The 230686-nt window shown below is 43.1% G+C and carries 211 protein-coding genes, 4 tRNA genes and 2 other annotated features (2 of these 217 only partly in view); of the genes, 111 read left to right on the forward strand and 104 right to left on the reverse strand.

All coding sequences use genetic code 11. The features are described 5' to 3' along the window. From RBI_RS08275 to RBI_RS08295, 4 genes are all read right to left on the reverse strand, one after another. On the reverse strand, positions 1 to 508 hold the 5' end (the start) of the coding sequence (locus tag RBI_RS08275; RefSeq protein WP_051706678.1) for an LCP family protein. It extends 929 nt beyond the left edge of the window; the window shows 508 of its 1437 coding nt (coding positions 1-508); it begins with the start codon at positions 506 to 508; its stop codon lies beyond the left edge, outside the window. Between the two features lie 199 nt (positions 509 to 707). Continuing rightward, the gene (locus RBI_RS08280) at positions 708 to 3041 is read right to left on the reverse strand and encodes a heavy metal translocating P-type ATPase (protein WP_038672280.1); all 2334 of its coding nucleotides are present in this window, start codon (positions 3039 to 3041) and stop codon (positions 708 to 710) included. A gap of 39 nt (positions 3042 to 3080) precedes the next feature. Then, positions 3081 to 3446, reverse strand: coding sequence for an ArsR/SmtB family transcription factor (locus RBI_RS08285; protein ID WP_022287119.1), 366 nt, complete (start codon positions 3444 to 3446; stop codon positions 3081 to 3083). A gap of 359 nt (positions 3447 to 3805) precedes the next feature. Next, positions 3806 to 4198 (reverse strand): PBECR2 nuclease fold domain-containing protein, encoded by a 393-nt coding sequence (locus tag RBI_RS08295; protein WP_051706681.1) that lies wholly within the window; start codon positions 4196 to 4198, stop codon positions 3806 to 3808. 227 nt (positions 4199 to 4425) lie between these two features. On the opposite strand from RBI_RS08295, the gene trhA reads away from it, so the two are divergent. The 5 genes from trhA (at position 4426) to RBI_RS08320 (ending at position 11526) form a co-directional block, all read left to right on the forward strand. Continuing rightward, a complete protein-coding gene (gene trhA / locus RBI_RS08300) occupies positions 4426 to 5097 on the forward strand; it encodes a PAQR family membrane homeostasis protein TrhA (protein ID WP_051706682.1) in 672 nt (223 codons plus the stop codon). Between the two features lie 187 nt (positions 5098 to 5284). Then, complete coding sequence (malQ, locus tag RBI_RS08305; protein WP_038672283.1) at positions 5285 to 6763, forward strand: 4-alpha-glucanotransferase; 1479 nt, start codon at positions 5285 to 5287, stop codon at positions 6761 to 6763. Positions 6764 to 7453: 690 nt separating this feature from the next. Beyond that, positions 7454 to 9835, forward strand: coding sequence for a glycogen/starch/alpha-glucan phosphorylase (locus RBI_RS08310; RefSeq protein ID WP_038672285.1), 2382 nt, complete (start codon positions 7454 to 7456; stop codon positions 9833 to 9835). A 216-nt stretch (positions 9836 to 10051) separates the two neighbouring features. Next, positions 10052 to 10606, forward strand: coding sequence for a phosphatase PAP2 family protein (locus RBI_RS08315; protein ID WP_022287647.1), 555 nt, complete (start codon positions 10052 to 10054; stop codon positions 10604 to 10606). A gap of 119 nt (positions 10607 to 10725) precedes the next feature. Continuing rightward, a complete protein-coding gene (locus RBI_RS08320) occupies positions 10726 to 11526 on the forward strand; it encodes a polysaccharide deacetylase family protein (RefSeq protein WP_242843636.1) in 801 nt (266 codons plus the stop codon). A gap of 55 nt (positions 11527 to 11581) precedes the next feature. Here RBI_RS08320 and RBI_RS14170 read toward each other — a convergent pair whose 3' ends face one another. The 10 genes from RBI_RS14170 to RBI_RS08375 all read right to left on the reverse strand — a co-directional run bounded on the left by RBI_RS14170 (position 11582) and on the right by RBI_RS08375 (position 21372). Further along, positions 11582 to 12712, reverse strand: coding sequence for a hypothetical protein (locus tag RBI_RS14170; RefSeq protein WP_051706684.1), 1131 nt, complete (start codon positions 12710 to 12712; stop codon positions 11582 to 11584). A 41-nt stretch (positions 12713 to 12753) separates the two neighbouring features. Further along, the gene (locus RBI_RS08335; RefSeq protein WP_038672287.1) at positions 12754 to 13857 is read right to left on the reverse strand and encodes a TraB/GumN family protein; all 1104 of its coding nucleotides are present in this window, start codon (positions 13855 to 13857) and stop codon (positions 12754 to 12756) included. A gap of 86 nt (positions 13858 to 13943) precedes the next feature. After that, on the reverse strand, positions 13944 to 15653 hold the full coding sequence (locus RBI_RS08340) for a MutS-related protein (protein ID WP_038672289.1): 1710 nt from the start codon (positions 15651 to 15653) through the stop codon (positions 13944 to 13946). A gap of 10 nt (positions 15654 to 15663) precedes the next feature. After that, entirely contained in the window at positions 15664 to 16038 is a 375-nt protein-coding gene (locus tag RBI_RS08345) for a hypothetical protein (protein WP_242843637.1), read from the reverse strand. Between the two features lie 2 nt (positions 16039 to 16040). Further along, the gene (locus RBI_RS08350) at positions 16041 to 16781 is read right to left on the reverse strand and encodes a type 1 glutamine amidotransferase (RefSeq protein ID WP_038672291.1); all 741 of its coding nucleotides are present in this window, start codon (positions 16779 to 16781) and stop codon (positions 16041 to 16043) included. Position 16782: 1 nt separating this feature from the next. Next, entirely contained in the window at positions 16783 to 18132 is a 1350-nt protein-coding gene (locus tag RBI_RS08355) for a MurT ligase domain-containing protein (protein ID WP_038672293.1), read from the reverse strand. A gap of 137 nt (positions 18133 to 18269) precedes the next feature. After that, the gene (locus RBI_RS08360; protein WP_038672295.1) at positions 18270 to 18995 is read right to left on the reverse strand and encodes an amino acid ABC transporter ATP-binding protein; all 726 of its coding nucleotides are present in this window, start codon (positions 18993 to 18995) and stop codon (positions 18270 to 18272) included. Beyond that, positions 18982 to 19674 carry an amino acid ABC transporter permease gene (locus RBI_RS08365; RefSeq protein ID WP_022287637.1) on the reverse strand — a complete coding sequence of 231 codons (693 nt, stop codon included), beginning with the start codon at positions 19672 to 19674 and terminating at the stop codon, positions 18982 to 18984. The genes RBI_RS08360 and RBI_RS08365 overlap by 14 nt, the downstream gene beginning before the upstream one ends. 68 nt (positions 19675 to 19742) lie before the next feature. After that, complete coding sequence (locus RBI_RS08370) at positions 19743 to 20522, reverse strand: transporter substrate-binding domain-containing protein (RefSeq protein WP_022287636.1); 780 nt, start codon at positions 20520 to 20522, stop codon at positions 19743 to 19745. A gap of 214 nt (positions 20523 to 20736) precedes the next feature. Then, positions 20737 to 21372: a peptidylprolyl isomerase gene (locus RBI_RS08375; protein WP_038672296.1), complete on the reverse strand. Its 636-nt coding sequence runs from the start codon at positions 21370 to 21372 to the stop codon at positions 20737 to 20739. A 231-nt stretch (positions 21373 to 21603) separates the two neighbouring features. Between RBI_RS08375 and RBI_RS08380 the strand changes: the two genes are divergently transcribed. Continuing rightward, complete coding sequence (locus RBI_RS08380) at positions 21604 to 24279, forward strand: YfhO family protein (protein WP_158455137.1); 2676 nt, start codon at positions 21604 to 21606, stop codon at positions 24277 to 24279. 126 nt (positions 24280 to 24405) lie between these two features. On the opposite strand, the gene RBI_RS08385 is transcribed toward RBI_RS08380, so the two are convergent. The 3 genes from RBI_RS08385 to rpsT all read right to left on the reverse strand — a co-directional run bounded on the left by RBI_RS08385 (position 24406) and on the right by rpsT (position 27551). Continuing rightward, the gene (locus RBI_RS08385) at positions 24406 to 26058 is read right to left on the reverse strand and encodes a glycosyl hydrolase (protein ID WP_038672298.1); all 1653 of its coding nucleotides are present in this window, start codon (positions 26056 to 26058) and stop codon (positions 24406 to 24408) included. A gap of 240 nt (positions 26059 to 26298) precedes the next feature. Beyond that, entirely contained in the window at positions 26299 to 27144 is an 846-nt protein-coding gene (locus RBI_RS08390) for a glycosyltransferase (protein ID WP_022287632.1), read from the reverse strand. Positions 27145 to 27299: 155 nt separating this feature from the next. Next, positions 27300 to 27551, reverse strand: a complete 252-nt coding sequence (gene rpsT / locus RBI_RS08395; RefSeq protein ID WP_022287631.1) for a 30S ribosomal protein S20 — start codon at positions 27549 to 27551, stop codon at positions 27300 to 27302. A 221-nt stretch (positions 27552 to 27772) separates the two neighbouring features. On the opposite strand from rpsT, the gene gpr reads away from it, so the two are divergent. The 5 genes from gpr (at position 27773) to ybaK (ending at position 32559) form a co-directional block, all read left to right on the forward strand. Beyond that, positions 27773 to 28642, forward strand: coding sequence for a GPR endopeptidase (gene gpr, locus RBI_RS08400; RefSeq protein ID WP_038672300.1), 870 nt, complete (start codon positions 27773 to 27775; stop codon positions 28640 to 28642). 321 nt (positions 28643 to 28963) lie between these two features. Next, complete coding sequence (locus tag RBI_RS08405; protein WP_038672302.1) at positions 28964 to 30379, forward strand: ABC transporter substrate-binding protein; 1416 nt, start codon at positions 28964 to 28966, stop codon at positions 30377 to 30379. 214 nt (positions 30380 to 30593) lie between these two features. Further along, a complete protein-coding gene (locus tag RBI_RS08410) occupies positions 30594 to 31223 on the forward strand; it encodes an AAA family ATPase (protein WP_022287628.1) in 630 nt (209 codons plus the stop codon). 215 nt (positions 31224 to 31438) lie between these two features. Further along, positions 31439 to 32041 carry an AAA family ATPase gene (locus RBI_RS08415; RefSeq protein WP_022287627.1) on the forward strand — a complete coding sequence of 201 codons (603 nt, stop codon included), beginning with the start codon at positions 31439 to 31441 and terminating at the stop codon, positions 32039 to 32041. Between the two features lie 29 nt (positions 32042 to 32070). Further along, positions 32071 to 32559, forward strand: coding sequence for a Cys-tRNA(Pro) deacylase (gene ybaK, locus RBI_RS08420; RefSeq protein ID WP_022287626.1), 489 nt, complete (start codon positions 32071 to 32073; stop codon positions 32557 to 32559). Positions 32560 to 32588: 29 nt separating this feature from the next. Here the strand turns inward: ybaK and RBI_RS08425 are convergent, their stop codons facing one another. The 5 genes from RBI_RS08425 to RBI_RS08445 form a co-directional block, all read right to left on the reverse strand. Next, on the reverse strand, positions 32589 to 33827 hold the full coding sequence (locus RBI_RS08425; protein ID WP_051706822.1) for a chloride channel protein: 1239 nt from the start codon (positions 33825 to 33827) through the stop codon (positions 32589 to 32591). Between the two features lie 166 nt (positions 33828 to 33993). Continuing rightward, complete coding sequence (locus RBI_RS08430) at positions 33994 to 34368, reverse strand: RidA family protein (RefSeq protein ID WP_022287624.1); 375 nt, start codon at positions 34366 to 34368, stop codon at positions 33994 to 33996. A 23-nt stretch (positions 34369 to 34391) separates the two neighbouring features. Continuing rightward, complete coding sequence (ilvA, locus tag RBI_RS08435) at positions 34392 to 35594, reverse strand: threonine ammonia-lyase (RefSeq protein WP_022287623.1); 1203 nt, start codon at positions 35592 to 35594, stop codon at positions 34392 to 34394. Positions 35595 to 35641: 47 nt separating this feature from the next. Next, positions 35642 to 35866, reverse strand: a binding site (T-box leader). Positions 35867 to 36126: 260 nt separating this feature from the next. Beyond that, positions 36127 to 36432, reverse strand: coding sequence for a hypothetical protein (locus tag RBI_RS08440; RefSeq protein ID WP_022287622.1), 306 nt, complete (start codon positions 36430 to 36432; stop codon positions 36127 to 36129). A 14-nt stretch (positions 36433 to 36446) separates the two neighbouring features. After that, a complete protein-coding gene (locus tag RBI_RS08445) occupies positions 36447 to 36686 on the reverse strand; it encodes a hypothetical protein (protein ID WP_038672306.1) in 240 nt (79 codons plus the stop codon). Between the two features lie 73 nt (positions 36687 to 36759). Here RBI_RS08445 and RBI_RS08450 point away from each other — a divergent pair, with 73 nt between their 5' ends. Next, the gene (locus RBI_RS08450; protein WP_038672308.1) at positions 36760 to 37470 is read left to right on the forward strand and encodes a DUF421 domain-containing protein; all 711 of its coding nucleotides are present in this window, start codon (positions 36760 to 36762) and stop codon (positions 37468 to 37470) included. Here RBI_RS08450 and RBI_RS08455 read toward each other — a convergent pair. The 8 genes from RBI_RS08455 to RBI_RS08490 form a co-directional block, all read right to left on the reverse strand. After that, positions 37458 to 38063 (reverse strand): Maf family protein, encoded by a 606-nt coding sequence (locus RBI_RS08455; RefSeq protein ID WP_051706693.1) that lies wholly within the window; start codon positions 38061 to 38063, stop codon positions 37458 to 37460. The genes RBI_RS08450 and RBI_RS08455 overlap by 13 nt on opposite strands. A gap of 79 nt (positions 38064 to 38142) precedes the next feature. Then, positions 38143 to 38838, reverse strand: a complete 696-nt coding sequence (locus RBI_RS08460; RefSeq protein ID WP_022287618.1) for a zinc-ribbon domain-containing protein — start codon at positions 38836 to 38838, stop codon at positions 38143 to 38145. Positions 38839 to 38856: 18 nt separating this feature from the next. Continuing rightward, on the reverse strand, positions 38857 to 40290 hold the full coding sequence (locus RBI_RS08465) for a SpoIID/LytB domain-containing protein (protein ID WP_051706695.1): 1434 nt from the start codon (positions 40288 to 40290) through the stop codon (positions 38857 to 38859). A 201-nt stretch (positions 40291 to 40491) separates the two neighbouring features. Next, positions 40492 to 41592 carry a cell wall hydrolase gene (locus RBI_RS08470; RefSeq protein WP_038673385.1) on the reverse strand — a complete coding sequence of 367 codons (1101 nt, stop codon included), beginning with the start codon at positions 41590 to 41592 and terminating at the stop codon, positions 40492 to 40494. 109 nt (positions 41593 to 41701) lie between these two features. After that, positions 41702 to 42772: a class B sortase gene (locus tag RBI_RS08475; RefSeq protein WP_022287615.1), complete on the reverse strand. Its 1071-nt coding sequence runs from the start codon at positions 42770 to 42772 to the stop codon at positions 41702 to 41704. Between the two features lie 5 nt (positions 42773 to 42777). Next, positions 42778 to 43317: a CinA family protein gene (locus RBI_RS08480; RefSeq protein WP_046441625.1), complete on the reverse strand. Its 540-nt coding sequence runs from the start codon at positions 43315 to 43317 to the stop codon at positions 42778 to 42780. 352 nt (positions 43318 to 43669) lie between these two features. Beyond that, positions 43670 to 44845 (reverse strand): tRNA uracil 4-sulfurtransferase ThiI, encoded by a 1176-nt coding sequence (thiI, locus tag RBI_RS08485; RefSeq protein WP_022287613.1) that lies wholly within the window; start codon positions 44843 to 44845, stop codon positions 43670 to 43672. Between the two features lie 117 nt (positions 44846 to 44962). Then, positions 44963 to 46093, reverse strand: coding sequence for a cysteine desulfurase family protein (locus tag RBI_RS08490; RefSeq protein WP_038672310.1), 1131 nt, complete (start codon positions 46091 to 46093; stop codon positions 44963 to 44965). 215 nt (positions 46094 to 46308) lie between these two features. Between RBI_RS08490 and RBI_RS08495 the strand changes: the two genes are divergently transcribed. After that, positions 46309 to 47241, forward strand: coding sequence for an IS481 family transposase (locus tag RBI_RS08495; protein WP_038671142.1), 933 nt, complete (start codon positions 46309 to 46311; stop codon positions 47239 to 47241). A 130-nt stretch (positions 47242 to 47371) separates the two neighbouring features. Here the strand turns inward: RBI_RS08495 and rbr are convergent, their stop codons facing one another. Together rbr and ypeB are read right to left on the reverse strand one after the other, a co-directional pair. Further along, entirely contained in the window at positions 47372 to 47983 is a 612-nt protein-coding gene (gene rbr, locus RBI_RS08500; RefSeq protein ID WP_038672312.1) for a rubrerythrin, read from the reverse strand. A 17-nt stretch (positions 47984 to 48000) separates the two neighbouring features. Then, on the reverse strand, positions 48001 to 49332 hold the full coding sequence (ypeB, locus tag RBI_RS08505; protein WP_038672315.1) for a germination protein YpeB: 1332 nt from the start codon (positions 49330 to 49332) through the stop codon (positions 48001 to 48003). Positions 49333 to 49671: 339 nt separating this feature from the next. On the opposite strand from ypeB, the gene RBI_RS14175 reads away from it, so the two are divergent. Next, positions 49672 to 52212, forward strand: coding sequence for a GH25 family lysozyme (locus RBI_RS14175; protein WP_051706697.1), 2541 nt, complete (start codon positions 49672 to 49674; stop codon positions 52210 to 52212). 245 nt (positions 52213 to 52457) lie between these two features. Here RBI_RS14175 and RBI_RS08515 read toward each other — a convergent pair whose 3' ends face one another. Beyond that, positions 52458 to 53114, reverse strand: coding sequence for an HD domain-containing protein (locus RBI_RS08515; protein ID WP_022287608.1), 657 nt, complete (start codon positions 53112 to 53114; stop codon positions 52458 to 52460). A gap of 345 nt (positions 53115 to 53459) precedes the next feature. Beyond that, positions 53460 to 54413, reverse strand: a complete 954-nt coding sequence (locus RBI_RS08520) for a GTP-binding protein (RefSeq protein ID WP_038672317.1) — start codon at positions 54411 to 54413, stop codon at positions 53460 to 53462. A gap of 449 nt (positions 54414 to 54862) precedes the next feature. Here RBI_RS08520 and RBI_RS08525 point away from each other — a divergent pair, with 449 nt between their 5' ends. From RBI_RS08525 to RBI_RS08620, 19 genes are all read left to right on the forward strand, one after another. After that, entirely contained in the window at positions 54863 to 55678 is an 816-nt protein-coding gene (locus RBI_RS08525) for a ParA family protein (protein WP_051706699.1), read from the forward strand. 12 nt (positions 55679 to 55690) lie between these two features. Next, positions 55691 to 56617 carry a ParB/RepB/Spo0J family partition protein gene (locus RBI_RS08530; protein WP_038672319.1) on the forward strand — a complete coding sequence of 309 codons (927 nt, stop codon included), beginning with the start codon at positions 55691 to 55693 and terminating at the stop codon, positions 56615 to 56617. 32 nt (positions 56618 to 56649) lie between these two features. Beyond that, positions 56650 to 56883, forward strand: coding sequence for a hypothetical protein (locus RBI_RS08535; RefSeq protein ID WP_038672321.1), 234 nt, complete (start codon positions 56650 to 56652; stop codon positions 56881 to 56883). Continuing rightward, positions 56876 to 57214 carry a hypothetical protein gene (locus tag RBI_RS08540; RefSeq protein WP_038672324.1) on the forward strand — a complete coding sequence of 113 codons (339 nt, stop codon included), beginning with the start codon at positions 56876 to 56878 and terminating at the stop codon, positions 57212 to 57214. The genes RBI_RS08535 and RBI_RS08540 overlap by 8 nt, the downstream gene beginning before the upstream one ends. 19 nt (positions 57215 to 57233) lie before the next feature. Further along, a complete protein-coding gene (locus RBI_RS08545; RefSeq protein WP_038672325.1) occupies positions 57234 to 57668 on the forward strand; it encodes a TnpV protein in 435 nt (144 codons plus the stop codon). 102 nt (positions 57669 to 57770) lie between these two features. Then, entirely contained in the window at positions 57771 to 58616 is an 846-nt protein-coding gene (locus tag RBI_RS14180; protein ID WP_051706701.1) for a PD-(D/E)XK nuclease family transposase, read from the forward strand. A gap of 936 nt (positions 58617 to 59552) precedes the next feature. Next, positions 59553 to 60083: a hypothetical protein gene (locus RBI_RS08565; RefSeq protein WP_038672330.1), complete on the forward strand. Its 531-nt coding sequence runs from the start codon at positions 59553 to 59555 to the stop codon at positions 60081 to 60083. Positions 60084 to 60150: 67 nt separating this feature from the next. After that, positions 60151 to 60273: a hypothetical protein gene (locus RBI_RS15440; RefSeq protein ID WP_256320652.1), complete on the forward strand. Its 123-nt coding sequence runs from the start codon at positions 60151 to 60153 to the stop codon at positions 60271 to 60273. Continuing rightward, on the forward strand, positions 60270 to 60671 hold the full coding sequence (locus RBI_RS14185; RefSeq protein ID WP_051706702.1) for a DUF6075 family protein: 402 nt from the start codon (positions 60270 to 60272) through the stop codon (positions 60669 to 60671). The genes RBI_RS15440 and RBI_RS14185 overlap by 4 nt, the downstream gene beginning before the upstream one ends. Before the next feature lie 22 nt (positions 60672 to 60693). Further along, a complete protein-coding gene (locus RBI_RS14190; protein ID WP_051706704.1) occupies positions 60694 to 61614 on the forward strand; it encodes a 3'-5' exonuclease in 921 nt (306 codons plus the stop codon). A gap of 48 nt (positions 61615 to 61662) precedes the next feature. Further along, positions 61663 to 62670: a toll/interleukin-1 receptor domain-containing protein gene (locus tag RBI_RS08580; protein WP_038672332.1), complete on the forward strand. Its 1008-nt coding sequence runs from the start codon at positions 61663 to 61665 to the stop codon at positions 62668 to 62670. A 366-nt stretch (positions 62671 to 63036) separates the two neighbouring features. Next, the gene (locus RBI_RS08585) at positions 63037 to 63936 is read left to right on the forward strand and encodes a hypothetical protein (RefSeq protein WP_038672334.1); all 900 of its coding nucleotides are present in this window, start codon (positions 63037 to 63039) and stop codon (positions 63934 to 63936) included. A 132-nt stretch (positions 63937 to 64068) separates the two neighbouring features. Next, positions 64069 to 67266: a SpaA isopeptide-forming pilin-related protein gene (locus RBI_RS08590; RefSeq protein WP_038672336.1), complete on the forward strand. Its 3198-nt coding sequence runs from the start codon at positions 64069 to 64071 to the stop codon at positions 67264 to 67266. A 49-nt stretch (positions 67267 to 67315) separates the two neighbouring features. Next, complete coding sequence (locus RBI_RS08595) at positions 67316 to 67714, forward strand: hypothetical protein (RefSeq protein WP_038672338.1); 399 nt, start codon at positions 67316 to 67318, stop codon at positions 67712 to 67714. Further along, positions 67707 to 68015 (forward strand): hypothetical protein, encoded by a 309-nt coding sequence (locus RBI_RS08600; RefSeq protein WP_038672340.1) that lies wholly within the window; start codon positions 67707 to 67709, stop codon positions 68013 to 68015. The genes RBI_RS08595 and RBI_RS08600 overlap by 8 nt, the downstream gene beginning before the upstream one ends. After that, on the forward strand, positions 68012 to 68440 hold the full coding sequence (locus tag RBI_RS08605) for a hypothetical protein (RefSeq protein ID WP_038672342.1): 429 nt from the start codon (positions 68012 to 68014) through the stop codon (positions 68438 to 68440). The genes RBI_RS08600 and RBI_RS08605 overlap by 4 nt, the downstream gene beginning before the upstream one ends. Positions 68441 to 68443: 3 nt before the next feature. Further along, complete coding sequence (locus RBI_RS08610; RefSeq protein ID WP_038672344.1) at positions 68444 to 68716, forward strand: hypothetical protein; 273 nt, start codon at positions 68444 to 68446, stop codon at positions 68714 to 68716. Further along, positions 68697 to 68882: a hypothetical protein gene (locus RBI_RS08615; RefSeq protein ID WP_038672345.1), complete on the forward strand. Its 186-nt coding sequence runs from the start codon at positions 68697 to 68699 to the stop codon at positions 68880 to 68882. Before RBI_RS08610 ends, RBI_RS08615 begins: the two co-directional genes overlap by 20 nt. Next, positions 68875 to 69258 carry a hypothetical protein gene (locus RBI_RS08620; protein WP_148303589.1) on the forward strand — a complete coding sequence of 128 codons (384 nt, stop codon included), beginning with the start codon at positions 68875 to 68877 and terminating at the stop codon, positions 69256 to 69258. The genes RBI_RS08615 and RBI_RS08620 overlap by 8 nt, the downstream gene beginning before the upstream one ends. Here RBI_RS08620 and RBI_RS08625 read toward each other — a convergent pair. After that, the gene (locus RBI_RS08625) at positions 69224 to 69994 is read right to left on the reverse strand and encodes a hypothetical protein (RefSeq protein WP_038672349.1); all 771 of its coding nucleotides are present in this window, start codon (positions 69992 to 69994) and stop codon (positions 69224 to 69226) included. The genes RBI_RS08620 and RBI_RS08625 overlap by 35 nt on opposite strands. 133 nt (positions 69995 to 70127) lie before the next feature. Here RBI_RS08625 and RBI_RS08630 point away from each other — a divergent pair, with 133 nt between their 5' ends. The 21 genes from RBI_RS08630 to RBI_RS08730 all read left to right on the forward strand — a co-directional run bounded on the left by RBI_RS08630 (position 70128) and on the right by RBI_RS08730 (position 99175). Then, complete coding sequence (locus tag RBI_RS08630) at positions 70128 to 70859, forward strand: hypothetical protein (RefSeq protein WP_038672351.1); 732 nt, start codon at positions 70128 to 70130, stop codon at positions 70857 to 70859. 5 nt (positions 70860 to 70864) lie between these two features. Beyond that, positions 70865 to 71083: a hypothetical protein gene (locus RBI_RS08635; protein WP_038672353.1), complete on the forward strand. Its 219-nt coding sequence runs from the start codon at positions 70865 to 70867 to the stop codon at positions 71081 to 71083. 125 nt (positions 71084 to 71208) lie between these two features. After that, positions 71209 to 71460, forward strand: coding sequence for a hypothetical protein (locus RBI_RS08640; protein WP_158455140.1), 252 nt, complete (start codon positions 71209 to 71211; stop codon positions 71458 to 71460). A gap of 16 nt (positions 71461 to 71476) precedes the next feature. After that, entirely contained in the window at positions 71477 to 80035 is an 8559-nt protein-coding gene (locus tag RBI_RS14195) for an LPD25 domain-containing protein (protein ID WP_051706706.1), read from the forward strand. 24 nt (positions 80036 to 80059) lie between these two features. Continuing rightward, positions 80060 to 81121 (forward strand): toprim domain-containing protein, encoded by a 1062-nt coding sequence (locus tag RBI_RS08650; RefSeq protein WP_038672357.1) that lies wholly within the window; start codon positions 80060 to 80062, stop codon positions 81119 to 81121. 3 nt (positions 81122 to 81124) lie between these two features. Next, positions 81125 to 81475: a hypothetical protein gene (locus RBI_RS08655; RefSeq protein WP_038672360.1), complete on the forward strand. Its 351-nt coding sequence runs from the start codon at positions 81125 to 81127 to the stop codon at positions 81473 to 81475. A 91-nt stretch (positions 81476 to 81566) separates the two neighbouring features. Continuing rightward, on the forward strand, positions 81567 to 84008 hold the full coding sequence (locus RBI_RS08660) for a collagen-like protein (protein ID WP_038672362.1): 2442 nt from the start codon (positions 81567 to 81569) through the stop codon (positions 84006 to 84008). Between the two features lie 3 nt (positions 84009 to 84011). Then, a complete protein-coding gene (locus RBI_RS08665) occupies positions 84012 to 84311 on the forward strand; it encodes a hypothetical protein (protein WP_038672365.1) in 300 nt (99 codons plus the stop codon). Then, positions 84308 to 86983, forward strand: coding sequence for a VirB4 family type IV secretion system protein (locus tag RBI_RS08670; RefSeq protein ID WP_038672367.1), 2676 nt, complete (start codon positions 84308 to 84310; stop codon positions 86981 to 86983). Before RBI_RS08665 ends, RBI_RS08670 begins: the two co-directional genes overlap by 4 nt. Next, positions 86980 to 88152: an Ig-like domain-containing protein gene (locus RBI_RS14200; protein ID WP_051706708.1), complete on the forward strand. Its 1173-nt coding sequence runs from the start codon at positions 86980 to 86982 to the stop codon at positions 88150 to 88152. The genes RBI_RS08670 and RBI_RS14200 overlap by 4 nt, the downstream gene beginning before the upstream one ends. A 16-nt stretch (positions 88153 to 88168) precedes the next feature. After that, positions 88169 to 88471, forward strand: coding sequence for a DUF3217 domain-containing protein (locus RBI_RS08680; RefSeq protein ID WP_038672369.1), 303 nt, complete (start codon positions 88169 to 88171; stop codon positions 88469 to 88471). Positions 88472 to 88481: 10 nt separating this feature from the next. Further along, on the forward strand, positions 88482 to 89048 hold the full coding sequence (locus tag RBI_RS08685; protein WP_038672371.1) for a hypothetical protein: 567 nt from the start codon (positions 88482 to 88484) through the stop codon (positions 89046 to 89048). Positions 89049 to 89050: 2 nt separating this feature from the next. After that, positions 89051 to 89422 (forward strand): hypothetical protein, encoded by a 372-nt coding sequence (locus RBI_RS08690; RefSeq protein WP_038672372.1) that lies wholly within the window; start codon positions 89051 to 89053, stop codon positions 89420 to 89422. 413 nt (positions 89423 to 89835) lie between these two features. Further along, the gene (locus RBI_RS08695; protein ID WP_148303591.1) at positions 89836 to 90204 is read left to right on the forward strand and encodes a hypothetical protein; all 369 of its coding nucleotides are present in this window, start codon (positions 89836 to 89838) and stop codon (positions 90202 to 90204) included. After that, positions 90201 to 93596, forward strand: a complete 3396-nt coding sequence (gene mobL, locus RBI_RS08700; protein WP_038672375.1) for a relaxase MobL — start codon at positions 90201 to 90203, stop codon at positions 93594 to 93596. The genes RBI_RS08695 and mobL (RBI_RS08700) overlap by 4 nt, the downstream gene beginning before the upstream one ends. Before the next feature lie 12 nt (positions 93597 to 93608). Continuing rightward, complete coding sequence (locus RBI_RS08705) at positions 93609 to 96113, forward strand: VirD4-like conjugal transfer protein, CD1115 family (RefSeq protein ID WP_038672377.1); 2505 nt, start codon at positions 93609 to 93611, stop codon at positions 96111 to 96113. Next, positions 96100 to 96846 (forward strand): helix-turn-helix domain-containing protein, encoded by a 747-nt coding sequence (locus RBI_RS08710; RefSeq protein ID WP_038672379.1) that lies wholly within the window; start codon positions 96100 to 96102, stop codon positions 96844 to 96846. The genes RBI_RS08705 and RBI_RS08710 overlap by 14 nt, the downstream gene beginning before the upstream one ends. 216 nt (positions 96847 to 97062) lie before the next feature. Further along, complete coding sequence (locus RBI_RS08715; RefSeq protein WP_038672381.1) at positions 97063 to 98145, forward strand: tyrosine-type recombinase/integrase; 1083 nt, start codon at positions 97063 to 97065, stop codon at positions 98143 to 98145. 81 nt (positions 98146 to 98226) lie between these two features. After that, positions 98227 to 98409 (forward strand): type II toxin-antitoxin system HicA family toxin, encoded by a 183-nt coding sequence (locus RBI_RS08720; RefSeq protein WP_038672383.1) that lies wholly within the window; start codon positions 98227 to 98229, stop codon positions 98407 to 98409. Positions 98410 to 98445: 36 nt separating this feature from the next. After that, the gene (locus RBI_RS08725) at positions 98446 to 98856 is read left to right on the forward strand and encodes a type II toxin-antitoxin system HicB family antitoxin (RefSeq protein ID WP_038672386.1); all 411 of its coding nucleotides are present in this window, start codon (positions 98446 to 98448) and stop codon (positions 98854 to 98856) included. Positions 98857 to 98902: 46 nt separating this feature from the next. After that, positions 98903 to 99175, forward strand: a complete 273-nt coding sequence (locus RBI_RS08730) for a helix-turn-helix domain-containing protein (RefSeq protein ID WP_038672388.1) — start codon at positions 98903 to 98905, stop codon at positions 99173 to 99175. Between the two features lie 801 nt (positions 99176 to 99976). Here the strand turns inward: RBI_RS08730 and RBI_RS08735 are convergent. Beyond that, positions 99977 to 100053, reverse strand: a tRNA-Arg gene (locus RBI_RS08735). Positions 100054 to 100410: 357 nt separating this feature from the next. Between RBI_RS08735 and nrdD the strand changes: the two genes are divergently transcribed. Together nrdD and nrdG are read left to right on the forward strand one after the other, a co-directional pair. Next, positions 100411 to 102585, forward strand: a complete 2175-nt coding sequence (gene nrdD / locus RBI_RS08740) for an anaerobic ribonucleoside-triphosphate reductase (RefSeq protein ID WP_022287606.1) — start codon at positions 100411 to 100413, stop codon at positions 102583 to 102585. A gap of 255 nt (positions 102586 to 102840) precedes the next feature. Further along, complete coding sequence (gene nrdG, locus RBI_RS08745) at positions 102841 to 103359, forward strand: anaerobic ribonucleoside-triphosphate reductase activating protein (RefSeq protein ID WP_038672390.1); 519 nt, start codon at positions 102841 to 102843, stop codon at positions 103357 to 103359. A 104-nt stretch (positions 103360 to 103463) separates the two neighbouring features. Here the strand turns inward: nrdG and RBI_RS08750 are convergent, their stop codons facing one another. After that, entirely contained in the window at positions 103464 to 106037 is a 2574-nt protein-coding gene (locus RBI_RS08750) for a cation-translocating P-type ATPase (RefSeq protein ID WP_038672392.1), read from the reverse strand. 486 nt (positions 106038 to 106523) lie between these two features. Here RBI_RS08750 and RBI_RS08755 point away from each other — a divergent pair, with 486 nt between their 5' ends. Both RBI_RS08755 and RBI_RS08760 read left to right on the forward strand, forming a co-directional pair. Then, the gene (locus tag RBI_RS08755) at positions 106524 to 107909 is read left to right on the forward strand and encodes an MATE family efflux transporter (RefSeq protein WP_038672394.1); all 1386 of its coding nucleotides are present in this window, start codon (positions 106524 to 106526) and stop codon (positions 107907 to 107909) included. A gap of 55 nt (positions 107910 to 107964) precedes the next feature. Then, complete coding sequence (locus RBI_RS08760) at positions 107965 to 108462, forward strand: hypothetical protein (protein ID WP_038672396.1); 498 nt, start codon at positions 107965 to 107967, stop codon at positions 108460 to 108462. 41 nt (positions 108463 to 108503) lie between these two features. On the opposite strand, the gene RBI_RS08765 is transcribed toward RBI_RS08760, so the two are convergent. The 3 genes from RBI_RS08765 to RBI_RS08775 form a co-directional block, all read right to left on the reverse strand. Then, positions 108504 to 109337, reverse strand: a complete 834-nt coding sequence (locus RBI_RS08765; RefSeq protein ID WP_038672398.1) for a hypothetical protein — start codon at positions 109335 to 109337, stop codon at positions 108504 to 108506. A gap of 102 nt (positions 109338 to 109439) precedes the next feature. Further along, complete coding sequence (locus tag RBI_RS08770) at positions 109440 to 109943, reverse strand: hypothetical protein (RefSeq protein WP_038672400.1); 504 nt, start codon at positions 109941 to 109943, stop codon at positions 109440 to 109442. Next, complete coding sequence (locus tag RBI_RS08775) at positions 109936 to 111204, reverse strand: hemolysin family protein (RefSeq protein ID WP_038672402.1); 1269 nt, start codon at positions 111202 to 111204, stop codon at positions 109936 to 109938. Before RBI_RS08775 ends, RBI_RS08770 begins: the two co-directional genes overlap by 8 nt. 209 nt (positions 111205 to 111413) lie before the next feature. On the opposite strand from RBI_RS08775, the gene RBI_RS08780 reads away from it, so the two are divergent. Beyond that, a complete protein-coding gene (locus tag RBI_RS08780; protein WP_038672404.1) occupies positions 111414 to 111899 on the forward strand; it encodes a GtrA family protein in 486 nt (161 codons plus the stop codon). 68 nt (positions 111900 to 111967) lie between these two features. On the opposite strand, the gene RBI_RS08785 is transcribed toward RBI_RS08780, so the two are convergent. The 3 genes from RBI_RS08785 to serC all read right to left on the reverse strand — a co-directional run bounded on the left by RBI_RS08785 (position 111968) and on the right by serC (position 114649). Then, positions 111968 to 112261 (reverse strand): hypothetical protein, encoded by a 294-nt coding sequence (locus RBI_RS08785; RefSeq protein WP_022288562.1) that lies wholly within the window; start codon positions 112259 to 112261, stop codon positions 111968 to 111970. A gap of 120 nt (positions 112262 to 112381) precedes the next feature. After that, positions 112382 to 113533, reverse strand: a complete 1152-nt coding sequence (locus tag RBI_RS08790) for a 3-phosphoglycerate dehydrogenase family protein (RefSeq protein ID WP_038672406.1) — start codon at positions 113531 to 113533, stop codon at positions 112382 to 112384. Between the two features lie 33 nt (positions 113534 to 113566). Beyond that, positions 113567 to 114649 carry a 3-phosphoserine/phosphohydroxythreonine transaminase gene (gene serC / locus RBI_RS08795; protein WP_038672408.1) on the reverse strand — a complete coding sequence of 361 codons (1083 nt, stop codon included), beginning with the start codon at positions 114647 to 114649 and terminating at the stop codon, positions 113567 to 113569. A 386-nt stretch (positions 114650 to 115035) separates the two neighbouring features. On the opposite strand from serC, the gene RBI_RS08800 reads away from it, so the two are divergent. Both RBI_RS08800 and xylB read left to right on the forward strand, forming a co-directional pair. Next, entirely contained in the window at positions 115036 to 115215 is a 180-nt protein-coding gene (locus RBI_RS08800) for a hypothetical protein (protein ID WP_022288558.1), read from the forward strand. Between the two features lie 245 nt (positions 115216 to 115460). Beyond that, positions 115461 to 116984 carry a xylulokinase gene (gene xylB / locus RBI_RS08805; RefSeq protein WP_038672410.1) on the forward strand — a complete coding sequence of 508 codons (1524 nt, stop codon included), beginning with the start codon at positions 115461 to 115463 and terminating at the stop codon, positions 116982 to 116984. A gap of 105 nt (positions 116985 to 117089) precedes the next feature. Here the strand turns inward: xylB and RBI_RS08810 are convergent. Next, a tRNA-Pro gene (locus RBI_RS08810) sits at positions 117090 to 117166 on the reverse strand. A gap of 149 nt (positions 117167 to 117315) precedes the next feature. Here RBI_RS08810 and RBI_RS08815 point away from each other — a divergent pair. Further along, a tRNA-Met gene (locus RBI_RS08815) sits at positions 117316 to 117392 on the forward strand. Positions 117393 to 117538: 146 nt separating this feature from the next. On the opposite strand, the gene RBI_RS08820 is transcribed toward RBI_RS08815, so the two are convergent. After that, positions 117539 to 120289 (reverse strand): glycoside hydrolase family 3 protein, encoded by a 2751-nt coding sequence (locus tag RBI_RS08820; protein ID WP_038672412.1) that lies wholly within the window; start codon positions 120287 to 120289, stop codon positions 117539 to 117541. 234 nt (positions 120290 to 120523) lie between these two features. Between RBI_RS08820 and RBI_RS08825 the strand changes: the two genes are divergently transcribed. The 4 genes from RBI_RS08825 (at position 120524) to RBI_RS08835 (ending at position 129729) form a co-directional block, all read left to right on the forward strand. Then, a complete protein-coding gene (locus tag RBI_RS08825; protein WP_038672414.1) occupies positions 120524 to 126292 on the forward strand; it encodes a DUF3320 domain-containing protein in 5769 nt (1922 codons plus the stop codon). A 368-nt stretch (positions 126293 to 126660) separates the two neighbouring features. After that, positions 126661 to 127809, forward strand: a complete 1149-nt coding sequence (locus tag RBI_RS08830) for an SLC13 family permease (RefSeq protein WP_038672416.1) — start codon at positions 126661 to 126663, stop codon at positions 127807 to 127809. Positions 127810 to 127889: 80 nt separating this feature from the next. Then, on the forward strand, positions 127890 to 127988 hold the full coding sequence (locus RBI_RS14630; protein ID WP_148303593.1) for a DUF3789 domain-containing protein: 99 nt from the start codon (positions 127890 to 127892) through the stop codon (positions 127986 to 127988). Between the two features lie 247 nt (positions 127989 to 128235). Further along, positions 128236 to 129729 carry a sodium:solute symporter family protein gene (locus RBI_RS08835; RefSeq protein ID WP_051706825.1) on the forward strand — a complete coding sequence of 498 codons (1494 nt, stop codon included), beginning with the start codon at positions 128236 to 128238 and terminating at the stop codon, positions 129727 to 129729. 610 nt (positions 129730 to 130339) lie between these two features. Here the strand turns inward: RBI_RS08835 and RBI_RS08840 are convergent. From RBI_RS08840 to RBI_RS08890, 11 genes are all read right to left on the reverse strand, one after another. Next, complete coding sequence (locus RBI_RS08840; RefSeq protein WP_038673405.1) at positions 130340 to 130744, reverse strand: bis(5'-nucleosyl)-tetraphosphatase; 405 nt, start codon at positions 130742 to 130744, stop codon at positions 130340 to 130342. Positions 130745 to 130919: 175 nt separating this feature from the next. Continuing rightward, positions 130920 to 131153 (reverse strand): acyl carrier protein, encoded by a 234-nt coding sequence (gene acpP, locus RBI_RS08845; RefSeq protein WP_038672418.1) that lies wholly within the window; start codon positions 131151 to 131153, stop codon positions 130920 to 130922. 110 nt (positions 131154 to 131263) lie between these two features. Continuing rightward, a complete protein-coding gene (locus RBI_RS08850) occupies positions 131264 to 132079 on the reverse strand; it encodes an acetyl-CoA carboxylase carboxyltransferase subunit alpha (protein ID WP_038672420.1) in 816 nt (271 codons plus the stop codon). Then, positions 132072 to 132950, reverse strand: coding sequence for an acetyl-CoA carboxylase, carboxyltransferase subunit beta (accD, locus tag RBI_RS08855; RefSeq protein WP_038672422.1), 879 nt, complete (start codon positions 132948 to 132950; stop codon positions 132072 to 132074). The genes RBI_RS08850 and accD overlap by 8 nt, the downstream gene beginning before the upstream one ends. Then, positions 132950 to 134320: an acetyl-CoA carboxylase biotin carboxylase subunit gene (locus tag RBI_RS08860; RefSeq protein ID WP_038672424.1), complete on the reverse strand. Its 1371-nt coding sequence runs from the start codon at positions 134318 to 134320 to the stop codon at positions 132950 to 132952. The genes accD and RBI_RS08860 overlap by 1 nt, the downstream gene beginning before the upstream one ends. A gap of 38 nt (positions 134321 to 134358) precedes the next feature. Continuing rightward, positions 134359 to 134790, reverse strand: coding sequence for a 3-hydroxyacyl-ACP dehydratase FabZ (gene fabZ / locus RBI_RS08865; protein WP_022288125.1), 432 nt, complete (start codon positions 134788 to 134790; stop codon positions 134359 to 134361). Between the two features lie 20 nt (positions 134791 to 134810). Next, positions 134811 to 135287, reverse strand: a complete 477-nt coding sequence (gene accB, locus RBI_RS08870; protein ID WP_038672426.1) for an acetyl-CoA carboxylase biotin carboxyl carrier protein — start codon at positions 135285 to 135287, stop codon at positions 134811 to 134813. 15 nt (positions 135288 to 135302) lie between these two features. Beyond that, positions 135303 to 136535 (reverse strand): beta-ketoacyl-ACP synthase II, encoded by a 1233-nt coding sequence (gene fabF, locus RBI_RS08875; protein WP_038672428.1) that lies wholly within the window; start codon positions 136533 to 136535, stop codon positions 135303 to 135305. A 91-nt stretch (positions 136536 to 136626) separates the two neighbouring features. Beyond that, on the reverse strand, positions 136627 to 137361 hold the full coding sequence (gene fabG / locus RBI_RS08880; RefSeq protein ID WP_038672431.1) for a 3-oxoacyl-[acyl-carrier-protein] reductase: 735 nt from the start codon (positions 137359 to 137361) through the stop codon (positions 136627 to 136629). Between the two features lie 18 nt (positions 137362 to 137379). Beyond that, positions 137380 to 138318, reverse strand: a complete 939-nt coding sequence (gene fabK, locus RBI_RS08885) for an enoyl-[acyl-carrier-protein] reductase FabK (RefSeq protein WP_038672433.1) — start codon at positions 138316 to 138318, stop codon at positions 137380 to 137382. A 90-nt stretch (positions 138319 to 138408) separates the two neighbouring features. Next, positions 138409 to 139416, reverse strand: a complete 1008-nt coding sequence (locus RBI_RS08890; protein ID WP_038672435.1) for a beta-ketoacyl-ACP synthase III — start codon at positions 139414 to 139416, stop codon at positions 138409 to 138411. A gap of 413 nt (positions 139417 to 139829) precedes the next feature. Here RBI_RS08890 and fabD point away from each other — a divergent pair, with 413 nt between their 5' ends. The 12 genes from fabD to RBI_RS08950 all read left to right on the forward strand — a co-directional run bounded on the left by fabD (position 139830) and on the right by RBI_RS08950 (position 152856). After that, the gene (gene fabD, locus RBI_RS08895; protein ID WP_038672437.1) at positions 139830 to 140753 is read left to right on the forward strand and encodes an ACP S-malonyltransferase; all 924 of its coding nucleotides are present in this window, start codon (positions 139830 to 139832) and stop codon (positions 140751 to 140753) included. An 18-nt stretch (positions 140754 to 140771) separates the two neighbouring features. Further along, positions 140772 to 141299 carry a hypothetical protein gene (locus RBI_RS08900; protein ID WP_038672439.1) on the forward strand — a complete coding sequence of 176 codons (528 nt, stop codon included), beginning with the start codon at positions 140772 to 140774 and terminating at the stop codon, positions 141297 to 141299. Between the two features lie 18 nt (positions 141300 to 141317). Further along, positions 141318 to 141797, forward strand: a complete 480-nt coding sequence (locus RBI_RS08905) for a deoxycytidylate deaminase (protein WP_022288133.1) — start codon at positions 141318 to 141320, stop codon at positions 141795 to 141797. A 166-nt stretch (positions 141798 to 141963) separates the two neighbouring features. Next, positions 141964 to 142812 carry a shikimate dehydrogenase family protein gene (locus RBI_RS08910; protein ID WP_022288134.1) on the forward strand — a complete coding sequence of 283 codons (849 nt, stop codon included), beginning with the start codon at positions 141964 to 141966 and terminating at the stop codon, positions 142810 to 142812. A 26-nt stretch (positions 142813 to 142838) separates the two neighbouring features. Then, positions 142839 to 143354, forward strand: coding sequence for a shikimate kinase (locus RBI_RS08915; RefSeq protein WP_038672440.1), 516 nt, complete (start codon positions 142839 to 142841; stop codon positions 143352 to 143354). 342 nt (positions 143355 to 143696) lie between these two features. Continuing rightward, a complete protein-coding gene (locus RBI_RS08920; protein ID WP_051706710.1) occupies positions 143697 to 146237 on the forward strand; it encodes an EAL domain-containing protein in 2541 nt (846 codons plus the stop codon). Between the two features lie 121 nt (positions 146238 to 146358). Next, positions 146359 to 147141, forward strand: coding sequence for a hypothetical protein (locus tag RBI_RS08925; RefSeq protein ID WP_038672442.1), 783 nt, complete (start codon positions 146359 to 146361; stop codon positions 147139 to 147141). 202 nt (positions 147142 to 147343) lie between these two features. Beyond that, on the forward strand, positions 147344 to 147919 hold the full coding sequence (locus RBI_RS08930; RefSeq protein ID WP_022288138.1) for a xanthine phosphoribosyltransferase: 576 nt from the start codon (positions 147344 to 147346) through the stop codon (positions 147917 to 147919). A gap of 45 nt (positions 147920 to 147964) precedes the next feature. Continuing rightward, a complete protein-coding gene (locus tag RBI_RS08935; RefSeq protein WP_022288139.1) occupies positions 147965 to 149116 on the forward strand; it encodes a BMP family ABC transporter substrate-binding protein in 1152 nt (383 codons plus the stop codon). Between the two features lie 153 nt (positions 149117 to 149269). Then, entirely contained in the window at positions 149270 to 150805 is a 1536-nt protein-coding gene (locus RBI_RS08940) for an ABC transporter ATP-binding protein (protein ID WP_022288140.1), read from the forward strand. Continuing rightward, positions 150798 to 151904, forward strand: coding sequence for an ABC transporter permease (locus RBI_RS08945; protein ID WP_022288141.1), 1107 nt, complete (start codon positions 150798 to 150800; stop codon positions 151902 to 151904). The genes RBI_RS08940 and RBI_RS08945 overlap by 8 nt, the downstream gene beginning before the upstream one ends. Then, complete coding sequence (locus RBI_RS08950) at positions 151897 to 152856, forward strand: ABC transporter permease (protein WP_022288142.1); 960 nt, start codon at positions 151897 to 151899, stop codon at positions 152854 to 152856. The genes RBI_RS08945 and RBI_RS08950 overlap by 8 nt, the downstream gene beginning before the upstream one ends. A 200-nt stretch (positions 152857 to 153056) precedes the next feature. On the opposite strand, the gene trxA is transcribed toward RBI_RS08950, so the two are convergent. Genes trxA through RBI_RS08965 form a run of 3 tightly spaced genes read right to left on the reverse strand, consistent with a single transcriptional unit; the run spans position 153057 to position 154162 of the window. Beyond that, positions 153057 to 153380 carry a thioredoxin gene (gene trxA / locus RBI_RS08955; protein WP_038672444.1) on the reverse strand — a complete coding sequence of 108 codons (324 nt, stop codon included), beginning with the start codon at positions 153378 to 153380 and terminating at the stop codon, positions 153057 to 153059. Positions 153381 to 153397: 17 nt separating this feature from the next. Further along, positions 153398 to 153595, reverse strand: a complete 198-nt coding sequence (locus RBI_RS08960) for a ferredoxin-thioredoxin reductase catalytic domain-containing protein (RefSeq protein WP_022288146.1) — start codon at positions 153593 to 153595, stop codon at positions 153398 to 153400. Between the two features lie 30 nt (positions 153596 to 153625). Then, complete coding sequence (locus tag RBI_RS08965) at positions 153626 to 154162, reverse strand: flavin reductase (RefSeq protein ID WP_038672447.1); 537 nt, start codon at positions 154160 to 154162, stop codon at positions 153626 to 153628. Positions 154163 to 154636: 474 nt separating this feature from the next. On the opposite strand from RBI_RS08965, the gene RBI_RS08970 reads away from it, so the two are divergent. The 5 genes from RBI_RS08970 (at position 154637) to argC (ending at position 159374) form a co-directional block, all read left to right on the forward strand. Then, entirely contained in the window at positions 154637 to 155872 is a 1236-nt protein-coding gene (locus tag RBI_RS08970) for an argininosuccinate synthase (RefSeq protein WP_038672450.1), read from the forward strand. Between the two features lie 79 nt (positions 155873 to 155951). Further along, complete coding sequence (locus RBI_RS08975) at positions 155952 to 156386, forward strand: pentapeptide repeat-containing protein (protein WP_022288149.1); 435 nt, start codon at positions 155952 to 155954, stop codon at positions 156384 to 156386. Between the two features lie 107 nt (positions 156387 to 156493). Next, the gene (gene argH, locus RBI_RS08980) at positions 156494 to 157867 is read left to right on the forward strand and encodes an argininosuccinate lyase (protein ID WP_038672451.1); all 1374 of its coding nucleotides are present in this window, start codon (positions 156494 to 156496) and stop codon (positions 157865 to 157867) included. Next, positions 157848 to 158291 carry a hypothetical protein gene (locus RBI_RS08985; RefSeq protein WP_038672454.1) on the forward strand — a complete coding sequence of 148 codons (444 nt, stop codon included), beginning with the start codon at positions 157848 to 157850 and terminating at the stop codon, positions 158289 to 158291. The genes argH and RBI_RS08985 overlap by 20 nt, the downstream gene beginning before the upstream one ends. 135 nt (positions 158292 to 158426) lie before the next feature. Next, positions 158427 to 159374 (forward strand): N-acetyl-gamma-glutamyl-phosphate reductase, encoded by a 948-nt coding sequence (gene argC / locus RBI_RS08990; RefSeq protein WP_038672455.1) that lies wholly within the window; start codon positions 158427 to 158429, stop codon positions 159372 to 159374. A 59-nt stretch (positions 159375 to 159433) separates the two neighbouring features. Here the strand turns inward: argC and RBI_RS15125 are convergent, their stop codons facing one another. Continuing rightward, complete coding sequence (locus RBI_RS15125; protein WP_148303595.1) at positions 159434 to 159634, reverse strand: hypothetical protein; 201 nt, start codon at positions 159632 to 159634, stop codon at positions 159434 to 159436. Between the two features lie 204 nt (positions 159635 to 159838). On the opposite strand from RBI_RS15125, the gene argJ reads away from it, so the two are divergent. The 4 genes from argJ (at position 159839) to argF (ending at position 164197) form a co-directional block, all read left to right on the forward strand. After that, positions 159839 to 161095, forward strand: a complete 1257-nt coding sequence (gene argJ / locus RBI_RS08995; RefSeq protein WP_038672457.1) for a bifunctional glutamate N-acetyltransferase/amino-acid acetyltransferase ArgJ — start codon at positions 159839 to 159841, stop codon at positions 161093 to 161095. 34 nt (positions 161096 to 161129) lie between these two features. Beyond that, complete coding sequence (argB, locus tag RBI_RS09000) at positions 161130 to 161987, forward strand: acetylglutamate kinase (protein ID WP_022288154.1); 858 nt, start codon at positions 161130 to 161132, stop codon at positions 161985 to 161987. A gap of 32 nt (positions 161988 to 162019) precedes the next feature. Further along, positions 162020 to 163204, forward strand: coding sequence for an aspartate aminotransferase family protein (locus tag RBI_RS09005; protein WP_038672459.1), 1185 nt, complete (start codon positions 162020 to 162022; stop codon positions 163202 to 163204). A gap of 78 nt (positions 163205 to 163282) precedes the next feature. Beyond that, complete coding sequence (gene argF / locus RBI_RS09010; protein ID WP_022288156.1) at positions 163283 to 164197, forward strand: ornithine carbamoyltransferase; 915 nt, start codon at positions 163283 to 163285, stop codon at positions 164195 to 164197. A gap of 120 nt (positions 164198 to 164317) precedes the next feature. Here the strand turns inward: argF and RBI_RS09015 are convergent, their stop codons facing one another. The 4 genes from RBI_RS09015 to RBI_RS09030 form a co-directional block, all read right to left on the reverse strand. Next, positions 164318 to 164539, reverse strand: coding sequence for a helix-turn-helix domain-containing protein (locus RBI_RS09015; protein WP_242843639.1), 222 nt, complete (start codon positions 164537 to 164539; stop codon positions 164318 to 164320). A 99-nt stretch (positions 164540 to 164638) separates the two neighbouring features. After that, positions 164639 to 165151: a hypothetical protein gene (locus tag RBI_RS09020; RefSeq protein WP_022288158.1), complete on the reverse strand. Its 513-nt coding sequence runs from the start codon at positions 165149 to 165151 to the stop codon at positions 164639 to 164641. A 26-nt stretch (positions 165152 to 165177) separates the two neighbouring features. After that, positions 165178 to 167637 (reverse strand): GH36-type glycosyl hydrolase domain-containing protein, encoded by a 2460-nt coding sequence (locus RBI_RS09025; RefSeq protein ID WP_038672461.1) that lies wholly within the window; start codon positions 167635 to 167637, stop codon positions 165178 to 165180. 172 nt (positions 167638 to 167809) lie between these two features. Further along, positions 167810 to 168814 carry an aldose 1-epimerase gene (locus RBI_RS09030; protein WP_051706712.1) on the reverse strand — a complete coding sequence of 335 codons (1005 nt, stop codon included), beginning with the start codon at positions 168812 to 168814 and terminating at the stop codon, positions 167810 to 167812. 274 nt (positions 168815 to 169088) lie between these two features. Between RBI_RS09030 and RBI_RS09035 the strand changes: the two genes are divergently transcribed. The 5 genes from RBI_RS09035 (at position 169089) to RBI_RS15600 (ending at position 171602) form a co-directional block, all read left to right on the forward strand. Next, positions 169089 to 169295, forward strand: a complete 207-nt coding sequence (locus RBI_RS09035; protein WP_022288161.1) for a DUF378 domain-containing protein — start codon at positions 169089 to 169091, stop codon at positions 169293 to 169295. A gap of 591 nt (positions 169296 to 169886) precedes the next feature. Then, positions 169887 to 170417 (forward strand): cysteine hydrolase family protein, encoded by a 531-nt coding sequence (locus RBI_RS09040; protein ID WP_038672464.1) that lies wholly within the window; start codon positions 169887 to 169889, stop codon positions 170415 to 170417. 34 nt (positions 170418 to 170451) lie between these two features. Further along, positions 170452 to 171162, forward strand: a complete 711-nt coding sequence (locus RBI_RS09045) for an AzlC family ABC transporter permease (protein ID WP_022288163.1) — start codon at positions 170452 to 170454, stop codon at positions 171160 to 171162. Continuing rightward, positions 171156 to 171476, forward strand: coding sequence for an AzlD domain-containing protein (locus tag RBI_RS09050; RefSeq protein WP_022288164.1), 321 nt, complete (start codon positions 171156 to 171158; stop codon positions 171474 to 171476). Before RBI_RS09045 ends, RBI_RS09050 begins: the two co-directional genes overlap by 7 nt. Before the next feature lie 36 nt (positions 171477 to 171512). Beyond that, a complete protein-coding gene (locus RBI_RS15600) occupies positions 171513 to 171602 on the forward strand; it encodes a hypothetical protein (protein ID WP_117863365.1) in 90 nt (29 codons plus the stop codon). Positions 171603 to 171733: 131 nt separating this feature from the next. On the opposite strand, the gene RBI_RS09055 is transcribed toward RBI_RS15600, so the two are convergent. After that, complete coding sequence (locus RBI_RS09055) at positions 171734 to 172525, reverse strand: Bax inhibitor-1/YccA family protein (protein ID WP_038672465.1); 792 nt, start codon at positions 172523 to 172525, stop codon at positions 171734 to 171736. 236 nt (positions 172526 to 172761) lie between these two features. Between RBI_RS09055 and RBI_RS09060 the strand changes: the two genes are divergently transcribed. Then, a complete protein-coding gene (locus tag RBI_RS09060; protein ID WP_051706714.1) occupies positions 172762 to 175443 on the forward strand; it encodes a cation-translocating P-type ATPase in 2682 nt (893 codons plus the stop codon). Positions 175444 to 175475: 32 nt separating this feature from the next. Here RBI_RS09060 and RBI_RS09065 read toward each other — a convergent pair whose 3' ends face one another. From RBI_RS09065 to RBI_RS09135, 15 genes are all read right to left on the reverse strand, one after another. Beyond that, positions 175476 to 176162 carry an ECF transporter S component gene (locus tag RBI_RS09065; protein ID WP_051706716.1) on the reverse strand — a complete coding sequence of 229 codons (687 nt, stop codon included), beginning with the start codon at positions 176160 to 176162 and terminating at the stop codon, positions 175476 to 175478. Continuing rightward, the gene (locus RBI_RS09070; protein ID WP_038672468.1) at positions 176152 to 177792 is read right to left on the reverse strand and encodes an ABC transporter ATP-binding protein; all 1641 of its coding nucleotides are present in this window, start codon (positions 177790 to 177792) and stop codon (positions 176152 to 176154) included. The genes RBI_RS09065 and RBI_RS09070 overlap by 11 nt, the downstream gene beginning before the upstream one ends. After that, on the reverse strand, positions 177765 to 178631 hold the full coding sequence (locus tag RBI_RS09075; protein ID WP_038672470.1) for an energy-coupling factor transporter transmembrane component T: 867 nt from the start codon (positions 178629 to 178631) through the stop codon (positions 177765 to 177767). Before RBI_RS09075 ends, RBI_RS09070 begins: the two co-directional genes overlap by 28 nt. Next, complete coding sequence (locus tag RBI_RS09080; RefSeq protein WP_038672472.1) at positions 178628 to 179158, reverse strand: DUF4430 domain-containing protein; 531 nt, start codon at positions 179156 to 179158, stop codon at positions 178628 to 178630. The genes RBI_RS09075 and RBI_RS09080 overlap by 4 nt, the downstream gene beginning before the upstream one ends. Then, positions 179155 to 181176: a transglutaminase domain-containing protein gene (locus RBI_RS09085; protein WP_038672474.1), complete on the reverse strand. Its 2022-nt coding sequence runs from the start codon at positions 181174 to 181176 to the stop codon at positions 179155 to 179157. Before RBI_RS09085 ends, RBI_RS09080 begins: the two co-directional genes overlap by 4 nt. Positions 181177 to 181193: 17 nt before the next feature. Continuing rightward, complete coding sequence (locus tag RBI_RS09090) at positions 181194 to 182162, reverse strand: DUF58 domain-containing protein (protein WP_038672476.1); 969 nt, start codon at positions 182160 to 182162, stop codon at positions 181194 to 181196. Further along, positions 182159 to 183091 carry an AAA family ATPase gene (locus tag RBI_RS09095; RefSeq protein WP_038672478.1) on the reverse strand — a complete coding sequence of 311 codons (933 nt, stop codon included), beginning with the start codon at positions 183089 to 183091 and terminating at the stop codon, positions 182159 to 182161. The genes RBI_RS09090 and RBI_RS09095 overlap by 4 nt, the downstream gene beginning before the upstream one ends. Continuing rightward, complete coding sequence (locus RBI_RS14205; protein ID WP_051706718.1) at positions 183079 to 184809, reverse strand: prenyltransferase/squalene oxidase repeat-containing protein; 1731 nt, start codon at positions 184807 to 184809, stop codon at positions 183079 to 183081. The genes RBI_RS09095 and RBI_RS14205 overlap by 13 nt, the downstream gene beginning before the upstream one ends. Positions 184810 to 184819: 10 nt before the next feature. Beyond that, complete coding sequence (locus RBI_RS09105; protein ID WP_178086263.1) at positions 184820 to 186781, reverse strand: DUF4430 domain-containing protein; 1962 nt, start codon at positions 186779 to 186781, stop codon at positions 184820 to 184822. A 97-nt stretch (positions 186782 to 186878) separates the two neighbouring features. Beyond that, positions 186879 to 189167 carry an NPXTG-anchored protein gene (locus RBI_RS09110; RefSeq protein WP_038672482.1) on the reverse strand — a complete coding sequence of 763 codons (2289 nt, stop codon included), beginning with the start codon at positions 189165 to 189167 and terminating at the stop codon, positions 186879 to 186881. A gap of 249 nt (positions 189168 to 189416) precedes the next feature. Further along, entirely contained in the window at positions 189417 to 191168 is a 1752-nt protein-coding gene (locus RBI_RS09115) for an Rqc2 family fibronectin-binding protein (RefSeq protein WP_038672484.1), read from the reverse strand. Positions 191169 to 191184: 16 nt separating this feature from the next. After that, positions 191185 to 191946, reverse strand: coding sequence for a Nif3-like dinuclear metal center hexameric protein (locus RBI_RS09120; protein ID WP_038672486.1), 762 nt, complete (start codon positions 191944 to 191946; stop codon positions 191185 to 191187). Between the two features lie 23 nt (positions 191947 to 191969). Further along, a complete protein-coding gene (locus RBI_RS09125) occupies positions 191970 to 192632 on the reverse strand; it encodes a class I SAM-dependent methyltransferase (RefSeq protein ID WP_051706720.1) in 663 nt (220 codons plus the stop codon). 74 nt (positions 192633 to 192706) lie between these two features. Further along, a complete protein-coding gene (locus RBI_RS09130) occupies positions 192707 to 192910 on the reverse strand; it encodes a DUF1858 domain-containing protein (RefSeq protein WP_022288179.1) in 204 nt (67 codons plus the stop codon). A gap of 178 nt (positions 192911 to 193088) precedes the next feature. Then, positions 193089 to 194258: a cation diffusion facilitator family transporter gene (locus RBI_RS09135; protein WP_038672488.1), complete on the reverse strand. Its 1170-nt coding sequence runs from the start codon at positions 194256 to 194258 to the stop codon at positions 193089 to 193091. A 256-nt stretch (positions 194259 to 194514) separates the two neighbouring features. On the opposite strand from RBI_RS09135, the gene RBI_RS09140 reads away from it, so the two are divergent. Beyond that, complete coding sequence (locus RBI_RS09140; protein WP_081856010.1) at positions 194515 to 195792, forward strand: glycoside hydrolase family 5 protein; 1278 nt, start codon at positions 194515 to 194517, stop codon at positions 195790 to 195792. A gap of 173 nt (positions 195793 to 195965) precedes the next feature. Here the strand turns inward: RBI_RS09140 and RBI_RS09145 are convergent, their stop codons facing one another. The 7 genes from RBI_RS09145 to RBI_RS09175 are packed head-to-tail and all read right to left on the reverse strand — an operon-like array spanning position 195966 to position 200061. Continuing rightward, a complete protein-coding gene (locus tag RBI_RS09145; RefSeq protein ID WP_038672490.1) occupies positions 195966 to 196376 on the reverse strand; it encodes a M67 family metallopeptidase in 411 nt (136 codons plus the stop codon). Beyond that, entirely contained in the window at positions 196373 to 197185 is an 813-nt protein-coding gene (gene thiF / locus RBI_RS09150; RefSeq protein WP_038672492.1) for a thiazole biosynthesis adenylyltransferase ThiF, read from the reverse strand. The genes RBI_RS09145 and thiF overlap by 4 nt, the downstream gene beginning before the upstream one ends. Beyond that, a complete protein-coding gene (gene thiS / locus RBI_RS09155) occupies positions 197185 to 197391 on the reverse strand; it encodes a sulfur carrier protein ThiS (RefSeq protein WP_022288183.1) in 207 nt (68 codons plus the stop codon). The genes thiF and thiS overlap by 1 nt, the downstream gene beginning before the upstream one ends. 12 nt (positions 197392 to 197403) lie before the next feature. Next, entirely contained in the window at positions 197404 to 197721 is a 318-nt protein-coding gene (locus RBI_RS09160) for a thioredoxin family protein (protein WP_038672494.1), read from the reverse strand. After that, positions 197721 to 197966 carry a sulfurtransferase TusA family protein gene (locus tag RBI_RS09165; RefSeq protein WP_022288185.1) on the reverse strand — a complete coding sequence of 82 codons (246 nt, stop codon included), beginning with the start codon at positions 197964 to 197966 and terminating at the stop codon, positions 197721 to 197723. Before RBI_RS09165 ends, RBI_RS09160 begins: the two co-directional genes overlap by 1 nt. Then, positions 197959 to 198822, reverse strand: coding sequence for a 4Fe-4S binding protein (locus RBI_RS09170; RefSeq protein WP_038672496.1), 864 nt, complete (start codon positions 198820 to 198822; stop codon positions 197959 to 197961). Before RBI_RS09170 ends, RBI_RS09165 begins: the two co-directional genes overlap by 8 nt. A gap of 12 nt (positions 198823 to 198834) precedes the next feature. Beyond that, a complete protein-coding gene (locus tag RBI_RS09175) occupies positions 198835 to 200061 on the reverse strand; it encodes an O-acetylhomoserine aminocarboxypropyltransferase/cysteine synthase family protein (protein WP_038672498.1) in 1227 nt (408 codons plus the stop codon). Positions 200062 to 200345: 284 nt separating this feature from the next. Here RBI_RS09175 and RBI_RS09180 point away from each other — a divergent pair, with 284 nt between their 5' ends. Both RBI_RS09180 and RBI_RS09185 read left to right on the forward strand, forming a co-directional pair. After that, positions 200346 to 200798, forward strand: a complete 453-nt coding sequence (locus RBI_RS09180) for an Rrf2 family transcriptional regulator (protein ID WP_038672499.1) — start codon at positions 200346 to 200348, stop codon at positions 200796 to 200798. Between the two features lie 72 nt (positions 200799 to 200870). Continuing rightward, complete coding sequence (locus RBI_RS09185) at positions 200871 to 201770, forward strand: NAD(P)/FAD-dependent oxidoreductase (protein WP_038672501.1); 900 nt, start codon at positions 200871 to 200873, stop codon at positions 201768 to 201770. Between the two features lie 97 nt (positions 201771 to 201867). Here RBI_RS09185 and RBI_RS09190 read toward each other — a convergent pair whose 3' ends face one another. Further along, positions 201868 to 202773, reverse strand: coding sequence for a LysR family transcriptional regulator (locus RBI_RS09190; RefSeq protein WP_022288190.1), 906 nt, complete (start codon positions 202771 to 202773; stop codon positions 201868 to 201870). A 270-nt stretch (positions 202774 to 203043) separates the two neighbouring features. Between RBI_RS09190 and RBI_RS09195 the strand changes: the two genes are divergently transcribed. The 13 genes from RBI_RS09195 (at position 203044) to RBI_RS14210 (ending at position 212602) form a co-directional block, all read left to right on the forward strand. Next, entirely contained in the window at positions 203044 to 203739 is a 696-nt protein-coding gene (locus RBI_RS09195) for a F0F1 ATP synthase subunit A (RefSeq protein WP_022288191.1), read from the forward strand. Between the two features lie 27 nt (positions 203740 to 203766). After that, complete coding sequence (atpE, locus tag RBI_RS09200) at positions 203767 to 203985, forward strand: ATP synthase F0 subunit C (protein ID WP_022288192.1); 219 nt, start codon at positions 203767 to 203769, stop codon at positions 203983 to 203985. A 47-nt stretch (positions 203986 to 204032) separates the two neighbouring features. After that, positions 204033 to 204251, forward strand: coding sequence for an ATP synthase F0 subunit C (gene atpE, locus RBI_RS09205; protein WP_022288193.1), 219 nt, complete (start codon positions 204033 to 204035; stop codon positions 204249 to 204251). A gap of 34 nt (positions 204252 to 204285) precedes the next feature. Continuing rightward, complete coding sequence (gene atpF / locus RBI_RS09210; RefSeq protein WP_022288194.1) at positions 204286 to 204771, forward strand: F0F1 ATP synthase subunit B; 486 nt, start codon at positions 204286 to 204288, stop codon at positions 204769 to 204771. Beyond that, the gene (gene atpH / locus RBI_RS09215; protein WP_038672505.1) at positions 204768 to 205274 is read left to right on the forward strand and encodes an ATP synthase F1 subunit delta; all 507 of its coding nucleotides are present in this window, start codon (positions 204768 to 204770) and stop codon (positions 205272 to 205274) included. Before atpF ends, atpH begins: the two co-directional genes overlap by 4 nt. 5 nt (positions 205275 to 205279) lie before the next feature. Continuing rightward, positions 205280 to 206785 carry a F0F1 ATP synthase subunit alpha gene (gene atpA, locus RBI_RS09220; RefSeq protein WP_038672507.1) on the forward strand — a complete coding sequence of 502 codons (1506 nt, stop codon included), beginning with the start codon at positions 205280 to 205282 and terminating at the stop codon, positions 206783 to 206785. 29 nt (positions 206786 to 206814) lie between these two features. Then, on the forward strand, positions 206815 to 207699 hold the full coding sequence (gene atpG, locus RBI_RS09225) for an ATP synthase F1 subunit gamma (RefSeq protein ID WP_038672510.1): 885 nt from the start codon (positions 206815 to 206817) through the stop codon (positions 207697 to 207699). Positions 207700 to 207727: 28 nt separating this feature from the next. Further along, positions 207728 to 209122 (forward strand): F0F1 ATP synthase subunit beta, encoded by a 1395-nt coding sequence (gene atpD, locus RBI_RS09230; protein WP_022288198.1) that lies wholly within the window; start codon positions 207728 to 207730, stop codon positions 209120 to 209122. Between the two features lie 27 nt (positions 209123 to 209149). Then, positions 209150 to 209575, forward strand: coding sequence for a F0F1 ATP synthase subunit epsilon (locus RBI_RS09235; RefSeq protein WP_022288199.1), 426 nt, complete (start codon positions 209150 to 209152; stop codon positions 209573 to 209575). Between the two features lie 64 nt (positions 209576 to 209639). Further along, positions 209640 to 209773, forward strand: a sequence feature (ribosomal protein L10 leader region). 41 nt (positions 209774 to 209814) lie between these two features. Then, positions 209815 to 210324 (forward strand): 50S ribosomal protein L10, encoded by a 510-nt coding sequence (gene rplJ, locus RBI_RS09240; RefSeq protein ID WP_022288200.1) that lies wholly within the window; start codon positions 209815 to 209817, stop codon positions 210322 to 210324. A 66-nt stretch (positions 210325 to 210390) separates the two neighbouring features. Then, a complete protein-coding gene (rplL, locus tag RBI_RS09245; protein WP_022288201.1) occupies positions 210391 to 210762 on the forward strand; it encodes a 50S ribosomal protein L7/L12 in 372 nt (123 codons plus the stop codon). A gap of 374 nt (positions 210763 to 211136) precedes the next feature. Then, a tRNA-Leu gene (locus RBI_RS09250) sits at positions 211137 to 211220 on the forward strand. A gap of 737 nt (positions 211221 to 211957) precedes the next feature. Beyond that, positions 211958 to 212602, forward strand: a complete 645-nt coding sequence (locus RBI_RS14210; RefSeq protein ID WP_051706723.1) for a hypothetical protein — start codon at positions 211958 to 211960, stop codon at positions 212600 to 212602. Positions 212603 to 212716: 114 nt separating this feature from the next. Here the strand turns inward: RBI_RS14210 and RBI_RS09260 are convergent, their stop codons facing one another. Further along, on the reverse strand, positions 212717 to 213286 hold the full coding sequence (locus RBI_RS09260; protein ID WP_038672512.1) for a hypothetical protein: 570 nt from the start codon (positions 213284 to 213286) through the stop codon (positions 212717 to 212719). Positions 213287 to 213518: 232 nt separating this feature from the next. On the opposite strand from RBI_RS09260, the gene RBI_RS09265 reads away from it, so the two are divergent. Beyond that, positions 213519 to 214724, forward strand: coding sequence for a tyrosine-type recombinase/integrase (locus RBI_RS09265; RefSeq protein WP_051706724.1), 1206 nt, complete (start codon positions 213519 to 213521; stop codon positions 214722 to 214724). Here RBI_RS09265 and RBI_RS09270 read toward each other — a convergent pair. From RBI_RS09270 to RBI_RS14215, 11 genes are all read right to left on the reverse strand, one after another. Further along, positions 214683 to 214970: a helix-turn-helix domain-containing protein gene (locus tag RBI_RS09270; RefSeq protein ID WP_038672514.1), complete on the reverse strand. Its 288-nt coding sequence runs from the start codon at positions 214968 to 214970 to the stop codon at positions 214683 to 214685. The two genes, RBI_RS09265 and RBI_RS09270, sit on opposite strands and share 42 nt — an antisense overlap. A gap of 170 nt (positions 214971 to 215140) precedes the next feature. Further along, positions 215141 to 215893 (reverse strand): helix-turn-helix domain-containing protein, encoded by a 753-nt coding sequence (locus RBI_RS09275; RefSeq protein ID WP_038672517.1) that lies wholly within the window; start codon positions 215891 to 215893, stop codon positions 215141 to 215143. A gap of 77 nt (positions 215894 to 215970) precedes the next feature. Beyond that, positions 215971 to 216351, reverse strand: coding sequence for a HepT-like ribonuclease domain-containing protein (locus RBI_RS09280; protein ID WP_051706726.1), 381 nt, complete (start codon positions 216349 to 216351; stop codon positions 215971 to 215973). 16 nt (positions 216352 to 216367) lie between these two features. After that, positions 216368 to 216691, reverse strand: coding sequence for a nucleotidyltransferase family protein (locus RBI_RS09285; protein ID WP_051706729.1), 324 nt, complete (start codon positions 216689 to 216691; stop codon positions 216368 to 216370). Next, positions 216672 to 216878, reverse strand: a complete 207-nt coding sequence (locus RBI_RS09290) for a hypothetical protein (protein ID WP_038672519.1) — start codon at positions 216876 to 216878, stop codon at positions 216672 to 216674. The genes RBI_RS09285 and RBI_RS09290 overlap by 20 nt, the downstream gene beginning before the upstream one ends. 88 nt (positions 216879 to 216966) lie before the next feature. Then, a complete protein-coding gene (locus RBI_RS09295; RefSeq protein WP_038672521.1) occupies positions 216967 to 219381 on the reverse strand; it encodes a VirD4-like conjugal transfer protein, CD1115 family in 2415 nt (804 codons plus the stop codon). 10 nt (positions 219382 to 219391) lie between these two features. After that, positions 219392 to 221254, reverse strand: coding sequence for a relaxase MobL (gene mobL, locus RBI_RS09300; protein ID WP_038672523.1), 1863 nt, complete (start codon positions 221252 to 221254; stop codon positions 219392 to 219394). Between the two features lie 39 nt (positions 221255 to 221293). Next, positions 221294 to 221767, reverse strand: a complete 474-nt coding sequence (locus tag RBI_RS09305) for a hypothetical protein (protein ID WP_038672525.1) — start codon at positions 221765 to 221767, stop codon at positions 221294 to 221296. Between the two features lie 420 nt (positions 221768 to 222187). Next, positions 222188 to 222556: a hypothetical protein gene (locus RBI_RS09310; protein WP_038672527.1), complete on the reverse strand. Its 369-nt coding sequence runs from the start codon at positions 222554 to 222556 to the stop codon at positions 222188 to 222190. Between the two features lie 16 nt (positions 222557 to 222572). Further along, positions 222573 to 223226 (reverse strand): hypothetical protein, encoded by a 654-nt coding sequence (locus tag RBI_RS09315; protein ID WP_038672529.1) that lies wholly within the window; start codon positions 223224 to 223226, stop codon positions 222573 to 222575. A gap of 12 nt (positions 223227 to 223238) precedes the next feature. Beyond that, positions 223239 to 223580, reverse strand: coding sequence for an Ig-like domain-containing protein (locus RBI_RS14215; protein WP_051706730.1), 342 nt, complete (start codon positions 223578 to 223580; stop codon positions 223239 to 223241). Between the two features lie 44 nt (positions 223581 to 223624). Between RBI_RS14215 and RBI_RS09330 the strand changes: the two genes are divergently transcribed. After that, positions 223625 to 224786 (forward strand): IS3 family transposase gene (locus RBI_RS09330; RefSeq protein ID WP_242843625.1). Its coding sequence is split into 2 segments (ribosomal slippage): positions 223625 to 223909 and positions 223911 to 224786, totalling 1161 coding nucleotides; the frame shifts between segments, so codons are not numbered across the junction. Here the strand turns inward: RBI_RS09330 and RBI_RS09335 are convergent. The 4 genes in view from RBI_RS09335 to RBI_RS09350 are tightly spaced (at most 52 nt apart) and all read right to left on the reverse strand, a layout consistent with a single transcriptional unit that may run on beyond the window. Further along, complete coding sequence (locus RBI_RS09335; RefSeq protein ID WP_038672533.1) at positions 224753 to 225817, reverse strand: hypothetical protein; 1065 nt, start codon at positions 225815 to 225817, stop codon at positions 224753 to 224755. The genes RBI_RS09330 and RBI_RS09335 overlap by 34 nt on opposite strands. A 7-nt stretch (positions 225818 to 225824) precedes the next feature. Beyond that, positions 225825 to 228566 carry a VirB4 family type IV secretion system protein gene (locus RBI_RS09340; protein ID WP_038672534.1) on the reverse strand — a complete coding sequence of 914 codons (2742 nt, stop codon included), beginning with the start codon at positions 228564 to 228566 and terminating at the stop codon, positions 225825 to 225827. Continuing rightward, positions 228535 to 228897, reverse strand: coding sequence for a hypothetical protein (locus RBI_RS09345; RefSeq protein WP_038672536.1), 363 nt, complete (start codon positions 228895 to 228897; stop codon positions 228535 to 228537). Before RBI_RS09345 ends, RBI_RS09340 begins: the two co-directional genes overlap by 32 nt. 52 nt (positions 228898 to 228949) lie before the next feature. Beyond that, positions 228950 to 230686 carry the 3' portion of a collagen-like protein gene (locus tag RBI_RS09350; RefSeq protein WP_038672538.1) on the reverse strand. It continues 876 nt past the right edge of the window, so the window shows 1737 of its 2613 coding nt (coding positions 877-2613); the start codon falls outside the window, past its right edge; its stop codon occupies positions 228950 to 228952.

Below are 230686 nucleotides of genomic sequence, written 5' to 3' on the forward strand. Positions count from 1 at the left end.
TGATGATAAGCACCTTGAAAAAGGTTTTTATAGGATGTCTTTTTTTATTTTCCACTTTGTTTTTACATTTTTTGTTCGTCTGATCGTTACGGCTTTTATTATTTTTGCCAAATTGCAGGTCATTATTTCGTCTTTGGGCTGAGGTCTTGTTGCTTTTTGCCGACTTGCCTGAACCTCTCTGCTTGCTCTGTCCGTTCTGTGGACGTGACGTTTGTCTGCTCTGTGTCTGCCGTCTTGGAGTGCTTTCTCTGTATGAGCCTGAGTGATCTGATGATGAACGGCTTCCCTGCCCGTATGACTGAGCTGTACCCTGTGTATGATCATCAGGGTAGCCAGCGTCATAGTAATCGTCAAAGTCGTTCACGCCCTCGTCTATTTGCTGAACACGCTGTCCGCCAGCACCGCTTATGCGATTGAACTCGTCAAGCTGTCGCTGATATTCCTGTTCGTAGTAGTCCTGAGGCTTATTATCGTTTGTGTAGTTTTGTTGTCTGTCTTTATTAGCCACCTGACTGCACCTCCGTTCATTTTTACAATACCAATATTATAGTACATATCAGGCTTATTGTCAATGACAGAAAAAAAGGCGGAGCTTTTTCCAGCGTCCGCCTTTTTATTTTTACGTTGTTGTGGAGAAGCGGGCGAATAGTGTTCGCCCCTACAAGCCAATGCCGTTTTTATGGGCATTTGCAGGTCTACACATAGCCTTATTTTATTCTGCTGCTTCTTAGGGCATTGAGGATAGCTATTACGGCTACGCCAACGTCTGCGAATACCGCAAGCCACATTCCTGCAAGTCCCAATGCACCGAATATAAGCACAAGGGCTTTTACTCCAAGGGCAAAAATTATATTCTCTCTTACTATTGTCATAGTCTTTCGGGATATCTTTACTGCGTCTTCTATGCTTGACGGATCGTCGTTCATAAGCACAACGTCTGCGGCTTCAATGGCAATATCTGAGCCTAAGCCACCCATTGCGATACCGATATCGGCTCTTGCGATAACAGGTGCGTCATTTATTCCGTCCCCTGCGAATGCAACAAGTCTGCGGTCGGGGTCTTTTATAAGCTGTTCGACCTTTTCAACCTTGTTTTCAGGGAGAAGCTCACTGAAGAATGTTTTTATGCCCACTTTCTTTGCCACCTTTTCGGCGGTATCTTTCTTATCCCCTGTGAGGAGGACAGTTTCAACGCCAAGCTCTCTAAGTCTTGAAACGGCTGTGGCGGAGGTTTCTTTTATTTCGTCGCCAAGGAGTATCTCGCCTATGAACTTGCCGTCAAGGGCAACATAAACTGCCGTTGCAGAGTCTTCTGAGCTTTGTGCGGCAATGCCGTTTGTTTCAAGAAGTGCTTTCTTTCCGCAAAGTATCTCCTTGCCGTCAAGCTTTGCTCTTACGCCGTTTCCTGCTATCTCTTCAACATCAGAAAGTCTTGCACCGTCTATTTCCTTGCCGTATCTCTGCACTATGGAGATACCGATAGGGTGAGTTGACATACTTTCTGCATATGCGGCGGCTTCAAGGAGGATATCCTGTGAAACGCCCTGTGGGTTTACACTGAGGACAGTGAACTTGCCCTTTGTGAGCGTACCTGTTTTATCAACTGCGAGAGTTTTGCACTTCGCCATTGTTTCGAGATTTTTTGCGCCTTTGATAAGGATACCCTTTTTAGAAGCTCCGCCTATTCCTGCGAAGAACGAAAGAGGCACTGAGATAACAAGTGCGCATGGGCAGGATATTACAAGGAACAGAAGTCCTCTATAGAGCCATTTTGAGAACTGGTCAAAGCCCAGAATGAAGCTTGGTATAAACACGAGTGCAAGTGCAGCAATTACTACCGCAGGGGTATAAACTCTTGCAAAACGTGTGATGAACTTTTCGGTCTTGGCTTTTCTTTCGCTGGAGTTTTGCACCATATCGAGAATTTTCGACACTGCAGACTCGTGGAAGGTATTTGTGACCCGAACTTTGAGAAGTCCTCTCAGGTTTGTTGAGCCACTGAGGACGCTGTCCCCTGCTTTGACCTCGACCGGAAGAAACTCACCGGTAAGTGCTGATGTATCAAGCTCTGATTCGCCTTCTGTTACGATACCGTCAAGAGGTATTCTCTCGCCTGTTTTTACGGCGATCATCTCGTCCTTGAGGATATCCTCAGGAGGAAGCTCGTATGTTTTGCCGTTTCTTACAACTGTTACAGACTCAGGCTTAAGCTCCATAAGCTTTGTGATAGATTTTCTTGACTTCTCTACTGCGATATTCTGGAAAAGCTCACCCACCTGGAAGAACAGCATAACGGCTGCACCCTCACGGAAATCTTTAAGTGCAAATGCGCCCACTGTTGCGATAGTCATGAGCAGAGATTCGTCAAAAGCCTCGCCTTTAACAAGGTTTCTTACAGCGGCGATAACAACGTCAAGACCTGCGATAAGGTAAGCAACTATTGCAAGGCCTGCACTGAGATACTCACATACAGTGCCGCTTCCAAGCTTATCCAAAAGCATTGATGCGATAAAGAACACGATAGCCACAGAGAGCTTGACTATCTCGCCCTTATGGTCATTCACAGGCTCTTCCTCTGCTGTCTGAGCACCATAATCCTTAACAGTAACGTCAGGCTCAAGCTGATGGACGGTATCCTCTATCATGATACGCAGGTCGGGATTAGAGCCGTCTGTTTTGACAGTAAGTTTTTTGCTGATAAAATCGACGTTTGATGAAATAACGCCTGCAAGCTCACCCACACGGTTTGCTATCTTTTCACCGCAGTTAGGGCAATCGAGATCCTCCAGCTTCAGATAGAGAGTTTTCTCAGCGCAATCGCCAAGCTCTTTCACGCTAACGTCAGGTTCAAGCTTATGGACGACATTTTCTATCTCGGTAAAGAGGGCGTTTTTATCGCCGTCAAAATCAACTGTGAGCTTTTTATTGATAAAGTCAAGGTTAGAGCTTTTAACGCCTGAAAGCTCGCCCACACGTTTCTCGATCTTTTCCGAACAATGAGGACAATCGAGTTCCTTAAGAAGCAAAGTCATTTTACTCATTTCACATTCTCCTATACTACAAAAAACAGATCACTTTCTTTACTCGCTGATATGCTCGATACCCATATTGAGTATGACAGCGACGTGTTCATCGGAAACTGAATAATAGACTGTTTTTCCCTCACGTCTATACTTCACAAGTCTGGCCTGCTTAAGCACTCTGAGCTGATGCGAGATAGCTGACTGTGACATTTCCAACAGCTCTGCGATATCGCACACGCACATTTCATCCTTTATAAGGGTAAAGAGTATTTTCACTCTTGTTTGGTCGCCAAGGACTTTGAAAAGCTCTGCCACGTCATATATCTCCTCCTCAACGGGCATTGTTTTCCCTATTTCCTCCATTTTCTCTATATTCTTTCCTCCGCACTGTTTATGCTCATGCTTTACTGTATTCTCGCTCATTTATTTTCGCTCTCCTTTTCTTATTATTGTTTTAGTATATTCGATATGGGTCATTTCAATTCATCATATGAATAACTGTTCATATGTTTATTATATCATATATTCATGTTTTGTCAAGGGGGTTTTGAAAATTTTTTTGCATTTTTCTTAGGCAGTGAACTCTAGTGTCATAAAAGTGTCTATAATATAGAAGAAAGCCGTCCTGATCTCTCAGAACGGCTTTCAAAGCAATGGTTATTTGGCAGGCGTGGCGTTCTCCTGCATCTCTCGGGTTTCCCCTGTCGGTACCAGCGGCGTGTGGATGCCACGAAATTTTCCACCTCAAATAACCCTCTTATCTTATTCATATTATAGCATATTTATTCAGATTTGTAAAGTATTTTTTTAGTTCTCAAATAACGATTGTATCTTTTTTCTTCGACTTTCAAAAATGTAATTATAGAATTGCAATAATCTGCTGGGTCATGTGATGTTTTCAGCCTAAGTATAAGCTGATAGTTTTTCCCGTTATCAACAATATGTTTCAGTACAAAAGCTGTATTCGGTTTATTAGCCTCAAGTATATAATCAGGCTCTCTGATTATTTCCTGTGCATATGAAAAATAGCGCTCATAATCACTAGGGTGACGCTCCTTTATATGTTCTATCTGACGTTCAGTTATAATGACCTCGTCAGTTTGGATATCTTCTGTCACACATTTATATATTTCAATATCAATTTTTCCGACACTATACACTTTGTTTACCGCCATTTCGCTTTCTTGCTCTCTATTATATCACTTTCCGCTGATTTGTCAATGTATTACTATCATAGATATCGTTCGGGCAGGTTTGCTGTGCCATTCCTAATTCCTCATTCCTCACTCCTCACTTTTTACACCTGTATTTAAACTTGACAAGTGTCTAAAAAAATGTTACTATACTATAGTAATAAAACTTATATGCAAATTCTCGGTCCTATCGGAAAGGAAATGATACTATGTCAAAATCTATTGAGATCCAATCTCATGATCTAACCAAAAGATACACCCTCGGCGAGGAGATATTCAACTCCGTTTCCCATGGTGCAGGCGGTCTGCTATCCATTGCCGGCACTGCCGTTCTTATCGTTCTCGCTGCCATTTACTCCAACGCCTGGGGCGTTGTAAGCTCCGCTATTTTCGGAGCTTCTCTTATCATACTTTACACCATGTCAACCCTTTATCACGCTATCACCAATCCAAAAGCCAAAAAGTTTTTCAGAATAATGGATCACAACACCATTTTCTTCCTCATCGCAGGCACCTACACCCCTATCACCCTTGTGCCTTTGAGAGGTGCGTTTGGCTGGGTGCTTTTCGGAATCGTTTGGGGTGCGGCTATTCTTGGCATTGTGCTGAACTCCATTGACCTTGAAAAGTTCCGCAAGCCTTCTGTTGTATGCTATATCGCAATGGGCTGGGTAGTTATAATCGCTGTCAAGCCTATGATAGAAAAGGTTTATCCTCTGTCCTTGTGGTTTATTCTTATAGGCGGACTTTTCTACACTGTTGGCGTTATTTTCTATGTTAAAAAGAACAAAAAATATTTTCACTCAATATGGCATTTGTTCACCATTGCAGGAAGCGTTTTTCACTACTTTGCGGTGCTTATGATGATAACACATGACTAAAAGATCATCCCGAGGGTTTGCGTCCTCGGGATTTTTCTGTTTAGAGAAAATATTTCTAAAATGAAATATATGGCGGTTTTTTCTATTGCAAAAATGGCCGAAAAGTAGTATAATCATAATGATGTATTATATGTGACTGCACTGAAATTTTCACATGGGTGCGGTTTTGACATGAAAGGAGCATTTTATGCGTAGATCGGGTATTTTAATGCACATATCCTCTCTGCCTAACGATTATGGTATCGGCAAGCTTGGCAAGGAGGCTTATGCTTTTGTGGATTTTCTTGAAAAGGCTCACCAAAAATGTTGGCAGATACTTCCTATATCTCCTACAAGCTATGGTGATTCGCCATATCAGAGCTTTTCTGTTCACGCAGGAAATCCGTATTTCATCGACCTTGAGGCACTTGAGAAAGATGGTTATCTGAAAGCTGCGGAATACAAGAATATTGAGTGGGGCGATGACAAAGGGTCTGTTGACTACGGCAAGATATACGAGGTCATTTTCAAGGTGCTTAGGACGGCACACAAGCGTTTTCGCAAGAAGCCTGAAAAGGCATACTCAAAATTCGTGGTGGAAAACAAAGACTGGATATACGATTACGCTTTGTTTATGTCACTGAAATTTGCCAACAAGGGCAAGGCTTGGTATGAATGGGACGAACCGCTGAGAATGTACAAGCCTAAGGCGATAAAAAGTGCTAGAAAAGAATATGCAAACGATATCGACTTCTGGTGCTTTGTGCAGTATAAATATTTCCAGCAGTGGAAAAAGCTAAAGGCTTATGCCAACGAAAAGGGCATCGAGATAATAGGCGATATCCCCATATATGTGGCATATGACAGTGTTGAGGTGTGGAGTACACCGCAGTATTTCAGCCTTGACAAGGAGAAAAAGCCTGTTGAGGTGGCAGGATGTCCACCTGACGCATTCACGGCAGACGGTCAGCTTTGGGGCAATCCTCTTTACAACTGGGAATACATAGCAAGAGATAAATTCCGCTGGTGGGTAGAGCGTATAAAGGCGGCTTCTGACACCTATGACGTGGTGAGAATAGACCATTTCAGGGGCTTTGAAAGCTATTACTGCATACCATATGGTGCAAAGAACGCCAAAAAGGGCAAGTGGAGAAAAGGTCCTGACATGAGGCTTTTCAAAGAAGTGAGAAAACAGCTTGGGGACGTGAAGATAATCGCAGAGGACTTGGGTTTTCTTACAAAGCACGTTGTAAAAATGCTCAACGCAAGCGGATATCCTGGCATGAAGGTGCTGGAGTTCGGCTTTGATTCTGATAATACAAACGGCTATCTGCCCCACAATTATAAGACCACAAACAGCATTTGCTATACAGGAACGCACGATAACGAAACCATACTTGGCTGGATAAAGAGCTGTGACGAAAAGACCAGAAGCTACTGCAAGGACTATCTTGGAGTTACAAAAGACGAGTTCGTGCCTTGGGCAATGGTAAGACTTTGTTGGTCCAGCGTGTGTGATACAGCTATCGCACAAATGCAGGATATACTTTGCCTTGACGATAAAGCCAGAATGAATACACCGTCAACAGTGGGAGCAAATTGGAAGTGGAGATTGGAAAGCTTTGATAAGCTTGATGATACTTTGGCGGAGAGATTGGCGAAGATAACAGCGGTGTATGGCAGATAGAGCAGGGATAAATGAGGAATGAGGAATGAGGAGTGAGGAATGTGCATAGCTTATCAGAGTTGTGCACAAGCACCGAGCGTAGCGAGCAAAAGGTCCAGGGGCACGCCCCTGGTCAGGGTCAAGGGGTGAAACCCATTGCAGGGTCTAGGGACAGAGTCCCTAGCGGAGTTTGAGGCAGAGCCTCAATAGGCGTAAGCCTACTAAGCGGTGCAGAATAAAACCAAAAAGCACATGAAAGTTTGATATCAGATAAAAGTAATATCGGAGAATTAAATCTGCACCGCTTTTCTATCCCTTAGCGCAACGTAGATCCGCAAAGAGCGACAGCGATTTTGCGTCAGAAGAAAGTTGACCAAAACATTGTAGGGAAACGGCTCAATTTCTGTTTCACAGAAATGCGACGTCCCACTCGAAGTGACAAGGTTTAAATTATCCAGAATTTGTGCAGAGCAACATTGTGCGGATAACACAAATGAGATTGCAGTCGATACGGCGAGGGGTGCGGGACGCCGAGGGCGTCGTCCCCTACAGGGCGGTGGGAAAATTTTCATGGTTATTGAGCCATGTTGTTATCGTTGCTTGTTCCTTCGACGGGCGAACTATGTTCGCCCCTACCATACGTTATGCGGATAATAACAAAGTACAAAATGCAATAGAATACATAAAATATCAGAAAGGATAAAAAAACCAATGAACAAAGAACTGTTTTACAGCGAACTTAGTAAAGACCTGAAAAAGAAGTTTGGCACGAGCGTTGAAAAAGCTCTGCCTTGGCAGCTTCACGAAAGCCTGTCGGCTACTGTTATGGAGCTTATTGACAGCGATTGGGAGAACAGCAAAAAGGCTCACCTTGACAGCCGCAGAGCCTGCTATCTCTCTATGGAGTTCCTTATGGGCAGAGCCGTTTATAACAATCTCCTTTGCCTTGGTATCACTGACGAGGTGGACGAGCTTTTGAAGGCTCACGGCAGAAGTCTTAATGACCTTGAAGAAATAGAGGACGCTGCCCTCGGCAACGGTGGTCTTGGCAGACTTGCCGCTTGCTTCCTCGATTCCGCTGCCGCTCATGACCTGCCTTTGGACGGCTACGGAATAAGATACAAGTATGGTCTTTTCAAGCAGAAGATAGTTGACGGCTTCCAAAAGGAAGAAGCTGACAACTGGACTAAGTACGGCGACCCTTGGTCTAAGAGATGCGAAAATGACAAGGTAGTCGTTAAATACGGCGACCAGACTGTTTACGCTGTGCCTTATGATATGCCTGTTATCGGCTTTGGCACTAAGAACGTTGGCACACTCAGACTTTGGCAGGCTGAGAGCGTGGAGGATTTCGACTTTGCTCAGTTCGACTGCGGTAACTATGACGGTGCTGTAAAGGCTAAAAATGACGCTGAGAACATCTCAAAGGTGCTTTACCCTAACGATAACTGTGAAGAGGGCAAGATACTCAGACTTAAACAGGAATATTTCTTCTCCTCCGCTTCTGTGACGGATATTCTCAAAAAGCATTTGGCTAAGTTCGGCACTCTTGACAACCTTGGCGACTATATTACTATCCAGCTTAACGATACTCACCCTGTTATCGCTGTGCCAGAGCTTATAAGACAGCTTTGTGCTGAGCATAGCTATGACTTTGACAAGGCTTTTGAGATCGCCCACAAGGTATTTAACTACACAAACCACACTATCATGGCTGAGGCTCTTGAAAAGTGGGATTGCAGACTTGTGGAAAAGGTAGTGCCTGAGGTCTACACATACATTCTTATGATAAACGAGCGTTTTATCAAGGATATGTACGCCCTCAAAAAGGACAGAGAGTATATTTCAAAGCTCTCCCCTGTTGGCGACGGCATGGTTAAAATGGCGTTTATGGCTATCTATGTTTCAAGCTATATAAACGGCGTTGCGGCTATCCACACCGAGATACTGAAAAAGGACGCTCTTAAGGATTGGTATGAGCTTTATCCTGAGAGATTTCAGAACAAGACCAATGGTATCACACAAAGACGTTGGCTCGCACTTTGCAACCCTGAGCTTTCCGCACTTATCACAAAGCTTCTTGGCAATGCAGATTGGGTGAAGGACTTGGACGAGCTTAAAAAGCTTGAAAAATATGCTGATGATGAAGCTGTTCTTAACGAGTTCATGGCTGTTAAGGAGGCGCAGAAGAACCGCCTTGCCGCTTTTGTAAAGGAGCATGACGGTGTTGATATCGACCCGAACACTATTTTTGACATTCAGATCAAGCGCCTGCACGAATACAAGAGGCAGTTCCTTAACGCTTTGTCTATACTTTACATTTACTATGGCATCAAGGACGGCTCTATAAAGGACTTCACACCGACAACATTTATTTTCGGTGCTAAGTCTGCACCGGGATACAGGAGGGCTAAGGCTATCATCAAGCTTATTGGCGAGATAAGCAAGCTTGTGAACGCTGACCCTGACACAAAGGATCTTATTAAGGTGGTTTTCGTACAGAACTACAACGTTTCCTATGCGGAAAAGCTTGTTACTGCGGCTGATGTTTCCGAGCAGATATCTACGGCAGGCACTGAGGCGAGCGGTACAGGCAACATGAAGCTTATGCTCAATGGTGCTGTTACACTGGGAACTTATGACGGAGCTAACGTGGAGATCGTTCAGGAGGCAGGCGAGGAGAACAACTACATCTTCGGTGCAAGAGTAGAGGAGCTGGCTGAGATAATGCCAAAGTATGACCCTAGGGAGATACTTTTCTCAAACGACAAGATAAAGCGTATGCTTGACAAGCTTATTGACGGCAGTCTTTCAGACGGCGGCGTTCCGTCCAACGAAGAGGGCAGCTTCAAGGAGCTTTACAAGGCGCTCACTGACGGTGCAAGCTGGCACGTTCCTGACCACTACTATGTTCTTGGCGACCTTGAAAGCTATGTTCAGGCAAAGCTCAAGGTCAACGCAGACTACAAAGACAAGCTTGCATTCGCTAAGAAGTGCTGGCTGAACATTGCCAATGCAGGAAAGTTCTCATCTGACAGAACTATCAAGGACTATGCAGAAAACATCTGGAAGATAGAGCCTGTTAAGCTGTAATTGGAAATCAAATTTCTATGCAAATTGAATTTGTTAAGGGTATCACACATGATTTTAAGCTTTTTATACACGAAAATGAACTTATCATAATATTAATTTGCGAAAATATGAACTAAAGCATTAATACACAAAGGACAGGCTCGTTTTTTGACGGGCTTGTCAGTTTTGATGTAAATATATTCAAGGGATAGATTTACATAAATGGCAGGAGGATAAATGTTAGACACCTTACTTAAACTAGACGGCGACATACTGTTATGGATACAAGACAACCTGCGTGCAGGGTGGCTCGACCCCATAATGAAGTTCATAACATATCTTGCAAACGGAGGTGCATTATGGATAGGCATATGCGTTTTACTTCTCATACTGAAAAAGACTAGAACAACAGGCATCGTGTGTTCATGCTCCCTTGCGGTGACTTTTCTTATAAACAACATCATTCTCAAAAACATTATTGCCAGAACAAGACCTTACGAGGTGGTCGAGGGGCTCAACAGGATAATAGGGGCACAATCGGACTTCTCCTTTCCCTCGGGACATTCGGGAGCTTCCTTTGCAGTGGCGGTGGTAATGTTCATGGAGATGCCGAAAAAATATGGCGTGCCTGCACTTATAGTGGCAACACTCATTGCGTTCTCACGGCTGTATGTTGGTGTACACTATCCATTCGACGTTATCGCAGGCGTTCTAACGGGAACGATATATGCTGTTATCACAGTGGCAATATACAGAAAATTCTTCAAGGACAAGAAACATTCTGAAAAATAAAAGACATTTGACGGGCGGTTTTTGACCGCTCGTTTTTTGTTGCTTTATCATCAAATTCTATTGAAAATCAAGTGGAAATATGCTATCATAGAGATAATAAATATGAAGGAGAAAATCTTATGAAAAAGGTGCTTAAGACTATTCTTATGGGTGCTGTGGCTTTCAGCCTTGCTATGGGCGTAGGCTGCGGTGCTGAAAATGACAGTTCGGAGAAAGAAAGCTCATCAAAAGCTGAGGACAGCAGTTCACAGAATAAGCGCAGACAGCTTCGTGACAAGTCTGACTACGGAAAAGTGATAGCCCTCACTTTTGATGACGGCCCTAACACTGACACAACTCCCCTTGTTCTTGACAAGCTTGAAGAACACGGCATTGTGGCTTCGTTTTTCGTTATCGGAAACAACATCACAGACGAGAGTGCAGAGGTCATGAAGCGTGCTTACAACATGGGCTGTGACATTGAAAACCACTCTCAGAGCCACCCTGACATGACAAAAATGACCGCAGAGGAAATAAAGGCGGAGATAGACTTTACCTCTGACAAGGTGGAAGAGGCTGTTGGCGAACGTCCACAGTTTTTCCGTCCGCCATATATTGCGGTGAACCAGACAATGTTTGACGTTATAGATATGCCGTTTATATGCGGATACGGCGCAGAGGACTATAACAATGCCATAGGCGTTGAGGAGCGTGTTGAAAAGGTGCTTGCACAGGCCAGGGACGGTGGCATTATCCTGCTTCACGATATGAACGGAAACGTTCAGACAGTTGAAGCCCTTGACAAGATAATCCCTGCCCTCAAAGAACAGGGCTACGAGTTCGTTACCATAACAGAGCTTTTCCACGCAAAGGGAGTTGCCATTGACCCTGACTCCGAGATAATCTACAGCTACGCTGAGCAGACTGAAATGTACGGCTAAAAATGACAAACAAAACCGCCTGAGAGAAATAGCTTCTCAGGCGGTGATTTTTTTATCAAGTAAATCGTGCCCCAGGCTGATCCTCTGGTGGGATAGGCGCTCCGCAATGAGGACATTCTGTACAGGTGTCTACGACATAGGTATAGCCGCAATATTCGCAGGCTTTTTCCTGAGCTGCGTCAGAACACGGCTTTGCTTTGGCATATTTTCTCGCCTTTGGATTTATACCTATCATAAGGCAGGCGTGCAGACACACAAATGCCAGAATGGCGATCGAAGTAAATAGTATAGTCCAATTCACTTTACTCTTCATTACGGTAGGCGTCAGGTCGTCAAATGATGTGCTGATAGCCGAGGACACTGTATAGCGTGTTCTCGCCGTGAGATTATTCTGCAGCTCGTCATTGAAGCTGTTCGTTACAGATTTTGTCAGAACATCATCTGTATCATTGCCCTGCATACCCTCCCAATACCAATCCTCAAAGCCGTCAGAGGAAGAATAGCCGTCAGGGGTAGAGTAAACTATGAGCCAATGGCTCTCGTCCGCAAAGTGGTTCACATACAGATCATAGGCATAATTTTCAAGATCTGAATAATTTCCCTGCCAATCGGAATTTTCCACTGTTATGACCGCAGGTGAGATACCGGTGCGGTTATAAAATGCCACCAGCCAATGCTCCTCGTCGTCAAATTCCGTCACATACATATCATAGGCAAAGTCCTCTAGCTTTGAATAGCTTCCCTGCCAATCCTCGTTGTTCACTGTCATTACCTCAACAGGTATACCCGTTTCGTCATAGAAATCATCTATTGCGCTTTGCACCATATCGGCATCGTCAATTACCCCTGCACAGTCCACTATCTCACAGCTATAAGAAGGACTTGTATCCATTTTTTGTGGCTTATCATAGCACATGGCAAGAAGCATGATACCAAAGAGCAGGCTGACAGCACTGCCAAGTATACTGAAAAACTTACCTGAAGCGGTCCCCTTGCGAATATCATAGTCAGCATAGACATAGACAGGACGATAGTTCTCATAGTATACGTATCTTCTTGCCCCAGGAAAGCTTGTGTGCTTTATGTGTTTAGCACTCGACCCTCCCGAGCTTGATGAAGAGCTGGAAAAGCCTGAGCCACTGTGTGACCCTCCGCTGTGAGAGCCTCCCCCTGATGAATGTGGCATTTATTTTTTACCCCTTTCCCCTATACAAATCTATAGATCCATCAATACTGCACACGCTCGGCTGTGTAGCCGTCTTTTTCAAGCAGGTCGATTATTCCTCCCTCGCCTGCATAGTGTGCCGCACCAACAACATAGAACACGTTCTTGCCCTGAGACATAAGATCCTCGGCAGCTTTTGCCATGTTCTTGTTTCTGTCATAGAGCATTTGGTTATTATAATCCTCGGCGATCTTTTTGTCCTCCTCGGTATAGCCTGCAAGCTCCTCCTCGTTATCTTCCTCAAGGAAGGTTTCGATATCCCCCGACTTCCATGCGGTATAGAGGTCTTCAAGAGCCTGCTTTTGGCTCTCCTTAGTTTCCCCTTCGTAGCTTCTGAACATAAGGTCATAGATATCGTCAGAGAAGTTTATGAGCAGATTCATCTGGAAATCCACCGACTCAACTTCATATATCTCCTTACCGTCTGCATGGGCGGTGGTAAGAAGGTAGTTGTCAAGACCCTTTTCCGAGTCAAAGCCGGAATCCTGAATAAGCAGGGTATCAAGAGTGCTTGAAACAGCCCATGGTCTGTAGACCTCCAGGGCGGAAATATCCATGCCCCAATAGCCGAGATATGTTTGCAGTGCTGAATATGCTTCCTCGGAAATATGCTGGCTGAGCTTTGTGTTATCATTATAAAGCATTTGCTTCATAAGATTTTTCATATACTCGCCGTCCTCGCTTGTGGAGGTTATATCGCACTCCACTGCAAGTATATCAGCTTTGTTGTACGCATTTGTTACTGCCTCAGGGAGCGGATAGCACTCGTCTTTCAGTGCATGGAAAGAGCCGAGCATTACCATTGTGTTGCCCTCAGGTGAAGTCACTTTCCACATGGCAGGTGTGATGCCGTTCGTCTTTGTATCGTCCGTTACCGCTGATGAACTGTCTGAAACACTGCTGTCAGGTGCAGAAGTGGCAGAAGCTGTACTGCTCGCCTCCCCTGTGGTGGTTGTATCAGCCGTTGTGTCGGCTGTTGTAGTTGCGGCTGCCTTTGAGCTGCTGTCGGTCTGTGAGCTGTCAGACACCGCTCCGCATGAGCAGAGAAGTGCGGCGCACATTGCAGCGACTGTAAAAAGGCTCAATGTTCTATGTATCTTTTTCATGGTTTTATCTCCTGTCTTCATAGTTGTATGTTTCAGTATATCACACATCAAAGAAATTTTCAAGTATGGTTACAATTTTGTAATAGTCAGGCTTTATTCTCTCTTATACGCTTTTCTATCGTTTCCATATCTATGCCGTATTGTTTAAGGATAGTCTGAGCGAAGCTGTTGTCACGGGGCATTCCACGGACTATCTTATACTTTCGCTCTCCTGTTTCATCATCTGCGTCGGCGACAATGCTTGCAAGCTTTGTTCTGAGTGTGCTGTCTTTATTAAGCTCCACGGTCTTGTATGCGATATCCACAAGATGTGTTGCAAAAACTCCTCTTACGCCCATTTTGCAGAATATCCTCAAAAGCTCGCAGGCGACCTCAACGCACTCCCTGGGGGTCGTGCTTTGGATAGACTCGTTCATAAGAAGCAGGCTGTTTGCTGTGATAGTGTCGCTTATTTCACGGAACTCTTTTATCTCCGTGGTGAAACGGCTTGTGTCGATACCTGTTTTTTCCTCTTGCGGGAACTGAGTGTAGATATAGTCCACAAGGGAAATCTCACAGTATGAAGCAGGCACATAAAGCCCTGTCTGTGCCATTATCTGACACAGACCGACCGCACGGAGAAATGTGGTCTTTCCGCCATTGTTTGCGCCCGTAAGCACATAAAAGCCCTCGCTGTCGCCTCCCATGGTGATATCGTTTGTGACAACGGATTTTTTCTCCTTGTGGTCAAGATTATATATTCTGGCTTCACGGAAATAAACAGGGTCAAAGATATCCTTTATGACGGCTTTTCTCTCACCTGCAGGAAGAATTTTCGGACGGCACATTTTAAGCCCCTGATCTTCGCAGGCTTCTATCACAGCCACTGCGCCCATGTAGTATTCAAGCTGATAGTCTATATAGCGCATATCGGCAATGCCTGCTTTCTGATACTCAGCAAGCACCTTGTCTATCATTTTCACAAAAGTATCAGTAAGATCGCTAAGCTCGTCAAAAAGGGTCTTATCCACAGTGTTGATAAGCTTATCGTCAGACACCTCGCTGTCATTATACTTTTTTCTGAGATTTTTCACAACAGTCTTATCGTTGAACTTTGCCCCATGGTAAAGTATCCTGTCAACAAGGGACGGTTTTATATCGTAACGCTCTTTTGAAAGCTCTATAATGCCTGCTGAAACAGGAACTAGCCTTTCATCGAGGTTTATTGCCACTGTAACGCTTCGTATGCGGTCATAGAGTGCCTTTTTAAGCTTCTCTATCTCACCCTTCAGGGATATATAATGCTTGTCGCCGTAATGCTCCTCAAAGAACGCAAAAAGCTTTTTTACGCCCTCTGAGCGTATCTTATCTTCCATTTTTCCATAAAAATCGTGCATTATCTCCATGCACTGTATGTAAGCGTCAAAACCGCTTATGGCGTCATCAAGCTGTGAAAAGCTGTCGGGAGTAGTAAGATTATAGATGTTCTTTCTGTCATTTTCCACCATGACGTTTATCACCTTGCGTATGGTGGCAGACAATGACGGAAGCCTTATGAAATCATCAAGGATATCAAGGCGGTAGTTTATTACCTCCTCATCGTCGCAAACCTCACAAAAAAGCCTCATTACACGATACTGGTAATGGGGCGTGATAAAATCAGCCACCTTTTCAAGCTCCAGATTGTCAACAAAGGCTCTGGGGAGCTTTTCAAGAGCGGCAGCTCTTTTTTTCATTGCGTTGTGCTTTTCCACAGAGGGATAAAGCAGGTCAGCCACAGGGGCTTTCATATCAAATTCGTCAAGTTTTGAAGCCATTTTCGTTTCCTCACTGGTCTTTGGCAAGGGCTTTCAGGTCTATTATTATACCCACCTTTGCAAGAGCCTTTGACATAAGCTCTGCACTTAGGGGATAAATATCAGTTTTTCCACACTCGTGGTCATACTCGTATCTGAAAAACTGCACATAGTTCTCCTGATGATCCTCAGACGTATAAACTTTTCCCATGATATATTTATTTTTTATGGCATAATAGTTCACAGGCTTGAGCCTGAGAATAGCTTTCGGGTCGGCAGACATTTCCGAAGCGAGGGTATCAAAGCCCTCGTCAACGTAGTTTATTTTTCTGCACTTCATATCCTTTATTTTCTTTTTCAGAGGCGGCTCGCTCTGAGTCTGCTTCTTTTTGAACAGTGAAAACATTTTTACACACCAAGCCTCTCAAAAAGCTGTTTGCGGCAATCCTCTTCAAGCTTATCGTTTATAGGTGCAGGGATATACTTTTCGCCAAGCTTGCGGCTCATGCAGTATGAAATAACATAGTCGCTGACCTTTGGATTTTTTGACAGGAGCGGACCATGGAGATAGGTTGCGATAACGCTTTTTTCCATATAGCCCTCGGTACTGCTTTCAAACTCGTTGCCGTTGCCTGAGAGGACTTTTCCGAAGGGCGACTTGACGTTGGTGGTCTGTCCGCCATGGTTTTCAAAGCCTATGACCTTATACTTCTCGCCGTCAAGCTGAGCCTCGATGACGATATTACCGATACATCTGCATCTTTTATCGGTAGACGCCACAGTATAGTAATCGAAAAGCCCCAATCCCGGCACTTTCTCGCCGTTTGAGTCCTTATAATACTGACCCATGAGCTGATAGCCGCCGCATATCATCAGAAAAAATGTTCCTGCCTTATAAGCTTCCATGATACTGTCCTTACAGGAAACAAGGTCATCTGCAAGTATCTGCTGTTCAAAGTCAGCACCGCCGCCAAGGTAGATGATATCATACTGGGTGAAATCAGTTTCCTTGTCACCAATAAGATGCTTTGAAACTTCCAGCTCTATGCCACGCATTTTACAGCGGTAAGAAAGCACTTCAACGTTGCCGCTGTCGCCATAGAGGTCAAGCATATTTGGATACATATGAAGAATTTTCAGCTTTTCCATTTTACTTTTCCTCCCCGTTTTCTTTCAGGCTCTTATATCTTTTTATTGCGGCTCTTGTCGGCTGAATAGCAGTATAATTGGCTATGGCGAACTTATCCCCCTTTGTGGAGAAGAGTGACGCTGTTGCTTCGTCAAGGTCAGGATAAACGAATATCTTGTCAGGGTCATAGCCTGAGCATTTTATTCTTATGGCGATATCATATGCTCTCGTACCAGAAGTCACAACTCTGTCAACATTATTGAACACAGAGAAGTTTATATCCCATATCCAGGAAACGTCATGGCCGTCTGCAAGGTTATCGTTAAGGACAAAAAGCAGTTCCTTTGAGCCTGCCTGCTCGTTCATCACACGCAGGGTCATATTTGCGCCAACAGGGTTTTTGGCAAGGTTCACAAGCAGGCTTGAGCCGTCAACCTCAAAGCGTTCAAGTCTGCCGTTATTGACCTCGAAATGCTCGAAAGTGTCATGCAATATAGCCTTATCAAAATTATAGAGCTTTGCGGCGGTATAGACAGCCGCCATGTTATACATATAATAGATACTGTTATGAGCGGTCTTATATGTTTCCCCGTCTGCTTCAAAGGACGGAACAGTCAGGTCAACGTTCTTTATCTCCACCTCAGGCTCGATATTGCCGAAACCGCATTTCGGACAATGGAACTTGCCGATATGTGAATACTGATAATAGTCATAGACAAGCTCAGTATCGCAGAAAGGACAGAACTTGCCCTCGCCCACCTCATAAGGCTTATCCGTTGCGCCCTGATATCTGTCAACGCTGAAATAGTGGATATTTTTATTATTGGGGTTAGCAAGTCCAAGTCTTGCCACGTTTGGGTCATCGGCATTGAGGACAACGTTGCCCTCAAATGTTTCAAGGAACTTTTTCACCTTGAGAATGAGTGTTTCCACCTCGCCGTTTCTGTCAAGCTGGTCACGGAAGAAATTCAGCAGAACAAGGGTCTGCAAATTGAGCTTTGAATAGACCACAGGAACGTGTGACTCGTCAGTTTCAAGCACGAGATAATCGGCATGGACTCTTCCCCTCATATCGCAGTGATTGAGCAGGAGGGAGCATATTCCCGTATCAAGATTGTTACCCTCCGGGTTTGTTATTATCTTCTTTCCACCGCTTGCAAAAATATGGCTGAGATAGTTTGTAACAGAGGTCTTGCCGTTGGTGCCTGTGACGGCGACGATAGGGCAATCCACCTTGAAAGCCTTAAGGCAGTCTTTATTTATAGTCCACAGCACAAGCCCAGGAAAGTTGCCTGCGTCCCTGCCAAGCAGGTGCAGAGTTTTTACCATAAGCTTGCCGAAAATAATGGTGAAAGCGTTTTTTAAACTCATTTATGTATCTCCTATTAAAATAAAGTCGTATAAAATAATAATAGACCATAACGCCCATAATGTCAAGCATTTTAGACCTTTGCAAACAAAAAAACACCGCACAAAGACGATAGGCGCCCCTTGTGCGGTGTTGGCTTCTATATAATTTTTGAGAGAAAATCTTTCAAGCGCTGATTTTCAGGGTGTGCAAAGAACTCTGACGGCTTGTTCTGCTCGAGTATTTTTCCGTCTGCCATAAACAGAACTCTTGAAGCAACTTCCCTTGCAAAACCCATTTCGTGGGTAACGACAACCATTGTCATGCCGTCGTTTGCAAGCTGTTTCATAAGCTCCAGCACCTCGCCCACCATTTCAGGGTCAAGTGCAGAAGTAGGCTCGTCAAAGAGCATTACCTCAGGATTCATCGCCAGTGAACGTGCGATGGCTATTCTCTGCTTCTGACCGCCTGAGAGCCTTGAAGGATACTCGTCAGCCTTATCAGGCAGACCAACTCTTTCCAAAAGCTCCTCCGCCTTTTTGTCGGCTTCATCGGCTGTCATAAGTCCAAGCTTCACAGGGGCAAGAGTGATATTCTTTTTTATTGTAAGATGTGGGAAGAGGTTGAAATGCTGAAAAACCATGCCCATTCTCTGTCTGAGCTTGTTCATTTCATGCTCGTTCGCCTGAGTGATGTTCTCGCCCTCAAAGAATATATCACCTGAGGTCGGCTTTTCCATAAGGTTAAGACAGCGGAGAAAGGTGGATTTTCCTGAGCCTGACGGACCAACGATAACGACCTTTTCGCCCTTGTCGATAGTTTCGTTTATATCTTTCAGCACTTCGACCTCGCCGAAAGACTTGCTGAGATGTTTAACGTCTATCACTTTGCGACAGCCTCCTTTCAAGCTTTCCTACCAGATGAGTAAGCACAACTACCATTATAAGGTAAATAAGTGCAACTGTTATAAGCGGCATGAATGCCGAGAACGTCTGAGAACGGATTATATCTCCGCCCTTTGTAAGGTCCTGAATTGCGATATATCCTGCAACAGAGGTTTCTTTAAGCAAAACTATGCACTCGTTTGCAAGGGCAGGCAGGACTGTTTTGAAAGCCTGCGGAAGAACTATTGATATCATTGTCTGACGATAGCTAAGGCCAAGGCTTCTTCCTGCTTCAAACTGACCGTTATCAACTGACATGATACCTGAACGGACTATCTCAGCCACATATGCGCCTGAGTTCACGCCGAATGCAAGCACAGCCACAAGAGTCTTGTCTATGTTCACACTTCCGAAAATAACAAAATATGTTATAAGGAGCTGAACTACCATAGGAGTTCCTCTTATCACTGTAAGATACACTCTGCAAAGGGCGTTGAGTATCTTCATTTTGCCTGTCTTATCATGAGTAGAGCGGACTATAGCCACAAGAAATCCCAACACAAAGCCAAGTATGACCGCAAAGAAGGTTATGATAAGTGTTGTTTTAAGACCATTGGTAAGATAATGCCAACGGCTCTCGTCCAAAAAATTTTGCTGGAAATCGTCGATCAATTTGTTCAATTCAGCACTTCCTGTTCTTTATCAAAATAATTTCGGCTGCCGCTCTACGACAGCCGAAGTGTGAAAAATTATTTCTTTCTTACGATTATTACCTGACTTGATGATGTGTAAGTGTCAGAGAAAAGAACGTTTTTCTCTCTGTCAGGTGTAACTGTCATACCTGCAACGCCAACGTCTGCCTTGCCTGACTGAACGGCTGAGATGATAGAATCAAATGCCATATCGTCTATCTTAAGCTCATAACCAAGCTTGTCGCAAACTGCCTGCATCATATCAGCGTCGATACCAACGACCTTATCATTCTCCTTGCTCTCGTATGGAGGGAACTCAGCGTTTGTTGCCATTACAAGTGTACCCTTATCTCTGCTAACATTATCAGGGGACTTGTATGGGTTCTTGCCAGCGTTCTCGCCAACGTAGTTTGCCTTGATAGCGTCAAGTGTTCCGTCAGCCTTAAGCTCCTTGAGCGCACCGTTGACAGCTGTCTGAAGCTCAGTGTTGTCAAGCTTCATAGCGATAGCGTATTCTTCCTCAGCAAAAGGCTCGTCAAGTATTTCAAGATCGTCATTCTTCTCAACGAATACCTTAGCAGGCTCAGCGTCGATTATAACAGCGTCTATCTTGCCCTGCTTCAGAGCCTGAACAGCATCAGCGCCCTTGTTGTATTTTTCTACCTTAGCGTCCTTAACGTCCTCGGCATAGATGTCGCCTGTTGTTCCAAGCTGAACACCGATAGTCTTGCCCTCCAGATCGTCAACGCTGTGAACTGTATTAGCAGGCACTCCGCAGCCTGCAAGCATTGTAACGCTCATTGCCACTGCAATAAGTCCTGCTGCAAATTTCTTCATAACATACATTCCTTTCAAAAATTGATAGCGACAGTCCTCCAATACCGACTGTGCATAAACCTATACCATATATTATAACTGAACACACGGCTTTTTGCAATAGCTTTTATCAGTGATTTGATATATAAATTATGAATTTTTTGTTTTGCCAAACCATTTTAGTAAACAAAAAAAGGTATCCACCCAACGGGGACACCTCTTTGTGAAAATCAGCTTAGAAATTCATTGTGAACTGAACTCTGTGGTTGCCGTCTGCGTCATCATCTATCATTTCAGCCTTTACGATAGTGATAGGCGTAACAGGCTTTGACTGTGCGTTGTCTGAACCTGTTGTTCTCTCAACTTTAAGAAAGTCATCAACAACGTCCATGCCCTCTGTTACCATGCCGAAAGCCGCATACTGACCGTCAAGGAAGGTATCCTTATCGCTGTAGCAGATAAAGAACTGGCTTGAGGCACTGTCCATATCATTGGCTCTTGCCATTGAAACAACGCCTCTTGTATGGCTCAGGCCGTTTTCAACGCCATTTGCTGAGAACTCGCCCTTGATAGTTTCCTTGCTTCCGCCTGTGCCGTCACCGTTAGGGTCACCGCCCTGTGCCATAAAGCCGTCTACAACTCTATGGAAAGTAAGTCCGTCATAGAACTTTTTCTTTACCAGCTTCTCGAAGTTCTCGCAGGTGATAGGTGCGTCATTGGCATAAAGCGTGATAACGAACTTCTTGTCAGTGTCAGCCGCAGAGGTCTGTGATGAGCTGTCACCCTTATCTCCGCAGGCTGTAAGAACTGCGCAGGCAAGCACGCCTGCTGTGCAAAGAGCCAATGCTCTGAATAGCTTTTTAAGTTTCATTTTTATCGTCCTTTCGATCATTATTAATGGCACTTCTGCCTTTTCACTAGCCTATTATAGCACCTCACTGCAAAAAAATCAACATCAGACCATGTTTTTCACATAATTTTCATCATACGAAGCCTAAAGTTGGCTTATTTAATATTGATTTTTGACTCTTAATGGAGTATAATTATAATGTTTTTTAAAGAAAAATATAAAAACTATGTTATGTATGGAGGACTGAACAAAATGGATAAGTTGAAAAAAGCTCTGCCTTTTATCATCCCGCCTCTGGCTGTATTGCTCATAATGGGATTTGCTTTTTATCGGCATGGGCTTTACCCTTTCGGTGACGGCACTGTATCATGGTGCGATATGTCACAGCAGGTGATACCTCTGCTCACCGACTTCAAGGATATTTTCACAGGCAAGGACGGAATGTTCCTTAACTTCCACAACGCAGGAGGAATGGACCTGTGGGGCGTTTTCTTCTTCTTTATCGCAAGCCCCTACACCTTGCTTGTGCTTTTTGTTGACAAGGCTGACATCATCTACCTTGTGAACATTCTCACAGTGCTTAAAATGATGACGGCGGCTGTCACGGCGCAGATATATTTCCGCTCCTGTCAGAAAAAGCTCGACCCTTATATCAGTGCTGTACTCAGCGTCATATACGCATTCTGCGGCTATGGAATGTTATATTATCAGAACAACATATGGCTCGACATGATGTATCTTTTCCCTCTCCTTATGGTGGCATTCAGGGAGCTTTTCGAGAAAAAGCGCATTATCCCGTACACTGTCATGCTCACACTTATGATGATAGTGAACTACTACATCAGCTACATGATAGTTGTTTTCATAATGATTTTCATGGCGCTTTGCTGCTGGCGTTACCGCAAGGAGGAAAAATACAAGGACGTTCCATGCAGATTTGTTATAGGCTCGCTCCTTGGTGCATTGCTTTCAGCGGTGGTATGGATGCCATGCTTCCTGCAGTTTTTGTCAAGCGGACGTTCTAAATCAGTTATCCAGCAGATCGAAACCGCCTCATTCATCACAAACTACAACACCACATTCTGCCTGCTGTTGTCAACGGCTTCGGTGATAGTGATAGTTGCAGTGTTTCTTCTTGACGGCAAAAAGAGAAGCAAGCGTTTGAACACCGACCTTATAATGCTCTTTTTGATGCTCGTACCTATTTTAATAGAGCCTGCGAACCTTATGTGGCACACGGGAAGCTATATGTCGTTCCCATGCAGATACGCTTTCATTACCATATTCTTTGCACTTATCTGCGCAGGATATTTTCTGTCATCGGAAAACGCAGTGGCAAAAGGAAAGAAAAACTGCGACCACTTTGTTATTTTCCTGATACTTGCGGCACTTATCTACGGCTTTTACAACTTCTCTGAGGGCTTTGTTGAGAACAACCGCGACGGAATGTCAAAATATACTAAAAGCCTTTGGCAGGACAGCACCGCCTTTGAGCTTTGCCTTGAATTTTTCATTGTGGCGGCGGCTTTCTATACTGTTATCGTTCTGCTGCACAAAAAGGGCTGGATATCAAAGAAGATATTTGCTGTCTTCCTCGCAATGTTTGTTGCGGCTGAGTCATACGCAAACGTGAACATTTATATGGTATCCCCAAGCATGAACAATACTCTCCGTGCGGCTAATCATCAGAAGATAATGGATCTTTCAGACAGGCTTCACGAAACAGAGGGCTTTTACAGAGTAAAGACCGCAAGCAAGCTTTTCGAGGTCAATTTGGTCGGCTCAATGGGCTACAATTCCCTGAGCCACTATACCTCCCTCACAAGCCGTGATTATATGTACATGATGAAGCAGCTTGGTTACTCCTCTTACTGGATGGAGGTAGGCTCATATGGCGGAACGGAGCTTACTGACGCTTTGCTGTCAGTAAAATATCTTATTGAAAAAAGTACAGGCTCGGCTGACGCTGTATATTCAAACGACACCTACGAGATAGTGCCGACAGAATACTATCTCCCCCTTGGCATTGTGACCGACGCTGACCTGAGCGGCAGTGAGGAGCTTTCCACAGGCACAAGAAGCAACGTTCAGAAGAAGCTTTTTGAACAGCTTTTCGGTGGCAACGGTAACGAGCTTATCACAGACTACGAATACACCACGATCTATGGTGTGCAGGACGACAGTAACTTTAAACCGAACTACACCCTCACTACTACTAGCGATGTAGCCTACATGGACTACAGCATAGATGTGACAGACAAGCAGACACTTTATTTTGACTGCTTCGACAAGCTTTCAAACAGCCTCAGCGAGGATATAAACGGAAGCTTCATGGTAACAGTGAACGGTCAGGTAAAGCAGATGGATTATCCGTCACAATCGAGCAACGGGCTTTTGAAGCTTGGGGAATTTGAAAATGAACACGTCAACGTGCGTGTGACCTTGAAGAAAGACATCACAAGCTGCCGTTCCTATGGCGTTTTCGGGCTTCACCACAATGTTCTTGAAAAGGCACTTGAGCAAGCACAGACCGCCGGTCTTACAGACAGTGACGGCAAGCTTTCAGGAAGCGTGAACGCAAAGGCAGGACAGAAATGTGTGCTTCAGATACCATATCAGGAGGGTCTGAAAATAAAGGTCAACGGCAAGGCTGTTTCATATGACAAGGTTTTCGGTGACCTTGTAAGCTTTGACTTGCAGGAGGGCGAGAACACAATAACTGTAACAAGCGTGCCAAAGGGCTTTTATGCAGGTCTTGCACTGACTATCGCAGGCATTGCGCTGACAGCAGGATATTTCTTCATAAGAAAGAAACTGAAATTCGGAGAAACTATGGAAGCCGCTGCACTTGTGGCTGTTATCGGTGCGGGAGCTATAGTGATCATAGTGGTTTATGTTGCACCTTGCATACTGAATATTTATAGCTGATAATAAAATAGGACAGAACAATAATTCGGGACGTCGCATTTCTGTGAAACAGAAATTGAGCCGTTCCCCTACATAACAAAACTGCGGATAGCATTTTGCCGTCCGCAGTTTTTATTTTATCCGAATTTACTTATGCTCCTCCAGATACTTTTCAGTATCCATTGGATAGCATTTCAGGTTTGGAAGCTCGTCAAGGGTGAGAACTCTTTCGCTGTTGTAGATCTTGTTCCACTCGTCAAATGTGGTGTACTGATCTGAAAGCTGTTTATCCTTGATACAGAACTCGCCGTTCCATGTACTGAACCACGCCCAGCGTGTGCCGTCGTTGAATGCTCCGTCAGGGTCGAACATCGAGCCGTTCTCTGTCATTGCGATTATCTTTTTTGTGGATGTGCTTGACTTCACAAGGTCATAATACCACTTCTGTGAAGAGCTGTCCTGCTCTGCAGGATAACAGTCATAGCCCATGATGTCAACATACTCATCACCCGGATACCAGTCAGGATTCTGTGCGTTCCATACCCAGATGAGGTTGTTAAGACCATACTCGTTTGTGAACTTGTCATACATGAGCTGCCAAAGCTGAATATATGCGTCCTTTCCTGCTGAACCCCACCAGAACCATGCGTTGCCAGGATACTTAGGGTCGCCTGCCGCCTCGTGGAGAGGTCGCCAAAGTATAGGCACGTTTGCGTCTGCAAGCTCTTTAAGTACCCCTGCCATATGGTCAAGGTCTGCTATGATAGAATCGTAGCCCTCTTTGTCCTCACCGCTGAGAGCCTTTGCAAGGTCGAAGTCTGTGTATTCAGAATAGAAGCCCTGCCACCATGCTCCGCCGTTCTTTTCCAGGTTTTTATCAGGGGCATACCAATGCCAGCAAAGTGAAACTATACCATTTTCGTTGTTGTACCAGTCCATAGCCTGCAATGGCACCATATCTCCGCCGCCTGCGCCATGTGAAAGTGCGCTGTTTGAAAGGTTTGAAACGTCAAGACCAAGTATAGCAGGCGTCTTGCCTGTATGCTTCTTTATCTCCTTGAACTCACGGCAGTCCTTGCCCTCGTTATCTCCTGAAAACTGACCTGAGATAGTATACTTGCCATAAACGTCCGTAAGGAAGTTATAAAGTCTTTTTGCCTCGTCAGAAGCGTTAGGATTTGAAAGCTGATTTGATACCTCATACTGTGAAAGGTCGATAGCAGGAGCCGGGGTTATCTTTATCTTGTCAATATAGATATGACCGTTGTCGCCCTTTATGCCTACCTTATGAGTACCTTCGTCGATAAGCACATTTTCAGCCATAGTGTCGCCAAACTCTGTTGTGGTTGATGTGAAGTTTGTGAGCGCAGCACCATCAACAGTGATAAGATTTGACTGACCCTCGCCGTCTGCCGCCATTGTGAGAGTAATATTATAGCTTCCCTTTGCAGGAAAATCTATCTCGAACTCCACCATATCTCCCGATGAGCCTATGGAAACGAAGCCATCGCCAGAAAACTTACCAAGAAAATTCTTATCAAGCACTGCCGCACCTCCCGAAAGAGTTCCTTTTTCCGCCTCGGATTCGTAGCTGAAATCCTCAGGAACGTCATACTCTGTCGTTACGTCTGAAAGGTCGATGTTGCCCATATCTTCAACGACAGGAGCTGTTGTAGTGGTAGTTTCGCCTGCTGACGAGCTGCCTGAGCTGCTGTTTCCTGTGCTGCTGCAGCCTGCTGCCGCACAAGCGATAAGCACTGCCATAACGGCAGCAACTGTTCTTTTCATTATTTCACGCATAATGTTCTCCTTATCATTACTAATTAAAATATTCAAATTTTTATAAAGCCAAGCTTTGCGAGGCTCTCGCCTTTAGGCTTTATATTCCATACTTTTAAATATATCATATAAAAAATCATTGTCAATAGCCATTTTTAATGTTTAACATCGTGTTCAAAATTGATAACGTTTACTTTTATTTGAACTAAAAAAATATGAACCCACACGGCATTAGGTTCATATTTTCATATATAAAAAATATTATTTTCTGAGAAACGTTCTGTATACCCAACGGGTGAATTTTCTGGGAAATATAAACAAGCCAAGCTGCAGAGCGCATGGCATGAAAAAGTCACGGAAGCCCGTATACCCTGAACGGTGTATTATCCACCTCACACGAATGAAAGCCTTTGTATGTTCCCAGCTTTTGCGTGTATCCACAGTATTTTCATCTATGCGGTAGCGCACAAGCACCTCGGGTATGTTCTGTCCCTTTGCACCATGCTGTAACATTCGTGCGATAAACTCATAGTCCTCGCACATTTTAAGGTCACTGTAACCGCCTATCTTTTCCGCAAAGGACTTGCGAAAAGCCACAGACTGCCTGTTGAAAGGGTTGCGTCGTTTGGAATATGAAGCGATATCCTTATGCATGACAGGCACTTTTTTCACCGAAACTACCTCGTCAGTGTCAGTGTCGAACTCCTCCACATATGTGCCGATGATATCAAGCTTAGGCTTCACCGCAAAAAGGGTCATCTGCTTCAAGCAGCGGTTAGGGAGAGATATATCGTCGCTGTCCATTTTCACGATATAATCGCATTTACACGCCTTTATGCCCTCGTTGTAAGCCTTTCCAACGCCCACATTCTCGTCTATCTGAACGATATGGAAAATATGCTTGAACTCGTCCTGAAAAGACTTCACGATGATATTAAGCTCGCAGGTGAGCTTGCCGTCGCACACAAGCACGAAGTCAGAGGGAGGATATGACTGCATGAGCATAGACTCAAGACTCTCGTTAAGGTTCTCAGGAAGCTCACGGTCATACACCGACATAAGCACACTGTATTCAGGCAGCGTATATTTTCCAACACGATACGTCATAAAATCCCTCCCCTGCATTATTATCAACTCAATTATACTATAACAGCTCCAAAAAGTCAACTACGACCAACAAAGTATACTATATTATATAGTACAGACCAATACACAAAAAAGACCGCCCCATTCGGAACGGTCTTGTAAGCTACTTTGAAAAATTAGCCAAGCTTCTTAGCAAGCTGTGATACCTTTCTTGCAGCAGCATTCTTATGCATAATGCCCTTTGTGCAAGCCATATCTACCTTCTTGATAGCAGCTCTTACTACTTCTTCCTTGTTTTCTGCATTCTCAGCTACAGCAGCGTCAGCCTTCTTGAGTGCAGTTTTAAGATCAGACTTTACAGCCTTGTTTCTCATTGTCTTAGTGTTGATAACCTTGACTCTCTTCTTAGCGGATTTAATGTTTGGCATACCGACACCTCCCTCATTCTGTATAAATTTGCACTTATTTGCACAAGCTATCCGCAGACTGAGAGGAAATGCGGAAAGCCCTTTAAACAAGCCTTGTAAAATATTTTACCACATTTCAAAAGAAATTGCAAGGGGGTTTACTGAAAAAAATATAGAAATTTTGCGGTCTAAATTGTAGGAACACACAAAAACTTACACGATATCACAGAAAGGTGAATAAAATGAGCATTAGAACGGATATGGCGGCTGAGAGCTTTTCTCAGGCAGGCGGTGCGGAAAAGCTTCAGGGAGTGAAAGTCAAAAACAAGGTTATTGAAAACGCTAGGCTTAAGGTAACGGACATCACCATAGAAACACAGGAAGCCGCCGAAAAGCTTGGCAGACCTGTCGGCAGATACATCACCCTTACTGCCACAGATTCAACATTCGATATGTACAGCGACAGTTTTCGTGAGCGTGCAGAAGTCATAGCAAAAGCCATAAGGGAGCTTTGCGGTGGATGTGAACGTTTTTTGGCAGTAGGGCTTGGGAACTATGCCCTGACTTCCGACGCTGTTGGCCCTCTTACCGCTGAAAAGATCTTCGCTACCCGTCACATAAAAAGCCTTGCAAAAGAGCTTGATACTGACGATCTGGGCGAGGTCACAGTGATACAGACAGGAGTGCTTGGAAACACGGGAATAGAATCCTCAGAGCAGGTAAAAGCTATCGCAGAGCGTGTAAGACCGCAGGCTGTCATTGCCGTTGACGCACTGGCTTGCAGCGAACTTTCAAATCTTGGCAGGACAATACAGCTTTGCAACACCGGCATTTCTCCGGGAAGCGGAGTCGAAAACGCGCGAAAAGAGCTTTCGCTTTCGACCCTCGGGGTAAAGTGCATTGCCATAGGCGTGCCAACGGTCATAGACCTTTGCACTGCCGCACAGCACATTTTCGGTCAGACCGCACCTGAAAGCTCCGAAAACATCATGGTCGCTCCGAAAACTGCTGACAAACTTTCGGAAAACTGCGCAAAGCTCATTGCAATGGGCATAAACCGTGCCGTTCACCCTGCCCTGTCGCAAGAGGACATCCAAACTCTCACCTGCTGACAAAAGACAGGTGATACAGTAATGTAAAACCTGTATACAACAATTGTAAACTTTTTATTAATATGTATGAGTGAAATTGCGAAAACGTTTTCTGAAAACGAATACTCACACAAATTCAACACACCTTTGTCATAATCAACAAAAACGCTTGAGCTTTATATTGCAAAATGCTGATTGACTAAATTTAAACTTTTTGTTATCATTAGTAAGGACGAAAAATAAGCGTTATGGCAAGCGTTGTCGGGTAACAATGCTTGTCGATCGTAACAGATGAACGTTTTGGGTAAGGAACATTCGTCTATTATCAAGGAGGTTACTATAATGAAAATGGCAAAGAGAATTTTCGCTGCTGCTTGTGCGCTTTCACTGGCTTGCAGCATGGCTGCTTGCGGCAGCTCATCAAGTGACAGCTCATCTTCCAAGAAGGAAGCTAAGGCTATGACAGATGATCAGAAGGAGCAGGTAAATGCACTTCAGGATAAGCTCCCTGACATCGAGCTTTCAAACAAGACTATCAAGTGGATGGCTCACTATGACATCAACCCTAGTGATGGTAAGTCAGAATCGCCTGCTATCTCACTTTTCCAGACTAAGTACGGTGGAAAGATCGAGTACGTTCAGACAACTTGGGATAACAGATATACTGATCTTGCTAAGGCAGTTATGGCTAACGACTCACCTGACTTCTTCCCTGTTGACGACATGGACGCATTCCCTAAGGGTGCTATCAAGGCCATGTTCGAGCCTATCGACGATGTAGTTGATTTCAGCTCAGACATCTGGTCATCATCACAGACACTTAACGATTCATTCGTATTCAACGGCAAGCACTATGTAGCTGCTATCGACGTAAGACCACAGTATGTTTGTACATACAACACAAAGACAATATCAGACTTTGGCTATGACGATCCTGCTGAGCTTTACGCTAATGACGAGTGGACATGGAGCAAGTTCACAGAGATGTGCCTTGACTTTGCAGACTCTGAAGCTGACAGATATGCTCTTGATGGTTACTGGTACGGCAAGGCTCTTAACGATACTTGCGGTTATCCACTTATCGGTCTTGAGGACGGCAAGCTTGTAAACAACATGGGCAAGGCTGAAGTTGGTACAGTTCAGGATCTTATGTACAACCTTGAGAAGAACAACGTTGTATTCGACAGATCAAGCAACAACTGGAAGACAAGAGGTGACGGAGCTAACGGTGAAGGTCTTGGTTCACAGCTCACACTGTTCATTCCTATCGGCACATGGGCTCTCGAGGATACTCCTGAAAAGACTAAGACATTCGGAAGCGTCAAGGACGGCGAGGTTATGTTCGTTCCAATGCCAAGAATGGACGATTCTGACAAGTACTATGTATCTACAGGCGTAAACGGCTATCTCCTCTGCAAGAACGCTCCAAACCCAGACGGCTTCAATGCGTTCGTAAACTGCTGCAAGGTTGCAAACTCTGAGGTACAGAACATCACAGAAGAACAGCTCAAGAACGACTACGGCTGGACAGACGATATGATCGAGATGCGTAAGACAATTTACGATCTGGCTAGACAGAATCCTGTATTTGACTTCCAGGACGGCGTATCTGCTGAGCTTTCAACACTTATGCAGACAGTAAACCAGGCTACAATGGTAACAGGCGGCGGAGCTACCACATGGACAGAGTGCGTTGCTGAGAACCAGAAGGCTGTTGATTACATCATCAAGGAAGCAAACGCTAACGTTGCTGAATAATTCAGTATTTTCAAGCGGGACGTTCATTCGTCCCGCTTTTTTATTGCCTTTGTATTTGTCACGAATTTGTTAAATATATTTGTACGCAAAATGCACAATATAAAATACATAAATTTGTGCAAGAATTTTACGGATTTTTATGTACAAATCACAAAAAATATGCTATAATAAATACACGTTAAAAAGAATATATCAAAGAAGGGAGATATGTTTTATGAGATCGATTATTACTATCAGCCGTGAATTTGGCAGCGGAGGACGTGAAATAGGCAAGAAGCTTGCTGATGATCTGGGCATACCTTTCTATGATAAAGAGCTTTTGGAAATGGCTTCAAAAGAGAGCGGTATATGTCAGGAGCTTTTTGTTAAGAATGATGAGTCCTATACCAACAGCTTTCTTTTCTCACTGGTCATGGGTAATTACCCTGTAAGTGCAGACGGCAGGATCAATCCTGATATGCCGCTGAATCACAAGATATTCTTGGCTCAGTTTGAAACTATCAAGAACATTGCAAAGAAGGGTCCTTGTGTTATTGTAGGACGTTGTGCTGACTATGTTCTGAAAAATGAGCCTAATATTATCGACTTCTTCATTTCCGGCAACACTGCCGAAAAGAAAAAGCGTATCCTTGAGAGATACGATATTGAAAAAAACAAAGCTGAGGACTTTATCCGCAAGACTGATAAGCGGAGAGCTTCATACTATAATTATTACACCGACATGAAATGGGGCGAAGCAAAGAACTATGACCTTTGTATCAACTCGTCCAAAACAGGCGTTGACGGTGCTATCAAGCTTATGAAGGCTTATATCGAAATAAAAGAAGCCAACGCTGATAAATAGGAATTTTTCGTTTTAATTCATTTTACTTTCCTTACTACGAAAGAGGGCTGACCATAGGGTCGGTCCTTTTCCGTTTTATGAGAAGTTTTATTACTCTAGCTTAAACAAAGTGTAACCAATATGTTATTGACAATAACAAGCAAATATATTATACTGTATAAAAGGGCAGAAGTCCGTTAAAAAAATAAAAAATACTGCAAAAGGAGAAACAGAAAATGGCTGAAATAAAAGTTATCACTATCGGCAGACATTATTGCGCAGGCGGTTCGACTATCGGTAAGCTTGTGGCTGAAAAGCTTGGTATCCCATGCTATGACAGAGAGATAATCGACATGGCGGCACAAAAAAGCGGCATTGCAATGAGCGAAATACAAAAATACGAGGAAGCCGCTCTGAGCATTCTCAAAACACCTATAAATCTGTTTTCAAAGGAGAAAGAGTATCCTATAACAGAGAAGATATTCGCCGCTGAAACAGAGGTAATAATGGAGCTTGTTTCAAAGGGAAACTGCGTTATCGTGGGCAGATGTGCAGATTTTATACTGAAAAACAAAGTCAAGACGCTGAATGTCTTCATTAATGCAAGCTTTGAGAAGCGTCAGGAGTGCGCAATTGAGAAGCACAACATCTCCGAGGACGAGGTAGAAGCAAGGCTCAAAAAGTATGACAAAAAACGTGCCGACTATTACAACTCCAACACCAACAAAAAGTGGGGAGATATTTCAAGCTATGATATGTGCCTTGACAGCGGCAGGCTTGGCTACGAAATGTGCGCCGAGATAATTGCTGACACTGTGAAGCTTTCAAGGGAGAAATAGGGGCAATATTTTATTGGGAGCGATAAAAAATGTCAAAGGATAAGGAAGTCAAGACTAACGCCATGCGTATTCTTGACAGAAATAAGGTAAAATACAAGGTCAACACATACGAGTGCGACGAGTTTATCGACGGCATACACATTGCAGATATGCTCGGTCAGCCATATGAAAGCTCGTTCAAGACACTTGTGACAGTGGGTAAAAGCGGAAATTACTATGTTTTCGCTATCCCTATCGCAGAGGAGCTTGACATGAAAAAGGCGGCAAAGTCTGTGGGCGAAAAGTCGGTGGAGATGCTCCATGTGAAGGATATAAACTCTGTTACGGGCTACATTCGTGGTGGCTGTACACCCCTTGGCATGAAAAAACAGTACATGACTGTAGTTGACAGCTCTGCAGAGCAGTTTGAGGAGATAATCATAAGCGGCGGACGTATCGGGTCGCAGATAATGCTTTCTCCGAAAGACCTTATCAAGGTCACAAGGGGTAAATTCGAGAGCATAACAATGAGTGAATAAACAAAAAAAGAGAGCCGCTTGGCTCTCTTTTATTTTGCATTTATGTTGATATATTCGGGCTTTGTCTTTGAGTACATTATTTTCTGGCTGGAATAAAGTCCGTAATAGCCCGAAAGCATATAGCTTACTCCGCAGGCAACCGCAAAAAGCACAAGCCCACTTCCGCCGAAAAGCTCATAGCTGAGAAGTATGGAAGCCACAGGGCAGTTCACAACGCCACAGAAAAGTGCCACAAGACCTATAGCCGCACCGAATGATGGGTCAAGCCCCAAAAAGCCTGCGGCTGTACAGCCGAAAGTTGCTCCGATAAAGAAGGTCGGGACTATCTCACCGCCCTTGAAGCCTGTATTTATAGTTATGGCGGTGAAAAGCATTTTCAGGGCAAAGGCTTCTGGGTGCGCCTTGCCTTTCTCTAAAGCCGCAACGATAACGTCTACGCCTGCTCCGTTGTAATCCCTTGTACCTACAAGCAAAGTCAATGCAATGATCACAACGCCACCTACACCTATCCTGAGATAGGTGTTAGGCAGATACATCTGAAATCTTGAATGTGAAAACTCCATTACCATGCAAAGGAGTATGGATATCACCGCACAAAGAGCCGCAAGCGCCGCTATCTGGGTCACAGACACAAGGGAAAGCCTTGGTATGCCTGTTATGTTGAACTTTGTTGGCGCAAGCCCTGCCAACAGCGATATTTTATATGCGATAAGAGAGGAAGCTATGCAAGGCACAAGACCCACATAGTATATAACGCCCACGCTTATTACTTCCATAGCAAAAAAAGTCGCAGTCAAAGGCGTGCCGAAAAGTGCGGCAAACACTGCACTCATTCCGCACATTATCACAAGGCTGGAATCTTTTTCGTCAAGCTTTAAAAGCTCGCCTGCCTTTGCGCCAATGCTTCCGCCAAGCTGCAAAGCCGCACCCTCACGTCCTGCCGAACCGCCCGTAAGGTGGGTGAGTACGGTGCCTAGAAAGATGAGAGGCGCCATAAGCAGCGGCACTTTGATGTTTCCACGAACAGAACTGATGATAAGATTTGTACCGGTCTCCTCGTTCACCTTGCAGACACGATAGCTGAAAATGATAAACAGACCTGCCAACGGCATGAGATACAATGTCCAGCTATGACACTCACGGAAGCCTGTGGCAAAGTTTACCGCCATATGGAACAGCGAGCCGACTATTCCCCCTATTACACCCACTGCGCAGGCGATAAAGACCCACTTTGCAAAGGCTATGGAGAATTTTTTCACCGTCCGCATTTTGCTTTTTATAAACTCACTGCTTATTTTTCTCACCCCTTTTTACAGAAAAACAACGGGCGACATATGCCGCCCGAAATACTTGAAATACAGCCCCACAATAATGGGACGTCGCATTTCTGTGAAACAGAAATTCAGCCGTTCCACTACAAGATAATATGCTAAATTATACCTCAGCGATTACCTCTACCTCAACGAGAACGTCCTTTGGAAGCTCTTTTGCGGCAACGCATGAACGTGCAGGCTTTGATGTAAAATACTCGCCGTAAACTCCGTTAAATGCACCGAAATCTGACATATTCTTAAGGAAGCATACTGTCTTTACAGCCTTGCCGATAGATGTTCCTGCGGCTTCAAGAACGTTTGTGAGGTTCTTGCAAACCTGATGTGTCTGCTCCTCGATAGTTGTTGCCTCAACGTTGCCTGTTGCAGGATTGATTGCTATCTGACCTGATGTGAAAACAAGGTTTCCTACCTTCATTGCCTGTGAATATGGACCGATCGCGTCCGGTGCGTTCTTTGTGTAAACAACTTCTGCCATTTTTATCTACTCCTGTCTTAAAATTACTTATTGACTATCTTAAAGCCTGCGGCTGTAAGAGCCTGTCTTATCTCTCTGATATGATCAAAGTTTCTTGTTTCAAGAACAAGTCTGAGCAGGCAGTCTGTGATATCGCTGTCCTCGCTTGCTCTCTCGTGGTGAACAGAAACAACGTTTCCGCCAAGCTTTGAAATTATCTCTGAAACATCTCTAAGCTGACCAGGTCTGTCCTCAAGCTGGATAGTAAGAGTATCAGATCTGCCAGACTTGAGCAGACCTCTCTTGATAACTCTTGAAAGGATAGTTACGTCTATATTTCCGCCTGAAACAAGACATACAACCTTTTTGCCCTTGATGTCAGGTATCTTATTAAACATTACTGCGGCAACAGGTGTTGCGCCTGCGCCCTCTGAAACGAGCTTTTGCTTCTCGATAAGGTGGAGGATAGCTGATGATATCTCGTCGTCTGAAACTGTAACAACGCCGTCAACATACTTACTGCAATACTCAAAGGTATGCTCGCCAGGCTCTTTTACCTTGATTCCGTCTGCGATAGTGTGAACGCTTTCAAGGCACTCTATCTTGCCGTCTTTAAGTGAATTTACCATTGAAGGTGCGCCTTCAGCCTGAACGCCGTATACTCTAACGCTTGGCTTGAGCTGTTTTACAGTGAATGCAACACCTGAGATAAGTCCGCCGCCGCCAACAGGAACAACGATAACGTCTGCGTCAGCCACCTGACTTAGTATCTCCAGACCGATAGTTCCCTGACCTGCGATAACATTTTCGTCATCGAACGGGTGAATAAATGTATAGCCGTTAGCGTCACGAAGCTCGATAGCCTTTGCATAAGCGTCATCATAAACGCCAGGCACAAGACATACCTCAGCGCCATAGCCCTTGGTTGCCTCTACCTTTGAGATAGGTGCGCCGTCAGGAAGACAGATGATAGACTTTATACCGTTCTTTGTTGCGGCGAGAGCAACGCCCTGTGCGTGGTTTCCTGCTGAGCAGGCGATAACACCGTGTGACTTTTCCTCGTCTGAAAGCTGTGATATCTTATAATAAGCTCCTCTTACCTTGAAAGAACCTGTTACCTGAAGATTTTCTGTTTTCAGATAAACGTCACAATCAGGGTTTACCTTTGGCGCATGGATACACGCTGTTGGTCTGATGACCTCTTTAAGCACGTTTGAAGCGTCAAAAACCTTATCCAATGTAAGCATAAAAAACAACCTCTTTTTTCTATGTAATAAAAAAAAGCCCTCGCCTGACTAGAGGCGAAGACATAATATCTCCGTGTTACCACTCTGATTGCAGACCATAAGCCTGCCACTCATATCTCTTTCTAACGGTGAGAAACCGTATCCGCTTAACACATCTGCTTAGGCGGATCAGCTCAGAGATGATCCTGACGGCGTTATCCCTGCGGACTTTCACCAAACGTCCGCTCTCTGCGAAGTATTCGCACCGTCACCTTTCTCGTCACAGCCTTTACGATATTCAATACAATCATTATATCACCATAAATATGAATTGTCAACAGCAATAAAATGAATTTTTCTCTAAGACATTATACAAAAAATAAAAACCCGCACGAGCGTGCAGGTTTTTATTCATTAAGGAAGTATAGAAAAAATATATGAAGAAAACAATCATGAAGTCTTTTTAACTGTCGGTCTTTCCTTTCCGACTGTAATAATATTACCACTGCAATGTGATAGAATTATGTGCAAAGAGAGTGCATTTGCAAAAATATCACCTTTTGTTTGCGTAATGCACAACGATATGACGAAGCTTCCCTGTGGTCATATCCCTGCCCTTTATATCCGCTCCGTTGTGGCTCATAAGCTCAGCGCAGACTATGCCGTCGGTACTGCACCTGAAAACCTCGTGTCCGTCACACACCACCACAAGCTTTTCACTATCAACAGATATTCCGCCTGTTCTTCCGATAACATTTTCCTCTGCGCCCTCACGCTCCACCACATAGGAAACTCGTTTCCCATGATAGCGTTCAAGCTCTTTCAAGGGCGTACCTTTATTTTTTCTGAAAAGTCCCATTTTACGCTCCTGTATCAATTATCTGCTATATTATTATCATTTCCTGCACAAAGCTGCCTTGCGGAGACGATAACGTCAAGCGACTCGCCCACCGACTGCAAAAAGGCTGACAGCAACCCAAGCTGGTCAACGCTCAAACCCTCGCCAAGATAATTTGCAAATGCCGCAGCCATTATATTAAGCTGCTGACCGCAGCACGATCCCCGGTTTTCCACTGATACCGCCCTTTCCTGCTCACAACGTTTCTCTGTCATAATATGCGTCAGAAGAATAATACGTTCGCATATGCAGATAATAAGGGCATATTCTGAAAGGGGTCAAACACCTATGAACATCACTCACACCATACTTGCCACAGTCGGCTCTATAATCGTTATGTTTGCCATATCAAAGCTTCTTGGCAACAAGCAGATATCACAGCTCACGCTTTTTGACTACATCAACGGCATCACCATAGGCTCTATCGCCTCTGAAATGGCTGTTTCGCAGGAAATGGACGAGCTTATAGTGCCTGTTATCGCAATGGTGCTTTACGGACTGACAGGCTTTCTGTTGTCGGTGCTTACGATGAAGTCTATCCACTGCCGACATTTTCTTTCGGGCAAACCTATCCTGCTTATTGAAAAAGGCAAAATATATCCCGAAAACCTTAAGACCGCCAAGCTTGATGTGAACGATCTGCTTTCAAGGGCAAGAACGTCAGGCTATTTCGACATCTCGAAGATATACTACGCTATTCTGGAAACCAACGGCACTATCTCTTTCATGGAACGTGCCGCAGAAGCACCTCTCACTCCAAAAGACTTAGGATATGAGAAGCAGGACGAAAAGCTTTGCACCGACCTTATCCTTGACGGCGTTATTATGGAGGACAACCTGAAATACGCAGGCAAGGAGATAAAATGGCTCACCAACGAAATAAAAAAGCAAGGCTGTTCATCACCTGACAAGGTCTTTCTCTGCATAGTTGACGGAAACGACAGGGTGACAGTGTTCCCGAAAACTCAGGAGAGCAACAAGAAGATCTACTTCGACTGAACCTTCTTCAAAAACTCGTGCAGCTCCTCTGCAAGCCTGCTCACAGGCAGACCAACAACGTTATAAAAGTCCCCGTCTATCTTTTCCACAAGAAGTGCTCCAAGCCCTTGTATGCCGTAAGCCCCCGCCTTATCCATAGGCTCGCCGCTTTTCACATAGGCTTTTATCTCCTCGTCGGAAAGCTCTCTGAAAGTCACTGCGGTATCAACGGAAAAGCTACTGTAACGACAGCCTCTGCCAAGGGTAACGCCTGTTACAACATGATGAGTCTTGCCTGACAGCATTTTTAACATTCTTATGGCATCAGCTTCGTCCACAGGCTTACCGAGAACTTCCCCATCGCATATTACAACAGTGTCACAGCCGATAACAACGCTCAGGTCATAGACCGAAGCGATACATCTGCATTTTATCCCTGAAAGATACTCAGGGGCAAGCTCTGGTGTAACGTCCTCTGGTATTTTTTCGTCACAATCTGAGGGGATAACCCTGAAATTCTCACACATCAATGACAGCAGTTCTTTTCTTCTTGGCGACGCTGAAGCAAGTATAACATCATAATCCATAAGCTCGCTTGAAATATTCACTGACATAAAGATCTTCCTTTACTTCTTTTACTTCTTACTCAAAAAGGCAACGCACTTATTATCCTGCGCTGCCTTAGTTTTTTTATTACAACTTCATTCCGCACTCTGAGCAGAACTTAACGCCTGCCGGCTCTTTGTGGCCGCACTGAGAGCAGAATACAAAACTGCTGTTTGCAGGCTCTTGCACCGGAGCTTCTGCTATCACCGGAGCAGGCTGTGGCATTGGTGCAGGCTGAGGTGCTGTTTCAGGCTGTGGGATAGGTGCAGCAGTCTGTGCCACAGCAGGCTCAGGGATAGGAGCGGCTGTCTGAACATTCTGCTGAGCAGGATTGCCATAAACAGGATTAGCCTGTGGCTGATTATAAGCAGGTGAAACAGGGTGATTATGATAGCCCTGACTGTTTTGTATAACAGGCTGTGCGCCCATTGGAACTGCACCGCCCTGAGCAGGCTGCTGATAAACAGGCTGAGCCATTTCAGGCTGTTTTGTTCCGCAGTTAGGGCAGAACGCCATATTCACTGGTATCTCGTGACCACAGCCGGAACAAAGTTTCATTCCTCTGATAGTAAGAAGCTGTTCATTAAGATTTTTCAGTTCTTCAAGAGTTGCGTCTATCTGAGCAATAAGGTTTTTCACCTCCGGCTCTTCTATCTTGTCAGCCATTCTGAGCTTGACATATCTGCCTATCTCGGTATACTTATCGTTTATAAAGGCAAGCTTTGCGTCTATCTGTGCCTTTACTGCATTTTCAGGTGTATTCTTAGGTGAAAAAAATCCCATTTTTATTCTCCCTTTCGGTTATAATATTTCTTCTGTATTTTGCTCTATGGTGATATTATCCTCAGGCTGAACGTCAAACGAAGTTGTTGTAGTATCAGGTGCTTCTATAGCAGGAGCGGTGGTAACAGTGCCGTTCTCGGTCGGCTGAGTCTGTGCAGGCTCACTGTCCTCTTTGCTGTCGCCTGAAGCGTTTCCGCCCTCGTCAACTATCTCTGAATCCTTTATCTCCTTATCTATCTCGTCCTGCGACATCTGACCTCTCTTTACAGCTTTGTCATTTACAGCCGACAGACCAAGATAGCAATTCACATAATAGTGAGTAAGTATCTGATCGTATGTATAGCCAGCCTCGGCATAATAGCAAGCGCCCCACTGCGACATTCCAACGCCGTGACCCCAGCCATAGGACTTGAAAGTGAACACACCGTCCTTATAGCTTATCTCCATGGCGTTCGATTTCACATCAAAGAGGTTGCAGAGCATGATACCTGTTATCCTGGCTTCACTGCCATCATAGGTACAGCTCGTATGACCGTCGATAGTCACTCCGCTTATATACTTTCCGCTGAAAGCAGAGTCTATTTTAAACCAGTTCTTCACGTCGTCGGAAAGCTTTATATCAGTTTGGCTCTCGATACGCTCCTTGACCTCGTCTTTTGTATATGTAGCTTCAATGCCCCAGTTAGGATCTTTATTGTCAAACTCGCTCTTTACACGCTTGAGATACGGGTAAGAAACGCCCCATATATCCTCACTGGTGGTAGAATAACCTGCTGTTGAAGCAGAATAAACTGCATTTATGATATTGCCGTTATACATAACGGTCTGACCCTCAACGGCATTTACACATCTTTCTATCTTTGAAGAATATCCGCTTTTAAGCCCCACCGTAGGTATAGCACCGATAGAATCGTTAAATCTGACCCATGTATAAGCCGCCACGGCCTGCGCCTTTATGGCTTCCTCGCCCCACTCACCGCCTATCTCGCTGTTGACTATCTGACAGAGCAGTTCATGACCATTAAGAGTGACGATATTTCCTGAGATTATATCGTTGACAGTATAATACTCATCAGCGACGCTTCTTGTATCTGTAAAGTTAGCAGGGTCGTTCTTTATATCGTAATACTCGCCCTTATCCTCAGGCATTTCCACAGTAAACTCACTGGCTGAAGCCTTTTTCTTTGTGGTCTTTGCCTGCTTTTTCTGCTGAACATAAGACATATCATACTTATCCACAGAGGACTTTTTGAACTTCACAAAGTCATAGACCTCAGTAGCGGCAGTGGTCTTAACGCTTTGAGCTTCAACGTTTTTGACCTGCACCGCAGGGGCTTTTTCTGCGCCCACGCTTTTATTATCCAGCAGCAGCTCACCGCATATACCAACGGCAGTTATGCTCATTACTGCTGCGCAGACATTTGCACATATCTTTTTTGTCATCAAATTCATCGTCAAGACACTGTCCTTACCTTCAAGCGGTCACACCGCAAAACATTCCCAATGGCAGCAAAATACTCACTGCATACCTAAATAATAGTTTATCAAATACTGAAAAAAAGTCAAGACAAAGCTAAGTTTCGTCCTGACTTTTCAGCATAATATACAATTTTACATCTACAATATCGGCACTTTAGCCAAAAACTTCAAATATTACTTGAAGTATCTCTGACCATCAAGCTCCATGCAGAATGTGAGTGATTCAAACCAAGACGCTGTGCTTCCACCGCAATACTGTGGAGCGTAGTAATAAACTGCACCGTTTGAATTATCCTCGCCGTTCAGCGCTCTCTTTGCACAATCAATAGTGTTCTGAGTTGGCTTGTTTCTGCCGCTGTAATAGCCGTTTATTGCAGTGAACTGATTTGGCGCTGTAAGAACGTCGCTTATAGAGCTTCCAAATCTACCTGTTTTCACTCTGTTGATAATAACATTTGCAACAGCGATCTTGCTCTGCTCTGAACAGTTTCCTACCTCGCCCTGAAGAACGTAGCAAAGCATATCAAATTCTTCATCTGTATAGCTTATAACAGAACTGTTCGAGTTTGCTGTTGTTGCTTTCTTTGTTTCTGTCTTTTTTGTTTCAGACTTTGTTGTCTTAGCCTTTGTTGTCGTAGTCTTTTTTGTTTCAGACTTCTTAGCTGCTGTTGTAGTTTCGGACTTCGCAGCGGAAGTTGTTGTTACCTCTGCCTTTTTAAGATAGTCCTTCATTACATATCCGCTGTAGTCGCCGTATGTAACCTTATACCAACCGTCGCTTGTTTCAGCCGTAACGATAACTTCCTCGTCTGCTGCAACGATAGCTTCTATCTCTGAGTTCTTGTCAGCCTTTTCTCTGACGTTCACGATCTCAGTTGCGACCATTGTTACGTTATTGACCTTTGTTTCTTTTGCTGCATTTTTAGTAGTTTCTGTCTTTTTTGTTGTAGTGGCTTTGGCGGAAGTTGTTGTCTCGGACTCTGCCTGTGCCATTTTATACTCGCTGATACCCGCTTTTCTCCATGTAACGGTGTTCATTGAAGTATAGGTCTCATCTCTCTCAGTTTCTGCTTCTGTCACAGAAGTGGTCTTAGTGTTGGTTATTGCAGCTTTTGTGTCCTTCTGAGCCTCGTTGTTGCCGCTTGTAAGTGCAAAGATACTTACTGTACCTATCATCAGCACTGCCAGCGCACCGCTGCCCAGCATTGTTCCTACTTTCCTGACCGACGGCTTAGCTGTTCGCTTTATGCTGTCTTCAGTTTTTTTCTGCTTCATTTTAATCACATTACCCTTTCCGACCGTCTGCACGCAAACCGTCTTCACTGCCGTCCGTGAGCTTGACGTCAGCTAAAATTTATTTTACACCGATTTGGTGTAATAAACATCAATAATCCCAGCCGAAATACTTCTTATTGTTTCCGTATACGTTTCTCCAGCATTTAGGAAAATAAATATCCTTATTTGCCTTGTCCTTATAGGAATCTATTATAAGATCCAGGTTATCGTCAGCCGTCATTTTCTTTGCCACGATTACCCACCTGAGATTTGAAGTTTCGTTTGTACAAGTTGAGAGCGATATATACTTATCGTCTGCTGTACACTCGATATCGTTTGAATACCACGAACGCTTTCTCACTTCTGAGATCCAATCGTCAAACTTATAGTCAGCGTCGTCAAAATATCTGGTAGTCCAGTATTTGAAGAGCTTTCCGTCGTCCTGATTTTCAAGTATTCCCGTCACGAACGCACCCACGATAACATACTTACAGTTGCTGTCATAGATAGTATTGAACTCGATAACAGGATATTTCTTAAGAAAATCCACTCCCTTTTTATACTCAGTAAGGTGAGTAAAAGAAGTTCCCACATATCTCATGTTATGACCATATATCGTGATATTGTCAGACTGCCCGTCCTTATTTATGGTAGACCAAGCGTCTGCATAAATGCTTCCCGATTCGTAATACTGCTTGTCAATATTCTTGTAAAGATAATATTCATTATCCTTGCCTTTGAGAACTGGGAAGTTTATATATTCATCACCTGCGGAATTTTTAAAGCCTGGTATCTTTATCCAGCCTACGACGTCCTTGTTCCTTTTCAGAAGCTTCTTAGCCCAACCCTGAACTTCTCTGTCCTTTGTTGAAGCCTCAGGGTCAGAAACGTCAATATCGTCTGAGCCGTTATTCTTGCTCAGGTCAACGTCATCGCTAAAGTCAGGCTCGTAATTTACGATCTCCTGCATATAGTTCTGATCCTGCTCGTCGGCTTTCAGAAAATCAGAAAGCTCATTAAGAGAAACACAGAAAAGCACGATAGAGAACATGAACACTATCTTTCTGAACACTTCTCCTGCTCCGTCGCCCTTCCACGGGATAAAATATCTTACTACTCTTACAAAAAAGTTTGTATCGTCCTTTTCGGACAGATTCATTGTTTCATTAGCCATTGACATTTATTTCAAGCCTCCGCCTTTTGTTCATACAGCTCAAGCACCATTCTCAGTGCTGTTTCTGTTGTAAGCATACGGATCTTTCTTCTGTCCAAATTCTCATATTCTTTATAAAGCTCAAGCCGTCTGACTATTTCTTTCTGACGACTTCTCACTGAAACATATACAGTTCCCACAGGCTTTTCCTGAGAACCGCCGCTTGGCCCTGCTATACCAGTAACAGCCACTGCACAATCTGCACCGAAAAGCTTCAGCGCACCCTTGCTCATCTCACTGGCTGTCTGCTCAGAATAAACAGTATACTGCTCCAGCGTTTCCTTTTTCACGTTCAGAAGCTTCATCTTTATTTCCTCCGTATAGGTGCAAGCACCGCCGAGGAACATTTCCGACGCTCCCGAAACGGAAGTGATCGTCTGGCTTATCATTCCGCCTGTACAGCTTTCCGCAGTACACAGCTTCCGACCGCTCTTTATCATATATTTTACTACACTTTTTGTAACTATGTCAATACTATCTGTAACCACTTTGTCACCTTCAGCAAATTTCATAGTAATAATCACCCCTTTTAGTTATATATTGCACATAAAAAATCGGCTCTTTTTGTCCATTTTGTTAATTCGACGTTTTTCAAAAACCAATGTTAATAGCAAATTCTGCAAGCAGATGTTACACTTTTGTTACCAAATTACTGATTTTTCATTATTAACAAGCCCGTTCAACACCCTTTTGAACGCAAAGAAAAGCCCTGAAAATTCGGGGCTTTTCGGCATTTTTCACCATGGAAAGGCACAATATTCGGGTACAAAAAAGCGTACAATTAAGCTACAAGCTGTTACAGTTTTAACCCGTTTGTAACCTTTTCACAGACACCATGCAACGGGTGTACGCCATGAAAATACGCTATGCGTTTCTGATAAGATAAGGCTTTGTTCCCTCGATAGCTTTCTGGATATAAGGCTCCCAATCGAAAGCGTTCTGAGCGGCTTCAACGTCTGCAAGATTTGGTCTTGTCTTAGGGTGCTTTGGCGTGAAAACTGTACAGCAATCCTCATAAGGGAGGATAGAGGTATCAAAAGTATCTATCTTTCTTGCTATCTCCACTATCTCAGATTTGTCCATACCAACGCATGGTCTGAATACAGGCATACGGCAAGCGGCGTCTGTGCAGACCATTGCATACATAGTCTGGCTCGCTACCTGACCAAGGCTCTCTCCTGTGACAAGGGCTTGGATATCCTCTTTCTCGCATATTCTCTGTGCTATCTCCATCATAAGTCTTCTCATCAGGATAGTGAAAAGCTCCTCAGGGCAGTTATCTCTCAGAAGCTCCTGGATCTCCGTGAAAGGCACGCAGAAGAAGTTGATATCACCACAGTAAGCAGTGATTATCTTGGCAAGCTTTTCAACTTTCATCTTCGCTCTGTCTGAAGTATACGGTGGAGCTTCAAAGTGGATAGCGGATATTATCGCACCACGCTTTGCCATCATATAGCCTGCAACAGGCGAATCTATACCGCCTGAGAGAAGAAGCATTGCCTTTCCGCTTGAGCCTACAGGTATTCCGCCAGCGCCCTCGATAGAGCCTGCGTGAACATAAGCGTTGGTTTCTCTTATCTCCACTGTTACTACAACGTCAGGATCGTGAACGTCAACTTTAAGGTGTGGGAATCTTTCAAGTATCTTTCCGCCCATTTCTATACATATCTCAGGGGACTTGAATGGGAACTTCTTATCTGAACGCTTTGCGTCGACCTTAAAAGTTCTCGCAGTTTCCATTTCGTCCTCGATATAGTCAAGTGACTTTGTGAGTATCTCGTCCATATCCTTTTCCAAAACGCAGCAGCGACAGAGCTTAACGATACCGAAAATTTTCGACAGCTTTTCCACTGCCATGTCAACATCGCTGTCATCATTGAGCGGCTCAACATACAAAGTAGATTGTGCTTTTGATACGCTGAACTGTCCGCAGCTTTTAAGTCTTCTTTTTACGCTCTTTGTCATCATGCTCTCGAAGCTTGATTTGTTAAGACCTTTCAGAGCTATCTCACCATATTTGCAGAGAATGATTTCTTTCATAAATTTTATCCTTTCTTTACGAAAACTGCACAAAAAAGTCCTCGTCAAAAACCTGTCAAAAGCGACCTTTTTCGCCGTTCCCCTTTATAAATAGTACAAAACATTTGTTTGCGTGTTTTACCTTACCTTGCACAGGTCATTCTGCGCAGACTTTATGCCCTCCATAAGAGCGTCGATATCAGCCTTTGTGGTGTCGATGCTACAGCTTATCCTGATAGTGGAGTCAAGGCTCTGCTCGGGATATCTGAACTCTTTTAGCACAGAGCTTTTCTTGCCCTTTGAGCAGGCTGAGCCGCTTGAAACATATATCTCACGCTTTTCAAGATAGTGGAGAAGCACTTCGGACTTTAACCCATTGACGGCAATGCTTGTGACATAAGGCGAGCCGCCTTTTCGTGAATTTACGAAAACATCGCCGTTTTCGTTACACTTTTCTATGAGATAGGCTTGGATATCAGCCGCCTTTTCAAAGTTCGCAGAAACATTCGGCGCAAGCTTTTTCACCGCCGCACCGAAACCGCATATGAGCGGCACTGACTCAGTACCCGAACGAAAACCTTTTTCCTGTCCTCCCCCAAGCATAAAAGGCGGTATATGAATGCCCTTTTTCACATACAGCGCACCGATACCCTTTGGAGCATATATTTTATGACCGCTGAGAGATATCATATCGGCATTCAGCTTTTTGGCTTTCACAGGAATTTTCATAAATCCCTGAACGCAGTCGCAGTGAGTAATCACCTGGGGATACTTTTTCTTTATCATAGAAAAAGCTTTTTCCACAGGAAGTATGTAGCCGTTTTCGTTGTTCACAAGCATACAGCTAACAAGGAAAGTGTCCTCGTTCACAGCGGCAAAGATGTCACGAGCGTTTATCTCGCCGTTCTCGTCAGGGGATATCCTTATGACCTCACAGCCCATATCTTCAAGCTCCTGGGCAGGATTTTTCACAGCAGGGTGTTCAACAGAGGATATGACAACGCGCTTTTTACGTTTTCCGTGAGCCTTGTAAGCCCCGAAAATAGCGGTATTGTTGCTTTCAGTAGCACCCGAAGTGAAATAGACCTCATCAGGGGTAACACCGAGAGCGTCGGCAATGATCTCACGAGCGTCAGAAACAAGAAGCTCAGCGTCAAGACCTGCTCTGTGCAGAGAAGAGGGGTTTCCGAAGACCTCCAAGCCTTTCATTACAGCCGCTTTAGCTTCATCACAAGGTTTTGTGGTGGCGGCATTATCAAGATATATCAATTATCACAAGTCCTTTCATGTTTTATCGCAATTATTTTTATTATAACATATAATTGTGAATAATGCAAACAAATCGGGAAAGTGAGGAATGAGGAGTGTGTAGTGCTACAATAGATATTGGACAAAATTAAGAAAAAAGAAAAGAGAGATAGGCAAAAATCTGATAAAATAAAGTTACCACACCAAATTCAAATCAGAAAGGAAGCCTATCTCTCATGAATAGTATAACACAAGATATGAAGTTTCGTCAATCCTTAATGAATTACGCAAAGAAATATGGAGTGAGCCGAGCAAGCAGAAAATACAATAAATCACGTTCATATATATATTTCTGGCTGAAACGCTGGGACGGAAGTGTGGAGTCCCTTGCAGTTAAATCACGCCGACCGCATCATCATCCCAACGAGCATACCAAGGAAGAAATAGATCTTATCAAAAGGTATCACAAACGAAACCCAACGCTTGAGCTTCCCGAACTATGGCATCGTCTCAGAAAACAAGGGTATACACGCTGTCTTGAAAGTCTTTACAGGGTTATGAAAAAACTAGGAATGCTTCCGAAAAAGCCGAAGAAAGCGACGTATAAACCAAAGCCATACGAGCAGATGACATACCCCGGAGAGCGTATTCAGGTGGACGTAAAGGTAGTTCCGAGAAAGTGTATAGCTGACCCAGAGATGAAGCTGTACCAATACACGGCGATCGATGAGTATACCAGGATAAGATTTTTATACGGATATGAGGAGCAAAGCACCTATTCTTCAGCAGACTTTGTAAAAAGGCTGGTGAAATGGTACAAACGCAGAGGAATAACGGTGAAATGTATTCAGACCGACAATGGATTTGAATTTACTAACCGCTTTTCGCCAAGCAAAAGAGACAAGAAAACGCTGTTTGAGAATACGCTCTCACAACTTGGCATTGAACACAAACTCATTCGTCCATATACGCCCAGGCACAATGGCAAAGTAGAGCGCAGTCACCGAGAAGATCACAACAAATTCTATTCGTGCCATAGGTTTTATTCCTGCGACGACTTAAACGTGCAGCTAGCTGCACGTTTAAGTCGAACAAACAACCGTCCTATGCGTCCCCTCAAATGGTTTTCGCCTATCGAATTTCTTAATAATAGTGTCCAATATGATTGACAAACCTACATTTAGTGAGGGATGAGGTTGAATGAGGAGTGAGGAGTGAGGAATGAAGGTATCGCCTGCGGCGATGTATTTTTACATAGCACAATGCGGCACGGCATTTTCAGCCGCACCGCACAGAACACTATTTATCACAGTTACAATTACTTCCCCATGAAGCCATTGAAAGCCTGATATAATATCCCTGCGCTTCTCCGCAAACAGGACACCTCTCAGGGGCTTGTGTGCCCTCCACGATATAACCGCAGTTCAAGCATACCCACGTTTCAGACTGGGAGGAAGAGAACAGCTTTCCCTCTTTCATAAGCTTGCCAAATGCCGCAAAACGCTTGCCGTGAACATTCTCTATCTTGGCGATATTCGTAAAGTCCTGCGCTATCTTTCCATAGCCCTCCTGCCTTGCGACCTCAGCAAACGCAGGGTAAACATCATCTGATTCCTGACGCTCGTTGTGGTCTGCCATACCAAGCAAGGTACACATATCCTCCGAAATATCCACAGGATAACCTCCGTCAACAAACACGCTCTCCCCTGACAGCTCTTTGAGATGCTCATAGAATATCTTTGCGTGAACTTTCTCCTGATCGGCTGTGAACTTGAACAGATCGGCAAGCACATAAAGCTTCTGCTGTCTTGCTTTTTCCTCCGCCATTGTGTAGCGGTTTCTTGCCTGACTTTCCCCTGCAAAGGCTCTCATAAGGTTATCCTTTGTCTTTGAATTTCTGAAATCTGACATTTTTTTATCCTCCTACTTTATACAGTCAGTGTTCCTGACTTGCTTTCCACAAGAATGAGTATCTGCTCTTCCTCCGCAGTTTGTGCATTTATATATACAAGCACGTTCCTGCCGTTTTCCGCCCTGCACCTGAACTCATAACACAGTTTCTCCTCCAAACCGTCGGTAGGGATAAGTGCAAGCCTGCCGGATATTATTTCAAGGCGTGGGGACACGCTCTCTTTCGCTCGGCTTTGGGATATGTCCGCTTCGGGGATATCTCTGTCATAGTGGTTCACCAAAAAGCCCTTTGCGTCAAAGCCTAATATCTCACCGTCGTCCATTGCTACTGATACCTTTATAAGGTCGGTGTAACAGCACACGTCAAGGTCGTTGTAGGCGAAATTCACTGTGAGAACGTTGTCGATATTCTCATAGTAGGTGGTTTTCATGGACAGTATGCCGAGGTCATCGAGAAAATCCTCTGCTGCCTTTACTCCCTGCTCGTTTGTAAGCACTGTGCTTTCGCTGATACGGCTTTTGAGGAAATATGAGATATATCCGCCCTGCTTCGTCACCTCGCAAGCCACCGTCTTATCCTCGTTTGAAAATCTCCAGCATGGCATTTTGCCCTCTACCTCTGAGATATCTGTGAACACTGTGGAGTTCATGTTAAGCCCCAGAGAACAGCGTTCAAGGGCTTTGGTCTGTGAAACGTTCTCTGCCTCAGCTGTCATGCGTGGGGTACGCTCCAGGATATTGTCTGAGAATGGGCCGTCATAAATAAGGCTTGGATAGCTTTCAAAGCTTCCCTCAAAGTCTGAGAAGCCCTCTGTCACTGTGGGCGGGTCGCTCTGCTGTGAGCCTGTTTGGGTGAGGGCTATCTCACCGCTGTTCACTGAGCTTTCAAGCTCCCACATATCCTCGGAAAGTTCTTTGGAAAAGTCATAGAGCGAGGATATGTTCTCATATTCCTCGTCTGTTATCTCCTCGCCGTTCATAAGCCTCTCGCTCACTGCCATGGAGTAGTTTCCTACCTGTGAGAGAAATTTGTAGGTGTTTTCAAGCTGCAGCTCTTCTATGGGAAGCTGTGACAGAGCCGCCTTTGCCGAGGACGCTTCTCTGTAAAGCTTCACCGCAAGTGACTGGTGCATTTTCCCTGAGCCTGCATAAAGCTCCTTTTCAAGAGTGTCGCTAACGTTCTCTACTGCGTCGCAAAGGTCGCCCATGGCTCTTGAATAGTTGTAGTTCACACTACGCAACGCCCTTTTTTCACTGCTCATAAGTTGTATATTTCTCACCGCAAGCACACCCACGACAGCCACTGTGAAAGACACTATCCTAACTGCGTTTCGCTTTGATATATCCATTTTTTATGCTCTCCTTTTCTTTTTTCTCCATTATTATGCCAGCTAAAATGCTGATTATTCTCATTAACTGTGCCTTGCAGTGCCATTTCAGGCATATCATGATACACAAAATTTCTTTCCTAATCTTGTGTATCATGAACATCTTTGCTTACTTATTATTACATAAATCTCAAAATAAGTGCAATGATTTAACTTTAAAATTACTGAATTGTATTTATTTGTATAAACGCAAATTTGACAATGCGCTGAAAAAGGGCTATAATAAAGGGTGTGTAAAAATTATCGTGTAAAATGGCAGAAAAAATGTTAACTCTGCCTACGTTTCTACGGGAGGAAATTATGAAATTTATTCCAAAGCTGACTGGCGTGGTTTTGTCAGCGGCAATAATGGCTCAGTCTGTTCCATTCGTGTATGCGGCAGAGGAAAGCATTGCGTCAAGTGAGCTTTCAAATGATATCCAGGTATCAAAGCCTGAATATGCTACAGGCAATATGGAGGCTGATAGTCTTTTAGAGCCTGTCACTGAGGACGACCCTGAGTATCATAAATATCTTGAAAACAACGATCCATACGGCATTATGACAATGTCTGCTCTGTGGGGGGCTGACAGTCTTACTCATCAAAACAGATTCAGCGGTGTTTCAAAGGTCTATGGCATTGACGTTTCCTATTATCAGGGCAACATAGATTGGAAAAAGGTCAAAAACAGCGGTGTGGAATTTGTTATCATAAGAGTAGGCTACCGTGGCTATGGCAGTGCAGGAACGCTTGTGGAAGACCCTAAGTTCAAGACCTATCTTGACGGGGCTACCAAGGCAGGGCTTAAAGTTGGCGTATACTTCTATACGCAGGCGATAACCACAGCCGAGGCTAAGGCAGAGGCTAAGTTCGTTCTTGACAGGATAAAGGGATATTCTCTGCAAATGCCTGTTTATTACGATATCGAGTCTGTTGACTATGACACTGGCAGACTTGACAGCGCAGGGCTTTCCAAGGCTCAAAAGACCGCTCTTTGCACAGCTTTTTGCGACACTATCATAAAATCGGGCTACAGCGCAGGTGTTTATGCAAACTACACATGGCTAAACTACTACATTGACGGAGCAGGGCTTGGCAGGAAATATCCTATATGGCTGGCTCACTACACAAGCAACACCAATTATGACCAACGCATGGATATGTGGCAATATTCAGGAAGCGGTACTGTTTCAGGCATTTCAGCCTACACTGACGTAAACGTATGGTATTCGGGCAAGCTTCCACTTTATGTGTCCGACCTTATCTCAGTGACAAACACCTCCACCTCCAACACATTTGCCTGGAACGGCGCTCCTGACGCAACAGGATATGAGGTATATCAGGGAACAAGCCCCAGCGACCCTAACAAGAAAAAAATAGGGGATACAAAGAATACATATTTTACAAACTCCAACAAGTCCACAGGTACTATGTACAAATACATGGTGAGAGCCTACAGTGACGCTTCTGGCAAGCGTGTTTACGGGGATTACTCCGAGGTATTCACCACCTGCACTCTTCCTGCGAACATCTCAAAAATATCCGCTTCTGCAAGGGGAACTTCTGTCACAATTAGCTGGGGCAAAGTTTCAAAGGCGACCGACTACATCGTGGAGCATAATGTGAACGGTGCATGGAAGCAGGTCGGCACAACTTCAAGCCTTTCATACAAGGTGAATGGTATCACACAGAACGGTGTTAATAAGTTCAGGGTAAAAGCAAGAAGAAATTACAGTGGCGTATACTACAATGGTGGCTACACATATGTAAACGCTGAGGTCACTGACATACCAAGTGCAGTAACAGGCGTAAGAAGCACTTCAAACACTTCTACATCAAACACCATAACATGGAACGCTTCCAAAAAAGCAGAAGGCTATGAGATCTATCAGTGGATAGGTACTAACGACAGCTACAAGCTCATAGGCACGACCACGTCCACAAAGTTCACAAACTCAAAGAAAAGCTCAGGCACGATGTACAGATACAAGGTAAGGGCATTCAACACTGTTGACGGACAGCGTATCGAGGGTGCATATTCCTCTGAGCTTACCACCTGCACTCTTCCTGCAAACGTATCATTCTCCCTTTGCTCCACTGACGTTGATTCCATAACACTCAACTGGAACAAGGTATCAAAGGCTACAGGCTATCAGGTAGAGATGTACACAAACGGAACATGGAAAACTCTCTCCACCATTTCGGGAACGAGCTACACTGCAAGCGATCTTTCACAGAAAACAGCTTATCGTTTCAGAGTGAGAGCCATAAGAAATTATAACTACATAAACTACTACGGTGACTACACTGAAAAGGACATCACCATTCGTCCTGCAAACACACCAAAGGGGCTTTCCTCATCAGTGAACACATCAAGTTCTAACACTATCACATGGGAAAGCGTGAATGGAGTATCTGGCTACAGCGTTTATCAGTGGGTAGGAACGTCAGACAGCTACAAAAAGCTCGGCGACACTGCTTATCCATACTACACAAACTCAGGCAAGTCATCAGGCACTATGTACACATACAGAGTAAAGGCATATTATGTAAGCGACAATGTTATGCAATACAGCAAGCCTGCACAGGTGGTCACCTGCACACTTCCTGCAAACGTCACTGTCACAACAGCAAAGCGTTCGGGAAGCAATATCTCACTTGCATGGAACAAGGTATCAAAAGCCACAGGATATGAGATATATGTTAAGTCAGGAAGCAGTTGGAAGAAGCTCACCACAACATCAGGCAAAAGCTACACTGCAAAAAATCTGTCAGGCACTAAAACATTCAGAATAAGGGCATACAGAAAATACAATGGTGTGAACTATTATGGTGCTTATACTGAAAAGACTGTAAAATAAAACAAAGGCTATGTGTGAAAAAAAACACATAGCCTTTTGTTATTTATGGATATAATGCAACTGTAGGGGCTGGCGCCCTCGACAACCCGTCCCCTCTACGTTTCGTCTGCAATCTCATTTGTATTATCCGCACAATGTTGCTCTACACAAATTCTGGATAATCCAAACCATATCACCCCGAGTGGGACGTCGTATTTCTGCAAAGCAGAAATTGCGCCGCTCCCCTACATAGTTTGTGCGTTAAATTATAGCACCTTGCTTCCGTTTGCTGTAAGCTTGAACTTTGCTCCCAGAACACCTGCCGCACCTCTGCACATGAGCATACGCTGTAAGAAAATATCAAAATAGTCATACATGGTGCAGATACTTTCGTCTATCTGCAAATTAAGGGATATGACCTTTTTATCAGCATTTATCTTTAGGCTCGCTTCTGTTACCGCATAGTTCACCCTGTCATGGATATCAAAAGAGGACTTATCCTTATTTGACACACGATTTCGTCGCACGTCCGTTTTATCACCTATTATCACTGCGGCTGACACTGGGTCTGTTGCGCCCCCTGTTGATTCGTCATGGCTTCCAATGCAGGAAACTATCGTCACCCTATCTTCCAATGGCATATCAGTGTCTTTGAGAATATCGTTTGCAAGTATTGCACCATACTCTGCATGGTGTGTACGATTGACAGCGTTGCCGATATCGTGCATATACCCTGCTATCTTTGCAAGCTCTATGGTATGCTCATCATAGCCGAACTCTTTAAGTATTGCGGCGGCTCTGTCTGCCACAAGAGTGGTATGCACCTCTGAATGGTCTGTAAAACCCAGAGATGTAAGATTTATCCCTGCCCTTTTTATAAATGCTTTTATTTCCTTGTTTTTTCTTATCTCTTTGTATGTCATTGATTTCTCCTGTTGGTTTATGATTATATTTATCTACGCAAGGCTTTTTACGTCCACATAATGTATTGTAGGGGCGAACAGTGTTCGCCCGCATTTGCTCGCCTGCATGAATTTGCGATTATACAAACCATGTCGCTCTCCGAACGGGACGTCATATTTCTGCAAAGCAGAAATTGCGCCGCTCCCCTACAGTCACTCGCCGTGACGGGCATTTTACGCCATACATTGCAGCATGAGATACACTTGCACCGCTCTTTAAAATGTGTAATTATAACCTGCAATTATCATATCACTAATCAAGCCCATATACAATACATTCTGCATTTATTTTACAATATTTTGACACTATACAGGCACAAAATAGCCGTCGATATGCTCTTTGTCAAGCCCCTCGCCAATGACGATAAACACCGCCTGACCTCGCTCTATAGGCTTAACGGTGATGTTCTTGTGGGTGGCATTAAGCTCAAGCCACTTGCCCTCAGCGTTTTGCATAAAGCCTTTTACACGGAATATCCTTCCGCACTTGCTGTCGCTCATAAGCCTGCTCACAGCATCTTCCATAGCATTGTCAGGAAGCTTCATATTCATAAAATACAAAGAGGTATAAGCTTTATCTTGGTCGAACCACAGCTTTTCGTGGGAATCCGGCTCATAGCCACTGTTGGCTATCCTTTCCATATCCTCATCTGTAAGCTCCGACCAGTCTTTCATTATTATCTCAGGCTTAGTCATTCTGTGGCAATGGAACTTTTTCTGCACGGCTTCAAGGTGTTTTAGAGTATCCTCAAGCTCCTGCTTTGTGGCTTCCTGACATCTGCTCATGAGAACTATGCCTGCTTCCGAAAGCTGAGAAGCAAGAAGATAATCAGAAGCTTCCGACAAGTTGGTATCAAGGCAGGCGTCTGCAATAGTTATAACGCTTCCTATCTCATACCAATTATCAAGAGGTTCTTCTCTGAGCACGTCAAAGAACTCGTCAGCTTCATAAATGCCTGACGGCTCCACAATAACCCTGTCAAGACCACGCATACCCATAGCAATAAGCTTAGTCTTAAAACGCCGTCTGTGGCAATCCTTATCAGCCGCCGAGACCATTTCAAGGTCGCAATTCTCGTCCAAAAGCTCCTGCAAAAGAAGCATATCCACATTCACTGCACCGAAATCATTCTCCAACACGCCAATTTTACAGCCCTTATCCAAAAGATAACGGGCATATTTTTTTATAAAAGTGGTCTTCCCTGCTCCGAGAAACCCCGTCACAAGGTCTACCTTGGTTTTCTTTTTCTCTGTGTTCATAGTTAATGCCTCCTAATGGTCATATTATACCATATCGGCAAGGCTTTTGCAATGAGAGAAATAAAAAAACACGCCTTACACTAAGTAAAACGTGTTTTGCACGGGGACTCCCCCTACATTGTAAAGTTGACAACAAAGCTTGGCAACAAAAAACGCACCCTGCAAACTCGCAAAGTGCGTAAATACGCTGGTGCGCCAGAAGGGACTCGAACCCCCGACCTACTGGTTCGTAGCCAGTCACTCTATCCAAAAATAAAACCACAAATTTTCTTTCAGTCAAATAAAATATCATGAAAATTGCTGCTAAGACTTTGGCAGCTTTTTTGATGATATTTACACATATCATCAAGCATAGACAGGGTAGCTCCCTGAGCGGCAGGACGTTCTCCCCTGCCGCTTTTTCTGTGCTTAATACGGAGAACTTTAACATTTTAGAAAGGGTGTTTTTAATGGAGAACACAAAAACAAAGATCGTATCCGTGGCAAATCAGAAAGGCGGAGTTGCCAAAACAACATCGGCATTCAATATTGCCGCTATTCTTGCACAGCGAGAGAAAAGAGTCCTTATGATAGACCTTGACCCTCAGAGCAGTTTGTCGGTATCGTGCATGAAGTACGAATATGACCCTGACGATATCACTATCACTGAGCTTATGTCATCTATCATCAATAAGAAAACCATTGATTTCAAGACGGCTGTTCATCACAACGAGCCGAACAATATTGACTATATCCCTGCGACTATAACACTTTCAGGAATTGAAGTTGACCTGTGCAGAACACGCTGTTGCGAAATGGTGCTGAAACGTGTCCTTAGTAATTACATCGGCTGCTATGACTACATCATCATAGACTGTCCTCCGTCACTGAGCAACTTGCTCTACAATGCTCTTTCCGCTGCAGATATGGTCTTGATACCTGTGCTTGCTCAAGAAATGGCATTGAGCGGAATCCCACTTCTTCTTGACAGCATTGACGATATCCATGAGTACGCTAACCCTGACCTTGAAATACTCGGAGTATTCGCAACATGGGCAGAGAAAAACAACACAATGTCAGCTGAAGTAATTGAGTCAATAAAAGCCGCATTCAATGATAAATACCTTGGCAGCATAAGCAAGTCAAAAGCAGCTCAGGACAGCAGCCGTGAGGGCATCGCCCTTTGCAACTATAAAATCAGCAGCACAAATAAATACAAGAATATGCTCGCAGACGAGTATCGTGTAATAGCTGACAAAATAGAGTGTGTCACGGTGACACACTAAGGAGGTTTCAATATGATAGATATAAAACGCTCCGCAAATCGTCCAAGAGCTAACTTCTCAAATAACTTTGAGGAGCTTCTCATGGATAAGCAAAAGGTGGTTTCACTGCCTATGTCAAAAATTGAGCCTTTCAGCTTTAATGGTGATCCACAGCCATTTGCAATAGATGAAAATGAGATATCTGCACTTGCCGACTCTATTTCAAAGTGTGGACTTATCACACCGATAATAGTTCGCAGCATTAGCAGCAACAGCTATCAGATACTCAGCGGTCATAAAAGATACGCTGCTTGCAAAAAGCTTATGCACCTTGACATTGACGCCGTTGTTATCGAAGTCACTGATGATAACGTGGCTTTCGATATAGTCTGCCAGGCAAACATTCAACGAAAAGAGCCACGTCCAAGCGAGCTTTCAAAAATGTTCAATACATACTTAAGTCTGAGAAAGAACGTTTCAGCAGACCTGACAGTAAATGAGATAAGCAATATGTTTGGTATATCCAGAAAAACCATTTACCGCTATGCAAATATCTCAAATCTTGATAATGGGTTAGCAGAGCTTATAGACAGCAAATCTATTCAGATAAGATTCATTGAGCCGCTTGCAAAGCTCAGTCCTGAGCAGCAGAAAGCCATAGCAGACTATTACAATTATGACGAACGGCTCAGTTCAAAAGAGCTGACATTGGTCATAGAGCAAATGACAAACAGTGGAAGCAGTGATATCTATGATATCATGAAAGCTATAAGAAATCTGTCTGAAAAGAAAAAAGAGCCATACAAGAACAGCTTATACAATGAGATGTATATCAAAAAGCCGTTATGTATGCAGAACATGACCGAAAGTGAGCTTGACAAGATAATGTATGAGCTGCTTGATAAATATCTTGAAAATAATTTCAAGAGTACAAAAAAAGTTACCACAAACGAAAAATAATATGATATAATCATAGCACAGGAGGAAAAAGAATGAACATGACGTTCAAAATAGATATAGATCGTAAAAAAATAGAGGCGATACGCTGCTATCTCCCAGACGGCAATGTTGAGCAACTTCTGCACGAGGAGATAACAAAGGCGGCTAACTCTGCAGTTGACAAGCTTTACAACAGGAATGTTCCTAAGAAAGTGCAGGAGTTTCTCAGAAAGACTTCGGAGCAGAAGGCTGTCAGAAAAAAGAAAGAAGATATGCCAGATGAATAACGGAGTTTTGAAAACCTACGATAGCAAAAACCAGACGGCACTCTATAAGGCTAAAGACAACCGGCTATACGAGATCATATCTATCGATACCGACTGTGCTGTAATGGCTGCGGCATTTGATGATACATTTGCAGTCGCTGCAAAGCCGTTTCTCGATGAGATCAACAATGTGATCGATTTTTCAAGCATTGAATATTTCCCTCACAGAATTCAAGCAGAGAGCTACAGCAAAATACTTCATCAGTGCTATGCCGAACCGAATGCACAAAAACAACAGCGTGTCACGGTGACACACTCAGATAACATCACCCAAAAACATAAAAGTTTGTAATTGAAAAAGGAGGACCATTATGAACGAAAACAGGAATTTTAACGAAGATTTTGAAATCGAGCAGGCAGGACCAGAAGATGTTGGCTGCGATCTTTTTGAGTATGAGCTTACTCCAGAGGGTACATACGTCCCGAAGATAGCATACACAAGTGACCCCGAAGAAGAAAAGCTTCTCAAAAAGCCTATCCGCAGATGGGGACGTGCATGGATGAAATGGATGGAAGCAGAATACCCAGCAGACGTTGACATTCTCGTGTGCGAATGCCGTTGGCAGATCATTCCGAGAGAAATAGATATCGAAGCTGAGGAGAGGTTTAACGAGCTTGACGAGATCTACAGAAAAGATCACCCACGTCCTACAGAGTTCAATGCTATACGCAAGTGGGAAAAGGAAAGGCTCATGACGCTCGAACATCAGGTAATGGAGGAGATCGTTTATAAGCGCAGAGAATGAAAAATTTCTCCAGTGTGTCACCGTGACACAAAAATATATAAAAAAGATATACACTTTATTGACATTGGCTCAAAAATCTGATAAAATAAAGGTGAAAAGAGAATGATAATAACTGATGAAAAGCTAAAAGGGTCCATTGAGGATAAAATGGCTATCGCTGACAGCTTTAACCTTATGGACGATGACTTCTTTGCCGTGGTAATGCGTGACAAAGCTGCGTGTTCATATACACTGAGCAGACTGCTTGACAAAAAGCTCAATGTCATTAAAGTTGATACGCAATATGCCATAAGAAATTACAACGGACATTCGGTAGTGCTTGACGCACTTGCCGAGGACGAGGAGCATAAGCTATATAACATAGAAGTTCAGGTCAAAAACAAAGATTATCACCCCAAAAGGGTAAGATACTATCAGGCAAGTCTTGATACTCTGTTTCTTGAGAAAAATCAGAATTACAAAGAGCTGCCTGAGTTGTACCTGATATTTATTTCGGCTACTGACTGGCTGAAAGGCGGCAAGTGTAAATACACGGTTCGCCGCATGGTCGATGAAACACATCAGGAAATTGACAACGGCGTACACGAATATTACTTTAATGCAGCAGTTGATGACGGCAGCTCTCTTGCCAAGCTGCTGCAATATCTAAAGAACAGCAGTGCTGACAACAGCTCGTTCGGAGAGCTGTCAAAGGCAGTATACAACCACAAAAGAACAACGAAAGGAGCGGATAGTATGTGTGAGGCTGTTGAAAACTATGGATATAGGAAAGAGGCTGAGGGCAGAGTTGAAGGCAGAGCCTACGAAATAATCGCTCTTATGTTGGAAACTGGAGCAGACGATGAAGCGATAATTGCAAGGTTGATGTCACGGCTTGAGATTTCCAAAGAAAGAGCTATAGAATACTATAACGCTTACAAGAAGCAAGAGGGTAAAGCTGAAAAGTAATTTTGTCCGTGGACAAAGCAGAACAGAATATGATTATAAGGACACTTGAATTTCAGGTGTCCTTTTTTGTTGACAAATGTCACTTTAAATGATAAAATGGGAGAATGAGGAATGATTTGGTATACTATATTTATAATCATATTTCTGTTTGGAATATTGTACATTTCAAATAACAAGAAGAACAGCAGCGAATTAGTAACATCTATTATTGATAAGTTTTGCTTACTAGCATTATATGTTATATCAACAAAACTTACTAAGCGGCTTATTCCCCAACTGACGGTTACCTTATTAATGGATATATATATTGTTCTGAGGGAAAAATACTGCAGTCCTTTATCTAAGACACAGAAAATAATTTTATTGAGTATAACCAATTTTCTTTTAATTTTTCTATGTTGGAAGTGGATTTATGAACTTACTTAAAACTACATTCGAATACAAACGTAAGGACACTTGAATTTCAGGTGTCCTTTTTTGTTGACAAGATAAAGCGAAAATGATAGAATAAAGGTGAACAACATTGGATCTTTACACAGAACTCTTACACGAATGCAACGCTTGCATATGTTCAGGTATTCTGTCTGAACAAAAAAAGTTTTGTCGAAGACTCATGATCGTTGATATGCAATGTCTTACCAAGTCACAGTACGAATATCTTCTCATGAAAGTTGAAAATTGTATATCCGATTACTATAATAATTTATCAAATGCAAATTTTTATTCGGCACTTAACAATAACGAACGCATTGATAGAACGGTGATAGATCGTACAATGTTGTATCTCAAAAATATAAACAATGACAGAAATAAGGGTATGCTGCTCAAAGCTATGCTCAAAACTCTCAATCATAATAAAACAAAATTTGATACGATTGAGTATAACAGGCTGCTTGCAGAAATAATTACTTCTGCATTTAGAATATAGGTGTACACATGATCATAAAGAATTATAAAATCATACCAAATTTTGAATACAACTCTCTTGTTAAAAGCAGAGAGCAGCTTGCAAAGCTACAACATACCATGTCAAAACTATCAGACAGAGCAGATTTCCTCAATACAATAATGGATCATATAGGTGATCATCAAGAAACACTACTTGACATGTACGATGTTAATGGCTCACTATTTGGACTATTTGTATCACCTATATTAAATCGCAATAGACCAATATATGTTACAACACGATGTGCAGCTTATTGCAATCCAATATCTATGTCATCAAGTGATATTGTGGATGATGTAATGGAAATTGTTTCTGTTGATACAAAAGAACTGCACAGAGAAGGTCATGGCAGCAGAAATATTCAAGCAATGATAGCCATTGCAAGATTAATGAAGTTAAAAAAAATATGGGGGAGTATCTGGGTAGATACACCGATCGGTTTTGATAATCTTTGCTGTTTTTATCAAAAAAACGGGTTTGAAATAAAAGGCAAAAGATTTTACATGAATTTAGAGTAATAAACACAAACATAAGGACACTTGAAGTTTCAGGTGTCCTTTTTTTACAAAAAGGAGTGATTGGACAATGGAAAAAATATTTTATGGTTCACTGGGAATAGCTCTTTGTATAACAGGAATTTGGACTATTATAAGCGCATTTATTCCTGATAAATTCAGAATTTTCAAGAAAGGCAGGAAAGAAAAATGATTTTTTATGATGACGAACACGAGGAAATGTTCAATAAGCTGTGTGGCAAAATGCCCTATTTAGACGGCTATCACTTGTCACTTGCTTATCTCCTCACGATGGACGCTGTTTTGCGTTATCATATTGGCGCACTGTATGACGTTAAAAAAGACGTGATTATTTTCGAGGGCTTGAGCAAGCCGTTTCAGACGCATACGAGCTTGAAAACAACACGCCTTGCATTTAATCTTTGGAACGGCACGGTTTATGACTCAGATCCACCTGAAACTTATATCGACAAAAATGGAGAGAAAGAATATGTACCAAGCAAATACTATGCGCCCGACAGAATTTTCCACTGCACGTATACGCCATACTATATGGAAGCGCTCAAGATGAGGTTCGAGATTTTTATGTAAGTAATGAAATGAAGGTAATGATATGAAAGCTAAAAATTATTGTCCCGAATATGAAAAATACAAAACCATACGTCAGTGGGCGCTCTTAGGACAGCTACCGAAAAAGGACGCTAAAGGCGTTGAGCTTTGGGCAAATAGGAATTGTCAAGCTTCATATGTGTACTACAGCCCTGACGAGGTAGTGCCTGCAACAGAAAAAGAGTTGCAGGATTTTTTTCAGCCTGAGAGGGACAGAAAAAATAAGCTGGCAAGACTTAACCGCAAGTGGCGTAAAGAAGCCGAGGAAAAGAAACGCCAAGAGGAGCAGAAAAAGATTTTTGACGAAGCAGTTGAAGCTGCCTTATTACCTTATAGAAAGTTGATATGGAGATTAACCGAGAAAACAAAAGAGCTTTATCCGAAAAAAGGGTATCCACAGGCAATTGTTATAGACACCGAAACCACAGGACTTGACCCTTTTCATGATGAGCTATTGCAGGTGTCTATCATTGACGAGGAAGGAAACGTTCTTTTTGACAGCTACTTCAAGCCGATCAGGCACAAAGAATGGTCAAAAGCAGAAAGTGTTAATCATATCTCGCCAAAAATGGTAGCTGACGCACCATATATAAACGAGAAAGCCGCTGAACTATATGCGATATTATCGCAGGCACATTGGATAATCGGCTATAACGTTGATTTTGATTTGAATTTTCTTGTGGGAAGCGATATCATAACAGATGAGGAGTGCAACGCCTTTCGTACTGAAGATGTGATGATACAATTTGCTGAAATTTACGGTGAATACAGTGTGTATCATGAGGATTATAAATGGCAGAAACTCACAACAGCAGCGGCGTACTATGATTATGAGTGGAACGTGAAAGGAATTGAAGCACATAATAGCCTTGCGGATTGTTTTGCAACATTGTTTGTTTATCATAAAATACTCAGTGGAGAATAGCAGATAATTGACACATGATGAATAATATGGTAGAATGGAGTGTGTACGATGTTACTCAATACATCTCAGTTAAAAGAGCTGTATAACAGATATGACAAGAAAAATAGTTCACTCATATCGATACCATTCTCAGCAATATCTGATGAGCCGTTAAAATTTTATAAATGGTATGCAGCTCTATTTCAAATCGAACTAAACGTCAAAGCGTTTGCTGACGTTGACAGCAAACAGATCATAATATATAAAGGAACGAAAATGAAATACTATGCTACCATTTTAATACCCTACGAAAATCGAGAAGCCTACATTGACGCAGTGAATGAAATAAACCAAATCGTATCTTCCAATGGCTGTATCATTTTATTTGTATGTAATATTCCATATAACCTTGTTTCTTATCTTTCAATTGAAGCGAAACAAAATGAGGGACAGCTTATTGAAAACATTATCAAGAAATATGATTTGAGAAAAGAGTCATCGTTGGGGATTCACGAACTGTTCATGGAATTTTGCAACAGAAAATTCAATATGGCGACTATACCACCTAGTTTCAGCAAAGCAGATATAACGCAAATGTTCAATGGCGCTTATTTCTTCTGTTCAAAATCAGATCTCACCAAGAAGGGATACAACTTTAATACTCATATTAGGAGGAAAAAAGTATTTATATCATACTGCCACGCTAACAAGGAATTGGTCTATGAAATAACAGAAGCCCTTGAATACAGCGGCATTGATCTTTGGATAGACAAAAAAGACATAAGCGTAGGTTCTCACCTGCTGGAATCAATCCTTGCAGGTATAGAAGAAAGTGATTTTGCCATTCTCTTTCTTAGTCATGCGACACTGTCATCAAATTACGGACAGTTGGAACTTAAAACAATAATGTCAGCGCTAACAAACAAGAAAAAAGGCTGGTACATAGTTAAAATAGACGATGTAGATGTAAATAACATCATGCCGTCATTAGGCGATTATAAATACTATGACCTAAGCAATGGAAATAAAACAGAGCTCATCAAGGATATCATCAATGCGATAAACGCTCAAAATTAAACAGCAATATTTGACATCACAAATCAATTGTGATATAATCTAGTTTGGAAAAGGTAAACTTAAACGGTAGGCGGTTGCCCTCTGATCGTTAAAGTCCTGAGTATCTCGGCGAAAGCTAAGAGAAATCGACAGCGAGAGGAGGTGATAGAATGGACTTAGCTTTCTTTGTCTTGACTATCGTGCTGATTGTCGCTCTCAACGAGCTGATAAAAAGCATAAAAAAATAACCGCCCCTCTGCAAAAGTAGCGGTTATTTTTTAATAACAATTACATATGAGGTCAACCGTCTATGCGGTTTACCTTTTCTATATATAAGTATACATCACTTTAAGATATATGTCAAGTCTAAAAAAGGAGGAAAACCATATGAAGAACACGATAAAAGCCATAGCCGCCTTGATAATCAGTGCGACAATGATAAGCATAACCGCCTGTGGCAACACAGACAACACATCATCAGCCCCTCCAAAGGCAACCACAACGGCTTCAAGCACAGAAGCTTCGGCAACTACCACAACGGAAGCCACACTGACCTCTCAGAGTGAGGAAACAACTTCCCTTTCGGCTACCACAACATCATCAACAACGTCCGCAAGCACAAGCAGTGGTAAATCTTCAACCACTACCAAGGGCGGTTCAACCACAAAATCGAACAGCCCAGCTAGTAATGGCGGCACAGTGAATAATAATCAGAGCTACAGCCACAGCACCGCAAACAACGGCTCAGGCAACAATAGCTACAGCAATGACAATAACAATAACAACAGCTATCAGCCACAGCAGACGGAACGTCAGACAGAAAGACAGACTGAGCGTCAGACAACGACTAAAAGGCAGACCACAACAACGGCAAAGAAAACGAAGCCAAAGCCGACTACAACTACAACGGCTAAACCAAAGTTTAAGCTTACTCAGAATGATATAGACAGGCTGAAGAGAGAATTGCAGGCATATAGTAATGACATTGCACGTCCTCGATTTCAGAATAATTATTCCGAATTTGGCTATTCTTCTGTAGATGAATTACTTGCTGATGTTGGTTGGATGAACCTTGATAATTCTTCTTGGGGTACGCCTGATACTGTTTCACCTGATACTTATTCCTCATATGATGAACTTTACCGCAAGGTCAAAGGTCACGTTGATGATTTATACACTGTAATACCGAAAGACGCACAGATAGTTATATATACTGAATGGCACGGTGACGGTTCGGCAATCAATTCAGACGGCAAGCCAGCGTGGGAGATATACCTCATATACTAATTAAAAAGAAATAATGAAAATTGAATACGAACTTTAAAGCAATTCGAGAATTTCGAGTTGCTTTTTTTTATTGCAAAAATTCAAGCCACACGGCTTTTCAGATAGATAAAAAATTCTAGGAGGTAAGGACAAATGAAAAGAAAAACGCTTTTCAAAAGGCTGAGCAGTGCTGCAATGGCTCTCCTGCTCAGCTTGTCGGCATTAACGCAGGGCATAACAGCTTCAGCGTTTTCAAGCACTAACAAAGCCACACAGGAGTGGCTCAATGAATGGAGCTATGATTTCAGAGGCTCAGGACTTCCAAACGGCTATGACATTGAAACGGGCAAGTCCAATGACACACACTTCACAGGCTACTGGGCAAGCTCAGTGCCGTATTTCTCAACATCTGACGGCAGCTATGCTTATTGTATCAACTTTGATAAGTTGCACACAAACGGAACAACCTCTAAACAGCAAACACTAGCTGACTATGTAAAGGGTGCTCACGTTCCTGACAGTATGCAAAGACAGATCAAGGAGTTTTGCATTTACAGCTACAAGGGAAAAACTCAGTACGGCTACTCAAAAGATACCGAGATATGTGCCTCAAGCATAATGGCTCAGGCTGTTTCGGCAAGATACTATGACGGCAGTTCAGCAAGCCTTTCAAGCAACGAAACAAAGCTGCTCAATGCCTACAGCTACAACGGCAGCAATGCAAGTGCTCATCATAAAGACCTTGTTGACTGCTATAAAAAAATGAAAGCTGAAATGGTTTCGCATTATGATATTCCAAGCGGCACATCTGTAAACAGTAATAGAACACCAACCTACAAAGCAAAATATGATGTCAAGACAGGCAAGTGGACAGCCACAGTTAAGCTTGACAGCACACTTTCACAATTCAGCATTTCAAAGCCGAACGCAGTAACTTCTCAGAAGTCAGGCTCACAGATTATCCTTACAGCCGATAACGAGAAAGACCTGAAAAACATTGTCATAACGATAACAAAGACAAAGGGCAAGTATGTTGACCACATTGACGAGTGTTCACCTCTTATCCTTTCGGGCGGCTCAGACGTTCAGGAAATGGTGGTTTCTTGCTACGAGGATAAAGACCCAGTAAAGGCTTATCTGAAAATAACAACACCTATAGGATCAGCTCACATCAACAAAACATTCACAGATTACTTCGGCAACGCTCAGACAGCCACAGCTGATATGTACAAAGCCGTCAAGTTTCAGCTTGCTTGCAAGGTCGGTGACAGCTACAAGTTTGTAAAGGCAACTGGAAAGGACGGAAGCTACAGCTTCACTGACCTCGCTTCACAGGCTACAGACCTTACGCCAAACAATAAGGGTGATATTGATGTAACAGGTCTGCCAGAGGGCGATTATGAGTGGAGAGAAATATCCACGGCAGACGGATATATGATTTCATCAAAGAAAGCTATCACTGTTACCGCTGACAAGACGGCTAAAACGGAGTTCATCAACAAGGCTTCTGCTCCTGACAAGGGCAAGATAACAATTCACAAGCGTGACGCTGAAACAAGAGCTGACCTTGCAGGCGCAAAGTTTGAAGTGGCAGCAGCCGAGGATATCTACGTTGGCAATGGCTATTGTATCTATCCGAAAGGAACAGTTATCGACACCATAACCACAGGCACAGACGGCATAGCTGAAACAACAAAGGCTATCTACAAGGGCTACAGCTACACAGTGACAGAAATCGAAGCACCAAAGGGCTATTCAATTTCTGATGAGCCAACACAGACTATCAAGCTTGTTGAACAGCAGGTGGAGTTTGTTGTGGATTTTGACAACAAACAAAACACTATTCCTTTTGAGATAACAAAGACTGACATTTCAACAGGTGAGCTTATCCCTGATTGTACTTTTGAAATTCTTAATGAAAATAAAGAACAGGTCATCACAGGAACTACAGACGAGAACGGCATTGCAAAGTTTCAGCTTGCTATAGGCAAATATTTCTATCGTGAGATTTCAGCACCTGATATTTACGAGATAGACGATACTCCTTATCCGTTTGAAATAACTGAAAACGATGATATCGTCAAGGCTGAAATGACAAACAAGAAGAAAAGTGGCTCTATAAAGGTCACAAAGACAACAACAGGTAATCTCAATATCGAGGGCATTAAGTTCTTTGCAACAGGAATTTCTGATACAAACAAGGACTTGAAGTTTGAAGCGACAACGAATGAAAATGGCGTAGCAATGTTCGATAAGCTTGTTATCGGCAAGTATGTCATCACAGAGGACGGATCAACAGTTCCTGCGGCTTACCTCACTGCTGATGAGCAGGAAGTAACAGTTGAATACAACGAAACAGCAGAGGTTGCGTTCGAGAATATCGAGAAAACAGGCGAGATAAAGGTCACAAAAACCACTGTTGGCAACATCAATGTCAGCGGTATCACATTCAACCTGAGAGGTACATCAGACAGCGGCAGAGATATCGACATTCCTGCGGTAACTGATGAGAACGGCGTTGCGATTTTCAGTGAGATACCAATTGGAACTTATACTATCTATGAAGATGAGAAAACAGTACCAACTGCATATCTTGTCGCTGACCCACAGAACGTGACAGTAACCTATGCTGAAACAAAAGAAGTTCCTATTGAGAACAAGGAAAAGACAGGCTCTATCACAGTTCACAAGACAACTGAGGGTCAGAAGAACATCGAGGGAATAAAATTCTATCTCAGAGGTACATCTGATAGCGGCAGAGCTATTGATATCCCTGCGACAACTGATAAGGACGGCATAGCAAAGTTTGATGGAGTTCCAATCGGAACTTACATGGTTATCGAGGACGAGGAAACAGTACCATACGGCTATCTCGTAGCTGACGAAAAAGAGGTCAAGGTCGAGTATGCTCAGACTATTGATGAAACTATTCTTAATAACGAGCAGACAGGAACAGTTAAGGTACACAAGAAAACTGCTGATATGACTAACGTTGAGGGCATCAGATTTATCCTTTCAGGCATTTCCGATACTGGCAGAGAGATACGCATTGAGGCAACCACTGACAAGGACGGACTTGCGAAGTTTGAGGGCGTTCCAGTTGGTACATACACTATCACCGAGGACGGCAGCACAGTTCCATACGGTTATCTTGTGGCTGACTCCAAACAGGTGACAGTGGCATATGCACAGACTGTTGACACAGATATGGTAAATGAGAAAGCTCCTGATACGCCGAACACAGGCGTAACGGACAATGACTCAGACGGCAGCAAAGCACTGTGCAGCGTGGCTATCATTCTCGCAGGAGCTGCTATCGTGATGTTCAGCCGAAAGCGAAAAGAAAGATAATTGATGCTGTCTGAAAAAAGACAGTAAAAAGGGGATCAATTTATCATACATGAAGAAAGCCCCTGCAACTGGGCAGGGGCTTGGGAGGACGGGAATGAATAATGTGAATATCGATTTTAATTTCAAGTATCCAGGCAAAAAAGAAAGAGTAATCTATACAGTAACATCTATTTTAAAAGATGAAATTCGATTGTTTGGCAAAAGTATCATTTCAGCTATTCTAGTATGTGTTTGTTTTGAGAACGGATGGATCTTACCGCAAGAACACTGTGGTAACGATGATTTTATGATAGTTATGTTTTCAATTTTCTACTTTATGCAGTGTGCTATATTGATAAATATATTCTCGAAAAAATACACATATGAGGGAAACATTATAGCCAAGTTTCATAATGGGGAAATCACTTATAGCGGAAAAACTAAGATAGGCGGAAATGAAGATGAATAACGAAAATGAACTCCATGATGTAACTTTTAAAATCAGGTATCCTAGTAAAAAGGAAAAAATTATATATGCGGTAAAGTCCATTTTAATAGATGAGTTGACTATTCTTGCTGAAAGTATTGCTATAGCTGCAATACTTTGCTCTTTCTTTTCAAACGAATGGTCTATACCTCAAAAATACAATGTATTTATAGTACTATTGTACGTTGTATTTTTTGTTTCACAAATATTGATACTTTTAAGGGCTGCATTAACAGGGAGATACACCTTAAAAGAAATAATCATTCGGAGAGTTGAGAAATGAGCATATTTAAAAGATTGGAAAATCACTATAAAAGTAAGAGCTACTTGACATATCATGCGGCTAATGAGCATGAACAGCTGCTGTTATTTTATCCAAATTATAAAAGCACAAAGATATACGTCATACATAAAAGTGATGACTCTAAGTGGTTTGACCTTGGTTGCCTTGAAAGAGGCGATGATGAAAAGCTCGGTGTTTCATTTTATGACGGCTGCGATAACAATTTTAATAAAATGATAGCGAAAATGAAAGGCGTAGATAAGGCAGCTGAGGACTATAGGTTTACAATCTTTTATGACCCCGACACGGATACTTATTGGGTAGACAATTCATTAGAGCTGTTTTTTGAAAATCAAGAAGATGTTATCGCCAGATATTTAAAAGAAAATGGATATCAGTTAATAAGCATGACAGGAGAAAAATAATACATGGAACTTGGGCAAAAAGGAAAAGGACGAACATTTAAACTGTATCATGATGTTCCTGAACGCTACAAAGCCACAGAACACATGAATGAGGAGCTGATAAGAATGATAAAACTAAGAATACAGGGTTTATCTGCAGAAGTTGAAAAGTTCACAGAACAGCTGAAAAAGGACGGCTATCACTTTTTGATGGAGAGTGATGACTATCCTAACAGAAATTCGGAGTATGTAAGAAGATATGTGGAGGTAATGCTTGATGAAGATCAGGATCAATAGGTCTTGCAGAAAACGCCGTCAAGATCGCTACAACGGTATGGGACGCTGCCTTTGTATTGAGCCAAAGCGTTTATGCAATGAAAGCAAAAAGCTGATAGTTGTTGACCCTATGTCTAATGTCATAGTCGTGACAAAGGAAAAAGATTATGGAGCAAAAAATGAATGAGTATAGATACTTTATAGCAGACGATAACAAAACAGGAACTCTAATTTTCAGTAATGAAATAAAAGGCGAAGATATGCTGCTTCTTGTAGGATACGTTATCTACTTTTACAATGCAGCGTCCGTTGATGATATCGTAGACAAGCTTGTAACCATGTATGGCTTTAGTGTCATAAAGGAACATATTACAGCTCTTGACCTCAACACTAATCCTGATACACCTTATACATACTATGACCTTATCGATGAGGGCGGCTATTGTGAAAGTGATGGATATATGTACACCGATATTAACAGAATAAAAAAACTCTTTTCAGGAGAAAAATCCCAGAAGATGTTACGCACTATCGGTCGATTTTCCAAAAGAACATTTTCCTAGAATCTGTTAGTATACAGTTGTAATATATTTTATCGTCCTGTTTGTTGATTTCCATTTTAACATAGAATGATATTAAACAGTTGAAACAATCATTATCCTTTATATTTATGTGTTCATATACTTTTTCAGACAAATATATGGAACAAATCATTGGTAACTGTCTTTGTGTTAGATTGAAAATATACAATTTATGACCATTGCGATGCTTTTTGCAACGGACTCTTACCTTTCCATAAAAGATTTTTAACTGATCAACATCAGCCTGAGATAATCCATTTGTAATACGTTTTTTAGGAATAGCATACTTAACGGCTGTGCGTTCACTTTGATTTTCAGTATTTGTAGAAACTTTAGATATCTTATTCTCTATAACAAAAGGATTCCGTGCAGCTTTCTTCTCTGAAAAACAGGATAATATAACAGCTTTAAGCCTATTTTGAAGTCTGTCCAGTGATTTTTCGTCATTTTCCAATAGTTCCAACTGATGATTTGTCGCTCTTTTGCATTTAAAAGAACAAGTGTCTGCGTGACTTTCTAAATTGCGGGTTGAGAAATAGTTTGATTTCGTTGTACATGAATTATAAGTCAAATGTGGTTTTTCACATTCAGGGCAGAAAAGATTATTCTTGATTTCATTATATAGATCTAACGAATTTGTTGCTAACTGAGTTACATCTTCAATAGACAGCATTTTTCTTTGTGATCCATTAATATAGAGTGCTTCTTCAAAAACCATATCTTGTCACCTCAATAATTATTTTAAACTATTTTCACATTAACAGTTTATTAATCACACATATTATAGCACATAATTTGAATTTATACAATATAAAGACAAAATATGTGTCTAAAAAGAAAGGATGAGATTCTTGTCAAATCTTAAACAATTAAGGTTTATCATTTCAAGAAATGGTGACACGGCAAAAACTGTTCTCAAAACTTCATACGATATTGTAAGTTTACCATACTTGCTAACATATGTTATGGGGCAATTCTTTGAGGAATATGCGGACGAAGGCGTTGGTTTTAGCTCAAGCGAGCTTACTGATATGCTTTTGACTATGTATCCAAACGATTTTGCGGTATCAATGGACAATACGGATCTTGTTATTGATGATTTAGAAACATGGGAAAGAAATTGCAGTTCATATGATATCATAAGAACAATAGGAATTTTTAAGCCAAAGGAATTAAATCTTTCTGAAAAGCTATTTTGTAAATTAAAGAAACACTGTAAACAAAATGGGTTTCTTGCTGTGTACGCCGAAACAAACGAAGAAAGCCTGATTATTTTTTACAGACCCAAAAGTAATCAAAGAGTATTCGGAATACGAAGAAACTGTTATTCAAAAAATGGCAATAGTATAGAAATTGGTCTTTTAATAAATGAAAACACATTTTTGTGGTTTAAGACAGCAGCTATCGTTTCCTATAAAAATAATAATTTAAAATCGATATTCAATGATGTGATACAGGAAATAAATAAAATCACTATTGATGAAAAAGCATTGCCACAAGATAAATTTCGTAATCCTTATGTGGCGTGCTTGGAGTATCTAAGCAAATATGGGTATTCAATAAAAACTATAGAATGGGAGTAAAAGCAATGAAAAAACTCAAAAAATATTTCTTCTCAAAGCTTACAAAACTACATAAAAGGAATAGTGATAGACCACAGATGTATAACTTGAAGGGAATAACTTCTGACGGCAAAGTTGTGGATTTTCCGTATATTTCTGCTGATAAATGTGGAGTAATCAATATAAAAGGACTTCCTGTTGGAACATATAAGTTCACCGAAGTTATAAATGACACACAGCAATAATAATCGCAAACACGAGCGTGTGAAGAAATTCATACGCTCTTTTTATATACGAAAGGAGAAACACCAGAAACACCATGAATACTGAAACGCCAAAGAAAACTAAGTTTGATATCTTGGAAGAAATCATGATAGGATTTCAAGATGATTACGAAACAGACAATGCTCAGACCCATTGGGTGAAAACCTACAAAGGGCGGCGAGAGCGATTAATTCAGCTGCAAGAGGAAGAATGTGAACTACAAGCGAATGTAATTGATGACGCTCACGATCTAGGATTTGTTGAGGGCGTAAGATATGCGCTCAACATCATGGATATGACAGATACAGGCAAGAATAAAGCGCTTTTGGAGCGGCTCTTAAATATTCTTGAAAAATAAAAGAGGGGAAACTTAAATGGATAAGCACGATAAGTATGAAGTTGTAAAGCAAGCATGGTTTGAAATCAATGAGCATCTCAGAAACAATAAGCAGGATTACATTGAGTATCTCAAATTTTCCGCAAAAATGTATAAGCAGCCGTATTCAGACGCTGTGTTGGTATTCCAGCAGGATAGGAATGCAACAAAGATCGCTGAGTATAAAAAATGGGGACGTCTAGGGCGATATGTAAGACGTGGCTCTCACGGCGTTGCTGTTTTTGGCAAAAATCACACTTGCAGATATTTATATGACGTCACTCAGACAGGCGGCAAAGAGTTGCCTGAGATGTGGACACTTACTGACCGCAACACACCTGAGCTGCTCAATACGCTTAATAACCGATACAATATAAGCGCAGGATCGATCAAAGAATGTATCGAAGCAATGACAGCAAACAGTCTTAATTCTGCGCCTATAGCTGAGTCAGTACAAAATGCAATATCTCAAATGGGACTTGACACAAAACAGGCTGAGATATACCGCCATTCACTGGATTCTGTGGTGCAGTTCGTTGTTTCTCAAAGATGTAATCTTTCAGGTAAAATAGATCTGCACGCCGATGTTGATGTAAGCGCTCTTGACCTTATCAAAAATGCAAGAGATATGATTCTTTTCAGCAGAGCTGTTCAGCACGCTGCCAAAGACACTCTGTTTGAAATTGAAAAAGAAGTTATCGCCATTGACCGCAAAAACGAAGCTCTTGACAATGCCAAAACCGCAAAGCAAGAAAGCACGTCTGATAGGGTTGACGATATACTCCAAGACCTTATAAAGCTTAAGTTTTCGCAAGAACAGATACTTGCATTAAAACAGGCTGTGGTGGCAGCTGCACAAAATGGTGAACATAACATACGGCATTGGGTAAGCGTCCGATATTCGCCCGACGAACTGCGGCATATATCATCTTTATTGTCTGATTATTATGCTCAGAGTGTCGTTGAGCAAACACTCGATCCAAAGGGCATACTCAATGATTACTATACATATGTAAATGAGCTCAATGGTCGGCTGAAACTGTCAGATATGTTCTCTAACCATGAATATAGTGATGAACAAAAAGCCATGCTGCAGCAGGGTTTTTCTGAGGGAATTTCTATTACTGTTCTTAACGAGGTCGATGAACGGCTAACGGTAGACGAGATAAAAACATTCTTTGAGATGTTTCATCAGGCAGTTGACGGACAGATAGATCCACATGATGTTCAGATATATCTTGATAAGGCTGTAATAGAGCATTCAAAGCAGAACGTTCAAGTGGTTGAAGCTCAGGATAACTCTGTTGACACAAATTCAGTTGGAGTTGCCAAGAGTGAAAAGTCATTTGCTGAACAGGTCGATGATGTACTTGCAGGAAAGGCAAACCGATACAATGACTTGAAAGTATGCGATACACCTCAAATACTGCTTGACGTTGGCTGTGAGCAACTTCCAATGTTTTATACGAAACGGCATTTGCATGACGCTCTCAAGCCGAAAGGAAATACAGGTGAAAGCATACATTACCACGGATTGAACGCAGAACAAATCAAAAAAATGCCCATGTTACTTGAAAATCCCGTGATTATATATGATTCCCTTTCGAGAAATGATAGCATAATAATCGTAACATCTGAACTTGACAACGAAAAAATGCCTATCATTGCTGCTATAAAGCCAAATGGCAAAGCTAAATATGATTTAGAATTGGTCGAATCCAACTTTGTAATGAGTTTTCATGGCAGAAACAATTTTGAAAATCAAATTAATCGTGCCGTAGAACAAAACAAAGTTCTTTATTACAACAAAGAAAAAAGCCAAGAACTGTTCAGTGTGCTTGGGCTACAATTGTCCAAGGGCTTAAACATTCTTGACTCTAATATTATTATACACCAAAGTCGCAATATTGTCAAGGGTACGCAGCAGGAAAATATTGAATACAAGAATAATTCTGTTACTCAACAGGACAAAAAAATAGAACCATCAAGAATTATAGGTTTGGCTGAAAACCAGCTACGCCCTGCTGTTCCTAATAGCTCTACAAGCAGTATAACAGACTCCTCTGGAGTTGTCAAGAGTGAAAAAACATTTGCTGAACAGATAAATGATGTTTTAAATGGCGTATTCCCAAAATACTCAAATCTAAAGGTTTGTGATACACCACAAATTCTTGTGGATATCGGCTGTGATCGGCTTCCTATGTTGTATACGCAAAGGCATTTAAAAGACGCTCTACATGAAAAATCTCCGAACAATGCACATTGGCACGGCTTAACACTGGAACAGATATGTAATATCCCACATCTTTTAGAAAGCCCTGCCATAATAATGGACTCACTTTCTCCAAACAAAAGTGCTGATAAAAGTATAGTAATTTGTTTAAATAACGTTGATAATGATAATGCACCGATAATCGTAAGTGTTAAACCAAATGGGCAAGGCATTTATGAAATGGAAAATGTATCATCAAACTTTATCACAAGTATTTATGGAAAAGAAAATGGGTTTGCAAACTATGTTGAACGTGCTGCAAAATCAAATAATATTCTGTTTTGGGACAAAGAAAAAAGCCAAGCACTGTTCTCGTGTCAAAGGCTCCAATTGCCTGAGGCGATAAACAATCTTGACTCTAATATTATTATACACCAAAGTCGCAATATTGTCAAGAGTAAGCAACAAGAAAATAGTGCCGATATAAGTTCAAATGATGTTAAATCATTCACTACTTTATCCGAGCCTACGATAACCTGTGAATGGAGCGAAAGCAACTACTTTGAGGACGGCAAGACCTACAGTGTTGCAGAATTTGACACGCTCATGGAACAGGCTGACAGTGAAATGGTGGCAGGAGCAAAGGCTGCAATAGAGAAGTACGGTTCAGCAAAAGCATGGTATGAAGCAGACGCTGATGACGAATTCTCACAGTTTATGGGCTATGATAAGGTCAAGTTTACTATCAATATGCCTGACGGACAAACGATCACTGAACGCCAGGACGCAGGTGACGGATACGGCGGCGTTATTGATTTTCTGAAAAGATACTCAATATACAGCTCGATCATACCTGAGCTTGAAGCTGCAAAAGCCGCACATATGGCAGACCTGGTCAATGAAGTGCCTACACCTACAAATGAAACACAGCCTGAAATAGACAAGCTTTTGGGCAGGCTTAAGCTTGATTGTGATTACTATCTGAAAACAGGTGCAGAAAAGCACTTGTGGGCAGAAACAGTTGAAAAACAGATAGCTAAGATCAATGAGCTGTATGAGAAAATGCCTGAAAACGCCTACTTCACCAGAGAACAGATTGATGATTATGAAAAGAAAATGCTGGCAATCAAAAATGGCGAAGTCGAAAAACCTATACCATATGAAACGCCTACAATTGCTAATAATGTTCTGTCTGAAGAAAAAAAGACAACACCGCCTGTTTCTGAAAGCGTTCCTATATCTTCTACATCTGATGAACAGATATCACTCTTTGAAACGCCGCAAGAAGATATCAAAACTGAAAAGGTAGAAAAGCCAAAGAAGAATGTCAAAGCAAGCACATACCACTTTGACCCTGATAATGTTGTTGTGGGCGGAGCTGCTGCTCGTTGTGACGCAAATATAGCTGCTATTGAAACATTGCTGAAAATAGAGAGTGAAAAGCGGCTTGCGACACCTGAAGAACAGAAGATAATGGCTAGATACTCAGGTTGGGGCGGAACTGCTCAAGCTTTTGTTGCAGATAATGAGAATGTTTCTGCTGACAGTTGGGGAGCAAGGCAGACTCGCTTAAGAGAGCTTCTGACCGCTGATGAGTATGGTGCTGCAAGATCATCAACACTGACAAGCTTCTATACGCCGCCAGAAGTCATAGACAGCGTATATCTTGCTTTGGAAAGATTTCAATTTGAGGGTGGAAACATCCTAGAGCCTAGCATGGGCGTTGGAAACTTTTTTGCAAAAATGCCTGATGAAATGAGGGCAGATTCAAAACTTTACGGAGTTGAGCTTGACAGCATTTCAGGACGAATAGCCAAGCAGCTCTACCCAGAGGATAATATCCAGATAAAAGGGTTTGAAAAAACAACATTCAAGAATAACAGCTTTGACGTGGTCATAGGTAATATACCTTTTGGAGATTATGGCATTGCAGACAAAGCCTATGACAAATACCACTTCAAAATCCATGACTATTTCGCTGCAAAAGCAGTAGATAAGGTGAAGCCTGGAGGAATTGTTGCCATTGTGACTTCAAAATTCACAATGGACAAGAAAAATGATAAAGCAAGAAAGTATCTTGCCGAACGCTGTGACCTTTTAGGCGCAGTAAGACTTCCCTCTGGAACGTTTAAAGACGCAGACAGTGTTACAACAGATATTATCTTTCTGAAAAAAAGAACAACAATGACCTCTGTTATACCAGACTGGGTACACGTTTCAGAAACAGCCAACGGCATTCCTTGCAATCAATATTTTGTGGATAACCCTGATATGGTACTTGGTACTATGGCGTGGGACGAGCGTATGCGAGGAAAATATGGTGCAGACAGCAAGGTAACGACCTGCTATGCAAACAGTGACACTCCCCTTGCACAGCAGCTCATAAATGCCATTTCAAAAATAGACGGCGTTATTGATACTGTGGAAACTGAGCTTGACAATGGGACAGCTGAGATACTCCCTGCTGATCCAACTGTCAGGAACTTCACTCATACCATTGTTGACGGAGATCTTTATTTCCGTGAAAATGAAATAATGGTCAAGGTCACAGAAACAGGCAAATCGCTTGAACGCATGAAAGGGCTTCATACTCTAAGGCAAGCAACTATGGAGCTTATCAATGCCCAGGCTGACGGCTGCACTGATGAACAGCTTGCAGAGCTTCAGAAGAAGCTCAACAGCACATATGACAATTTCAGAACAAAGTTCGGAAATATTACGGACAGCGCCAATTCACGCTGCTTTTCTAATGATGATGACTACAACACTTTAGCAGCACTCGAAGTTGTCAACGTGGAAAATAAGACAGTTGAAAAGGCTGCAATATTCACAAAGAGAACGATACTTCCAGATATTCCAGTTTCAAAAGTTGATACGGCACTTGAAGCACTTCAAGTATCAATGGACAGATTGGGAAAGGTCGATATTCTCTATATGTCACAGCTCACAGACACTACGCCTGAAAAGGTTATTGCTGACCTTGGTGATGAAATATTCAGAGATCCTGCCAAAGTTAAAGACAATGACCCATATTCAGGCTATACGGAATCATCTGAATATCTGTCAGGCAATATCCGTGATAAGCTGAGAATAGCCAGAGATCATGCGGAGCATATTGACAACAGCTACAACAAAAACGTAGAAGCTCTAATGAAAGTTGTGCCAAAAGACCTTGACGCCAGCGAGATATCCGTAAGGATCGGCGCTAACTGGATCGATGTCGCAGATTACAACAATTTTTTAAACGAGTATGCACACGCAAACACATATTACTACCCTGTCACAAGAACAAAGCTTGGAGAATACAAAATAGAGGGTAAAACATCTGACCGCTCAGTTGCTGCCACTGAAACATTCGGAACATCAAGAATGAACAGCTATCAGATATTTGAAAATCTTCTTAATCAGCGTGATATTTTAGTTCGTGACAGACGAGAGGAGGGCGATAAGGTATGGTACGAGATAAACACTAAAGAAACACAGCTTGCAAAAGAGAAAGCTCGACTAATGAAAGAAGCGTTCAGAAATTGGCTGTGGGAAGATATGGGCAGGCGTGAAAAATACGTTGCAAAGTACAACTATCTGTTCAATTCCATAAGGGGCAGAGAGTATGACGGCTCACATCAAACCTTTCCAGGCATGAACACATCAATAACGCTGAGGAAACATCAATCAAATGCTATAATGCGTGCAAAGCTTGGTGGAAACACGCTATTTGCACATGAAGTTGGTGCAGGAAAAAGCTTTGAAATGGTTGCAACTGTAATGGAGAAGAAACGTCTTGGTCTTATAAACAAAGCCTGTGTAGTTGTACCAAAGCACCTTACGCTGCAAATGGCGAGTGAGTGGCTGCGGCTATATCCAAATGCAAAACTGCTTGTGGCAAAACCTGAAGACTTTACCAAAGCCAATAGAAAGCGTTTTATTGCAAGATGTGTTACTGGTGACTATGACGCCGTGATAATGTCATTTACTCAGTTTGAAAGAATACCTATGTCAGACGAGTACAAAGAGCAGTTCATGCAAAAAGAACTTCACGATATCATGAGTGCGATATCCGAAGCAGGGAGAAAGGATAAATCATCAGTAAAAGCCCTTGAACGTCAGAAGAAAAACATAGAGGAAAGGCTTGAAAAGCTGCTTTCTTCTCCAAAAGACTCGTCATTGTGTTTTGAAAAGCTTGGCTTTGACTTTCTAGTGTGCGATGAAGCACATAACTATAAGAACTGCTTTGTTTCTACAAAAATGTCAAATGTGGCAGGCGTACAAACAACAGCAGCACAAAAGTCAGAAGATATGCTGATGAAAACGCAATATCTCAACAATAAGTACGGCTGCAACAATATACTTTTTGCCACAGGTACACCTATAAGCAATTCCATGGTGGAATTTTACGTTATGCAGCGTTATCTCAGACCAGATCTTCTCGAAAAAGCAGGATTGCAGAACTTTGACGATTGGGCAAGCACATTTGGTGAAGTTGTATCACAATTAGAGATAAAGCCTGCAGGAAACGGCTTTCAAATGAAGAATCGTTTCAGCAAATTCGTAAACATACCTGAGCTTATGCAGATGTATAAGGAATTCGCTGATATTCAAACAGCGGATATGCTGAAACTTCCTGTGCCAAAGCTTGAAACAGGCAAGCCGATAGTAGTGACCTCAAAGCCAGACGAACGTCAAAAAGCATACATGAAAGAGCTTGCCACACGTTCTGAAACGATACACAGCGGTACTGTCGACCCACGGCAAGACAATATGCTGAAAATAACTCATGAAGCACGCTTGCTCGGTCTTGACACAAGATGTATTTTCAAAGATGCTCATCCTGCGCCTGACAGCAAAGTGATGAAGCTTATCGATAACCTTGAAAAGAATTACAGAAAAACCATGACAGAAAAGGGCGTACAGATCGTTTTCTGTGATATAGCGATCAACGAGGACGAAACACACTTCTCTGTGTATAAAGCTATAAAACAGGCACTTATGGAGCGTGGAATACCAGAAAAAGAAATCTGCTTTGCAGGCGATGCAAAAACAGATAAGGCAAGGGATGAAATGTTCAAAAGTCTGCGCAAAGGCGAAAAACGTTTTATCATCGCAAGCACTTCAAAGCTTGGAACTGGCGCAAATATTCAGGATAGGATCTGCGCAATTCATCACCTTGACATACCATGGAAGCCCTCTGACCTCACTCAGCAGGACGGACGTGGAATACGGCAAGGCAACAGATTTTCGCAAGTCGGAATATATCACTATCTTACAGAGGAAACCTTTGACGCATACATGATGGGCATTATAACAAACAAGGCGAAATTCATAAATCAGATCTTGACCTCAAAAAGCCCTGCTAGAGTTTCAGAAGATGTTGACGAAATGGTACTTACATACTCCGAAATGCAGGCTATAGCAAGCGGTAATCCTATGATAAAAGAGAAAATACAGCTTGACAATGATGTTGCAATGCTGAAAACCCTTGAAGCAGAACACAAAAAATCAATTTACAAAATGCAGGAGTTGGCAGAGAAGATTTTGCCGAAACAGATAACACGATACTCTGAACTTCTCAAAAAAGCTAGGAACGATATGTCTAAATATCAAAAAAATCAGGCGTTGAACAAGGAGTTTGAAATGACAATAGGCGGCGTCAGATACGATAAGAGAGAAAATGCAGGAGAACAAATTGCCGTGGCAATGGCAAAATGTACTGCCACAGGTGAGCCTATAGAGCTTGGAACGTATCGTGGCTTTAAAGTCACAATAGAACGAAATCCGTCAGCAAATACTTTTTTTGAGCTTGATAAACCTTGTATCGCTGTTCTCCACGGAGAACTCACCTATTCATGTGACGTTGCCACAGATAATGGCGTGGGAAATGTCAGAAGAATTGAAAATCTTGCAGGAATACAGATAAATCAGAAGCAATGTTCTCTTGAAGAACAGCTTGAAAAAGCAAACAAGGATCTCTCAGAAGCTCAGCAAAATATGCTCAAACCATTTGAACATGGACAAGAATTAGCCGAAAAGACAAAACGTCTTGAATATGTCAATGCACAGCTCAGCGGAAATTCTCAGAGTATAAATAATGCTCCTGAAAGTGCTGTGGAATTTAGATTCCATAATAACAAATATCAGGCATTGATTGGCACAAAAAACAAATCAGAATGGTGTGATGTAGTATCAAAGGGTGGCAAGCTCATCGCTGCGTCAGATACAAAGGTCTACAATCTGTCTGAAAAAGAAAGCGACCAGTTTCGCAGCTATGTTTTTAACGGTGACAAAATTGACACAGGCAAGAATAATTCCTTACTGGAAAAACTTAAGCCAAAGGCTCTTAAATTATAAAACATTGAGAGGAGGTGAGGGTATATGATAGACAGAAGATACGAATCAGGCAAAAGCTTTGTCATGTACTCTAAAGAGGAGCTTGAAGCCGCACGGCGAACAGATATGGTCACATTTCTCGAAAGCCACGAGGGTTTCAGCTTTAAATCGTCAGGCGGTTGGTATATAGGGATAGAGCATGACAGTCTTAAGATCAATCCAGACCGCTATACCTGGCACTGGTATTCAAGAGATCTGTTTGGAAAAGGTGCTATCGACTGGCTCTGCAAAGTTGACGGATACGATTTTAAAGAAGCTGTTTCTCGTCTAATAGGCAACACCAGTATACGAGCTTCTCCTGAAATGAGAAAAGCAGTAATCAGCGAACAGCACTATCAGAAAAAAACTAAAAAGGCAGAATTTAAAGCTCCGCCGCCCATGCAGGGCAAATGGCGAGAGCTTTTCGCTTATCTTAACATAACGAGAAAGCTTCCAGCTGACATAATAAATTATTGTGTCAGCAATAAGCTCATATACCTCGATGTTAAAAAGCGAGCTATTTTCTGCGGCTACGATAAGTTTGGCTCAATGAAGTTTGCAGAAGCAAAGATCACAAACACATACAACAAATACTATCCTCAGAACATTGAGGGAAGTATGAAAGAGTACAGCTTTTATATCCCTGCTAAACCAAATGCGTATGGTTATGACCCTACAAAGCTTTATGTGTTTGAAGCACCCATAGACCTTTTATCTCACGGAGCTTTAATGCAGCTTTCAATGAAAAAACAGTGTACAGCAGTTGGAATGTCTGAAATGTATCGTTCTGATTGTTGGCTTGGAATAAACAGAGTATCACTATCAGGCTGCTCTGATATAGCACTTAAACAAAGACTATCTGATGATCCTCGGATCAAACAGATAGTCTTTTGTCTTGATAATGATGAAAGAGGACGTCAAGCAACAGAAAAGCTAATGTCTGACTATTCTGCAAATTACACTGTAAAAGTGAGCATACCGCCTTACGGCAAAGACTGGAACGATACACTCAAGGCTGTGGTGTCAGCACATTCAAAACAAACAGATAAAACAAAAACGGAGGAATGAATTATGAAACTGAAAGAAAAAATCAAAGAAAAGAGCATAAAGCTTAGTGCTCGTATATTCGGAATTATGACAGCTTGTCTGTCATCAGCCATTGCAGCCTTTGCCGATGTTGAAACAGACGCAACCTCAGGTGTATGGGCTTCGGTCGCCACCTGGATCACCAAAAACAAAAATGGGCTTTCCATTGCAGCCAAAGCACTGCTTGGACTGTGTCTTGTCGGCGTTGTTATATGCCTCGGTGCAAGCGGCAAAAACGGCATATCCTCAGTCAAGGGCTGGCTTATCGCTATTGGCGTGGCTGCTGCCCTGCTGGTTTTCGGTGACGCTTTCCTTGACTCAATATATGTAGCTTGATCTGCACGGACACATATTTGTGTGTGTCCGTAAAAGCGTTATCCCTAGCGTTCTTACGGGCATACACAGATAGACAGAAAGGAGTATTATTTTGAAGTACATGAAAAGCAAAAAGGTATGGTATCAGCTTATATTCATCACCGCCATTGTTATGAGCGGCTGCGGCAGTATACAGGCTTGTGCAGCAGAACTGGGATATACAGGGTGTTCCTCAGAGATTTTGAAAATGGTAACAATAAAGAACCATTTTCGTGATCTGTTGATAAATATAGAATTTAACATACTGAGTTTTCTTTGTGATGTGATAGATTACTTTGATAAGGCTGTCAAAACATTACTCAAACTCAATTTCTTCGACTACCTATCAGATGAGTTTAGCCTAAGTCAAATGCAAACGATTATTCTGTCTATTATGAGCCTTGCACTCGTTTTTGGAGCGTGTGCTCTCGTGATATTCAGAAATAAGATCAAAGTGTCTGATTTTTTGATGAGTATTTTGGTCTCAACTATACTGCTTGTAGCATTTCCGGCGTTCATATCTTCTTGCAACTCACTTCGCAGCAAGGGTATAACAACAGCGCAGAACATAAAGATCAATGATCAATCTGAACAGACAACGGTCGACAAAGACGGCACAGTCACTGTCGGAACATTGGGCAAGGATCTTCTGGCGTCGGGAATATATGACGTTGAAAACAGCGTTGATAATAAGAAGATGATGACTTACCTCGATACTGTGGGCAGTTCAGGAAATGTAAAGGACATTCAGATAACAGGTGGAATTGAGCCTGACGATAGCAAGCCTTGGACTACCCGTTATCTTACAGATATACATGACGTATATCCTAAGCAGAAAAAGTACAATAGTCTAACCACAGAGAATATGATGTCCCTTTTAGGACTTGAAAATGAATATAATATTCTAAAAAATGCAAATGGCGAGCTTATACTAAGCGCTGATTATGGCGCAAATATGCAGGTTTACTGTTCTGTATACAGCACATCAGGCTCAATATACGGAAGCGTTCTGTCTGAAAAAGATTATGAAACATTTTTGTCAGCTTCTATTGGTGACGCTTGTCCTTATGGTGCTACACTTGGAGATCTGCATTATCCAGACGGCAGCAGGATAACAAATGTCATTAACTATAATACATATCTTCGTGACCTTATAGCAAACCACCCTGCTGTAGCTGCCGCAGGCAAAACGCAGGAGGTAGGAGCAAACGCACATACTGTTGAGGAAGCACTTGACATTATCAAAGATGATGTTATAAGGGAGCTTAACATAGCGGCAAATACAAATACCGCCAAAGATGCAGAACCAGTAAATGCAGAATATCAATCTTTTCCTCTTTTTGACGAGGAAGATTATGATGATCTTAATTCGGTAGAGCAGATCATACGCAGAAATATAACCAGCGGCTACACGGTTGACTGTTTATATTATTATCATATCGACTTCTGGTCAACCTTTGTGCTTATGCTTGCAGTGGCTATCTGCCTTATTTTCAGCGGAATAAAAATAGCAACTACGCTATTTGAAATAATGTTTGCACAGCTCATTACACCCTTTATCATAGCAACAGACCTTAACGGCTCAGGCAGAGCTAAAAAAGCTATCCAGAATATGCTGCTTTCAAACATAATTCTTATGATAGTTGTAATTCTTTTAAGAATATACATAGCCGTTATATGGGGCATAAAAGGTTCGGAATACGGCAGCAATTTTGCGGTAATGCTCATAGTTATAATAGCAGGCGCAAAGTTTGTTATAGACGGTCCAGAGGTGTTGACAAAGCTGTTTGGCATTGACGCAGGAGTTAAATCAGGTGCAGCCACAATGATGGCAATAAATCAATCAATGCAAATGGGCAGTTATGCCACAATGGGACTTGCTCGTGCAGGCAGCACAGTTATCCACGGTGCTGGAAGTGTTGCAAAGCATACCGCAAGCAGTGCTGTTGGTGCAGCCAAAGGCTTTGCAGGAGGAATTTACGGTGGCGTACAAGGAGGCTCAACTGTACCCGGAAAGATAGGAAAAGCCATAGGCGGTGCGTCGGCAGGTACTGTTGCAGGAGCGGTCGGAGGTGCTTTCGGACACACTGACGCAGGAGCAAAGGCAGCTTATGCAGCAACAAATCCAGGCTCAATAAAAGATACATTCTCAAATGCAAAAGACAACATTGCCAATAACGTAAAAGAGTCTGTAGGAGAGGGCTTTTCATCAGGCGGCGCAGGCAGCGCTTCAAAGGGTGCTGACGGAAAGGACGGCTTAAATGGCACTAACGGCATGAATGGAGCTAAAGGCGACAGAGGTGCGCAAGGCGCAGCAGGCAAAGACGGCACAAATGGAACTGACGCAAGAGCCGATAACAACAGTGGAAACAGCAGCAATAACAGCAATAATAACGGCACATCTCAGCCTGCCCGTGGCAGTGGCTTTGACGTTTCAAAAGCTGCAACAAACAATAATAACAGCAAATCCGACACATCAAAAGGAAATGGATTTAAGGACAAGGGAGGCAAGTAACATATGGGAGTAGTACCTAAAAAGACAAAAGCGGAACAGCGTATCTTCCGCCATATCAACCTTACAAAAATAGTCGGATTGATAGTAACACTAATGGTGTCATCACAGTTAGCCAATATCATGGTAAGTCCCAAACTAGGCATTCCATTTATCATATTCTGTAGTGTGATATTTCTCATAATGAGCGGAAAAAGCCCCTCTGATCCATGCAAAAGCTTTGCTGAAGCATGGCTTGAGTGGCTCAGTTTCCTAATGACAAATAAAACTCTGCATAAGCACCAAGGAAGGAGAACAAAAGAATGAAAAAGAAATCATCGACATTGAAAAGTAAAACCGAAACTTTCAAAGGCTTTGCGAGAGAAAAAAAGACCGAAAAGCTGAAAGATGATCCGTCAAGCATAATGTCACGTCTGTCATTTGAAAGCATACATAACGGAATAGTCGAGCTGAAAGTAAAAGGCAAGCCGCTCAAAATGGGCGTGCTTGCAGTATCGGGAATGGATATATTTGACCTTAATGACTATGACCGCAACACTGTTTTCAATAATTTTGCGAAAGCAACATTATCCATAGGCACAGGTCACAAGTATGTTTTCACATCAAAAACGCCATATCTTGCTAACCAAAAAGCTTTTATAAAATACAAAAGTCAGCAAAGCATAAACAGATATTCCGAATATCTGCTCAACGAACAGTACGAGCTGTTTGACAGCTTTGAGAGCAGCCATTTTGACAGGATGGCGTATCTTTTCATATACTCCGATGACGAGAAGAAAATCTATAACGGTGCACAACGTTTTATCAGCCATATGCGAGATATAGACGTATCGTGGTGTTCCGATGATGAAATAATCGTCACGCTTAACAAGCTTATCTGTCTGAATACAGAAAATCAGCAGCTATCTGAAAAAGGCAGCCTGAATGAGATTATTTTACCTGAGAAGATAACTTTTCGACCTAATTACTACAAAGTAAATGATGTATATGCACAGACGATAGTTGTTTATGATTATGCAGCGGAAATCGATGACCTCAAGCTGGCTCAAATGGTAATACTATCTGATGATACCATAGTATGGGATATAAGCATATCTGAAAAGGATAAAGTCATAGATGAGATAAGTGCATCCTTGCGCGAGTTAGAGTCACGAGGAGGAATTATTCAAGACGCTGCCGATAAGATAGATACAAATACCGAGTATCAAAAGCTTGAGATCATTTATCAGAACATAAAAAACGGCAATGAGCAGATATATTATGTTACGCTCAGGTACATTCTGAAAGACGCCTCACTTAGCTCCTTGAGCAAGCGTTCAAAAGAGCTAATCCATGAGCTGCAGCTCAGTGGTCTGTCTGCGTATATACCGACAAATACCACACAGCATGAGTTTCTTTCTGTTATCGATGATAAAAGCAACACTATTCAGACACCGTTTCCTGTTTTTGATACACTGTCAAGGCAGTTTCCTTTCTATTATCAGTCACATATCGATGATACAGGACTTTTCTTTGGATTCACGGAAACAGGCGGTTTGAATATTCTAAACACGTTTAAAAGGACAAAGACCCGTAACTCATTCGATCTGCTTGCGTTTGGTCTGAAGGGCGGCGGAAAATCAGTTACTTTCAAATCAATGCTTGAGGATCAGCTGCTTTTGGGCAATAAAGTAATGGTACTCGATATCGAAAGTGAATATCAGCCTATGGCTAAAGTTTACGGCGGACAGACAATAAAAATCAACAGCAGCTCAAAAATAAATCCCCTTCAAATATGCAAGGTAGTCGATGCAAGAGTTGATGATGAAATCTCACCTGAGGACGAGGCAAGAGAGAATTTTGCCACAGAGATGTCACGAATACGCACTTTTATGTCTATGTATATACCTGAAATAGATATGTATACTATGGAAATCTTCATGGATCTTGTGACAGAATGTCTATCTGACAAGGGCATTTTCCCCGAAACAGATATAACACTTTTTGAGCCTGATAAGTTTCCCTGCTTTACCGATGTGAACAACAAAGTCACTGAAAAGCTGTCACAAACGGATTCACTGCCTAAAAGAAAATATGACGCATACTGTAATATACAAGTATACATAAAGCAGCTTTGCGGCAAGGGTGCATACGCCGGTATGTTTGACGGAGTAACGAACATTGATGTAAAAAGCAACGATCTTATCATCTTCGATGTTAAGAGCATCAGTGAAATGGCTGACAATGTTTATAACGCACAGTTGTTCAACATACTCACTATAATGTGGGCTACCATATGCAAAAACATAGGATATAATCAAAACGTTATCAATCCATGGGACATGCGAAACGTTGTGTGCCTTATTGATGAAGCACACCGTTTCATTTCCGTAAAATACCCTCAGGTAACGGAGTTTATAGAAAAACTATGTCGCCGTACACGAAAATATTTTGCAGGGCTATGGTTCGCAACGCAGTCGATACTTGACTTTATCCCAGACGGAAATCTTGCGGCAGCCGGCTCGATCAAGGTTATTTTCTCACTTGTCCAGTACAAAATGATACTCAAACAATCGCCGGAAAGCATTGAAATTCTTCATCAAGCCTTTCCTCGTTTTTCATATGCAGAGCTCAGAGAAAGCACAGCATTTGAACCGGGACAAATGCTTTTGTCGTTGGACTCGGACAGAGATAAGCTCCATTGCAGAAGAATAGTCGGAGCAAGACAGCTATTGTATATGGGCAATGCTCAGGACAGGATCGAGATCATACACAACTGCTTTTCTCATTATTATAATGAGCACACTAAGCAGGAATACGGTCTTATGCTGAGAAAAATGGACGCTGATTATTTCAGAAAATGCTTTCTTGCAGAAACATATTCTTACCTAAAAATCGAACAGCACATAAGCCAATATATCGACACTGTGATCATTCAAATGGTTGATAATCTTATAAAAGAACTTCTTCAGGCAGCTGGAACGGAGGCGACAAGATGAAAGTAGTAAGTCCAAAAGCGAGCAGTAAAATATATATGATATTCACTATTGTTACTGCTGTTCTGGCTGTTTTGTTTCTCACATCCAACAGTTGGATAACCTCACTTACATACAAAAGCAAAAGCAACGGCTATAACAAAACAATGTCACTTAACGGCTATAATATCAAGGTGACAGACGCAGCGTATTACGACAATGTATGCGAATTTGTCATAAAGTGCCGCATTTCAGGGTCTGACACTGGAGCTACATATCCTGAGGTTACGGCTGTAAATTTTGACGACGACCTTACAGATCATAAGTTCACAGCAGGCAATAAGTATGACGATTATTCAAGAAAAATCACAGTAAAAAATCCGCCGTCGAATTTCAAAATAATGCGTGTGGTTATTAAAACTTCTATGCCTGACACAAAATATGATGACGCATATGACGAGTTTGGTGAGAAGATACCGGCGCACACCGAAAAAGGGAAAACTATCACACTTAGAGTAACTATAGACAGAAAAGATATGCAGACCCACGCCGTGAAAATAGTTCCGGGGTACTCTGAGGAAAGCTCAAATGCAAACACAACAAGCGGTTTATACAACTCTGAAACATCTAAAATCACGAGCCAACAAGCTGTAGCAGTGACAACACAAGCTACAGCACCAACCACACATGATCTGAGTGAAAAGGCTGCCGAAGCATCTCAAACGAGCAGGACTACCACGGAGAAACGACAGCCTGCAACAGCAGAAATGAACACGCAGCCTGCCGAAACAAAGGATTACAATGAGCCTGCATATGCGCCGCCGCAGACCACCGGCACGACACATAATGAGCCTGCATGTGCACCACCGCAAACCACAGCAGCAACACATAATGAGCCTGCACAAGCTGAAACCACCACAACACAGGCAAGGGTATATTCCATAAAACTCACAACAGAATTTGAGTACAATGACGTTCAGATTAAGATAGGCGAACACACTCAGCTTCGTGCAGAAGTCAAACCCGATAACGCCGTAAATAAAAACGTAAAATGGGAAAGCAACCGTTCGGACATAGCAACAGTTGACAGCAATGGAAGGGTCACAGCAGTTGCAAAAGGCAAAGCTATCATATCCGCAGTAACAGAAGATAAGGGCTTGCAGGCAAGCTGTATGGTGACCGTCAAGGAATAGAAAAGAGGTAATAAAAATGCTATTTAACAACTCGTCAAATAAAATAAGAATCATAGGATTCTTAGTTTCAGAAGTAAAAATCATCAATGACTATGCAATAGAATTTCTTATAGCCGTACCGAGAAAAGTCAAAAAAGGAGAGCAAGGATTTAATGATGTTTTCACTGTATATGCCAACGAGGCAAGCACGATCTCCTTTGCAAAAAATCATTTGCACAAAGGCTGTGTAGTAGTTGTAAGGGGAGAATTGAGAACCTTTACGGACAAATCAGTGAAGATATGCAGCAGTGATATAACCATTTCGTCACAGAACAAGTGAGGTGAAAACGTTGGAGAATATTCTTTTTGAATACCCGGTACGAGAAGAAAACAGTTCATTAGATGAAGAATTTCAGGTGTTAAAAAAGCAGCTAACGAAGCTTAAATATGCCGTGATGATATCATCTTTTTGTGCATTGACAATGTATTTTTTATCTGCATTTTTTGCAAAAGCAGAACTGATTTTTTATTTTCTGACAGCACTTTTTGTGTTTATCGCAATGATAACAGGCAAGATTTTTGTGCGGTATCCTAAGCATCTTTTGCACATAAAAGCTACAGAAAATGAACTGCAGCTTGCTTACTATAAAGACAAAAAAAGCACACACACCTTTGCATATAGTGAAATAGAAGAAATACATTTTGCAGATAAAAGTTATACGGCTGTCTGTATTAAACGTGAGGGCAGAAAGCCGATATTGTTCGAGCTGAATAAGGATACACCTGAGCAGGGCTTTTTCCTTTTTACTATTCAGAAAATACTGCCTGCTGTTTGCAAAACAAACAGCAAAGAGATAGTAAAAAAATATGGTGATGAAGATGATTATTACAACAGAATTTACGAGGGGAATAATTAAAAATGGATATAAAAATAAGAAATATCTCTCCACAGGTCATAAGCGAGATAGACAAAATAGCCAAACAAGAGGGTGTTTCGCAAAACACCCTTTATAATAAAATCATTTCTGACTATGTCAAATGCAATGACGATTTTGTTATAAACATACTTCCTGCTATCGTTCGCTCGCTTGTAAACAGCGAGCTTGAACGCTTATCTGAGGGAGCAAAAACAACGATAAATAATGTGTATATTGCAGCACAAAAAATGATGAAAACAACAGAAAAAATTGATAATCTGCTTACAGAAACGCTTAAAAATTCAACAGAAAACTCAATTACAAATGAGGAAATTCTCAGGGTACTCGAAATTTCAGACAAAGATAATTCATAAATAGGGCGGTTTTGTTTACACAATAGAAATATATACAGATTATTGCAGCGATAAAAGTATATACTTTGGATATATTTTTACATAATAAGGGATATTTAATATATCCAAAAGATATATCGACCAAAAAAGCGGATATAAAAAGGATATATAATTGAAATGTCTACCAAAAAACGTATATCAAAAAGATATACTTATAAGTTGCATGGGGGTCATGGCAGCACACTTTAAACCTCGGTTTTACCGAGGTTTACAAACGGCGTGGGGGTCACGCCTTTATGCTCTTGAGCAACCGATTTTAACTTAGAGTAATAGAAATTAAATTCAAAATCAGAAAAGGACTGATAAAAATGCCTGTAAAAAAATTAATTACACTTACAGAGGAAAATTTTCAAAAACTGCAAGAGATACAACGCTTGCGAGGAATTACAACAACGAGCGGCTGCGTGACGGCATTGATAAATGACGCATACAATAGTGACCACGATAAAACCGCCGATGATACACAGCTGAGAGAGATCGCAGCAAGTGTAGATAAGCTGCTGATGATCGCACGAGAAAGCGAGAGTATGATATATCAGGAGCGTGACGGAATCAACACACTCCTGCATTTTTACGAGGTGCAGGAATATCAATCGGCAGACAAGCGACTGACAGACAGCAAGCCCCACGATGTGCTTAATAAGTCTGCTGAAAATTATCAGCAACTTGTGCACCGGCGATCACTCGACAAAGGTGTTTCGGCACTGCAGGATCAAGGCAATGAGGAGAATGACACTGAATGACCCCAAATATATTTCATAAATGCAAATTCGTGTACAGCTGGCGTATAAGCGGTGACGGCGGCACTGTGCTGTTTGACTTTCTCAGTTATATGCTGCGTCCAGAGGCGTTCGAGCCCAGCAAGCACGCTGATGAAATGGAATATGTATATTCGGAGTTCATACCAAACGAAAAGAGTCAGGCGAAGGATATAAAAAAAGAACGATCCTATGGAGCGTTTACAAGCACTAAAGATAATTTGACCGCCGCTGATCTGGATAAGATACGGCAGCAGGAACGAGCAAGCCGTTCAGAGGGCTGCCCTAAGTATGCAGGTGTTATATCATTTGATAATGCATATCTGCGAGAAAATGGTTTCATTGTAGGGAATCAGCTAGACAGACAAGCACTTGTGGATGCTGCACGAAAAGGCATTAACGCTATGATAGATAAGACACAAAAGCTTGATGCAAGCAACTGTTACTGGGTAGGTGCGATCCATGTAAACACAGGCAACGTACACATACACTATCAGCTTGTGGAATATCACCGGCTTGAAGACAGACGCATTACATACAAGAACAGAGGTCAGGACGATTTTGAGCAGGCAGCATTAGACGAACTAAAAAGAGTAATGACACACTGCATTGACAAGAGCATAGCAGCACAAGAGCTTACAAGATTTCAAAGAGATGTACTTGCTCCGAGCATCAAAAGTGAATTTGCAGGAAGTATTCAAAAAATAAATGCACTTATCGACAAGCTTCCTGATGACCTAAAAAACAGCGGCAATCAGTGGCGGTATGCAAAACAAAGTAAACCCATAAAAAACGAAATTCAAAGCTGCATACGGTCTGTAATATCTGAAAATACCACATTGAGTATTATGTTCGACACATATCTCCATAAGCTTGACGAAATACAAGCAACGTTGTTTCGCAAAAGGTACGGACAAAATTCAAGGTGGGCAAATTATAAAGAAAACGAGCTTAATGGCAAAAACGGAGACGGCAAAGACGGATTTTATTCACGAGTCGGCAATTCGTTTCTGAACATCTGCCGAGAATACTATATGACAAAGGACAAGAACATACAGATCGACAACAACATCCCAGAGCCGAAAACGTATCTGTCTGAAAAAGAAAGCGAAGGCTTTTCTGAGAAAAATGATTCTGACTACAACAACGGTATTTCCTCGCAGAAATCAAAAGTGTATCTGTCTGAAAATAAAAAAGATGATTTTGAGGATGCTATGCCTTATGACTCTTTAGAAAACTCTGATATCCCTGATGATTTGGAAATGTACCTATCTTCAAGAAATTATGATGAGTTGTATGAACCAAATGCTCCTGACTACAACTCGGATATTTTTCCGCAAGAGCCTGAAGCGTATCTGTCTGAAAATGATAAAAGCGATCAGGCAGTGGAACGTCTACGCATAGATTGGAGCAAGAACTATAAGCTTGCCCTCGACTATATGTACGGAAATGAACAGAACAAATCAGAAGTCATAAAGAAAGACCCCGAAAAAGCTTTTGAAATACTCTCAATAGAAAGCAAAAGTGGAAATATTATCGCAACATATGACATAGGCAAGCTTTATGACAGCCAAATGCTAAAATCCAATGACGGCGATACATTAAGTCAGCAATATTACAGCAAAGCCTTTGAAGATTTTCACAAGCTGCTGTCCATAGTAAGCATGAGTGATGACAAACGTGATAATTGGACAAAATCCTATCTCAACTATCGTATAGGTAAAATGTACGAATATGGGCTTGGCGTTACTCAAGACTATAGCTCAGCTATAGAGCATTATAAGCTGTCTGAAAATAAATATGCTTATTTTGCTCTCGGAAACATATACAAATACGGCTCTGGTGTTGAAACAGACTATGCCAAAGCATTTGACTATTATATGCGCTCACTAAGCAGCAAAGGCGGAATGCCGTTCGCAAGTTATGCCGTAGGACAAGCTTATGAACTGGGACAAGGAGTAGAAAAAGACCTATCATGTGCGCATAATTTTTACGCTGAAGCTTTAAAAGGTTTAGAGAAAGTATTCACGAAAAACCATGACGATAATATCAGCTACAAGATAGGTATGATGTATCTGAATGGCAAAGGAACGGATATAGACCTTGAATGTGCTGAAAAATATCTGCTGCTCTCGGCAGACTCCAATAACTATAAAGCACAATATATGCTCGGTAAGCTCTATCAGAGCGACAACAAAATTGATCTACAAAAGGCTGAAAAAGTTCTGCTAAAGGGTGCTGAGAACGCACAAGATAAAGCAGGATTGTGTGAATATAGTCTTGGTAAGCTGTATCTTTCACAAGAGAGATACGACAAGGCGGCATCATACTTAGAACGTTCAGCAGCAAAAGATAATTACTATGCAGCATACACTCTCGGAAAACTGTATCAAGAGCAATTTAACGATAATACACAGGCTGAGAAATACCTTATTCAAGCTGCCGATCACAAAGACGATACTATGGGTATAGCAGCTTATCGCCTTGGCAAGCTGTATTTAGCTCAAGAAAAATTCACAGATGCTGCTGCGTACCTTCAACGATCTGCGGCAAAAGACAACTATTTCGCCGCCTATGCTCTCGGAAAGCTGTATCAAGAGCAATTTAACGATAATACACAGGCTGAGAAATATCTTATTCAAGCTGCCAATCACAAAGACGATACTATGGGTATAGCAGCTTATCGCCTTGGCAAGCTGTATCTGTCTGAAAATAACAGACGAAAAGCATTGCAGTATTTCACGAATGCCGCTGACAAAGATAGCATACCTGGAATGTATGCTGCAGGAAAAATTCTTCTTGACAGCAAAAAAACAACAGAAGTTTCAAAAGGGATACGCTATCTTTCATCAGCCGCCGATAAGGACTTTGAGCCTGCGATATACACTCTGGGCAAATATTATAGCTCATTCAATAATACAAAAGCTAAAGAATACCTTAAGCGTTCTGCGTTTGAATACAACAATCCAAATGCCCAGTATATACTTGGCAAAGTGTATCTGTCTGAAAACAAGCACAAAATGGCTGAGGATTGCTTTCGCAGATGTGCTTTAAACGGCAATGACAGCGGTCAGCTCGCATATGGATTAATGCTGCTCCGTGACGGTCAGAACAAAGCTGCATTTCAATGGCTGAGAAAGTCAGCACGCTCAGGCAATGACATTGCTAAAAAGATAATAAGCGGTAAAAAAGCGGATATACCATTTGAGTTCAGACTTGCAGGCTGTATGCAGGCGCAGAGGACACTTCTTCATAAATCATCAAGTATGCTGCGCAACGCCCTTAAATCTGAGGAAGCAAAAACCTCACGTCTTATGAGAGAATTTGAGATCGAGCAGGAAATGGAGAAAGCAAAAGAACAATATCATAGCATATAAAGGGGAACTAATATGGATCTTGAAAAACTTAAGCACATAAAAAATCTTATCATCGCAAAAATTCTTTTTGTATTTGGCTGGATCTATGATTTTGCTATGCGTATTTTAAATGCGGTGAATAAAACACCTATTGAAAAAGACAAAGACCGCCGAAATGTCAGAATAAAACAATTTGCAATAGCTACATCGATACTATATGTGATCTTTAACAGCATTTTCATCTATGTTATAAAGTCATTGAGAAGTATAAGCACCGTCAATGGCAGTGCAGATTATTCAAAAACGCACTTTATGCCGTGGAATATCATTGTTCCACCCGGATTTATGATGTTCATTTTTGAGTTGATTCTTTCTCTTATAGTTGGTCTGGGAATAACGGTAAAGCTGCATACACTCTACCGAATGAAAAATGACAGCAAGAACGTTAAGGGTGACAACAAGTTTATGGAGGACAACGAACTGTTAGATCATTTTCTGGCAGTGCCTATGGATAACATCACTTCAGCCGAAAAGGCAGGAATGCTCATAGGAGAAAGCAACGGCGTCTACTACATCGAACCGGGCACATACAACACAATGACCGTAGGTGCACCACGTTCCGGCAAGGGTGAATGCTATGTGCTGCCAAGCCTGAGGCTTATGGCGAATGCAAAAGAAAAGCCCTCTGTTATCGTTAATGATATGAAAGGCGAGCTGCTTGAACTGACCTATAAGGAATTTGCCAGAAACGGCTACAAGATAGTTACTCTTAACCTTATCGATACTGACCGTTCGGACTGTTGGAACCCTCTTCAGCTTATTATTGACGAGTACCTCACAGCTAAACACGGCAACAATGACTTGTCGCAGACTTCAAAGCTCGTCAGCTCATTCGCTCACTGCCTTACAGACGATACCCAGAGCGAGGCTATATGGACAGACTCCGCAAGGTCGCTGCTCAGTGCCCTCATATACTATTTCTTAGATAAAGGCTATGAGAAAAATGATATGTCCTGCGTTAATATGTTCAGTATCACAACATTCTTTACTGAATTTGGAATTTACAATACTGTTATCGAGGACGAAAGCGGTAACAAAAAAGAAGTCAACGCACTTGATGAACTGTTCAATGCGCTGCCTGTGGGCTGTCTTGCAAGAACATCCTATTCAACGTCAAAGTTCTCCCAGGGTGATACACGTTCTTCAATATACACTGTTCTCTCCGCAGACCTTGAGATATTCATGACGGATATGGGTGTTCAAAAGCTGACATCTAAAAATGAAATAAACTTTGCTGACCTTATCAATGAAGATCAGCCTTGCATAATATATATGCTCGTTCCATATGAGGAAAAATCACGATACGTTATCGCCTCGATGTTCGCAGATCAGTCATTTTTGTACCTCGCAAAACAGGCAAGAAAGTATCCGGACGGAAAGCTGCCAAGGAAAATAGAGTATATGTATGACGAGTTCGGACAAATGACTAAGCTGCCTGATCTCAGCAGTAAAATGAATGCCTCACCCGGTGCTAACATTCTTTTCAATCTATTTCTTCAGGACTACGGACAGCTTAAGAAATATGAAAAAGAAGAAGATGGCATAAAAGGCGGCTGTAACATTCAGATATACATATTATCTCTTAATGGTAATACAAACAAAGCGTTTTCTGAAATGATAGGAAATGAAACAGTAAACTATTTGACCTTCAGCGGAAGCCTGTATGGATTTTTAGATCACCAAGGTGAACGAGTTGACAGCAAGGCGCTGCTCGATACAACACAGCTCTCAAAGCTGCCGTTCGGCACTGCTATTGTCAAAAAAATGCGATGTGAACCAATAAAGACCAATATTACACCATATCATCTGCTAACTAACAAAATGCCACGCATACCTATAGACGAACTGCCGATAAAATCACGCAACATTGACCTTTCCGCAGCAATGTATCCATATGACGAGCTTTGGGACAGTCTGGGCGTAATAGGTTATCAATACAGATTAGACAGCCTCAAAAAGACTGCTGAACGTGCTATGAATGACTACTATATGCAGCTAGGCAAGATAGACCAAATAAAGTCAGACGGCAGCACTGTGTCCGAAAGTATGTATAAGGCTGCACTTGAACTTGAGAAAAATGCCGGTGCGGCTCAACGGCAAGTCATAGAATATCAGCAACAGGTACAAAAGCTCAATGAGTTTCGTGCAAACGAGGCACGAAAGATCTTTGCAGAGGCATATGGAACAAGCGGCTCAGACGAAGAAGATGATTACACCGATCAGGACGAGCTCTATTTCCCAGGAGAATACCCGGACGATGGTCCGTATGTCGATATCACCGCCCTGCTATATAAGATCAACGGACTTGTAGGCAGCGAGCTTGGAGGATTTCTTTCAGATCAGAACTATGCCGCTGCAAGGGGCTACATAAAGAAAATACAGAAACGTCCTGATATACGCAGCAATTTTGTTGCCGATGAATGGGCGGCACTGGAACAATACATTAATAATGAGGAATTGAAAAATGCGAATACCTAACAGCTTTGTTACACGTTTTACACAGGCAGCAGACTTGAAGCTTGCCTGTGTATTCTATAGTCTTATCCACAAGAATACAAAAAGAAATCTGCTTGGCTATGAGATCACAGTCAAGCAGACAACTCTTGTGTCACTATGCGGCTTTTCGGTATCCACTGTTAAACGTGCGGCAAGTTCGCTGCTCAAGAGTGGATTTATCAAGTCCCAGAAGCGCCAAACAAATGCTCCTGGAAAACTTGGCACATATACATACACTATTGAAGCCGTATCTACAGCTTCTAAATATTTCACCATGGATAAAAAGCTCATAAGCAGATTGAACGGGAATGAATTCAGAGTGTACGCAATGTGCTGTAAGCTGGCTGACAGCTCGCACAAGAGCTTTTTTCAAAGCTATAATGATCTATCTCAGCTTCTAGGCATGAGCCGTCAGGACGTTCTCAGGACGATAGAAAAGCTTGTAAAAGGCAAATTCATTCGTAAGAAGAAAATCAGAACTCGTGCAGGTGATTTTACAGACAACACATATACTGTCTGCATATATGTTCATCACAGCAGAATAAAAAAAGCCTCCCGCCGCTCGAGCAGGAGGCAGAGCATTCATTGCTTTACAATGAACACACCCATTAAAAACACAAGTTCATTGTATAACAAAAAATCGGGTTTGTCAATAGGTTTTAAGAAAAAAATACGGCTTTCGGAGATTTTTTTCTTAAAAAGGGGTAGTGGGTAAAATGAACTGTCTATAACTGACCCATTCTTGATTATCTGTCTGAAATCAAATAATTGATTTTGGTTTATATACTTAGTTATTATCAAAGTTATTGATGAGTATTTGTTTTTTTATGTGAAATTCGCTTTTTTCTTTCAGACAGATATCAATTCAAGCTGTCAAAATGCCTGTTTTTGTAATATAATTAATTTATTATATCAAAAAAAGGGGATCATTATGACTATCGAAGAACTAATTGACGAAAAAACAAAACTTGAAAAACTTGTAATACAGCTTGCAGAAGAAAACCAACAGCTTAAGGACAAGTTGTCGGCTAAAAAAGCTAGTGACACTCCGTTCGCCGATCTGCTTGAAACGTGGCTGCACAACAAAAAAATATCTGTAAAAGCCAACACATATGAAGCTTACTGCACCCAGATCAATCATCACCTTGTGCCGTATTTTCGCAGTAAGGGTACAATGCTTTCTCAGCTCACGCCAGCAGTGCTTGAAGAATATTATTTCACAAAGCTTCAATCAGGCTTATCAGGCTCAACCATAAGGAAACATCATTCAAACATCAAGATGGCGCTGAAATTTGCCGTAAAGAACGGATTGACAGACCACAATGCAGCCTTGCTTGCGGAGCTTCCCTGCACTGACCGTTACTGTGGAAATTTCATAAGTACAGATCAATTTGAGATAATTCTTAACAAGGTCAAAAATACTGACCTCTACACGCCTGTGTTTCTAGCAGGAACTATGGGACTCAGACGCAGCGAGGTTCTGGGACTGCGTTGGTCAGACATAAACTTTGAAACGCAGACTATGTGCATACAGCATACTGTAGTCAAATGCATTAAAGATCACAAGATAACTTTGGTGTTTTCAGACGTTCCAAAAACCAGAGCAAGCCGCAGAACCTTGCCTCTCCCCTCAGGCGTGCTCAGATACCTCAAGGAACTTAGGCGCAGGCAGTGCGATAATTACACGGCTCATCGTGACAAGTATTCACGAGAATATCTTAAATACATATGCGTTGACGATATGGGGCTGATCGTCAAGCCCGACGATCTGTCTGTTGGTTTCGGCAGGATAATGGCAGAAATGAATTTCCGCTGCCGTTTCCACGATCTTCGTCATACCTGTGCGTCACTGTTGGTTCAGCACGGCATTGAGCTAAAGTCCGTGTCGGTCTGGCTCGGTCACAGCAGCATAGCTGTCACTAGCGATATATACACGCACCTTACATATCGTGAAAAGCTGAAAGTCGCTGAAACGATCGACGAGTATATGAAAGATGTCAATGTGTCACCGTGACACATTAGATAAGCGACTTAGTTTTTAATACGTGTTGACAAAATACGTGCAATGTGATATAATATATATGGTGGTGATAGAATGACGTTCAAAGAAATGGATAGGCTACTTAAAGAAGCTGGATGGTATTATGACGGTGCAAGAGGTTCTCACTTCAAATATAAACATAAGAGTCAAAATGGAATCGTCATTGTTCCCAACCACAAAGGAGATATTCCAAAAGGAACGGCAAACGCAATTTTAAAACAGGCAGGGCTTAAATAAGCCCTTGCCTTGTTATCGATGAAAGGTGGTATAAATATGTTATCAATGTATCCGGCTTGTTTTTACAAAGAAAAAGAAGGTGGCTATTCTGTCATATTTCCTGTTCTCGGAATTGCCACTTGCGGCGATGACATCAATCAAGCTATGAGTATGGCAGTTGATTGCCTTGCCGGTTATTTGTATGAGTTAAAACTCAGCAAAGAAGAAGTTCCTGCTGCACCTGATATGGATAAGATCGACATCGATGCAGAATATAACGATTATGAAAGTGCTTTTGTAAATATGGTGACCGTCGATGTTGATGAGTATGCGAAAAAGCACTTTGAAAAGTCTGTCAAGAAAACTTTGACCATTCCCTCCTGGTTAAATGAACTTGCTGTTGCCAACGGCATAAATTTTTCGCAAGTTCTTCAGACTGCTCTTAAGGATAAGCTCAATGTGAATTAATAAATAAGAACGCTTATAAATATAATTCTATGCCGAAAGGATCACTATGACAAATTTTAATGATTTTCTTGATGAACAGTTAAAAGATCCTAAGCTCAAAGCGGAATATGACGCACTTGAACCTGAGTTCACAATAATTCAAACACTGATAGACGCTCGTAAAAAGAGCGGCATAACACAAAGTGAGCTTTCAAAGCTTACTGGAATTGCACAAGGCGATATAAGCAACATTGAAACAGGGAATGCCAATCCTTCAATAAAAACGCTTCAAAGACTTGCCGCTGCTTTAGGCAAAAAACTTAAAATAGAATTTGTATAAAAGAGCCCCTAGTGTGTCACGGTGACACACTAGGGGTCATTTTGCATTTATATATAAAAGATATATTCCCCACCATTAATTTCCGCAAAAGTATTGACAAATTGACAAAATGGTGGTATAATTAATATACAGAGGAAATTTAGAGGGCATAAAAAATTGCACCCTCTAAGGCTTATAAACTCTTGGAGGAGATTATAAGCCCAGCAGCACAGATGTTCACAGCAACTGTGGAGCTTTCAGAGAATGCTATCCTCGTGCTCTATTATAGCACGTTGGAAATAGATTGTCAAGGGCTTTTCACGATGTCAAACATCTGGAAAGCTCTTTTTGCTTTTAGCTGCTGATTCAACTCGTCAAAAATGCAGCTTGAAAATCGAATATCGTAAGTCCTCAAATAAGATTGAGATGAGGTCAACTGATGTGAAACACAAGCACAACAAGACATTGAGTTGTCTTTAAGTCGCTTAGAGCCATGACGTTCGTTACTGTTCAATCACGCCGATCAGGCATTCTTGACATTACAGAACATGAACACGAGCCAGCCAGTAACAGTTAAGCTAACTGCAAGCCTATGTGCCGACGCCACTATGGATTAACATCAGATGATTCGCCCAAGCTCCACAATGTGCAGCTGCCTTGACAAGGTCTAAGAGCGAAACGAAACAAATGTCACAAAACATATCCTAGCTTGTTACTACAAGCTTTCATATATGCTCAGCAAGGATACTTAAAGATACTTGCTGAGGAAAGTCCACATTTTTTATATCCTGTGGATTTTCCTTTGTGAGTATCGAAAATGATTGGTGCGCCAGAAGGGACTCGAACCCCCGACCTACTGGTTCGTAGCCAGTCACTCTATCCAGCTGAGCTACTGGCGCATTCAACTCTAATATTATATCATATGCAAGCCCCTTTGTCAATGAGTTAATGGAATTTCTCTGCTTATTTTACAAAATGTTCACATCGTTTCTTGTAGCTTCACACCTTTATCCGCCCTTTAAATTCCATTGTTTTTCACACTTTTTGTCAATCAAGTGTTTGTAATCATTTGTAATACTTTTTCGGCAAACTGCTCTGTTTTTAACCGGAATTTTTGTAGATTATTTATCATTCTATGCCCTTGACTTATATTCTGATTGTGGTATAATAGTAAATGTTCAATATTATGTTATGACAAAAGCAGCCAACCACAATATATAGTGGTTGAGCAGGATAGAATGAAAGGAAGAGTATAGGTGAAGATAATAAAAAGAAGCGGCGCTGAGAATACGTTCGATAAGGAAAAGATAGAAAATGCCGTTGCGAAAGCTAATATCACTGTGGAGGAAAAGGATAGGCTCTCTGAGGGAGAAATAGGAGAGATAGCACAGAATATAGAGGACAAATGCTCTGAAATGAATAGGGCTATGGACGTTGAAACTATTCAGGACTGGGTGGAAGCCGATATCATGCGCCACGGCAAGTATACAGTGGCAAAGCATTATATCACATACCGCTATGAGCGTTCTATCGTCAGACAGGCTAATACTACTGACAAGCAGATACTTTCTCTTCTTAACTTCGAGAACGAGGAAGTCAAGCAGGAAAATTCCAATAAGAACCCTACTGTCAATTCAGTTCAGAGGGATTATATGGCAGGTGAAGTGAGCAAGGATATCACAAGAAGATTTTTGCTTCCTGACGATATAGTTGAAGCCCACGAAAAAGGTCTGATACATTTCCACGACGCCGATTATTTCGCTCAGCATATGCACAACTGCTGTCTTGTAAATCTTGAGGATATGCTCCAGAACGGCACTGTCATAAGCGAGGTCATGATAGAAAAGCCACACAGCTTCTCTACAGCCTGCAATATCGCTACACAATCTATCGCTCAGATAGCTTCTTCACAGTATGGCGGACAGAGTATCACACTTTCCCACCTTGCTCCGTTCGTTCAGATATCCCGTGATAAATACCGCCGTGAGGTAAAAAAGGAGTTCGCAGAGCTTAATATCCCTGCCGACGAGGATACTATAAATAAGGTAGCCGAAATGAGAGTAAAGGCTGAGATAGTTCAGGGCGTTCAGATGATACAGTATCAGGTCATCACTCTTATGACAACAAATGGTCAAGCACCTTTCGTTACTGTTTTCATGTACCTTGACGAAGTCCCTGAGGGGCAGACAAGAGATGACCTTGCGGCTATCATAGAGGAAATGCTCAGACAGCGTATCCAAGGCGTAAAGAACGAAAAGGGCGTTTATATCACCCCTGCGTTCCCTAAGCTAATATATGTCCTTGAAGAGGACAACATAAGAGAAGGCTCAAAATATTGGGAGCTTACAAAGCTTGCTGCAAAGTGTACCGCAAAGAGAATGGTTCCTGACTATATAAGTGAAAAGAAAATGAAGGAGCTTAAGGTAGACAAGAACGGCAATGGTCAGTGCTACCCTTGCATGGGCTGCAGAAGCTTCCTTACAACATATCTTGACGAAAACGGCAAGCCTAAATATTACGGCAGATTCAATCAGGGCGTTGTTACAATAAACCTTGTGGACGTTGCCTGCTCGTCATATAAGGATATGGATAAGTTCTGGAAGATATTTGATGAAAGACTTGAGCTTTGCAGACGTGCGCTTATGCTCCGTCACGAAAGACTTAAAGGCACTCCGTCAGACGTTGCGCCTATTCTTTGGCAGAACGGTGCATTGGCAAGGCTTAAAAAGGGCGAAACTATCGACAAGCTCCTGTTCGGCGGATATTCCACCATATCACTTGGCTATGCAGGTCTTTGCGAATGCGTAAGATACATGACGGGCAAGTCACACACAGACCCTTCAGCAACTCCTTTTGCACTTGAAGTTATGCAGCACCTTAATGACGCCTGCGCAAAGTGGAGAGCAGAAACAAACATAGATTTCAGCCTTTACGGCACGCCATTGGAGTCCACAACATACAAATTTGCAAGATGTTTGCAGAAGCGTTTCGGTGTTATCGAGGGTGTAACAGACAGAAACTACATCACAAACAGCTATCATATCCATGTTACCGAGAACATCGACGCATTTGACAAGCTCACCTTTGAGTCACAGTTCCAGGCTCTCTCACCAGGAGGAGCTATCAGCTATGTGGAAGTGCCGAATATGCAGAACAACATAGAGGCGGTCCTTGCAGTTATGCAGCATATTTACGACAACATCATGTATGCAGAGCTTAACACAAAGAGCGACTACTGTCAGAAGTGCGGTTTTGACGGTGAGATAAAGATAGTAGAAGATGACGGCAAGCTTGTATGGGAGTGTCCGAACTGCGGCAACAGAGATCAGAACACTCTGAACGTTGCAAGGCGCACCTGTGGCTACATCGGCACGCAGTTCTGGAATCAGGGCAGGACTCAAGAGATAAAGGAGAGAGTTTTGCATTTGTGATTTTTAGGAAAACCCAAAAATTTTTTTGAGCGATTTTCAAAAAAAGTGAACATTATAGCCGTTAAAACTCAAAAGTTCAAAAATCACAACTCGTCAAAAAAATGAACATTATAGCAAGGAAAACTCAAAAATTCAAAACTGCAAAATCCGAAAATAATGAACATTATTATTGACATAAAACAGCAAACAGCATATAACTATCGGGGCAATACAAAATCGTATTGCCCTGCGTTGTATGTATGAAAGGAGCGGAAAATGAATTATTGTGAGATAAAGAAAACCGATATCGCCAATGGCTCAGGAGTGAGGGTCACGCTGTTCGTATCAGGCTGCAGACACCACTGCAAGGGCTGTTTTCAGCCTGACACTTGGAACTTTGACTACGGCAAGCCTTTCACAGATACCACCGCAGACGAGATAATTAACGCCCTCTCAAAGGGCTATATAAAAGGACTTACGCTCCTTGGCGGCGAGCCTATGGAGCCTGAGAACCAGCCTGAGCTTACAAAACTCCTCCGCCGTGTGAAAACCGAACTTCCCGACAAGGACGTGTGGTGCTACACAGGCTGTACCCTTGAAACTGACCTGCTTGCAGGCTCAAAGTCACCATACAGAACGCAGTACACAGACGAAATGCTGAGCCTTATCGACTACCTCGTTGACGGCGAATTTGTTCTCGAAAAGAAAAACATCTCACTGAAATTCAGAGGATCTGAAAATCAGAGGATACTTCATAAAGAGGACGGGGTTTGGCTGCCTTGCGAAGATATGTAAAACAAAACCGCTCCCCGTGACATCACGAAGAGCGGTTATTTTTATTGCGTAGGTGCGACCTAAGGTCGCCCGCCTTGAAACTTTTATAAGATAACTCTACAGCCTTACTTTTCAGACTTTGTAAAGAATATCGCCTTTATAAGCTGGATAACGAGCATAGAGCCAAAGCTTAGAATGTATATCCATGCAAACTGCATACCTGTCATGTCTGCTATCTTGAAAAGTCCCTTGAGTTGTGGAACGAGCAGAACGGAGTTTAAAAATACCATTCCAAGACCGAACGCCATAAGACCGAACTTGTTGTTGAAAAAGTCCTTTGAGAAGATAACAGGACCTTTTTTCTTGCAGGAGAATCCGTGGAACAATCTTGCAGAGCAAAGCACTGCGAATGCCATCGTCATACCAAGAGCTGCGCTTGTCTTGTTTCCCATAAGGAAAGCCGAAGCTACTGCTATCGCTATAACTACGCCATACAATGCTATCTCGCCCAGGAAAGGACGTGTGAGTATAGATTCATTTGCGTTTCTCGGCTTGCGTTTCATGACCTCTTCGGAGTGAGGTTCAAGACCCAAACCGATAGCAGGAAGCGAGTCTGTGAGCAGATTAATAAACAGCAAATGTATTGCCGCAAACGGAACAGGAAGTCCAAGCAGTGAGTTGAAAAGCACCACAAGAATTGCCGCAAAGTTGCCCGAAAGCAGGAAGAGTATAGCCTTTTTAATGTTCTCGTAAATGTTTCTTCCGTTTCTTATCGCCTTGACTATAGTTGCGAAGTTATCGTCTGCAAGCACCATTGAGGCAGCGTCCTTCGATACTTCCGTACCTGTGATGCCCATTGCAACGCCCACATCAGCCTGCTTTAACGCAGGTGCGTCGTTCACTCCGTCGCCTGTCATGGAAACTATACAGCCGTTTGCCTGCCAAGCCTTTACGATCCTTATTTTATGCTCAGGTGTAACACGAGCGTAAACAGCCTTGTCCTTTACAAAGTCAACAAGCTCTTCGTCTGAATAAGCGTCAAGCTCGTGACCCTCAACAGCCTTTGAGTGGTCGTCAAGAATACCTATCTCACGGGCAATAGCCGAAGCCGTAACGATATGGTCGCCTGTTATCATGACTGGCTTTATGCCTGCCTTGCGGCATTCCGCAACAGCCGCCTTTGATTCCTCTCTCGGAGGATCCATCATAGCAATAAGACCGACAAACTCCAATCCGTCCTCGTCCTCTGGACATACGGTATCCTTGTCGAATTTTTTCTCTGCAAATGCAAGTATACGCAGACCTTTTTCCGAAAGCTCTGCCACACGCTGGGTTATAACAGCCTTTTCCTCGTCGCTTGAAGTTATCCTGTTTATAAGAACGTCAGCCGCACCCTTTACATATAGCACCTTTTCGCCGTCGATAACGTGCAGAGTTGACATAAGCTTTCTGTCTGAATCAAATGGTATCTCAGAAATTCTAGGGAGATCTTCCCTCACCTTGTCAGTGTCGATACCAAGCTTTGTGCCGAAGTTGATAAGAGCCGTTTCTGTAGGGTCGCCTATCTCAACGCCGTCTTTACAGCTTGAATCGTTGCAAAGGATCATGGCTCTTGACATTATCTTTGTTTTCTCATCATCAAGATCAACCGCGTCAGTGTCGATTATCCTGCCGTCTACCATTATTTTTCTAACTGTCATCTTGTTCTGTGTCAGTGTACCGGTCTTGTCAGAGCATATTACAGAAACGCTGCCCAAACCCTCAACAGCTTGAAGCTTTCTTATGATAGCGTTTTCCTTTGACATTTTCTGTGTGCCGAAAGAAAGCACAATAGTAACGATAGAGCTGAGAGCCTCAGGAATAGCCGCAACAGCAAGTGCGATAGCGAACATGAACGAATCCATAAGCTGGCCGCCACGAAGCATACTAAGTCCGAACACTACTGCACAGACAATAAGTATAGCAATGGAAAGCTTTTTGCCGAACTCGTCAAGCGTGTTCTGGAGAGGCGTTTTTCTCTCTGATGCGTTTTGGATAAGTGAAGCTATCTTGCCCACCTCAGTGTCCATACCAACCTCAGTGACAAGCATTTTTCCTCTGCCGTATGTGACAAAAGAGCCTGAATAAACCATGTTAGCACGTTCAGCAAGAGGCTTTTCGCCCTCTATATCGCTCATATCCTTGTCGATATTAACGCTCTCGCCTGTGAGTGCAGACTCGTTCACCTGTACAGAAGCGCACTCTACGAGCCGTCCGTCTGCACATATCTGGTCGCCCGCCTCGATAAGAAGAATGTCGCCCACTGCGATCTCCTCAGAGGGGATAATGACCTTTTCACCGTTACGAAGCGCCTTAGCCGTCGGTGCAGAAAGCTTTTTAAGGTTCGTCAGTGACTTTTCAGCCTTGACGGTCTGAACTGTACCCAAAATAGCGTTCATTGTGATAACAACGAGAATTACTGCACAGCTCTCAACATCTTTCATGAAAGCTGAAACTATCGCAGCAATAATGAGTATAAGCACAAGGAAGTCCTTATACTGCTCTAAAAATATCATTGGAATGGACTTTTTCTTGCCCTCCGTGATAACATTTCGTCCGAACTTTTCGCAGTTTTTCACTGCCTGCTCGGTTGAAAGACCATTTTCACCTGATGAAAACTCAGTGTAAAGCTGGTCAAGTTTTTTTTGATACTGCTTCATAAAATACCACCTTTTTTATTTTTTCCTGTAGTCGCTGCCGATATACCCTTCCAAGCCTCCTTTTCTCATAGGCTCAGTAAAATAAACGCATAAAAAATCGGCAAGACGTTTATTGGGTAAACTGCGCCTGTGGCAATTTAATCAATAAAAGTCTCGCCGTTTAGATATGCAGCGGTCCCTCATCGGAACGTACTGACGCAAACATAAACGGATCTCTCCGCCAGCTACTCTCTTTTACTATGAGGTTATTATAACCTATATTTTTGATTTTGTCAATAGTTTTTTATATATTTTATTGTAAATTTGCAACGCTTCATATCATCAAAAAAGTGAGTCTTTGAAGCCTGACTTTTGTATAAAAAGTCCTTGGACGTATGAAAAAATATATGGTATAATAATTATAACAATGAGCAGCGACAGCGTAAGTCCGATTGTATTCGGACTTGTGCTGTTTTTTTATGCGCAAAAAACGGGAGGTAATGAAATATGAGCGAAGAAGCTCTGAAAGAAAACAAGATGGGCGTTATGCCCATGCCGAAACTCATGCTGAGCATGGGTCTGCCTATGATAATTTCAATGATAGTTCAGGCGTTTTACAATATCGTTGACAGCTATTTCGTAAGCAGGATAACAGATGATACAGTTGAGCACATGGGCGAATATGCCGTAAACGCCCTCACCCTTGCATACCCTGTCCAGCTTTTGATAATCGCTGTAGGCGTAGGCACAGGCGTTGGAATAAACGCCTTGCTCTCCAGAAGCCTTGGAGAAAAGAATTTTGAGCGTGCAGGCAAAATAGCAGGCAACGCCATTTTCATAGGTCTTTGCACCTACATCGTGTTCATGCTGTTCGGATTTTTCGGCACTGACGCATTTTTGAAAACACAGACCCATGATAGTCTTGCTCTAAAGCTCGGGGGCGAATATCTAGGCATATGCTGTGTGTTGTCATTCGGTGCAGTAGGTTCAATGATATTTGAAAAGCTTTTGCAGGCGACAGGTAAAACTATCCATTCCACCATTGCTCAGCTTGTAGGCGCAATAGCCAACATCGTCCTTGACCCTGTTTTGATTTTCGGGCTTGGCCCTTTCCCAGAGCTTGGAGTAAAAGGTGCCGCATATGCCACTGTCATCGGTCAGGTACTCACAATGGTCATAGGCGGCGTGCTTCATTTTGTGTGCAACAAAGAGATACCAAGCGGCATGAGGTATTTTATACCCCAGCGCAAAATGATAACAAACATTTATAGAATAGGCGTTCCTGCCATAATAATACAGGCTCTTATGTCCGTCATGACCTACGGTCTTAATGTCATACTCAACAGGATAGGTCAATCCGCCGTAACAGCCTATGGTATCTATTATAAAATACAGCAGTTCGTATTCTTTGCGTCATTCGGCATGAACAATACTATCATTCCGGTTGTATCATACAACTACGGCAAAGGGGACAAAACAAGAGTTCGTTCAGGCATAAAATACGGTATGCTCTACACGTTGGGACTCATGCTCCTTGGCATTATAGGCTTGCAGCTTTTTGCTTCTCAGATATGCCATGTATTCTCACTGTCAGCGGATACGGAGATATTCGCCACCTACGCCATAAGGATAATCACTTTAGGCTATCTTTTTGCAGGTGCAAACATAGCCTATCAGGGAATTTTTCAGGCACTCGACCATGGCATAGCTTCCCTTGTGCTTTCCCTTATCAGACTTTTAGTTATCCCTCTCCCCGCGGCTTATCTTCTCACCCTTACCTCCTCAGCAGGCAAGATAGTATGGGCAGCCGTTCCGTTCGGCGAGCTTGTAGGCACTGTCGCCGCCATTGTGATAATGGGCAGGATAAAACGTGAGATAAAGCTCAAAGACTAAAACACTGCCCTTGATTATTATTCCAAAAGGTGCTATAATAGCATTGGTGATAATAATGAAAAGGAAAATACTTGTAGGTCTGCTTACCGCCGTTATCTTTTTGGCTTGCGCCCTTGTGATAAATATAACCCCAAAGGTGGAGAAAGGTTCAGTTGTGCTGACCTGTGACGGAAGCAAATATGAGCTTCCCGGCACTGAAAAGACACGATACTGCAATGGCAAGAGCGAGAGCCTTTCCGCTGAAAAGAGCTTTGAAGATCTGCTCTCCTCCGTACCGTCATTTAATGTAAAGGCAGATGTAGATAAGGACGGCAATGTTACCCTTAAAACCCCTATGTCCGTAGAAGTCACAGGGGACAGGCTCGGTGACGTGCTTTACACTGTCTACAGCTATGACGGAAAGGTGCTTGCCAAGGAGTCCAAAAAGCTGGAGCTTCCAAAAGAGGATATTGACGGCTGTCTTGTGAAAATAAAAATTACATGGGGCAAGAAAGACACAAGCTATCTTGAAGAAGATTACTGGTTTGCCGCAATGTACAATACCGAAAGATAACAAAAAACGTCGGACGAATTGAAACGCCCGACGTTTTATTTTTAACAAACCTGAAATCCTATTATGCCCACCATACAAATAACGCTGCCGATAAATCTCAGCTTTGTGATAGGCTCTTTTCTTATGAGCGCTATAACAAACAGCGAACACAGTATCATAGGCTGGATAAATGACGCACTCGCAAGGCTCACAGCAATAACAGCGTTCTCCGCAAGCAGACCTGCCACATTCGGAATCTTTGTAAGCACAACCACCCATGCGCCCTTTTGATTTTTCTTGAATATCTCCAAAGGCTTCGCCCTTGGCAGAAGTATGATAGCCATAAGTATAAGCGCAAAGAACAGCGCCATGGTTGAGGATATGTAATTCTCCGACGCTCTTACAACTATGCCGTAGCCGTATCTTGCCAAAAGATAGAACACCAGAGGAACAACTATCCTGCGGTAATTTATATTGCCGCTGTCCGTTCTGCCTGATTTTGCGATAAAAACAAGTCCTGCAACAGTAAGCACGATAAAAAGGAACTTGAAAATGCTCGGCTTTTCACCAAGGAAAATATCCGTTGCATAGGACATGAAAAGGGTGATACCAAGCCAAGCCTTAAGCTCAAAGGCTGATATTTCATCAAGGATAATAGCCGAAAGCTTAAATTCAAGGATCTTCGACAAGCACAGCAGACCTATCGCCGCAAATGACTGCCAGCTAAGCGTAATAGTCCTGTCGAGGAAAGGCAGACAGCAAGCCATGAAAACAGCCGTTGCCGCCGCCATTAAGAACCCAAGCTCGTCGCCGTTGAATTTTGCCGTTGAAACAGCGTACTTGTCACTAAGGGAACATATCGTGTAGCATACAACTACAAGTATAAGCAAAAACATTATTTTTCTTCTTCCTTACTCTATGATTTTCTAAGACCTGTATGCTGTGAAACATACAAAATAACGGGCGACCCAAGGTCGCCCCTACGCAAAGCCGATTTATCAGTTCTTTTTATTTTTCACAAGCCATACTACCGCCAAAATACCAAGTATCACTGAGAACAGAGTAGCAATGGCTAGACATATCCAGCTTGCATACTGACTTTGTATAAATTCGTTCTGCGATTGGCTTCCTATAAGGGCATCTACCCCCGATTGCGAGCCTAACGCTGAGAACAGTATTATAAATGCCATTCTCACATTCATTACGCAGGCTATAACGCTGTAAATATGCACTATACCCTGAAAAAGACAGACTCCGCAGTCGTCCTTTACATAGCTTTTCACTCCAAGCACCGCACATACCACCGACACTGCCGTGTAGATAATGAACGCCGCAAAAAGCACTATCGTTGGCACTTTTGCTCCCTCGGTTTTCACTATCATGCTCATAAGTCCAGCCATACACCCCATGAACACAGCCGCTGCCGCAAGCCCTGCAACAGACCATTTTCTGTATATAAGCTCTGACTTTTTTATCTGCTCTTTCTTTATCTGCTTAGGCATTTTCTTCCTCCGCCTTCTTGCTTTCAAGCTCCTCCTCAGATATCTTGAAGCGTATCCTGTCTATTTTCTGCTCGTCCTCCATTTTCACTGTCATCTCAAAAGGCGGACAGCTTATAACTTCATTCTGCTCAGGAAGTCTGTCAAGCATATCCATTATCCAGCCACCGAGAGATGTTCTTTCGGTTTCGATAGTGTCCTCCGGCAGTCCTGTCCTCTCAAGAAAATCCGATACCGAAAGCTCCGCCGACGCTTCGTAAACACCGTCGCTTATTTTCACAAGGGAGGTATCCTCCTCGTCGCTTTCATCATAGATCTCGCCCACAAGCTCCTCTATGATATCCTCAAGGGTACAAATGCCCTCCGTGCCGCCGTATTGGTCGAGCACCACCGCCATATGCACCTTTTTGCGCTGCATCTGCTTCAGGATCTCAGAGATCTTGCGGTTTTCGGTTATGTAAAGTGGCTTGTTCATTATAAGGCTTATGTCCGTCTTGCCCTTGAGATACATTTCAAAAAAGTCAGACTGGTGGATAAGTCCCACAATGTGGTCTAAGTCCTTGTCATACACGGGGAGCCTTGAAAACTTTGTCTGCACAAAGCGTTTTTTTATGCTCTCCATATCCTCATGAAGCTCAACACCCTCGATATTTACTCTCGGCACAAGTATCTCGCTTATGGTTATCTCGTCAAAATCAAGTGCCGAACGCACAAGCTCCGACTCCTGCTCTTCAAGTACGCCCTCGTCCTGAATCTCGTCTATGATATATTTAAGCTCTTCCTCAGTAACAGACGGCTCGCTGTTCTTGTTGCCCACAAGCTTTGTAACACCGCTTTTTATGCCCATAAAGATAGCCGTTATAGGCGTGATGATGAACATGAATGCGGAGAGCGGAGCCGCCATAAGAATAGAAAACCGCTCAGAATTTTCTTTTGCAAGGCTCTTAGGCAAGATCTCACCAAAAATAAGCACGAGCACCGTCATAACTATAGTAGCCAGACCCACGCTTCCCTTGCCGAACTTCTCCGTAAAAAGCACCGTTGCAATAGAAGATGAAGAAATGTTCACCACGTTGTTTCCAACAAGTATAGCAGTGAGTGCCTTGTCAAAATTATCGCATATGTTCATTGCCTTCTTCGCAGACTTGTTTCCGTCGTCTGCAAGTTTTTTAAGCCTTATCCTGTTGCATGAAGAAAACGCTGTCTCCGTTGCAGAACAAATAGCAGACAGCATAAGAAGCACAGCGATGATAACAACTTTCATAAAATAAAATTATCCTTTCAGGTCAGAATATAAATTTGCTGCCCTAGTTATAAAAATAGCACTAAAGGCAGTCATGAAAACTGACTACATATAGTTATCATAACATATTTTTTAACCAATTGCAACAGTATTGTTGAAAAAACGATGTAAAAGAGTTATAATATTCTTTGTGTTCATAATATTCATATGCACAAAAGGAGATAACAGAAATGGCAAAGAAAAATAAAGACATTTTCGACAAAATTATGGACTGGAAGATATTCGGCTGGTTCAGACCCTTTTACGTCAAAAACAAGGAAATGCTTTTGTATCTGTTTTTCGGCGTACTCACCACCGCAGTCAGCTTTGTGACCGCAGGCATCTCAAAAGTACTTTTGGAGCAGGCAGGCATAGGCAAGGGCGGTGTTTCCACCACAAGCACCGTCATATCATGGATATGTGCAGTAACATTCGCATACATAACCAACAGGATATGGGTTTTCGAGTCTGAAGCAGAGGGCAAAAAGGCGATAATCTCCGAAGCGGCTTCATTTTACGGCGGAAGGATATTCACTCTTCTCGTAGAAATGTTCATGATGTGGCTCGGCTACTCACTTCTCAGCTTCAACTATTGGGTAACAAAGATAGTGGCAAACGTTGTTGTGCTGATACTTAACTATGTCATCAGCAAGCTTGTGGTCTTCAGAAAGAAATAAGCATACAAAAAAAGCTGTCAGATATCTGGCAGCTTTTTATTTTGCCCCAGTTGCCACGTTGCAACCGACTAATCTCTGTACATAAGCGTGACCGCCATGCCGTTTATCACGCCCACTACAACTCCGCACACAATGAAAAACACCTTGATAGGCAGGTCAAGCAGAAGCGAGATAAGCCCGAACACGATAACGAACGCCATTGCTCCGCCTATCTGCACAAGAAACTTTCTTTTCACAAGCACAGGAAAACGCTCAGCAAGCTTTGCGGTCTTGTTACCCTTGTGGTCAATTATCCTGTAAATAAGCTGAGTCAGTGCCATTGGTATTCCGATAAATAAAATTGCTGTTATAAGTTTGTCCATTTTAAATTCCTCCATTTTTCACTTAAATCATAGCTTTTTTTGTATCAAAAAAGGCTGCCCAAGACGCAGTTCGTCCGTGGGCAGCCTCATTGCTGCATATAAAATTTCTTTTATCAACAATTAAAGAACTCTTACGCCAACAACGCCCTCGATAGACTTGAAAGCGTCAGCGTCAACGTCGCCTGTAACATCGAGCATTGTGTAAGCCCAGTCTTTCTTAGACTTGTTTACAAGGTTCTCGATATTTGCGCCCTTGTCAGATACAACAGATGTGATCTGTGCGATAAGAGCAGGAACGTTCTTGTGAAGCACGCAAACAAGGTGGTCGCCTGTTTTAGCAAGCTCTGCATTAGGGAAGTTTACAGAATTCTTGATAGTTCCCTTCTCGATATAGTCGATAAGCTCGTGAGCCGCCATTGTTGCGCAGTTGTCCTCAGACTCAGGTGTGGAAGCGCCAAGGTGTGGAAGAACGATAACATTCTCCTCGCCAAGAACAACATCATCTGCAAAGTCTGTTACATACTTTGCAACCTTGCCGTCCTTGATAGCCTTTACAACAGCCGCACTGTTGATAAGCTCGCCTCTTGCAAGGTTGATAAGACGAACGCCGTCCTTCATCATTGCTATCTGAGCTTCGTCGATAGTGTTCTTTGTGTCAGGTGTATAAGGAACGTGGATAGTGATATAATCGCTGTTCTTGTAAATATCATTGATGTCAGCTGTTACCTTTACAGCAGGATCAAGCTGGATAGCTGCGTTTACTGAAAGGAATGGGTCATAGCCGATAACGTCCATGCCAAGTGCAACGGCTGCGTTTGCGATCTTTCCGCCGATAGCACCAAGACCGATTACACCAAGTGTCTTGCCCAGTATCTCAGGACCTGCGAACTTAGACTTGCCGCCCTCAACTGTCTTTGGAGCGTCAGGAGTGCCCTTAAGTGATGCAGCCCATGCAGCAGCCTCTGTTATCTTTCTTGAAGCAAGAAGAAGCGCACAAATAGCAAGTTCCTTAACAGCGTTTGAGTTTGCGCCAGGTGTGTTGAATACAACGATTCCCTGCTCTGCGCACTTCTCAACTGGAATATTGTTTACGCCAGCACCTGCTCTTGCAATAGCAAGCAGGCTCTCAGGCATTTCCATATCGTGCATCTTTGCTGAACGTACCATTATAGCGGTAGGATTTTCAGCATTGTCGCTTACTGTGTACTTAGCCTTGTCAAAGATATCAGTACCGCAGGTAGCGATCTTATTTAATGTCTTTATCTCATACATTGTAAATTACCCTCTCTTATAATAAGGTTACGCTTATGCGTTCTCAGCCTCGAACTTCTTCATGAACTCAACAAGCTTTTCAACGCCCTCGATAGGCATTGCGTTGTAGATAGAAGCTCTCATACCGCCAACAGTTCTGTGACCCTTGAGGTTTACAAAGCCTGCTGCTGTAGCCTCAGCAACGAACTTCTTGTCAAGCTCAGCGTCGCCTGTTACGAATGGAACGTTCATAAGAGATCTGTCCTCAGGAACAACAGTGCCCTTGAAGAGCTTGCTCTGGTCAAGATAATCATAGAGTATCTTAGCCTTCTTCTCGTTGTGAGCCTTCATAGCCTCAAGACCGCCCATTTTCTTTATCCACTTGAATACCTTGCCGCAGATGTAAATGCCATAGCAAGGAGGTGTATTGTAAAGAGAGTCAGCGTCAGCCTGAGTTTTCCACTTGAGCATTGTAGGTGTTCCATCGAGAACATCGTCAGTGATAAGATCTTCTCTGATGATAGCAATAACAACGCCGGCAGGACCAACGTTCTTCTGAACGCCGCCGTAAATAACGCCGTACTTTGTTACGTCAACAGGCTCAGACAGGAAGCAGGAAGAAACGTCTGCAACAAGTGTGTGACCCTTTGTGTTAGGCAGTGTCTTGTACTTTGTACCATAGATAGTATTGTTTTCGCAGATATAAACATAGTCAGCGTCCTCAGGAATATCGAGGTCTGAACAATCAGGGATATAAGAGAAAGTCTTGTCAGCAGAAGAAGCCACAGCAATAGCCTCGCCGTATTTCTGAGCCTCCTGATAAGCCTTCTTAGCCCACTGACCTGTGATTATGTAAGCCGCTTTCTTGTTCTTCATAAGGTTCATAGGAACGGCTGAGAACTGCTGAGAAGCACCGCCCTGAAGGAACAGCACCTTATAGTTATCAGGGATACCCATAAGCTCTCTGATGTCCTTTTCAGCTTCCTTGATGATGTCATCGAACGCCTTGGAACGGTGGCTCATCTCCATTACGCTCATACCTGTGCCCTTATAATCGAGCATTTCATCGGCAGCTTCCTTAAGCACTTCCTCAGGGAGTACAGCAGGACCTGCACTGAAGTTATATACTCTACCCATTGTTAAACCCTCCATATAAATTAGTTTCTTAGTTTCATTATTTATAAAGACTATAAATATATAAATTAATAATATTATTATATGCCTTTTATAAAAAAAAGTCAAGGGCTGTCATATAAAAATACTCACTCGTCATAAGTTTTTGTACATATCAGCACATAAAGCAGCCCTGAAAACGTGCATTTTTTCACCTTACCTATGCCGTTATATATAATAAGCACTGAAAAGCATGAAAAATCAGAATAATACTAAAGCGTTAAAAAGAGGTTAAAATTTTTGGTATTCCTTGAAATCTCCATATTTGTGTAGTATAATGTAATCAATAAAATGCGACAGTTGTAAAAAAATCGGGGAACAATTGTCACTCTCAGGGAAAGAGGATATATATGCAAAAGATATTTTATGTTTCAAGAAATGAGGACAAAGCCCATGATGGAAAAGCCCCGGATATGGACAGATTTCAGCGAGTTGAAAAGCTCAACAGTCTGATCGCGGCAGGCTGGGCTATAAAGGAAATGAAAAGCGAAAACAACAGCACATTCTTTGTGCTTGAAAAAGCAGACTAGACTTAAAATGGCGGTATAAGACCGTACCCTGTCAATAACGCAGACACGACGTCCCGCCAACAAGTTCGCCAGGTCTTTCAACAAACTTATAGGACGGTAGCCCCACCGTCCTTTTTTATGTGCAGATAAATTTTGCGAAAACGTTTTATGGGTATTGCATTTCAGAGAGAAATATTGTATAATTAATGTAATCGTTTTAATGAGTACAAATGATACTATACATATTATAAAGGAGTAAAAAAAATATGGCTTATGTAATCGGCGTAGACTGCGGCACAAGCGGCACTAAGACGGTACTTTTCGACGAAAAGGGTACTGTTATTTCTTCTGTAACTATTGAATATCCTATGTATCAGCCTAAAAACGGCTATGCAGAGCAAGACCCTGCTGACTGGGCAAACGCAATGATAAACACTATCAAGGCTGTTATGACCAAAAGCGGTGTAAACAAAGAGGACGTTGCAGGTGTTGGTATCTCTGGGCAGATGCACGGACTTGTTATGCTGGATAAGGACAACAACGTTCTTAGAAAGTCCATAATATGGTGCGATCAGAGAACTGCCGCAGAAGTTGAAGAAATGAATGAAAAGCTAGGCAGAGAAAAGCTCATCAAGATAACAGCAAACCCTGCCCTCACAGGCTGGACGGCTGCGAAAATCCTTTGGGTAAAGAACAACGAGCCTGATATATATGAAAAGTGCAGACACATTCTTCTGCCAAAGGACTATCTGAGATTTATCCTCACTGGCGAATATGCAACAGAGGTTTCCGACGCAAGCGGTATGCAGCTTCTTGACGTGCCAAACCGCTGCTGGTCAAAGGAAGTCTGCGATACGCTTGGCATTGATATGTCAATGCTGGGCAAGGTATATGAGTCATGCGATGTAACAGGCAAGGTCACAAAGAAAATGGCTGAGCTTACTGGACTTAAAGATGGTACTATAGTAGTAGGCGGAGCAGGCGACAATGCCGCTGCGGCTATCGGAACAGGCGTTGCAGAGGACGGTAAGGCGTTCACAACTATCGGAACATCAGGCGTCGTATTTGCACACACTTCTTCTATCTCTATCGACCCAAAGGGCAGAGTTCACACCTGCTGTGCAGCAGTACCGAACGCATGGCACGTTATGGGTGTTACACAAGGCGCAGGACTTTCACTGAAATGGTTCAGGGACAACTTCTGCAATGCAGAGAAAGAAACAGCAAAGTGCATGGGCGTTGACGAATATTATCTTATGGACAAAGAGGCTGAAAAAGTCCCAGTGGGAGCAAACAGACTTCTTTATCTTCCATACCTCATGGGTGAAAGAACCCCTCATCTTGACCCTGACGCAAGAGGAGTATTCTTCGGACTTTCCGCAATGCACACAAAGCGTGATATGCTGAGAGCAGTAATGGAAGGCGTTTCATACTCTCTCAGAGATTGCGTTGAGGTATTCAGAGAAATGGATATCAACGTATCAGACATGATGGCTTGCGGAGGCGGCGGAAGCTCACCGCTGTGGAGATCAATGCTCGCAGACCTTTACAACTGCCCTGTAAAAACAGCTTCATCAAAAGAGGGTCCTGCCCTTGGCGTAGCACTTCTTGCAGCAACAGGCGCAGGCATTTACTCATCAGTACCGGAAGCTTGTAAGGCAGTAGTAAAGACCGACAAGGTACAGCAGCCTGAAGCAGAGCGAGTACCTGAGTATGAGAAATACTACAAGCTTTACACAGAGATTTATCCTGCACTGAAAGCAGAATTTGCAAAGCTTGCAAAGATGTAATATAAAACCAAAAGCTCCGATTTGCCGTCGGAGCTTTTTTGTGTTAGAATATTTTGACAACTAAAAAGAGGCTCTCCACAATAGCGGAAAGCCGTTTTTACATATTGGTCGGAGTGACCGGATTTGAACCGACGACCTCTACCACCCCAAGGTAGCGCGCTACCAATCTGCGCCACACCCCGATATCGTATATATTATACCCGATTTGGATACAATAGTCAAGAGTTTTCAGTCAAAATAAAAAAATTGCAAAAAAGGTATTGACATTCACTTTCATTTGTGATATAATAAATAAGCACTCAGGAGAGAGCAGTAAAAAACAGTAGAATATCGCGGGATGGAGCAGTTCGGTAGCTCGTCGGGCTCATAACCCGAAGGTCGTTGGTTCAAATCCAGCTCCCGCAACCAGTTTTAGGACTATCGTTTGATAGTCCTTTTTTCATGCCCAGATCACCCACAAATACCACAAAAAGATCGGTCAGTAATCCCATTTGGGATCTACTGACCGATCTTGCTGTTTATTCACTTGCACAAAACATAATGCCAGCCTTAAATCAACGTTCCTTGTCCGTCAGCTCAAACCTGATACTGTGCAGGTCAAGCCCATTCTGCGCAAAGTATATCCTGAAAGTTGTGAAGCGTGAGAACATAGGCGTTTCCTTTTCCATTGAAACAGCCTTGCCGCCAGTGCCGTTGAACGTGAACGTACCCACCGCAGTACCCATGCTGAACAGCGTCATAGGTATCTGTGCAAGCTCACTCTGCGTAGAGCTTGCCGTAACTATCACCCTGTAAATACCGAAGTTTGACAGGTCAAGAGCAAAGCTGTAAGAAGTGCCTTTCTTTGTGTCAACATCACTAAGGTCAAGAGTTATGTCACGGTCTACCTTGTAAAACTGTACAGGCTTGTCATCCTCCTGCTCCTCGTCCTCTCGGTTTATCACCTTGACAGTATCTCCTATACCCTCCGCACGCTTAAGAGCATTAGTGTGAAGAAGAAATCCGCATATGTTCGCCGCATTTCTCTGAAGCTCACACCTCTCTATACCGCCATTTTCAAGGGCAGCAAGCGTGTTATCGTCATTCTTTTCTCCGTCAGGACAAACCATGTAAACATCGTTCTGCGCCCTGGCCATAGCTGCAAGATCTGTCTTGTCAGGCTCTTTTCCACGAACGTTTATGTTCGCCCACCAGTCCGTCATGGTGAAGCCCTTGAAGCCCCATTCCTCACGAAGTATCACTGTGTTAAGGTCAAAGTTTCCTGCCGTCCACAAGCCGTTTACTCTGCCATATGTGGTCATAACAGAGGAAGCTCCTCCCTCTTTTACCGCTATCTCAAAACCCTTTAGATATATCTCCCTGAGCGCTCTTTCCGATACCACTGAGTCGATAAAATGCCTGTTTGTCTCACGATTGTTCGCACAGAAGTGCTTTATCGTACCTGTCACCCCTGCACCAGCCATGCCCTTTAACTCAGCCGACGCCATTTTGCCAGTAAGAAAAGGATCTTCCGAGAAATACTCAAAGTTTCTGCCGTTCAAAGGGTGTCTGTGAATGTTCATTCCAGGGCCAAGCAGACAGTCCACCTTGTTAGCCGCCATTTCAAGTCCCATAAAAGTGAAAAGCTCACTTGTAAGCTCCTTGTTGAACGAAGAAGCTATCATAGTGCCGTTCGGCAGGCTGAAAGCCTTTGTGCCGCAGTCAAGTCTCATGCCCGACGGACCGTCCGAACAGCAGCCAGCAGGTATGCCAAAGCCATTGAGATTTTCCGACACTCCTCCGAACGCCGAAGCCGTACCGGCAGTGACCCTAGGGCTTCCCATGCCCTCGCCCCTTATAATGCAGGAAAGGTCATAGTCTGAAAGCTGTGCAATAAATTCGTCCATTGTGTTCTTGCCGTTCTTAACGTCCCAAAGCTTTATGCCCTTGTCACCAGTGTATGCTATCTCTTTCGGAAGCTTCTCCAAACGCCTTGCACTTTCGTCTACCTCAGATACAGGCACAGCCTCTCTGCCAATGCTGAAAGCTCCGCCCTCGCAAACAGGCTTTATCCTCTCAAAACTCTCCACAGGAGCAAGCGACTGAGTGAGCCTTTCTGTTACCAGATCCTCACCCTGCTCAAAACTGCAAGCATATTCAGCACTTCTCACGTCACTGCCCACATAGAATTTATATTCCCCTGCTTCAAGCACATAGCATGACTTGTTGCCCGTCACACCCGAATCGTCATAAGAAGCAAGCTTTGCGATATCCACTGCTATCTCAACCACCTGCTCTTCCTGCGGTACAAGCTCCCTGGTCTTTTCTAAGCCGCAAAGCACTCTAGCCGCCTTGCCGAGCCTTCCCTGCGGAGCTTCGCAGTAGACCTCTATTACCTCTTTGCCCTTGTAAGAACCGATATTTTTCACTGATACAGAAAGCTTCACAGCCCCCTCTGTTATCTCAGTCTTTTCCGTCTTTATCTCAAACTCAGTGTATGAAAGACCAAATCCGAACGGATAAAGCACCTTTTCTTTAGCAAAAGTCTCAAAATAGCGATATCCCACATAAATATCCTCAGCGTAAATATCCCTGTTTTTCTCCCTGCCGAAATTAGCGTCCGAGGGGTAGTCCGACGCCTTGTATGCGATAGTGTCAGGAAGCTTTCCGCTAGGGCTGACCTTTCCTGTCAAAACGTCCGCTGTACCCTTTCCGCCTGTCATTCCCCCCTGCCAAACATAAAGCACAGAGTCAGGGGCAATTCTGTTTATGACGGTCATATCGATGATATTTCCCACATTGAGAAGCAAAACAACTTTCTTGAAATTCTCCCTCACCACCGTGAGCATAGCTATCTCGTCATCGCTTAGCAAATAAGAGCCTGCCTCCAGCCTGTTGTCCTGCTCCTCGCCTGCCGTCCTGCCTATTATCACAATGGCAGTTTCACAGCTTTTTGCAGTTTCTTTGACAAGCCCCTCGTCAAGTGGCATCTCTTTCTGCGACCACGGCTCTCCGCCCCAGCCCTCGCCTAAGTCGAATGGGTTTTCCTTGTCCCATTTTCTGTATGTGTCAAGAAGCTTCTCATTGACCTTTATGCCGTTATCAATAAGCCCGTCCAGAATGTTCACTACCTTAGTAACGTTCACCATTCCTCCCGAGCCTGTTCCGCTTTTATAATAATGAAACTGTATGCGTCCGAAAACAGCCACCTCTTTGTCTGCATCAAGTGGCAGAGCATTATTTTCATTTTTGAGCATAACGATTCCCTCAGAAACCATTTTCGCCGCAGTATCAAGATATTTGTTCCAATCAAGTATTCTTTCCATAGTTTTCACCTTTCCAAATTTTCTATTGAATTTCAAAGTGTATTATAGCACAACCCTCCCACCTATTCAATAAAAATACTATGAACAATGGGTTTACTTTTTATATAGCATATCCTGTCCTCAGGAAAAATATTGCACAATGTGTTTATTTGTGCTATAATGAGTATATATGACTGCACCGCACGCTTCTTGTTCGGTGTTCCTTATTAAAAAATTATTGTCGGAGGGGTAAAAGTGGATAATATCGTCACTGTCGGCGGACACATAAACGCATCTATAAACTTTGCCATGCAGCAAAACTATGTCCCTGTCATAAGAAGCCTTGTAGTAAATAACAACTCAGAGGAAGCCCTTGAGAATATCAGCCTTAAAATAACCTTTGAGCCTGAGTTTGCAAAGGAATTTACATATCATATCGGCTCTATCCCCGCAAAAAGTTCTGCCGAGATATCCCCCGTGAGGATATCTACCAACACAGATCTTCTTTTCTCTCTTACAGAAAAAATGGTGGGCAATATCACCATTGAGGTGCTTCAAAATGGTGAAAATATCTTCACCTATCAGAACACTATAGAGATTCTCGCCTGCGATCAGTGGAGCGGTTTGAACATAATGCCTGAGATGATAGCCGCATTTGTTACGCCAAATCACCCTGCGCTCTCCCCAGTTATTCATGACGCTTCCACGTTCCTGAAAAAGTGGAAAGGCGACCCCTCTTTCACAGGCTATCAGACCAACAACCCAAACAACGTGAAGCTTCAAATGGCAGCAATTTTTGCCGCCCTCGTCCAGCAGAAAATAGTCTACAACGATCCCCCTGCAAGCTATGAGGTCATAGGTCAGAGGATACGCCTGCCGCATAAGGTCTTGGAGCAAAAAATGGGCACTTGTCTTGACCTTGCGGTGCTTTATGCCGCCTGCCTTGAAGCGGTGGGACTTCACCCTCTGCTGTTTTTCATGACAGGTCACGCATTCTGCGGCTGTTGGCTTGAAAACGAAACTTTCGCAGATTGTTGCGTTGACGATGTTTCCGCCATTGAAAAGCGCATTGCAGAAAATGCCGAAGAAATGCTCCTTGTGGAGTGTACAGACTTTGTTGACAGCAACGTCCACGATGTCGAGCGTTTCGACCATGCCATGAAACACGGCAAAGACCATATAAGCAACATGGAATTTCAATGCGTCATAGACATTATCCGCACCCGTGGAAGTGGCATAAGACCTATCCCACTGCGTCCCGAGCAAACCTATTCAGGTCTGCAGCTTGCAGAAGGATCCGACAAGCCAAAAGAGATTCTCGCCCCCTCCGAGCTTAACAGCTCGCTTCTTGGCAAAGTGGCAGAGGGCAACGATAAGCCCGTCACAAAAATGCGCATATGGGAAAGAAAGCTCCTTGATTTCAGCCTGCGAAATTCTCTTTTGAACTTCCGTGTCACAAAGAACACCATGCAGCTTATGACCGCCGACCTTGGAAAGCTTGAGGACGAGCTTGCAAGCGGAAGTGACTTCCGTATCATGGAAATACCTACCGAGTGGACAGTTTCCACTCGTGACGCAAAAATATTCGCTATCGAGAACGAAAAGGACCTTGTGACAAATATCGCCGAGAACGAGTTCAAAAACAACCGCATAAGAACTTTCCTCAGCGAAACTGACCTTGACTCTGCCCTTAAAAGCCTCTACCGCTCCGCAAAGGTGAGCATGGAGGAAAACGGCAGCAACACCCTTTTCCTCGCATTGGGACTTCTCCGCTGGTATGAAAGCGACCTTTCCGAAAAGCCACGCTATGCACCTCTCGTGCTCATACCGATAGATATCGTCCGCAACACACGCAATAAGGGCTATATAATAAGGAGCAGACAGGAAGAAACTCAGATAAACGTCACACTTCTTGAATATCTCCGCCAAGACCATGGCATCAGTATCACAGGTCTTGACCCTCTCCCACTTGACGAACATGGCATTGACCTGCCCCTTGTTTTCAATACTATCCGTCAGGCGGTCATGGGCAAAAAGCGTTGGAACATCGAGGAATATGCCTTTATCGGTCTGTTCTCGTTCAGCCAGTTCGTAATGTGGAACGACCTTCGCAACCGATCAGAGGAGATAAGCCAAAACAAGGTGGTGTCCAGCCTTATGGCTGGTTCTCTCACCTATGCCCCCGAGGATATAAGCATAACCCCTGAGAATATAGATTCCGACCTTGACCTTGAAAACATGGCAGTGCCGATGAGCGCAGACTCCTCACAGCTTGCCGCCATTGCCGCAGCAGGAAGTGGACAAAGCTTTGTCCTCCACGGCCCTCCGGGAACAGGAAAATCTCAGACTATCACAAATATGATAGCAAACGCACTCTATAATGATAAAAGCGTGCTGTTCGTTGCAGAAAAAATGGCAGCCCTCAACGTGGTGCAGAAACGTCTTGCAAACCTAGGACTTGACCCGTTCTGCCTTGAACTCCACTCCAATAAAACAAACAAGACCACTGTCCTTGCAGAGCTTGACAAAGCCCTTGAAGTGGGCAAAATAAAATCTCCCGAGGAGTATTCAGCCGAAGCCGCAAGGCTCAAAGCTCAGAAAGCCCAGCTCAACGATACCATAACCGCACTTCACGAAAAGCGTAACTGTGGTGTGACCCTTTATGAAGCTATATCAGCCTATGAGCGCAGTATATCCGAAAAAGGCAAAATATCAGTTTCAAAAGATATCTTCGCAAACCTGGCAAAAGAAACTCTCGACCGCTTCAGCGACCTTGTGCATAGATATTCAATAGCCATAGCCGAAACAGGCGACTTTGCCGACTTCCCACTTAAAGATATCGGCATTACATCATATTCTATGGAACAGCGTGACAAGTTCCACACTGAAGCCGCCGACCTTGCCCAAAAAGCCACCGCTTCCTCTCAGTGCGCACAAACTCTCGCACAGGCTTATAGCTACAGCGGCGACCTTGACAAGACAGCAGTAAAAATGCTTTCCCACATATACAAAGCTTCCACCGCTGACGGTGAACTTCTTGACGGACTTCTCTGCGCACCTCACTATGATATCACCCTGCAAAAGATCAAAGATACTCTTGCCATAGGAAAAGAGTATACCGCTCTCTGCACCGATATCCTCAGCCATTTTGAAAAAAGCATTTTTGACTTTCCTGCGTCAGAATCGAAAATGCTCTATAAGCAGGCAGAGCAAAGCTGGTTTTTGCCAAAAGCCATAAAGCTTGGAAAGCTCACAAAGGGAATAAAGCTCCACGCCAAAGACCCTGCTTCCGTTACAAAAGCAAACCTTGGTGAAATTCTCGATAAGCTTTGCACCATAAGCGAAAAGAAAGACTTCCTGCGAAGCCTGCCGTCAGATGTAACAGCGCTTCTCACAGGTATTTACATGAACGAGCAGACCGATTGGAATGTCCTTGAAAAAGCCGTTTCAAAAACCGACAGCATTATGAATGCCATTAAGCAGAAAGCGGGTGCTGACCCTGCACAAATGGCTCAGACTATCGGAAAAGCAAACTGCACTTCTGAAGGGCAGGCTCTCTCCTCGTTCCTTGAAAAGCTTTCAGCCTTTGAGGACAGCTTCTCAGCCAACATGACCGCCATAGAAGCAAGTGCAGATTGGCTTGGCTTATCTGCAGAAAAGCTTAATACCTATGCCGAAAACGCCGATAAGCTTAGATACGCCGCCCAGTTCAACAGCGTTGACAAAGAGCTTTCAGACAACGGACTTTCAGGTGTCAGCGAAAGCTACCGCACAGGCAATGTTGACAGCGAAAACGTAGAAAAAGCATTCTCCTGCACGCTAAATTATCAGCTTGCACTTATGATAATAAACAGCGATAAACGTCTTAGCCAGTTCAGCAGTAACAGTGCAAACGACCTTATCACACAGTTCAAAGACACTCTCGATAAATTCTCACGCCTGACTATACAGGAGCTTTTGGCTCGTCTTTCCGCAAAAATACCTGCCCAAGGCTCAGCCTGCGCTTCCACCTCTGAAATGGGCATACTCAAACGTGCCATAAAGAGCAACGGCAGAATGATGTCACTTAGAAGCCTTTTCGATAAGATACCAAATCTTCTCCGCAAGCTCTGCCCTTGTATGCTCATGAGCCCCATATCAGTTGCACAGTATATAGACCCGTCATTCCCGAAATTCGACCTTGTTATCTTTGACGAAGCTTCACAGCTGCCAACAGCCGAAGCCGCAGGCACTATCGCAAGGGGCGAGAACGTTGTTATTGTGGGCGACCCTAAACAGCTCCCACCAACAAACTTCTTCTCCTCAAATCGGATAGACGAAGAAAACAGCGAAAAAGAAGACCTTGAAAGCCTCCTTGACGATTGCCTTGCTATCTCCATGCCGCAGCAGTATCTCAAATGGCATTATCGTTCACGCCACGAGAGCCTTATTGCCTACAGCAACATGAAATACTATGACAATAAGCTTCTCACATTCCCGTCCCATAACGACCTCATTTCAAAGGTGAGCATTATCCACCCCGAGGGTCACTATGACAAGGGCAGAACAAAGCAGAACAAGGCGGAAGCAAGAGCCGTTGTTGACGAGATAATAAGACGAATGAGCGATGAAAAGCTCCGCAATGACGGCATAGGTGTTGTAACATTCAGCTCCGTTCAGCAAAATCTCATTGACGATATGCTCTGTGAAGAGTGGGCAAACCACCCTGAGCTTGAAGAACTTGACAGAAAGTCACCAGAGCCGGTCTTCATTAAAAACCTTGAAAACGTTCAGGGCGACGAACGTGACGTTATACTCTTCTCCGTCGGCTATGGTCCTGACGAAAAGGGACAGGTTTCAATGAACTTCGGCCCTCTCAACCGTGACGGCGGCTGGCGAAGACTTAATGTAGCAATATCCCGTGCAAGAAAAGCCATGATAGTCTACTCTGTCCTCCGTCCTGAGCAGATAGACCTTTCAAGAACACGATCCGAGGGCGTTGCAGGACTTAAAGGCTTTCTGGAGTTTGCCGAGCGTGGAAAGCTTGCCGTAACAGCCCACAGCACCACAAAAAGCACAAGCGACAGCACGGTAACAGAGTGTATCGCAAAAGCCATAAAAGAGCTTGGCTATGGGGTGAAATGCAACATCGGAAGCTCCGAGTTCAAAGTTGATATCGGCATAATCGACCCTGACAACGAAAAGGAGTATCTCTTGGGCATACTCCTTGATGGTGAAAACACTCTCCACAGCTCAACCGCACAGGATAGATTTATCCTACAGCCAAGCGTACTTAACGGTCTTGGCTGGAATATCCTGAGAGTGTGGACGCTCGATTGGTTTGACGATAAGGACCGAGTTCTGGGAAACATAAAAGCCGCCATAGACAGCGCACCAAAGCATGAAGCCGAAACCGCTCCCTCCTCAAAGCCTGCCGTCTATTCCACATCGCAGTTTGAAAAAGAAGAAGCTTCCGCCCTCACATCAGCCTTTGCACAGCCCTATGTGGCCGCAGATATTGGCATAATGGGTACATCTGATGACTTTTACCAACCCGAAAACGAGCAGAAAATAAGGGAAACAGCCGAAAAGATAATCGCTGCCGAAGCACCAATAAGCGAGAAGCTTTTCATGAGAAAAGTTTTCACCGCATGGGGCATAACACGAAGCGGCTCAAGAGTGGAAAGCATCTTTGCCGATGCCGCACAAGGCGTTTCACCATTCGCCACAGCCGATGAAAACAGAGTTTTCCTTTGGAAAGAGGGGCAATCCCCTGAAAGCTATTCTATCTATCGCACAAGCGATGATACCAACAAGCGAAGCATGGAGGATATCCCCTCCGAGGAGATAATAAACGCCGTGAAAGAAGTGCTTTGCCAGCAGATAAGCCTTTCAGAAACCGACCTCGTAAGAGAAACAGCCAAGAAATTCGGCTACACAAGAGCTGTGGGCATAACGGAGAGCGTAATAAGCTACACCCTGAAAAAAGCTCTCACCGCAGGTCTTATCAAAAAATCAGAAAGCGGAAACATCTCCGCAAAATAATACGCAAACAAACCAAAACCACCGCCGAGAGCTTTCCTCCCAGCGGTGGTTTCTATTCATATCAATATTTCCATTTCTCCGAGCAAAGCTGCATCTCAACCATGTGCTTGTAAATACCGTTAGTCTTTTTAAGCGCCTCAGGCTCACTCTCATGTTAGCCTGCACCCTGAACGCTGCCTTGTGAGAACACATTAGCGCAGTGATATAAAACACCATTTCAAGAACTGCAAAAGAACTTTTCTTTTTCTCTTTCATAACATGGTTATTTAAACTTGTCAAGTTTTTTCTTAAAGCAGCTCAAAATCTTGTAATAATATCATTTTCATGATATAATTTTATCATATGAATAAACGACAGGAAATGATAAAATGAAAAACATAAACAAAGCGATCACTTTTGCTAAAAAAGAAACCGTCCTGATAGTGGCAATGCTCTTAGCCGTTATATCTGCATTTTTGGTCACACCTGACAAAGCATATGCAAGTTATATCGACTTCAGAACACTTGGACTTCTGTTCTCTCTTATGACAGTGACCGAGGGCTGCAAAGGTCTTGGCATTTTTGAACGCAGTGCAAAATTTATCATAAGCAAAGTCAATACCGCATTTCAGCTTTCCATAGTGCTTGTGGGGCTTTGCTTCTTTTCAAGTATGTTCATAACAAATGACGTTTCACTTCTGACCTTTGTTCCCCTCACTCTCACCGCCCTCTCAACTCTCGGTGAATCAGGCAACAAGCTTCTCATACCCATCGTCGTTCTGCAGACCATTGCCGCAAATCTTGGCAGTATGCTCACGCCTATAGGCAATCCTCAGAATCTATACCTTTTTGGTGTATCAGATATGAAGCTGGAAGATTTTCTTGTACTTATGCTTCCCTTTACTATTGTGGCAGGAGCGATGCTTTTTCTGTGGACGCTTGCAGTGTGTAAAAAATCAGGAAAGCTGTCTGTCAAGACAGATATAACTGCTGAAAACTTCGATACATATTCGACTAAAGACAAGACAAAGCTTTCAGGATACGTCCTACTTTTTGTCCTTTGCCTGCTTACAGTTGCAAGGCTTATCCCATGGCAGATAACAACCCTCTGCGCACTTGCTTTCTCTGCCATTGCTGACAGAAACGTGCTTAAAACAGTTGATTACTCACTGCTTCTTACATTCTGCGGATTTTTCATCTTTATCGGAAATATGGGCAGAGTAGAGATTTTCCGCAGTGTACTCAGCAGCATAATAAACGGTCACGAGCTTTTTATTGCCGTTGCCGCAAGTCAGATAATAAGCAACGTTCCATGCGCTATACTCCTTTCAGGCTTCACCAACAAGCTGAACGCACTTATAATAGGAACGAACATAGGCGGCCTTGGCACTCTTATCGCCTCCATGGCAAGCCTTATATCCTACAAGCAGATATGCCGCAGCCACCCCCATATCAAAGGCAGATATTTCACATATTTCACAGCCGCAAATATCGCTTTTCTCGCTGTAATGGCTCTGACTGTAAAGATCGCATACTGAAATAAGTTTTCTATACCCTGCCCACTTTATCTGCATAACAGTTTCGCTAAATGCCCACACTATCCGCAGGAGGTGTTTTTATGCTTGAATTTTTTGCAGGAACGCTGGTAGGCGGTTTTGTGGGCGTTGTGACAATGTGCCTTTGTATCACCGCAGGCGAAAGCGACCGTCATGATTAACGATGATGTTTTACACAGGTAAACTTCGTGATTTTTACCAAAAAAGCTGCCGCAAAATCTCCCTTTGCGGTGGCTTTTTTTATGCCTGTCCGTATTGACAAATACTCCGCTTTGTACTATAATAGTATCATTGTACTTTAGCAAGTAAAAACGCAAAAGCATAAAAGCTTTAAAGCGACATATGAAGTAAAAGGAGTGTATTGGATTGACAGCAAGGTGGATAGTATTGGTATTATACCTTGCACTTATGATAGGCATAGGTGTTTATTACCGCAGAAAATCGGCAAGCGTCAATGATTTTGTACTGGGAGGACGAGGTCTTGGAGCATGGTTCACAGCCTTTGCATACGGAACTTCATACTTCTCGGCAGTAATTTTTGTAGGCTACGCAGGAAAATTCGGCTGGAATTACGGTGTGGCTTCCACATGGGTAGGAATCGGAAACGCCGTCATAGGCTCATGGCTTGCATGGAAAGTTTTAGGCAGACGTACAAGGATAATGTCAAAGCACCTTGAGGCAAAGACCATGCCTGAGTATTTTGAAAAGAGATACAACAGCAAGCCTTTGAAGATAGTTTCGGCACTTATCGTGTTCGTATTTCTTATCCCTTATACGGCTTCGGTCTACAACGGCTTGTCAAGACTTTTTGAGAAGGGCTTTGGCATTCCTTACAAATATTGTATAATCGGCATGGCAGTTTTCACTGCGGTGTATGTTATCATGGGTGGCTACAAGGCTACAGCACTGAACGATTTTATTCAGGGAATAGTAATGCTTGTAGGCATTGCGGCGGTAGTTCTTGCAGTGCTTGGTGAAAACGGTGGCCTTGGAAATTCTCTTGACCTGCTTGGTGATATTTCTGACGCAAATGGCGACAAGGGTGCATATTCGTCACTATTCGGCCCTGACCCTATAAACCTTGCAGGCGTTGTTATTCTTACCTCTCTCGGCACATGGGGACTTCCACAAATGGTGCAGAAATTCTACGCAATAAAAGACGACAAGGCTATCAAAACAGGCACCATCGTATCCACATTCTTTGCAGTTGTGGTAGCAGGCGGCTGTTACTTCCTTGGTGGCTTCGGCAGACTTTTTGTCAATAGCGCTGACGGACTTCCTGAGGGCGGTTTTGACGGAATAGTTCCGACTATGATGGAAAAGCTCCCTTCACTGCTTTTCGGACTTGTTATCGTTCTTGTGCTTTCGGCTTCAATGTCAACACTTTCATCGCTTGTGCTTACATCAAGCTCCACTTTGACTATCGACCTTATCAAGCCGATAATGAAAGAAAAAATGGACGAGAAAAAACAGCTTATCACAATGAGAATTTTCATTGCCGTATTTCTTATCATCTCAGTTGTGCTTGCAATAATCACTCTTGAAAATCCACAGACAGTAATTTCAACTCTCATGTCTATATCATGGGGCGCACTTGCAGGAGCATTTCTTGCGCCGTTTATGTACGGACTTTTCTGGAAGGGCGTAACAAAGGCGGCTTGCATGGCAAGTTTTATCGCAGGAGTAGGCATAACAGTGATACACATGGCATACTACACCCTTGCAGGTCACACAGGAACACTTTGGGGCATAAACCTTGCCTCGCCTATCAACGCAGGCGCATTTGCAATGCTTTTCGGACTTGTTCTTGTACCTATCGTTAGCCTTATCACAAGGCAGAGCGACACTGACAAGGCTCATGCTGAAAAGGTGTTCGAGTGTTATAATGACAGCGAGATATGATCTCACATCGCTTACATACTTGAAATGTAGACAGGGACGGACTTTGTTCGTTCCTGTTTTTTTGTGCGGATAATGCAAATGATATAGTGAGCGAAACGACAAAACAAGCGGGCGAACGGTGTTCGCCCCTACGATTTTGTTGCCGTGGGTTTTAGCCTTTTTTATTCAATTTTCAAGTTGCATTCGGAGTATGACACTGGGTATTATGCCCTAGGTTTTGTATACACAAAATATCACAATGCACGCCCACGTCCTGATACAAGTACTCTACAGCCTGTTCCAGAATCTCTCATCGTATTCACTAAGTCACAGGGCTTGTACGTGCCCGCAAGTATCTAAGACGCCTTCTACTTATCCCTGAAAAATGCTCTTTTTGTTGCATAAAAAATGCAACAATTAATGGATTATTGCCAAATTAAATCATAAATCATTTGTTTGCACAAATTGACCACATGAATTTTGTATAATATCCACTGTAGGGGCGAACAGTGTTCGCCCGTTTTCCTACCTGAACTAACTTTTTGGGGTCCACATTATTAATGTGTATACAGACAGCAAAAAGTTCCATAAAACACCGTTCAACACCTGAACGCATTTTATGGAACTCTTTTCAGATTATAAATTTCTTCGCCTTGTTTACAATACTGCGGTCGTTTTCGTAAGACAGGACCTGTCCTGCCCTGCCGATCTCGACCCAGCGTATGTCTGAGATCTCCTCTTCCTGAGGAGTGTAGTCGGTGTTCTTTGCTTTGCCGATAAAGTAGACAACGATCTTCTGCGTGTCCTTCCTTGGTGAATAGGACACTATCTCCCGAAACGTGGTATCAAGATTTACGTCTATCCCCGTTTCCTCCATGATCTCACGCTTGGCAGTTTCTTCCTCTGTTTCATTGCCCTCAACGTGACCCTTTGGGAATGACCAATGACCGCTGTTGATATGCTTTATCAGCAGTATCTCGGTGTTGCCGTGATACTTTCTGTAAACGATAGCACCGCAGGATTTTTCATGCAGCATCATTTTTCCTTTCCGGAGCTTAGCCCCAATATTTACTCATTGATTTAATTATATCACAACAGCCCTCATTTGTCTATACCCTTTAATAAATATACTCCCATTTTGTGCATATTCCACAAATCAGGTAAAATAAAAAAAGCCGTGCAAAAGCACAGCTTTTTGAAACAGTCAAAGATTATTCCTCGACCTTGTTCTCGATATACTTAACGATATCGCCAACAGTCTTGATGTTCTCGACCTCTTCATCAGGGATCTCTACATCAAAGCTCTCCTCGATGCTCATTACAAGGTCAACTACGTCCAGTGAGTCAGCGCCGAGATCCTCTGTGATAGAAGCCTCCATAGTTACTGCGTCCTCTTCAACGTCGAGCTGCTCTACGATAATGTCCTTGATCTTATCAAATACCATTACTTTACCTCCATTCTGTACTTTACTGGGTCTGCCGCTCAGCGCAGCATTTATGTCAGCCGCCGCCGCTCATAAGTCGGCAAATCATTCGGCATGATCATCAAAAAAACTCATTCCTGCGAACTTTCCTCAAACTCGCCCACAGTTCTAAACTTATTATACCGCCCCTCAAGCAATTCGTCAAGACCTTTTTGCAATTTTCTTTTCAAAGCGCCCTCGATATAGTTAGAGATATTCTCCGCAGTGAGCTGTGGGTCGTTATGTGCGCCGCCGTCGGCTTCGGAAATTATATGGTCGCACACGCCAAGTCTTGTAAGATCCTCGGCGGTTATCTTCATTATATCGCAGGCTTCACGCTCTCTTGTGGAATCCTTCCACAGGATACTTGCAAAGCCTCTCGGTGATATTACCGAATAGATAGCGTTTTCAAGCATTGCAAGCTCGTCGCACACAGCCAGAGCCAGCGCTCCTCCCGAGCCGCCTTCTCCGAGTATTATGGAGATAACAGGAGTCTTGAGGGTCATGAACTCCATGATGTTTTTGGCTATCGCTTCGCCCTGACCACGCTTCTCAGCTTCTACGCCGCAGAATGCGCCTGCTGTATCAACAAGGCATATAACAGGTCTATGAAACTTCTCAGCCTGCCTTGCAAGCCTGAGAGCCTTTCTATAGCCCTCCGGGTGTGGCATACCGAAATTGCACTTCTGATTTTCTGCAAGATCTCTGCCCTTTACCTCTGCGATAACTGTAACAGGTATACCCTTAAAATAGGCTATACCGCCCATAACAGCACCGTCATCACCAAAAAGTCTGTCGCCGTGCATCTCAAAGAAATCGTCGAATATAAGAGGGATATAGTCCTTGGCAGTCGGTCTGCCCTTGTGTCTGATTATATCAAGTCTTTGACAAGCTGTCAGCTCACTCATTTGAGGACACCTCCTTTGCTGGCTTATGAAGTCTGAGTATATGAGCGAGAACTCTTCTCATTTTCTTTCGCTCAACTATCATATCAACAAAGCCGTTTTCAAGCATGAACTCGGCAGACTGAAAATCGTCAGGAAGCTTCTGCTTGATAGTACCCTCTATGACACGTCTGCCTGCAAATCCGATAAGCACCTTTGGCTCTGCGATTATGATATCGCCCAGTGACGCAAAGGAAGCTGTTACACCGCCCGTGGTAGGGTCGGTCATAACTGCGATATAAAGCAGACCTGCTTGGTTATGTCTGGCCACAGCACCGCTTGTTTTCGCCATTTGCATAAGGGAAACTATACCCTCCTGCATTCTTGCTCCGCCTGAGGCTGTGAATGCGATAACAGGGAGCTTATTTGAGGTGGCGTATTCGATAGCTCGTGTTATCTTTTCGCCCACAACACTGCCCATGGAAGCCATCATATAGTTGGAATCCATAACGATTATAACTATCTTCTCGCCTCTTATAGCAGCCTTTCCTGTGATAACAGCGTCTTTAAGACCGGTCTTTTCTCTCAAAGCCTGCTGTTTTGCTTCATAGTCAGGGAAATCTATAGGATTTTTTGATACCATATCCTTATCAAATTCCTCAAAGCTACCCTTATCTATGGTGATATCAAGACGTTCTTTTGCAGTAAGTCTTGAATGATAGTTACAGTGAGGACAAACCTTGCCGTTTGCCTGAAACTCCTCCATAAAAGTGACGTTTCTGCATCTTGGACACTTGAAAAGCAGACCCTTTGGGATATCGGTCTTTTTCTTGTCATCGTCCGCCTTATCGCCGTTAAATCTTACTTTAACGACAGAAAACAGATCTTCAAGCATTATTCCTTACTCCTCTCATCTGCCAAAATGTCGGTACGGTTAAGAAAACCGTTATCGTAATTGCCCTCTAAAAACTCCGGGCGTCTTATAAGCTTAAGCTGGAAATCAACATTGGTTGCAACGCCGTCCACGATAAACTCAGACAGCGCCCATGTCATTTTTGCAATAGCTTCTTCTCTATTCTTACCGTGAACTATGAGCTTGCCTATCATGGAATCGTAATAAGGCGGTATCTCATAGCCCTGATAAACTGCGGTATCTACTCTTATTCCTGGTCCTCCGGGGATAAAGAGCGACTTTATCCTGCCCGGTGACGGTCTGAAATCAAGAAGCGGATTTTCCGCATTTATACGGCACTCTATTGCATGACCTGTCAGCTTTATATCCTCCTGCTTTATAGACAATCTCTGTCCTGATGCGATAAGGAGCTGTTGCTTTACAAGGTCAACGCCTGTGACGGCCTCTGTGATAGGGTGTTCCACCTGTATACGGGTGTTCATTTCCATGAAATAGAACTCGCCGTTTTTATCCACGAGGAACTCAATAGTGCCTGCGTTCCTATAGCCGCAGACCTTAGCGGCTGTACAAGCGGCTTTGCCCATTTTCGCACGAAGCTCCTCATTCATAAAGCTTGCAGGGGAAGGGGCTTCCTCGAGGACTTTCTGATTTCTTCTCTGCATGGAGCAGTCACGCTCGCCCAGATAGATAACGTCGCCGTAATTATCCGCAAGTATCTGTATCTCGATATGCTTAGGGTCTTCTATGAATTTCTCGATATAGATCTCGTCATTGCCGAAGCAGGCAAGAGCTTCCTGCTTTGCGGCGGTCATCTGCGCTTCAAGCTCGTCGTCGGAGTGAACGATCCTTATGCCACGTCCTCCGCCGCCTGCTGAAGCCTTTACCATAACAGGGTAGCCAAGATCTCTTGCCAGCGTATGGGCTGCATGGATATTTGAGATAGCACCGTCTGAACCCATTATAACAGGCACGCCTGCTTCTTTCATTGTTTCCTTTGCCTGCGCTTTATCGCCAAGCATTTCAATAGACTCGGCTCTTGGTCCTATGAAAGTTATGCCGCACTTTTCGCACATTCTTGCAAAGGACGGATTTTCAGACAGAAAGCCAAAGCCCGGATGGATAGCGTCTGCACCTGTTATCTCGCAGGCGGAGATTATCGCCCTGACATTAAGATAACTGTCCTTGCTTGGTGCAGGACCTATGCAAACGGCTTCGTCTGCTATCTGAGCGTGGAGAGCGTTTCTGTCAGCGGTGGAATATACCGCAACAGTATGTATGCCAAGCTCTCGGCAGGCTCTTATAATGCGGACAGCGATCTCGCCTCTGTTCGCTATCAATACTTTTTTGAACATATTATGCCTCACTAATTATGACTAGAATAAGAGATACCTTACTTTATCGCAAAAGTTATCTCAGCGGAAACAGCCTTCTTGCCGTTTACAGAAGCAAGTGCCTTTCCAACGCCGATAGGACCCTTGACTTTGATTATCTCCACCTCGATATCCAGCTTATCACCAGGCACTACCTGCTGACGGAACTTACAGTTGTTTATGCCGCCGAACAGACCTATCTTGCCCTTGTTCTCAGGAAGTGAAAGCAGTGCAACTGCACCTGCCTGCGCACACATCTCTACCATAAGTACACCCGGGGTAACAGGATAGTTCGGAAAATGTCCCTTGAACCAAAAGTCCTCAGCCTTTATATACTTTGTAGCCTTTACACGCTTGCCCACTTCAAGCTCGTTTACCTCGTCGATAAGCAGAAAAGGGTCACGGTGAGGGATTATTTCCATGATCTGCTCTTTATTCAAAACAACTGCCATTGTCTTTCCTCCAAATCAGTTTAGTCAAGTATCATTATGGTCTGATCGAACTCAACAGCGTCGCCGCTGTTTACGCATATCTCTCTTACCACGCCGTCAAATTCGCTCTGTACTTCGCTCATTACCTTCATGGACTCGATAATGAAGATAGTGTCGCCCTTCTTTATCTTGTCGCCAACGCTTACGAACGGCTTTGAATCAGGTGACGGAGCGGCATAGAATGTTCCCACGATAGGGGCTTTAACTGCCTTGCCGCCTGTTACCGGCGCTGATGTTGCCGACGCTTCTGGTGCTGTCTGGGCAGCAGGTAAAGCTGTGCCTACAGCCATTGGCATAGGCATTCCCATTGGTGCAGGAGGAGGGCATTTCTTGCCCTTTACTGTTATCACCTTGTCGCCGTCAGCTATTGTTATCTCACCGAGGTCTTTATTCTTCACGATATCGGCAAGCTTCTCTATTGTTTCAAGGTCAAACTGGCCATAAATTTTTTCGCTCATATCAGTTTCTCCTTATTAGTCGCACTTCTTGATACAGATAGTAGCGTTATGTCCGCCAAAGCCCAGAGAGTTTGAAAGTGCTGCATAGACAGGCATTTCTCTGTTGCCCTCAACGCAGTAGTCAAGGTCGCACTCAGGGTCAGGAGTGGTGTAGTTTATTGTCTTATGAACAAAGTCGTTCTGTACAGAAAGTGCAGTAACGATAGCTTCCATGCCGCCTGCCGCACCAAGAAGGTGACCTGTCATAGACTTTGTGGAGTTTATGACCGTCTTTCTTGCGGCTTCTTCGCCAAGAGCAAGCTTGATAGCTGTTGTTTCATACTTATCGTTAAGACCTGTTGATGTGCCGTGAGCGTTGATGTAGTTCACCTGCTCAGGCTTCAGACCTGCTTCTTCATAGGCATACTTCATTGCATGAGCGGCAGCCTCGCCTGTTGGTGATGGGCTTGTCATGTGATAAGCGTCGCCTGTTGCGCCATAGCCTGCTATTTCAGCTATGATGTTTGCACCTCTTGCTTTAGCGTGCTCATACTCCTCAAGGCAAAGTATGCCTGCACCCTCGCCAAGGACAAAGCCCTGTCTGTTCAGGTCGAATGGAGTTGAAGCCTTGTCAAGCTCTGTTGCCTTTGAGAGAGCCTTCATATTGTTGAAGCCGCTGAGTGCGAAATGAGAGATACAAGCCTCTGAGCCACCGCAAAGGCAAACGTCAAGATAGCCGTCCTTTATTTTTCTGAAAGCTTCGCCGATAGCGTGAGTACCCGAAGCGCAAGCTGTGGTGGTACAGAAATTATCGCCCTTAAAGCCTGTATGCATTGCAACAGTACCAGCCGCCATATTGCCTATCATCATAGGGATAAAGAAAACTGATACCTTATCAGGCTTTTCGTTGAACTTTGTTACTTCCTTTTCGGTCATGTTAAGACCACCGATACCAACACCGATTATAACGCCAGCCTTAAATGGATCAACGTCCTTGAAATCAGAGCCAGCCATTTTAAGAGCCTGCTTTGCAGAGCAAACAGCGAACTGAGTAAATCTATCCATTCTCTTTGCTTCTTTTTTATCTATATACTCAGTGCAGTCAAAATCCTTGACAGCTCCGACTATCTTTACAGGGAAATTCTCAGTATCGAACTGGTCAACATATGAAAGACCGTTCTTGTTAGCCTTGATGTTCTCCCAGAACTCTTCTACGTTTTTTCCAAGAGGGTTTACTGTACCCATACCTGTGATAACAACTCTTCTCATTTAAACACTCCTTAGTATCATTTAAAACATATCAAATCTACATTCCGTAAAACAAATTTACATGGCGTAAGATGTCCGTCACGGTGAGTGACTACATCATAAGTCCGCCGCTTATTTCTATTACCTGTCCTGTAACGTAGCTTGCGTCCTTGGAAGCAAGGAAGGATACAACGCCTGCTATCTCGTCAACTTCGCCGTAACGCTTCATTGCTATCTGATTTATCATAGCCTGCTTCTGAGCGTCTGTGAGCTTGTCTGTCATAGGGGTCTTGATAAATCCGGGGGCAACTGCATTGCAGGTGATACCTCTTGAGCCAAGCTCCTTTGCAACTGTCTTTGTCATGCCGACGATAGCCGCCTTTGTTGCGGAATAGTTTATCTGTCCAGGGTTGCCGTAAAGTCCTGCAACTGACGCAAGATTTATTATCTTGCCTGACTTCTGTCGCATCATAACGCTGCCCACAAATTTTGACATATTGAACACGCTCTTCTGATTTACAGCAACTACCATATCGTACTGCTCCTCGCTCATACGAGCCATAAGACCGTCACGAGTAATTCCTGCGTTGTTTACGAGAACGTCGATAGTGCCAAAACGAGCCTTTACTGCCTTAACTGTTTCCTCTACCTGTGCATAGCTTGAAACGTCGCAGATGAACTTTTCACACTCTACGCCCTCTGCCTTTATCTTATCCATTATATCGTTATCTTCAAACATTGCCTCAGAGATATCGTTGAGAGCAATATTATAGCCGTCCTTTGCAAGTCTGAGTGCTATTGCTGCACCTATTCCTCTTGCGGAACCTGTTATCAATGCTGTTGCCATTTTATCTTCCTCCGTCTTTTACTTGCCGAGAAGCTTTTCTGCTTCTGTGAACATTTCCTCTATCATATCCTTTGCAGGCTCGATCTTCTTTACCATGCCTGCGATAGCTCCGCAGAGGAAAGAACCCTCCTCAATGTTGCCGTCCTGAACGGCTTTTCTCAGTGAACCGAGGGTTATCTCCTCGAACTCCTCAGGTGTGATAGTGCCGTTTGCTTCGCCGCTTGCAAGCTTCTTTGAGAACTTTGTCTTAACGTTTCTGCATGGGTGACCTGTATATCTGCCTGTTACGATACTGTCTGTATCCTTAGCCTTTACAACAAGTTCCTTATAAACAGGATTTATCTGACACTCCTCTGCGGCAAGGAAACGTGTGCCGAGCTGTACGCCCTCTGCGCCAAGCATGAATGAAGCGGCTATTCCTCTTCCGTCTGCTATTCCGCCTGCGGCGATAACAGGTATCTCAACTGCGTCAACTACCTGTGGTACAAGACACATGGTTGTGTTCTCACCGATATGTCCGCCTGACTCTGTTCCCTCTGCAATAACAGCGTCAGCGCCTGCTCTTTCCATTCTCTTTGCAAGAGCAACTGACGGAACGACAGGTATCACCTTTATGCCTGCTTCTTTCCATGCAGCCATATACTTGCCTGGGTTGCCTGCACCTGTTGTTACGACAGGTACGCCCTCGTCTATAACGAGCTGAGCGAGGTCATCGGCATTAGGACTCATGAGCATGATATTAACGCCGAAAGGCTTTCCGTTTACAGCCGCCTTTGTCTGTCTTATCTGATCTCTCAGGTAGTCGATAGGTGCAGAGCCGCCTGCGATTATGCCAAGTCCGCCTGCGTTTGAAACTGCGGAAGCGAGAGTATGCTCAGCTATCCAAGCCATACCGCCCTGAAAGATAGGGTATTTTATACCCAAAAGTTCAGTTATTCTTGTCTTTGTAGTAGTCATAGTAGTTCTCCTTATTGTCAAAAGCAAATTTTATGCCATAATACATAATAACAATTTATTATGTACCGAATATAAACTGTATATTTATTATCAATACTCGAAAACAGCCGCACCATAAGTAAGTCCACCGCCGAAGCCTACAAGACAAACCTTGTCGCCTCTTTTTATCCTGCCTTCTGCAACTGCGTCGCAAAATGCGATAGGGATAGATGCGGAAGATGTGTTGCCGTAGCGGTCGATATATACCGGGAACTTGTCCATTGAAACGCCAAGGTGCTTTGCGGCAGTTTCGATTATTCTTATATTTGCCTGATGCGGCACTATCCAATCAAGGTCATCAGGGGAAATTTCGATCTTTGCACAAGCCTGCTCAACTGCATTTGGAAGTGCCTTTGTGGCAAACTTATAGACCTCTTTGCCGTCCTGCTTGAAGAAATAATCCTTTGTTTCAGGCATATCCATATCAAATTCCTCGCTATTAGTTCTGAAAGCGTTCTCAGACTTCAAAGCACGGGAAGCAAGATACTTTGCACCGTTTCCGTCTGCGCCAAGGAAGCTTGAATATGTAGTATCCTCTGCTGTTTCAAGGACGAAAGCGGCTGCGCCGTCACCGAAAAGCACGCAGGAAGAACGGTCGGTATAGTCAACGAATTTTGAAAGCTCCTCAGAAGCCACCAAGAGAACGGTCTTTATTCCATCTCCTGTCTGGAGATATCTCTTTGCGGTATCAAAGCCGTAAACAAAGCCTGCACAAGCAGCGTTAAGGTCAAATGCGATACAGCCTATCGCGCCTATCTCTCTCTGGATAAGGCAGGAAAGTGACGGAGTGAAATAATCCCCTGTTACTGTTGTGGCAATAATAAGGTCGATATCCTCTGCCTTTACTCCTGCGTCAGCCATTGCAGCCTTTGCCGCCATTGCTCCAAGATAGTATGTAGGCTCGCCATTTGTGATGTGTCTTTGCTTGATGCCTGTTCTCTGAGTTATCCACTCGTCGCTTGTTTCAACGATCTTTGTGAAATCCTCGTTTGTTGCGACCATTTCAGGCACATATTTGCCTATGCCCTTGATCTTTACGCCTGTTACTTTACTTCCCACTGATTTTTCCTCCTGAAAATTCTATATTATATATTGTATATTTCCGCAATTTGTGCTATAATGTTCTTGTTCCTATGGAGCAAATCAAAATATATTATATCAAAATATAATTAGTTAATTTTTTAACTATATAACACATATCATAACATTATAATTATAAACTGTTTTTTTAGATACGTCAATAACAAATTATGAACAACTCTTGATGAATTTAAACATTTAGAGAATTTTTCACAAGTTTTAGGGCGTTAGTTAATATTATGTGTCTATTTTTGAAAATATCTTGCAAAAATTAAATCATAAAACAATAATTGAGCGTAGATAACTTTCAGAAATTTACAGATATGAGATAAGGCGGCTTTGATATTATCAGGCGGCTATGTATAAATTTAACCACAAAGGAGTAAAATTTTATGTCAAAAAATATTTTTTTGTTTTCAGGTCAGGGCTCACAGTATGTAGGAATGGCTAAGGAGCTTTGCGAAAAGTATGATGCTGCAAATGCGGTTTTCGACACAGCGGAAAAGGTGCTGGGATATGACCTGAGAGCAGTAACATTCGACGGCCCTGACACTGAGCTTAACAAGACAGTGAACTCACAGCCTGCTATAATGGCTTGCTCGCTTGCCGCTTTTGAAGCCGCAAAGGCTGAGGGCATCACATTTGACGGCGTAGCAGGTCACTCACTGGGCGAATATGCTGCTATGGTAGCCGCAGGTGTTGTAACTATGGAGGACGGCTTCAAGCTCATCAAGGCGAGAGCGGCTGCAATGCAGAAAGCCGCAGAGGCTAACAGTGGCTCAATGTATGCTATAATCGGTCTGCCTGCTGAAGAGGTCGAGAAGATATGCGAGGAAACAGAGGGCTATGTTGTTCCTGTAAACTACAACTCAGCCGTTCAGACAGTTATCGCTGGTGACACAGAGGCTTGCGAGGCGGCTGCGGCAAAGTTTGCGGAGATGAAGAAAAAGGCTATAAAGCTCAATGTTGCGTCTGCTTTCCACTCAAAGCTCATGCAGAGTGCGGCTGATGAATTTGTTGAAACTGCAAAGACAGTTGAGTTCAAGACTGCAAACGTTGATTTCTACTCAAACGTTCTTGGAACAAAGCTTGAGGACTTTTCTGCTATGCCTGATATGCTTGCCAAGCACATCGTTTCACCAGTTAAGTTCACTTCTGAGCTTGCAGAAATGGAAAAGGCAGGCTATGAAAACTTTATCGAGCTTGGTCCTAACAAGGTGCTTACGGGTCTTGTAAAGAAAACTCTCAAGGGCAAGAACGCTGTGAACATTGAGAACAATGCCACAATGGAAAAGGCTCTTGCTTCTCTGAGCTAAAATATCGAGGGGAGAAAAATGAAAAAGGCTATGAAAAGGGCTTTGCTGTTGGCATTGGCGGTGGCAATGCTTGTTTGTCTGAGTGCCTGTGGAAAATGTGCGTGGAAGATAAAGATAAACGGCAAGGATATACAGATACCATGCACTCTGGACGATATTGGCGAGGAATATGAATACACGCTGGATTATCCTTTTTCGGGGAACTCAAACGGCAAGGGGATATTCTCGGTGGCGCTTATGCAGGACGGCAGTATAATAGGCACTGTTAAGGTAGAAGCGGACAGTGTTGACAATATTGACAGGAAGTCGAAGATACGTCAGATAAGTGCGGCGCAAAGCAGTTCCGATAAAAAGGGAATGAGCATTGCAGGGGTAAAATGCGGTGATGACAAGACGGAAGTCAAAAAAGTTTTCGGAGAGCCTGACAGTCCTGACGCAGACGCATGGAAATACAAGAAGAGGGGCTTTTGGGCGACTTTCTTTTTTGATGATGACGGCAAGGTGACAATGCTGAGCATATCAGACATTGATGATGAAGATACCTGATAAAAGGCGGTGTATAAAATGAAACGCAATGACTACATATCATGGGACGAATATTTTATGGGCATTTCACTGCTATCTGCACAGAGGAGCAAGGATTCTCACACGCAGGTAGGGGCTTGCATAGTTTCTCAGGACAACAAGATATTGTCAGTAGGCTACAACGGTATGCCTACCGGGTGTTCTGATGATGAGATGCCGTGGGACAGGAACGGAGAGTTTCTTGACACGAAATATCCATTTGTGTGTCATGCCGAACTTAACGCCATTCTCAACCATGCGGCAGGAAGCTTACAGAATGCCAAGATATATGTTTCACTTTTTCCATGCAACGAATGTGCAAAGGCTATCATTCAAAGCGGCATAAAGGAAGTCGTTTACTGGGAGGACAAATATGCCGACACTGACGGAGTTAAGGCTTCTAAGAAAATGTTTGAGCTGACGGGGGTAAAGATACGCAGGTATATACCTACTAACCGTGAGATAACTATAAGGCTGTAAAAGGCAATTATCCTGCCGAAACAGTTTCAGGCGACAATGCGGGCGAACACTGTTCGCCCCTACTGTACATTGTGCGGTTATTAAGATTTGTGCAATAAATTGCAAGTTGCCCCTACAGATATACATTATTAATATGCGGAAATTTTTTATAAAGAAGGAATGTAAAATGTCAAGAAAATACGCTATACTTGGAGAAACGCTTAAACACACTATGTCGCCTCCTATTCACGCCAGGCTTTTTGAACTAAAAAACCGTGAATACGAGTACGAGATACTGGAGGTAAAGCCTGAGGAGCTTAAAGACAAGGCGGAGTATCTTAATTCTCTTAACGGCTACAACATCACTATTCCACACAAGATAGGCATTATCGACTACACTGATGAGCTTGACCAGTCGGCAAAGCGTTATCACTCTGTAAACTGCGTTGACAACAAAAACGGCAGGCACGTTGGCTACAACACTGACTGCGACGGTTTTCTCAGAACTGTTCGTGCAATGAATATCGACTTCACAGGAAAGATACTGCTCATAGGCTGCGGCGGAGTAGGCAGAATGATGGCAATTGAGGCGGCTCTTGCCGGGGCTGACCTTTACATTGCGGTACTGGAGAGCGATATGCCTTTGGCTAAGCAGGTAGAGAAAGAAATAAAGGCTATGAAGTCTGACGCTAGGATAACTATTGTTCTAAACACTGAGATACCGACCGACGTTCACTACGAGCTGCTTATGAACGCTTGCCCTGTGGGAATGTATCCTAAGACAAACGCCTGCCCTGTTCCTGATGAAGTTATAAAGGCGAGCGGTGCGGTATTTGACGTTATATACAACCCTCGTGAGACTTTGCTCATGCAGAAAGCCAAGGCTATGGGCAAGAACGCTGTCGGAGGCATGGCAATGCTAGTTTGGCAGGCGGTTTCCGCTCACGAGATATGGGACGGCGACGAATACACAGACGAGGAAGTTCAATCTATCATAGACGAAATGGAGATCGCTGTGGAGAAGGATTTTAAGTAAAATACATTATAATAAGGATAGTAAATATGAGACCAATATTTTTGTGCGGCTTTATGGGCTGCGGAAAATCTACTGTGGGAAAGATCTTGGCGAAAAAAATGGGCTGTCAGTGCGTTGACCTTGACAAGTATATCGAAAATACGGCAGGAATGAGCATACCTGAAATATTCGACAAATACGGTGAGGAGCATTTCAGGAAGCTTGAAACCGAGGCTCTTGCAGCATTTGCTGACATTGGCGGCGTTGTTGCAACAGGCGGCGGAGCATTGCTTTCGGAGGAGAACGGCAATGTGGCTAAAAGATCTGGCATGGTGGTCTTTATCGACACATATTTCAACACCTGCTACGGACGCATAAAAAACGACCCTAACAGACCTATCGCTTACAACTCCACCAGAGAACAGCTTTTAGAGCGGTTTGATTATCGAAGGCCTTTATATCTTGCCCACTCACACTATGTCATAAGCGGTGGTTATCCGCCTATCGTCATCGCCTCTAAGATACAAAAGCTTTACAAGAGATTTGATTTCGGGCAGGGCTGATTTAGCTCTTCCCTGCAGGCTCGACCTTCATGCCCCCTGTTTTCGGGCTTATCGCAAACCAAGGGAGCCTTAAGCTTATGCCCGTTTATCTTGCATTTTTCTTCATACTTCTGCTTGTGATGATGTCAAAAACGGGAAAGCTTTGTCATAATAAATAGTACGGCTTGTGCAAACAGTACCAAATTATTTGTATCTTGGATAATCAAAAATAGCTATTTATAACGAATAATCCAAAAAATCTGCAAGCACTGATAAAAAATGTTGAAAATCCTTCCGACATGTTGTATACTTATGATATGAAGACGTTATATTAAACTGCCATATGACAGAAGGGAGCTGCAAATGGACATACAGAAAACCGTGCTTGTCGTTGACGACAGCACAACGAACCGATCTATACTTTGCGACATACTACATTCTGACTATACTGTGATCCAAGCAGAAAATGGCATACAGGCTCTTACAAAGCTAAAAAGACAGGATAAAAAAGTTGACGCTATAATACTGGATATCATAATGCCCGAAATGGACGGATATGAGTTCATGAATAAAATAAAGCAGGATAAAACCTTATCTCAGATACCTGTTATTATACTAACAGAAAAATCAGACAGAGACACTGAAAAGAAGGTGCTTGAAAGCGGTGCGTGGGACTTTGTTCCAAAGCCTTATGACGCTGATATTATAAAGCTAAGGCTCAAAAACGTTATCGCAAGAAGTCAGGTATCGCTGCTCAAAGAACTTAATAACGTTATGAACTACGACCCTCTTACGGAGATATATTCAAAGAATAAATTTTTCAGTGCATCAAAGGCACTTCTTAAGGATAATCCTGACAAGCAGTTCGCTTTTCTAAGACTAGATATCGACCGTTTCAAGCTTATAAATTCATTTTTCGGCACTGCGTATGGAGACAGACTACTAAAGCGTGTTGCAAAACGTATAAGAGATTTTGCAAAAACAACGGAATGCTGTACCTTTGGTAGGATAGACGCTGACGTTTTCGGTATCTTCACCCCTTATCAGGGCAAGGAAGAAACAGTAAAGCAGATAGAGCAGGCTGTTGAAGACATGAAAAAACTGTCCGCAAGCTATAACATCATGATCGTTTACGGCGTTTATGTGGTGACTGACAGAAGCCTGCCAATATCCTTCATGTGCGACCGTGCCGCTCTTGCCGCTAAAACTGTAAAAGGGCATTATATGAAAAGCTATGCTTTTTATGATGACAAAATGCGGCTTTCTCTCGAAAATGAGCAGAATATAATAAATGAAATGAGCGACGCTCTTGAAAACCACGAGTTTGTGCCTTACTATCAGCCTAAGTATGATGTAAAGACAAACAAGCCTGTGGGTGCGGAGGCCCTTGCAAGGTGGATACACCCTACCAAGGGATTTATCTCACCTGGTGTGTTTATCCCGATATTTGAGAAGAACGGCTTTATCTCAAAGCTTGATTTCTACATATGGGAATGCGTATGCAAACAGCTCAAGGAATGGAAAGACAAGGGAGTTCCGCTCTTCCCTGTTTCTGTAAACGTTTCAAGGGTAAACCTTTACAACCCTAATCTTTCAAAAATAATAATCGAACTTACGAAAAAGTATGACGTTGACCCTAAGTATTTCAACATCGAGATAACGGAAAGCGTTTATACTGACGACAATGTAATGATAGATGATATCACCAGTCAGCTCAGAAATAATGGCTTTACTATCCTCATGGACGATTTTGGCAGCGGCTATTCTTCCCTGAACGTACTCAAAGATGTTCAGGTGGATATGCTAAAAATGGACATGATGTTCATGTTCAAGGCAAAGTATGACGGCCGTGCAGAAACTATAATTTCTTCTGTTATCAGAATGGCCAAATGGCTCAATATCCCTGTTATAGCGGAAGGCGTTGACAGAGCGGAGCAGGTAGAATTTCTGAAAAGCGTAGGCTGTGACTACATTCAGGGTTTCTATTATTCAAAGCCTTTGCCTGCGGCAGACTATGAAAAGCTTATTTCAGATCAGGAGGAACAGCCTTTGCCTGAGAACAGGACGTCAGTAAACGACCTGCTGTGGGGCAAGAGCGGAGGATTGCTGACATATATCGACAGCATCGACCAGCCTGCTACGATATATGAATGTTTTCCGAACGGCACAGTGGTAATGGTATGTTCAAACAAGGCATTTTCACAAAAATACGGCTATGGCAGCAGTATTTACGGCAAACTCAATGTTAAGAACTGCATTGACAGCGAATGCAAAGAGAAATTCACAAGCACTGTGAACAAGGCAATAGAGAGCAAGGACAGAGCAGAATGTGTTCTCAGTATGCACGAGATAAACGGCAAGAAGCACTGGTTCAAGACGCATTTACGATTTATCAGCGAAACAGGTGTAAGCTCTGTGCTTATAGCGTATTTCACGGACGTGACCGACATGGTGTTGACGGATAAACGCATAAACGAATATAAGAACTATATCCAAGATGAAATAGACCGAAAGCACAAGATCCTTATCGTCAGCAACAACAGCGACACACGCTGTCAGCTCGAAGAGATACTTTCTCAGGAAAATACTGTTTTCACTGCAGAAACCATTCAGGCAGGAAAAAAGCTTCTTCTTAACGAGGATATCGACCTTATTTATTTTGACATACAGCTTATTTCCAAGGACGACGAATTTCCTCTTGACATTGATGAGAGAAGACTCCCCGTTATTGCTATAACTCAAGCTCATAGCGTACTTAAAGGCATGACAAAATTGAAGAACAGAGTTTCAGACTTTGTTATGAAGCCGTATATAGATGAGCTGGTACGCCTGAGAACGAACAATCTTTTAAAGATCAATATTTCAGGCAGTGCAAACGAAAAATATTTTAGCCGAACGAAATGATCTGAAAAAGTCCTCTGCGATAAGCGGGGACTTTTTCTCTTATTAAGCTGTCAGCTTTATTGACAAAATATACACTATCTGATATCATATAGGTATGAATGCTGAAAGCGAGGGAGAAAAAATGTATCTTGACAAGTGGCGTGTGGCAATAAGAAATTTGAAAAATTCGCTTTTTTCATATCCAAACACGGCTCAAAGCTGTTTCCCTGACCCTATCACGGACGACACAGTGTTTTACTGCGTTCAAGGTCTTGTATATGGCAGTCAAAAGTTCCCTGACGGAAAATTCATACGCAGTTCTCCTGTGACCTCGGTATACTCCGAGGACGGAAAGCTTTTTGCCAAAACAATAAACAACGTTTATGAGCTTAAAACGCCAAGCGATTATTTTGACTGCGATATCGCTGAAAATGCCGCACAAAAAACAGGAAGCAATGAGCTTGCTGAAACAGCTAAAATGCAGAGAGAAAAGCTCACGGCACAGCTTGATAAATTTTTCACGATCTGCCAGAGGCTTTGTGATAATGAACAGGCTGACGTTGCAAATGAGTTACCTGAAGATACTCTTGTTATATGCTATTACGGCACTGACCCACATGGAAACAAGATGTTCTACAAAAATGAAGATATGGTAGTGCCTGTTTTTGCATATGTGACCGTTGGGCTGGTCATTGATTCTGTGGGGCTTGCGGAAAGCGAGGAAAAGCTGGATTTATGGGATACGCTGGGGAGATATTATATTGACAGCGAGCTTATGGAGTTTTATGACTGTGACACGAAAAACCTTATTTTCTGCAATTTGACGAACTCTCCTATATATGTCACGATTTACGAAAGCTCCGCTGCTATGCTCTGTATGCCGAACACGGCTAAGATAGCTTCAAGAAAAGTAAAAGAAAAATAAAACTTTTATCCGTCTGAGATCTCAGGCGGATTTTTTTATTGCACAATATAGAAAAGAACGTTGAAAATTAATAGAATGTTAAACTTTTAACGTGTCATAGCAATTGAATAATCGTCGAAAGTGTAGTATAATTTCCTTATATAGTTGTTTTTTGATGTAAAATAATATATTTAACTATTTTTTGTATCGTGAGGAAAAGATCATGGAAATTTTAAAACAGCGTATTCTTAAGGACGGAGTAGTAAAGGAAGGAAACGTTCTCAAAGTCGATAAATTCCTTAACCACCAAATGGACGTCAAGCTTTTCAACGATATCGGTGAGGAGTTTGCAAAGAGATTTGCAGGAACAGGCGTAAACAAGATACTCACTATCGAGTCATCCGGTATTGGCATTGCCTGCATTGCGGCACAGCATTTTAACAACTGCCCTGTTATTTTTGCAAAGAAAACTCTCAGCAAAAATCTTGACGGCGAAATGTTCGTTACTCAAGTAAAGTCCTACACAAAGGGCGTTACATATGACGTAATGGTATCTGAAAAATATCTCGGCAAGGGTGACAAGGTGCTTATTATAGACGATTTTCTTGCTAACGGATGTGCTCTTATGGGGCTTATAGATATCGTAAAGCAGTCCGGGGCTGAGCTTGCGGGAGCAGGTATCGTTATCGAAAAGGGCTTCCAGGTTGGCGGAAAGACTATCCGTGACATGGGCGTAAAGCTCGAATCTCTTGCTATCGTTGACTCTATGGACAACGGCACTATCACTTTCAGGGACTAACGCACAAGGCGTTACCAATAAATATTTTATGGAGGAAGATCAAACATGAAGGTAAGACGTATTCTTGCGCTCGTTCTTTCTGCGGCTCTTGCTGTAACAGCTCTTACAGCTTGTACATCTGCTAAGGACGAAGCATCACAGAAGTCGGCTGACAAGCAGACGACAACTCTCAGCTATGACACTGTAAAGATCGGTGTTATACACATCGGCAACCCTGCCGACGGTTCAGGCTACACATATGCTCACGATCAGGGTATCGTTGGTATGCAGAAGGAGCTTGGACTTAAAGACGATCAGATCGTAAGAAAAAACAACGTATCAGACAGCGACCCTGCTGCTACAGAAACAGCTATCCGTGAGTGCATCGAGGAAGGCTGCAACATCATCTTCGGCACAAGCTGGGGCTATATGGACAAAATGGAATCCCTCGCTGAGGAATATCCTGACGTTTATTTCTGTCACGGCACAGGCTACAAGAACAACGGCAAGAACCTTAACAACTACTTCGGAAGAATTTATCAGGCAAGATATCTCACCGGTATCGTTGCAGGTATGAAGACAGAGTCAAATCTTATCGGTTACGTTTCCGCTATGGGCAGCGAGAACTCTGAGTGCACAGGCGGTATCGACGCTTTCGCAATGGGCGTTTATTCTGTAAATCCTGACGCTAAGGTTTATGTAAAGGTAACAAACAGCTGGTATTCACCAACAGAGGAAACAAACGCTGCAAAGGCTCTTCTTTCTGAGGGCTGCGACGTTATCGCTCAGCACTGCGACACACCTAACCCACAGCTCGAGGCTGAAAGCGCAGGCAAGTGGGGCGTAGGCTACAACACAGATATGTCTAAGGACGCTCCTAAGGCTACACTTACTTCAACTCTTTGGAACTGGTCTGCATACTACACATATCAGGTAAAGCAGATCGTAGATGGCAACTGGAAGTGTGAGAACTACTACGGCGGCATGGCTGACGGTCTTGTAGACATCGCTCCTCTGAACATGGATATCTGCACAGAGGATATGCAGAAGGCTGTTGACGAGGCTAAGGCTAAGATCGAAGACGGCTCATTCAACGTATTTGACGGCGTTATCGAAACAAACGACGGCAAAACAGTTGGCGAAGAGGGCAAAACTCTTGACGACGCTACTATCACAGGCGGAATCAACTGGTACTTCAAGAACGTTGAGGTCAAGTAATAAGGCTTAACAGCTTAACAAAACATTTATACGGGCGGTGCAGGTTGCCGCCTGTTTTGTTAATGATATGAGCATACGGCAGCAGGTAATTCTGCTGTCGGTTTCTGATGACATTAGCAAATCTAAGGAAGTTCATAAAAAGGAGCTGAAAGTATGAGTGAAGAAATATCTGCTGAGATCGCTGTAAAATGCAGCGGTATAACAAAAGTTTTCGGCAGCGTGGTTGCAAACGACGGCATTGATCTTGAAGTAAAATACGGTGAGATACTTGCACTGCTGGGCGAAAACGGATCAGGAAAGACCACGTTGATGAATATGCTTTCGGGTATCTATCACCCTGACAAGGGCAATATCTACATTGCCGGCAAGCCTGAGGCGATAAATTCACCTATGGATTCTATCGAACTTGGCATAGGCATGATACATCAGCACTTCAAGCTTGTGGAGGTGTTCTCCGCCGCAGACAACATTGTGGCAGGCACAAAGGGCAAGCTTAAGAGCAAGGGCGCTGTGAGAGATGAGATAAAAAAGATATCTGAACAGCTTGGTCTTGAAGTTGACCCTGACAAAAAGGTATACAATATGTCCGTCAGCGAAAAGCAGACAGTTGAGATACTGAAAGTGCTTTACAGGGGTGCTAAAATACTTATTCTTGACGAGCCTACGGCGGTTCTTACTCCGCAGGAAACTGAAAAGCTTTTCAATATCCTGAGAAAAATGAAAGCTCAGGGCTGTGCTATCATTATTATCACCCACAAGCTGGGCGAGGTAATGGATATATCTGACAGAGTGACCATACTGCGAAAGGGCAAGAGTGTTGAAACTGTAAACACAGCAGAGAGCAGTGAAAAGCAGCTCACTGAGCTTATGGTGGGCAAGGCGGTGGAGCTTTCAATAGAAAGACCTGAACCTGTGAACGTAAAGCCGATACTTAACGTAGTCGATCTGACGGTAAAGAACTCTGAGGGAAGCATTGCTCTCGATGACGTAAGCTTTGTTATAAACAGGGGCGAGATACTTGGTGTGGCAGGCATTGCAGGAAGCGGTCAGAAAGAGCTTTGCGAGACTATCGCAGGGCTTCAGAAGATAGAAAAGGGCGCAGTGCTTTACAACAAGGAGAACATCATAGGCAAGACACCTAAGGAGATAATAAATCTCGGCATAAGCATGAGCTTTATCCCTGAGGACAGACTTGGAATGGGTCTTATCGCTTCGGTGGGTATGACGGACAATATGCTTCTTAAAACATACAAGCAGGGCAAGCTTTGCTTTGTGGACAGAAAGCCTGCTAAGGCGCTTTCAAAGGAGCTTATAGAAAAGCTTGAAATAAAAACTCCGTCAACAGAGCTTCCTGTAAGAATGCTTTCGGGCGGAAACGTTCAGAAGGTCCTGCTTGGACGAGAGATACACAGTGAGCCTGATCTGCTCATAACCGCATATCCTGTTCGTGGACTTGACATCAACTCATCATATCTTATATACTCGCTTCTTAACGAGCAAAAGAAAAAGAACACGGCTGTGCTTTTCATAGGCGAGGACCTTGACGTTCTTCTGGAGCTTTGCGACAGGATAATGGTGCTTTGTCACGGCAAGATAACAGGTATTTGTGACGCCAAAAAGGTCACAAAGGAACAGGTAGGTATGATGATGACAGGCTCGACAATGGAGGAGGTGCTGGGCATTGGCTGATATTATAAAAAAAGAGCCTCTTATAAGAATAGCCAAGCGTGCTGAACGCTCAAACAAGCAAAAGCTTATCATAAGGCTTCTGTCGGTGCTTCTGGCTATTTGTGCAGGCGGAATATTCATTCTTATTCTTGGCAAAGATCCGTTTTCATACTATGCGAAAATGGTAAAGGGTGCTTTTATCGGCAAGAACGCCGCAAGCCCTTTTATGCCGTTCAAAGAAACAATAAAGATAATGATACCGCTTCTTATATCTTCTCTTGGCATTACGCTTGCGTTTAAGATGAAGTTTTGGAATATCGGTGCAGAGGGTCAGATAATAATGGGCGGAGTTTTCGCTTCATACTTCGCTCTTTATCATTACGATATGCCTCACTATCTGCTTTTCATTGTGATGTTCGTTGCGGCGATGATAGGCGGAGGACTGTACGGCATTATCCCTGCATTTTTCAAGGCAAAATTCGACACAAACGAAACTTTGCTCACCCTTATGCTCAACTATATTGCACTTTACGTTATAGATTGGCTCACAAAGGGCGCATGGCAGGATCCTGAGTCAAAGGGATATCCTAAGATAGCAAGATTTGACCTTAACGCATGGCTTGACTCGCTAGGCGGTGTGCAGATAGGCTGGTTGATAGGTCTGGTGCTTGTGGTATTGGTATTTATCTATCTTAAATACACAAAACAGGGCTACGAGATAACTGTAGTATCAGACAGCCATGCAACAGCAAGATATGCAGGCATGAGCCCTAGCAAGATAATGATAAGAACGATGTTTTTGAGCGGTGCTATCTGCGGTATCGCAGGAATGGTACAGGCTTGCGGAACAGAACACACACTTTCAACATCTGTTGCAGGCGGAGTAGGCTTCACGGCTATCATAGTTGCATGGCTTGCAAACCTCAATCCATTCGGCATACTTGTGGTGTCATTCTTATTCGCAGTCCTTGAAAAGGGCAGCACTGTGGTATCGTCTGAATTTGTTCTTTCACCTTACTGCTCGGACGTTTTGCAGGGAATAATCCTGTTCTTCGTGCTTGGCTGTGAGTTCTTCATCAGATACAGATTTGTAACAAGAGGAGGCAGGAAAAATGACTAGACTTATTTCATTCCTTGCCCATGCGGTATATATGGGTACTCCTCTGCTTTTCGGCACAGTAGGAGAGATACAAAACGAAAAAGCTGGACACCTTAACCTTGGCGTTGAGGGAACAATGGCAATGGGCGCTTGCGCAGGCTTTATGGTAGCATACAAGACAGGAAGCCTTTGGCTTTCCATACTTGCGGCATTTCTTATGGGTGCGCTTGTTTCCCTTATCTATGCTTTTCTTACCATAACAATGATGGCGAACCAAAACGTAACAGGTCTTACACTGACTATATTCGGCACGGGACTTTCAAACTTCATAGGCGAGCAGATGATATCCGCTTCACCTACAGGCAACCTCAAACTGCCTGACGGAGTGATGAGCAGTCTGAAAAACATTGACATACCGCTTCTCAGCAAGATACCTGTTCTTGGAGAGGTGCTTTTCTCACAGAACATTTTCACATATCTGAGCATTGTTATCGCTGTGATAATGTTTATCTATCTGAAAAAGACTAAGGTGGGTCTTAACCTTAGAACTATCGGTGAGAATCCTGCTGTTGCGGACGCTGTGGGAATAAGCGTTGTGAAATATAAATACATAAACGTTCTTATCGGCGGAGGAATATGCGGAATAGGCGGAGCGTTCTGCTCAATGGTAATAAACGGCGGTGTTTGGATGGCAAACAGCGTGAACGGTCTTGGCTGGATAGCTGTAGCGCTTGTTATCTTCGCTGTATGGAATCCTGCAAGGGCTATTTACGGAGCGTATATTTTCGGTGCATTCATGGTGCTGAAATACTACTTCCCGAAAAACCTCGGCTTCACTGTTCCTGAGTCATTCTTTGATATGCTCCCATATCTTGTAACGGCTCTTGTTCTTATCATCACTTCAGTGAAAAAATCAAGAGAGCGTTCACAGCCACAATCCTGCGGTATAAATTATTTCCGTGAGGAGAGATAAAACGTGACGTAACGGGCGAACACCGTTCACCCCTACAGATAATACCTAAAGCAACATATTTAAAAGCTCTGCGTTTTGCAGGGCTTTTATTTTTGCCCTAGTGACAAAATGCAAAAGATGTTCATAGTCCAATTACGATACAAAAAAAGCGGGCGACCACAGGTCGCCCATACGCTTTGTTATGTTATGATAAACTGTTTTTACTTCGCCTTTGCCGAAGCCACAAAAGATTTGAGCTCCTCCTCAGGCATATAGCCGACAGTTGAAGCAACTACCTTGCCATGTTTCACAACAAAAAGGGCAGGTATGCTCGAGATACCGAAAGCGGATGCAAGCTCGTTTTCCTCGTCAACGTTGACCTTCCCCACATTTACAGAACTGTCCTCCTCAGAATACTTATCCACCAGCGGTGAAAGCATTTTGCACGGACCGCACCATGCTGCCCAGAAGTCAAGCAGGACAGGCTTTTCCGAGTGCATTACTTCATTTTCAAAATTATCCTTTGTTATGACCTTTACAGACATTTTTCACAGCTCCTTTTCTAGTCTTTGCTTTTGTAATAGAGCATACAATGGCAGAAGCCCTCAAAATTCGGGTCGGCTATCTGCTCACGGAACTCTTTGCACATACACTTGTTTTCCTCTGTGCGCTGTATCCTGCACGGACAATAGCCACCTGTGCGTTTAAGCCCCTCTTTTATGCTCTTTACCATTTCTTTATCATCGTTAAGACGTACCATTACTACCTATCCTTTGCAGATATGCTTAGATTATTCCTTGACAAATGCCTTTACTATCTCGCCGATATACTGATAGTGATAATCCTTGTCAGAATACCATTTCTCATCGTTTTCAGTATCAACAAAGCACTCAGGCTTCATCTCCTGAACATAAGCCTTTTTGCATACAAGCACCATATCAGCTTCCGCAAAAGCTGTTACCTCCACGCCGTTTTCAGACACGAACACAGGGGTCAGACCTGTTTCCTTTGCCTTGTCGCAGTCACGTCCGCTATGTGAGCCACAGAATGAAAGTGCCTTTTTATAGCCCTCTTTGAAAAAGCTTATGGTGAAATATTCTGCCTTGTCGATAAATTCCTTTGTATATCTCTGCGGTCTTATAACTGTGGTGAAGGTGTTCTTTCCCCACATAACGCCTGCAAAGCCCCATGAAGCTGTCATTGTGTTCCAGCCACTCTCGTCGCCTGCTGTTACAAGAAACCACTCCTTGCCTATCTTTTTGTATGGATTGAAGTCAATAGCGTCAAGCTTTTCTGTTACCTCTTTGAAACCGTTGAAACTGCTCATTTTCATTACCGCCTTTCAGTATTATGTCAGACTTATCATACTTATTGTACACCAATATCGTATAGAAAACGTCTGAGTATATTATATATCATTTCTTATGAAATTGCAACCCCTTGAAAACCCTGAAATATTGTACAAAAATCGTTAAACAGGGCTTTTTTGTGTTGCTTTTTTTGAAGAATAGTGATATAATTGAATTAAGTATTTGTAAAGCTGTTTTTGTGTTTTTGGTTTAGCTGTTTTATTTTATGCCGTTACAATACTTGATATGTATATCTTTTGAAATTTATACAGAATAAATTGTATATTGTCTAAATATATACATTAAAAAGCCTTAAAATGTGTATAAATATAAAATTTTTATGCAAAAGCACTTGACAATGCTGTATAAAGGTGTATAATAATTTTATCGGCATGAAAGCCGTAAAAATATTATACAAACATACTTACTACATACAATGGAGGAATTTTGTTATGGCAAAAGAGATCAAAAAAGTTGTCCTTGCTTATTCCGGCGGACTTGATACATCTATCATCATTCCGTGGCTCAAGGAAAACTACAACAACTGCGAAGTAATCGCTGTTTCAGGAAACGTTGGTCAGGGCACAGAGCTTGACGGTCTTGAGGAAAAGGCTATCAAGACAGGTGCTTCTAAGCTCTATATCGAGGATCTTACAGAAGAGTTCATCGAGGATTATGTATATCCAACAGTACAGGCTGGCGCTGTTTATGAAAACCAGTACCTCCTCGGCACTTCATTTGCTCGTCCAATCATTGCAAAGAGAATAGCTGAGATCGCTATCAAAGAGGGTGCTGACGCTATATGCCACGGCTGCACAGGTAAGGGCAACGACCAGGTTAGATTTGAGCTTGCTATCAAGGCTTTCGCTCCTGATATGCAGATAATCGCTCCTTGGAGAATCTGGGATCTTAAGTCAAGAGAGCAGGAGATCGAGTATGCTGAGGCTCACAACATTCCTCTGAAGATAAACAGAGAAACAAACTACTCAAAGGACAAGAACCTTTGGCACCTTTCACACGAAGGTCTGGATCTTGAAGATCCTGCAAACGAGCCACAGTATGAGAAGCCGGGCTTCCTTGAAATGGGCGTTTCACCTATCATGGCTCCTGACAAGCCAACTTATGTAACTATCCACTTTGAAAAGGGTATCCCAACAGCAGTTGACGGCGTTGAGATGAACGGCAAGGAGCTTGTTACAAAGCTTAACGAGCTTGGCGGTGCAAACGGTATCGGTCTTGCTGACCTTGTTGAGAACAGACTTGTTGGTATGAAGTCAAGAGGCGTTTATGAAACACCGGGCGGAGCTATCCTTTACAAGGCTCATGAAGTTCTTGAAACTATCACACTTGACAAGGAAACTGCAAGAGTTAAGCAGTATCTTTCAATCAAGTTTGCTGACATTGTTTACAATGGTCAGTGGTTCACTCCTCTCCGTGAGGCTATGAGCGCATTTGTTACAGAAACACAGAAGACTGTTACAGGTGACGTTAAGCTCAAGCTTTACAAGGGCAACATGATAAACGCAGGTGTAACATCTCCATACACACTTTATGATGAAGAAGTTGCTACATTTGATGAGGACAATGTTTACAATCAGGCTGATTCAGCAGGATTCATCAACCTCTTCGGTCTGCCTATCAAGGTAAGAGCTAAGCTCGAGCAGAAGAGAAACGCTAAGAAAGACTAATAGCGTCGCTCTGGTCAACAGGTCATAAAGGTGTATAGCCTTAAAAAGTTTGTATAATATTTTTCACGGAGGTTTTGATATGTCAGATAACAACAGCATTTTTGAGCCTGCAATAGACAAGAAGGTCGAGATCTCTTATGACAGCCTGCCGAACTCCTCTTTTGAGGACGTAAACCTCGGCGGAGCAAAGTTCTCGAACGTAAATCTTAAGGAAGCCGTTTTCGATGACGTTAATATGGACGAGACACATTTCAACAACGTCAGCATGAAAGAAAGCGACTTTGCAGATATGTATATGGTAAACACAAAGTTCTTGGGCGTAAATCTCAGCAACTCGAGATTTGGCTGCTCTATCATGAACAATGTTGAGTTTAAAAATCCTGATCTTAAGAACTCACAGTTCATTCACTGTGACCTTACAAACGTTGAGATAAACGATTGCAAGATAGACGGTCTGAAGATCAACGGCGTGGACATCCAGAAGCTGCTTGAACAGCACGAAAAGGAAATTTGATCCGCACTTATTGAAATGTATTGGGGCAGGATGATCCTTTGGGGTCATTTTGCCCATACATTTTTTATATTTGATAACTTGAAATAAACATAAAGGACGGTTTTAAAATGGCAGGAAAAATGTGGGCAGGAAGATTTACAAAGGAAGTTGACGAAAGAGTCAATGATTTCAATTCATCTATTTCCTTTGACGCAAGAATGTACCGCTACGATATAGAGGGTTCTATGGCACACGCCACTATGCTTGGCGAGTGCGGTATAATCGAAAAGCACGAAAGCGAAAAAATAGTCCAGGGACTTAAGGGTATTCTTGCGGATATCGACGAGGGCAAATTACAGTTCGACCCTACTGCAGAGGACGTTCATATGTTTGTTGAGGCTGAGCTTACCAAAAGACTTGGCGACACAGGCAAAAGACTTCACACGGCAAGATCAAGAAACGATCAGGTGGCTCTTGACGTGAGAATGATACTCAGAGCCGAAACAAAAGAGATAATCGAGCTTGTGAAAAAGCTTGAACACACTATCCTTGACATTGCAGAGAAAAATCTCACAACTGTTATGCCGGGATATACTCATCTTCAAAGGGCACAGCCTATCACATTTGCTCACCACCTTATGGCGTATGCAAATATGCTTCTGAGAGATATTTCAAGACTTGAGGACAGCTACAAGAGAACGAACATCATGCCTTTGGGAAGCGGTGCTCTTGCATCTACAACTTACCCTATAAACAGACAGAGAGTTTGCGACCTGCTTGGCTTTGACGAGATAACACAGAACTCACTTGACGGCGTTTCAGACAGAGATTTCTGCATCGAGCTTTGCTCAGCTATCTCACTGCTTATGATGCACCTTTCAAGATTTTCTGAGGAGATAATACTTTGGTGTTCATGGGAGTTCAAATTCATCGAGCTTGACGACGCTTATGCAACAGGCTCGTCTATCATGCCACAGAAGAAAAACCCTGATGTTACTGAGCTTATAAGAGGAAAGACTGGCAGAGTTTACGGCGATCTTAACACACTGCTCGTTATGATGAAGGGTCTGCCACTTGCATACAACAAGGATATGCAGGAGGACAAGGAAGCTATTTTTGACGCTATTGACACTGTTAAGCTTTGTCTTAAAACGTTCGATCCGATGCTTGCTACAATGAGAGTTATCCCTGAGAACATGAGAAACGCCGCAGCCAAGGGCTTTATAAATGCTACTGACTGCGCTGACTATCTTGTTAAGAAGGGTATGCCTTTCAGGGACGCTTACAAGATAACTGGCACTCTCGTTCACACCTGCATTGAAAAAGGCTGCACACTTGAAACTCTCCCATTGGAGGAGTACAAGAAGCTCACTGACAACTTTGACGAGGACGTTTATGACGCTATCAGCCTTGAAACCTGCGTAATGCAGAGAAAAGCGGCAGGCGGTCCTGCGCCTGAGTCTGTAAAAGCTCAGATAGAATATGTCAGAAATAAGCTTTGATAAACACCGCTCCCCTGTTAAGGCGGCACTGCTATATCTTGTGCTGTGGGAGCTTGCGACAGTTATAATGTGGCTTTTTACGGCTAAGCTTTTTGTGATATATCCGCTGTTTGCGGTGGGATTTACGGTGGTGTACCCTGTGTGTACATGGTGGGCTTGCTACCGACACGCTAAGAACTACGGCTTGAAATGGTATGTTGCGCCTGTGATGATAGCGGTTTCGGTGATAGAATATATCTTCGTGGAGGAAGCAAGGTCGGTAGTGCCGAACTTTATCGTACTCACTGTGTTGACCGCAGGCTTTGCCGCAGGTATTGGAAACTGTTTTGCGGATAAGGACGCAATAAATGCCGCAAAGGCAGATAAAAAGCGTAAAAAGCTGAAAAAAGAACCTGAATACAAGAACATTCTGGACGATAATTAAAAGTATGCAGACGGCTAAAGAGCTGTCAGCCAAACGGACGAACACTGTTCGCCCCTACAAAAGTTTGCATTTGCATGAGCATACAGATTATTGACAGACAAAATCATAAAGTTTTATAGAAGGATATGAAGAAAAATGAAAACAAGAGTTTTTATTGACGGAAAAGAAGGAACAACGGGACTTCAGATATATGAGCGTTTTCAGAACAGAAATGACGTTGAGATAATGCTCATTGACGAGGAAAAGCGTAAGGACGTAAACGAGAGAGCAAAGATGATAAACTCATCTGATATCACTTTTCTCTGCCTGCCTGACGCAGCGGCTATAGAGGCGGCTTCACTTTGCACAAACCCTGATGTCAGGATAATCGACGCTTCTACTGCACATAGAACAAACCCTGCTTGGGATTACGGCTTCCCTGAGCTTTCTGAAAAGCATAGAGAGAATATCCGCAATTCAAAAAGAGTTGCAAACCCAGGCTGTTATGCAAGCGGCTTTATAAGCCTTGTTTATCCTCTCGTAAAGGCAGGAGTGCTTCCTGAGGATTATCCTGTTACCTGCCATGCAGTTTCAGGCTACAGCGGCGGCGGAAAGAAAATGATAGCCGCTATGGAGAGCGAAAATAAAACAAAGGAAATGTATTCTCCACGTCAGTATGCACTTGGGCAAAAGCACAAGCATATCCCTGAAATGCAGGCGGTGTGCGGACTTAAATATAAGCCTATGTTCAATCCGATAGTTGACGACTATTATAATGGTATGGTTGTTTCTGTGCCGCTGGTAACAAGATGTTTGACAAAGAAGTATACACCTGAGAATATCCATGAAATAATGGCGGAGCATTATGTTGGTCAGCATTTCGTTAAGGTAATGGAGCTTGGTGGAACGGAAACGCTTCCTGACGGATTTATCGCAGCGAATACATTGGCCGGAACAAATAATATGCAAATATTCGTCTGCGGAAATGAGGATCAGATATTGCTTATGTCGAGATTTGATAACCTTGGAAAAGGTGCAAGCGGCGCAGCAATACAGAATATGAATATAATGTTGGGGATAAACGAAGCAACGGGGTTGGAATAACAAAAAAGCAAAAAACAAACCAAAAGCACCGCACAAAAAATCGCCGGTGCAGGGCGGCGTTAGCCCTGCCGAGGGACGGGGGCGAGCAGCCCCAGCGGGGGCAAAATAAAGCCAAAAGCAAAATCAAACCCAACAGGGGGCAGAGCCCCCACCACAAAAGTACGGTCTAAAAAAAGCGGCGGACAAAAAAAATAAAACAAACCGAAGTAAAATTTCTCAACCAAGCCTAAAAACCAACAAAACTCCGCCGCTTTTGTCATTTGAACAGCGAAGCGTCTTCAAATGACTCGCCAACGGCGACAATAAGCTCCCCCACAAAGGAGAGCAATCCCCGACCAATGAGTGCGAATATAAAAGTGCGGAAAAAATAAGCGGGCAAACGCTGTTCGCCCCTACAGAAATAATTAATAGAAAAAATCTGTCCTGATCTAATTAGTGTGAAAATTTTGTAAGGAGTTTTGAATATGAAAGAGATATCAAAGAAAAATTTCGACGGCTATAAGTATGTAGACGGCGGCGTGTGTGCTGCAAAGGGCTTTAAGGCTAACGGTCTTTATTGCGGCATAAAGGAAAACCCTACAAAAAAACCTGACCTCTGCCTTGTGGAGTCTGACGTTATGTGCTCTGCCGCCGGCGTTTTTACTCAGAACAAGGTCAAGGGTGCTCCTGTTACTGTTTCTCAGAAAAATCTTGCTAAAACAGGCGGCAAGGCTAAGGGCTTTATCCTCAACTCCAAAAACGCTAACACCTGTAACGCTGACGGCGAGGAAAAGGCTTACAAAATGTGCGAGATGACTGCCGCTAAAATGGGCGTTAAGCCTGAGGAAATTCTTATCGCTCAGACAGGCGTTATCGGTCAGATACTCCCTCTCGAGCCTATCGAAGCTAAGATAGACGAGCTTTATGAGGGACTTTCCTATGAGGGAAACGAAAAAGCCGCTATTGCTATCATGACTACTGATACAGTGAAAAAGGAAGTGGCTGTTGAGTTTGAGCTTGACGGCAAGATCTGCCACGTTGGCGGCATGGGCAAGGGCAGCGGTATGATACACCCTAACATGGCGACTACGCTCAATGTTATCACTACAGACTGTGCTGTATCCTCCGAAATGCTCAAAAAGGCTCTTACTGATATCGTCAAGATAACATATAACTGCCTGTCTGTTGACGGTGACCAGTCAACAAATGATACCTGTGCTGTTATGGCTAACGGACTTGCAGGAAACCCTGAGATAACAGCCGAGGGTGAGAGCTACGAGGTGTTCAAAAAGGCTCTTTATATCGTTATGATGAACATTACAAAAATGCTCGCAAAGGACGGCGAGGGCGCAACTAAGCTTCTTGAATGTACTGTAACAGGTGCAAAAAACCTTGACACCGCTATAATCGTTGCAAAGAGCGTTATATGCTCGCCGCTTTTCAAGTGTGCAATGTTCGGTGCTGACGCTAACTGGGGCAGGATACTCTGCGCTGTTGGATACGCTGAAGCTGATTTTGACATAAACAAGGTGGACGTTTCACTGTCATCAAAGGCAGGAGAGATACACGTTTGCCACAATGGTGCAGGCATAGAGTTCTCTGAGGAAGTGGTTAAGACCGTTCTTCTTGAGGACGAGATCACAATAAGCGTTTCTATCGGCGACGGCAACGGCACTGCCACTGCATGGGGCTGTGACCTTACATATGATTATGTTAAGATAAACGGCGATTACAGAAGCTAAGACATAAAATCAGTATAGGAAAGAAGAATGAGAAATGGACATAAGCAATAAAATCAGAAGTCAGATACTTATTGACGCTCTGCCGCACATTCAGAAATACCACGACAAGATAGTCGTTGTAAAATACGGCGGCAACGCTATGACAAACGCTGAGCTTAAAGAAGCTGTTATGAGCGATATCGTGCTTCTAAGTGAGGTAGGCATAAAGGTAGTTCTTGTTCATGGCGGTGGACCTGAGATAAATGCAATGCTCAAAAGAGTCGGCATTGAAAGCAAGTTCATAAACGGTCTGAGATACACTGACGCTGAAACTATAGATATCGTTAAAATGGTGCTGTGCGGAAAGGTAAACAAGGAGCTTGTTTGCGCTTTGCAGCTCCATGGCGGAAAGGCTCTCGGTCTTTGCGGCTGTGACGGGCAGATGATACTTGCGCAGAAGCTTGACAGCGAAGTTGACCTTGGTTTTGTGGGCGACATCAAAAAGGTGACGACAAAGCCTATAGTTGACGCACTTAACAACGGTTATGTTCCTATAATCTCCACAGTTGGCGTTGGCGAGGACGGACAGTCTTACAATATCAATGCTGACACTGCGGCGGCTAGGATAGCCTCTTGCTTGAGAGCGGAAAAACTTATTCTTATGACGGATATAGTTGGTCTGCTGGAGGACAAGGACGATGATTCTACACTTATCCCACAGGTAAACGTCAGCGATGTGCCTTATCTCAAAAAGAAAGGCATCATAAGCGGCGGAATGATACCAAAGATAGACTGCTGTGTTGAAGCCGTAAGACGTGGCGTTAAAAAGACCACTATCATTGACGGCAGAGTACCGCACTCGATACTTATCGAGCTGCTCTCTAACGAGGGTATCGGTACACAGTTTATATAAAATATCAATACATATTGAAAAGAGTGATAAAAATGAACACCATAGAACAGTTCAACGAACACGTTATGCAGACCTATGGCAGAATAGGTCTTGTTATGGAAAGCGGTCATGGTCAGACGGCTGTGGGCGAGGACGGAAAAGAGTATATCGACTTCGGCTCCGGTATCGGCACAAACAGCCTTGGCTACTGCGACGAGGATTGGGTGAACGCTATCTGCGATCAGGCACACAAGATACAGCACACATCAAACTACTATTACACAAAGGTACAGGCTGACTTTGCCAAAAGACTTTGTGAGGCAACAGGCTATGAGAAAATGTTCTTCGGCAACTCGGGCGCAGAGGCTAACGAGTGCGCTATCAAGCTTGCAAGAAAATACAGCTTTGACAAATACGGCAAGGACGCTGAAAGAAATATCATCATCACCCTTCTAAACAGTTTCCACGGCAGAACGCTTTGCACTCTTTCTGCAACAGGACAGGAGGTTTTCCACAACTACTTCTTCCCGTTCGTTGGTGGATTTGAGAATGTTATCGCTAATGATATTGACGATCTTATGGACAAGCTCAACAAGCTTGACAACAAGGTTTGCGCTGTAATGTTTGAGTTTGTTCAGGGCGAAGGCGGAGTTATACCTCTTCAGCAGAGCTTTGTAAACGCTATCATGCTTGAGTGTGCAAAGAGGGATATCCTCACTATCGCAGACGAGGTACAGACAGGCGTTGGCAGAACCGGCAAGCTCCTCACATCTGAGCTTTACAACGTAAAGCCTGACATAACCACACTTGCAAAGGGTCTTGCAGGCGGTGTTCCAATAGGCGTGTGCCTTGCTAACAAGAAGTGCAGTGAGGTACTTGGCAAGGGTACACACGGCTCGACGTTTGGTGGAAATCCTATTTCCTGCGCAGGCGGAAACGCAGTTCTTGACAAGGTGACAAAGCCTGAATTTCTTGAAGAAGTTCGCAAAAAGGGCGAATATTTCAGAGAAAAGCTTGCAGAAATAGACGAAGTTGAGGGCGTTGACGGACTTGGTCTTATGATAGGCGTAAGGCTCAAGACAAAGAAAGCCGCTGATGTGCTCAACAAGTGCTTTGAAAACGGACTTCTTATTCTCACAGCAAAGGACAAGCTGAGATTTTTGCCGCCGCTGAATATCTCATATGAGCAGATAGACAAGGGACTTGCTATACTGAAAAAAGTTCTTGACGAGAAATAACAAAGTGTGTAGGTGCGAACAGTGTTCGCCCGTTGGCTACGCAATACTAAATAAAAATCAAATTACGGAGGAAATATTATGAAACATTTACTTAAAATGCTCGACCTTTCCAAAGAGGAAATTCTCGACATTCTCAATCTTGCAGACCAGCTCAAATACGAAAACAAAAACGGTATAGAGCATCACATTCTCAAGGGCAAAACTCTCGGAATGATATTCCAGAAGTCCTCTACCCGTACAAGAGTTTCTTTTGAAACAGGTATGTATCAGCTTGGCGGTCAGGCACTTTTCCTTTCAAACCGTGACCTCCAGATAGGCAGAGGCGAGCCTGTTCAGGACACAGCCCGTGTTCTTTCACGTTATCTTGACGGCATCATGATCCGTACTTTTGAGCAGAAAGAGGTTGAGGATCTTGCTAAATACGGCTCTATCCCAATAATAAATGGTCTGACAGACTTCTGCCACCCTTGTCAGGTGCTTGCTGACCTTATGACTATCAGAGAGTTCAAGGGACGTTTCGAGGGTCTGAAAATGTGCTACATAGGCGACGGCAACAACATGGCAAATTCGCTTATCGTTGGCGGACTTAAAGTAGGCATGGAAGTTTCTATCGCTTGCCCTAAGGATTATCAGCCTGCTGCTGAGGTTCTTGAATTTGCCAAGGGCTACGGCGACAAGTTCTCAATGACTGACGTTCCTCTTGAGGCTGCAAAGGACGCTGACGTTCTGTTCACAGACGTTTGGACTTCCATGGGCGAAGAGGCTGAAACAGAAAAGAGAAAGATAGCATTCAAGGGCTATCAGATAAACGACGATATCATGGCTGTTGCAAAGGCTGACGCAATGGTTCAGCACTGTCTGCCTGCTCACCGTGAGGAGGAGATAACAGAAAAGGTATTCGAGGCTCACGCAAATGAGATATTCGAGGAAGCTGAAAACAGACTTCATGCACAGAAAGCCGTTATGGTCAAGGTAATGGGTCCGCAGGAATAATTCGCATATGACAAAAGCCGTCCACGCTGGTGGGCGGCTTTTTTGTGTTGAACACATCAAAAAGGTCTTTGATGTGACGGGATAAAAAGATCCGCAGTCCTCAAAGAACTGCGGTCATAGTTAAATAACATTTTCATTTACGATATGGTAGCTTTGCAGAATTTCTGGGTCAAACTGAATGAGTGAGATCATTCTGCGTGCAGGACCGATAGGCTGGTTCGTACCTGTTTCCCACGCCTCAACAGTTTTTGTCGAAACTCCGATCACTGCGGCAAATACCGCCTGCGTAAATCCCAGCTTTTTTCGGATCGCTTTTATATCTTCAGCAGATATATCAGGCAAAGGCTCTATTCTAAGAGTTGTTTTTTAGCAGAAATTTTACCTTTTTCGTAGTCAACTGCCTCGTTAAGTCCAGTAATTATGCTGTCAAACACATTCATATTAAAGCTGGTCTCCTTCGTATTTATTATTGAAGTTGTAATATACTTTCTCATTTGGAAGCACTGCCTTAATCGGATAAACTGACATCCCAAAAGAATCTGTAAAAATAACATCTTCTCCAATATGTTTTTCAAGAAACTCATCAGAAAAATCAGATATTAAACCAATGCTGATAGCTCCATTCCTTGTAAAATTCAATCCTTCAATTTGTATACTCTTTTCAATCAAAGAACAATCTGAAGTGTGAAAAAAATTCAACAACATTTTTTGAATATCTCGTTCGATTTGAATCTGATTATCAAGATAATATCTGATTGCTTCTTCTTGTTCAAATGAAATTACAGCATCTTTTTGATTTGAGTATATACATAGATACAGGTCAAAAGTTTTATCCCATAATGTAATGATAAAGCTCTTCTTTGTGTACCAATCTGTTTTTTTAATCAAAGTTCCTAATACAGGATGCTCAATTGTAGTTGGTTTATTTTTTTTCTTTGTCTTTCCAAAAAACATAATCTCGCCTTTAAAATTTGTATGGCTTAGCCCATTACTACCTCAACATTTACTGTTGCACCATTTTCAGCTACAGGGAGAACATTGCCCTCTACTGCCTTGCCGTCAACTGTTACGCTCTTTATGCCCTTGCAAACGTGGTCAGGGTTCTTAACAGTGATGTTGTATGTTGCACCTCTGTACTGACGTGTTGCTGTCATGCCGTCCCACTCGTGAGGGATAGATGGATCTATCTTCAAGCCGTCAAAGTCAGCCTGTACTCCGAGAATGTACTGTGAGATAGCTACCATGTTCCATGCGGCTGTACCTGTGAGCCAGCTGTTCTTGCCCTCGCCGAATCTGCTTGCGTCCTTACCAGCTATCATCTGACCGTATACATAAGGCTCTGTCTTATGTAGATCAGATATCTCCTCGTTGAATGCAGGAGCTATCTTGCTGTAATACTCAAATGCCTTGTCGCCTCTGCCGGCATATGCTTCTGCGCAGATTATCCAAGCGTTGTTGTGTGTGAAGATACCAGCGTTCTCCTTATATCCACCCGGATATGTGGATATCTCACCATACTGGATATAATACTTTGAGTATGCAGGGTTGTTAAGAACAAGACCATACTTTGTATTGAGGTACTTGTCGATAGAATCAAGTGTCTTGATGTCAGCGCCCTCGTCCTTGCCTATTTCAGACATAACTGCGAAGCCCTGTGGCTCGATGAATATCTTGCCCTCTTCACATTCCTTAGAACCCATTTTTGCGCCTGTGGAATCGTAAGCTCTCAGGAACCAATCGCCGTCAAATGCAGATTCCATAACGTTCTTCTTCATCTTGTCTATCTCAGCCTGTGCTGCGGCAGCTTCATCGTCCTTACCAAGGTGCTTGAGGATAGACACATAGTTAGGGCCTGTGTATGTAAAGAGTGTTGCCACCATTACAGACTCAGCTACCTTTGAGTAGCCGCCCTCGGCTGCAAACTTAGGGTTTGTATAAGTCTGGAAGCTCTCGCCCGGAGTGTCAGAGTAGCATGAAAGGTTGATACAATCGTTCCAGTCAGCTCTCATTGCAAGTGGCAGACCGTGAGGGCCGAGGTTATTTACAATGTGATAGAATGATACCTTAAGGTGGTCGAGCATTGGCTTAGCCTTTGACTCGTCATTATCGTATGGTACCATTTCGTCAAGGATAGACCAGTCGCCTGTTTCCTTGATGTATGCGGAAACTGAAAGGATCATCCACAGTGGGTCGTCTGAGAAGTCGCCGCCGATATCGGAGTTGCCCTTCTTTGTAAGAGGCTGATACTGATGATAGCAGCCGCCGTCAGGAAGCTGTGTAGAAGCGATGTCGATGATACGCTGTCTTGCACGGTCCGGTATCTGATGAACGAAACCGAGGATATCCTGGTTTGAATCTCTGAAGCCCATTCCTCTGCCGATACCGCTCTCGAAATATGATGCGGAACGTGAAAGGTTGAATGTTACCATGCACTGATACTGGTTCCAGATATTTACCATTCTGTTTACCTTGTCATCAGGTGTGTCAACATTGATAACGCTGAGAAGTCTGTCCCAAGTTGCCTTGAGTTCTTCAAGACCTGCGGCTACCTTTTCAGGAGTGTTATACTGCTCGATCATTGCGAGAGCCTTTTCCTTATTGATAGTAACGCCGTCAGCCTCGAACTTCTTGTCAACAGGCATTTCAACATAGCCGAGGATAAATACAAGAGTCTTTGACTCGCCCGGAGCAAGTGTTATCTTCTTATAGTGTGAAGCAATAGGTGACCAGCCGTCTGCAAATGAGTTGTTAGCCTTGCCTGCTTCAACAGCCTGTGGGTTATGGAAGCCGTTATAAAGACCGATAAATGAATCTCTGTCTGTATCATAGCCGTCTATCTCGTCATTTACTGTATAGAATGCAAAGTGATCTCTTCTGTCTCTGTATTCTGTCTTGTGATAGATAGTTGAACCTACTACCTCAACACGGCCTGTGCTGAAGTTTCTCTGGAAGTTTGTGCAGTCGTCCTGAGCGTCCCAAAGACACCACTCTGCAAATGAGAAGAATGAGAATGTTTTTTCTTCATTGCTCTCGTTTGTGAGAACTACCTGCTGAACTTCGCCGTTATAGTTCTGAGGAACAAAGAATGTAGCCTCAGCCTTAAGTCCGTTCTTCTTACCTGTGATGATAGTATAGCCCATACCGTGACGGCACTCATAAAAATCAAGCTCTGTCTTTACCGGTGACCAGCCCGGATTCCAGATAGTTTCGCCGTCTTTGATATAGAAATATCTTCCGCCCATGTCGATAGGCACGTTGTTGTAACGGTAACGAGTTATTCTTCTCAGTCTTGCGTCCTTATAGAAGGAATAGCCTCCTGCTGTGTTGGAGATAAGTGAGAAGAACTCCTGTGTGCCAAGATAGTTTATCCATGGATATGGCGTTCTTGGATTGCTGATGACATATTCCTTTTTCACGTCATCAAAATGACCAAATTTCATCAATAATTTCCACCTTTCGTAATTTATCTATTGTTAATTAATTTCTTAATTATAACCATTGTGAAGTGTATAGCCGTCACAAAATGATCAAGCCAACGGGCGAACGCTGTTCGCCCCTACATTTACAGAGCTGTTACATAACTCTCATTCTGCATAATGATAGTTTTTTCTATTATTCAGTAAAGAATCTCTGCCAGCACTTGAATGTGTGACCCTTTGTTATCTCCCCATATCCGCTCACTTCGTTAGGCAGGCTGAGATTAGGAGAGTTTATCATAGCTGTCATTGGTTCAGGGCAGAAATATCCTTTATTGCCCTTATCGTTCCACATATTCCAGAACTTAAATTCTTTTGACACCTCGTTGCAGACTTTATGACCATTGTCAGTATCCACAACATAAGAGCCATGGAAGTCCTTACCGTCAAGCTTGTTCATGCCTGCGGTGTACATATCGTTTGAGATATTATGCAGGGTAGGCATTTTTGTACCCTCTTTATATTCAAGGTCTTTCTTTTTAAGAGGCAAAAGCTTTTCTGTTGGCAGACATCTCTTGTCAAGCTCGCACTTTTCGATTATCGGCACGCACATTCTCATTGATTCCTCCCTGCCACCGTCGCACATTGGCGCATTAAGGCAGGTATGAGTACATATGGAAACAGGCAGAGCCTTGTCGCTGTTGTTTGTCAGGTATATCTCCTGCAAAAGACCGTTTTCAGAAAGCGTAAACGTATAGGATATTTTAAAATCCACCGGAAAATAAGAATACATCTCGTCATTCTTGTCAAAGGTATAAGAAGTAACAAGCACAGCTTTTTTATCCTGTGTTGAATAACACTCTATTTCGTGTTCTCTCTTATGCACCCAGCCATGGATAAAATTATCAAGCTTTTTCTCATTTACAGGCATTTGATACACTGCGTCAGAGGTCTTTATAATGCCCTTATCAAAGCGATTAGGCAAGAAAAGAGTAGGCAGTCCCCATATCTCTCTCGCCTTATTTATAGTCTTGAGAGTGCAGTCATCACGATATCTGAACACCTCTATGCCGTTTTCCTCGTCACGAAGCCTCAGCACAGCAGCACCAAGTTTTGGTGCGATAACGCAGGAATACTTTCCCGACTGCATTCTGACACATTCCGTATCTTTAAACATGAATTTAAGGTCTATATTATTCAAAAAAGTAACGCCCCCATAGTGCAAAGCGATGATCTGCCTCCCGCCTTACCATATATTTTTACTTAAACGATTAACATACAATTATTATAACATAGCCCGTCGCTTTTGTCTAGTACAAAACGCAGATTTTTATATAGAATTTTAGCTGTGTTTTTTAGTAGTTTTTTACCAAACGTTTAATGAATAATCCAAAAAAATATGACAATACTACAATTAACAGCCCGCTGACAGACGGACTGCTCTATATCTTAAACAATCAAAGGAGGAGTTTCTCATGATAGATAGGATCGCACTGCTGCTTCTCATAATAGGCGGCATAAACTGGGGGCTTGTGGGCATTTTCCAGTTCGACCTTGTGGCATTTCTTTTCGGAGGCGCTGCAGCGATACTAAGCAGGATCATCTACGTTTTGGTAGCTATTTCGGCTATCTGGTGCATTTCACTGTTTTTCAAAGACAACAGACTTGTCACCGAGCAGTAGTCCCCTGCAGGTCATGACGGCAGGAGAGGGAGCTTGTTTCAGAGGGCAGCATTTTATCACGGGTTTGCCTGCTGCATATTCTAAAATCGGCTCTCTTTCCTGCTGTCATGACCTTATTTTTTTGTTTTAAACATTAAAATTTGAACATCGCAGACGCTAAAAATGGATAAGATATTTTACTTTTTTAAGTCGATTTAAGTTCAGACCTCACGCAGATGTCATTGTTAGCATAATGTCAACGAAATATTTGTGCAAAATCCCGAATTTTCAGAAAATTAACAAGTTCTTTGCAACTTTTTCTTGACTATCGCTACAAAAGAGGTTATAATTTAATTGATGTTAAGGATATTGAACATAATTTGTTTGATTTAACATCCGTTTTGTTGTCTCCTTTCTTTTGTTCTACACATAGTTTTTTTATTTTATTTTCTGCTGAGCACCGTTGCTCAGCATTTTTTTTTGCCCATTTTATGCACACGTTGAAAAATTCATATTTTAGGGCTATAATGTTACTTTATGGACTAATAAAACAATATGTCAGTTCTTACCTGTCAAAACGTTTTCGTCGTGAGAGAAAGGAGTAAATAGAATATGAGATATCTTATAGTTGTTGATATGCAGAATGATTTTGTCACGGGCAGTCTTGGTTCAAAAATGGCAGAAATGATCGTTCCTGCTGTCTGTGAAAAAATACGCAGTTACAAGGCTCAGGGCAGCACTGTATTCATGACCCTTGACACGCATTTCAAGGATTATCTTGAAACGCCTGAGGGAAAAAAGCTCCCTGTGGAGCATTGCATAAAAGGCACCGAGGGCTGGCAGCCTGAGACTCAGGTAGCTGAGGCTATCGGTGGAAGCGCAGAGGTCTATGAAAAAAGCACATTCGGCTCGGCTGAGCTTGCACAGCACCTTGCTGAAATAACAAAGGCAGGGGACGAGATAGAGCTTTGCGGACTTTGCACAGACATTTGCGTGGTATCAAACGCTTTGCTAATAAAAGCTTTTTGTCCTGAATGCGAGGTCATAGTTGACGCAAACGCCTGCGCAGGAGTAACGGAAGAAAGCCACAAGGCGGCTCTTGTTACAATGGCATCATGTCAGTGCAGGATAGATAATTTTTGATTTGAGGGGGAACACCGCTTCGGTGGAATGATTTATGAGTGGTTTCAAAAAAGGTCTTAAAGACGGCATACCTATTGCTTTGGGGTATCTTTCGGTATCTTTTACATTCGGACTTCAAGGCGTAAAAGGTGGTCTGAGCTGGTGGGAAACTGTGCTTATCTCTATTTGCAACGTGACCTCGGCAGGTCAGTTCGCAGGGCTTGACATTATGCTGTCGGGGGGCGGTTTCTGGATAGAAATGGCTTGCGCTCAGTTTATAATCAACCTGAGATATGCACTTATGTCCATATCTCTTTCACAGAAAGCTGACAAGTCACTGTCGGGAATACACCGCTGGCTGGTAGGCTTCGGAGTGACAGACGAGATATTTGTCATGGCAATGGGAAATATAGGTGAAGTTTCAAGGCAGTATATGTATGGGCTTATCGCTTTACCTGTAGCAGGCTGGTCGCTGGGGACTCTTATAGGTGCGGCGGCAGGAAAAATACTTCCTGAGATAGTCATAAGTGCACTTAGCATTGCAATATACGGAATGTTCCTTGCAATAATAATACCGCCTGCAAAGAAAAACAAGGGCATTGCAATGGCGGCGATATTTGCGGCTCTTCTTAGCTGTTGTTTCAAGTGGCTGCCTATTCTTAATAAGGTATCCGGAGGATTTTCCATAATAATCTGCACCGTTCTTTCCGCAGGAATAATGGCGGCTCTCATGCCTGTGAAAAATGAGGAGGACGGTCAATGCTGAGTATAAGAGATTTCTTCATTTATCTTTTCATTATGGCAGGAGTGACCTATCTTATTCGTGCCCTGCCGTTGGTGATATTCAAGGGCAAGATAACAAATAGATTTGTGCAAAGCTTTCTTTACTATGTGCCATATGCTGTGCTTGGAGCAATGACTTTCCCGTCCATACTTTTCTCAACGGGGAACCTTGCGGCTTCCATAGCAGGACTTATAACAGCCTGCGTGCTTGCATTCAAGGAAAAAAGCCTTATTATAGTTGCGGCATTTGCCTGCCTTGCAAGCTTCTGCGTGATACTTATTTGTCAGCTTATCTAAATGTAGGGGCTGGCGTCCTCGACAGCCCACTGGCTCATGCAGGACAAGCTTGTTGAACACAAGCAGTATATTGCTGAATATGGTCTTGATATGCCTGAGATCAGAGATTGGAAATGGGATATCTGATAAAAAAGCCTTTCTATTAATTAAATATACCCACACAAAAAGGGACTTCCGTTTATTCGGGAGTTCCTTTTTTGTGCATAAAAATATCCCCCGCCTTGCGACGAGGGATAAAAAAGTGCTAAGTCTATAAATTACTTTCTGTTGTTTGCTATCTTTGCAAGGAGATTCAGTATTTTAAGATAAAGATAAATAACGCCTACGATAAGACCATAGCTTGCATACCATTCATACTGAGCAGGAAGCCCCTGTTCAACTGTCATCTGGATAGTTTCAAAATCGCACATAAGAAGCGCTGCGGCGATAAGAACGCCAATAACAGCGAAAAGTATGCCGATAGGGCCGTTGTTTATTGCAACGATTGAAGTGTAGATAGCTGAATGAGGTGCGAGCCATGCAAGAAGCATGAAAAGCAATCCGCCTATGATAGAGACCCAAAGGCAGGTAATAAGAGCAGTTTTCATTCTGCTTCCCACACGAACGCCCTTTGAATAGATAACTGCAAGCACTGCAACTGTGAGAAGCGTCAGTGTAACGGCTTCAACTATTATGCCTTTCCACTGCATTGCGTAGATCATTGACATAAAGGTGAGGGCATATCCCATGCCTGCGGAATAGATAGAGCCTGTTACCGCCGTTGTTTTCGGAGCGAATGAAGCCACAAGTCCTGCTATTGCTGTTGCGATAATAGCGCCGACAAAGATAGCATACTCAGTGGAAAAAGCCTGCGCACCACCGCCGAAGAAGTTGTGAATGTAAAAATATGCTCCCATGCCTGCGGCGAAAACTGCAACAAAATACAAGGTCTTCATTGCAATGCCCTTATAGCTTGCCGCCTCCATGCCGTAAGTGGACTGTGCAAAAGAGCGCAGCTTTTTAACTCGTGGATTTGAATAGCTTTCAGAAAAATTATTATAATCGTTCATGAATTTGCCTCCTTTATTTTTTTCGCCAATATTTATTTTCATGGCTTATATACTATTATACATATTTTCTTAAAAAAGTCAATATGATTTTTCAGGCAACAACGCAAGGTTCTTTTTTGGGACTTGTCCGCATATGATGTAAGCAAAGGCAAAAGCACTGAAAAATCTTGTGCAGTCAAAACGTTTCGCACAATGTTATCAAGGCTATGCCAAAAAATCGGAAAGGAAGATACATTGTGCTGGATATACTTGAAAAGAAGCTTACGGAAAACCAGACCACAAGAAAGGGGCTAACAACTGCGGAAGCTGAAAAGCGGCTCAGTACGGACGGAGAGAACCGCCTTGCCAAAAAGAAAAAGACCTCTGCGGCGAAAATTTTTGCAGGACAGTTTCATGACGTTATGGTGATGATACTTCTTGTGTCGGTGGTGATATCCGTAGCACTTGGGCAATATGCTGACGCTGTGCCTATCGTGCTTATAGTTATCATTAACGCTGCGCTGGGATTTATTCAGGAATACCGCTGTGAAAAAACTCTGGAAAAGCTTGAAAACATGACCGCTCCCACCGCCATGGTATATCGTGACGGCAGGCTTGTGAAAATTCCTGCATCGGAGGTCGTGGCAGGAGATGTTTTTACTCTCGAAGCAGGTGACAGAGTGCCTTGCGACGGCTACATAAACTCATCAAGGGCGTTATCATGCGACGAATCTGCACTCACTGGCGAAGCTGTGCCTGCGGTAAAGAAATGCCGTACATCTGAGATAGATTTTACCGCTTTGAACAAGGATTACATGGTATACATGGGAACAGTTGTCACAAAGGGCGTTGGCGAGGTCACGGCGGTGGCAACAGGTGAGCGAAGCCAAATGGGCAGGGTCTCAACCATGCTTGATGAGATAAAAGAGCCTGAAACTCCATTGCAAAAGAAACTCGGAGAGCTTGGCAGAACTCTTGCTATCATCTGCCTTGCAGTGTGCGTGGTAGTCTTTATTGCAGGCGTACTAAGGGGCGAGCCTGTTCTCAATATGGCAATGACAGGAATAACCATAGCCATTGCCGCAATACCTGAAGGCTTGCCTGCCACTGTGACTATAGCGCTTGCCCTTGCGGTCAGAAAAATGCTAAAGCGTCAAGCACTTGTACACAGGCTTCATTCAGTGGAAACTCTTGGCTGTGCCACTGTTATCTGCACTGACAAGACAGGCACTGTGACAATGAACAAAATGACCGTCACTGATATTTTCACCTGCACCGAGAAAAGCCGTGCTTACGGCGTAACAAAAGAGGGAGCAAGCTTTGATGACAAAGCCCTCAAAGCATGGGAAAGCCCTGACCTTGGCAGGATACTTTTGTGCGGTGCAGCCTGCAACAACGCAAGGCTATGCCCGCCTGAAAAGATAAAAAAGCGTGACAGGGGCGGCAGGCAAAGCGAGCTTTGTGCAGAGGGCGACCCTACAGAAACAGCTATACTCATAGCCTGCGCAAACTCAGGTATAAACGTCAGCTCCCTTGGTTACAGACGAACTGACGAGTTTCCATTTGAAAGTGAAACACGCTCCATGACGGTAATATGTGCTGACGAAAAGGGAGTCACAACGGCATTCAGGAAAGGCGCTTTTGACGTTATCATAAAAGAATGCAGCCACGTTTTTTCTGACAGCGGCGAGCTTATACCATTTGGCGGAGCAATGAGAAAACAGGCTTTTTACAAGTGCGATGAATACGCTTCAAAAGGTCTGCGTGTGATAGCATTTTCACAGCAGGTGGACGGGGAATGGGCTTTTCTTGGACTAATGGCAATGAAAGACCCTCTCAGGGCTGAAGCCGCAAAGGCGGTGGCGGAATGTCAGCGTGCAGGCATAAAGACAGTTATGATAACAGGCGACCACAAGCTCACTGCCCAGGCTATTGCAAAAGAAGCCGGCATTATGAAAGCAGGCTCTATCGCTTTGACAGGCGACGAGCTTGACAGAATGGACGACAAACAGCTTGACGAGGTAATAGAAAACTGCCGTGTGTTCGCAAGGGTGACACCTGAACACAAGCTCAGGATAGTAAAGGCATTCAAAAGCCGTGGGCACGTTTGTGCAATGACAGGCGACGGGGTAAACGACGCACCTGCTATAAAAGAAGCCGACATAGGTGTATCAATGGGAATATCAGGCACAGAGGTCACAAAGCAGGCGGCTGACGTGATACTTCTTGACGATAATTTTGCCACCCTTGTGAACTCCGTTGAGGAGGGCAGGACCATATATCAGAACATAAGAAAATTCGTGCGCTACCTTATTTCCTGCAACATAGGCGAGGTCATAACAATGCTCGGTGGAATTTTAATGGGGCTTCCAATGGTACTGCTTCCAGCGCAGATACTTCTTGTAAACCTTGTTACAGACAGCCTGCCTGCAATTGCGCTGGGGCTTGAGCCTGCGGAAAGCTCGGTAATGAAAAAGCCCCCTAGAAAAGAGGACGACAGCTTTTTCAGCGGCGGACTTATGTGGCATATCGTCATAAGAGGGCTTCTTATCGGTATCTGCACCCTTGCAAGCTTCACTGTTCTGCTCACTAACACCCATTCTCTCGGCACTGCAAGGACAGGTGCGCTTATAACACTTGTACTTAGTCAGCTTATCCATGTGTTTGAATGTAAATCGGAAGATAAGACGCTTTTCACTGTGCCTTATCTTTCAAACCCATTCCTGCTTTTCTCTGTATTCATATCAGCGGCAGCGCTGTTTGCAGGCATATGGCTCCCTGTTCTGCAAAAGGTATTTTTCACAGCCGTTCCGAGCCTTGGAGAGTTTCTTGTGGCGGTGGCAGCGGCGGCTATCGTGCCTGTTGGGGCAGGCATAATACCAAAGCTTTTTATGGGCAAAAAATCTCCTGACGTAACAGTGAACGCCCCGCAGGGATAGCAAAAGACCGACAGGGCGAAAGCTTTGTCGGTCTAATTTTTTAATCCATATTTTTTATCCAGCCTTTTAAATATCCTGCCAAAAGGTTTTGATAAAACCAGCAGGAAGAACACGTTGGAAACTGCGTATATAAGGGTGAAAAAGGCTGACGAGCCAACAAGGGCAAGGTATCTGCTGAGAATAAAGGCGTTATCAGCCCACAGACAGCTCCACAAGTCCATGATAAGAGAGAACGCCGTTCCTGAGATTATGCCGAAGGTAACAAGGAATGGCTTGCTTTTTATAAGCTTATCAGCCAACATTCCTGCAAAATATCCTGTCAGACCCCAAACCAGCATTTGAAAAGGCGTCCACGCACCTTGTCCGAAATAGAAGTTTGAGATAAGTGCAGTCATTGCGCCTGTCATAAAGCCCGATTCTCTTCCCATATAAAGGGCGGTGATAATGACTATAGCGGTGCAGGGCTTAAAGCCCGGCAGAAAGCTGAAAACTATCCTGCCGAAAACGGATAATGCGGTCATGGCGGCTATTATCACAAGCTGTGTGCTGTCGGAGTGCTTTTTCTCAAAGTGGAGAAAATAGCCTGCCACGGTAAGAATGGCAAGTGCGGCGGTGACGAAAGAATAGAAGCGTTCTCTGAAAAACATTATGCCGCCAAAGCACACAAGGGGTATGACAAGAAGATAGATAAGCCCTGACACAAGTTTTTTACTGCTCATATTGACCTCTTTTCACCATTGCGAGCCGTTCTCTTACGGCTGTTGACGTCACCGCACCACTGAAAAAGCCCCTTGTGAGCCTTGCGGCGGCGGTGGTGTAAAAGCGATTTTGGGAGAAAAACTCCACGGCATTATCCTCTGCGACTATCTTCCCGTCAAAAAGAAGTCCGCACCTGTCGCAGTATTGTGCGGCAAATTCAAGGTCATGGGTCACGAGAAGTATCGTCCTGCCCTCGTCTTTTAAGCCCAAAAGAATATCACCAAGAGCCTTTTTGGCGAAACTGTCCATGCCCTTTGTACACTCGTCGAGGACTATTATTTTCGGGTCAGCAAGAAGAATTTTTCCAAAAGCACATTTCTGTATCTCGCCGCCGCTGAGATCCCAAGGGTGGCGGTCAAGGAGATGTTCTATGCCCATGCGCTGTGAAACATTTTCCACTGTGACTTTGTCACCGCTTTGCAACAGATCCTCACGGACGCTTTCTTTTACAAACATTGTCACAGGCTCTTGTGGCAAAAATGCAAGCATTTCACGGAAAAGCGAGCCGTTTTTATAGGCTTTCTGCTTTTTGCCAAAAAGGGATACAGCACCCATATAAGGCTTGCAAAGTCCGCATATCACACGCAGGAGCGTTGATTTTCCACCTCCGTTTGAGCCTAAAAGCCCATAGCACTCCCCTTTTCTGATACCAAGGTCACAGCCTTTGAGGATATCGGGGGAGTTTTTTTCATATCTCTGCCACAGGTTTTTGCACTGCAGGGCATAAGGCTCAGCACGTTCTGTATCAGTGACAGCCTGCTTTGGAATATCCGTCACACCAAGCTTTTCAAGCTTCGCCCTGCCTTGTCTTACATTGAGGGGCAGGTCGTCGCAAAGCCTTGCGAACGCCTTGGCGGTTTCGGGAAGAAAGCCCTCCAGAGCGTTCTCCACAAAATATTTTGCGATCAAGGCAGGCGTACCGAAAAACTCGGTTTTGCCATTTGAGAGATACAAAATTTTGTCGCAGGAGTCAAAAAGCTCCTCAGGGTCATGCTCGGCAATGATGATAGTCATGCCCATTTCTTTGTTAAGGCGGTCTAAAATGCCAAGAAGCTCCCTTGCGGCAACGGGATCGAGCTGTGCGGTAGGCTCATCAAGAAGCAGGATATCAGGGTCTGTGACCATGACAGAACACAGAGCGACGAGCTGTTTCTGACCGCCCGAAAGTGTGGAGATATCCCTGTCATAGAGCGGCTCGATACCGAAAAAAGCCGCCATTTCACCAACACGGCTTTGTATCTCACCACTTTTCACACCAAAGCTTTCAAGCCCGAAAGCAAGCTCTGCCGATACTTTGTCGCATACCGTCTGGCTGTCAGGGCTTTGCATTACAAAGCCTATCTTTTCGGCACTTTCTCTATCAGAAAGCTCACTTCTGTCCTTACCCATAATGGTGATGTTTCCAGAAAGCTCGCCCCTTGGGGAAAGCTCTCTTTTCAGAAGCCTGAGCAAAGTAGATTTTCCGCTTCCCGAAGCACCGCAGAGCATTATTTTTTCGCCTTTTTTCACTGAAAAAGTGCAGTCAGAAATGGCATAGTCCGTGCTTTCGTTATATTTGAAAGCTACATTTTCGCAAGACAATATTTCCATTTTATGCTCTCCTTTACTTCAAGAATAAACGGGAAAGCGCATAGTAATGCGAACATTCCCACAGGAAAAACGCTGTTTTCAAGCTTTATCACAGGGTAAAAAGCGGCGGACAGCTCGCCCTTTGCGGAAAAAATCAGCACCAATGCAAAGATAACTGAAAAAGTCGCCACAAAAATGCCGTCCCATGCTCTGAACTTGAACGAGTGTGCAAAGCTTCGTTTCTGGATACCATAGCCACGGGCTTTCATTGAAGCGGCTGTGTCCGCTCCCCTTTCAAGCGTGCCTGCACAAAGGGCTGTGAACACTGTGCAGTCTTTTTTCAGGCGGTCAAAACGGCTGTCGGAGATGTTCGCACCAGAGCAATTCAAAGCGTCCAAAAGCTGTCTGTGAAGCCTTTTGAGCTTTGGGATAAAGCCCATTGTCATTGTTATCACAAGGGCGGCTTTTGGCGTTTTTCGACCAAAAATGTATAGGAGCTTTTCCCTTGTAAGCACCTTTCCAAGAGCTTTGCACCACATTATCACAGCGGTGAGGGATAAGCCGGCGGTCAAGCCATAAAAAAGGGCTTCCTTTGTGTAAGCCTTGCCGTTTACGAAAAACAGCGGCGTTACGCCCTTATGTGAAAAAAGTGGATTTGTGACAGTCAAAACGGCGGTAAGAAAGCTGTAGAAAGCAAGGTCTGATGCGGTCTGTCTACAGCTTTGAGTTACGGCACAGAACAGGAACGCTCCCACTGCCGAGCATATACCAACGGCTGGTGAAAAGCAGAACATTGTCACCGCAAGCACAGCCGCAAAATACACAAGGGCGGTCAAAGGGTGAAAAGCTGACAACCTCATTTCACCGCCTCCTTTGTGTAGTCGCAAACGTAGTAAAACTCCACGCTGTCACCATCATGGAGGACATACTGTGAACAGCCCTTATCGGGGCTTTCGCCATTTACAGTGTAGGTCCACCCTGAGGACGGACCGCAGGAAAACTCGTAGATATTGTTTATGCCACGGACATACACAGTGTTGTAAATATTATCCTCTGAGCCTTGATAATCAAGGGGTATCTTCCCGCACCTTGTAGCTTTTTCCAACAGATCAAAGGCGGTGTCGCCCTCACGGAGGACATATTTTTCCGCAGGCATAACAATGCCGTCTGAGGGAACATAGCACTCGTCTCGGAGATTTTTGTCAAGCATATAGTAATTATCCAAAATATCAGAGCAATCCACTGTCAGAGTGACAGTGTGAGCGGCATTTGCGGTATCGTCGCTGTGCAGGCTGTAATACTCGTCAACGGATTGAATATCAACGCCCTTTATGACCGCTGCCGCTGCTAAAATTATGACTATGAGCAGAGCGATATCCTTTTTCACTTTTCTGCTCCCTTCTGACCTTTGAGCTTTTTGGCTTTCTTTGCCTGATCTGCGAAATTTTTAACCACTGCTATTTCCTCTTTGATTATCTCGAGCCTTGAAAATCTCGCCTTTTCGTATATTTTCTCGCACTCTGCAAAGCTTTCCGCCATATCAGCGCCAAAGGTCTTTTTTATGCTCTCGGAAAGCTCCCTTGGCGTATGGTCTGAGAAATCCCTGCCGCAAAGCTTTTTTCTGCCTGCAAAGAACAGCTTCTCCACCTTTTTGCTGTCAGGCAGAGCGGCAAACTTTCTTTTTCTTACCAAAGCTATTATTGCCACAATAAGGCAGAGTATAAGTATTACCGCACCGATTACGATATATACCGCATAGCTTTTCTCCGCAGGTTTAGTCTTGTTCTCCTCAAAGATCTCTTCCCTTGGTTTGTCCTCGTCCTCGGGAGCAAGGGCTTCGCCGCCTTGGTTGGTGGGCTTTGCTTTTACAGAGCTGTCGTCAGTTTTTATCATGCCAACATAATCGGGGCAGACCTCGAAAGGCTGCCAGCCTATGCCGTCTTTGTAATACTCCGCCCAATAGTGGAGCTGTTTTGAAGTGACGGTCAGGGCTGAGTTATCTGTAAGGCCTTTGGTCATATCTGATGTGATAAAATATCCTCTGCAAAGCCTAGCAGGAACGCCCTTTGCACGGAAGATCTTCACAGCAGCGGCAGCAAAATCCTCCTCGCCACCACGGCAAGTTACCTCAAGCATATCTGCAAAAGAGCTTTCGCCCCCATAGGTCTTTGACCTGTCAAGCACTGCGTCTGACACAAAAAAGCTTAGCATATCAGACCGCAGTTTACCCTGAGGACCTTGCAGATCAAAATGGTTTGCGGCAAGCTGTTTGTCCTCGGCTGATATGTCAAGGCAGGTGGAATAAACATAGTCACGATAACCCTTTTCTGCGGCAAGATAATCCGCAGGCTCAGAAGTACGCAGGGTATCAAATGTGCCAAAAGGCTTTGTGAGATAGCCTTCCGACACCGCAAGCCTGTAATAGCTTTTGGTGTTCTCAAAGCTTCCGCCTATTATCTTTGGGTCGGAAAAAGCGTTCTCTGCGGCGGTCATACCATAGGTATAAAGGGGCTTTCCGCCATTTTTGATGTTTACTGTAACATTGCCGCTGTCGGATATACCAAGGGCATTGTCAAGCAAAGCGGTCTGAAAAGCCGGTGAGAAATCAAGCTTATCAAGCCAATAAAACTCGTCTGAGTAGGCATATTTCTCCTCACCGCTAAGCTCCCCCCACACGCCGTTAGTTTCTTTCTCAAAACGGCTCTCCAGAAGATACAATGGCTGTGGGTGCTCCATTATGATCTCATACTCACTTTTCGTATTAAAGCGATCGGCAAAGGCAAAGTTGGAAAGCTTATCAAAAAGCCCTGTCAGGCAGGCTATAAGCACTGCGCAAAATGCTGTAAGTATAAGCACAAAGGGCTTCAAATCGCCTTTTATGCTGCCGAAAAACGTCAATGCAAGGATACCTAGCGCCACTTCTGCAGTGGCATAGTACAGAGGAATATCAATAAAGATACCTGCGCACAAAAACAGCGCAAGCATTGCCACTGTAAAAACTCTGCTGTCAAGACGGCTGAAAATGCTCTGCACTGTGGAAACTATCACTGCACCCACGCAAAGAGCAAACAAAGGGTCTGAACTTTTTTCCACAAGCATTTCCACTACTCCTGCGCTTTTACCGTGGGCGGTCAAGACGCAGTTCAAAAGCCCTGCAAGGCTTGTTAAAAACTTCTTGTGGAATATCACCGCCGACAGTAGTGCGGCGAAAAATGGTATAGGCAAAGTCTTTTTTGATACTCCTGCAAGGGCTGTCAATATGCACACACCTACCAGGACAAAGGCTCGCCAGCCCATACCAAGCGACAATGACAGCAGGAGCATTGTCACTGCACCAAAAAGGCTCTGCATGATATAAACACCCTTTGAAAAGTGCTTTTCCACATAGCAAACACTAGCTGTCAAAATTGTCACCTCTTTTACTATTTTATCTCGATAACACGGCTTATGCCGCTTCTTTCAAACAGCTCTGAAAACTCCGTCAGCCGCTCTTTTCCCTGCTCAGGCTGTGAAGAAAGAAGGCTGTCCAGAGCGACAGTGAAGCTGTCTGCGCTGTCGATATGCTCGAAAACTTTTCTCTGCTGAGAAAAGCTGTAAAACGCCATGTAATGCCCTATACCGCCGTCTGAAAGATACATTGAAAGGCTCAGTGCCTTTGCGGCAATGCGGTCATAATCCGTTGCGAGGACATTTCCGCCTGTTTCAACGTAGATACAAAGGCTGTCAGTAACAGGCTCGCCATATTCACGGACGTAGATATCACCAAGGCGGAAGGACAGTTTCCAGTGCACCGATTTATAGCTGTCCCCCTGACGATATTCTCTTATTCCGATAGGCTCGCTGTGGTCAAAGCCCTCGTTTTCATTGCTGAAAAAGTCGCTTTCAAGGGCTTCCTTGAGATTTGCTTCCTCGCTCTCATCTATCTCTGCAGCATCAGGCATTATGTTCACACTGCCCTTTATTTCGCACTGCGCCTTTTTCCATGTTAGCCCTGTAAAGTCAAAGGCTCTAAGTGTCAGAAACTCTGCTTTTATCTTTCCGCAGGTGTCGCTTTTTACAGTGATATCCACCTGAACAGGCTCTCCGCTGATGATAAAATGCACCTTTATATCATCGCACTGTCCTGTGAGCATATTTCTAAGCCGCAGTTTACCGCTGTATTCGCCGCAAGTTCCTGTGAAGATAAATTTTAGGCTCATGTCCTTATTTTTCAAGCCTGTGCCGTCGCTTACCAGTGTTGCAGACAGCTTTTTCTTCGAGAATATATTTACACATACTGACAATACAAAAAGCACTGCGCACAACCCAAGCACCGATATGCCAATGGGCTTTTTCAGCACAAAAAGCAGTATGCCCAAAGCTGTGCAAAGACAGAAGCCTAGCCTCTTCATCTGCGTTTTTCCTCATTCTCAGGACATTTTACGCTTTTAATTATCTCGTCAAGCACACTTTCTGCCGCAAGTCCTGATAGCCTGCCCTTTGCAGAAAGTGATATCCTGTGGCTGCAAACATGGGCAAAAAAATCTCTTACGTCCTGGGGAACGACATATTCTCTGCCCTTATAGCACGCCCACGCCTTTGCTATCCTGCAAAGTGCCAAAGCACCTCTTGGGGATACGCCCAGAGAAATATTTTCATTATGCCTTGTGGCGTCGCAAAGGTCTGAGATGTAGTCATAAACGCTGTCGTCAACAAAAACAGTCTTTGCCTTTTTCTGCATTTCTATAAGCTTTTCAGCGGTGCAGACGGCTTTCACATCTGCCAGTGGGTCTGAACTGCTTCGGTCTGACATTATGCTTCGCATTGCCGCCTTGTCAGGATAGCCCATTGAAAGCTTTATCATAAATCTGTCAAGCTGTGAAACAGGCAGTGCCGCCGTGCCAACTGTGCCTGTAGGGTTTTGTGTTGCTATCACTGCAAAAGGCTCAGGCAGAGGATATGTTCTGCCGTCAACTGTGCAGGCCCGCTCCTCCATGACCTCCAAAAGGGCAGATTGTGTCTTGCCTGAGGTTCTGTTTATTTCGTCTGCAAGAAGTATATTCGTCATTGCCGCACCGCTGTGAAAAGTAAATCCCTGCGCCTGTCTGTCAAAAGCCGTATAGCCTGTGATGTCGGAAGCCACAGTATCAGGGGTGAACTGTATCCTCTTTGTTTCAAGCCCCAAAGCCTTTGAAAACGCCACCGCAAGAGTAGTTTTTCCCACGCCCGGAACGTCCTCCATAAGCACATGACCCTGCGCCAGAATTGCGGCGAACACCATATCCACCACTTCGTCCTTACCGATTATGACCTTTTTCACTTCATCTGTTATCTCACGCATTTTTTACCCTTCTTTCTTACCACTGTGAAAACTCCCACTGCGCACAGCACCGCTGCCGCAGATATCACATACACTGTCACGTTTTTATCCTCCGCCTCTTTTATTATCTCGTCGGCAGAAGTGACCTTTTTCCGCTCGCTTTCAGGAAGCTTTTTTATCCTCTCTGCGGTCTTTTCCAAAAGCTCCTTTTTGTCTTTTCCAACACTATCAACAGGATAAAGCTCACGGCTTATGATACTGTTAAGGTCTGATATCTCACTGTAAAGCTCGTTAGCCTTGGCGTTCATTTCTTCAAGCTCTGATATTATCTTATCCCTGTCGGAAAGGCTCTCATCAGCCTTTGCATGGACTAAAAGCACAGCCGTAGCAGTGCAGTCCCCCGAAGTAACACCGTTTTTTCTCAGGGCTTCAAGCTTGTTCCTGTCGCTTTTTGTAAAGCCTTTCTTGCCCTTATATATTTCCGTTTTCTCGATACTGTATACACAACCGTTTCCATGGTCTGTCTGTGCAAGCTCCACTGTGAAAGCCCTGTCGCTCAAGGTCAGGCTGTATTTTTCTGCCGCATTTTCAAGCTCTGCACCGTATCTCACATATGTGCGTTCGTCACAATCAAGGTCATTGAAAAGCTTCAAGGCTTTTTCTGCGCTCTCCTCGTCTGAGATATCCGAAAGCCTGCCGTTTATGCCGTCAAGCTTTTCACGCTGTAGAACTGAAAGCTCCTCTCTCATATCGTAAATACGTCGCATCGTAAGTTCAAAACGCTTTTGTGCCGCAAGTGCGCAAAGCGCCTGCCCTGTGGCAAGCTCGTCAGAATCGCCGCCCTTTTCATGTGAAAATCCACCGTCGCTGTTCTGATAGGAAAGCAGGGCGGTCAAAAGGTCGGAACTTTTCACAAAACGGTTGTCAGCTTCGGGGTCGATACCAAGTGAACAAAGTGCTATTACTACCTGCGAATCAGCTTCTGCGCTTCCGAACGTACCTGAGCTGTCCTGCTTGCCGCTTAGATACTCCACCGCTTTGTCAACGCTTTTTCTAACATCGTCACGGGAAAAATCATTGTAATATGGGGCGATCGCCTGCAAAGCCATTGCGGTGATGTCGATATCGCTTTCACCTTTTGACAGCGAAAAGCCACCATCGGTATTCTGCGAAGAAACTATCTTGTCAAGTATACGCTCTCTGTCAAACTCTGCACCCTCTGGGGTCTTGTAGCCCATTGTATCAAGGGTCAAAAGTGCAAATATCCATCCGTTAAGGCCCTGTTTGCCTACGGAATTATTTTCATCTCTGCCGTAAACACCGCCTTTTACAAGGTCTATGCCCCCAAGGTCGGCAGGGTCGCCTCCCATTGCGGAGGCTGTTATAGCGCACCTCTGCCACTCGGTAGCGTTGTCGGTATCTGAAAGAGCTTTCACACGCTGAGAAAGTGCAGTGAGATAAGCCTCATAGTCCTCCTCAAAACCAAAGCGTGAAATGCCTATGGCTAGCCAATCGGAGCTTCCTTTGCCTGCGTTTTGCAGAAAATCCCCCGAAAAAATGCTCTCGTCCTGAGAAATGCCCATTTTGTCACGCTGCCACTGACAGACCTTTTCTGCGCTTTCAGTTATCCTGTCCCTTTTATCTGCGTTATCTGCATTCACCGCAGGAACATTTGTCAGAAGCATTACTGCCCCTGCAAACACCGCCACTAATCTGCCAAGAAAACCTCTCGTTTTCAACGATATCCTCCTACCATGTTTTGTCATAGCTATCCTGTGAACCTGTTATATCTCTTCCGTAGGCAACTGTGAACGCAAGCCTAACAGTGTCGCCGTCGGTGAAGTTCACCTTGCCCATGCCGTATGCAGGCATATTGCCGTTTACAGTGTACACCCAGCCTGAGCCGTAGGTGTAGTCAAATTCTCCAAGGCTGTCGGCATACTGTGTGTTGCTGTCTGCAATGCCATCATTTTTTATAAGCTCCGCAAGCTCGCTGTTTACTGCTCCACCTGAAAACGCACCGCTTTTGTGTATTCGGCTTAGATATCTCTGATCGCCCTTGCCTGTAAAGTCACCTGTGAAGCCGTTTTGCTGAAGAAAACGCTCTATAACGTCAACGCCTGTGTCCCCCTCGTATATTGCCACCTCAGAGCCTGCGGCAAGCTGTCCAAGCCCTATGGTATCAGCGTCAAAGCTCATTGTTATAACGCCTGTCTGCTCGCCCTTTTGTGCGCTGACAGAATTTATGGTATAGGCATGATCCGCATATCTGCCCTCTGGGTCATACACCCTTATTTCAAGAAGATTTGCCCCGCCTGAAAGCTGGAGATAATAGGCTGAGTTCCTGTCCTGTGCGATACACTCAACAGAAAACCCATTGAGCCAGACCTCGGTCTTGTCGGCATATATCCTTCCGCCCTGATAGTCCTGTGCGTTAAATCTTAGGGTGAAGCCCGAGCCTTTCACTGTCTGTCCGTTGGTGACGTTTATATACGTTATCTCAGGTCTTGTGGTATCGTCAGCAATGGGTACATAGGTGACAGTGAAATATCTGTCTATATTTTTGTCACCGTCTTTTGCATAAAGCCTTATACGGTTATCACCGCTTTGGAGGGTGCAGGTATAATTATCTCTGCCCGAAAGCTTTTTGCCGTTTAGAATAACGCTTAGCTTTGCACTGCCGCTTTGACCTTTCATTCTCGCATAGAAGCTAAAATCGGCGTCATTTACAGTGCGGTCATAAAGGTTGGTATCGATGGAAAACTCCGCAGGAGTGTATTTTATCTTAAAGCTTTTTTCAGCCTTTGAGCCGTCCTTTTCCGCAGAGAGAGTTATAGTATTCTCGCCCTCAGAAAGCTGTGCGGTAAAAGTTTCACCACCGGAAAGCTTTTCACCGTTGACTTTAACCGTCATAGGTATTTTATCACTGCCGTAAAAAGCTGTGGCTGAAAATGTTATGCTTTCTGTGTCAGTATCCTTATCCGCAAGGTCGGTATCAAAGGTTATCTCCTTTTTGTCAAAATAAACTGTATAGTCCTTATAAGCCCTTTTCACCTGACCGCTTTTGTCGGTATAAGTGCAGGCAACACGGATAGTGTTTTTTCCTGCGTGAAGGGTAACGCTGCCCGAAAACTGATTTACAACGCTGTCGTTCACAGTGACCTGAACTTTTTGCACTGTGAGAGCCTTGTTTTTATGTGTTATTGTGAACTTATAAAGTGGCTTTTTTACACGCTCGCCCTCTTTTATAGAGGTGGTGAAATATTCTGTGTCAGTGTTCTTTGTAACAGTTTCGGTCTTGCTGTCAGGCTTTTTCTTTACCTCGTCAGATTTATTTTCACCTTGGGCATTTATGGTAACATTCGTGTTCTCGCCATTTACTGTCGGGGAATTTCCGTCGATTTTGTCAGCCTGCGGAGAGCTTTCTGTTGTATCTGTATTGCTGTCGCTACTATCAGTGTTATCACTGTCATCTGCCTGTGAGCTGTCCATATCTGAGCTTTCGTCCTTTGGCTGAGAGCTTGTTTCATAGCCCTCTCCGCCCTGTCCGTCCTCCTCCGCAAGGCTTTCAGACAGTGCTGAAAACGGATTTTCAGGGGTCTTATAACTGCTCATATTATAAAAACGCATACACAAAAAAGCCGCTGCGATAAAAAACGCCGCTGCTGACAGCATTATTATTTGCCTGTTTTTTTGTGTATGCTTTTTCATAATATTCTCACTTTTCATATCACAGAAAATGCCCGCCCCCTGAAAATAGAGGGCGAGTATCCTGCAAAATAACTTATATCTTAATTGTCTTAATTTTTTACTTTCTCTTTCTTGAAACTGTAAGAGCTCCGCTGATAAGAAGTGCAAGACCTGCTACGCAAACGCCTGCTGTCGCACCTGTGTTAGGGTTAGCCGCACCTGCGTTATTTGCTGTCTTTGATGAGCTGTCAGCCGCCTTTGATGTGTCAGCACTGCTTACTGACTCTGTGGCTGATGAAGTGGCAGAAGATGTATCCTCAGAGTTTGCAGAAGATACTGTGCTTTCGGAAGATACGTCAGATGAGCTTACAGAGCTTTCTGCTTCTGATGAAGAGCTTGGTGTCTTGAGTTCTTCAAGCTTTTCCTCTGCGGCCGTAAGAGCGTCAACATTGCCTACATATTCCTTAAGGTCGCCAAGAGCGTCATAAGCGACTCTTGCTGCCTTGATGTCATTCTCGCTGTCAAGTGTTATCTCGCCAAGATCACTGATAAGCTTCTCAACAGCCTTTACGCTGTCATAATCCTCTGCTGCAAGAACTGTTACGTTGATAGTTGTTTCAACAGGTGAAACGGCAACGCCTGTTGTGTTTGCAGCACCCTCTTTTGTCTTATCTCTGTACATACCATACTTGTATGTAACAGTAACGAAATCATCGTCTGCTGTAAGAGCTGTATCGTCGATAGTCACATAATCTGTAACGTCTTTCTTCACACCGTTTTTGAGAACTGCGTAAACCTTCAAGTCGGAAGCGTCATAAGCTTCGCCCTCTTTGCATACGGTCTTAGCATTCTCGGTCACAAGCTTTTCCACCTCTGAGCCGACAGCCATTATGTAGCCTGAATCGTTCTTGAAGTAGATAGTGCCGTTTTCGTCTGCAACAAGGTCAGCTATAGCATACTGTGCCTGAGCACCCGTTGGTGTGAAAAGTGACGGAGCTGTTTTCTTTCCGTTTACTATCTGAGCGTCAAGAACTTCTGTTACGCCCTTTTTATCCTTTACATAGCGGATAGCGCCTGCTGATGCGTTCTCTGAGAAGTAAACATAGTTATAGCCGTTCTCATTCACAACGCCAAGACCTGAGGTCTGTGGATAGCCCTTTGTTTCTGCCTTGTATGCTATCTCAAAGCTGTCAAGGTCGATAACTGCAATAGCACTGCCCTTATAGTCGCCCCAGCCTGAGCCGTTTACGCCAACATAAGCTCTGCCGTTAAGAACTGTAGGAGTTGATGTGCTTGCGCCACCAAGTGGAATGCTGTCAAGCTTTGTGAAATTGCCCTCATCGTCTATTGTTGCCTTATAGAAATAGCCGCCGTTAGATGTGAAATAATAAGCGTCTGTATCCTTATCGTAAGAAATAGTGCTTCTTACTCCTCCGCCTACTGTATACTCAGTATCTATAACGCTTCCTGAGTTTTTGTCAAGAGTAACTACTCTTGCAGGGTCGGTAGTGTTTGCCTTTGCATTTTCCATGCCGAGAACGACAAAATCATCAGTTGCATATGCGCCTGCCCAATAGAAACCGCTTTTGTTTGTGAATGTCCACTTTGGTGACTTCTCTTCATCTGTTGTGTCAGGATCTTCGTCCTTAACGTCTATGCAAACATACTGATCGTTTTTTCCTGAACCATCGTTGCAGAAGCCTGTGTAGATACAGCCGTCATTATAGTAGATAGGGCTTACAGACTGACCGCCAACGCTGTCCTTGTATACCCACAGCGACTCGAGGGTGTCAGCGTCAAATGCCTGAATTCCGCCGTTAAAGGCTGAGAATATCATGCCGTCTGCATAAGTAACAGGCTGGATAGCGTAGCTGTTTGTGCCTGCTCGCTGTCCAACAACTGAATCCACAACGCCCGTTTCCTTGTTCATTCTCATGAGCTTGTCGCCAGATGTATAAACGATATCATCTCCAACGATAGCCACAGGCGACGGACCATCGTTCCAGCTTTTTCCTACCTTAGTTGCCCAGTTAAGCACTGCGTTATCCGCACTGTCAGGGAGGACTGATGTTGTTACGTTGTTGTTTGTTCCGTCTGAAACAAATGCGCTTACACACACGCTCAGACTAAGAGCAGTCGCAAGAGCGAAGCTGGCTGTTCTCAAAATTTTCTTCTTCATTCTTTTCTGTCCTTTCGTTGATACACACTGTTCCGCCGTCAATGCACTTTTTATGAACACCCCGACCACAGCAAAAAATGCCTTTCCGCCGAAACGAAAAAGCATTCTATCCGCTTTACTGCCTGCACAGCGATAAAGCAGACCGTCATCTTCATCGCCCAAGACAGAAATAGTCAACGAAAACACAGCAGATACCTGACTTATGACAGCACACAAAAAGCCTGTCAAACACAGTAATGGCGGTTGTGCAGGATTTGGACCTGCTTCCCTGACGGCAAGGCTTTTGCCCTGACACGCTCTACTCAGCTAACAACTTTTCAAACTGTGCTTTCTTAATATTCACATCATGATAATTATACCATATCGCTATGGATTATTCAATAACCTTTTTACACCACTAATAAGTCCGATACAACGCCGTTTTTGTGGCATTTTCATAAACTCATAGACTGAAACTTTGTTGGATATAGTTTTAGACTATACCCTCAGTTTCTCCTCCAGCTCCGTGTCAGGCTTGACAGTGATAGTGTAGTTGTTTGTAAAAATAACCATGCCCGGCTTTGAGCCGTTTGGCTTTTTCACGTTTCTTATGAAAGTGTAGTCAACGTCCACCCTGGAGGAATTTCTTCCCTTTGAGTTGCAGGCGGCGATTATTGCCGCTTCCTCTATTGTCCTGTCAGGTGGCATTTCTCCGTCGCAGGTGACGATAACGTGGCTTCCTGTGATATCCTTGACGTGGAGCCAAAGGTCAGTTTTCTCTGCTTCCTTGCAGGTGAGGCGGTCGTTCTGTTTATTGTTCCTGCCTACCCTTATTTCATATCCGTCAGAAGAACGGTATTTTATAGGCGGCAGAGCCTTTGGAGGCTTGCCCTTGAACTTTGAGCGCTTTACATAGCCCTCCTGAAAAAGCTCCTCACGAAGCTCGGCTATATCTCCCTCCGTCTGCGCCCTCGTTAGAGAATCGAAAACAGAATCCAGATACTTGACCTCCTGCTCGCCCTCTGCAATAAGCACAGTGAGCTTTTTCTCTGCGGTGTCGAGCTTTCTGTACTCCTTATAATACTTCTGAGCGTTCTGTGTTGGCGTAAGCCTTTTGTCAAGTGGTATCTTCACTGTAGGGCAGTTCTCGTCATAAAAGTCCTGCACCTCGGCATACGCCATGCCCTTTTGGAGCGCATAGAGATTTGAAGTGATAAGGTCACCGTAAATACGGTATTTTTCCCTGTCCTTACACTCTTTAAGCTCCTCACGCTGATTTTGCACACGCCTTTGAGTTCTCTCGGAGGTGTTTATAAGAAGCTTGAAAAGGTCGTTGGCTTTCTGCTTTATTCTTGAAAGGGAGTCCCTCTCCGCATAGAAATAGTCCAGAAGAACACTTGGCGACTCAAAGCTTTTTGTCACCATGAGCGCACCATACTGCGTTATATCGCAGAAGCAGAAATCTTTGAGATTGCCCTCTTTTGTTTTCAGCACTGTGTAGACGTTAGTGCCCTCATTTATGCTGTCACGGACTTTCGAGAAATAAAACCACAGCCTGTCTGCAGTGTCTCCGCTTAGCTGTTGGGCTGTTATCTCAGCACCTCTTGCCGCAAAGAACACAGCTTCCCTTGCGAACACTGGCGAAATGCCCTCAAGCGTTTTCATTATTGCCTTTGAAAGCTCCGCCGTGGGATTTTCAGCTATCTTTGCCAAAAGCTCTTCCTTTGTGCAGTCAAGAAGATTCAGCCTTTGCTCTCTTGGGGGCAAAGTATACTGCGCACCGGGAAGAACCATTCTCACTGATGACATTTCCTGTCCCACACGCTTTATGCTGTCTATTATCCTGCCGTCCTCACGATAGAGGATAAGATTTGAACGCCTGCCCATTATCTCCGCCGCAAGTGTGAGATTCACCCTGTCGCCCATTTCGTTGGTGGCTTCAAAGTCAAAGAAAAGTATACGCTCAAAGCCGTCCTGCCTAATGGCAGTGAGTCTGCCCCCTGCAAGATGCTTTCTCATGAGCATACAGAACATAGGCGGTGTTTTCGGATTTTCTATATCCGCCGTTGTTATATGGACCCTTGCCGAGCCTGCACCTGTGCTGAACATAAGCTTCTGCGCACCCTCTTTAGTGCGGATAGTCATTATAAGCTCCTCTCGTGAAGGCTGGTGTATCTTATCCACCCTGCCGTCAATAAGAGGGTCAAATTCTTTTCTGAGCAAGCTCAGATAGATTCCGTCCAATGCCATTTTACTTACCTGCTTTTTATATTACTTCAACTATATCCCTGTTGCTTACGGCTATCTCTACTCTCAGATCACTGAACTTGTTTTTCAGCTCACCAGCGATAAACTCGCAGAAGATATTTTCCGTATAGAAATGACCTGCGTCTATAACAGAAACGCCCATATTCTCGCCGTCTATAAAAACGTCATGCTTTACGTCACCTGTCAAAAGCACCTGACAGCCTTTTTCTGCTGCATCAGCAAGGAACGAACCGCCTGAACCTGAGCACACTCCCACACGACTTATCTCACGCTCGCCGCCGCTGAAACGGACTACTCTACAGCCGAGAACGTCCTTTGCTCTCTGTGCAAGCTCACGGACATTCATGCCGTCACACTCGCAGACATATCCACAGCCAACGCCATGCTCCTCATGCAAAGCGCTCTCGGGTTTTAGACCCAACATTTTGCAAAGCACGTCATTCATTCCGCCCTCTGCGGAGTCGAAATTTGTGTGCATGGAAAGAGCGTTCTTTCCTCCTGCCGCAAGTATCACAGCAGGGTCGTTCGGCACGAGGGTCTTTAGTCCTCTGAAAATAACAGGGTGGTGGGTGAGAACAAGGTCAAAGTCACGCTGACAGGCTTCTCTTGCCACCTCTGCGGTGCAATCCAGTGCCACCAGCACACTCCTTACCTCTGCGGACATTTCTCCCACGTTAAGACCGCTGTTGTCATAGCCCTCCTGCAGGCGGTATGGGGCTAAATCCTCTATAAAACTATAAATATCATAAACTGTCGTCATTTTTGTCAGCTCCTTTTTGTGTGTCAAAGTCTGTCAAGCTCGCTCTGTGCAAGCTTAACAAGCCTTTCTCCCAGCTCCTTTTTGTCCTCGGACTTCATCATTCCGCTGCCTGCAACAAAAATTCTTTTTGCCTGCCTTGCGATATACTCTTTCCCCTCGCCCTCAGGCTTAACAAAGCCGAACTGCAAATATCTGTCATCACATTCATAAGACGGAGTTTTGCCTGTATACACCGCCTGCATGACAGAATATGCAAACTGACCCTCTGTGCAGGCAAGCTCTTTTTTCACCTCAAAGCCGTTGGCATAAAGCCACTTTCTAAGCACGTCCCATTTTGTCATAGGCTGTAAAACGAGGTTCACTCCGTTTTTCACCCACGGACATTTTTCAAGCAGTCTTGCAATAAGCTCACCGCCCATGCCCGCCATAACAACGTCCGTTATGCCCTCTGGGTGAACATTGTCAAGTCCGTCTGAAAGCACCGTTCCAATGCGGTCTGAAAGCCCCTCACGATTGATATGCTCCTCAGCCGACTTTAGCGGCATTGGTGCAACATCACAAGCCAGAGCCTTTTTGCACATATTTTCCTTTATCATAAAGCAGGGCAGATAGCCATGATCTGTCCCCACGTCGCATACAAAATCTCCCGTACAAAGCTTTGCACAGGTCACAAGTCTTTTATCCAAAGCTTTCCTCCAAAGAAAAAATCGCCGCTCGCCCCCTGAAAAGGCGGCTGGGCGGCGAAAATAGTTCCAAACGCTTATTCTGCAAAGTGCTTGTTGAGCTTTTCGAGCATTTCCTCAACAGGAACGCCATGAACAGCACAAGCCTCCTCAAGAGTTTCGCCTCTTGACGCTGGGCAGAACAGACAGTGCATACCCATTTCCATAAAGTATGGTGCTGTATTTTCATCAGCGTCCATTATATCGCCTATAATAGTATCCTTTGTAACTGTGAATGCCATTTTATATTCCTCCTATCATGATAGACCACGCACCGCAAACGCTTTGCGTTATACCTATATTATAACCAATCCTGCGAAAAAAAGCAAGTCTTTTTTATGGCAATACCTCACAAAGATCGTGCGTCAGATGCGTAGTCAAATTTTTTTGTCAGATTTTTGTGCGGTGTTGCCTTATATATTATAATGTATCTCCCTTATCAACATTTATAACAGCGTTGTATCTTCCGTCAAATTCTGTGAGCCGTTTTGATATTTTTGCTTTTACCTCGCTGTCTGAAAGTCTGAAATCAAAAGGCACTACCACGTCAAAGATAAGATTTTCACGGTTTTCTCCCTTTGTCATTCTGAAATCGTGTATGCTAAGGCATTGGTCGATAGACTTCACAACGTCTGTTACTATCTTTTTAGTTTCGATAGTTTGCTCGTCATGATCTGCCACCGGATCCATATGTATAGACACTGCGCAGTGATATTTTTCTTTCATGCTATCCTCAAGATCGTCTATAAGCTCATGAGCCGCCATAAAGTCCATTTCACATGGCACTTCAGCATGAAAGGAGATAACGGTATTCCCTACGCCATAATCATGTATGAGCAGATCATGGATACCGATTATCTCAGGAAAGCTCGTTGCGGTATCAACAATATCCTGAACGAACTCCTTATCGGGCTTTGAGCCGAGAAGCGGCGAAACGCTGTCCTTACAGGTCATGAAGCCTGAGCGGAAGATAAAGAGAGCAACGAGAACGCCCATATAGCCGTCTATGTTTATGCCCGTGAACGCAGAGAATACCATTGCAAGCATAACAGCTCCTGTTGCGGCGCAATCGGAAAGGCTGTCAGCGGCAGAGGCGAAAAGCGAGGTGGAGTTTATCTTCTTGCCAAGCTTTCTATAGAAATACCACATCCAAAGCTTCACAGCCACAGAGCAGCCAAGTATCACAAAGGTCATTACCGAGAAAGCAAGCTTATCGTGGGCAAAGATCTTTGAAAAAGAAGATTTTCCAAGCTCAATGCTCATCATCATTATAATAAACGAAATGACAAGACCTGAGATATACTCCATTCTGCCATGACCGAAAGGGTGATCTTCGTCTGCGGCTTTGGCTGCCATTTTAAATCCCACCAGCGACATTATAGACGAGCCTGCGTCGGACAAGTTATTGAAGGCGTCCGCCATAACGGACACAGCCCCTGACACAAATCCTGCAATAAGCTTACCGAGGAAAAGCATGATATTAAGGACTATACCAGTACATGAGCCTAGGTAGCCATATTTTTTTCGGACGTTTTTATCTTTCACGTTATCTCTGTCTTTTATAAATAATCTTATAAGAAGTGCTGACATATGAATATCCCCTTTTGTTTACCAAAGTAAACTTATAAGTTTATCTACTATTATAACACATAATATTACAAAATCAAGTGCAAATGCTTATTTATATGGATATTCGCCGCAGCAGGCAATATGCAGCCACTTATTTCTCATCTCAACCACATAATAAAATTTTCTTTTCACTATTGAAAAAATTTGTGCAGTGTGCTATAATAGTCATTGGCGTTAATCGTTTACATACGCAAAAAGGAAAGAGGTTATATAAAAAATGAGAAAATTCATATCAAGAGCTGCGGCTCTGCTGCTGGCAGGAGTTATGACAGCGGCTGTGGCAGGCTGCGGAAAAAACTCCGACAGCGAGGCAAAAGACACAGCAAAGAAGTGGACAGAGCTTGACCAGACACAGATAACAGAAGCCATGGGGCTTGGCTGGAACTTAGGCAATCAGCTTGAAGCTTCCAGCGGTGGGCTGCCAAGCGAAACTTGCTGGGGCAACCCTGAGATAACCAAAGAGCTTATCGACACTATAAAGGCGCAGGGCTTCAAGACAGTAAGAATACCTGTTTCTTATCTTGACATGATAGGCGACGGTCCTGACTACAAGATAGACACTGACTGGCTGGACAGAGTTCAGGAGGTCGTTGACTATGTTGTTAACAACGATATGTTCGCTATAGTTAATATGCATGGTGACGGATATTACACTGTTGACCACAGTTGGTTGCTTTGTGCTGAAGACGATGACAAGCAGACCGAAATAAAAGACAAGTACGGCAAGGTTTGGACTCAGATAGCAGACCGTTTCAAGGACTATGACCAGCACCTTATCTTCGAGTCCATGAATGAGGAATTCAACAACGATTACGGCAAGCCTGACGAAAAAGCATATGATAACATCAACGCATACAATCAGATATTTGTTGACTCAGTGAGAGCAACAGGTTCAAACAATGAAAAACGCTGGCTGCTTCTCCCTGGTTGGAACACCAATATCGAATACACAGCAGGAGATGATTACAATTTCAAGATACCGACCGACAAGGGCTGCAAGGCTGACGGCAAGCGTATCATGATATCAGTTCACTATTATGACCCATTCAATTTCACTATTGACGAGAACAAGACCGCAAAAACTCAGTGGGGCAAATATGCGGTAAAGAATTATGACAACTGGGGTCAGGAGGATTATGTTGACAGCCAAATGGCACTTCTTAACGAAAAGTTTGTAAGTCAGGGTTATCCTGTTGTTATCGGCGAATTTGGTGCACAGGACAAGACAGAAAAGTTTGCAGACTACAATGAGTTCAGACGCTACTGGTCTGAATATCTTATCAAGGCGGCAAAGAAAAACGGCGTTGTTTGTGTATACTGGGACAACGGCTACAACGGCAACAAGGGCTTTGGCATCATAAACAGATTTGACTACACTATCACACAGCCTGACCTTATCGCAGGCATGATGAGAGCCATAAACTCCACAGACGATTATGAGATCCCGTCACCGGCAGGCTACACAGAGGTCAGAAAGAGCGCAAAGGCTTCATAAGTTTTTCACACGCAAATATGCTGATACATTTGCAGGGGCGAACAGCGTTCGCCCGTTTGATCTGCATGATGAAATAATAAAAGCAGTACCTTTTTGGGTACTGCTTTTTGTTTGTGTCTTACGAAACGAGAGGGGACGAATTGCGGGCGAACGCTGTTCGCCCCTACTTTTTGCTATTCTATCACAAGTTCCTCTTTTGTGGAATCCGTTCCCTCGATATGGAAAGAATTGAGCACAGGCTCATCTTTGTTCATAAGTGAGAGTATCATATAGCTTGCGGTCTTGTCATAAGCAAGCCTTTTATCCTCATCAGAAGGACGAGAAGGTGACTCAGGGTGTGAGTGCCAGTTGCCCAGAGGAACAAGTCCCTCTGCCCTCATATCCTTGATAGCAGCAAGCTGCTCCTTAGGGTCAAGAGAAAAATGCTCGTTTGAGTGGTCTATGTTCGTGAGAAGATAGACCTTTTTTATTATCTTGTCACTGCCCTCTTTTACTCCGCCGATAAGACCGCAGGCTTCGTTCGGAAGCTCGCTTTCAGCGTGGTGCAGTATCTTTTCATAATCGCTTTTGCTTAGTTTTATCATAGATGTACACCGTCACATTCTGCCTGTTCATAGTCGATAAGCTCTGTGATAGTAGGGTGCTCGCCGCATACTGCACAGCCCTTTGTATCCTGAGGGAGCTTTACCTTTCTGAACTCCATTTTAAGTGCGTCATAAGTAAGCAGATAACCTGTGAGAAGGTCGCCGACACCAAGGATATACTTGATAGCTTCCATTGCCTGCAGGCTTCCTATAACACCACCCATTGCGCCGATAACGCCTGCCTGCTTGCAAGTAGGAACAGCGTCCTTCGGAGGTGGGTTCTTGAACACGCATCTATAGCATGGTCCCTGACCTGGAACATAGGTCATGAGCTGACCCTTAAATCTGATGATACCGGCGTGTGAAAATGGCTTTTTAGCCATTACGCAGGCGTCATTGATAAGAAACTTTGCAGGGAAATTATCAGTACCGTCGATAACGAAATCATAGTCCTTGATTATATCCATGATGTTCTCGCTGTCGATAAAGGTGCGGTATGTATTCACCTTAACGTCAGGATTGATAGCCTCCATTGTTTCCTTTGCGGAAAGAACCTTTGCCTTGCCAACGTCCTGAGTTGTGTGAATGATCTGTCTTTGCAGATTTGAGAGATCTACCTCGTCCGCGTCTGCAATGCCGATAGTGCCAACGCCTGCTGCGGCAAGATACATAGCGGCAGGTGCGCCAAGTCCGCCTGCGCCTATGATAAGAACCTTTGCGTTAAGAAGCTTTTTCTGTCCCTTTGCGCCAACCTCTTTAAGAATGATGTGGCGTGAGTAACGCTCAAGCTGTTCGTCTGTAAATGCCATTACTGTCCGCCTCCCATGAAGTAAAGAAATTCTACAACGTCGCCGTCTTTAAGAACTGTGCTTTCAAAAGCACCGCTCTCTACAAATTCGTCATTGATAGTTACTGTAACGTACTGTGGTGTTTCAACGTTCTCGTCGATAACGAGCTGTGCCACTGTAAGTCCCTCTGCAACGTCCTTTTTATTGCCTGCTACTGTTATAGTCATATCCATTTCTCCTTAATCTATTGAATTTATTGTTTCGGCAAGCTGTGCTTTCTTTACAGCTCCCGTAAGTCTTGCTTTTTCTGCTCCGTCCTTGAAGAACACAAGTGTCGGAACGCTTGTGACGTTATATTTCTGAGCGGTTTCCCCGTCAAAGTTGATATTGAGCTTCACAAGCTTTATGCCCTCAGGGTTCTCCTCCTCAGTTTCCGCAAGAAGCGGTGACATTCGCTTACATGGAACGCAGGAATCTGAATAGAAATCTGCGATAACAAGCTTTCCTGCCTCGTTTATCTCGCTCTCGAAAGTATCCTTATTTGCTCTTACTGACATTAATCTCCCACCTTTTGTACAATAAGGTCATAAGTGCCGTCCTCATTGTCAATGAGCTTCAATATCTTGTGACCCTCTTCCTTAATGCTTCTTGGAACGTTCTGAACAGGCTCGCCGTCATTCATTTTAATGGAAAGTATCTGTCCGTCGTCAAGCTCCTCAAGAGCTACCTTTGCCTTAACGAATGTTGTCGGGCAAACCACTGTGGTGATATCCACTGTATCGTCTATTTTAAAATCAGCCATTGTTATAAACCTCCAGTATAGTATTTGTAAATTTCTCTCTGCCCACTCTGTCGATAGTGAACTTGAATCTTTCGCCAGCTTTTGCGTTATCGTCAAAGAACTGTATAGCGGTATCGCAAATCTTCATAAGAGTTTCCTTATCCTCGATAAATGGGATAACAGTTTCGCCCTTGTTGATATGGTTGCCGAAAAGTCCGCCGAATGAAACTATATAGCCGTGGATAGTATCCCACGCTTCTGTAGGACAAGCCTTAAAGCAGCGTCCGCAGAAATTGCACTTCTCTTTGTCAAGGACTATCTTTCCGTCCTCCATTGTAAGCGCACCCTGACGGCAAGCCTTTACGCACACGCCACAGCCGATACAATCAGCTTCACGCCACTCGACCTTTATGCCGCCCTTGATACCAACGTCATTTTCTTCCGCTTTAAGGCAGTTGTTCTGACAGCCTGTGATGCCGAACTTGAACTTGTGAGGAAGCTCCCTTGCGAAATATCTTTCGTCAAGCTCCTTTGCAAGAGCGTATGTATCTATACAGCCGCTTGGACAGACCGCAGCTCCTTGACAAGCTGTGATAGTTCTTACTCTCGGTCCGCAAACGCCAGGCTCTGTGTCGCCCTTTGCAAGAGCCGCTTTTACCTCGTCGATATCGTCAAGCTTTATAAAAGGTATCTCAACGCTCTGACGTGATGTAAGATGAACATAGCCCTCGCCGTATTTATCTGACACCTCTGCAATAGTTGCAAGCTGTTTTGCCGTAAGGTTTCCGCCCACAACTCTAAGTCTAAGTGAAAAGTTATTCTTCTGCTTCTGGCGCATGAAACCGCCTTTTTTAAGTGTTGCGTAGTCAACTGCCATAGTAAATTCCTCCTAAAGTTTTTCTATGGACTGTTTAAAGTCCTCGATCAGATCCGATGCGTCCTCTATTCCGACGCTTATCCTGATTGTGTCGCCGAACACGCCTGCGTTTATCTTCTGCTCCTCACTTCCGTGAGCGTAGATCGTACTTGCAGGGTGTATGACCAGCGTTCTTGTATCTCCGATATTAGTTGCATTAGTTGCAAGCTTCAAGCCGTTTATAAGCTTGAAGGCTCTTTCCTTCGAGCCTGCTCTTATGGTGAGTATAGCACCGCCCTTGCCGCCAAGTTCTTCCTGACAAAGGTCATAGAACGGGCTGGCTTTCAGTGCAGGATAGTTCACTTCAATGCCCTCACAGCTTTCAAAAAACTCCGCAAGCTTCAAAGCGTTATGGCAACATCGCTCCATTCTAAGACCCAGTGTTTCAAGTCCCACGCTGTTCATGAACGCATTCATTGGAGCAAGACAGCCGCCCACGTTTCTCCATATGCCGTTTCTCAGCTTTGCGATATAAGCAAACTTCCCGAATTTCTTATATTCTGCCAGACCCTTGAATTTGTCATAATCCCATTTGAAGTTTCCGCTGTCGATTATAACGCCGCTTATGGAATTTCCTCCGCCGTTTATATACTTTGACGTGGAATGTACCACGATATCAGCACCGTAGTCAAATGGATTTATAAGATAAGGTGTAGCCGTTGTGCTGTCAAGAATAAACACTGCACCGTTTTCATGGGCAAGGTCAGCCACCGACTTTATATCAACTATTTCAAGATTAGGGTTTCCGATAAGCTCGGCAAAGACCGCTTTGGTCTTACTATTTATAATATGAGCTATTTCCTCTTTTGTAACGTGCTTTACGAACTTGGTCTTGATACCGAATGCCGCAAGGTCACCGAAAAGGTCGATAGTGCCGCCGAAAAGGCCTGCGCCGCATATTATCTCGTCCCCTGCTTCAAGAATGTTCAGAAGCGACATTGTAACAGCCGCCATGCCTGATGAACACGCCACTGCGCCAACACCTTTTTCAAGTGTATTCATTCGGTTCTCAAAAGCCGCCACTGTCGGGTTGCTTATTCTTGTGTAAGCATATCCCGGTGCTTTATTATTGAATACTTTTTCAAGCTGCTCAGCCGACTCCTGCGCAAAGGCACTCACCTGATATATGGGAGTGAGCGTTGAGCCTGTTGTTTTCTCAGGTTCAAATCCGCCATGGAGCAATTTTGTATTGAATTTCAAAGGAAACGCCCCCTGTTTTTCATTTTATTATATAACCGCATACCTGTCAAGGTGCGATGTTCTTTGTTACTGTAGATATTATACAACATAAATCATATAAAGTCAATAGGATTACTATAGATTTAACATTTCTTTTAAAATATGCCCTTATTTTTATGAAAACTCTTGACAGTTTGCTCAAAAAAGTATAAAATATATTATGTTGATAGGATTACTATGAATAATAGGACAAGTATAAAAAGCATGAGAAATGATAAGATTGTCATTTCTAGGGAGGTGCAGAAATGAAAATTTCAACAAAAGTAGAATGTGGCATAATTGCCATTGCAGACATTGCAATGAACTCAGAAAACGGCGAAACAGTGACAGTATACAGCGTGGCAGAAAGACGTGGACTTTCAGGAAAATATCTTGAGCAGGTGCTTACTTCTCTGAGGCAGGCAAGGCTCATAAAAGGCATAAAAGGCTCTAGGGGCGGATATATACTCAACAAAAAGCCGGAGAAGATAACACTCAAAGAAATAATCGACGCTCTCGACCCATCGGTGCTTGGAAGCGATGTTGCGGTAGTAAATGACGAAAACACAGAATTTGCACAGGTGCTTGACGATTATATATGGCTGAGATTAGAGAACAAGCTGAAAAGCTACACTGAGTCTATCACCCTCAGACAGCTCGTTGACTTCTATAATAAAAAGTCAGTAGAGAACGTTTCAGAGCCTATGTATTACATCTGATTGACAAAAGTCGGCTTTCATTTTATAATTAGGGACAGAGAGTGTATACTATATATAAAGGATGTGTTTTTTATGTATGACGTTATAATAATAGGCAGTGGTCCTGCGGGGCTTACTGCGGCGATATATGCAGGCAGAGCAATGCTTTCCGCACTGGTGTGCGAAAAGGACTACATGGGTACAGGTCAGATATCTGTTACAGACAGAGTTGAGAACTACCCGGGTCTTTACGGCATAAACGGCTATGACCTTGGAGAAAAGTTCAGAGAGCAGGCTGAAACTCTTGGTGCTGAGTTTTACGAGGGTGAGGCTGAAAGCTTTGAGAAAACAGCCGAGGGCTGGAAGGTCATATTCAAGGACGGCTCTGTAAAAGAAGGAAAAACTGTTATTTACACCGCAGGTACTTCATATCGCCATCTTGACGTGGCAGGCGGTGAGAAACAGCGCATTTCTTACTGCGCAGTGTGCGACGGCTTCTTCTATAAGGATAAAGTTGTGGCTGTTGTGGGCGGAGGAGATACTGCACTTGGTGACGCACTTTATCTTTCAAAGCTTGCAAAAACTGTTTACCTTATCCACAGACGTGACGAGTTCAGAGCAAATAAAGCTTTGCAGAAAAAGGTCGCTGAAACAGATAATATCGTGCCTGTTATGAGTGCAGTTATAAAAGAGGTAACAGGCGGCGAAAATGCAGAGGGCGTTACCTATACGCAAAACGGCGAGGAAAAGAACATTGCCGTGGACGGAGTGTTCTGCGCAATCGGAAGCGTGCCGAATACACAAGCTTTAGAGGGCGTTTGCGAGCTTGACGAAAGCGGATATGTGAAAGCTGGCGAGGACGGGATCACCACTGCAAAGGGTCTTTTTGTGGCAGGAGATGTCCGTACTACACCTCTAAGGCAGGTAATAACAGCAGCGGCAGACGGTGCAAACGCACTTTCTTCTGCGGAAAAATATATAATGGAGCTGTAAAAAGCGAAACAAAGCGGTGTTGGAGCGTAAAACTCTGCACCGCTTTTTCTATTCTATAGCGCAAAAAGGACGCTGTCACCAACGCCCCAAATTGCTTTTATATATTCACGCTTTCCTTTTCAAGCAGGCTGTCTATAAACCTCTGCACAGGCTCCGGAGTTTCATACTGGGAAGCCGTTACCGCACAGATGCTCCTTGGCGGTATCTGCTCTTTTGTGTTCACTCTGAAGATGTTCCCTGCCTCTATCTCCGCCTTGGTGGTGGCATACTGCATGAAACCTATGCCAAGATTGTTCTTTACCATCGGCATTACAAAGTTTATGGACGTAAGCTCGATATCAGGTCTTAACAGCAGGTTGTGCTGTCTGAATATATGGTCAAGATAGTTTCGGGTGGTGGTGGTGTTTTTAAGACAGATAAGAGGATATTTCACAAGCTCATGCAGGGATATCTCCTTGTCTTTAAGATAGGAAAAACCGTTTCCTGCGGCAACGATATCCTGAAGCTTCTTTATCACATTTATGTTAAGCCCCGTTTTGTCTGCAAACGGCGAGGTAACTACCGCCACGTCTATTAGATTTGCCCTCAACGCTTCTATAGCGTCAGGGGTGGACATACTGTCTATCTTTATCTGTATCTTCGGGTGTTCTCTGTGAAACTCTACTATTCGGTCGATAAGAAAGCTTTGCAGTGCCACCTCGCTTCCTCCAAGCCTTACTATCGCCCTGTCACGCTCGCTTATCAGCGCAAGTTCCTCCTCTGCCGAGAATATATGCTTGCAGGCTATGGATATATGCTTAAAGAGCATCTCTCCGCCCGTTGTCAGCTCTACACCCTTTTTTGACCGCACAAAAAGCTTGCACCCAAGCTCGTCCTCAAGATTTTTTACGCATCGGCTTATGCTCGGCTGCGACAAAAACAGATAGTTCGCCGCCATTGTTATGTTCTGGAACTTTGCCACATAATAGAATATCTTATAATGCTCGAAATTTATCTCTCTCATAAACCTTTCCTCTCTATCCATACACTATGAGTATGTTTACAATAGAAAATATCTATTTGACATATGCTTATGATTGTATTATAATATATTCGTAGACAAAAAGCAAGTCTTACATCACTGCGCCCATAGGGGGACGCATACAAAAAATAGTTTTATCATGATAAAATCAATGACGATTGCATTCAACCGCTGGGGGTAAACGGTGTAGACCTTATTATACCCTTATGAGGCTGGCATTCTTATTGGTTTTATTTTTTTGGAGGTGATAAAATGCTGGAGAGAATTTCCGAAAATCTTTCCGAGGCTATGCAAAACAAAGTAGCTTTCAGGATACCGATTTTCGGAGGCATACCCGTTCCTGTGTCCTGCGTGGTAACATGGATAATAATGGCGATACTTGTGATAGCTTCAATACTTCTCACAAGAAACCTTAAACTTATCCCTGACAGGAAACAGATGATGCTTGAATCATTCGTAGGCTTTCTCAGAGATTTCTTCAGAGAACAGCTGGGAGAAAAGGGTATGGCGTATTTTCCGTTCCTTGCAACTGTCATTATCTACATAGGCTTTGCGAACATCATCGGTCTGCTGGGCTTTACACCGCCTACAAAAGACTTGAATGTTACCGCAGGACTTGCGATCATGAGCATTGTGCTTGTGGAGGTTGCAGGAATAAGAGCAAAAGGAACAAAGGGCTGGCTGAAAAGCTTTGCCAAACCTGTGGCGATAATCGCTCCGCTGAATGTAATGGAGCTTGTTATCAGACCGCTGTCGCTTTGTATGCGACTTTTCGGAAACGTGCTTGCGTCTTATATCATCATGGAGCTTATCGACGCCGTTTGCCCGATAGTGATACCGCTGGCATTCTCGGCATACTTTGATATTTTCGACGGCTTCATTCAGGCATATGTTTTCGTGTTCCTCACGTCCCTGTTCATAAATGAAGCAATAGAGGACGACGACTAAGATAACAGAAATTCGGAGGTATGATCTATGTTAGTAGCAATCGGTGCGGCTGTAGCCGTTATTACAGGAATAGGAGCAGGTATCGGAATAGGTATCGCAACAGGAAAGGCAACAGAGTCTATCGCAAGACAGCCTGAGGCTAAAAAGGATATAAGAAGCTCACTGCTTCTCGGCTGCGCACTTGCAGAGGCAACAGCTATCTACGGCCTTATCGTAGCTATCCTTATCATCTTCTTCCTGAAGTAAGAGAATAAGCGTAGAAAAGTAAAAGAATAAAAACGGAGGTATATATCATGTTAGTAGCAATTGGTGCGGCTGTAGCCGTTATTACAGGTATAGGCGCAGGCATCGGAATAGGTCTTGCAACAGGAAAGGCAACAGAGTCTATCGCAAGACAGCCCGAAGCTAAAAAGGATATAAGAAGCTCGCTGCTTCTCGGCTGCGCACTTGCAGAGGCGACCGCTATTTACGGTCTTATCGTAGCTATCCTTATCATCTTCTTCCTGAAGTAATAAAACAAAACATCTTTATGAAAGGAGCATAGCTATGATAAGTCTTGATATAAGTTTGGTATGGGTAATAATAAATCTGCTGGTACTGTATCTGCTCCTTAAAAAGTTTCTTTTCAAGCCAGTGTGCAAAATGATGGACGAGAGGTCTGCAAAGATACAAAGCGACCTTGACGGTGCGGCACAGGCTAAGGCGGACGCTGAAAAAATGAAAACTGACTATGAAGCTGAGATAGCCGACGCACACAGTCAGGCTGTTGAGATAACAAACAAGGCTAAAGCACAGGCAGGCAGAGAATGCGACCTTATGCTTGAAAATGCAAGAGCCGAGTCTGCTAAGATAATGAAAGAAGCTGAAAAGTCCATTGCAAACGAAAAGGAAAAGGCTATGGACGACGCAAAATACCAGATCGCAGACCTTGCTATACTGGCGGCTGCTAAGGTCATTAAGAAAAATGTGGGAGGCGACTCCGACAGAGAAACTGTTGATGAATTTCTCTCCGAGGTAGGTGCTGCCAAATGATCTTTTATCCCGAGGAAGTCTGCGGCAGAGTGCTTTTTGAGCTTTCGCCAAAGGCTGAGAGCGTAAAGGCTTCAAGAGAGCTTTTTGAAAGCTGTGACGAGCTTAAGGACGCTCTTGCAAGCCCTGCTGTGGAAATAAAGGAAAAGGAGAAAGTTATAGACAGGCTTTTTCCTGAGGACATGAGAAACTTTCTCAAGGTCATGTGTCAGTGGGGTCACATGGATAACATCATGGACATTTTTGACGCATATGACGATGAAGTCCTCAAAAGCAAAAATATACTTAAAGCTGAGCTTTACTGCGTCTGCCCGCCTGAAAAGGCACAGACGGATAAAATAAAAGAAACGCTGAAAAAGAAATACGGCGTGAGCGATGTTCTGCTGGAAGTGAATACCGACGAAGCCCTCATGGGCGGCTATCGTCTTGAAGTGAACGGGGTCGAGTATGACAAGAGCGTTCAGGGTATGATAAAAGCTTTGCAGAACAGGATATCAGGGAGGTGAACGGCTTGGCAGGTTCAAGCAGAAGCGATATTATCTCGGTGCTTAAAAGTGAGATAGCTGACTTTGAGGCGAAAACTCAGGTCAACGAAACAGGCAGGATAATATCCATAAATGACGGTATCGTAAATATTTACGGTCTTAATCATGCAATGTATGGTGAGCTTGTTGAATTTGAAACAGGCGTTAAAGGAATAGTTCAGAATGTGGAAAGAAAAACTCTCGGCTGCGTTCTTCTTGGCTCTGACCATGGTCTTACGGAAGGTTCAAAGGTAGTCAGAACAAAGAAAAGGGCAGGTGTCGGCGTTGGCGAAAAGCTTTTGGGCAGAGTTGTTGACGCTCTGGGCGCTCCTATCGACGGCATGGGCGAGATAGAGTATGACGATTATTACCCTATCGAGCGTGAAGCCGCAGGCGTTTGCAACAGAAAGTCTGTTACAGTGCCTCTGGAAACAGGTATACTTTCTATCGACTCAATGTTCCCTATCGGCAGAGGTCAGCGTGAGCTTATCATAGGCGACCGTCAGACAGGTAAAACTTCCATTGCTCTTGATACCATTCTTAACCAAAAGGGCAAGGATATGATATGCGTATATGTGGCTATCGGACAAAAAGCTTCCACAGTCGCAAAGTTCGTTGAGGATCTTAAAAAGCATGGTGCTATGGATTACACCATAGTTGTAACAGCTATGGCCAGCGACCTTGCGCCTTTGCAGTACATATGCCCATACGCAGGCACAGCAATGGCTGAATATTTCATGGATAAGGGCAAGGACGTTCTTATAGTATACGATGACCTTTCAAAGCACGCAGTTGCATACAGAGCAATGAGCCTGCTTCTGAAACGTTCTCCGGGACGTGAGGCTTACCCTGGAGATGTATTCTATCTTCATTCAAGACTTCTGGAGCGTTCATGCAGACTTGACGACGCTCACGGCGGCGGTTCTATCACTGCCCTGCCTATAATCGAAACACAGGCAGGCGACGTTTCCGCATATATCCCTACAAACGTTATTTCTATCACAGACGGACAGATCTTCCTTGAAACAGAGCTGTTCTTCTCAGGCGTAAGACCTGCTGTAAACGTTGGTCTTTCAGTATCCCGTGTAGGCGGTGCGGCACAGACCAAGATAGTAAAGAAAGTATCAGGCAATCTGCGTATCGACCTTGCCCAGTTCAGAGAAATGGAAGTGTTCACACAGTTCAGCTCTGAGCTTGATAAGACAACGCAGGAGCTTCTCGACCATGGTCACAGGCTCGTTGAGATACTTAAACAGCCGCTCTATCACCCTTATTCAATGCACGAGGAGGTAATTATCCTCTGCTGTGCACAGCACAAGCTTTTGCTTGACGTGCCTGTTAAGGAGATAAGAAAATTCACTCTCGATATGCTTTCCTACTTTGAGGCAAATCACAGCGATATAATTGCCGAGATAAACGACAAAAAGGTCATGACAGACGAGCTTGACGCAAAGATAGTTGCTGCCGCAAAGGAATTTAAGCAGGGCAGATAAAGGCTCTGCACCGAAAGGAGGCATAAGGCATGGCAGGAATGAGAGAGATAAGAGAAAGGATCGCAAGCGTAAGCGAGATCATGAAGATCACAAACGCTATGTACCTTATCTCTTCCTCAAATCTGAAAAAAGCCAAGAAAAGGCTTGAAAACACCGAGCCTTACTTTGAAAAGCTCCAATCTACCATTCACCACATACTTCTTCACACACCTGAGTTCGAGCACAAGTATTTCGACCAGCGTGAGGAGAAAAAGCCTGAGGACAAAATGATAGGCTACATAGTGGTAACAGCCGACAAGGGTCTGGCAGGAGCTTATAACCACAACGTTTTAAAGCTTGCAGAGCAGGAAATGGCTAAGCACAAGAACACCTGCCTTTTCGTTGTGGGACAGATCGGAAGACATTATTTTTCAAGAAAGAACGTGACAATCGACGCCGAGTTCCTTTACACGGCTCAAAATCCTACCCTTTACAGGGCAAGGGCGATCGCCGAAACTGTCACGGATCTTTTTGAGAGAAAATATCTTGACGAGGTTTATGTTATTTACACCAAGATGATAAATTCCATGGATATGGAACCTGAGATGCTCAAGCTTTTTCCGCTGGAGCGTGAGGACTTTGAACACCCTCTGCAAAAGCAGGATCACGATATCGTGACGTTCAGACCAAGTCCTGAAAAGGTAATGGATCATCTTGTGCCGAACTACATGAAAGGTCTTATATTCGGCGTTTTGGTAGAGGCGTTCTCTAGTGAGCAGAATGCCAGAATGACCGCCATGAGCGGTGCTACCACAAGTGCTTCGGAGATGATAAAGGAGCTGTCATTGCAGTATAACCGAGCAAGACAGGCGGCTATCACACAGGAGATAACCGAGATCGTCAGCGGAGCAAATGCTCAAAAGGACGAGAGTTAAGGCTTTCGGGAAAGGTGTTGAGATTAAAATGGAAAAAGGAAAGATCGTTGAAATAATGGGACCTGTCGTTGACGTTGAATTTGAAAACGGCAAGCTACCTATGATAAAGGACGCTCTTACTGTACAGCTTGACGGCAAGACAAAGGTCATGGAAGTGGCTCAGCAGCTTGGCAACAACACTGTCAGAGCTATCATGCTTGCTTCAAGCGACGGACTTGAAAAGGATATGGAGGTCACTGCCACAGGCGCTTGCATAAAAGTTCCTGTAGGTGACGCTACCCTTGGAAGAATGTTCAATGTCCTTGGTGAGAGCATTGACGGCGGCGAGCCTGTCAAGGCTGATGATTATTGGGAGATACACAGAGAGCCGCCAAAATTTGAAGATCAGAAGCCTGCAACAGAGATCCTTGAAACAGGCATAAAGGTAATAGACCTTCTTGCGCCATATGCAAAGGGCGGTAAAATAGGTCTGTTCGGCGGTGCAGGCGTTGGTAAAACTGTGCTTATTCAGGAGCTTATCACAAACGTTGCCACAGAGCATGGCGGATATTCCATATTCACAGGCGTTGGAGAGCGTTCAAGAGAGGGCAACGACCTCTGGCACGAAATGACAGACTCAGGCGTTATCAAAAAGACAGCCCTAGTGTTCGGTCAGATGAACGAGCCTCCTGGATCAAGAATGAGAGTTGCTCAGACAGGACTTACAATGGCTGAGTATTTCAGAGATAAGGAACATCAGGACGTACTGCTTTTCATAGACAACATATTCAGATTCGTTCAGGCAGGCTCTGAGGTATCGGCACTCCTTGGCAGAATGCCGTCAGCCGTTGGTTATCAGCCTACCCTTGCAAACGAAATGGGCGCTTTGCAGGAGCGTATCGCTTCCACAAAGCAAGGCTCTATCACATCTGTTCAGGCTGTATACGTCCCTGCGGACGACCTGACAGACCCAGCCCCTGCTATCACGTTCTCACATCTTGACGCAACAACAGTGCTTTCAAGAAAGATAGTTGAACAGGGTATCTATCCTGCCGTTGACCCACTGGAGTCAACTTCAAGAATACTTGAGCCTGACGTAGTAGGTCAGGAGCATTACGAAGTTGCAAGAAAGACTCAGGAGCTTTTGCAGAAGTACAAGGAACTTCAGGATATCATTTCTATCCTGGGCATGGAGGAGCTTGACGACGCCGACAAGACGGCTGTTTACAGAGCAAGAAAGATACAGAAATTCCTTTCACAGCCTTTCCATGTTGCAGAGAACTTCACAGGCATAGAGGGCAAATATGTTCCTCTGAAAGAAACGATCAGAGGCTTCAAGAAGATCATCGACGGCGAAATGGACGAATATCCAGAGGCTGCATTCCTTAACGCAGGCACTATCGACGATGTTATCGAAAAGGCTAAACAGCTTGAAAACGAGTGATGACCCTCACCGAAAGGAGAAGCTGAAATGGTAAAGACATTCAAGCTTGAAATACTTGCCAGCGACCACATTTTCTATTCGGGAGAATGTGACGAGCTTATATTCCCGGGTCAGGACGGCTCTTTCGGAATACTGCCTAATCACCAGCCCATGATAACCTGTCTTAACGCAGGTGAGCTGCGTTACAGAACGGGCGACCAGTGGCACTATGCGGTGGTAAGCGATGGTTTTGTGGAGATAATGCCGTCATATGTGACGCTCCTTGCGGACACTGTGGAACGCCCTGAGGAGATAGATGAAAAGCGTGCCGAAGCCGCCAAGGAGAGAGCTGAGGAGAAGCTCAGGCAGAAGCAGAGCATTTCAGAATATTATCACACGCAGGCAGCTCTTAACAAGGCTGTGGCAAGGCTTAAAATATCAAGCAAGTATAACAAGCACAAGATAAATATTTAAGTTCACAAAAAGTTTACATTAAAAGCATAGCAGGCTCTTGACAAAAGGTCAAGGGTCTGTTATAATATTAGAGCATTCGTATCTAAAGACAGTTGGCAGCAGGAAGCTGCGGAAGTCCAGCCGAGGAAAGGAATAGCAAAGTAATTATGACTTTGTATCTCTTTTGTCTTGCGACGAAAGGGATTTTTCTTTTGTTAGTTTACGGTTTGCGTAAATTAGTTCAAAGAGGTGAAATTGAAATGCCAAGCGAAAAGACATTGTCCGCTAAGAAGGAAAGAGTTGCACAGCTCGTTGAAATGCTCAAGAACTCTGCTGCAGGCGTACTCGTTGATTACAAGGGTATCACTGTTGAAGAGGATACAAAGCTCAGAAAAGAGCTGAGAGAGGCTGGCGTAAGTTATTTCGTTGAGAAGAACACTATCCTGAGATTTGCTCTTAAGGAAGCTGGTCTTGACGGTATCACAAACGTACTCGAGGGTACAACAGCTATCGCTATCTCTAACGACGACCAGACAGCTCCTGCAAGAATACTCGGTAAGTTTGCTGAGGACTGCAAGGACGAAAAGTTCTTCCTCAAGGCTGGTTACATTGGTGAGGACGTTTACGATGAGGCAGGCGTTAAGGCTCTCTCGAAGATCCCTTCAAGAGAAACTCTGCTCGCACAGCTGGTTGGTTCCCTTCAGGGTCCTATCCAGAAGCTTGCCGCAACACTTCAGGCTGTTGTGGACAAGGACAACGAGGCTGCATAATTTATATGCTGCTTAACGAATGGGCTTTGACCCGAAAAATTATTTAATAAAAAGGAGATTTTTATCATGGCTTCAGAGAAGATTATGAATTTTGTAGAAGAGATCAAGAAACTTTCCGTTCTCGAGCTTTCAGAGCTTGTTGACGCTATCCAGGAAGAATTCGGTGTAACAGCAGCTGTTGCTGCTGCTCCAGCTGCTGGTGCTGCTGGCGCTGCTGCTGAGGAGAAGACAGAGTTCGACGTAGTTCTGACTTCATTCGGCGATGCTAAGATGGCTGTTATCAAGGCTGTTAAGGAGATCACAGGTCTTGGTCTTAAGGAGTCTAAGGAACTCGTTGAGAGTGCTCCTAAGGCTATCAAGGAAGGTGCTTCAAAGGCTGACGCTGAGGAGATCAAGACAAAGCTTGAGGCTGCTGGCGCTTCTGTTGAGCTCAAGTAATTCTGAGTTTACACAAATAATTAAAGGACTTCGTAATGAAGTCCTTTTTTTGTTGAAAAAATTCATAATGAGTGAAACTGTTCCACCTTGGGCAGCGGAGTGGTTTGAATTTTTTACAAGGTTGTGTAGATGTGCCGTGTGGTATGCTTTGATTTAGAATATCTAGCCTAACAGAACTGTTATACCGCCTGCCTGATTTGTCAATAGCGGAGCTTAAACATATACAAATAAGTATGTGATATGTATATTTATAAATAGACGAATTTTTTTTGAAAAAAAGCCTTGACAATAGAAAAAATAAATGCTATAATAATTAAGCTGAATGACACGGAACACAAACAAAACGAAAGAGTTCAGCGAAAAGAATAGCAAATGCGGCAGTGCTGGAATTGGCAGACAGGCACGTTTGAGGGGCGTGTGTCCTTGACGTACGGGTTCAAGTCCCGTTTGCCGCACCAAAGATTAGGTTCAAAGTTCGTAGGATATTTATTCTGCGAACTTTGTGCTAATATCTAAAAAAGAAGCAAACTTGCTTGATTGACCAAAGAGCATTAATGATTAATACCCTTTGGTCAGCCAAGCATACCGCTTGACCGAGTGTATGTAAAAACAATCCGTAATCGTATTGATTTTTTTGCTTATGCTATATAATGATTTTTCCCTTTGGCGCACGAAACCTCTGCGGTGACATTCAAACAATGGGACTGCATTGTGGCAATGTCGGCACGGGGTTGACACCCTTGCTTTGTTACTCTCACAGGTAGCTCAGCACCACAGTGCCTATACTCGCTAGTGTCCATCACGGCGCAGTTGTTAGTGATTTCGCAAAGGTTACACATCATTATGTCTTATTCTGAGTCCAGCCGAAAGGTCCTAAAGCCTGACGGGGATATATTTGCATAAAAACAAGAGTGCTTCACAGTCCGCTAAACGATGAAACACTCTTGACATTATCGAAATTCTGTGTTATAATGAACGACAGAATAAATCGCATTCACTTAATGTTTTCACCGTTGTTGGAGCAACTGTGATTTCAGGGTATATAGCTTCGCCAAAAGTTATATACCTAAGTGAGTGCTTTTTTAATGCGCTCACTTTTCTTATTTCCTTTTTATTATACCACATATCTCAGTATTTGTCAAGACTTTTATTAAAAAAATATGGATGAAAATAAAATTTTATAGGGGGTTGCGTCTTGAATAAGTTTGTAAACACTAAAACAGGAAAACTTTACACTGCATATTCTATCAGGGAGATAGGAGATAAATATGTTGTTGTTTTCAAAAAAGGCGGAAAAGAGTATACATATGACCGATACACCATTGATTTGATGACAGGGTGTGATTTATCAAGTTCCAACGATGTTCCAACATCCACTGGTAAACTTATTGTATATTCATATGACAAAACTTGCTACAATTGCGGAGAGAAGACTCAAATATTGACCTATATTGTGTATACAGGCAATATTCTTGATAACTTCACATATCCTTGGGATAAAATTAAAGCTCTCAAATATCAAAACACAGAGTTACACATGATAAACGAGGATATTGAATACTATGGAGTTAAGGTACTCGGCGATGTATTCTCTTTTGATGAAATCATGGTAAACAAATATCCTAAAAGAATCTCTGTTGCATACAGCAAAACTCTAAGACGCAGCTATGCGATGAATATATGTGAGCATTGCAAAGCAATACAAGGAAAAAATTTTGTTTATAAGGATATTAATCGTTTTATCAGAGATATGACACCGCTTAATGTTTTTGATACAATATCGTTTCAAATCACAAATGATTTTTTGAAGAAGTGTAAAAATCATTATATTACTCCCTAAGTCATTAAAATACAAAAGCCTGTGAGAATTTACACTCACAGGCTTTTTTTGTCCATGGACAAAAAAATACTCAAGCCGCAGACTATGCCACGGCTTGAGCTTTAAAAAGTTAAGTTAGTCCATTACGCCAGCGTCTTCATCGTCATCATCATATGACGGAACTTGCTTATATTCTTCAGGAATATTTGATATACCAAAAGACGGAGCTTCTGTTTTTGGGTTAGGATAAATGCCTGCGCACTGACTTATCTCAGAATTAGAATAACAAGCCATTGTGATTACAGAGTCGGCAATTTTGACAACACAAATGCCCTTATCGATATCTGCTTTTTTCAAAGCTTTCCAACAAGTTTGCTCGATATCGGTTTTAGTTGCTTCTTCACTATATTTTTCACGCTTTATAGTATCGTCTTGTCCCTCTGTTTCCATGGCGTCAGTTACATCGAATGTGTATTCGCCCTCTGTATATTCACCGCCTTCAACGATAACATCAGCGTATCGACTATTCACTAACGTAAAAAGTGTCTTAGCGACTTTATTATTGCTTTTCAGCAATTCATCACTATTTTCCAAAACAGTCGAAGATGAGTCTTCATCTTCGGTATCAGAACTTGAAGAACCGCAAGACGTACAAATAGAAAACGTAACTCCTAACGCAAGTATCATAGCTAATAATTTTTTCATTTCAATCTCTCCTAATGTAATTTTTATTTGCTTTAATCATAACATATGTCAGGCATTTTGTCAACCTTTGGAAGTCATTCTCTCTTGTGTTAAAAATGAACATTTGTTCACACAATATCATTATTGTTTTTATATTTAACACATGAAATATATCCAACTTGTGGTATAATATCCATTGGGTTTATAATAAATTGTCCACGGACAAAAAAGGGAGATAGCTGTAGAATAATCAATGAATTTTTACGATAAGCAAAATAATGAGATAATTAGATTTTTAATGGAGCAAAATACTATTTTACAAGAGCAAATTCGTATTTTAACAGAAAGCTCAAAGCAGAAAGATGATATTATATCAGAATTGACTACTATTATTTCATCTCAATCAGTACAAAAAACAGCCGAAGAAAACACTTTTGAAAATATTCAAACAGACACACAAATGACAGTTAAACACTTAGCTGACGAATGGTATACAAATTACGCTGAAAAAAATCATCGTGAAACAACTCGCAATTCAGAAAGATTGATTGCTAATCGGATCAATCATGATTTGGGCGAGAACAGTCTGCAAACTATTTCGACTATAACTATCCAATCATATGTTAATAAGTTATCTGAAAAAGGTGGTAATCTACGCACAGGAAATCCATTATCACGAAAAACTATAAAGAATTACATGACGTATCTTACGAATATTTTTTCGTATGGGGTGAAATACGGATACATAAAAGACAACCCTTGCTCAGATGTTGATATACCTAAAATCAATGGTAATGGCGAAACAATGCGTCCGAAAGAGATTAAAATCTACACCATTGATGAAGCCAAGACATTATTAAGCACATTAAAGCACGTTCAATTCAAATATCAAATATTCTTTACACTTGCTATGCTTACAGGACTACGCAGAGGTGAGATACTAGGTCTTGAATGGAACGATTTTGATTTTGATAAATGCAACGTCAGGATAAAGCGGACTTCAAATTACACGCCAATAGAGGGTATCTATACAGATGTCACTAAGACCGAAAAATCGCAACGTTTTATTAAAATACCGAAAGAACTATCAAAGCTACTGAAGCTCTACCAAAATTCTCAGCAATTTGATTTTCGGAACAGAAAAGGAAAAGGCTTAGAAATTGTCAAAACTGATAGGCTATTCACGCAGGCAAATGGCAAGCCCATGCACCCAAATACGCCTTACAAGTGGCTTGAGAGAATGTGTAAGAAAAATGGTTTACCCTTCTATGGCGTTCATACATTCAGACATCTCAACGCCAGTCTGCAGATAAATGCTGGCATAGACGCTGTAACTGTATCAGCGACACTAGGTCACTCAACCCCAACTACAACGTTAAACATATATAGTCATTGCTTTGAGGAAAACAAGACGAAATCAGTCGACATTGTCAATACTGCTCTTGGTGGGTTCATTTGACATCGTATCTATCAGCTCAATATTGGCAACTTGATAAAGTGCTTCCATTGCCGCCAAGTCGGTTATTGATATACCAAAAAGCTTTGACAAAACAATAAAGTGCCGTGTTATAGCTTCCGTAGATAGGCTTCGCCCGTCCTCTATGTTTTTGAGATAGCGGTCTTTAACGCCAAGCTCTTTAGCAACGTTTTCTCGGGTAAAGTGCATATCTGTACGCAATCTTATCAAATATTCTCTTTTCAACATAAAAAAAGTCCTCCTAAAATTATCTAAAAAAAGGCAAAAGGGCAAATTTCAAAAAAATCAAAAGCCATATATATTACTACATATTCTGAACTAAGTAATATAACAGAATTACTCTATCTGACCTTTTTTAGATATTAATACAAAGTGGGTTATAAATATGAGGGTGCAAATCAGGGACTACCCCCATAATAAAATAAAATCGGCTTATATAATAAAAATTTTCGCAAAAAGGATTGACAAATCCCGTCCGAGGTGTTATTATATAGCTGTTTGAGTTGTGAACTCCCACGAGAACACAAACCATTTGAGCAGGACCTATTGGATCTAGGTCCTGCTTTTTTTATGCAACCTTGTTTACGAGTGATGATGAAGTATGTATTGTCCGTATAATCTCCTGCTCTAGTTCGTTTGAGCTGTTTGCGCACCATGGACCTGTCAATAAGCACCGCTATGACCTTTGATACTTCTGCCCTACTCAGCCTGATGAGCGCAGAAAGGTCATTAAGCGACTGATAAAATCTTGCTATATCATTGCACATGAGTTTGCAGAATACTGCATACACATAGAAAAGCTTTGGTGACAATTCGGCAGAGTATGCCTTACGATTATTTATATAGAAATAGTTTTTGCTCAGGTCATAAGGCTTCAACGCATAGTGATATGCCCCTAAACGCCCCTCAGAGCCGTCCAAACGATATTTATGCGTAATTATGCCCATTTCTTCAAGACGGCACACAGAACGTTTTACGCTTGATACAGAGCATTTGCAGGAAGCAGCTATAGTTTCCTGCTTAATGCAAACTTCATAGCCGTTGCTGCTACGCTTGGTATGAGAGCTGACAAGGCTATATAGTTTGCAGGCTACGGCAAAATCTGTGTAATTGCTTCTGAGGTCCGTTATAAAGCTGTTTGGTATACGCATTTCCCTTCCTCCTTTCCAATATATTTAGGCAACAAAAAAAAGGACCTGAAATTCAGATCCTTAAGCATATGTATTGATTACCTTTTCAATGAATTATCTTTTGTCAGGTCTAATGGTTCGTCAATATCCAAATCTAATTGTTCATCAAAAAAAGATATATATTTTTGGCAAAAGTCCATTATCATTGGTATATCATTTTCTTTGATTTGCCATATCAAATCAAATTGTATAGAGCCATACTGATGAGCAACTATGTTTCGTAAGCCTTTAAGGTTTCGCCAATCCATTTCATTGTTTGTTAAGTCTTTAAACTCATCAGATAGATGTGTTGTCAACTCACCAATCTGTAACATTGACATTGTTACTGCTTTTTGCAATAATCTATCATTTTTAAACACCTCATAGCTGTTGCCAAGTCGCAAGCAATCATCATAAATATCATTACAGTATTCAAGCATATGAACGAGTATATTCCTATCTCTGTTTATAAATAATCACCCTATCTTTCATTATTTCCAACATAAATTTATCATGTTCCTCAGCTGACAAAAATACAGTATCGTCAGTGATAATATCGATATCCTTCTGAAATGTATCCTTAAGAGTTTCAAGCATACCAAAATACCTTATACCTATTTTGGAGGGCAAAATAGGTATATATAAATCGATATCACTATCTTTATTGGCTGTATCACGGGAATACGAGCCAAAAAGATAAATCTCATTAAGCTCAAACTCTTTCGCAACAGGAGCGACTAAGTGCTTTATTTCATCAATGCTATAGATTTTGTCCGTCATAGATAAGCACTCCTTTCTTGTCTATTTCCTGTTTAAGCAATACGCTGTGAATATCATCATAATCTACAACATCACATTCAGAAGTCATTTGTTTTCTTAAATCAGCGGCAATATCAGCCTGCTTTGTGGGGAAATTGTGTTTTAAGACGTTTTCATCTCCACTAGCTCTTACGGGAAATACACTCACAACTGACACCCCCTTATTATCTATCTAAAGTATACTCTATACCTTGCGCTAAGTCAAGACTTTTATCCTTTTTAGATACAGTTTTCCATTATTTATTGAAGTTAATCTCAATGTCATGTTTAAGCAAATCGTATTGCTTTCTGGATATGATTTTCTTTGTAAATGCCTGATTAATGAGTTTTTCCACCGCTGGCTTATTTTTAGCTTCAATAAGGCGGTTGTACTCGCCCTCTGCACACAACTCGGAACGTGAGTTTATAATCTGCAATGCTTCAGTGATTGGTGACGGAGCTGATAACCTCTTATCCGTGTAGTCTGTTGAACTTGCCTTTGTGACCGCATTTTTTCGATTTCGATAAATCTCTTTCCGCTTGTTGTCCCAACGTGTCCGTGAATGACCATCGGAAGATATATATGCGTCAAGCTTTATCTTGCCCAGTTCCACAATGTGCGCATTATCACAAGGTATCTCTGTCCACTCACGTTCTTTTGGATCATCACTAAAAGGCATTTTCCTATAGATCTGATTTTCAAAGCAGATAGGCAGCACCATAGTCTGACTGCCGTGGCTGTACGTTTCTGTGAGCTTCTTTATTTCAGCAGGGTCTTTTCGCCTGACAGCCTTATACATATATCCCTTGTTATCTTTGATAGGGATAAAAAGCTTCTGCCATATGCTATCGAGAGGATATATCGTTTCTTCAAGACTGTTATAACGAAAATCCATTGTCTTTGCTATCTCTGCTATACTTTGAGCTTTTATGCCGAGCCTGTAAAATGGGTCAAAAACTGTTTTTATAGGATAGCAACGCTGCCTTTTAGTGATAGCTGTTCCAAATGGCAATTCGGATAAATCTTCAGGGCGTATGAGCGGTACGCTATCCACAGAGCCTGCTTGATGAGAAAGAAAGCTATGCAAGTCACCGCTGTATGTAGTATATTCTATTGTCCTGTCACCCAAGGCTGACGAGAAATATTTGTTTGTATCTACGTCAAGAGAATTTATATACACAAGATTACCTGTATTGGAGCGTATAGTCTTGGCAGCATTATTGTATTTTGTATCGAGCTGATTAAGGTCCTGAACGAACAGGTCAAAAAGAAGATTACGTCCTGCACCAACTGTTATCTTTGTATCCATATCAGGAATATTTACCATGTTTCCAAACTCGTCAAGAATGAAATGAACTCTCTGCGGTAACTTCTGCCCGATGAATTTGTTAGCATAGTCAACGAGTGCATTATAGCACTGATTAACGAAAAGCGAAGCTATGACGTGACGGCTTTTCTTTTCATCAGGGACTATCATTATCACTGCCATAGGGTGGTCAGGGTCAGCGAGTTCCTCAAAATTAATTTGATTTCCAGATGTAAGTCGAGATATTCCACTGTCAGAGCCGAATATGGATATATCTGATGAGAGCGTGGTAAAAATACTTGCACGGCAGTCACCCTCTGCAAATCGAGAAGTTGCATAAGCCGCTTTTGCCGCAGAGCCACGAGGCAGTGATTTAAAAAGGCTGTCAAGAGCATTCACATTTCGCTTCTCACCATTGACTATCTGCACCTCATTTTCCGTTCCGAACTCAACGAAAAGGTTGTATATTGAATACATGGAAACATTAGCAAGATTGCCATCGTCATATCCCTTTTCAAGCAAATATAAAATCATCGCAACTAAAAGCGATTTAGCCGATTCAGGCCAAATCGGCTGAGATTGTTCATCGGCTGTGAAGACCGTTGCTAACGATTGCACTTCGTCTATAGTTTTGTCGAGGTCCTCATTATTATCTCTTGCCTTTTTGTATTCATCAATGGCTTTTTGAAGCGGATTCCATAACGATGACATATTTGTATCACGCAGATTTAGGAACACTACTTTATAGCCGTTTTCCCTCAGCATAGCCGTGCAGTTTTCAGCTATCTCGCCTTTAGGGTCATTTATTACCATAGAGTGTTTAGCCTGTGACATTGCGATGTGCCTAATCATAGGCATAACGAACGTCTGACCTTTACCTGAACGAGTTGTACCAATTATTAAGCTGTGTATCGTTTCAGCGTCTATGTAAAACTTTCCGTTTTCCTTTGCAATGATGATTCCTGACTTTTTAGCCGACTTCATTTTATCACAATCAAACGAATATAAAACTTTTTCCATTTCTTTAGTATTCATAAAACGCTGCTTGCCCTTTATAGTTTTGTTTTCATTTTTGATACGCCAATGTGTTTCAGAACGCAGCGCAAGCATTATGCCTATGAAAAATGATATCATAATTACCATTGGTAGCGGAAAATTATCTGTTGTAATAAAATACGTCCACTTCAAGCGGAAATATTCCACCGCTGTTATACCTTTATGCTTTGCATTTATGAACGTCAGGGATAGGTGAAAATAATTCAGGCACAAGTTTATTACAACATATATCAGACCACCAAAACCAAACGCCTTTAAAAGCCGTACCTTTATTCTGCTTTTATTCAGTTCATCAAAATCATTGTTCATTGTATTTCTCCTAATCTATTGAATAGCTATAGCCGTCCATTTCATTTACAATATTATTTTCATAGTCATATTCTTCCTGCAACTTCTTGATGTGATAGTCATACTCGCTCATGAGTGACTTAACGGAATGCCAACATACATTCATGGCTCGTTTAGAACGAACCAAAGCTTGCTGTGCGCTGAAACTGCGGAATTTTCTCTTGTTGTTTTGCTTTCTCAGCCTTGCTTCTTCACGATTTACTGTAGTCTGAATTATCATTTTTGCAAACTCATTTCCTTTAGCCGCTGATTTTTCGAGATAATATAAGCCTTTGTCACGACGTTCTGTCTTGAAGCAAAGCATACCATATGAACATTGTGCATATGGGTCATCGAAGTCAGCCGCTTTTTTCAGCCAACGTTCCGCCTTTTTCAAATCGTCCTTGTTGCTTGTTTCTTTATTCTTTTTTAGATACGCTTTTCCTAGCTTGTACATTGCATACACGTTGTTATCCTCTGCCGAACGAAGCAAGTGTACCTCTGCCTTTTCGCTGTTGCCTATATCTTCATAATATTTACCCAATCGGTAGTTTGCTTTATCATAACAGCGACTGTCTTTTTTCTCTGCGATCTCGCTGAGTATCTTTATTCCATTATCAATGTTTTCTTTATCATCATAGTTTTCAAGCAAAAGCTTCCCAAGCTGATAAGCAAATGTATCGTTCGATTTGCTATGCTTTTTCAGGCAGCTCTGAGCCTGAAGCAATTCATTTTTACTCAGATGTTCTTTGAACTCCTTGTATGCCATTTTTTCTTCTTTTTTAGATACGGCTTTTTCCATATCTGTAAAGTCACTTTCTTTAGCATAATTTTTATCAAGTCTATATTGCAATTTTGCAAGTTCCTGCAGGAGCTTGTTTCCTGCCCTGTTATAAAAATCGTCAAGCTGATTATTTGAGTATTCAAAATAATCAGAGTTTTCGCCATAAAATCTTTTGTACTGTTCGTCTGCCATTTTCAACTTTTCAACGTATTCATCAAACTCTGCCTGAAGCTTTTCGTTACAGCTAATAATTTTATCAACACACATATCTATCCTGCGCTGATACGGACGAACTTTCACATTATCATATTGCCACGCTGAGTGTGGCGGTTTTGGTGGAAGGAGCTTCAACAGTTCTATCATTTCTTTGGACGCTACTATGGAAGAAGAAAACTCAGGTATGAGATTTTTACGCTTGAAAGCCGTAAGCTCAGGTGTCAGCTTTTTTGTCATAATTTCATTAGCAACTGTAGACTTCATTTTCTTAAATGCGTCCTGCTCTAAAAGGTCCTGCCCTTTACCTTTGTATGTTACTGTTCTATCCTCTAGGCGGTGATATTCAAGCAAAGTATAATGAACATGGATATTGTCTGTATCCTCATGAATAGCCGCATACCAATAAGTGTTTTCATTTTTTAGCTTGTTGCTTTTGTCGATCAAGGAATTGATTCCTTTTCTTGCGATATCCATAAGCTTTGCTCGGTCAAGCACTTCACCTATCATCAGATCATTGTCGACTAGAAACTGATTATCGAATGACAGATAGCCCACATATTTCGGACAACCCTCAGATTTACTCTGACGCTCATAATCTCTGTAAGTATCCATTTGTTTTTCTGTGAGCATTGAGTAGTTCGTATCAAAGACGCCATTCTTATTCATGTAATCAATATAGTCTTTATTTACTGTTGCCTGCGACTTAAATGTTTTCTCTTTTTTCGGAAGAAATTTTCCGTCCCTGTTCATATAAGACATTCCGTCAAATCCTTTGGCTATTACCCACTTCTTACTCGTAGGCTGTATCATATCAAGATGAAAAACTACCGCAGGCGTTGTGTGCTTCTTTTTCAATGTATCACCCCTTTTTCTTCTTTTTTAGATACGCCGCCGTTAGCGGCGGTTTGCTTTGTCCACGGACAAACGTCGCATTCTTGCTTCGTAAGTTTCGCATGAGCCTTGCACTGCTTTGCTCACCGCTGCGCCCTCAACCATAGTATCCGCAGACGTGAAAGGAGCGTCCATGAAATTGCATTGAGAATTAACTCCGTCACGGACCTCATAACACATCTTATATATATCCTCAATACGATTATTGTACTTTGCCATTTGAATGCTGACCATTTGTATTTCTCTCAATAGATCGTCTTTGTCTTTTACTGAGTTTGCATTTGACCTGTCACCTTTTCCTGCACCAAAGTTTTCAGACATTGCGTCCTTTTTTATAAGCCCACGACGAACGCACTCTGCGTCTATCAGGTATCTTATACATTCACTCGCTGAATGTATTTCAAGGTCACTCATAAGCAGGCTGAGATTTCTCTCAGCGGTATCAGAAAACGAGAATGTTTTTATTTTTTTTGGCATTGAATTTGCACCTCCAACTATTGATTTTCAGGGGAACTTGAATGAATGAATTTTGCTCAGAACATGAACGAATAACCTCAAAGAGCATAAAGGGAGTGGGTACACTCCCTGTGTGAAAGCTCGGTAGTACCGAGCTTTAGGTGAACTTAAAATGGGGCTACTTATTCAGAAAGTTAAATAACTTAAATACCTCTTTTGGAGCAATGTTAAATAACTTAAATACCCCTTTTTCTGACAAATTAAATAACTTAAATAACTTTTTCACTTAAAAATTTCCACATTATAGGATAGACTATTTAACTTAAATAAGAAATTTCAGCTTAAAATCAGCAAAGTTAAATAACTTAAATAGCGTTTTCCCCTTAAAATTTCCTTGCAATATTTGTTATCTAAAAAAGCATGAAGATTTTTGCTCAAAAATCAACGCTTTTTTTGTTTTTCAGACAGCTCAATAAGAGTCAAAAGTTCGTTAGTTTTTAACGTATCATAGTCCACTTCATTGTATTCTGGAAGCATGAAAGTTTCTAGTGTTTCAGTTATTTTTCTAAGCTTTATGATAGTTACATACATATCCTTTATTACTTCTGTTGAAGTATCGTCAAGTTTCTTTATCTCATCTTTGACAATACTGCGGACAACATCAGGAAGAATATCAGATACAAAGCTGTCACTTGCTTCAACGTATTTTTCAATTATTTTGTTGACCAATTTGTTTCGTGACATTTCTTTTTCAGCCGCAATTTTATCGACTTTACTCATCAAATCATTAGACAAACGAATATCTGGCATAAGATTTTACACCACCTTATTCAACCTCTTCACTCTCAGCCAAGCGAGTGAAATATTCATTTATGTTGCCATATTTTTTTAGAATTTTATCTGTCAGTGCATACTTTTTTATATTGAAATAATCAGGTGCTATGTACATAAAAAAGCCTTGCTCATAGGAATATGGATTGAGTTCAAATGAAACCATAGTGTCAACTAAATTGCTCACTTCTCCACCTGTCTGACTATATGATTTAAGATATGAGTGCTTATTTTTCTTGAAAGTTATCTGTATTTTCGTATAAGATTTATCGAAAAACTGACACTCGATTATATCTTCATAACGTAATGTCAATACCTTTTTAGGCGTTGCCCCGACAGAATAATACGTCAGCACCATGTCATTCTCTGTAGCTTGTATCATGAGATTATGAGTGCCTATTTTCTTTGTTATCCCTTTAAGAAGTATCACTGTTGCGCATAAAAAAATCACTGCAACAAGTAATAAATATGTGTCGATAAAATTCAGAAACGGCAGACAGTAAAGGACTAAAAAAGCCATGCTAATGCCAAAGCACACGATAACTTTCTTTCGTGCGCCATTGGTATTTGTTGTTCTTTGCGCTACCATCTCTTTGAAGTTTTCCATGTACTCAGGCGCAGGATACTGATAAATATATTCGTCATTCATTGTATTTCTCCTTTAATTTACTGTCACCATACAGCTTGCTGTTATGGCACTGTTGTCTGCAACACGGACAGTTATTATAGCCTTTCCACTGCTTATTCCATGCACATTTCCGTTGCTGTCTACCTCCGCAATATCAGGTCTGTTACTTTGCCAAATCACTGATTTATTCACAGCATTTGACGGACCTACAACTGCTTTAAGCTGTGCCGTTGAACCTACGTTTATCTTAACATCATTGTACTCATAGATTGTTTCTATCTTTAAAGAACGTGCTTTTATGACCGCTGTTGTAGTTGTTGCAGGCGGTTGATATATAATGTACCCTAGAAACTGAACACAAAATTGCCAAAACATCGTGACAGTGGTATAATAAAAGAAAGAAACAGGAGGACACGATAATGGCGAAGAGGAACACATACACACCGGAGTACAAGGCAAAAATCGTAATAGAAATACTGGAGGGAGAGCAGACGATCAGCGAGATAGCAAGTCGTGAAGGAATCAACGTCAATCAGCTGAAAAATTGGAAAAAGGAATTTCTTGAGAATGCATCCCGTGCCTTTAATGGTTCAAAATCAGAAAAGGAAGCAAAAAGAGCAGCTGAGAACTCAAAAAAGCGGGAAGAAAAGCTTATGCAGAAAATCGGTCACCTGACAGTTCAGGTGGACTGGCTCAAAAAAAAATCTGAAGAAGTGCTCGGACCTGACTGGAAGGAAAAGTCTGGTTATGAAGAATGATAGGCTGAACATTAAGGAACAGTGTGAACTGCTTGAAATCAACCGCACTTCGATGTACTATCAGCCTGTTGAACCGGCAGAAAAAGCCTTGGAGCGTGAGGAATACATCAAATCACGTATTGACTACTGGCACACAAAATTCTGCTACATTGGTCATCGGAAAATCAAAGAAAAGCTTGTACAGGAAGACGGGATTGCAATCGGCAGAAAGCTTGTCAGACGTTATATGGCGGAAATGAATATCTGTCCGGTTTATCCGAAATCCAATCTTTCAAAGCCCGGAAAGAACAGTTTAAAATTTCCGTATCTGCTGAAAAATCTAAAAATTGACCGACCAAATCAGGTATGGTCAATTGACATCACCTATATCAAAATGGGGCGTAGCCATATGTATCTGACAGCGATTATTGATTGGTACAGCCGTTTTATCGTGGGCTATGAATTGTCTGATACGCTGGATACTGCACCGGTTTTAGCAGCAGTCACAAATGCCATGGAACAATACGGCAATCCTGAAATTATCAATTCTGATCAGGGCAGCCAGTTTACAAGCAATGACTATATTGAATTTCTGAAAGCGAAGAATATCCGCCAGAGTATGGACGGAAAAGCTAGATGGGTGGATAATGTGGTAATTGAACGCTGGTTTCGCAGCTTGAAAACGGAGTTGATTTATATCAATGAATACAGCAATCCCAGAGAGCTGCGCCAGCAGATTGGTAGTTACATCAAGGATTACAACAACGAAAGACCCCATCAGGCGCTTGGCTACAAGTTGCCTGTGCAGGTTTACCAAGCCAAGTCTGTATGCAATGCTGCATAAATTTTGCTTACGTTTTTTGGATGGCTATACAAAGTTTTCGCTGTCACGATAATTTTTTTCATTTGTGTCTTGACAAGGGGGACATTATAATATGGTGGCTCTGTCTGTGCAGGCTCATCATGATAGTATGGCTGTGTTTCAGTATATGTATTGTCATTATGATAGTTATCGTTACCGCCACTTGGCTGTGCTTGTGTATCCTGCCAATCGTGATTATCTTGTGGATTTACGTCAACTTTTTTAGTCGATGTCACTGTAGATGTTGTGACCTTTTCAGTTTTCTTTTTGTCAGACTTGCTCTCTGATATACTATCTGTGGTTGATGAACTTTCACTGCGCTTATCCTCTTTTTTATCATTTTTCAAATCTGATTTAATATCCTTTTTGGCTTCTGTAGTTGTAATTTTTTCAGATGTACTATCTGTCTGTTCTTCAATAACAATGCTCATATCGTCCTGATTATCGTCCTTGCTGTCTATCACTCTGACGTCCTTTTTGTCAAACATAAAATACTGTTCTTTGACTATCTCATCATGGTGTTGCCCCTTTATTACATCACCAAATTCGTCAACTGTGTCAGGCTCGTCATAGGCAGCGATCGTACACTTTAACTCAATGTAGACGTAGTCATATCCCGAAGGAATATCGGATACTGTTATTATCTCTGTAAAGTCATTTTTCTGTGAAACAGTATACTTTTTCAGCATATCTTCTGTATGATATTTGCCATTGTCATCATAGTATCTCAGCGTGTAGTTGCTTATCTCAGGCTTTGAACTTATGCTCCCTGAATAGTTGCTTTCCTCTTTTGCCGACAATGCAAAGTAAAGCTCTTTTTTATCTTTAAGATACGTTGCATTTGATATTTTTATATGATAACTACCCATTGCAACTATGCTGTTGTAGTCTACAGTATGGCGCACATAGCTCATAGATTGCACCATAGGTATGATTATAATAACTGCCATAATAGCTATTGAAATGCTCAGAAATGCTATATAAATGGCGTTGTTTCGCTTAATCTTATCCATACTGTACTCACCACTTTCTCACGTTGTACTTGTCACCAAAACGCTTTGCAAGGTTCTTTACAAGCCTATTGACTGTCACATAAAGATACTCACTGTCTGTTATTTTGAAACCAAAATATTCAATGACTTCCCTTGTAAATGTTTCAATAAATTCCTGTGTTTTTTGCTCAGAACGATACATTTCATTAGCAAGATTTTGAGGATTCCAATTAAGAAGATACATACGATTGAATATGCTGTCTACTATCTCATCCCTGTCCTGAGAGTTTCCTATGTACATCAAATCGCACTCTGTAGCGGCGTTCTTACAGTGTATCTTATTCTTGCCTGATCCTAGTGACAACAGCATTTCTCCTGCCTCAAAATTGTCCGTTGCATATAACTCAGACATAGTAAACTGACCGAAAATGTTATGTAAAATTTCGATACTGTCAGAAGATTGCTTAAGTAAGAATTTATACTGAACGAGCTGAAATATCTTCTTAACTGTATCCACACTTTCACCAGTATCGGACGGCATAAAGTCAAGTATCGACTGCGTTGCATACCAAAGTCCTGCGTCATATTTTCTTGAACGGCGTTCAAGCTTTAAGATAAAATCAGTACACAAAGTATTCTTGGTATTAATGAAACGATGAGCTTCATCGATAAGACAAATAACTCTGCGGCGGTCTAGAAGATTGACAAGGTTATTGTTATGAGCAACATTCTTGCAAACCTCTGACCACATCAACGAGAGTATATTGAAAAGCTGTGCGTTATACACATTCTCGTCCATTTCCGACAATGCTTTCACATTAAATACTATAAGATTTGAATTGTTTATCTCAATGTTTGTATGCGAATCAAACATTGTTCCATATGCACCCGAAACAGATAATTCTTTCACATACATAAGCAGTGTTTTATACAAAGTTATCTCATCTGCTGAGAGCGTTCCCGAAGATATCTTTGATGTTATAACATCAAGAACGTCAGAAAAAGTCGGAAAGTTTTGAGGCGCAAGAGCGTTTACGTCAGTGTACTTTGTTATACCCTTTTTTTGATAAGTTTCAACAAGGACAGTTCTGAAAGCTGTCATAACATCATAGGTCATTGTCGGAACGTATTGATACATAAAAGTGCATATTCGTGATATTTCAGATATGAAATTCGTTTCGATAGCACTTTCTTTGGAGAGGAGCTGTTGCTGTGTATCATCATCGTTTTCTTCTTCATCAAGCTTGTTTTCACTTTGCCAATCGATAACTGTCCTTATCTGCAGAGGGTTTATAAAGGCACGTCTATCCATTGTAATGACCTGACCGTCATACATCATAGCAAGGTCCTTATACTCACCCTCAATATCAATAGCGAAAACCTTGTTGCCGATTATAAGCTGATTTTGCACCATTAACTTAAGCGTTACAGACTTACCACCGCCCTTTACTCCACAAAGTATCATATCATATGACGAGCGGTATCTGTTACGCAGAAACGAGTCAAGAAAGACAAGTCCGTTTGTCTGCGTGTAGCCCATAAACAATCCATTATCATCAATGTGTTCCTGATAATAAAACGGAAATTCTTTGGCGTATGTATCATAGATAGGCATTGGCGTTTGAATATTATTGCCCTCAACAATAAGTCTTGTAAACTCGGTAAACATCTGATTTTCAGGGACGTAAGAACGTAGTCCATTGTTTGTAGCCAACTCTTTCTGCACTACTGCAACACGCTTTTTCAATGCTGACAGGTCTTTATTGAAGATATAAAAACGCAGTGTCATATACACCATGTTTTCAGCACCATTCACTACTGAATTATATATCTCTTGTATCTTTGCAAGTTCTGTCTGAGTATCAATGTTATCAGCCATGCCGAGCCTAATTGCCCAACGAGAGTTAAGCTCGTCCATTGATTGCTTCAACTGTTCCTGAACATCATCACGAGCAGCGGTACACACGTCCCACATAGATACTATGTCACTATATTTCTGTGATACAAGCCGTGTTAAAGCAAGTGGAGCAAGCAATGCAGGAAAACTTTTTATGACAACTGATGTCACATATGTGTTGTTCACCTTAAAATAATTCTGACCGAATTTTACTGTGTCGGGCAGAACATAAGCATTGATATTTTGATAATCAATATCACGATTTTCACAGTCCGAAAAGCTTAAAAGCGTTCTCATAAAGCTTATTGTTGTGTCAAAACTGCACAGAGCCATAGATGTATCAGAAAACGCATTGCAGTATTGCTCTACCGCTGCATAAAGCGTATCAATATCGTTTGCATAAACAAACATATATGCAAGATTACTGCGGTGAGTCCTCTCCAGATCATCTATTTGTCGGAGCTTCTTATCGAGCATTGCCCTTGTAAATGGGTGCTGTGTTTGCAATTTTTTGTATTCCAAGAACTCACGCTGCCTTGAAAGGTCAGGTTTTTTGTGGCTGAAAATATATTTATGTGGCAAGTCCAAAAGCTGAGTTGCACTACCGAAAGCATTAAACGCTGATATTTTATCGTCATTGGAATAGTGCATGATATCAATGCCGTAAATAGCCACAACAGACATATACTTTCCAATATTATTATGCTTTAACCTGAACACATAGTTAGCCGCAAGATTTGTCCTTCCACCGCCAACTGTTGCTAGATCCTGCTCTGTCAAGCGGAATGAATTGAAATTTAAGTATGTACAAAGGCAATTCTTTGCATTCATTTTTACACGCTTATTTTTCCTTTTTTCTTTTCTTAGCTTCACGCTTGTCCTCCTCCTTTTTCAGATAATCAGCACAATCCACATTTCCTGAGCCGTAGTATGTTTTTTTCTGAGCAAAAAACCTCAGAAAGTCGAGCAAGCTTCCTCCAAAGCTCTTGCGAGGGTCTGAGGGAGAGCCTGCCGTACATATCATAAATATGACTAAACAGAACACCACAAATACATATCTCAACGAGCCAAACGCCATTCCTATGACCATTGAAGAAAAGAAAACAGCTATTATGCCCAAAAAGCGATACTTTGTCAGATATTTTGTCAACATGACCTTTGATTTTGTGGTTTTCGGTACTAAGCCTGCCCTAATATCATTCATTTACTCTTCCCCTTTCTAAGTTACAAAGGGCAAGCATTACGCCTGCCCCGATTTATTTTCTTTTATTTTCATCACGCATTGCTTTCTCAGCAAATGTAGGTTGTGTTTTTTCTGTTGCCATAGCTGTATCTGCATAGCTCGTTGTATTGCTCTCTGCATGATACTGTCTATCTGCAAATGTTTGAGCATTATAGCTACCTGAATTAACAGCTTGTGCTGATGAAGCACTTGTATCCGTGCCAAAGCTTCCACCCGAAGTGCTAATGCTAGGTGGTGTAACTGCACTAGCTGTCTGTGAGCCATCCATGCCTGCGTTAGTGCTGTCCGAGCCAAAAGAGCCTTGCGCCACAGCATTTTCAGATGAACTATTATCGATGTTTGACGAAAATTCACCACTTTCACCTTGCTCACCCTGTTTGCCATTTTCACCTTGCAAGCCGTCTTTACCATTAAGTCCGTCTATTCCGTTTGTGCCGTCTTTTCCGTCCTTGCCACTTGTACCAACGCCAAGTTTTTCACCCATTCCCATTGCCTTGCCTGATAAATTCTGTCCTGCACTTTTAGCCACTTCTCCGATAGGTTTATTAGCAACTTCTCCTGCTTTACCGCCTACGGCTGTGCCATTAGCAGCTGCGCCCATAACGCCATTATTACTTCCAAAGCCGCCTACCATACCGCTGACACCGCCTGCGACAGCTCCGCCAACAGCACCGACAGCACCACGCATTCCTTTTTCGGCTTTATTGTCACTGTTTCTAGCATTAGCCATTGACGCTTTCGCACCACTAATACCACCTGAGATAGCTCCTCCGATACCGCCTGCAACTGTGCCACCCGCTTTTGAAATTCCTTTGCCTGCTATATGACCTAGAGTGTGTCCTGCACCTGAAGCTATCTGTCCTGCGGAACGCAGACCCATAATAGTTGATACGCCCGACTTAACGCCTGCGTCAATGCCAAGAAGATGTACCACGAGGTCAGGTCCGTCAATTACAAATTTACAGCCTGCAACTGTTATGAAAATAACAGCTATAGGGTTTGATAGCAATGATGAGTCCTGAATTTCAGTAAGTATCAGGATATATAAACGCAAATCTAGTACAACTATTATCACAGACAGAAAGCAATTAAGCAAATTCAGTATGACCTTTTTTAGCCGTCCTGCGCCACCCATATCTGTTGCCACAACTATTGGTGCTACTATCTGTGCAAACATTATGTCGTACAACAAGGACGCAAGTTTCAGTCCTGCAAAGATAAGACACACTGCCGTTATTACAAGCATGAATAGCCCCCATAGAAAATTCACACGATAGAAGTGATTTTTTTCCGTTAAGTGACCGACAGAAACATATTGCCACATTTTATCAAACTGTGCTGACATATCTCCGTCACTAAAATCGGACGCTTCTTTTAATTGTTCAAAACTACCGCCACTATGATGTTCAAATCCATTATCCGCAAAATCTTCAATATTGGAAATATTAAGTATTTGAATTGCACTCATTGTGTTTCCGTAGAAGTCTAACTCTCTAAATGCGCCTTTACTCAACCTGTTTATAGCTTCCTCAAAAGTATCGGAGTCTTGGCAATACATTATCATGGAAGCCACTTGACTAGCTTGTATATTTATGCCACGATTTTGAAGTTCGTGGGCAGCATTTTCCGCTGCTTCACGAATTAAGTAACATTCAAATGAAGCTTGATAATATGGAGCTTGTGAGGTTATAACGTAATAATCTGTTGAATGTCTGTTATCTCCCTCTCCTCGTGTTATTGTTATTTTATA

It is taken from the genome of Ruminococcus bicirculans (ex Wegman et al. 2014), from assembly GCF_000723465.1.
Classification (GTDB): Bacteria; Bacillota; Clostridia; order Oscillospirales; family Ruminococcaceae; genus Hominimerdicola; species Hominimerdicola aceti.

Excerpts from the sequence above, each read along its gene's own strand:
- RBI_RS08280 (WP_038672280.1), bottom strand. The coding sequence starts at position 3,041 with ATGAGTAAAATGACTTTGCTTCTTAAGGAACTCGATTGTCCTCATTGT.
- RBI_RS08285 (WP_022287119.1), bottom strand. The coding sequence starts at position 3,446 with ATGAGCGAGAATACAGTAAAGCATGAGCATAAACAGTGCGGAGGAAAG.
- RBI_RS08295 (WP_051706681.1), bottom strand. The coding sequence starts at position 4,198 with ATGGCGGTAAACAAAGTGTATAGTGTCGGAAAAATTGATATTGAAATA.
- trhA (WP_051706682.1), top strand. The coding sequence starts at position 4,426 with ATGTCAAAATCTATTGAGATCCAATCTCATGATCTAACCAAAAGATAC.
- malQ (WP_038672283.1), top strand. The coding sequence starts at position 5,285 with ATGCGTAGATCGGGTATTTTAATGCACATATCCTCTCTGCCTAACGAT.
- RBI_RS08310 (WP_038672285.1), top strand. The coding sequence starts at position 7,454 with ATGAACAAAGAACTGTTTTACAGCGAACTTAGTAAAGACCTGAAAAAG.
- RBI_RS08315 (WP_022287647.1), top strand. The coding sequence starts at position 10,052 with ATGTTAGACACCTTACTTAAACTAGACGGCGACATACTGTTATGGATA.
- RBI_RS08320 (WP_242843636.1), top strand. The coding sequence starts at position 10,726 with ATGAAAAAGGTGCTTAAGACTATTCTTATGGGTGCTGTGGCTTTCAGC.
- RBI_RS14170 (WP_051706684.1), bottom strand. The coding sequence starts at position 12,712 with ATGCCACATTCATCAGGGGGAGGCTCTCACAGCGGAGGGTCACACAGT.
- RBI_RS08335 (WP_038672287.1), bottom strand. The coding sequence starts at position 13,857 with ATGAAAAAGATACATAGAACATTGAGCCTTTTTACAGTCGCTGCAATG.
- RBI_RS08340 (WP_038672289.1), bottom strand. The coding sequence starts at position 15,653 with ATGGCTTCAAAACTTGACGAATTTGATATGAAAGCCCCTGTGGCTGAC.
- RBI_RS08345 (WP_242843637.1), bottom strand. The coding sequence starts at position 16,038 with ATGTTTTCACTGTTCAAAAAGAAGCAGACTCAGAGCGAGCCGCCTCTG.
- RBI_RS08350 (WP_038672291.1), bottom strand. The coding sequence starts at position 16,781 with ATGGAAAAGCTGAAAATTCTTCATATGTATCCAAATATGCTTGACCTC.
- RBI_RS08355 (WP_038672293.1), bottom strand. The coding sequence starts at position 18,132 with ATGAGTTTAAAAAACGCTTTCACCATTATTTTCGGCAAGCTTATGGTA.
- RBI_RS08370 (WP_022287636.1), bottom strand. The coding sequence starts at position 20,522 with ATGAAGAAATTTGCAGCAGGACTTATTGCAGTGGCAATGAGCGTTACA.
- RBI_RS08375 (WP_038672296.1), bottom strand. The coding sequence starts at position 21,372 with ATGAAACTTAAAAAGCTATTCAGAGCATTGGCTCTTTGCACAGCAGGC.
- RBI_RS08380 (WP_158455137.1), top strand. The coding sequence starts at position 21,604 with ATGGATAAGTTGAAAAAAGCTCTGCCTTTTATCATCCCGCCTCTGGCT.
- RBI_RS08385 (WP_038672298.1), bottom strand. The coding sequence starts at position 26,058 with ATGCGTGAAATAATGAAAAGAACAGTTGCTGCCGTTATGGCAGTGCTT.
- RBI_RS08390 (WP_022287632.1), bottom strand. The coding sequence starts at position 27,144 with ATGACGTATCGTGTTGGAAAATATACGCTGCCTGAATACAGTGTGCTT.
- rpsT (WP_022287631.1), bottom strand. The coding sequence starts at position 27,551 with ATGCCAAACATTAAATCCGCTAAGAAGAGAGTCAAGGTTATCAACACT.
- gpr (WP_038672300.1), top strand. The coding sequence starts at position 27,773 with ATGAGCATTAGAACGGATATGGCGGCTGAGAGCTTTTCTCAGGCAGGC.
- RBI_RS08405 (WP_038672302.1), top strand. The coding sequence starts at position 28,964 with ATGAAAATGGCAAAGAGAATTTTCGCTGCTGCTTGTGCGCTTTCACTG.
- RBI_RS08410 (WP_022287628.1), top strand. The coding sequence starts at position 30,594 with ATGAGATCGATTATTACTATCAGCCGTGAATTTGGCAGCGGAGGACGT.
- RBI_RS08415 (WP_022287627.1), top strand. The coding sequence starts at position 31,439 with ATGGCTGAAATAAAAGTTATCACTATCGGCAGACATTATTGCGCAGGC.
- ybaK (WP_022287626.1), top strand. The coding sequence starts at position 32,071 with ATGTCAAAGGATAAGGAAGTCAAGACTAACGCCATGCGTATTCTTGAC.
- RBI_RS08425 (WP_051706822.1), bottom strand. The coding sequence starts at position 33,827 with ATGCGGACGGTGAAAAAATTCTCCATAGCCTTTGCAAAGTGGGTCTTT.
- RBI_RS08430 (WP_022287624.1), bottom strand. The coding sequence starts at position 34,368 with ATGGCAGAAGTTGTTTACACAAAGAACGCACCGGACGCGATCGGTCCA.
- ilvA (WP_022287623.1), bottom strand. The coding sequence starts at position 35,594 with ATGCTTACATTGGATAAGGTTTTTGACGCTTCAAACGTGCTTAAAGAG.
- RBI_RS08440 (WP_022287622.1), bottom strand. The coding sequence starts at position 36,432 with ATGGGACTTTTCAGAAAAAATAAAGGTACGCCCTTGAAAGAGCTTGAA.
- RBI_RS08445 (WP_038672306.1), bottom strand. The coding sequence starts at position 36,686 with ATGACAGAGAAACGTTGTGAGCAGGAAAGGGCGGTATCAGTGGAAAAC.
- RBI_RS08450 (WP_038672308.1), top strand. The coding sequence starts at position 36,760 with ATGAACATCACTCACACCATACTTGCCACAGTCGGCTCTATAATCGTT.
- RBI_RS08455 (WP_051706693.1), bottom strand. The coding sequence starts at position 38,063 with ATGTCAGTGAATATTTCAAGCGAGCTTATGGATTATGATGTTATACTT.
- RBI_RS08460 (WP_022287618.1), bottom strand. The coding sequence starts at position 38,838 with ATGGGATTTTTTTCACCTAAGAATACACCTGAAAATGCAGTAAAGGCA.
- RBI_RS08465 (WP_051706695.1), bottom strand. The coding sequence starts at position 40,290 with ATGAATTTGATGACAAAAAAGATATGTGCAAATGTCTGCGCAGCAGTA.
- RBI_RS08470 (WP_038673385.1), bottom strand. The coding sequence starts at position 41,592 with ATGAAGCAGAAAAAAACTGAAGACAGCATAAAGCGAACAGCTAAGCCG.
- RBI_RS08475 (WP_022287615.1), bottom strand. The coding sequence starts at position 42,772 with ATGTCAATGGCTAATGAAACAATGAATCTGTCCGAAAAGGACGATACA.
- RBI_RS08480 (WP_046441625.1), bottom strand. The coding sequence starts at position 43,317 with ATGAAATTTGCTGAAGGTGACAAAGTGGTTACAGATAGTATTGACATA.
- thiI (WP_022287613.1), bottom strand. The coding sequence starts at position 44,845 with ATGAAAGAAATCATTCTCTGCAAATATGGTGAGATAGCTCTGAAAGGT.
- RBI_RS08495 (WP_038671142.1), top strand. The coding sequence starts at position 46,309 with ATGAATAGTATAACACAAGATATGAAGTTTCGTCAATCCTTAATGAAT.
- rbr (WP_038672312.1), bottom strand. The coding sequence starts at position 47,983 with ATGTCAGATTTCAGAAATTCAAAGACAAAGGATAACCTTATGAGAGCC.
- ypeB (WP_038672315.1), bottom strand. The coding sequence starts at position 49,332 with ATGGATATATCAAAGCGAAACGCAGTTAGGATAGTGTCTTTCACAGTG.
- RBI_RS14175 (WP_051706697.1), top strand. The coding sequence starts at position 49,672 with ATGAAATTTATTCCAAAGCTGACTGGCGTGGTTTTGTCAGCGGCAATA.
- RBI_RS08515 (WP_022287608.1), bottom strand. The coding sequence starts at position 53,114 with ATGACATACAAAGAGATAAGAAAAAACAAGGAAATAAAAGCATTTATA.
- RBI_RS08520 (WP_038672317.1), bottom strand. The coding sequence starts at position 54,413 with ATGAACACAGAGAAAAAGAAAACCAAGGTAGACCTTGTGACGGGGTTT.
- RBI_RS08525 (WP_051706699.1), top strand. The coding sequence starts at position 54,863 with ATGGAGAACACAAAAACAAAGATCGTATCCGTGGCAAATCAGAAAGGC.
- RBI_RS08530 (WP_038672319.1), top strand. The coding sequence starts at position 55,691 with ATGATAGATATAAAACGCTCCGCAAATCGTCCAAGAGCTAACTTCTCA.
- RBI_RS08535 (WP_038672321.1), top strand. The coding sequence starts at position 56,650 with ATGAACATGACGTTCAAAATAGATATAGATCGTAAAAAAATAGAGGCG.
- RBI_RS08540 (WP_038672324.1), top strand. The coding sequence starts at position 56,876 with ATGAATAACGGAGTTTTGAAAACCTACGATAGCAAAAACCAGACGGCA.
- RBI_RS08545 (WP_038672325.1), top strand. The coding sequence starts at position 57,234 with ATGAACGAAAACAGGAATTTTAACGAAGATTTTGAAATCGAGCAGGCA.
- RBI_RS14180 (WP_051706701.1), top strand. The coding sequence starts at position 57,771 with ATGATAATAACTGATGAAAAGCTAAAAGGGTCCATTGAGGATAAAATG.
- RBI_RS08565 (WP_038672330.1), top strand. The coding sequence starts at position 59,553 with ATGATCATAAAGAATTATAAAATCATACCAAATTTTGAATACAACTCT.
- RBI_RS15440 (WP_256320652.1), top strand. The coding sequence starts at position 60,151 with ATGGAAAAAATATTTTATGGTTCACTGGGAATAGCTCTTTGTATAACA.
- RBI_RS14185 (WP_051706702.1), top strand. The coding sequence starts at position 60,270 with ATGATTTTTTATGATGACGAACACGAGGAAATGTTCAATAAGCTGTGT.
- RBI_RS14190 (WP_051706704.1), top strand. The coding sequence starts at position 60,694 with ATGAAAGCTAAAAATTATTGTCCCGAATATGAAAAATACAAAACCATA.
- RBI_RS08580 (WP_038672332.1), top strand. The coding sequence starts at position 61,663 with ATGTTACTCAATACATCTCAGTTAAAAGAGCTGTATAACAGATATGAC.
- RBI_RS08585 (WP_038672334.1), top strand. The coding sequence starts at position 63,037 with ATGAAGAACACGATAAAAGCCATAGCCGCCTTGATAATCAGTGCGACA.
- RBI_RS08590 (WP_038672336.1), top strand. The coding sequence starts at position 64,069 with ATGAAAAGAAAAACGCTTTTCAAAAGGCTGAGCAGTGCTGCAATGGCT.
- RBI_RS08595 (WP_038672338.1), top strand. The coding sequence starts at position 67,316 with ATGAAGAAAGCCCCTGCAACTGGGCAGGGGCTTGGGAGGACGGGAATG.
- RBI_RS08600 (WP_038672340.1), top strand. The coding sequence starts at position 67,707 with ATGAATAACGAAAATGAACTCCATGATGTAACTTTTAAAATCAGGTAT.
- RBI_RS08605 (WP_038672342.1), top strand. The coding sequence starts at position 68,012 with ATGAGCATATTTAAAAGATTGGAAAATCACTATAAAAGTAAGAGCTAC.
- RBI_RS08610 (WP_038672344.1), top strand. The coding sequence starts at position 68,444 with ATGGAACTTGGGCAAAAAGGAAAAGGACGAACATTTAAACTGTATCAT.
- RBI_RS08615 (WP_038672345.1), top strand. The coding sequence starts at position 68,697 with ATGAAGATCAGGATCAATAGGTCTTGCAGAAAACGCCGTCAAGATCGC.
- RBI_RS08620 (WP_148303589.1), top strand. The coding sequence starts at position 68,875 with ATGAATGAGTATAGATACTTTATAGCAGACGATAACAAAACAGGAACT.
- RBI_RS08625 (WP_038672349.1), bottom strand. The coding sequence starts at position 69,994 with ATGGTTTTTGAAGAAGCACTCTATATTAATGGATCACAAAGAAAAATG.
- RBI_RS08635 (WP_038672353.1), top strand. The coding sequence starts at position 70,865 with ATGAAAAAACTCAAAAAATATTTCTTCTCAAAGCTTACAAAACTACAT.
- RBI_RS08640 (WP_158455140.1), top strand. The coding sequence starts at position 71,209 with ATGATAGGATTTCAAGATGATTACGAAACAGACAATGCTCAGACCCAT.
- RBI_RS14195 (WP_051706706.1), top strand. The coding sequence starts at position 71,477 with ATGGATAAGCACGATAAGTATGAAGTTGTAAAGCAAGCATGGTTTGAA.
- RBI_RS08650 (WP_038672357.1), top strand. The coding sequence starts at position 80,060 with ATGATAGACAGAAGATACGAATCAGGCAAAAGCTTTGTCATGTACTCT.
- RBI_RS08655 (WP_038672360.1), top strand. The coding sequence starts at position 81,125 with ATGAAACTGAAAGAAAAAATCAAAGAAAAGAGCATAAAGCTTAGTGCT.
- RBI_RS08665 (WP_038672365.1), top strand. The coding sequence starts at position 84,012 with ATGGGAGTAGTACCTAAAAAGACAAAAGCGGAACAGCGTATCTTCCGC.
- RBI_RS08670 (WP_038672367.1), top strand. The coding sequence starts at position 84,308 with ATGAAAAAGAAATCATCGACATTGAAAAGTAAAACCGAAACTTTCAAA.
- RBI_RS14200 (WP_051706708.1), top strand. The coding sequence starts at position 86,980 with ATGAAAGTAGTAAGTCCAAAAGCGAGCAGTAAAATATATATGATATTC.
- RBI_RS08680 (WP_038672369.1), top strand. The coding sequence starts at position 88,169 with ATGCTATTTAACAACTCGTCAAATAAAATAAGAATCATAGGATTCTTA.
- RBI_RS08690 (WP_038672372.1), top strand. The coding sequence starts at position 89,051 with ATGGATATAAAAATAAGAAATATCTCTCCACAGGTCATAAGCGAGATA.
- mobL (WP_038672375.1), top strand. The coding sequence starts at position 90,201 with ATGACCCCAAATATATTTCATAAATGCAAATTCGTGTACAGCTGGCGT.
- RBI_RS08705 (WP_038672377.1), top strand. The coding sequence starts at position 93,609 with ATGGATCTTGAAAAACTTAAGCACATAAAAAATCTTATCATCGCAAAA.
- RBI_RS08710 (WP_038672379.1), top strand. The coding sequence starts at position 96,100 with ATGCGAATACCTAACAGCTTTGTTACACGTTTTACACAGGCAGCAGAC.
- RBI_RS08715 (WP_038672381.1), top strand. The coding sequence starts at position 97,063 with ATGACTATCGAAGAACTAATTGACGAAAAAACAAAACTTGAAAAACTT.
- RBI_RS08720 (WP_038672383.1), top strand. The coding sequence starts at position 98,227 with ATGACGTTCAAAGAAATGGATAGGCTACTTAAAGAAGCTGGATGGTAT.
- RBI_RS08725 (WP_038672386.1), top strand. The coding sequence starts at position 98,446 with ATGTTATCAATGTATCCGGCTTGTTTTTACAAAGAAAAAGAAGGTGGC.
- RBI_RS08730 (WP_038672388.1), top strand. The coding sequence starts at position 98,903 with ATGACAAATTTTAATGATTTTCTTGATGAACAGTTAAAAGATCCTAAG.
- nrdG (WP_038672390.1), top strand. The coding sequence starts at position 102,841 with ATGAATTATTGTGAGATAAAGAAAACCGATATCGCCAATGGCTCAGGA.
- RBI_RS08750 (WP_038672392.1), bottom strand. The coding sequence starts at position 106,037 with ATGAAGCAGTATCAAAAAAAACTTGACCAGCTTTACACTGAGTTTTCA.
- RBI_RS08755 (WP_038672394.1), top strand. The coding sequence starts at position 106,524 with ATGAGCGAAGAAGCTCTGAAAGAAAACAAGATGGGCGTTATGCCCATG.
- RBI_RS08760 (WP_038672396.1), top strand. The coding sequence starts at position 107,965 with ATGAAAAGGAAAATACTTGTAGGTCTGCTTACCGCCGTTATCTTTTTG.
- RBI_RS08765 (WP_038672398.1), bottom strand. The coding sequence starts at position 109,337 with ATGTTTTTGCTTATACTTGTAGTTGTATGCTACACGATATGTTCCCTT.
- RBI_RS08770 (WP_038672400.1), bottom strand. The coding sequence starts at position 109,943 with ATGCCTAAGCAGATAAAGAAAGAGCAGATAAAAAAGTCAGAGCTTATA.
- RBI_RS08775 (WP_038672402.1), bottom strand. The coding sequence starts at position 111,204 with ATGAAAGTTGTTATCATCGCTGTGCTTCTTATGCTGTCTGCTATTTGT.
- RBI_RS08780 (WP_038672404.1), top strand. The coding sequence starts at position 111,414 with ATGGCAAAGAAAAATAAAGACATTTTCGACAAAATTATGGACTGGAAG.
- RBI_RS08785 (WP_022288562.1), bottom strand. The coding sequence starts at position 112,261 with ATGGACAAACTTATAACAGCAATTTTATTTATCGGAATACCAATGGCA.
- RBI_RS08790 (WP_038672406.1), bottom strand. The coding sequence starts at position 113,533 with ATGTATGAGATAAAGACATTAAATAAGATCGCTACCTGCGGTACTGAT.
- serC (WP_038672408.1), bottom strand. The coding sequence starts at position 114,649 with ATGGGTAGAGTATATAACTTCAGTGCAGGTCCTGCTGTACTCCCTGAG.
- RBI_RS08800 (WP_022288558.1), top strand. The coding sequence starts at position 115,036 with ATGCAAAAGATATTTTATGTTTCAAGAAATGAGGACAAAGCCCATGAT.
- xylB (WP_038672410.1), top strand. The coding sequence starts at position 115,461 with ATGGCTTATGTAATCGGCGTAGACTGCGGCACAAGCGGCACTAAGACG.
- RBI_RS08820 (WP_038672412.1), bottom strand. The coding sequence starts at position 120,289 with ATGGAAAGAATACTTGATTGGAACAAATATCTTGATACTGCGGCGAAA.
- RBI_RS08830 (WP_038672416.1), top strand. The coding sequence starts at position 126,661 with ATGAAAAACATAAACAAAGCGATCACTTTTGCTAAAAAAGAAACCGTC.
- RBI_RS14630 (WP_148303593.1), top strand. The coding sequence starts at position 127,890 with ATGCTTGAATTTTTTGCAGGAACGCTGGTAGGCGGTTTTGTGGGCGTT.
- RBI_RS08835 (WP_051706825.1), top strand. The coding sequence starts at position 128,236 with ATGATAGGCATAGGTGTTTATTACCGCAGAAAATCGGCAAGCGTCAAT.
- RBI_RS08840 (WP_038673405.1), bottom strand. The coding sequence starts at position 130,744 with ATGCTGCATGAAAAATCCTGCGGTGCTATCGTTTACAGAAAGTATCAC.
- acpP (WP_038672418.1), bottom strand. The coding sequence starts at position 131,153 with ATGGTATTTGATAAGATCAAGGACATTATCGTAGAGCAGCTCGACGTT.
- RBI_RS08850 (WP_038672420.1), bottom strand. The coding sequence starts at position 132,079 with ATGAGTGAGCTGACAGCTTGTCAAAGACTTGATATAATCAGACACAAG.
- accD (WP_038672422.1), bottom strand. The coding sequence starts at position 132,950 with ATGCTTGAAGATCTGTTTTCTGTCGTTAAAGTAAGATTTAACGGCGAT.
- RBI_RS08860 (WP_038672424.1), bottom strand. The coding sequence starts at position 134,320 with ATGTTCAAAAAAGTATTGATAGCGAACAGAGGCGAGATCGCTGTCCGC.
- fabZ (WP_022288125.1), bottom strand. The coding sequence starts at position 134,790 with ATGGCAGTTGTTTTGAATAAAGAGCAGATCATGGAAATAATCCCTCAC.
- accB (WP_038672426.1), bottom strand. The coding sequence starts at position 135,287 with ATGAGCGAAAAAATTTATGGCCAGTTTGACCTTGAAACAATAGAGAAG.
- fabF (WP_038672428.1), bottom strand. The coding sequence starts at position 136,535 with ATGAGAAGAGTTGTTATCACAGGTATGGGTACAGTAAACCCTCTTGGA.
- fabG (WP_038672431.1), bottom strand. The coding sequence starts at position 137,361 with ATGGCAACAGCATTGATAACAGGTTCCGCAAGAGGAATAGGTGCAGCA.
- fabK (WP_038672433.1), bottom strand. The coding sequence starts at position 138,318 with ATGACTACTACAAAGACAAGAATAACTGAACTTTTGGGTATAAAATAC.
- fabD (WP_038672437.1), top strand. The coding sequence starts at position 139,830 with ATGTCAAAAAATATTTTTTTGTTTTCAGGTCAGGGCTCACAGTATGTA.
- RBI_RS08900 (WP_038672439.1), top strand. The coding sequence starts at position 140,772 with ATGAAAAAGGCTATGAAAAGGGCTTTGCTGTTGGCATTGGCGGTGGCA.
- RBI_RS08905 (WP_022288133.1), top strand. The coding sequence starts at position 141,318 with ATGAAACGCAATGACTACATATCATGGGACGAATATTTTATGGGCATT.
- RBI_RS08910 (WP_022288134.1), top strand. The coding sequence starts at position 141,964 with ATGTCAAGAAAATACGCTATACTTGGAGAAACGCTTAAACACACTATG.
- RBI_RS08915 (WP_038672440.1), top strand. The coding sequence starts at position 142,839 with ATGAGACCAATATTTTTGTGCGGCTTTATGGGCTGCGGAAAATCTACT.
- RBI_RS08920 (WP_051706710.1), top strand. The coding sequence starts at position 143,697 with ATGGACATACAGAAAACCGTGCTTGTCGTTGACGACAGCACAACGAAC.
- RBI_RS08925 (WP_038672442.1), top strand. The coding sequence starts at position 146,359 with ATGTATCTTGACAAGTGGCGTGTGGCAATAAGAAATTTGAAAAATTCG.
- RBI_RS08930 (WP_022288138.1), top strand. The coding sequence starts at position 147,344 with ATGGAAATTTTAAAACAGCGTATTCTTAAGGACGGAGTAGTAAAGGAA.
- RBI_RS08935 (WP_022288139.1), top strand. The coding sequence starts at position 147,965 with ATGAAGGTAAGACGTATTCTTGCGCTCGTTCTTTCTGCGGCTCTTGCT.
- RBI_RS08940 (WP_022288140.1), top strand. The coding sequence starts at position 149,270 with ATGAGTGAAGAAATATCTGCTGAGATCGCTGTAAAATGCAGCGGTATA.
- RBI_RS08950 (WP_022288142.1), top strand. The coding sequence starts at position 151,897 with ATGACTAGACTTATTTCATTCCTTGCCCATGCGGTATATATGGGTACT.
- trxA (WP_038672444.1), bottom strand. The coding sequence starts at position 153,380 with ATGTCTGTAAAGGTCATAACAAAGGATAATTTTGAAAATGAAGTAATG.
- RBI_RS08960 (WP_022288146.1), bottom strand. The coding sequence starts at position 153,595 with ATGGTACGTCTTAACGATGATAAAGAAATGGTAAAGAGCATAAAAGAG.
- RBI_RS08965 (WP_038672447.1), bottom strand. The coding sequence starts at position 154,162 with ATGAGCAGTTTCAACGGTTTCAAAGAGGTAACAGAAAAGCTTGACGCT.
- RBI_RS08970 (WP_038672450.1), top strand. The coding sequence starts at position 154,637 with ATGGCAAAAGAGATCAAAAAAGTTGTCCTTGCTTATTCCGGCGGACTT.
- RBI_RS08975 (WP_022288149.1), top strand. The coding sequence starts at position 155,952 with ATGTCAGATAACAACAGCATTTTTGAGCCTGCAATAGACAAGAAGGTC.
- argH (WP_038672451.1), top strand. The coding sequence starts at position 156,494 with ATGGCAGGAAAAATGTGGGCAGGAAGATTTACAAAGGAAGTTGACGAA.
- RBI_RS08985 (WP_038672454.1), top strand. The coding sequence starts at position 157,848 with ATGTCAGAAATAAGCTTTGATAAACACCGCTCCCCTGTTAAGGCGGCA.
- argC (WP_038672455.1), top strand. The coding sequence starts at position 158,427 with ATGAAAACAAGAGTTTTTATTGACGGAAAAGAAGGAACAACGGGACTT.
- RBI_RS15125 (WP_148303595.1), bottom strand. The coding sequence starts at position 159,634 with ATGACAAAAGCGGCGGAGTTTTGTTGGTTTTTAGGCTTGGTTGAGAAA.
- argJ (WP_038672457.1), top strand. The coding sequence starts at position 159,839 with ATGAAAGAGATATCAAAGAAAAATTTCGACGGCTATAAGTATGTAGAC.
- argB (WP_022288154.1), top strand. The coding sequence starts at position 161,130 with ATGGACATAAGCAATAAAATCAGAAGTCAGATACTTATTGACGCTCTG.
- RBI_RS09005 (WP_038672459.1), top strand. The coding sequence starts at position 162,020 with ATGAACACCATAGAACAGTTCAACGAACACGTTATGCAGACCTATGGC.
- argF (WP_022288156.1), top strand. The coding sequence starts at position 163,283 with ATGAAACATTTACTTAAAATGCTCGACCTTTCCAAAGAGGAAATTCTC.
- RBI_RS09020 (WP_022288158.1), bottom strand. The coding sequence starts at position 165,151 with ATGTTTTTTGGAAAGACAAAGAAAAAAAATAAACCAACTACAATTGAG.
- RBI_RS09025 (WP_038672461.1), bottom strand. The coding sequence starts at position 167,637 with ATGAAATTTGGTCATTTTGATGACGTGAAAAAGGAATATGTCATCAGC.
- RBI_RS09035 (WP_022288161.1), top strand. The coding sequence starts at position 169,089 with ATGATAGATAGGATCGCACTGCTGCTTCTCATAATAGGCGGCATAAAC.
- RBI_RS09040 (WP_038672464.1), top strand. The coding sequence starts at position 169,887 with ATGAGATATCTTATAGTTGTTGATATGCAGAATGATTTTGTCACGGGC.
- RBI_RS09045 (WP_022288163.1), top strand. The coding sequence starts at position 170,452 with ATGAGTGGTTTCAAAAAAGGTCTTAAAGACGGCATACCTATTGCTTTG.
- RBI_RS09050 (WP_022288164.1), top strand. The coding sequence starts at position 171,156 with ATGCTGAGTATAAGAGATTTCTTCATTTATCTTTTCATTATGGCAGGA.
- RBI_RS15600 (WP_117863365.1), top strand. The coding sequence starts at position 171,513 with ATGCAGGACAAGCTTGTTGAACACAAGCAGTATATTGCTGAATATGGT.
- RBI_RS09055 (WP_038672465.1), bottom strand. The coding sequence starts at position 172,525 with ATGAACGATTATAATAATTTTTCTGAAAGCTATTCAAATCCACGAGTT.
- RBI_RS09065 (WP_051706716.1), bottom strand. The coding sequence starts at position 176,162 with ATGAGCAGTAAAAAACTTGTGTCAGGGCTTATCTATCTTCTTGTCATA.
- RBI_RS09070 (WP_038672468.1), bottom strand. The coding sequence starts at position 177,792 with ATGGAAATATTGTCTTGCGAAAATGTAGCTTTCAAATATAACGAAAGC.
- RBI_RS09075 (WP_038672470.1), bottom strand. The coding sequence starts at position 178,631 with ATGAGGTTGTCAGCTTTTCACCCTTTGACCGCCCTTGTGTATTTTGCG.
- RBI_RS09090 (WP_038672476.1), bottom strand. The coding sequence starts at position 182,162 with ATGAAGAGGCTAGGCTTCTGTCTTTGCACAGCTTTGGGCATACTGCTT.
- RBI_RS09095 (WP_038672478.1), bottom strand. The coding sequence starts at position 183,091 with ATGCGTGAGATAACAGATGAAGTGAAAAAGGTCATAATCGGTAAGGAC.
- RBI_RS09105 (WP_178086263.1), bottom strand. The coding sequence starts at position 186,781 with ATGAAAAAGCATACACAAAAAAACAGGCAAATAATAATGCTGTCAGCA.
- RBI_RS09115 (WP_038672484.1), bottom strand. The coding sequence starts at position 191,168 with ATGGCATTGGACGGAATCTATCTGAGCTTGCTCAGAAAAGAATTTGAC.
- RBI_RS09120 (WP_038672486.1), bottom strand. The coding sequence starts at position 191,946 with ATGACGACAGTTTATGATATTTATAGTTTTATAGAGGATTTAGCCCCA.
- RBI_RS09130 (WP_022288179.1), bottom strand. The coding sequence starts at position 192,910 with ATGGCATTCACAGTTACAAAGGATACTATTATAGGCGATATAATGGAC.
- RBI_RS09135 (WP_038672488.1), bottom strand. The coding sequence starts at position 194,258 with ATGTCAGCACTTCTTATAAGATTATTTATAAAAGACAGAGATAACGTG.
- RBI_RS09140 (WP_081856010.1), top strand. The coding sequence starts at position 194,515 with ATGAGAAAATTCATATCAAGAGCTGCGGCTCTGCTGCTGGCAGGAGTT.
- RBI_RS09145 (WP_038672490.1), bottom strand. The coding sequence starts at position 196,376 with ATGATAAAACTAAGCAAAAGCGATTATGAAAAGATACTGCACCACGCT.
- thiF (WP_038672492.1), bottom strand. The coding sequence starts at position 197,185 with ATGGCATTTACAGACGAACAGCTTGAGCGTTACTCACGCCACATCATT.
- thiS (WP_022288183.1), bottom strand. The coding sequence starts at position 197,391 with ATGACTATAACAGTAGCAGGCAATAAAAAGGACGTTGCAGAGGGACTT.
- RBI_RS09160 (WP_038672494.1), bottom strand. The coding sequence starts at position 197,721 with ATGTCAGTAAGAGCAAATAAGGATACTTTCGAGAGCGAGATAAACGAG.
- RBI_RS09165 (WP_022288185.1), bottom strand. The coding sequence starts at position 197,966 with ATGGCTGATTTTAAAATAGACGATACAGTGGATATCACCACAGTGGTT.
- RBI_RS09170 (WP_038672496.1), bottom strand. The coding sequence starts at position 198,822 with ATGGCAGTTGACTACGCAACACTTAAAAAAGGCGGTTTCATGCGCCAG.
- RBI_RS09180 (WP_038672499.1), top strand. The coding sequence starts at position 200,346 with ATGAAAATTTCAACAAAAGTAGAATGTGGCATAATTGCCATTGCAGAC.
- RBI_RS09185 (WP_038672501.1), top strand. The coding sequence starts at position 200,871 with ATGTATGACGTTATAATAATAGGCAGTGGTCCTGCGGGGCTTACTGCG.
- RBI_RS09190 (WP_022288190.1), bottom strand. The coding sequence starts at position 202,773 with ATGAGAGAGATAAATTTCGAGCATTATAAGATATTCTATTATGTGGCA.
- RBI_RS09195 (WP_022288191.1), top strand. The coding sequence starts at position 203,044 with ATGCTGGAGAGAATTTCCGAAAATCTTTCCGAGGCTATGCAAAACAAA.
- atpE (WP_022288192.1), top strand. The coding sequence starts at position 203,767 with ATGTTAGTAGCAATCGGTGCGGCTGTAGCCGTTATTACAGGAATAGGA.
- atpE (WP_022288193.1), top strand. The coding sequence starts at position 204,033 with ATGTTAGTAGCAATTGGTGCGGCTGTAGCCGTTATTACAGGTATAGGC.
- atpF (WP_022288194.1), top strand. The coding sequence starts at position 204,286 with ATGATAAGTCTTGATATAAGTTTGGTATGGGTAATAATAAATCTGCTG.
- atpH (WP_038672505.1), top strand. The coding sequence starts at position 204,768 with ATGATCTTTTATCCCGAGGAAGTCTGCGGCAGAGTGCTTTTTGAGCTT.
- atpG (WP_038672510.1), top strand. The coding sequence starts at position 206,815 with ATGGCAGGAATGAGAGAGATAAGAGAAAGGATCGCAAGCGTAAGCGAG.
- atpD (WP_022288198.1), top strand. The coding sequence starts at position 207,728 with ATGGAAAAAGGAAAGATCGTTGAAATAATGGGACCTGTCGTTGACGTT.
- RBI_RS09235 (WP_022288199.1), top strand. The coding sequence starts at position 209,150 with ATGGTAAAGACATTCAAGCTTGAAATACTTGCCAGCGACCACATTTTC.
- rplJ (WP_022288200.1), top strand. The coding sequence starts at position 209,815 with ATGCCAAGCGAAAAGACATTGTCCGCTAAGAAGGAAAGAGTTGCACAG.
- rplL (WP_022288201.1), top strand. The coding sequence starts at position 210,391 with ATGGCTTCAGAGAAGATTATGAATTTTGTAGAAGAGATCAAGAAACTT.
- RBI_RS09260 (WP_038672512.1), bottom strand. The coding sequence starts at position 213,286 with ATGAAAAAATTATTAGCTATGATACTTGCGTTAGGAGTTACGTTTTCT.
- RBI_RS09265 (WP_051706724.1), top strand. The coding sequence starts at position 213,519 with ATGAATTTTTACGATAAGCAAAATAATGAGATAATTAGATTTTTAATG.
- RBI_RS09270 (WP_038672514.1), bottom strand. The coding sequence starts at position 214,970 with ATGTTGAAAAGAGAATATTTGATAAGATTGCGTACAGATATGCACTTT.
- RBI_RS09275 (WP_038672517.1), bottom strand. The coding sequence starts at position 215,893 with ATGCGTATACCAAACAGCTTTATAACGGACCTCAGAAGCAATTACACA.
- RBI_RS09280 (WP_051706726.1), bottom strand. The coding sequence starts at position 216,351 with ATGCTTGAATACTGTAATGATATTTATGATGATTGCTTGCGACTTGGC.
- RBI_RS09285 (WP_051706729.1), bottom strand. The coding sequence starts at position 216,691 with ATGACGGACAAAATCTATAGCATTGATGAAATAAAGCACTTAGTCGCT.
- RBI_RS09295 (WP_038672521.1), bottom strand. The coding sequence starts at position 219,381 with ATGAACAATGATTTTGATGAACTGAATAAAAGCAGAATAAAGGTACGG.
- RBI_RS09305 (WP_038672525.1), bottom strand. The coding sequence starts at position 221,767 with ATGCCAAAAAAAATAAAAACATTCTCGTTTTCTGATACCGCTGAGAGA.
- RBI_RS09310 (WP_038672527.1), bottom strand. The coding sequence starts at position 222,556 with ATGCCAGATATTCGTTTGTCTAATGATTTGATGAGTAAAGTCGATAAA.
- RBI_RS09315 (WP_038672529.1), bottom strand. The coding sequence starts at position 223,226 with ATGAATGACGAATATATTTATCAGTATCCTGCGCCTGAGTACATGGAA.
- RBI_RS14215 (WP_051706730.1), bottom strand. The coding sequence starts at position 223,580 with ATGTTTTGGCAATTTTGTGTTCAGTTTCTAGGGTACATTATATATCAA.
- RBI_RS09335 (WP_038672533.1), bottom strand. The coding sequence starts at position 225,817 with ATGGATAAGATTAAGCGAAACAACGCCATTTATATAGCATTTCTGAGC.
- RBI_RS09345 (WP_038672536.1), bottom strand. The coding sequence starts at position 228,897 with ATGAATGATATTAGGGCAGGCTTAGTACCGAAAACCACAAAATCAAAG.